The sequence below is a fragment of the Bradyrhizobium sp. PMVTL-01 genome (assembly GCF_051861855.1).
Taxonomy (GTDB): domain Bacteria; phylum Pseudomonadota; class Alphaproteobacteria; order Rhizobiales; family Xanthobacteraceae; genus Bradyrhizobium.
Map to the genome: position 1 here is coordinate 8,028,256 of NZ_CP193982.1, position 224,547 is coordinate 8,252,802.

The following is a 224,547-nucleotide window of genomic DNA, read 5'->3' on the forward strand; positions in this document are numbered from 1 at the left end:
CGCCGACGCCACCCAGAACCCGCGAATCGCCTCCGTCATCACACTACCCTCTGATTGCTGAGCCGGCTAAGCCTCTGAACGCTAACGATCTTTCTCAGCCAGACGGAGCCATGTTTTTGCTTTACTTTTTACCTTGTACCTTACATACAAGGCGGACGCAAACCCTTTCCACCATCGCGGCGCGCATGAGTCGCAGCCGAATCCTTAAGAGGTCTCGCATGAACATGGTGACCCCTGTTGGACGACCCGATCAGTTGCTCGGCGCGTTGCGCGACAGGCTCGGCGCAGCCGCCGTGCTTGTTGGTGCGGACGTGCCGGCGCGCAATTGCAATGACTGGAGCGCGAGCCTGCCGCAGACGCCGCGCGCGGTGATCCGACCGCTCGATGCGCAGGGCGTTGCCGATGCGGTTCTGGCCTGCCGGCAGGCGCGCCTGCCGTTCGTGCCGCAGGGCGGATTGACCGGGCTGTGCCGCGGCGCCTCGCCCGAAGCCGGCTGGGTCGCGATCTCGCTGGAGCGCATGACCGGCATCGAGGAGATCGATCGCGCGACGATGACGATGACGGTGAAGGCGGGCACGCCGCTGGAGACGATCCAGAAGGCCGCCGACGAGGCCGGCTTGTTCTTTCCGCTCGATCTCGGCTCGCGCGGCTCCTGCGCCATCGGCGGCAATCTCTCCACCAATGCGGGCGGCAACCGCGTGATCCGCTACGGCATGACGCGCGAGCTGGTGCTCGGCCTCGAAGTGGTGCTGCCTGACGGCACCATCATCACCAATCTCAACAAGCTGATGAAGAACAATGCCGGTTACGATCTGAAGCATCTCTTCATCGGCTCGGAAGGCACGCTCGGCATCATCACCCGCGTCGTGCTGAAGCTGTTCCCGAAGCCGCGCTCGACCATGGCAGCGCTCTGCGCGCTGAAGGACTATGCCGCGGTGATCGCGCTGCTCGATGCCGCGCGTTCGGGTCTCGGTCCGCTGCTGTCGGCGTTCGAGGTGATGTGGCCGGATTATTGGGACGTGATCACGACTCGCGCCGGCGTAAAACCGCCGGTCGCGGCAGGCCATGGTCTCTACGTGCTGGTCGAGGCGCAAGGCACCGACGAGAGCATCGATGCGCCGCGCTTCCAGAGCTGGCTCGAGGAGCTGATGCAGCGCGGGCTGCTGCCCGATGCCGCCGTGGCGCAGTCGCTGGCACAGACGCAAGCCTTCTGGCGCGTGCGCGACATCTGCGCCGAGTTCGGCCAGGTGCTGGGCCCGCACATCTCCTACGACATCGGCCTTGCGGTGGCATGGATGGACGAATTCGTCACGCGCTGCAAGGCCGCGTTGGCTGGCGGTATCGAGGGCTGCGAGAGCGTCTATTACGGCCATATCGGCGACGGCAATCTGCATCTGGTCTCCTGGGTCAGCGGCCTCACGGTCGAGCAGCAGCCGAAAGAGGACATGGACGCGATCATCTATGGTCTCGTCCGCGAGATGGGCGGCAGCGTTTCCGCCGAGCACGGCATCGGCACCTTGAAGAAGAAGTGGCTGGGCCATGCCAGGAGCGAGGCCGAGATCGCGCTGATGCGGACGCTGAAGGCCGCGCTCGATCCCGATCATCTGCTCAATCCCGGCAAGGTGATCTGAGCGGGAAGGCGCATGCGATCGCTCAAGCTCGATACACCGAAATCGCTGTCGCAGCGCGTGATGCAGCGGCTGCGCCAGGCCATCGTCGACGGCGAGTTCGCGCTGGGTGCAGCGATCTCGGAAGAGAGGGTGGCAAATTCCTTCGGCGTTAGCCGCACGCCGGTGCGCGAGGCGATGGGCCAGTTGCAGGCGCAGGGGCTCGTGGTGATCCGCCCGCAGGTCGGCAGCTTCGTTTTCACGCCGAGCGCCGACGACATCACCGCGCTCTGCACCTTCCGCATCGCGCTGGAGCCCAAGGCGGCCGCGCTCGCCTTTCACCATGATCGGGAGGGAGCGATCGCCGCGATGAGCGACGCGATCGCGGCGATGGAGCCTGCCGTCGCGGCCAGGGACAATATCGCCTATGGCCGCGCCGATGCCGCGTTCCACGAGGCGCTGTTCGCTTATTGCGGCAACAATTACCTCGTCGAATCCTACCAGCTCGTCTCCGGCCGGGTCGCCGCGCTCCGCACCAACCTGACCTCGCCGATCGATGTCAGGACCCGCACCTCATTCGACGAGCATCGCAAGCTGCTGGAGCTGTTCGCGCGTGGCGAGTTCGCCGCTTTCGAACAGCTGATGACGACGCACATCACCAATTCGGGCGTGGTCTATGCGAAGGCCTTGAAAGTGGACGCGCTGAAGGCGGATTGAGCGCGACTACCGCGCGTCCCTCGATCCCGGCCGGTCCAGAAAGTCCAGCGCGGTGTTGATCTGCTCGAGCTGGTGCTCGATCCTGTCGCGGTCCTCGACGACCCGCGCCTTCTCGAGTTCCTCCACGAGCTTCTGCTTTCGCGCCAGCAAGTTCTCTATGACCGTGCTCACAAGCCCCCCATCGCCCCGAAGCGAGCGTCGGGGCAGAAATCCGGCCAGCGGCGCTGGCGGAATTGTCGGGGCGCGCGCGAGCGGGGGCTCGCGCGGGCGCCAAGGTCAGAATGTTCGCGCGGGCGGTTGGTTCCTGCAAGTGAACCACAATGCCGGCGGATGTGATCGTTGCGCCACTCAATGCGTCAAGACGATACCTGCAGGTTGCATCGACGCGACAAATGCAGGAGATGGCGACCGGGAAGACCGCCAGCAGCGCACATTGTGCGCCATTGGGGGAACCCTAATCAGCGAAGGCGGCATGGCGGCCGGTTGAATTCGCAGGCGTGGAGTCCTATGCGTAGGCGCCATGGACACCCAGATCATCACCGCCGAAAAGCCCCTGATGGCCAAGGCCCGCCCGCGCAAGGCCGCGCCGTTCCTCCCGACGAGCCGCGCCGAGATGGATGCGCTCGGCTGGGATGCCTGCGACATCGTGCTGGTGACCGGGGACGCCTATGTCGACCATCCCAGCTTCGGCATGGCCATCATCGGCCGCCTGCTCGAGGCGCAAGGATTCAGGGTCGGCATCATCGCGCAGCCGGACTGGCATTCGGCCGAGCCGTTTAGGGCGTTAGGCAAGCCAAAGGTGTTCTTCGGCGTCACCGGCGGCAACATGGATTCCATGGTGAACCGCTACACCGCGGACCGGCGCATCCGCAGCGACGATGCCTATACAGCGGGGGGTGAAGGCGGCAAGCGGCCGGACCGCTGCACCATCGTCTACGCCCAGCGCTGCCGCGAGGCGTTCAAGGATGTCCCGATCGTGCTCGGCGGCATCGAGGCCTCGCTGCGCCGGATCGCGCATTACGACTACTGGTCCGACAAGGTGCGCCGCTCGGTGCTGGCCGACGCCAAGGCGGACTTGCTACTCTACGGCAATGCCGAGCGCGCCGTGGTCGAGGTGGCGCAGCGGCTCGCCGCCGGCGAAGCGCCGCGCGAGCTCGACGACATCAGGGGCGTCGCGCTGTTCCGGCGCGTGCCCGAACACTACGTTGAACTCCACGCGGACGATCTCGATTCCGCCGACGAGGGCGCAACGCGCCAGAAGGGCGCGACCGTGATCCGGCTGCCAGCACTGGAGCAGGTCGAGCAGGACCGCGAGGCCTATGCCCGCGCCTCACGCGTGCTGCATCGTGAGAGCAATCCCGGCAATGCGCGGCCGCTGGTGCAGCGTCATGGCGACCGCGACCTCTGGCTCAACCCGCCGCCGATCCCGCTCACCACCGAGGAGATGGACGCGGTCTACGACCTGCCCTACGCCCGCGCGCCGCATCCCTCCTATGGCGAGGCGCGAATCCCCGCCTGGGAGATGATCAAGTTTTCGGTGACGATCATGCGCGGCTGCTTTGGCGGCTGCACCTTCTGCTCGATCACCGAGCACGAGGGCCGCATCATCCAGAACCGCTCCGAGGGCTCGATCCTGCGCGAGATCGAACGCATCCGCGACAAGACCCCGGGCTTCACCGGCGTGATCTCAGATATCGGCGGCCCCACCGCCAACATGTACCGGATGGCCTGCAAGGACCCGAAGGTCGAGGCGGCGTGCCGCCGGCCGTCCTGCGTTTTCCCGGAGATCTGCCCGAACCTCAACACCTCGCATGACGACCTGATCCGGCTCTATCGCAAGGTGCGCGAGACCCGTGGCATCAAGAAGGTGATGGTCGCCTCGGGCGTGCGCTACGACCTCGCGGTCGAGAGCCCCGAATACATCAAGGAGCTCGTCACCCATCACGTCGGCGGCTACCTCAAGATTGCACCCGAGCACACCGAGCGCGGTCCGCTCGACAAGATGATGAAGCCGGGCATCGGCGCTTACGACAAGTTCAAGCGGATGTTCGATGAAGCAGCCGAGCGGGCCGGCAAGAAATATTACCTGATCCCCTATTTCATCGCGGCGCATCCGGGCACGACGGACGAGGACATGATGAACCTCGCGCTGTGGCTGAAGAAGAACCGCTACCGCGCCGATCAGGTGCAGACCTTCCTGCCCTCGCCGATGGCGACCGCGACCGCGATGTACCACACCGGCGTCAATCCGCTGCGCGGCGTGCGCCACGGCGGCAGCGACAAGGTCGATGCGATCAAGGGCCTGCGCCAGCGCCGCCTGCACAAGGCATTTTTGCGCTATCACGACCCCGACAACTGGCCGGTGCTGCGCGAGGCCTTGATCGAGATGGGCCGCCGCGACCTGATCGGCTCGCAGCCCCACCAGCTCGTCCCCGCGCAGCAGCCGCCCGGCACCGGCAAGGCCGCCGGCACCAAGCGCCCCGTTCGGCCCGGCGGCAAGACGCAGCGGTTCACGACCAAGGGCCTCCGGGTGATGAAGTAGCGGGCCAGAGCGCGATGCTCTCGTGCCTCCCAAACAAAGATGTTCGAAAACAACCCCATGCACAGTAGCCGGCCCTAGTGGGATCAATGGTTTAGATGTCCGGCGAAGACGTTTGACCCGTCGGGCAAACAATCGTTGCGCCGTCGGGCAAAACAGGCGCAGAATGGCATGATCGGGCACGTGGGATAGAGCGAGCCCGGTCTCCGCCCGCATCGATATCCTCGAGCTTCGCACCGCGTCCCGCGCGCAGACTGTTGCGCGCCCGTTCGACCTGTTGGGGGATGCTTCCCGGCAATCCGCACCTTGCGGCCTACCCAGCGACTCCGGATGCGCCAGGGCGTGCACTCATCAATCGATCAGCCCCTGAAGCAGGCCATGGCGTTCTAGCTTCGAGACCGGACATGGCCGGTTCGTTTCTGGAAGTCAGCGACATTGCCGAGTCGAGGCTATCAAATGAACCGCGAGCGTAGGGCGGCGCCGCAGGGCGCGCGGCGCGCTGATATCTGGTAAGCTTTTCCGGCCGGTTAAGCATCGGGAGAGGGTTGTGACGCGACGCGAGTTCATCGCACTCGTCAGCAGCGCGGCGGCAATCCGACCGCTCGGCGCGCGTGCAGAGCGCCCGCCAGAACGTGTCCTCTATTTCACCTACTCGGCCGGCTATCGGCACGACGTCATACCACTTTCCGAAGCAATCCTGACGCAGCTTGGAAGGAATTCCGGTGGCTTCGAAGTCATCGCAACGGAAGACTTGTCTGAATTTTCCACCGGAAACCTCGAGCGGTACGCCGCTGTGATGTTCTACACAAGTGGCGAAATTCCGATGAGCGGCGCCCAAAAGATAGCACTTCTCAACTTTGTGCGCTCGGGACGTGGCTTTCTCGGCGTTCACTCGGCCACGGACACATTCTACACTTGGCCAGACTATCTCGATCTGATCGGCGGCTACTTCAACGGTCATCCCTGGCATCAGGGTGTGACCATCGAGGTGGCTGCAGATCCACTGGTGGCGTTTCTGGGGAATTCGTTGCAGTTGAACGATGAAATCTACCAGATCAGCGACTTCGACTATCGCGGATCACGCGTGCTCCTGCGCCTCGACCAAAGTTCGGTGGACCTCAATAAGGCCGGTGTGCATCAACGCTTCTATGGTTGGCCGCTCGCCTGGAAACGATTTTACGGCGAGGGGCGAGTGTTCTATTCGGCGCTTGGCCACGAGGCGTCGGTCTGGCAGGACCCGCGCTGCCAGAAAATCCTCACTAACGCTATCCTCTGGTCTACGAGAAGGTCGGCGTAGTGCAACCGGATTGCTCCTTTCCTACGGGCAAATATTGTGGCGGCCATCGACAATGCCGCTCGCCTTGATCGAAACTGGCTGTCGCCCGGCCTGTCGGATTCTCGGAAGTACCGACGCTGCAAAGGACTGAGGGCAAGAACATAGGCCACTGCCCCCTCAATGCCGGTTGTCACTTCGGGTGTGGGTCAAAGGCTGCCTTGGCCAGCTTGCACGGCCCTGTTCGGGTCACTTCAGGAAGCAGACCTCGCGCCGCTCTGAGCCAGGGTCAGCCGCGGGCCAGCTTCGCACATTCCGGGAAGGCGAGAGACAACTACATCAACAAGAAATCAAGAAAATGCAAATGGTTCCGTACGAAGGCAGGACGAAGATGGGCCCCGTCGGAAAATTTCGGGTCGCGTGCTCCGAAAAAGGCTGAGCACGTTTCACCGTTCCCGCAGACGTCGGGAAAGACATCCAGGATCTTCGCTCCGGTGCGTTCCGCGACGGCACGCAATTCGGCGTCATGCTCAGCATTCACCGTTCGCAAATCGGCGACCGGGACGGAGTTCTCAACATTCGGATCGGCGCGAATGCCGGTGATACCCCGCGTGACCATACGTTGAGGGTTGAGTCCGGTAGAAGACTGCGGCGCACCCAATACGAGGTAAACTGTCGCATTCAGTTTCAGTTCGCGAACATAATCTTCGAGGTTGGCATAGAAAGCACGCCTTCCTTCCTCTCCGCCATCCAGAGGAATAGACTTACCCTCTCGTTCGACGAAGGCATTTTTCCTGGGCCAGTAATGAGGACTGAGAACGACCGTTTGGACCTTCTCTCTTTGTACCAATTCTGACAATCGGTTCGCGACTTTAGCGCAATTTGCGAATTCATCGCGAGCGATCACACCAGGCACCAGCGGGCAGGCTGGGCCTGTCACGAAATAAGCACGGACCGCCAAGCGCCCTTCGTCTGCGAGTTGCTGCAGACGAGGGCCATAGTGAAACACCATACTGTTGCCCGCCAGCGCGACCTTGCGAGCGCCTTGGCCGATTTGAGCCACCATGGAATGTCCGCGACTGTCGTACTCAAGAACGGTCATGCCGTTCGTAGGCGCGTAGATCGCCTCAAGAGTGGCGGCGTTTAGTTTTTCCAGATCGAGGCTGTTGCGAAAACGTTGCGGCACACCGCCAATGGCCCATACCGCCAAGCCACAAGCACCGACCATGGCGACGCAGGCTGCGACAATATGAGTGGGCCGCGAGCGGTTAGAACTAAGGCGAACAGGGCGTTCAATAAAACGGTACGTGGCCCAAGCCAACAGCAAGCTCGCGATCACAATTCCGAAGGCCATAAATAAGGTCGGGGGCTTCCCTCGGATAACATAAGAAAAGGCGATCAGTGGCCAGTGCCACAGGTATAGGGGATAGCTGATGAGCCCTATGGACACCGCGACGCGATTTGAAAGAATGGCTTTGTTGATAACGGCATTTGATCCGGCCAGAATGACCGCAACCGCACCCGCCACGGGCAGCAAAGCGAGCCAGCCGGGAAAGCGCATCTCCGATGCAAACAATCTCGCGGATATCAAGACGGCTGCCATGCCCGCCAATGAAATTACGTGCTTAAGGCCCCCTTTGAGGTTGATGTCCGGGCGCCAAGCCAGTGCTGCGCCGGCGAGTAGTTCCCAGAAGCGCGAGATCGGCAGGTAGAAGTCGCTCGACGTGTCAGTGAGCGAGACCGCGATATTGACCGCAAAGGAGGCCACCAGCAGCGCAACTATCAAACGCCCAATCGCGGCCTTTAGCTTGAAGGCGATCCAAAGCAGCGGTGGCCAGAGGATATAGAACTGCTCCTCGATACCCAAAGACCAAAGATGCAGTAGTGGCTTTGAAGTAGCGGCACTGTCAAAGTATCCGCTCTCCCTCCAGAGCGCGAAGTTAGACAGGAAGGCGGCCCCGAAAAAGACTTGCTTGCCGAGCTGAGCAAGTTGCGAGGGCATCAACACGACGAAACCATATGCCAACACCGCGGCGAGGCAAACAGCGAGCGCGGGAAAGATGCGCCTGATGCGGCGCCGATAAAAGCTCGCTAAGGAGAACCGGCGCTGCTCTATTTCACTGAACAGGATTCTCGAGATGAGATATCCGGAGATGACGAAAAACACGTCTACGCCAACAAAGCCGCCGGGCAGCCACGCTTCATCAGGGAACGCGTGGAAGATCACCACCGAAAGCACAGCCACCGCCCTCAATCCGTCGATATCGGGGCGATAATTGTGGGGGAGAGTAGTTGTATCGATCGGTGCAGTCATTTGGCGATTTTGCGTGGTTGATCGGGCTTAGCCAATGTTTCGGGTCAAAACCGGCTGTGCCGACCAGTCCTGTCGTGCGTCCGCTCTGCTCGGAAGAGCAAACCTAACGGCGAGTTGCTTCGAAGGGCACCTTCGGGCCAGCAGGCGACATCGCAAAATGAAAAAGGCGCGTCACCAGGGCATCGCTTACTGCTTGATCAACGCCAGCAAGGCTCGGTTTGAGCGCTGAGCGACGCAGTTGCTGCGGGAAAAATCAAATCGTGCGATGTGTGAGCTGACTCGGATCGGGTGAGCCACTCGCCGAGGCTCTTCGCGTGAAGATGTGCGGCCCGCCAGACATCTAGGACAGCACTATTGTCGTAATCGTGGCGCCCCAGTCACGGTTTTGAAAGAACAAAGTGGCAGCGGGGGTCTTGCCGAGTTTCCGATAGACGCTCGGTTGCTCGCGCTACACTGCGTCAGGTCAACGCAGCCGGAATGTTCGGCCAGGAAAAGAAGGCAGCAAGAAATAGGGGGCGGCGATGCAACGCCTTCGATTTGGCTCGGAATTCACGTTTCTCGACTGAAGTTTTACCTGTGTGGTGGGTCGGTCGCAGCTCTGCTCGTGCTTCCTGTTCAAATCGCTCGCGCCGATGAAGGCGGCGTCGGCTTCTGGATACCCGGGTTCTTCGGCAGCCTTGCCGCTGTCCCGGCGCAGGCGCCAGGGTGGTCGGTAAGCACGATTTATTATCACACCTCGGTTTCCGCCGGCGCCGATGTGGCGCGTGCACGCGAGATCACGATTGGTCGCATTCCCGGGAATCTGACGGCCACCGTGAGCGCGAACGTCAAGGCCAATGTGGATCTTGGCCTCGTTGCCGGGACCTACACCTTCGCGACCCCTGTGCTGGGCGCTCAGGCTTCTGCGAGCCTGCTGGGAGGCTACGGTTCCAACTCTACATCGCTGGCGGGTCGGCAGGCGCGTTGACGACACCGGCAGGCGCGATCCCCTTCTCTCGCTTCGACACCATCGATAGCTCACTCCCGGCGTTTGGCGATTTGCTGCCAATGTTCCAGCTGAAGTGGAATGCCGGGGTCGACAACTACATGACCTACATCACCGGGGACATCCCGGTCGGCGCCTATCAGTCGGACCGTCTCGCAATATAGGGCTCGGGCACTGGGCGATCGACGTCGGCGGCGGCTACACTTATTTCGACCAAAAGACCGGGCGCGAAGCTTCGGCCGTGCTCGGATTCACCTACAACTTCGTCAATCCTGCGACCCACCATCAGAACGGCGTCGACATGCACCTCGACTGGGGCGCTTCGCAATTCCTGACCAAGCAGTGGCAGGTCGGTGTCGTGGGTTACCTCTATCAGCAACTCGGCTGCGACAGCGGCTCCGGCGATCGCGTCGGCTGCCGTGGCCAGTGTCGGCCCGCAGCTCGGCTACATCTTCCCGATCAATGACAAACTGCAGGGCTATCTCAACCTGAAGGCTTACGGCGAATTCGCCAACGAAAATCGGCCCGCGGGTTGGAATGTCTGGCTGACGTTCAATCTTGCGCCTGCGGCGGCACCGCCCCCCGCGCCAACAAGACCAATGTTCACGAAATAAAGGCGCGACTGCCGGACCCGCGGACAGAAGCTTTCTCAATGTATTGCCCCTTGCAAAGCTTATGAAGACTGACGCGACTTAGCTCGATCACGCGGCATCCTCCTACGTCCCACCAGCGCGGTTTCCTCCCCTGGAGGCTTTCGGACGCCGGCCGCAGAATACGCGGCGCCGTCCCTCAAGCGGCCGGCATCCGAAGCCCTCCACATGCCGTGGCCCGCTCACATCGCCAGTTCAGGTCACCTACGGCAAGCAGAGCTCCAGGCGCTTTGAGCTAGGTCAGGCACGGCCAATAGCCGACATAAATCGATCCCCAGAGAGGTTCGTCACTTGGGTCCTCAGCCAATCTGTGGGTGCTGCAGCGACATATCGAGCATTCTACACGCCCGCAGATGCCGCGGATTGATGATCCGACGAAATACATGTTCCCGGGGCGCGGTCGGCCCAGGGCTACTTTTCCGAACAGCTGGAATTGTTGTCTGATCCCCTCTACACTCGACCGACACGTGGAGCGGTCATGGCGCAGGAGGGGGCATCCCGAGGACGCAGGTTGGCGGCGATCATGGTTGCCGACGTAGCCGGCTATTCGCGGCTCATGCACAATGACGAAGAGGCTACGCACGCGCGCCTGACCGCGCTTCTGACAGATGTCATCGAGCCGGCCATCGCGGAACACGGAGGCCGCATCGTCAAATACACCGGCGACGGCTTCCTCGCCGAGTTCCCGAGCGCGGTCGAAGCAGTTCGAGCAGCCGAGCATTTCCAGGCTGGCATTGGAAATCTCGCAGCCCAAGAGGCGGAAGAGGACCATATTGTCTTCCGCGTCGGCATCAATATCGGCGACGTCATCGTCGAGGCGAACGATATCTTCGGCGACGGCGTCAACATCGCGGCCCGGCTCGAGGGGATCGCCGAGCCGGGTGGTATTTGCATTTCCGCATCAGCCCATGATCAGGTCAGCGGCAAGATCGATGTCGAATTCAACGATCTGGGCGAGCACAGCCTCAAGAACATTGCGCGGCCCGTACGCGCCTATTCCGTGAAACGCAAAGGGCCCGACTTGATCGGGCACGGCTCAGCGTCGCATCAGCCCGCCGCGCCACGCCTGTCCATCGTCGTGCTTCCTTTCACCAATTTCGGCGGCAATCCCGAGCAGGACTATTTTGTCGACGGCATCACCGAAAGCCTGACGACCGATCTGTCGCGCATCCCGGGCGCCTTCGTCATCGCACGCAATACTGCGTTCACCTTCAAGAACAAGCCGGTGGACGCTCGCGTAGTCGGCCGCGAGCTCGGCGTGCGCTATGTCATGGAAGGCAGCGTGCAGGGCAGCGGCGATCGCGTCCGCGTGAACGCTCAGCTCATCGATGCGGCGACCGGCGCGCACCTCTGGGCCGAGCGATTCGACAAGCGGCGCGCCGATGTATTCGACATGCAGGACGAGATCACCACACGGCTTGCCCGGATCGTCGGTGTCGAGCTTGTCGCGGCTGAAAGCCGTCGGGCCGAGCGCGAGCGGCCGGGGAGCATGGACGCGGTCGACCTCGCAATGAGGGGTTGGGCGATTCTCAACCAGCCCCTGTCGTTGCGCGGCCACCGTGCGGCATGCAATCTTTTTGAAGAGGCGCTCCGGCGGGACGATCGCAATGTCGAGGCTTTGATCGGCCTTGCCACCTATCATTCTGATGAAGTTCGTACGTTTGCTTCGACAAACCGTGACGAACAGCTGCGTATCGCCGAGACGGCGATCACCAAGGCGTTGAATCTCGCTCCGCGCAACGCCTCGGCACGTCTTGTCTATGGCAATGTACTGCATGTCTCAGGAGCGACGGAGCGGTCCCTGCGCGAATTCGAATTTGCCATCACGCTCGATCGTAACCTGGCCTGGGCCCACGCCAATGCGGGCTTCGCGAAGGTGTTGCTCGGGCGTGCAGAGGAGGCGGAAGCGGACCTCATGAACGCAATCCGGCTGAGCCCGCGCGATCCCGGCTTGGATCGCTGGCACGCCCTGCTCGGAATTGCAGACTTGTTTCTTGGGCGACTGCAACCGGCGCTGAACCGATTGCGCAAGTCGGTCGAAATGAACCCGAACGTCGCCTTGGTGCATTTTTTCCTGGCCGCCACGGCGGGTCTGAGCGGGCTCACCGACGAGGCGAGCGCGGCGCGGGAAGCCGGCCTCCGGCTCGACCCGAACTTTACCGTGGCCCGATTTCGCAACGAGCGGCGCAGTCAGAACCCTACATTTTTGGCCCAGCGGGAGCGGATCTATGAAGGTCTGCGCTTAGCTGGCGTGCCGAACGGAGAATAAACGTCCTCCACGGCTGGTAGAATCTATGTCGGCTCCGGCCGTTTTCACACAGCCAGGGTCAAGGGCCGACCTGGGCAGCTCCACGATGCTATTCTGCTCAGCCTTCGAAAGCGGAGATTGCGAGGCGAGGAGCGCAAGTCAACTAAGCGCCAATAGCGAAGTGACCATCTAGGGAATACCGCCTCCCGTGCTGAACCTTTCCCCATTGCGAATCGACCTATCATTGTCAGATGGGATGACGTGCGGTGCGAGGTGAGCCCGTGGTCGGATCGAGATTGCCTCTGATCAGCATGTTCGTCGTGCTAGCCGCGGCCCTGTCGTTTGTCCTGAGAGCACCGGCTTGGCTTCTCCTGATCCTTGGGTCGGCGGCACTCGCGCTGCTCTATACAGTTGCAAGGCTATACTCGCGGTACGACCGGCTCGACCCTCGTTTTGGCAGTTGTATCGCACCAATTTCCCAACCCAGAGATCACCCGTGAAACGTCGCGAGGCGATTGTTGTCTTAGCGAGTATGCTTACTGCTGGGACGGCGTTTGGGCAGAAAGCTACGAGCAAGCGCGTCATTGGCGTTTTGATGGGAGCCACAAACGACGCGGAGGCAGCAGCCCGCGGATCGATTTTTGAAGATGCACTACGTAGACTAGGATGGCGCTCCGGCGAGAACGTCACGATTGAATATCGTTTTGCGGCGGGCGATCCCAAGCTTGTGCGCTCTCATGCGATGGAGCTTGTTGGCATGAAGCCGGACGTGATCCTCGGCGATGGGACGTCCGCAACTGCGGGCCTGCGAGAAGCGACTGGCACAATTCCCATCATCTTTGTTCAGGTTACCGACCCCGTAGGGACCGGGCTTGTTGCAAGTTTGGCCGAGCCGGGTGGCAACGTCACCGGATTTAGCAATTACGAATTCAGCATGGGTGGCAAGTGGCTCGACATCATTCGGCAGATAAATCCGGGAGTGAAAAGGGTAGGCGTGCTTTACAATCCTCAGGTTGGTCCATTTGGAAAGCTGTACGTGCAAGCAATCAATGAAGCGGGAATGGCGGCAAACGTCAGAATTGAGGCAGCCCAGGCAACAGATACAAATGGCATGGAGGCATTCGTCGATTCCCTTTCTCCGGAATACGAAGCCCTGATCGTTTTGCCCGACATTTTCACCGTGACGCATCAGAAAGCGATCATCACGAAGGTCGCGCAGCGCCGCTTGTTAACCATGTATCCCTTCCCGTACTTCGTGAACGCTGGCGGCCTCGTCGCTTATGGAGTCGACCAGCGCGATTTGTTTCGTCGGTCTGCATCATATGTCGACAGGGTTCTCAGGGGAGAAAGCCCTTCTGCACTTCCAGTTCAGCGGCCTGTAACATTCAGGCTTGCCGTAAATCGAACGGCCGCAAGCGCCCAGGGAATATCGCTTCCCGCGACCTTGCTCGCTGTCGCCGACGACATCGTCGAATGAATTTTGGCTGGTCGCCAACCGCGAAACGTGGGCACATCCATTAGTCAGCAGGCAGCCAAGATTTCCGGTAAGGATCTGCATCAAACCTTTCTTGGAGCGAATGAGCCGCGCGGAGCGATGTCTCAGTTGGGTCCATCGCGTCCGTTCGCTCCGGTCAAAGGCCTCCGGCTTACCCCTCACGGCCGACATCGAGGCGTCAGGCGGAGTTCGCCCACGATGCCGACGACAAACGCGGCCCACGAGCAGAATTTCCGATTGAACAAGCCGGAGGCCTTTAACATTGCGCGCATCGGCGTCGTTGGGCGATGACACCGATCTCATCTCTGTCTGATCTGCCGCTCCAGGCGCAGCGTATGCTCGCGCAGCGAATCGTAGATCGGTGCATTGCCCAGCAGCATGGGCAGCAGCATCGCCATGAAGCAGGCGCCCAGCATCGGCAGCAGCATGGTCACGCTACCGGTCATTTCGGCCACCAGAACGATGCCGGTCACCGGCGCGCGCACGACGCCGGTGAAGAGAGCGGCCATGCCCACCAATGCAAATGCTTCCGGCTGGATCGAGAGCGCCGGGAAGGCGACGCGGCAAGCCTCTCCAAATAGCAGCCCGGACTGGGCTCCCAGCACGAGCAAGGGTGCGAACAGGCCGCCGGGCGTGCCGGCCGCGTATGAGAGAGCGCCGAGCCCGAACCGGATCAGGAATGCGACCCCCAGGATCGCCGCATTCTCATGGCCGATCAAGGCGCGCTGCGTGATCTGATCTCCGCCACCGACCAATTCGGGCGAGAACCAGGCCAATAGGCCGACGCTTGCGCCGATCAACCCGGCGCGGAGCTCGATCGGCAGCCGTCCAAACCGGTCGCGAACTGCGATGGTCGCGAGCAGGGCGCGATTGTAGGCGACGGCCAGCAGACCCGCGATGCCACCCAGAACCAGGAACAGCGGGGCGGATTCAGCCCCGGGATAGCTCAACGGCGCGACCTCGAAGTCGGGTGCGACCCCGAGCAGCAGCCGTGCGACCGGGATCGCCGTTGCCAGCGCTGCAAGGGCAGCGACGGCAACACGGTGCTCGAACCTCTGCACCAGTTCCTCCAGCACAAACACGAGCCCGGCAATCGGCGCATTGAAGGCCGTCGCAAGGCCCGCGCCGGCGCCAGCGGCGAGCAGCACCCGGGCATCCGCCCAACGGAGTCGGCCGAGGCGCGCGGCGAAAACCGCGATACCGGCGCCCATCTGGACGGTCGGCCCCTCACGCCCAAGCGCGAGCCCGGAGCCGATCGCCAGTATTCCGCCGAGGAATTTCACCGGCACCAGACCAAACGGAGCCGGTGGGATCTCTTCGCGCAGGACAGCTTCGACATGCGGAATGCCGCTGCCCGAAGCGTGTGGCGAGAATTGCCGCACCATCCACGCGGCAACCAGGGTTGCTACGGCGCACCCGCCGACGACGGTGAAGAACCCCCAGATTGCGTGGCCATGGGCCCAGGCGATCATCGCATCGCGCAGACCATCCGCACGCACGAGCAAAAGCCGGAAGATCGCCCCGACACATCCAGTCGCAGCTCCTACGATGAGAGCCATCGCCGCGAGCCCCAACAGGCTGCGACGTTCATCCGCGACTTGCCGCTCGTCGTCAGGGTTATGGTCCACAGCTGGTCGATGATCCCGGGGCCTTTGGAAGCACAATCTTTGCCGAAATCACCGGCGAATGTCCCGAAAAATGTTCGTGCCCAACTTTCCTCCGCCGACCTATCGCAAACATTTGCGATCATGCTTACCTTCCCTTCATGAAAAAGATCGGATTCCTCTCCTTCGGGCACTGGACGCCCTCGCCGCAATCGCAGACCCGCTCTGCGGCGGATACGCTGCTGCAATCCATCGAGCTTGCGGTCGCGGCCGAGCAGCTCGGCGCGGACGGCGCCTATTTCCGCGTGCATCATTTCGCGCGGCAGCTGGCCTCGCCCTTCCCGCTGCTCGCGGCCGTCGGTGCCAAGACGAGCAGGATCGAGATCGGCACGGCCGTGATCGACATGCGCTACGAGAATCCGCTCTACATGGTGGAGGATGCCGGCAGCGCCGACCTCATCGCCGGCGGCAGGCTGCAGCTCGGCATAAGCCGCGGCTCGCCCGAGCAGGTTATCGACGGCTGGCGCTATTTCGGCTACCGGCCGGCCGAGGGCCAGAGCGACGCCGACATGGGCCGCCGCCACGCCGAGGTCTTTCTCGACCTCTTGCGCGGCGAAGGTTTTGCCGAGCCCAATCCGCAGCCGATGTTTCCCAACCCGCCGGGCCTCTTGCGCATCGAGCCGCATGCGCCAGGCCTGCGCGAACGGATCTGGTGGGGCGCCGGCTCGAATGCCACGGCGGTGTGGGCGGCGAAGCTCGGCATGAACCTGCAAAGCTCGACGCTGAAGAACGACGAGACCGGCGAAGCCTTTCACGTGCAGCAGGCCGCGCAGATCCGTAGCTTTCGCGCCGCCTGGAAGGAGGCCGGCCACAGCCGCGAGCCCCGCGTGTCCGTCAGCCGCAGCATCTTTGCGCTGATGGACGATCGCGACCGTGCCTATTTCGGCGGGGAGCGCGGAGGCGAGGACCAGATCGGCTTCATCGACCCGCGCACGCGCGCGATCTTCGGCCGCAGCTATGCGGCCGAGCCGGATGTGCTGATCGAGCAGCTGCGGCAGGACGAGGCCATTGCCGAGGCGGATACGCTGCTGCTGACGATCCCGAACCAGCTCGGCGTCGCCTATTGCGCGCATGCGATCGAGGCGATCCTGACGCATGTCGCGCCGGCGCTGGGATGGCGATGACGCGCGGGCAATCGCTGCACGACCTGAGGTGACGTCGACTTCGGCCGCCACCTTGACGATGATGGGTCGGATCAACAGCGCTTGTTACAAGGCACGATCCGCCTCGATACGTCAGGAATGGGTCAGCGTCGGCAGCGCCCTGTCCCTCACGCCGTGCCAGCCGACTTGCCCGGCAGCTTTCGTGTGCCGCCCGGTTCAGCCGCCGCTCAGGCTGTGGCTGATGCGCGTCACGATGCGGTCCCATTGCCGCTTCTCCGCCGCGGGATAGTTGATCAGCACGCAATGCACGTAGCGGCGCGAGAAGTTGCAGCGGTCATACCAGATCGCGCCGCGCTTGACGCTGGAGACCACGAAGAACCCGGGCGTGATCCGTTTATAGATGATGCCAGGCGGCGGGTTCTTCCTGGCCAGGAACTCGGCCGGCGAGAGGCCTTGATCGGGAACGGCCTGCACCGTCAGATCGGCGCGGCCGTCCGACGTGCGAAACCGCTCGCCGTAGCCATCAGGCTTCCCGGCCGGCTCGCTGAAGATCGACACTGGAATGTCGACCGCCGTTCCGGATTCCGCAATCCGGTAGGTGGTCCAGCTCTCCGCCCGGGCGACGGACGATGCCGCACAGAGTGCAACGATCACGGCAACTGCGATCTTCATGTCGGCCTCATCAATTGCGCGGCGCCAATTGCAACTCCATCAGGGCGATCCTCTGCAGGGTGGCGGGGTCACGTTCACCCGAACCCGCCGTGCGCAGGATGGACTCGGCGAGTGCATTGACATGCGCGGAATGCACGGGCTCCGGCAGGGTCGCAACCGCAGCTTCAAGCGCGGTGGTCATCGCCTCGATCACCTCGGGAGAGAATTCGGTGCCGGCAAAGTTCTTCATCGTGCGGACCCGCTCCAGGTACGAGCCGCCTGCTCAACGTCGGGAAAAAATGGAAGTTCCTTTCGGGCCGGCGTGCGATGACCCGCCTCGCATCGACGCCTTCGGGCTGCGACGAAACACTGCACCGGCCGTCCGAACCGATTCCGCAGTGTGCAGCTCGGCGACGTTCCGGTAGCTAGTGAGGCGCCACGGCCGATAAAGATGGGCGCTCCGGGTTCGTGCCATGCTGCTGTTGCCGAGCAAGCGTTCCGATCGCGGTCGCGCCTGGTGAGCAGCCATGCGACGACGTCTCCCGCGCAGAAAAGGCAGGTTCTGGGGTGCCCAGTTTTGGGCTGAAATGGCGCGCCATTCAGAATAAAAAGGCGAACTCATATACACTTGAAATTCCTCGTCATTTTGCAGAGCACCAAATGACGATGGTCGTCGGCACCGATCTTCCTCCCCGAACGCGCGCCTCACAACTCCCGCGCCATGACGGCTGCGGAATGCTAATATCGTCGAGGCCGCAAGACCGGAGATTCGCCGAGGCGATTGAAACGCGGTCAAGAAGATGCGCTCGAAGAGGCGCGCTCCAAGAACAATGCCCGACCGTCATTGCGGCTCGTCGGCCGGGAAATGGAGGACGCTATGGCATGGCGTGACGACAAGGCCCGGGCAACTCTGATCCGCGAGGCAGCAGGAAGCGTGCAGCCGGGCAAGGCTCCCCAAAGCTTTGCCGAGCTCCTGTTCGCCTTCACCAATGTCGAGGATCTCGCCAGTCACGATGCCTCCTCGCTTGCCTTCCTGGCGGAGCAGGCCTGGGAGCATGTGCAGCGGCGCACGGCGGGCCGTGCCGATATCCGCGTCGTCAATCCGCTGATGCCGGACGGGCGCGAGATCTCCGTACTCGAAATCCTCAACGACAACATGCCTTTCCTGTTCGATTCCACCATGGCGGAGCTCACCGAGCAGGGCATCGAAGTCAGCCTCGTCGCTCACCCCATCATCGCGGTGGAGCGCGATGACCAGGGCAGGCTCCTGCGCTTCTACGGCGAGGCACTGCCGGAAGGGGCAAAGGGCGCGCGCGAGAGCCTGATTCACCTCCACATCACCCGCCTCGACGCCGACGCGGACCGCGAGAGGCTGATTGACGGCCTCACGAGGACATTGAGCGACGTGCGTGCCTGCGTCGCGGACTGGCGCGCCATGCGCGACCGCGTCGAGGGCGCGGTCAAGACGTTCTCGTCCAGTCCGCCGCCACTGCCGATCGACGAGGTCGCCGAGGCCAACCAGTTCCTGCAATGGCTGTGCGCTGACAATTTCACCTTTCTCGGCGTGCGCGAATATCGCTTCTCGCCCGGCCGCGATGCGTCGGACGACATCACGACCGCCGAGGGCCTCGGCATCCTCCGCGATCCCGATGTGAAGGTCCTGCGCCGCGGCAGCGAAATGGTGGTGATGACGCCGGAGATTCGCGAGTTCATGCGCGAGCCGACCCTGCTCATCGTCATCAAGGCCAATGTGAGCAGCCGCGTCCATCGCCGCATCCGGATGGATTATGTCGGCATCAAGCTCTATACGCCCGACGGCCGGCTCGAGGGTGAATTGCGAGTGGTCGGCCTGTTCACCTCGGGTGCCTATACGCGCTCGGCACGACAGATCCCCTATGTTCGCCACAAGGTATCGCGGGTGCTCCAGCGCGCCGGCTTCGACCCGAACAGCCATTCCGGCAAGGCTCTCCAGCATATTCTCGAGGAATATCCGCGCGACGAACTATTCCAGATCGACGTCGATACCCTCTTCGACTTCGTCATGGAGATCCTGATCCTCTATGAGCGCCCCCGCGTCCGGGCGCTGGCGCGGGTCGACAGGTTCGATCGCTTCGTTTCCATCCTCGTTTTCATTCCGCGCGACAAATACGACACCGACGTGCGCATGCGCGTCGGCGCCTTCCTGGCGCAGAGCTACAAGGGGACGCTGTCGGCCTCCTACGTGTCCTTCCCGGAAGGAGCATTGGCGCGCGTCCACTACATCATCGGACGCTATGGAGGCAAGACTCCCGCCGTCGAGCGCGCCACTCTGGAAGCCGGGATCAGCGCCATTGCCGCGACCTGGGCCGACAAGTTGAAGGCCGCGCTGGCTGCGTCGACCGATGGCATGCGGGCGCGCATGCTCGCAAATCGCTACGCCCAGGCCTTCAGCGGCGGCTATACCGAGGCTTCCACGGCAGAACAGGCGGTCGCCGATATCGCCACCATCGAGAAGCTCACGCCAGCCCGCCCGGTGACGATTTCGGTTCACCGCTTCGCGGAGGATGATCCCAGACGCTTCGGCCTCAGGGTGTTTTCGGATGCCGCACCGCTGTCGCTGTCCTACCGCGTGCCGGTGATCGAAAATCACGGCCTGCGCGTGGTCAACGAACGCACCTATCAGATCGTGCCCGGCAACAGGCCCGAGCCGGTCTGGCTGCACGACATGACGATCGAGACCAGCGACGGCCAGCCGATCGAGATCAGCCGGGACTTCAGCCATCGCCTGGAGGCCTCGATGATGGCGGTGATCACCGATCGCGCCGAATCCGACGGGTACAATGCCTTGATCCTGCGCACGGCCCTGGGCTGGCGCGAAATCTCGACCATCCGGGCGCTGTCGCGCTATTTGCACCAGATCCGCGCACCATTCACCCAGGACTATATGTGGGAGACCTTGCGCAAGAACGCCGCGATCACGGCCAACCTCGTCGCGCTATTCCAGGCCCGCCGCGATCCGCGCCTCGTCCTGACCGATCGGGAACGTTCGGCGCGCGAGATGACTCTCCTTGCCGAGATCGAGGAGCAGCTCAAATCCGTCGCCTCGCTCGATGAAGACCGCATTCTGCGCCGTTTCACCAATCTGGTGCAGTCGACCATCCGCACCAATCTGTGGCAGGTCGGCCCGGACGGACATCCGCGCCCGGTCATCTCGTTCAAGTTCGACGCGCGCCGGATCGACGATTTGCCGGCGCCGCGACCGCTCTACGAAATTTTCGTCTATTCACCGCGTGTCGAAGGCATTCACCTGCGCTTCGGCAAGGTCGCGCGCGGTGGCTTGCGCTGGTCCGATCGGCCGCAGGATTTCCGCACCGAGATCCTCGGCCTCGTGAAAGCGCAGCAGGTCAAGAACGCCGTGATCGTGCCGGTCGGCGCCAAGGGCGGCTTCGTGCCCAAGCGACTGCCGCCGCCCTCCGATCGCGAGGCGTGGCTCGCGGAGGGCACCGAAGCCTATCGCATCTTCGTGCGCTCGCTGCTCGAACTCACCGACAATCTCGACGGCGACATCGTGGTGCCGCCCGACTTGACCGTGCGAAATGACGGCGACGACCCCTATCTGGTCGTCGCCGCCGACAAGGGCACCGCCACCTTCTCCGACGTCGCCAACGCGATCTCGGCCGAGAAGAACCATTGGCTCGGCGATGCCTTCGCATCCGGCGGCAGCCAGGGCTACGACCACAAGAAGATGGGGATCACGGCGCGCGGCGCCTGGGAGGCGGTCAAGCGCCACTTCCGCGAGCTCGGCACCGACATTCAGACCATGCCTTTCACCGTGGTCGGCGTCGGCGACATGTCCGGCGACGTCTTCGGCAACGGCATGCTGCTCTCGCCGGCCACGAAGCTCGTTGCGGCGTTCGATCACCGCGACATCTTCATCGATCCCTCCCCCGACCCAACAACCAGCTTCACCGAGCGCAAGCGCCTGTTCGACCTGCCGCGATCGAGCTGGCAGGACTACGACAAATCGCTGATCTCGCAGGGCGGCGGCGTGTTCTCGCGCGCGCTCAAGGCGATCCCGCTCTCGCCGGAGGTACGCGCCCTGCTCGATCTCGACAAGGACCAGGCCACGCCCTTCGAGGTGATGACCGCGATCCTGAAAGCGCGCACGGACCTGCTGTGGTTCGGCGGCATCGGCACCTATATCCGCTCCTCCTCGGAAAGCGACGATCAGGCCGGCGACCGCGCCAACGATCCGATCCGCATCACCGGGACCGACGTTCGCGCCAGGGTGATCGGCGAAGGCGCCAATCTCGGCGTCACCCAGCGCGGGCGCATCGAAGCGGCGCAGAAGGGCGTCAAGCTCAACACCGACGCGATCGACAATTCGGCCGGCGTGAACACGTCCGACCTCGAGGTCAACATCAAGATCGCATTGGCGCGCCCGGAGCGCGAGGGACGCCTCAGCCCGGCTGACCGCAACACCCTGCTTGCCGCGATGACCGGTGAAGTCGGTGCGCTGGTCCTGCGCAACAACTATCTGCAGACGCTGGCGCTCTCGCTCGCCGAACGCAAGGGCATGGCCGAGACCGGCTTCCTCATGCGCCTGATGCAGTCGCTCGAGCAGCGCGGCCTGCTCAGCCGCGCCGTCGAATTCCTGCCTGACGACGCCGCGATCGCCGAGCGCACGCGACGCGGCCAAGCCTTGACACGGCCCGAGCTTGCGGTGCTGCTCGCCTACGCCAAGCTGACGCTCTACAGTGACCTGCTCGAAACCGGCGTGCCTGATGATCCTTATCTCGCCCGCAGACTGTCCCTGTATTTTCCGCGCGAGATTGTCGACAAATTCCCGGCCGCGGTCGAGCTCCATCGCCTCCGACGCGAGATCATCGCGACCAGTCTCGTCAACGCCGTGATCAACCGCGGGGGCCCCGCCTGCATCGTACGCCTGACCGACGAAACCGACGCCGATATCTCGACCATCGTCATGGCCCAGGTGGCGGTGGACGCGATCTACGAGCTCAGGCGGCTCAATGACGGAATCGACGCGCTCGACACCCTCATCGACGGACAGTTGCAGCTCGGCCTCTACGCGGCGATCCAGGATCTCCTGCTCTCCCGCATGGTCTGGTATGTGCGCAATGTCGATTTCAAGGACGGTCTCAGTGCAGTGATCGCCCGGTTTGGCCCTGCCGTCCGTGAGGTCGCAGCCTCGCTCGACAGCGCCCTGCCACCGGACTTGCAGGCCGCGCGCAGCAAGCGCCGGCAGGACCTGATCGATGCCGGCGTCCCGACCGGACTGGCCGGCGACCTGGCCGACCTCGACGCCCTGGTCTCGGCCCCTGATATCGTGACGGTCGCCGAGCGCACCGGCCGCAGCATCGGTGATGCCGCCGCGACGTTCTTTGCCGCCGAGGCCAATTTCCGTCTCGACCGCATCATCGCCGCTGCGCGCAGCGTGCCGGCCAGCGATCATTTCGAGCGCCTCGCCATCGACCGCGCTGTCGACCTGATCGCGGCTGCCGAAAGACGCCTGGCCGCGGACATGCTGACCATTGGCCAATCCGGTCAGCAGGCTGCGGAGAGCTGGCTTGCAGCTCATCCCGAGGCGGCGCGCATCCGCCGTACGGTCGAGGAGATTGCCGCCGGCGGCCTGACGCTCGCCAAGCTGATGGTGGCGGCGAACCTGCTGGGGGACCTGGTCAAAGCCTGAGGGCGTGCGAAGCAGCGATGCCAGACGTGCAATACTCGCGCAGGACGGAGGAAGCCAATGATCCACGCCACTTGCCATACCGCTGACAATGTCCGCTGCATCGAGTTCGATGCCACGCCCTGGTTCAGCGAGGCCGATGCTCCGAGCATCATCGATTTGGCCCAACGAGGATGGACCAGCGCGGCGATTGCAGAGTCGCTCGAGCATCAACGAGGATACGAAGGCTTGCACGACCTCGTCGAATATGCGGTAAAGCGACTGCAATCGGAATCCCTGGAGGACCCGACCTGGGAAACCTTCGAATGCGTCGTCGATGGACCCGAGGCCATCGCCTGGCTCAGGCAGAACCGGCCCAACGTCGCGGCAAGGATCCCGTAAGCCAGAGAAAGAGCAGCAAGGGCCGCCATTGACTGGCGGCGTCGCAAGCGAAGCGGAAATGGCGCGCCGGTCAGACCAAAACTGCGAACGCGTATGTGATTGAAGTGGCGATCTAAAATCTGGCTGGTTGCGCGTACGCCTAAACCACTGTTGCGCAAAAGAGGCGTCCCGGTGTCCGCTTCGCGCCCGCCAGAGGTCAACCCGACGCAACCATGCACCGCAGAGCAATTTAACTCCCAGCGGCCCCTCTTGATTTGAGAATGCAAAGATGTGGAGGACAACATGCCGAACGGGTATTGGATCGGGCGCATCGATGTGATCAAACCCGAATATACCAAAGCCTACGGCCCCGCCCTCGCGGCGGTGCTCCGCAAATACCACGCGAAATTCTTGGTGCGGGGCGGCACCTTCGAGGCGGTGGAGGGCAAGGCGCGCGACCGCAACATCGTGATCGAGTTCAAGGACTACGAAACCGCGCTCGCCTGCTACCGCTCACCTGAATACACCAAGGCGAGGGCACTGCGCGCGGGCGCCGTGGACATCGATATCATCGTGATCGAAGGCTACGACGGCCCGCAGCCCACGGATTGAGCCCCTCTTTGGCGGCGCGCACCACGCACTGAATTTGCCTCGTAGGTCGTTCGCACCGCCGAATGTCTCCTTCTAACCCATCGCTTCAGTAAGGGCGCAGCAACTCAGTAAGGACGCAGCAACGAGATGTCCGGAGCTGGCGGTAAACCGGCAGCGCCCGATCGCTGGTCAAACGGCGCTTGTGACCCAAACCGGAAGTTTGCTGGCTCCAAGCACCGTTGCTTATTTGACCGCTTCAAGAGGTCGGTATTCCGCACCGGACCATGCGTCGAGTGATGTAAGGCGTTTACACGTTGATCTCGCCGGCGGCCCGCACAATCGCGGCAATGGCTGCGTTGGCTGCCGGCGACGAGGTTCTCCCTCGTAAGCGCACGATGCCGGTGCTCGACGGCGGCGACAGCCAGCCCTGCACGACAAGCCGAACGAGCGCGCCGGACTCCAGTTCCTCTCGCACCGCCGCGTCTGTCGCGCCCAGAACGGTATCGGTGGTGAGCGCGACAGTCTTGAGCATGCCGTAGTTGTCGCACTCGAGCGCAATGGTGGCATCCTGGCCCTCAGGCAGGCCCAGCAAAGCGGCCAGTTCGACCGTTGAGGGGCTCAGCAGCTTAGGTACCGCAAGACCGTACGCCCAGACTTCCCGCAGCGTGTGCTCGCGCCCAGCCAGCGGATGGCCTGCCCGCACATACAGGTTACCCGGTTGTCCCCCGATCTGCTGGATGTCCAGCGCGGCCTCCCTGGGCATGTCGCTCACATCGGCGGCGAAGAACTCGATGTTCTCGGTACGCAGGCTCTCCAGCAACTGCATTGAGTTGCCGACCTCCATGCGCAGTGCCAATTGCGGGTGCTGTCGGCGCAGCGCCACAAGCGCGCGCGGCATCAGGGTGGCCGTCAACAGCGGCCCTACACCGAAGGCCGCGTCGCCGAGCTGGCTACCACGGTAAAGATCCACGTCGCGCTGTAGACAACGTGCCTCGAACAGCAGCTTGCGCGCCCGCTCGATGACGAATTCGCCGGCCGGGGTGGGACGGACATCACCGACGTCGCGGTCGAAGAGGCGGATACGCAAGTCGCTCTCGATAGCCTGGATGCTGCGGCTGAAGGCGGGCTGACTCAGGTGGACGGCTTCGGCGGCGCGGGCGAAGTGCAGAGTGTCGGCAAGGGCGACGACGTGGTTCAGGCGGCGCAAATCCATTGTGTTGCATGCCATGCATCAAGACAATGAAAACTATGCATTGGACGCATTATGAGGGCAATCCTAAAGTCGCGCTCAAGAGAAAAACATCAGAGCGATAGGAGACGCCTAACGTGAGCTCGCAACTGCAATACGTCCTGATCGGCACCCTCATCCTGGGCTTTGCCGCCATGGAGTTTGTCAGCCGGCGGTATCAAACCACCGTGCAAGAAAACGCGACAGCCAACGACACGTGGCTCGAGGTGCTGATGTTCGTCAGCCTGCTCGCCATCACCCAGCCGATCGCACTGCTGGGCAGCAACGCGCTGTGCAACTGGCTGATGCCCGCGCAGCACAATGCCTGGGCCGACCTGCCGTGGTGGGCCATGGCCGGCCTGCTGCTGATCGGCGATGACCTCACGCAGTACCTCTGGCACCGCGCCTCGCACTCGCCGCTGCTATGGCCGCTGCACCGGGCGCATCACAGCGCGGCCTACATGAGCGTGCGCATTACCTTCCGCAACAACTTCTTCTACTACCTGATGATGCCGGGCCTGTGGATCAGCGGCGTTGCGGTCTACCTTGGTTTCGGCCCGGTCTACGCGGCGTATCTGGTGGTCAAGCTGGCGGTCATCCTGGGCGCGCACTGCGCCTGGGCGTGGGACGCGCCGCTGTACCGCATCCGCGTGCTACATCCGCTGATGTGGGTGCTGGAGCGCACCATCTCCACACCGGCCACGCACCAGGCGCACCACGCGCTCACCAACGCGGATGGCATCGGCCACTACAAGGGCAACTTCGGCAACCTGCTATTCTTCTGGGACGTGCTGTTCGGCACCGCGCATATCACACGCAAATATCCGGCCAAGGTCGGCCTGCAGGACGACATCCTGTTTGGCCCGGAGCGCTGGACGACGCAGATGTTCTACCCGCTGGTCCACTCCAAGCGCGAGCATTCGGCGCTGCGCTCCGGCGGCTATGGCTTCACCGAAGCCGACCTACGAACCGAAGCTAAACAGGAGACTGGGCGATGATCGTCTGTTCTTGCAATGTGTTCAGCGACCATCAGGTGCGGTCAGTGGTCGCAAAAGAGGAGCGACGGCCCCGTATGAGCGAGGTGTATGCCTGCCTCGGATGCTGCGCCCAGTGCGGCCGCTGTACTCACGCTATCAAGCGGATCATGGATGAAAGGCCCGGCCCCGTTCATGCGAACGCAAGCATGCACTAACTCGGCATTGATAAGGTCACGCGCTCGCCCTCGAAACGCGAAAAACCAAACGAAAGGGAACATCATGAACGTGCCTTTCAATTCCCGTTCGATCGACATTCCCACTGAATTTCAGTCCTGCTTTGACAAGCAGCGTGCGGCTTATCTGGCGGCGCCGGAGCCATCCCACGATCAGCGCATGGCCGACTTGAAAGCGCTCGCGCAGCTCCTGAAAGACAACAAGGATGAGCTGGTCGCAGCGATAAACGCTGACTACGGCAACCGGTCTGAATTCGAGACCCTGTTTGCCGAATACTTCGTTGTCCTCGAAACAATCGCCAACTCCGCCAAAAATTTGAAGAAGTGGATGAAGCCGCAGCGCAGACGCGTCGACTTCATGACCTATCCGCTCGCGCGAAATCGTGTCATCCCGCAGCCGCTCGGCGTTGTCGGGGTCATCGTTCCCTGGAATTTTCCGCTCAATCTCAGCTTTTGCCCGCTCGCAGCGATCCTGGCGGCCGGCAATCGAGCGATGGTCAAGATGTCGGAAAATTCAAAAGCGCTCGCCCAGGTTCTGATGCGCATTTCCCCAAAGTATTTTCCGAGAGAGAAGCTTGCCTTTTTCGACGATGGGGGCGGACGAGGTCCGGGATTCTCGTCATTGCCCTTCGACCATCTGCTTTTCACGGGATCCGGTGCCACCGGGCGCTCGGTCATGGCCAACGCGGCCCGCAACCTCACGCCTGTCACGCTGGAACTGGGCGGCAAGGCACCTGCGATTGTTGGGCCTGACTTCTCGGTCAAAACAGCGGCGGAGCGCATTCTCTGGGTGAAGATGTTCAATGCCGGTCAGATCTGTACGAATGTCGACTACATGTTTCTTCCCAAAGGAAGTGAGGACGAGTTCGTCCGCCATTGCCGCAAACTGTTTGCCGACCGCTTCCCGGACATCAATGGGCAGGACTACACGTCGATCATCGACGAACGGTCTTTCACGCGGCTGCAGGCGACGCTGGAGGATGCCCGTACAAAGGGCGCGGTCCTGGTCAATCTTGCGGAACAGCAGATTCCGGACGCGAAGCGTCGCAAATTTGCACCGCATCTCGTGCTAAATCCGACGGAAGACATGATTGTCATGCAGCGCGAGATCTTTGGCCCGATCTTGCCGATCAAGACGTATGCAGATCGGCGGGAGGTCGCCGACTATATCAATAGTCACGACCGCCCGTTGGCAATCTATCCATTCACTCACAATGCCGAGCTGCGCGACTTCTACATCTCGCGGGTCATGTCGGGTGGCGTATCGGTCAATGAAGCTCTCCTGCACGTCGGCCAGCACGACCTGCCATTCGGTGGGGTCGGGGCGAGCGGCATGGGCCATTACCACGCGCGCGAGGGGTTCAACACTTTTTCAAAATTGCGCCCGGTCTTCTACCAGGGCCCTCTCTCGCCGATTCAAATGCTATTTCAGCCGCCCTACGCCGGCCGCCCAATGAGCGTCCTGCAGACGATGATCAAGTGGAAGACGTGACGCGGTCGCTCGATCCTCCTAACCATAACGCTGCGGCCTGGATTCATTCTCATTCGCGCGGAGACCATCATGAAGGGTAAAGTCGTTGTCATCACCGGCGCGCTGGGCGCGCTTGGCAAGGTGGTCGCCGCGGAAGCACATTCGCGGGGCGCGCGCGTCGCGGGCATCGATCATGCGGCGCCGCAGTTCGCGGCAACCGAGCGGATCGAACTCGGCGGCGTTGACTTGACCGACGCCGCCCAGGCGAAAAAGGCGATCGATGCCGCGGCGGCGCATTTCGGCGCAATCGATGCGCTGATCAATATTGCCGGCGGTTTTACCTTCGAGACCATTGCCGACGGCGATGCCAAAGCCTGGCAGCGCATGTACGCTCTCAATGTCGAGACGGCGCTGAACGCTACCCGCGCCGCGATCCCGCATCTTCTCAATTCGCGCGCGGCCCGCATCGTCAATATCGGCGCGATGGGCGCACTGCAGGCCGGCTCCGGCATGGGTCCTTATGCGGCGTCGAAGGCGGGCGTGCACAAGCTGACGGAGTCACTTGCTGCCGAGTTGAAAGGCAAGATCACAGTGAACGCGGTGCTGCCCTCGATCATCGATACCGCGGCAAACCGCGCCAGCATGCCGAAGGCCGATCCCGCCAAATGGGTCGCGCCGAGGGAACTCGCCGATGTTATCCTTTTCCTGGCAAGCGATGCCGCCAGTGCCGTCACCGGCGCGCTGCTGCCGGTCAACGGACGGGTCTGACGCGCCCTTACGCCGCTACCAGACGCTCCGCTTGCCGGCCAGCGCGGTGGCTTCGCATTCCATAGGTGCCGGAAAAACCGATGCCGACCCCGAAGACCAGACATTCGCCATGGCTCAGGACCGCTGTGGCCCCTGAGACTTACAGTCTGGCGGAATGTCCGGTTTGCGCCAACAGCTGCCCTTCCCGCGAGGTCGCAGCTTGACCGGTGGCGGAAGTCGGGCTCCGCTGCATCTGATCGTCTCCCATTCCGGCCGCTCAGTCCTCGTCCACTCCGGGTCCCCTACGCGGGCGTGCGACCTATTCCTCCACCATCAGTGCCGGTTCGAGCTGCTGCTTCCGGCCGGCAAGCCCGCAATCGCGAGGCAGCGTGCCCAATGCCGGCCGGTTTCCAGCTGCGCGTTGGGTATGCGTGCAAGATATCTCTCCACTGTCAACGTCGGCTCGAGCTGTAGCACCATGGCGAGTGTTTCGCGTGCCTCGTCCAATCGCCCCTGCGAGACCAGGGCGATGGTCAGGGCTCGCCACGTCGAGAGGTGCATGCGATTGAGCGCAAGCGATGACCGTGCAAGCCTTTCGGCACTTTCATATTGATGCGCGGAAAGCGCTGCCGTTGCGCTAAGGGACTCGAAATAGTAGCGCTGCGGATCGAGTGGAGAGAGCTCCATCGCGCGCCGCGTCGCTTCTGCTGCGGCTTGCCCGTCGCCCTTGAACGCGTTGACGGTGCCAAGATAAAGCCAACCGAGGGCATGGCTCGGGTTGGTTTCCACGGCCTGGTTGCAACGCTTCAACGCGGTGTCCAGGTCTTTCAACAAATGACAATAGACAAAACCTTCAGTCGCCAGCGCGAGTGCGTCCGACGGATCGCGGTCGAGAGCGGCGTGGGTGGTGCTCAAGGCTTCGGAAGCCTCACGCGTGCGGTCCTCGGACCAACCGCGCGTTACTCGCAGGATGTACCAATTGCCGAGCCAAGCACGGGGGGCCGCGATTCGCGCGTGGCGATTGATCAGCTCGTCAAGGATCTTGCGTGTTTGTAGAAATTCGTCCTTGCTTGAGCGGTGCATCAACTTGATGCCACCAAGCAGGAGCGAATAGCTCTCGAGCGTCGGCAGGGGTTGGGTTAGGATATGTTCGACTTCAGCGTCGAACACGGCGAAGTGCACCGCCTGGGCGATGCGGTTAGCGAATTCGCTTTCGGGCATTAGCAGATCCCCGATGTCGCCGCTCAGCCGGTCGGTCCACAATACCTGGTTGTCGCGCGCCGAAGAGAGCTCAGCAGATACCATGAGCTTGCCTGCATCAGCGACATAGGCGCCACTAAGAACATAGGCAGCACCGAGATGAGCTGAGACCTGGCTGACATCGCTGGCGCGGCCGCGAAACACCGCGGTCGACAAACGCGAAATCACCTTCAGGTTAGCAGACTTTGACAGCCGCCAAATCACGCTATCGGCGATCAGGTTGCCGACATCAAAAAACCCAGGGGCGTCGGTCCTCGCGGAGAAGGGTACCACGGCGATACTGGGCTGCATGGCACTCCGATAGTCGCGGCGCGAGGTGATATTTGGATGCGGACCTGCCGGACCGACCCTAAATGCCCGAACCGGCTTGTCAAAGTGCTTGAGGATGCAATCGCCGAGGTCTTCGCAGGACGCATCAACCCCATGTGTCAGCTCGTCGCGCGCCGCGGCACTGCCGATAGTCTCGCCAGGTCTCGCGAGACTGGCCAGGGCAGTCGCAAGTTGTTCGTGCGCTGAGGCACTCGCAATCGTCTCTCCAGGGCCGGCCAATGTCGCCAGTCGGGCCGCAAGGTTCACACCCGTCCCGTAGATATCGATACCATCGCTCCACGCCATCGCGGCGTTAACGCCGGCGCGAAGGTGAAAATGCTGATTTTCCGCTAGGCCGGTGTTTTGCGCGGTAACTGCGCGGTGCATCTCGGCGGCGGCGTTGACTGCGTCCGGCACTGTCGCGAAACGCGCCAACAAACCGTCACCCAAGCTTTTCACAAGCGTGCCGTGATGCCGCGGCAATATTTCGGAGGTAGCCATTCGGACGAAGTCTGCCCAACGACGAACGGTGAAGGCCTCGCGCTCCCGCATCAGGCGCACCGATTCAACGAGGTCGACTAAGAGCACCACCGTTTGCTGCAGGACGAGGCCCGCGCCCGCGTCCCAGAGGTTGGATCGTTCGGGACGAGCGGCCCGCTCTTCTCCCTTATCTACCGCATCGTCGATCATGTTGATCCGGCATCGCGATAACGACTGAGGCATCCTAGTTGGTGTATGAGGGCAAGCCAAGGGTTTGGGGTGGAGGACAGGCGCCATCATCCTCTCCGAGTAGATGAAGGTAATTCAAACCGATTGTTCGAATTCTTGGATTTTATGCGAGGCGGCGAGGTCGCGGGGTCCGCCATTGCGCCGCGCTCACGGGCACAGCGGACCTCATAGCGCCTTGGCTACCGCGCGGTTGTTTCCCGGAGTGGCGCAAGGGCACGCTGCGGCGCCGACAATTCCTGCGCGATCGAAGCGTGAACGTCAGGCAGCCCTCATCCACCATGTAGCAAGCGAGACGCCGACCTTGGCTGGCGGGCATGCACTTCGTCCACAAAGTCATCCCGGAGCGTTGGTGGCTCGGGAGCTTACCAAGGACCATACGGATATCCGTAATATGCAGGCGCATAGCCGCCGTACCCGGGCACAGCATAGGCGCCGCAGTTGTAATACTCCCCGTAACCGGGCTCAGGGCAGCCACGATCATAATACCATGGCGCGTACCCGTCGTAGTATCCGTAGCCAGGTCCCCACGCATATGCAGACGAAGCGAGACCACCGATCACGGCTCCCGCGATCAGTCCGCCGGCCAGAGCGGGGCCAAATCCGCCACGCCAGCCGCCGCCGTGCCAACCACCTCGTGCGAATCCACCATGGAAACCGGTGCCATGAAAACCACCACCGCCGAACCCGCCGCGTGCAGAAGTCCCCGTCGACGCGAGGGCGATGGCTGCAATGGCCACGAACAAAATAAGAGCTTTTCTGATCATCGAAACCTCCCTGAGTTCAGGGGACACTTCAATGTAAGCGCCACGAACGAGCACTTCAATCTCAAGCCTGTGACGCGCGGATTCCCATCGCGTCGGGCTCGTGAGCGCTTTGGGCCCAGCTGACAATCTCAACGAAGGATGGGAAAAAGCGATTAAGTCAGCCGCACTGCACTTTCCGGCTCAGCGAAAGCACTGCCCGTTTCAGCAGGTGCGGACTTTTGTCGGACGCATCACACAGTTCAGACGCATCATCACTCCCGCGACGGAACTCGAAGTCTGGAGGGCGAGCAGCTGCTGCTCTTCGTTCGTGATCAGCTTCGAGCTTCGTGGCGCCGCGCTGATCTTCATCGGCGTGGCCTGCGGCACGCGCGGCACGGACGTTTGGCCGGACTTTTAATCCAACAGCTTCACCACTTCGGCCGACACGGCACGTTGAAGCTCGCGATCCTGCCTTTCACGGAACGGCCGTCTTGACCCGCTGTTCACCGATGTAGCGTCTGGACGCCCATGCTCGTAACCGTCGTGCTGCTGCGCGTGTTGCGGCTTCTTGGATCGCCGGAAGGCCTCACAATTGCTCCAAATGACCTGCTTCGGTTCTTATGGTGCGCTGACCGCACAGCCTCAGGCGGTGCTTGGACGCTGTGAAGGAAGTGCCTCCGTCCAATAGCCCTGAAGCGACAAACTCCAGGCTCCCGGCAGGCCGTTCAAGGGCGTGTAACCAGCAATGGCTGCACGTTTGCACCGCCTGCCATGACGGGATTCGACGGCTCGAAATGCTCCCGCAGTTCTCGCTTCCGGACAAGCGAGCGCGCTTCGAGAAACGCATCCTTCAGACTTACGGCTTGCCGAAGCGCGACGTTAAAAAACGCGTCGCCGAAATAGGTCCACTTGGCCTTATCCTGACAGCCGAACGACGGATGATTGGCATCGGCCGCGGTGATGACCAGCACATCGGGAGTGGCGACACGTGGGATAAAGACACCGGAATAGCAAGCCGAGATGACCACTACCTTGTGTCGCACGCCCGTCTTGGCGAGCATGTCAGCGAGACGAGACGGCGTAAGCGTTTGCGTGAGCCGCCCCGCCTTGATGGCAAGGCCGTCGGGAGAGCCATGCGAAGTGAGAATCAAAAAGAGAACATCTTTCTCAGCATCCAGAGGATTGGCTGCAGCCTGCAACGATCTGGCCAGGGCTTCGATAGTTGCACTGCCGCCGTTCTTCGAATTGTACTGCACGTCGATCGCGCTAGTCTCGAAACGGCCGGCTACGACCTGAGCTGCGCGAGCGGCCTCGGCCCTAAACACGCCTTGATCCCCGAAAAGTCCAAAGGAGACCACGCCAACCTTTCGAGCATGCTCACTAGCACGTACCGGCGCAACCAACAGTCCGACGGTCAAAACTAAGGCGGCGAGCAGCGCGCAGAGCCGCCTGATCCAAGACCCGGGGGGCATCCAAAAACCTCGTTTCGAGATCGCCGCAACGGAGTTTGCGGCTCATGACAAAATAGCGGAAGCGCAGTGAATTTCCATCGAACGGTCTCTATCCTGCCACGCCGCTAGTGCCCCCTCTGCCCAAGAAGTAATTTGACTAATCAATCTTCCGCTTGTCGCCCTTCGCTGACCTTGAGCTTGCCGCCCAAGTCCGCTTTACGCCATTGGACTAAACCGCTCGCACGGTATTCTACCGCGCGAGCGGTTTAGTCCTTTGGCCCCTCTCGAACCTCGTGCAATGTCAGCTGCTACGCCGGCAAGCAGACATGGCGTATTTTAGAGGTACAAGCCCTAGGGCGCCTGCTGAATTATACTCGCAACCATTGGCTAGTGAGTGCATTGTTCCGCCATCACCGGCTGAGGCTATGCCGTAGACCCCGGTGGCTGAGAGACCAAGCGCGCTCCCGCCTGCAAGGCAAAGGGAGCTGCCTGCCAGACCACTCCCACATTTTTCGCGTCCATAGTCACGCCGCCGAAATCGCGGAGCAAAACGCGTTTATGCGCGATCTCGTCAGAAGGGCGATGGAGATCCTTGGCTCTCCCGCCCCCGATACTTTCCCAGGCCGTAAGACGCAGGAAACCTTCCCCGCAGAAGACCCGCTGGAGCGCCCTGATATTCAGAACCTCATCCACAGCGAGCTACAGCCGCCTAAAGAGTAAGGCTCCAAAAGGCCGAAGTTGCCGGGCCAGCTAAGGCTGGTCCTGGGTGCTGTCCTAATTAGGACACCGGCAAGGGCAGATTAGGACACCAACGAAAAACCCGGCGCGGGGGCCGGGCTGATCGCAAATAAGAAGTATAAGTCGCAATGGTGGGACCTAACCAAAGGTTAACGACTTTCTGTCTGTTCACATTTTGACACTCGGACACTGTGCGGTTGATGGAATCCGCCCACTTAACCTCGGTCAAGGGCAGAAGGGTGGACGAGCAAATGAAGCCTGAGACGGAGATTGCTGCTGTCAGCCCAGTCCAACCCGCCTGAAAACCAAGTGTGAAGCTGCTCACCCGCGCCGAAGGGCGGCCACGTTCTGTGCCAGCACAACAGTGCCGAGCTGCGGTTCAGCTGGCGCGGCAAGCCCGACAGATGACCGTGGCCCATGATGCCGGACCGGCTGGCCAGGCAATTGGGCTTCTGTCTCGGTCAAACTCACCCTCCCCAGAGATGATTTTGATAAGCACCAAAGTAACATTTTTGTTCTTAAGGGGACGGCCTACTCAGCGGCGTCTTGAACAGTGCGAATCATCTCCGCTCGCCGAGCCAGATCATCGTAGCTCTTCGCTACTCTCCGAAGGACCTCCTTGGTCGGTCGATGCTCGGCACTGTCTGCCTTCGCTCGGAACTCTTCCGCCCGATGGTGGAAGTACTGTGGTGTGAAGATGCGCTCGATGCCCATGACGCCAATCGCCGTTTGTCGTTCATGTCGATTAATGGACCTATAGTCCAAGTGTTCCTCCGCACACCTAGTTAGAAGGCATTATCTTGCGGGCGTCGCTTCGGGGAACTCTCGCAGCTCCTGGAGATGATGGCTGCCAAGCCCACGGCGGCTGGCCCCCCGGCCCGCGCAAAGTGGGTCAGGCTTAGAGTCGGCCCCTCTGCCCACGAACCCGCGGCGAGACAAGCAGCTGTCTGCTATCTCGAGCGTCATCGGCGGGGTGTGGCTTCGCCGGATCGTCTATCTTGATGGTGCGACCCTGCGCTCTTCGATGGCGACTTCCACCTTGGTGGCGAGCCTCAATAGGGTCGAGGAGAGATCAGCAAACAACTCCTTCTTCGATTGGTCGGATGCGTGGCGTCTGCTGATAAGCGCGCACTCCTCCGCTTCGGTGAGGAGTTTTTCGAGGTGGGTTTGCATGTCGTGCATGGCTGTACCCCTGCGACACTAACGTGGTGGAACGCCGGCGTGTCGCGGAACTGACGTCCCTCATCTTCAATGGGCCGCCGGGTTGGTCGTTCCTAAAGCGAATAAGGGGCTCCGCCGCCTGGGAATACGGCCGAGCAAAGATCGGAGAAGATGACTTCTATGTCTCCTAAAGATGAGCGCGATCCGGACGTCGCCCCTCCGGCGGGGTGCCGATCATCGACAATGCCGTCGCCTGCGCGGCACGAGCACTTGACCTGCCAATAAAAGAAACTATACCGTATAGTGTCTTTTATCAGGAGCGGTGGAATGCGTTGCCTAACCGTGCGATGGCACTGGATATCCTTGTCGAGCAGCCCGATCGCCGAACCGCAATGGGCGCGCCCCGATTATCGGTCTCGTCTGTTGCCCGGAGCTGTGACATGCCCGTGAAAAGTTTGATCGCAGCCACGATATCGCTGATGTTGACCGCCTCCGCGATCGCTCAAGCTTTGCCGCCACCCCCGCCCCCGCCTGAGATGCCACCGGACGGACCGATTCTGGAGATGGTCGCGGGCATGGTTATTCAAAAATACAAATCTTCAAGCTGCGAGGACCTGAAGGCGAAGAAGGGCGAGCCGCCAGCAGAGATCGTTGGAGCAGCAGTCGCATTCTTACGGGATCACCCTTCGGTGAAAGTCAAGTTCATCAACAAGGTTGCGGCGCCGGTCGCAAATAGGATGTTCGATTGCGGCATGATTCCCTGAACGGCTCTCGTCGCAATGCTCAAAGTAGCCGAACCTTCAACCAACGCGCTGCTGCGTCATGCCGAGACAACCAGTATGTCTTTAGAGCGGCGCGAAATCGATCAATCGTCGACGAAGGAGAATGGTTTTCGCTGTCGCTCCGCAAGCCTATCACTTGTTGTCGTGTTCGAAGAAGCTCCACTGCTCAGCGGCCGCGAAGTTAAGATCGGTCATGGCGAACCTGCGGCGCGATCGTCATTAGGTGACGGCGTTGCGGGCAATCGCTACTTGCAGCGACCAAGGCGGTGATCCAATGCGGCAATACGGGTCAGATCCCCACCTGCCGGAGCCTCAGAACTATTTGTTGCCGCCCATGAGCGTTCCCAAGGAGATTGGCTGGAAACCAGGGGAGACACCAACTCTCGCCGGAGGACTGAAAATTCAGGCGATGGCAACAGGGCTGATGCATCCGCGCATCATCTATTCTCTGCCGAGCGGCGACATCCTCGTTGTCGAAGGCAACAGCCCCGGTACCACACCTTTCCGGCCCAAGGACTTTATCCAAGGTAAGGTCAAGGCGCGGGCCGGAGCCGCCGGCAAGGGCGGCAACCGCATCACCCTGCTCCGCGATGCGCACGGCGACGGAAAGCCTGAAGAGCAAACGGTTCTCGTCGAGCATCTCCACTCACCCTATGGCGTCGCTTATGTAGACGACACGCTCTATGTGGCCAACACAGACGCGATCATGGCATTCAAGTAAACGCTCGGACAGACCAAGATCACGGAGCCAGGTTCGAAGCTTTCCGACCTTCCAGCCGGACCGATCGACCACCACTGGACAAAAGCGATGGCGGCCAGTCCCGATGGATCCAAGCTCTATGTCGGCGTTGGGTCCAACAGCAACATCACCGAATACGGTCTCGACGCCGAAGAGCGTCGGGCCGCGATCTACCAGGTCGACCGACAGACCGGTGCCAAGCGCATTTTTGCGTCGGGCACGCGCAATCCGACCAATCTGGCGGTCGATCCCGAGACGGGCCGGCTGTTCGCCGTTGTGAACGAAAGGGACGAGATCGGCCCGGATCTTGTCCCGGACTATCTCACCATGGTGCAGGAAGGCGCCCTCTATGGTTGGCCTTGCAGCTACTGGGGCCAGCATGTTGACGTCCGAGTCCATCCGCAGAGTACGGGGCCGACCCGTGGGCGTAGCGCTTGACCGGACCGGGGCGCTGCTGGTTGCTGACGATACCGGCAACGCGGTGTGGCGCGTCAGCGCGGACCATTCGGCCCGTTAGTCCAGAGGTTTGTCTCCGCGGTGTACCTGTCCGACTATGCCGGCGCGTACTCCTTGCGCGCTGGAAATCGGTACACGCCGTCGTCCCACGACCGGCAAATGGGAGTGTGGCCGGAATGGACGATCGGGTCACGTGCCGACGCTCGCACGGGCAGGAGCCTCATGCGGCGGGCATCGAAGGTTCGATTGCCTTCGCCGCCGAGCTCAAAGGAAATACGACATGCGTAAAACAAGTCTCTGATAGTCCTCATGGCGGCGGTGCCGGCCAGCGCCTCGGTTAGCGCCGCCATCGCGCAAGGCGCGGGCGGCGCCGCAGCTGGCGGCGGCGTCTCGCATGTTGAGCGCGGCGGACAAGGCGCATCGAGCCATCCCAGCATGCGCACGACGGCATCACGGAGCGGCAACGTCCCGCGGCGCTAAAGACGTGAACGCGCGCCTCGGTCCGTTCCCTTCCAGACGTGCGCGCGCGAGCGGCCCCCGCGAGACCCCTCCTTGCGCCGGAGCCGCATGTGTTTCCACAGAATGATGTGCCGGAAATTATCGATGCCGTCGGGGGCCGTCCACCCCATCATAAACCCGGCGGCGTGATGCGACTAAAGCAATGTCTGCTTTGCCCCTATAGCGACCGACTTGGTTCGCAGCGCAATATGCCGCGATTGGCCATTGCACAAAGTCGCTGCGCTCCAGCCCGCTGCGCGGGAGCAAGAGCCGAGGGGCCGGTGGTTGGTCGAAAGGACAGCAGTAGCGGGGTGGCTAGGGTCAACACGATCGACTCGCGTCGCGACCGCCTGCTCAGTATGGTCAAGACCAGCAGATCATCTCCGGGCCAGCACCTGGCGAGCCACATCGAGCGCAATGCAGTCTGCTTGAATGTGCCGTGCATCTTTTGGGTCGCAAGAAATTGACTCGTCCTATGCCGCTAGACACCGATCGAGCGATCAATCGCGCAGTGGTTGTCAGATGTGCCATTTCCGCCACGCGCAACTATTTGAAATTGCACGGGCCAAGAAGATTAAATCCCCCATTTAGCAATACTCGTGCCAAGCCGCTTAAGTTGTGCGCACATCGAGACCCCTACTCTTCGAATTTTCCTAGGTCGAGCACCTCATAGCACTCGCTGCTCCGCCGGTGCCTAACTTCCCGCGACTTCGTGCCTTGGCGCTTTTTGGACGCCGGCCAGTGAGCTTGCGGAGCCACCTTGTTGCCGGCGTCCAAAAACCTGCACAAAAGCGGACTTGGGTATTTGGGACACGCGGCATGCCGGCTTGAGCCGCTCCGCGGTTCCTGACCTTAAGGTGATGGAGCCCGCGCCAAATCCAACGCAGCTTCCACGCCACCTTCCATGATCTGCCGCGCTTTGGCAGCGTCAGGCACTACTCGCGCAAACTGCAAGGTGCCCACCATGAGGCCGAAGATGGCCGTCGCCCGCCGGTGCTTTTTGACGGAATCTCCGCTGGGAGCCCAGCGCTTCGCGAACAAGCGCGTCCTTGGACTCGAAGTGCGGAGAGAAGGCTCCTTTGGTGAGGCCGGCTTCGCCCATAATCCCCGCAATTCCCGTGGCGGAAATGCCGTCCCGGCGCATGCACTTCGATGCCACGTCGACAATATGCCGTCGTGTCTCCGCCTTGTGACCCTTCTCGAAGCGCATTTTCTCGCAACTCCACCAATACCCGGCAGCCACTATGGATCATGGCGCTAGATCGCGATTGACCCGGTACCGAAAACGCCTTCGATCTTGCGTGCAAGGGCTAGAAGCGTCCGGTCGCTACCTAGCGAAGCATCAAGCTCCAGGCCAATTGGCAGTCCGGCGCGAGAAAGGGCGACGGGAAGACTGACACCCGGCAACCCCACGCTGCTCGCCGACACGGTGTGGTTTGCCAATGCAAGATAGCTGACCTCCTGCCCCGCGATATGGACGGTCGCTTGCTCCTCGATTAAGGGCGCGGTGCACGGCGTCGTCGGCTGCAGAATGACGTCCGCTCCATGAGCAACGAACGCCCTGTCGAGACGGCGCTGGATTTCAGGCCGGCTCACGTTGAGCGCGGTCTGATAGGCTTCTGCCGAGATCGCACCTGCACCGCCCGGTAAGGCGATGTGTCCCCACGCCTGCCGAAGTTGAGGTTTGAGCCCGTCATAGATCGCCTCGAACGTGGTCGGAATGTCATGGCGGCGAAGGAATTCCGAAATCGCGCCCATCGTCTCGTGAGCGAAGATGTCCCATGTCGCGGTTTGGATCAGGGCGTTGAAATCGTCGCCAAGGTCGACCTCGACCACTTCGGCGCCAGCGTCCTCTAGCCGCCGGACCACCTCGCGGAACCGGGTCTCGACATCCGGGTCCACCAGCTCGAGGAACTGTCGGGGCGCGAAAGCCAGTCGGGCTCCCTTGAGATCGTAGCCGCCACTGGAGGACTGGACGGCCGCTTGTTCCCCCGTCATGACCTGATCGAGCAAAATGCAGTCCTCGACGCTTCGCGCGAATGCGCCCGTCGTGTCGAGCGTATGGGAGATCGGAGCAACGCCATCGCGCGGCCAACGCCCGGTCGTTGGCTTGAATCCGACGACACCACAGAACGATGCGGGCACCCGGATCGACCCAACGGTGTCACCGCCCAGCGACGCCGGAACGAGGCCGGCCGCTACCGCTGCGGCGGAGCCGCTCGACGAGCCGCCCGAGACACGATCGCGTGCGTACGGATTCTTCACCTGTCCGAAACGTGCATTATGACCGGTCAAGCCGTAGGACATCTCGACAAGGTTATTCTTCCCGAATATCAGAGCGCCCGCGCGCTTGATGGCACGGACAGCGCCTGCATCCTCTTGCGGAACGAAATGGGCGAGGCTGTCGAGGCCCAGGCTCGTAGGAAGCCCCTTGGTCAAATAGCTGTCTTTCACCCCTAACGGCACGCCCAGCAGCGGAGCTGCCGATCCGGCCGCGCGTGCCTTGTCCGCATCCCTCGCGGCCGCCAGCACTGCGTCCTCGTCGATGGTGATAAAGGCATTGAGTTCTGCAAGCGCTCGCGAACGCTGCAGAAGTCCTGCGGTGTAGGCTTCTGAGGTGATTTCGCCATTGCGAATGGCTGATGCCCCCGACGCGACCCCGAGCGAGTCATCCGTAAGTTCTTGCGCTGCAAAGCGCCGCGAAGCGGCGGTAAGGTCGTTCATAGCGTCCTCGCGAAAAGCGTGTGCGGCAGTTCGCTGTTGCCGTAGATCAGAGGCTCAGCTTCAATGCCATTACGATCATAATATGAAATTACGATCGTAATTCAATGATGGCGGCGGCCTTCTCTCGACACATGAGCGTGAAGTAGGTGGAAGGATGGAGCGACCAGTCAGAAGAAGACGTCAGTTGTGGGTCATTTTTCGACGCATTTGGCAGAGATGGAGGGCTCGTTGATGTCCGCTCCTGTCCGTAAGCGCCGCACCAGGAGCGGGCCAGGAGCGTTGCGTTTGGCCGGGCTGCCGTGATTCAAACTCCCGAACTGGGGGCTCGAATCATGCGCTACGAACTCGCCGACCATGAATGGACCGCCATCAAGCCGCTACCCAACAAGCCGCGCGGCGTTCCTCGGGTGAACGACAGACGGGTCCTGAATGGCATCTTCTGGGTCCTCCGATCCGGAGCACCCTGGCGTGATGTGCCGACGGCGTTTGGCCCATACACCACTTGCTACAACCGCTTCGTTAAGTGGCGGCGCGCCGGTGTTTGGAGCCGCATCATAGAAGCGCTTGCCACTGCCCATGATGCCGCTGTCCAGATGATCGACATCTCCATTGTCGGCGTGCATCAGCATGGAGCCTGCATCACAAGGAACCAGCGCCAATTGATGGGAAGGTCCCGCGACGGCTTGACGAGCAAAATCCATGCGGTGGTCGATGGCAATGGTCTGCCGGTACGGCTGGCGCTGAGCCCCGGTGAGGCCCATGACGTTCGACTTGCCGGGAAACTGCTGTCTCGTCTGAAATCCGGGTCAATGCTGCTTGCCGACCGTGGCCATGACGCGGACTGGATCAGGGAGCTTGCCATGAAGAAGGGCGCGTGGGCAAACATCCCGCCGAAAAGCAATCGCAGCGATCCGATCTGCTTCAGCTCCTATCTCTATCGTGCTCGCAACCAGGTCGAGCGGTTCTTCAACAGGATCAAGCAATGTCGTCGGGTGGCGACGCGCTACGATAGGCTCGCCGCCAACTACCTCGCGTTCAACTCGCGTCAATCAGGCTATGGCTGCGCCTTAATGAGTCCGCGTCCTAGTTTGTCTTGGCAGCTAACCGCCTGTTTGAGGTCTCTCGCCTAAGCTGCGACGGTGTTCGTCGAGCACGTCGGCGACCATCTCCTGATCGTCAACTCGTCCTCGACGAGAAAGATGGAGCCGCCCCGCGAGCGCGCATCCTGGTCATGGGATCCGGTCTCAAAGCTCTGACAAGCCAGCAACAGTTTCGACGAATGGACTGTGGCAGTCGACCAGGCGAGGAGCGAAAACAGCCGTAAGCCAGCGTCAATCAATCGTATGCCGGGCGACGCTTGTGAGCTGGGCTCTAAGCCGTTCCAAAGTAATTGGCTTCTCGAGCACGCCTAGCGGCTTTATCGCCTTGGCGCGCGCCAATGTATGCGGGTCGGTGTTTGCCGTGGCGAACACTGATTCGATTCCGTATTGTGAACGAATGGCCAGGGCTGCCGTTATGCCGTCTGCGGCTCCGGCAAGCCGAATATCCATCAGAACGATGTCAGGTCGTGTTTCGCCCGCCATTCTGATCGCCTCGTCGGCTGTTGCCGCTGTCCCGACGACGGTGTGACCGAGAGATTTGGCCTGCTCCTCAAGATCAAGCGAAATGAAGAATTCGTCTTCGACGATCAGGATCTTGAGGTTGCCATTGTCCATAGCGCTCACTTAGCTCAGAACAACGATGGAGGTCCGCGGCTCATCGATCGTGAATATCGCCGGATAGTATATTTGGACTTGGTATGTCCTGTCGCCATCTTATACCTGAATCCGCGAACTCAAGTTGAGCCGAGCCGTTCAGAGCGCGCGGCACGAGCTCGGTGATCACCCTATAACCAAATCCCTTTTGCGATGGATCATGCGCAGCCGGCCCCCCCGTCTCGATCCACGAAAGAACTGCACCCTCACCGAGCCGGCTGCTACGGATCAAAATTTCGCCCGTTGTGACGGATAGCGCTCCGTGCTTCACAGCGTTTGTCGCGAGTTCATGCAAGGCAAAACCGAGGTTCTGCACGGCTGCTGCATTGAGAAGCAGGTTAGGGCCTTCCAGCCGAACACGATCGCTGATTCCAAAGATCTCCAGATGTGCGCGGACAAGATCGAAGAGCCATGCTCCCCGCCAGTTTTGTCGCAGCAACACGTCCTGCGATTGCGCGAGTCCCTGAATGCGTCGATCGAACTGAGCGATGAACTGGCTCACATCAGGGCTCCGACGAGCGGTCTGGACAGCCATTCCCTTCACGACGGCAAGTTGGTTCTTGGCACGATGAGCCAGTTCGCGCATCAGATAGGTGGAATGATCGGTTTGGGACCTCAGGTCAGCGGATGCTTTTACGAGTGTCGCAACAAGTATATTGGCCTCGACGAGCGATGTTGTGGCGGGCTTTATGATCTGGCTTCGAGAGATGGACTTAGCGATTCGGGTCGCCTCGTCGAGAGGTCGCGCCATGAGCAGCCCGAAATAGTAGGCGAGTGCCCAGCCAAGAACGACTGCCGTTCCTAAAGCCGCCGCGCCAATGGCGAAGCTGCGCCAACGTGGCGCTTCAACGAATGAGAGTGGCGCGCCGAGCGAGACATACCAGCCGGCGTGTTTGGATCGCGCCGTCGAACGCAAAATAGGCAGTCCTGCGACATTGAAAGCTCGATATACGTGGTCGCCCGCCTTTGCTGTTCGCTCAAAAAGTTCAGTCGGAAGCGGCGTGCCAACATACTCCTCCGGGCGATCGGAACGCGCAAGGATGATGCCGTTTTGATCCGTGACACCGGATATCCACCCCGGCGGATAATGTATCTGCTTAAGTATATCGGAGATGTATGAGGCCTGAAACGACATGATCAACACGTATTGAACTTGTCGCTCAGCATCGAACACCGGGATTTCCACATTGAAGACGTACAAGCCGTTAATGGACCCCTTGAACACGCCGGAAATCTGAGGGCGGCCGGTTTCGATGACGCGCTTTGCGGTGGCCGGGTCAGCCGTGGCTGGCAAAGGCGCGCCGTAATCGCTTAGCGTATCGACGAGTTGCCGATAGGATTTGTCGAGCAGGGCGATCGCTGCCTTCTTCGGCTTAAAGGCCGTGAGCGCCAGTTTATGAAATCCGCGCAGGTCGCCTGAGCTGAGTTCTGACGAGTTGGCGAGCGCCTCCAGAGTGACCATGGCGCGGTCGAGTTCTTTGTCAACATCAACTGCCAGATTCTTGGCGAACGCCACAAGGCGATTATCGGTTTGCGATTCCTCAGTGGAGGCCATGCGGTAAAGCCCGAACACCGAAACGCAAAGTAGCGGCAGGCTCAGCGCAAGCGCAAACAGTACCAGATACGTCCGGATCCGCTGCGGCCTCATCGCCATCCCCGGCGGCAGAGCAATGCGCCTCGTCTTGCCAAGGTCCAACCGTTGCGCGCCCGGACGCTCCATGGCGTCCGACTGGAGATCGGAAGATTCAGGTCCTCCTCGTAACGAGCCTGATTTTGGCAAATCTCGCCTCCCCGGAGCCGTACTCAACGCCCCGAAAGGTTCCCGGTTCCAAGTTACAGGAATGGCAAGCCGACTAACGCCTTAGGGCCTTTGTTCCGACCGACGTCCGCCCGTCGGGGTCTGGTTTGAGTCAACCGCGTCCGTCAAGCGACGGGGTGAGCACCCCCGCGCTGTTTGTCGGAGGATGGGCTCTGGCTCAGCGCTGGCTGTTCTGGGTAGCGCCGTTGATCGGAGGCGTGCTTGGCGGGGTGCTGTATTGCTGGCTCAGGGAGCATCCTTCGGCAGAGATCACCACCTGGCTAGAGTGAACGATAATTGTCTCGGCCCTACTTTCACGAGACCAACATGGTCTACGAGCTCGCGCGACTCCAACTATTGGGAATCAAGGTTCCGAGGCAGGCGGCCAACTCATCCTTTCGAAATGGCTTTGTCAGCCTCGGCAGGTCTGGGGCAATCCCCTCCACTTCTGAGTAACCGGATATTATCAACACTGGCACCCCAGGAGCCCGTTTGCGGATCGCACGTGCTAGATCGGCGCCGCTCATGCCGGCCATAAGGTGGTCGGTCACGATGAGGTCCAAGGAAGTTACGTCCTGGATCACCACGAGCGCTTCTTCGGCCGATTTGGCCTCAACGACGCGATAGCCGAGTTCTACAAGCATGTCCGACGTGCTTAAGCGCACAAACTCCTCATCATCCACTAACAGTGCTGTTCCCCGCCCCCGCATTGAGTCGCCATCGCGCGTGACGGGAGGCACCGCCGGTGTTGACTCCGTCTGAGGTAGCCACAGGTCGACGCGGGTGCCGAGATGCGGCTTGCTCTCGATTGTCAGGGCGCCGCCTAGCTGGGAGGCGAGGCCGTGCACCATGCTGAGGCCCAAGCCCGTGCCCTTTCCGACGCCCTTAGTTGAAAAGAATGGCTCGATGGCGCGAGAGCGCGTTGCGTCGTCCATGCCGATCCCGGTGTCAGCGACCGAGATTCGGACGTATCGTCCGGGCAGTATCTCCAGATTTTGCTCCGCCCGAACGTTTTCAGCAGCCGCGCTTATCCGAAGCGTGCCGCCATTTGGCATCGCATCGCGAGCATTCACGGCTAAATTCAGAAGCGCCATCTCAACCTGGTTCTGGTCGGCCTTGGCTGGCGGGAGATGGTCCTCGGCCTCAACAATCACGCTGATCTGCGGCCCCGCAGTGCTCGACATAAGGTCGGCGATGTTTCTCACCAAGTCGGAGATATCGACCGCGACCGGCTGGAGGGGCTGGCGCCGAGCAAAGGCGAGCAGCCGCTGGACAAGTACCTTGGCTCGTTCGGCCGATTGAACGGCGCCGGCGATCAGGCGCCGCTCCCGTTCACCCCCAAGCCCCCGGCGCTGGAGCATATCGAGCGCGCCAACGATTGGGGTAAGCAAATTGTTGAAATCATGGGCGACGCCCCCCGTGAGCTGACCCATTGCCTCCATTTTCTGGCTTTGCCGAAGCGCTTCTTGCGCGGCTGCGAGCTCCGCTTCGCGAGCTTTGGTAACGCTGAGATCTCGACCAACAGCGATGAAGTTTTGTCCGTCTAGTTCCGGCGCGACAGTCCACTCGATGTGCTTCCATCCACCTTGCACGGTTGCGATACGGTTTTCGAACCGGTTCGGCTGCCGAGTTTCAGCCATTTGAGCAATCGCCGCCAGAGTGCGCTCTCTGTCATCTGGGTGCATGAGAGTTGAATAGCCTCGTGCAATCAATTCTGGCTCGGTCCAACCTAATATGCGCGTCCAAGCAGGGCTAACAGCTGACATCCTGCCGGCGTAATCGGCCCGGGCGAGCATGTCCTGCGACAGATCCCAGAGGCGGTCTCGTTCTGCCGACCGGGCGGCGACCTGAGCTGCGAGCGTTTCGTTCAGGAGACGGAGACGCCCCTCACTCAACCTTAGTTCATGCTCCGCTCCGCGCCGCGCTATTGCTGCGTGGGTACGCTCCGCAAAATCATGGATGAGGGTGATCTCCTCGACAGTCCAAATACGTGGCACAGGCGAATGGACGAACATCTGCGCGACCGTTCGTCCATTTTCACTTATGGGCAAATCGACATGGGCTCTGATTCCAAGTAACCGAAATGCATCGGTATAGTCGGCGGTGCGCGGATCCTTCTCCACGTCCACGTTGATGACCACTCGGCCTTTGCGAAGGTCGTCGATATAGGAACCGTAGTCTGAGAAATGGTGCAGTCCGGCGAGATTATCGTATCCGGGGGCGAACCAGTTCCTCTCTACAAAAGTGGTCCCGGCTTCATGGTCGATCGCGCCGTAACCGACTCGCGAGGCGCCCAATGCCTTACCCAGAAGCTCAGAGGCCACGAAGGACAAGTTAGCAGTGTCCGCCACGTTTCGGAGGCGCTCGTCGAGTTGCAAAAGCGCATCGCGACCGCGCGTTGCCAAGACCTGGCTCGTCGTTTCGGCGACCGCGCAGAACATTCCGGCCACCAGACCGCTCTCGTCCCGGACTGGAGAATAAGAGAAAGTGAACCAGGTTTTCTCATCGTAGCCGTGCCGGTTCATCGTTAGAGGCAGGTTTTCACGGTAGGTGGCCTCGCCCGCCACGGCCGCATCGATTAATGGCGCAATGTCAGGCCAGATCTCGGACCAGACATCGAAGAAGCGTGCGCCCAGAGCACGTGGATGCTTGGTCCCAAGGATTTCCGCGTATGCGTCATTGTAGAGAAATCCAAGCTCTTCGCCCCAAGCCACGAACATGGGAAACTTGGAATTGAGCAAAAGGCCGACGACTGACCGCAGTGACTGCGGCCAGCTCTCGGGCCGGCCAAGCGGTGAGTTCGACCAGTTGTGAGCGCGCATGAGCGCACCGACGGTCCCGCCGCCATGGAGGAAGTTAGATTGGCCGACTAAGTTCTCTCTTCCGGGCATCCGACCAGCCATGTCTTAGCGAAAAAATATGCTGTGATTCAGAGAATGGAGATGATGCTTCTAAACCACCTAGCGGACGATTTATTGCACCAGATCGAGGCCTTCACTAGCTGCAGACGTTCATGCCAGTGCAAAGCACGAATAACTCGCTACCACCTTGTTCCATTCACATTCGATCATCTTCATAATTCGTGAAATTCCTCGCCCACGTTGATCGTCATTCGAAGCGCAGATCGAGAAAGGGCCGAAACGATTTCGCTTCGACCTTTTTTCCCTCGTACCGGACTGCGAAATGAATCGGGCCTTGCAGTGCTTTCAAGCCCGGGGCGAACCCTCGGATGCCCGAATGGCCTCCTCGTGGTACCAGCTCTCGCTACACACCGCTTCGCTCATTTTTGGAGCTGCCGCGGCCGATTGGATCTTCCCGTAACGTCGGCCGCCGAGAGCGGCGCGGCCGCCAGGGGGAAATTGGTAAATCTTGGCAGACCCCTCATCTGGATTTGCGCTCATGAGTTCCCTCTATGTTGATAAGCACAACTAAACTTGTTCAAGGGACATGTAAGTATTGGGCGGGGCAGCCGACTTGTTCTTTCGAGCCAATTTCTTGTCCTGTCCTGCCGAGCACGCTTATCTACGGTGTGAATGTCGCCATGCGCGCGAACTAGGAAGAAGCCGCTTCACCCCCACCTCGTCCCCACAAGCTGTGGAAGGATGATCTAGTTGTCGAACATCTAGAGGGGTTGTAAGTTAGCCTAGCGTGAAGGCTACAGCTGCTTTGTAACGGTCCAAGCCTCTGTGAGACCGGGATTCACGCAGCATAGCTCGATCAAACTGCGGAGCTGGCGCGCTTCTGATCTAGACGGTTTCACGCGATGACCTAGTCTGCGAGCTGGTCGCCTAACGTGATCGTCATCCGCAGGACCCCGCGCTCTCAACGACGACGGAGACACGGAGATGAGCCCTCTGGCCAGGCAGCCCTTCAAGGCACGGACCACCGAGGAACTGATCGCACTCCTGAGCGCCGCGTCGGCTGCGATCCTGGCGGTAATCATCATATCGACGCTGTATTTCGGGCGAGACATCTTCGTACCAGTGGCGCTGGCTGTCCTTCTCAGCTTCGTATTGGCTCCGGTTGTAGGTCTCCTGCAGCGTATCCGCGTTCCGCGCGGTCTGGCCGTCGTAGGCGTCGTCATCCTCGCCTTTATCCTGATTTTCGCGCTCGGCAGTCTCTTGGCGACGCAGCTAACCCAACTCGCCGGCGATCTTCCTCGCTATCAGTCTACGATCAGCGACAAGATACAGTCGTTCCGCAATACCAAAGCCGGAACGGGTACGCTGGAACGCGCGTCCGACATGCTGAAAGACCTCGGCAAGGAACTCGACAAGCCGAAGGACACCGCGTTAGTGCATGCGCCCGGTCCGGCGTCGGGCTCGACCACTTCTGCTCCGCCAGTGCCCGTGGAGGTTCGCCAGCCCGATCCCGGCGCTCTGGAAAGCCTTCGTGCCCTGATATCTCCCCTCATCCATCCGCTCGCGACCACGGGCATCATCATCATTTTCGTTGTCTTCATCCTCATTCAACGCGAGGATCTGCGTAACCGCCTCATCCGCTTGGCCGGCTCGTCCGATCTACAGCGAACGACTGCGGCACTAGACGATGCGGCGAGCCGCCTCAGCAAGCTTTTCCTCACCCAGCTCATTCTCAACGGAGCGTTCGGCGTGGTGATCGGCACGGGTCTTTGGTTCATCGGGATCCCCAGCGCAATCCTCTGGGGCATCTTGGCGGCTACGCTGCGCTTTGTGCCCTATATTGGTGCCGTGATCGCCGCCGCATTCCCGCTTGCTCTTGCGGTCGCCATCGATCCTGGCTGGTCCATGCTTCTGTGGACACTCGCTCTGTTTTTGGTCGTGGAGCCGATCGTGGGGCATGTCATCGAACCGATGGTTTACGGCCATAGCACAGGCCTGTCTCCTGTTGCCGTTCTTGCGTCGGCGACGTTCTGGACTGCATTGTGGGGACCCATCGGCCTTGTGCTCGCGACGCCGCTCACGGTCTGCCTTGTGGTGCTCGGGCGGCACGTGGAGCGGCTGGAATTCCTCGACATCATGTTCGGAGACCGGCCGGCGCTTGCTCCACCGGAAATATTTTATCAGCGCATGCTGGCGGGTGATCCGACCGAAGCAGCCGAGAAGGCCGAAGAATTTCTTAAGGAGCGATCGCTGGCCTCTTATTATGACGAAGTCGCGCTCCGGGGCTTGCAGCTAGCGCAGGCCGATGCCCAGCGAAATGCGCTTGATCAGGAACGTCTCACCAAGATCCGCGATGCGGTGAGCGAGCTCGTTAGCGACCTCGCCGATCAGGCTGAGCGGCCCCCTGCGAAAGGCGAGCCAACCATGGACGTGGAAGCATCCTCGGCGGTGGAAAGCGTTGCAGAAAACGCCGCGAACGAAGAGATGCCTTTCGTGCGCAAGGAAGATCTCCCGCCGGAGTGGCAGGGCGAGCACCCCGTGTTGTGCGTGGCCGGACGAAGCTTAGTCGATGAGGCGGCTGCAATCATGCTGGGCCAGCTCTCAACGGAGCACGGGTTGGCGGCGCGCGTAGAAGGCGCCTCCTCGCTGACATCCAGCAATGTGTTCCGCCTGGACACTACGGGGGTTATGATAGTATGCGTTGTCTATCTCGACATCAGCAGCCAGGCGCATATGCGTTACTCGGTCCGGCGGTTGAGGCGAAAATTGCCGAAGGCCACTATCATCCTGAGCTGTTTGGTCAAAGATATCGACGTTACGGCATTAGAAGCGATGCGCGAAGGTGCAAAAGCCGACCTTGCAGCCGCGAGCATTGGGGATACGGTCCGGCTTAGTATCGATGCCGGTGGTAGATCCAGCCAGACCGTGATGAAGCAGGCGACCGGCATAGCAGCGGCGTGACGTTCAGCGCCGGCCAGAGCAGTTGACTTGGCAATCTGTTGGCTCAACCCGCTGGCAAAGTGCCAAGCTAGACGTCCTGCCCTCTAAGCTCGATTTCTGAAGGCTACGAGGGCCATGTGCACCAAGTGAAGCTTTCCCTTGACCGCGGGTGAGATGTCAAACGGGTATGCTTCTGCCAGACCCAGTGAGCGATTGAGAACGTTGATAGACCGTGCGAGCGGACTCCAAAGGTCCAGCAACGCGTCGAAATCGCTCTCGAGGTACGGATCTCTCAACGTCTCCCGTGCTCGCGTCTCCAGAGACAATGGAAGCCCCGCCAGGGAATCGAGTGTCGCCACAATGTGCAGAAAGTGAGCAAATGTCTCGGCCCAATCTTCCCAGGGGTGAGACGTCGCATAAAGACTGATATGGCTTGCTGGGTCATGAGAGCGATCTTGGCGCGCATAGTAGGCGGCTAATGCGTCGTCATAGCTATTTGTTTCATCTCCAAAAACGAGTCGAAATGGCGCGTGAAGGCGTGCTTCATCGATCAATACATACCAGTAAAAGTGTCCGATCTCGTGTCGAAAATGACCGAGCAAGGTTCGGTAGGTTTCGCGCATGGAGACACGTCGGCTCTCTCGCTCAACGTCATCGGCTTCCGCAAGGTTGAGCGTAATGAGACCAGCCCGATGTCCTGTCAGCACCGGCCCGTGCTCGTCAGACAAGATTTCGAAGCTCACTTGCATTCCTTGCTTTGAGCAAAGCGGAAGACGGAGCCGTCGCAAATCGTAGAGAAGGCGACGCTTCGCTTGTTCGACCCGTTTCCAAAGCCACACGTTCCGCGAATTTGCGGTGCTCGGAATGACGCGGGTAAGAGAGCACGACTCGCAATAGTATCGGTTGCTAACTCTGCACCAGTTACAACCGATGATCTGCCGGTTGGAGCACGATTCCACTTCTTCTGATCTTACCATAGCAATCCGATTGGGATCGAAGACGGCCGGCATCCGGCATCCGACGCATTCAATTTGCTCGAATGCTAATTGCGTCCGACAATATGGGCAGTTGAATTCCCGCATGACGCTTTAGCTCCGACCGGGCGCAAAGGTGGGTTCCCCACCGGACAACGTCAGGACCCTAGTGCGTGCGGGAAGCCAATAGTCAGCGCGATCACCACCCGCACCCCCCATTTTAGAACGCCAATCGGGCTAATTGGGTTCGCGATGTCGAGACCAAGGCTGCTATCGTCTGCATAGGCAGCTCCTTCGAAACGTGGGAGCGTTACACGGCGCCCACTCCGTGGCACTCTCGTGCCGGTGGAGGAGCCGTCCACAGCATCATCATCGGACTCTTGCGCCGCAGCAGACCACATCTCTACTCGATCACCGCGTCCGCCCGACTTAGGAGCGTCGGGGGAATAGTTAGGCCGATCTCGTTCGCTATTTTCAGATTGATCACCAGTTCAAATCTAGTTGGCTGCATAACCGGCAAATCCGACGCCTTTTCGCCTTTGAATATACGGCCGACATAAATGGCCGCCTGACGCCAAGTGTCTGTCTTGTCGGGGCCATAGCTAATCAATCCTCCGGCGTCCACCTCCTCGCGTCCAGTGTAGATACCCGGAATTTTGTAGTGCAGGGCTTGGCTGGCAATTCGTTCATGGCCAACAAAGCCAAAGAACGGGTCGGTGCTCACAATGAAGGCTTCGATCTTCAACTGCGCCATAGTCTCAAATGCCACATCCACGTCGCTGATGGTGCTGGTATTGAGTACGTGAAGATGTTGCTCTAGGGCCGTTGCCGCTGCCTTGCCTTCCTTAATCTGGCGCTCCGCAAGTGTGCCCTGGGGATTAACCAGCAGCGCCACCTCAGTGGCCCGCGGTACAATCTCTCTTATTATCTCCATTCGCTTAGCGAGCAACGCGGCACCTATAAAGGTGGCGCCTGTGACGTTTCCACCGGGGTGATTAAGGCTATCGACAAGGCCATCTGCGACTGGGTCTCCGCCATAAGCGAAGACGATGGGTATGGTCATGGTCGCCGCTTTGGCGAGGCGTGCCGGGACCGGTGATCCCGTCGCAAAGATGGCATCCACCTGGCTCCTGACCAGACTGTCCGCGAGCGCAGGGAGCCGGTCGAACTGGCCGTTGGCTGAGCGTTCGACGATGGCGCGATTGCGGCCTTCCTCGTAACCGACCTCCTTGAGACCGGCATGGATTGCATTCATTACCCAAGCTGGTCGCGCCAGTGCCAGCAATCCCATCACTGGCATTGCCGTCTGTGCGGCGCGTGCAGCAATCGACCAGGCGGCGGTGCCTCCTGCTAGTGCAATGAATTTCCGCCGCCTCATGCGGTACCTCATTCGCGTAGGCCAGCCCTTGCTGGCGGTACGTTACATCAATCACTTGCGATTGAAATCCATTCCAAGCCACCTATGCGGCCGCCTCGGTCAGAAGCTGCCCTTGGGTAGCTCCAAGACGCTATACCGCTCAGCTCTCGAAAGCGGAAAGTGCGGCGCCAAGAGCGGAAGTCACCTAAGGGCCGATTTCGTCGAAAAAAGGCGGCAGTGTTCCGTTGTAGTCGTTGAGCCGAGATGAGACCGAGGTGGTCCTATGCGGGCCTTGGGATAGGCATCGCGATGAGTCGCCACGGCCGTCCCTTTTTCAACGGAATCGGCCAGACTCGGACGTCTCCAACTGGAAATCCCTACCTACCTGATAGCGGTACGCGAACGTGAAACTCTGCGCCACCGGCGGTCTTGTTCTCCGCCCATATCTGACCATCATGGGCTTCAACGATCGCACGCGCGATGGACAATCCCATTCCCATGCCGTGGGACTTGGTCGTGAAAAATGGTTGAAACACCAGTTGGACGTTGTCGACGCCGGGGCCGTCGTCCGATACGGCGATCTCAGCGCAATTCTCGACGCGCATTGTTGTCACGACGATTTTGCGGTTGACCCGCGGCATGCCCGACGTCGCATCCATGGCATTCAAAGCGAGATTGATGATGACTTGTTGAAGCTGAGTACGGTCGCACTCGACGGGCAATTCTTCGGACAGGGTCTCGCTGCCGAGGTCCACCTCCCGTGAGGTCGCCAACCTCGACAACAGCTCGACGGTATCTCGGACAATTCCATTAAGATCGTTTTTTTTGCGCTGAAATGGAGCCTTGGCCAACAACTCCCGCACCCGGTTTAGTACGTCGCTGGCGCGCTGGTTGTCTCGCTTGATTTCGGTCAGGATTGTCTTGAGTTCCTCCAGATTCGGCGCAGACGAATCAAGCAAGACCTTGCCGGACTCGCTGTTTGTAAGAATGGCCGCGAGCGGCTGGTTCAATTCGTGTGCAATTGTCGCGGCAAGCTGGCCCGCCACGTTGAAGCGATTCATCTGAGCCAACTCTGAGGTGCGCTTTATATTTTTCAGCTCCGCAGCTTCGGCCCGTTGTCTCAACTGATCGACCTCAAGGAGACGACGGCGCAGTTCGCGCTGAGTTTCCCTGTGCACGTGAATATCAATGCAGCTACCGATGTACCCCAGGAAAGAACCGTCCCGCGCATAACGAGGAATTCCCGTGTCATCGATCCAACGATACGCGCCATCATAACGACGCAAGCGGTATTCCATCCGGAATTCCTTTCGTGCGTCGAAATGGCTGATGTAAGTTTGCAGGCACGGATCTAAATCCTTTGGATGAACGCCCTCCGACCAGCCAGTGCCGAGCTCCTGCTGTATGTCCCGGCCCCTAAAATTCAACCAAGGCAGGTTAAACCAAACACATTGCTTATCTGTGTTGGACACCCAGATCATCACCGGGGCTACATCCATGACCTCACAGAACCTCGCATCCAGTCCACCCGGAAGCTCGAAAGGAAGATTAGTTGGGACTGAGTCACTCAAAGAGATGCGGCGCTTCATCGCTTGTTTTGCCCTCGATACTCGCGCCAGATGTTAAGCATTTTCAGGCACACGGCCAAGTGGCCGCTGGTCAATCGCGTCAGTTTAGCCCTGCCGCCATGGCTTCTGGTCAGAGGCGTTGAGCGGACATCTTCAGTGCTCATCGCAAGATCTCGGGCCAGAAGCTGACGTTCGTCCTATCGGCAAGGTGCCGCCGGCTGCCCTCACTCGCCGTCCTGCCTGGGGAACGGCTCTTGTGTCTTCCGACGACAAACGTATCGGGTATCGGCTCTCGGAGCAGTTCAAACGACTCTCGCAGGAGCTCGCGCGTCTGCTCGATCGTTTGGCGCAAATACCGTTCGTTCGAAATGGCGCAGCTAGAACGCGCACGCATCTCCCCTGATCTCACGCAGCAGCATGTTCGGCGATCCTTCGAGCAGATTGCCAAGTCCCGAGAAAGTCCGAAACGACAAAATGTCGGTCATCCGTAACCAAGCAAAAAGTAGGAGCCCTCATTGGCTCCGCCTACTGCTCTAGTCCTTGCGGATCGTCTCAGGGCCCAACCTAAGTTGAGGTAGTACATGGATAAAAAACAACTATTGATTGTGCCTGCATCGGTCTGGTGTTTTCACCGTGCCGCCGCAGCGGCGCTACTCTTTGCCTTTGATCTATCTCAAGTGGCGCGTGCGAGCCGCCCACATTCTCCCTTCACTAGGAGGCAACATGACAATGCGGCCTTGGATGTTGCATGCGCTGGCGTGGGGTGCAGCCGCCCTGGGCTTGGCAGCCATCATCTCCATGAGCATGTAGGGCCGCTCAGTGGCTCAGGCCCCCAGAGACCTCGGGCGGTGGATGGCGGCCGTTAATGATCCATGGGAAGCGGGCCGTCGAGTCGTAGCCATTGCGCGAGAACAGCCGGACGCGATCGCCGTCACGATCAATCCTGACGCGGTATCCGTCCATCTTGACTTCGTGGAGCCACTCGGGGGCCGTGTGGCACGGCTTTAGCCGCCGCAGGCAGGCAAAATTCGAAGGAGCTGCGCATAATCGGCAATCTATGCGCGAGAGCCGAAATGCGAGTCTTCAGAGCGGCAACGGGATCTGAACTCCCACGCGGCGGCCGAGTTGGGCCTCGATAAAGTCACTCAGGGCCTCCGAAACCTCGTGGCCTCCGGAACTGATATGTCGCTCCAACTCGCGGGCCACATCCTCCGATGCATCTCGGGACCAACCTTCGACCGGGTTGAAGGCGACCACGCGCAGCACCCGATCATATTGCCCGGCGAGCAGGTCGTCGATCAGTGTGGAAAGGTCGATGCCTTCGTCGGTCTCGCGGAAGGCCGCACCGTCGTGGAAGTCTTCGAGGACGATGTAGAAGTCCCTGTCGAGGCGATCGTTCGGAATGATGGACGGCGAGGCCATACGCGAGAACTCCACTCACCGGATTCCAAGATAGGCAACGGTCGGACCGAAGGCGAATCGGAACCTGCGAATTCCTCCTTTCGTTGCCGCGGTGCCAACATGGAGGAACTGGCATGGCAACGTCGAAAAAGCGGACCACGCGCGGACGCAAGGAGGACCGGGCGCACGGCGGGCGGACAGGATTACGAGGTGCGCTACGAAGCGAAGAAGACGCGCCGCTCTGCTTCCGCGGTGAAGAAGGCGGTCAAGAAGGTAGGCAGCAGCCGCAAGAAGGTTGAGCGGCGCCTGGGCCGATGAGGAGGGCCGTGGCACATTAGGAACCGTCGCCCCTTCGAGGAGTTCAATGATCACTCTTGCGTATCATCCTTTCGCAAGACGTGTCGCCAGACTAAGCTCCAGCTCGCTCCCCTCGGACTGGGACACCGTTTATTTCGGAAAATCTATTTTTACAAAAGCATTCGGAATCCCATGTCATGTAAAGCAATAGTCTCGGCTTACGTACGCTTGAGGAACCAGCAGGCACTCGAAGATATGAGAGATCTTCGGCACGAATTGCTCAAGTCCGCAGCCGGCTCTGCAATCAAGCACGTCAACGCTGATCTCCGATTGATCGAAGATGGGTTGGAACAGCTCCGCCGAAGTTAGCAAGCGGATAGTCATGACCTATCGCACCCGCAGAGCGACGGGGTGGACGCCCCTTCGCGCTCCAACCCCTTCACCCTTGTAGTCCTGCTTCCCTCTCACGCACCAGGCGTGCAACTCGCCGCGGGCCGTCCCACACCTCAACGGCAGCGTGGGCTTCTAAGAATTTCTCCGATCGAACTTGGGCGTCTTTGTCCGTTGGGCAATCGATTTCATAAACTGCACGGACAACGCCTCCTGCATCGACCGCGTACGCAACATATCGCATGGCAGTCCCCACATTGACGAGAACTGCTATCAAGATTCATTCGCCGCTTGATCGTTCCTGCGGCTGCGTCTCGTCATGGAGGAGGCGTGCAGATTGACGGCGCTGGAAAGAGACCCCAACTGAGGTCGGCCCTTCTTGCTGTCTCGACGGCCTGACTTCCGGGATGGGCTCGCTAAGAAGTTCTTTGGCCCTGGCGAGCAATTCGATAGATCGCTGAATTATTACCTTCTCGCGCTCGGTCTTACCGCGCATCCGCTCCAGCTTTAGTTCGATCTGTTCGGAAAGCCACCTCAAGTCGCCTGTTGCCATAAGCGCCTCCGGTCAATCCGGGAGATTAACTCATGTTAGGTTCCCTGGTTCCGCCCTCAGTTTCCCTAGCTCACGCTCGGGCGATAGCGTTCTGCAGAGTGAGGGTGCTTCCACTCGCATTTCCTGCGACATCGATTCACATGGCGGGAATCAGTGAGGGCGGGAAAGGTCGGCAACGCCGGGCTGGCGAAGGCATTTCATAGTTCTCTGCTCGCATCTGTTCCCAACACCAGATGCCCCAGCAAGGCCCCAGCCGTCTCCAACAACGGTTGGGGCCTTTCTTTGCGCGTCGCAAGCTTGAAAATCAGCGCGGGCGCGCACGGGATGGCGCGGGGCCGAAGGGCCACCGGCGGGTGGCTTCTCCAAGAACTACGAGTTGAGGTCCGAGGTTTGGAAAGGCTGTTGCGTCTTGCTGCCTAAGAAGGTCTCGTTCGCCTTCCCGTATTTGATGAGATATTCAAGCTGATCCGCGAGCACCTTGAAGTGCTCGGCCATCCTTCCGAACGTGTCCCGCTTCAGAGGATTGGTAGCAAGATCGCGGATCAATTCGCATTCGGCGATTTGGGCGCGCAATTTCTCTAAATGCGCTTGTACGTCTTTCACAGACGCCTCCCGCTGTAGTTAGGGCGGGAGCGCAATCGGTCTCTCAGTCACCGATAGTAGCCACGATCCGAGCGGTGATGCTTTCCAGATTGCATCCTCGAACTTGGCAGTCAACGGAATTAGAGTGCCGAAAGTTATATAGGCACCCCTCAAATTTAACATGGGTTAAATTGCGGGCAGCACCCGCCATACTGCGGAAGGCCGCGGGCTCTTTGAAATACAGCCCCCGCTGGAGGTGCTTTGGGGGCAGAGAGACGGCCCCGACTTCTCAGGGGTGTATCGGCCGGGGCCGCTCCGCCGGCCCGGGCGGTAAGCCAGCCGAGGACGATGAAATGTCGCTTCCCTGGTTCCTTATTTGAGCAGATCTTCGCCGGGCTTCAGCAGCTTCACATAGGTTCCGCTCTCATGCAGCTCGGGCCAGCCGCGCTCAACCGCGAACCTGATGCCGGCACCGAACTCTGCGCCGGCCGCCTTGCAGCCCTCCTTCGAAAGGAATGGCCCGTTGATCTTCGCGATGTGGATACGGCCGTCGTGGACCGGCTCGATGCCGGCGGCCAGCTCTAGCAACTTGCGCGCGGCGGCCTCTGGATCGGCAAAAGGCCGGCTCGGGGCGAAGTCACGCCGCGCCCTTACGATCGCGTGGGTTCGCTAAGTCGTTCCAGGCCAATGCGATCCGCAGCCACTTTTCGCGCTCCAGGGGGCACGTCGCTGCCAGAGCTTTTCTCATTGCAGCGAGAGCTTCTGCTTGATGGTCGGGGGGTCGAAGCATGAGGACTATCGTTCGTCGGAATTATTAAAACCAACGTAACGAGACAGCCCGGGAAACTACCGGTCAGGACGTGGGGCCATTGTCGACCGATCGGAGATCATTTGGCTGCCGGATCACATCTCGGCCTTCATGAAGGTTGCTACGCTCGAGATGCAGCAAGCCTTAATCCTCGGGCTGCACACCGGGCAACGCGAGGGTGACCTTCTGCGGATGCCATGGTCTGCTTATGACGGCGCCACCATCAGCCTCCGCCAGGGCAAGAGCCGCCGTGGCAGCAAGCTCGGCCCCTAATCCAAATCCCTGCACCACCGCTCTGCGCCGCATGCTCGACGGCACGGAGCGCATCTCGCCGCTGATCCTCACGACCAAGACGGGCTCACCGCGAAAGCCGACGAAAGGAAAAGGCGTTGCATAGCAATATGTTAAATGGCGCGCCCGGAACGATTCGAACGTCCGACCCTCAGATTCGTAGTCTGATGCTCTATCCAGCTGAGCTACGGGCGCGTTTTTCGCTGATAGTGCGGGCTTGAGCCCGCACGCAGCCTCCGGACAGCGCCGGAGGGGTGCGAAAGAGCGCTCTGACTAACCGCTCTTGCCCCGATTGGCAAGGTCCGGGATAGGGAGATTTTCGCGTATTTCCACCTTCCTGGGCGTCATTCCGGGATGGCGCGCAACATAGCTCGCGACTTCGTCGCGCCCCGGAATGACGGATAGATGGGTGCGCACGGCCGCGGAAATGCCGCTCAGTCGGCCGCTGGCCGACTTACGCCCTTTGCCGCTCGTTGCGGATGGAGAGAAGTTCCACGGGACGGTCGGGAATGACGATCCGGAAGGTGGCACCGATGGTGCCTTCGACGAGGTGGATGTCGCCGCCATGGGCGCGGACGAGCTCGGCCGCGATCGCAAGGCCGAGGCCGCTGCCGCCGGGGCGGCCGGAGGTCTGGAAGGCCTCGAACAGGTGCTCCCGGGTCTTCGGGGGCACGCCGGGGCCCGTGTCGGAGACCTCCAGGATGGCGACGGCGCCCTCGCGCTTTCCGGTGATCCGGATCTGCTGCGGTCCGCCATCGCCGGAGGCGTGGCTTTCCAGCGCCTGGGCGGCGTTGCGGACGAGGTTGAGGAGCACGCGGAACAGCTGGTCGGGATCGGCATCGACCGCGAGGCCGCGCTCGATGGCGGCGACCCAGGCGATCGAGGCATCGTTGGCAAGGCCCGCGGTCTCGCGCACCTCCAGCACCACCGGCTCGATCAGGATCATGCGGCGGTCGGGCGCGGCCTCCTGGGCGCGGCCATAGGACAGCGTCGACTGGCAGAAGGCGATGGCGCGCTCGAGCGAGCGCACGAGCTTTGGCGCAAAGCGCTGCACCCGCGGGTCGGGCACGCTGGCGAGCTGGTCCGACAAAAGCTGGGCCGACGCCAGCAGGTTACGCAGATCGTGGTTGATCTTGGATACCGCGAGGCCGAGGGCGGCGAGCCGGCTCTTCTGATTCAGCATCGACATCAGGTCGCGCTGCATGTCCGACAATTCGCGCTCGGCGACGCCGATCTCGTCGCTGCGCTGGCTCGGCACGATGATTCCCGCCGAGCTTTCCGGGTTCTCGTGGAAGCCGACCAGGCTCGCGGTCAGCCGCCGCATCGGCCGCACGAAGAGATAATGAAGCGCGAGATAGACGAGGCCCGCGGTAAGCACCCCGATGATCAGCGCGACCACGACGACGTTGCGGGAGAAGCGGTACATCGACTGCCGCAGCGGCAATTCGTCGGTCACGATCTCGACGAACTGGGCGTTGCCGACGCCTGGGCCAACGATGCGGATCGGCTGGTTGCCGGTCTCCAGCATCATCTGGAAGGAGCCGGTGATCGCCTCCCACACCGTCATGTCGCGCAGGTCGACGTCATGCCCGATCGTCGCAGGCAGATTGTCGCTGGCGAGCAGCCGGCGCTGCTGCCCCATCTTGATGGCGACGGCGCGGGCATTGATGCTCTTCAGGATCTCGCGCGAGAGCGAATCGGGGACCATGCCGAGCGGCGCGGCATCGAGCACCAGCGCTGCCGTGTTGGCGGCCGCGACGCGGTCGTTGAGCCGGTTGACCCAGAAGTTGGCGATGGCGGGCACGTAGAGCAGGATCGCGGCGATCATCACGAGGGGGACGGTCAGCAGCAGCAGCTTGCCCGACAGCCCAAGCCCGGCAGGCCCGCGCGGCCGCGCCGCGCGCGGGTCCTGCTGATCCGTATCCTGGATCGGCTGGAGGTCAGTCTCTGCCACGAAATTCGCCCTCGCTGACTTGCCCGGTGAACGATCTGGCGGATGAAGGATGCGGCCCGCCCCCGGCCCGGTCAAATTACGGATCGCTAATATGCCGAGGTGGGATGTAGGTGCTGATCTGGCCAGTCGCTACCTCACGGGTTAAAAACCCCGCACAAACAGCGATATTCACCGGAATCGTGCGCTTGTGCGGCGTTGACGAAAACAAGGCGCTCCCTTATAAGCCGCGCGAATTGTCCGCGATGACCCGGTGTGACGCCGGGAGCGGCTCTCTTGGGGCCGAAAAGGGCCCGTTTTGGGCCGCATCTTCCGGACTTTACCATCAATTCTACAGGCAAATTGCCCGGTCAGCGGAGAAAAACCCGTGAAGCGGACTTATCAACCCAGCAAACTGGTGCGCAAGCGCCGTCACGGCTTCCGTGCCCGCCTCGCCACTGCCGGCGGCCGCAAGGTTCTCGCCGCCCGCCGCGCCCGCGGCCGCAAGCGTCTGAGCGCCTGAGCCGGACCCCCTTTTGGGATTTCATCATGGATCGGCTGAGGCAGCGGGCGGATTTCCTCGCCGTTGCCAATGGCGCGCGGGTGAATAGTCCCGCGTTCGTCCTGCAAAGCCGTCGCCGCGACGATCCTGGCCCGATCCGGATCGGTTTCACCGTCACCAAAAAGAACGGCAACGCCCCCGAGCGCAATCGCATCCGGCGCCGGCTTCGCGAATTGGTGAAGCGGCTCGATCCGGTGTCGATGCAGCCCCATCATGACTATGTACTGGTCGGCCGGAGGGACGCGCTCTCGCGCGACTTCGCCACCATGCTCGACGATCTGCGCATAGCGTTCACGAAGCCCGCGCGGCATACGGCCAAGGAGTCTCACAAGGGACCTGCGAAGCGGCGCGGCGAAAAGCCGGGCGCTGCTTCTGCCAGCCGCAAACCGGATTGATGACGAGACATTAGAGATGACCGACAATCGCAATACCATCCTCGCCGTCATTCTGTCGGGCCTCGTCCTGATCGCCTGGCAATATTTCTACAACGTGCCGCAGATGGAGAAGCAGCGCGCTCAGCAGCAGGCGCAGGCCGAGTTGCAGAAGACGACGCCGCAGCCGACCGCGACCGCGACGCCGGGCAGCGCACCGCAAGCCGGCAGCGCCGCGCAGCCGTCGACGCCGGGCGCGAGCCAGCAGGCCCAGCCGGTCGTTTCCCGCGATGCCGCGATCGCGGCCAGCCCGCGCGTCAAGATCGACACGCCGCGGATCGCCGGCAGCATCTCGCTGAAGGGCGGCCGCATCGACGACATCGCGCTGGTGCAATTCCGCGAAACGGTCGATCCGAAGTCGCCGCCGATCATCCTCTATTCGCCTTCCGGCACGGCGGAGCCCTATTACGCCGAGTTCGGCTGGGTGGCCGCGACGGGCGTGACGGCGAAGATGCCGGATGCCCAGACCGTCTGGCAGCAGGAGGGCAGCGGCAGCCTGACGCCGACGAGCCCGGTGGTGCTGAAATGGGACAATGGCGACGGCCTCACCTTCCGCCGCACCATCTCGGTCGACGACCACTATCTCTTCACCATCAAGGACGAGGTGAGCAATGTCGGCAACGCGCCGGTCACGCTCTATCCGTTCGCGTTGATCTCGCGCCACGGCGCGCCGCAGGTCTCGGGCTACTACATCCTGCATGAAGGCCTGATCGGCTATCTCGGCGACCAGGGCCTGCAGGAATACGCCTACAAGAAGATCGACGAAGCCAAGAAGGTGGACTTCAAGGTCACCAATGGCTGGCTCGGCATCACTGACAAGTACTGGGCCTCGGCGCTGCTGCCCGACACCAATGCGCAGCTGCAGGCGCGCTTCTCGTCGAACCCGACCGGCAATCTCCACACCTACCAGACCGACTATCTGCTCGACCCCGTCACCGTCGCGATCGGCGGCACCGCGACCGCGAACGCGCGGCTGTTCGCGGGCGCCAAGGAAGCCGGCGTTGTCGGCGTGTTCCCGTTCGCCGGCCTCGGCGGCTACAACAAGGCGCTCGGCCTCAACCATTTCGATCTGTTGATCGACTGGGGCTGGTTCTACTTCATCACCAAGCCGATGTTCCTCGGCCTCGACTTCTTCTACCGCTTCTTCGGCAATTTCGGCATCTCGATCCTGCTCGTGACCGTGATCGTGAAGCTGCTGTTCTTCCCGCTGGCGAACAAGTCCTACGCCTCGATGGCGAAGATGAAGTCGATCCAGCCGCAGCTGCAGGCGCTAAAGGAGCGCTATCCCGACGACAAGGTGAAGCAGCAGCAGGAGATGATGGAGATCTACCGCAAGGAGAAGATCAACCCGGTCGCCGGCTGTCTTCCCGTGGTGATCCAGATCCCGGTGTTCTTCTCGCTCTACAAGGTGCTGTTCGTCACCATCGAGATGCGGCACGCGCCGTTCTACGGCTGGATCAAGGATCTCTCCGCGCCGGATCCGACCAACCTCTTCAACCTGTTCGGGCTGATCCCGTTCGATCCGACCACGATTCCGGTGTTCGGCCATTACCTCGCGCTCGGCATCTGGCCGATCATCATGGGCATCACGATGTGGTTCCAGATGAAGCTGAACCCGACGCCGCCGGATCCGACGCAGCAGATCATCTTCAACTGGATGCCGCTGATCTTCACGTTCATGCTGGCGGGCTTCCCGGCGGGCCTCGTGATCTACTGGGCCTGGAACAATCTGCTCTCGGTGATCCAGCAGAGCTTCATCATGCGCCGCAACGGCGTGAAGGTGGAGCTATTCGACAATCTCAAGGCGACGTTCGCGAAGAAGGCGACGTAATCGTCATTGCGAGGAGCGAAGCGACGAAGCAATCCAGACCGTTTCCGCGGAGAAAGTCTGGAGTGCTTCGCTTCCGCCTTCGCTCTTCGAGCTACGGCGGACAAGTCGCTCGCAATGACGCGGGGAAACAGCGAGCTTCGCATGACCGACGACAAAGATGCGAAGCTGATCGAGGCCGGGCGCAAGCTGTTCGCACGCGACTGGCAGTTCATCTGGGCCTCGCCGTCGATCCAGACACTGCCGCCGATGGAGGGGCTCGAGATCGCCTTTGCCGGCCGTTCCAATGTCGGCAAGTCCAGCTTGATCAACGCGCTCACGGGACGCAACGCGCTGGCGCGCACCTCGCATACGCCGGGCCGCACCCAGGAGCTGATCTTCTTCGAGGTCCCCGGCAAGAAGGACCTGCGCCTCGTTGACATGCCGGGCTATGGCTATGCCAAGGCACCGAAGAGCCAGGTCGCGTCCTGGACCGAGCTGATCCACACATTCCTGCTGGGCCGCGCCAGCCTCGCGCGCGTCTACGTGCTGATCGACGCGCGGCATGGGCTGAAGGACGTCGATCTCGAGATCCTGAAGACGCTCGACCGCTCCGCCGTCAGCTACCAGATCGTGCTCACCAAGGCCGACCAGGTGAAGGCCTCCGAGCTGCAATCGCGCATCGCCGAGACCGAGGCGGCATTGGCAAAACATCCGGCCGCGTTCCCGAACGTGCTCGCCACCTCCTCGCGTAGCTCGACCGGCATGGCCGAGCTGCGGGCCGCGATGGCGAAGCTGCTGGAAGAGCGGAGCAAGTAATGGTGGCGCACCGCCTCCTGATCGGGCTTACCGGCTTGATGGGCGCCGCCGGCGTCGCACTCGCCGCGGCCTCCGCCCATGGCGCGGACGCGAGTCGCCTCGCCTCCGCCAGCGCCATGCTGCTGTTTCATGCAACTGCCATGCTTGCGGTGATTGGTTTGCTCACGCGCGGCGTTCTGCACGGCGGAATTGGCCTCATCGCGGCGTCCGGCTTTGTGATCGGCGCCGCGCTGTTCGCCGGCGATCTCACCTTGCGGCAATATGCGGGGCACTCGCTGTTTCCCATGGCGGCGCCGACCGGCGGGACGGTGATGATTGCGAGCTGGCTGGCGGTGACGCTCGCGGCCGTGGTGGCGAGGAAGTAGGTGCCTTCTTCCTTCTCCCCTTGCGGCCCACAAGGGGAGAGGGGAAGAACATCGCTTTGCGCCCGCCCGCCAATCGGATAGAACGCGCCGACCGATCCGCCAGCGAGACCGCGACATGACCGACATCTCCCCGCTCGACCAGGCCCGCATCCTGTCCGAAGCGCTGCCGCACATGCAGCAGTATGACGAGGAAACCATCGTCATCAAATATGGCGGCCATGCCATGGGCGACGAGGAGACCGCGAAGAACTTTGCCCGCGACATCGTGCTGCTGGAGCAGACCGCGATCAACCCCGTGGTGGTGCATGGCGGCGGACCGCAGATCGCGACCATGCTCAAGCGTCTCGGCATCGTCTCGGAGTTCGCCGCTGGCCTGCGCATCACCGACGCCGCCACCATCGAGATCGTCGAGATGGTGCTCGCCGGCTCGGTCAACAAGCAGATCGTCGGCTACATCAACGAGGCCGGCGGCAAGGCCGTCGGCTTGTCCGGCAAGGACGGCAACATGGTGAAGGCGACGAAGACGACGCGCAGCATCGTCGATCCGGGTTCGCATATCGAGAAGGCGGTCGATCTCGGCTTCGTCGGCGACCCCGAGAAGGTCGATCTCACGCTGCTCAACCAGCTGATCGGCTACGAGCTGATCCCGGTGCTGGCACCGCTCGCTACCTCCAAGGACGGCCAGACGCTGAACATCAACGCCGACACCTTTGCCGGTGCGGTTGCGGGCGCGCTGAAAGCAAAACGCCTGTTGCTGCTCACCGACGTGCCCGGCGTGCTCGACAAGTCGAAGAAGCTGATCCCGCAGCTCTCGGTCAAGGACGCGCGCAAACTGATCGCCGACGGCACCATCTCCGGCGGCATGATCCCGAAGGTCGAGACTTGCATCTACGCGCTCGAACAGGGCGTCGAGGGCGTCGTCATCATCGACGGCAAGATGCAGCACGCGGTGCTGCTCGAGCTGTTCACCAACCAGGGCACGGGGACACTGATCCACAAGTGAGGGGCGAGAAGACGAGAGACGCCGTCATGGTCGGGCGGAGAGAGCCGAGGCATTGCCGTTCCGCCCTCAGCCGTTTCCTGATGACGCTGCCTGCGGCCGCCGTCTCGTTCTTCTTCTCCTCCGCGCCGGCGTTCGCCGACCTCAAGATCTGCAACCGCATGTCCTATGTCGTGGAGGCCGCGATCGGCATCGACGACAAGGCGGCGACCGCGACGCGCGGCTGGTTCAGGATCGATCCCGCCACCTGCCGCGTGGTGGTGCAGGGCACGCTGACCGCCGACCGCATTTTGCTCAATGCTCGCGCGCTCGGCATCTACGGCGCCTCCCCGATCCCGCAGAACGGCAACGACATGCTGTGCGTTGCGCAGGACAATTTCGTCATCGCCGCCGCGCGACAGTGCCGCAGCGGGCAGACGCAGGTTCCCTTCACCCAGGTGACGCCGACGCGAGGCGACGACGGCAATCTCGTCAGCTATCTCGCCGAGGATTCCGAATATGACGACGAGCAGGCGCGGCTCGCCGGCATCCAGCGGCTGCTGGTGATCATCGGTTACGACGTCGGCGCCATCGACGGCGTCGACGGGCCGAAGACGCAGGCAGCCCTCGCCGCATTCCTGAAGAGCCGCGGGCTGTCCTCCGACACGGTGTCGTCGCAAAATTTCTTCAAGATCATGGTCGATGCGACCCAGACGCCGTCGGCAAGCGGGCTGACCTGGTGCAACGACACGCCGCACAAGGTGATGGCGGCGATCGCCACCGACGACGGCAAGTCCGTGACCAGCCGCGGCTGGTACCGCATCGATCCCGGCAAGTGCCTGCATCCCGACGTGAGCGGCCAGCCGAAGCAGATCTTCAGCTTCGCCGAAGCGGTCGATGCCGACAACCGCACGATCAAGCAGAAGGACAGGCCGCTGAACTGGGGCGGCGACAAGCAGCTCTGCACGCGCGAGACCAAGTTCGAGACGGTTGAGCAGACCGATTGCGCCGCGCGCGGATTTGCGGCGGCGGGCTTCGGCGCGGTGGACATGTCGAGCGGCGGCAAGACGCTGCGGTTTGCGGTGCCGTGATTGATAGAGTTTTGATGACCTCCCCCCGCCCCTTCTCCCACGTCGACACCTGGGTGTTCGACCTCGACAACACGCTCTATCCGCATCACGTCAATCTGTGGCAGCAGGTCGATGCGCGGATCGGAGAATTCGTGTGCAACTGGCTGAACGTCACGCCGGCGGAAGCGCGCAACATCCAGAAGGACTATTACCGCCGCTTCGGCACCACCATGCGCGGCATGATGACCCTGCATGGCGTCCACGCCGACGACTACCTCGCTTACGTCCACAAGATCGATCACTCGCCGCTGGAGCCGAACCCGCAGCTCGGCGAGGCCATCGCAAGGCTGCCGGGCCGCAAGCTGATCCTGACCAACGGCTCGGTCGACCATGTCGATGCGGTGCTGGCGCGGCTCGGCTTCGCCGGCCATTTCGATGGCGTGTTCGACATCATCGCCGCCGAATTCGAGCCGAAGCCGGCGGAGCAGACCTACCGGAAATTCCTCGTGGACCATGCGGTCGATCCGACACGCGCCGCCATGTTCGAGGACCTCGCCCGCAACCTCACCGTTCCCCACGAGCTCGGCATGACCACCGTGCTGGTGGTGCCTGATGGCACGAAAGAGGTGGTGCGCGAGGATTGGGAGTTGGAGGGCCGGGATGCGGCCCATGTCGACCATGTCACGGACGATCTGGCGGGTTTCCTGGCGAAATTGTCGCCACGATAACAGCCGTCGGAAGGACGACGCCGTAGCCTTGACACCGCCCCTCCAAATCCCGAAAAAGCGCCCAATCCCATCAAAATTCCCGATCTGAAGAGGAAATCCCGATGTCCCTGTCCGCCCTGGAGTCCACCATCAACAGCGCCTTCGACGCCCGTGACGGCATCTCGACCACGACCAAGGGCGAGGTGCGCGAGGCCGTGGACCAGGCGCTGGAGACCCTGGACAAGGGCGAGGCGCGCGTTGCCGAGCGCGGTGCGGACGGCACGTGGAAGGTCAATCAGTGGCTGAAGAAGGCCGTGCTGCTGTCGTTCCGCCTCAACGACATGGACGTCATTCCTGGCGGTCCCGGCAAGGCGAGCTGGTGGGACAAGGTGCCCTCGAAGTTCGAGGGCTGGGGCCCGAACCGCTTTCGCGATGCCGGTTTTCGCGCGGTGCCGGGCGCGGTGGTGCGCCGCTCGGCCTTCATCGCCAAGAACGTCGTGCTGATGCCCTCCTTCGTCAATCTCGGCGCCTATGTCGATGAGAGCACCATGGTCGACACCTGGGCCACCGTCGGCTCCTGCGCGCAAATCGGCAAGCGCGTGCACATCTCCGGCGGCGCCGGCATCGGCGGCGTGCTCGAGCCGCTGCAGGCCGAGCCCGTCATCATCGAGGACGACTGCTTCATCGGCGCGCGCTCGGAAGTCGCCGAAGGCGTGATCGTGCGCAGGGGTGCGGTGCTGGCGATGGGCGTGTTCCTGGGCGCATCGACCAAGATCGTCGACCGCGAGACCGGCGAGGTCTTCATGGGCGAGGTGCCGGAATATTCGGTGGTGGTGCCCGGAGCGCTGCCCGGCAAGCCGATGAAGAACGGCCAGATCGGCCCCAGCACCGCCTGCGCCGTGATCGTCAAGCGCGTCGACGAGCGCACGCGCTCGAAGACCAGCATCAACGAGCTGCTGCGGGATTAAGACTCTCTCCTCACCCCTCTCCCCGTTCTTACGGGGCCGCGACGAGCTTTGCTCTGAGAGGGTTGGGGTGAGGGGCCCCCCTCCGCGGAGGCGATTGCCGCGAGACCTGTACCCCCTCACCCGGATTGCTTCGCATCCGACCTCTCCCCGCAAGCGGGGAGAGGTGAAAGAGGCTCTCGCGGCGCCTATCGAACCCTCCCTCGGTCGATCGCGACCAATTTCCGGCGGCTCCCGCCGCCCGGAGCCCCTGGCATGGACTGGATCTGGTATCTCTTCCGCTTCGACGGCCGTATCAACCGCGCACTGCTGTGGCAGGCGTTGCTGATCGTCGCGCTGCTGGCGGGCTTGCTGGAGATCGCCGGTCAGCTCATCGGAATCCTCGCTGGGCGATCCACCCTGAAGCTCGGCATCGAGCTCGATTTCGACTTCGGTCTCGACGACCTCTTCAAGCTGGTCGATCCCCGCGCCTCCCACTCGCTGTCGTCCACCGATCTTGCGACCGCGATCCTCAAGACATCCGGCATGGCGCTGTTCTTCTGGATCTATCTCGCGACGGCGATCAAGCGGCTGCACGATCGCGACAGGAGGGGCTGGTGGATCGTTCCGTTCTTCTTCCTGCCCGGCCTGTTCAGCCAGTTCGCGGACGTGCTGCCCAAGTTCAGCTGGATGCCTTCGATCAGCCTGCCCTTCTCCATCCTGTGGCTGTGGGGCTTCGTCGACATGTTCTGCCGGCCCGGCAGTTCGGGGCACAACCGGTTCGGCCCGGATCCGCTTCTCGAGATCGAGGACAGTTCGAGATCGACCGCCCCCGCTGCGACAAGCTGGGACCAGAGCCGCGAGATCGAAATTGTCCCGCCCAGTGCTAGCCCACCCGGCGGCATGCATGTTAAGCGGGGCGCATGACCGATGCTCTCTCGATAGCCCGCGATCTCATCCGCTGCCCCTCGGTAACCCCTGAAGACGCCGGCGCGCTGGGGGTGCTTGAAAAAGCCCTCGGCGCCGCCGGCTTCACCTGCCACCGCGTGACCTTCAGCGAGGAAGGCACCGCCGACGTCGACAATCTCTATGCGCGCATCGGCACCGAGGGACCGCACATCACCTTTGCCGGCCACACCGATGTGGTACCGCCGGGCGACGAGAGCGCCTGGAGCGTCGGCGCATTCTCCGGCGAGGTGAAGGACGGCGTGCTGCACGGGCGCGGCGCGGTCGACATGAAGGGCGGCATCGCCTGCTCCGTCGCGGCGGTGCTGGAGCATCTCGCGGCGAATGGCGGCAAGCCGCGGGCAGACGGCGCGGGCTCGATCTCGTTCCTGATCACCGGCGACGAGGAAGACGTCTCCATCAACGGCACCATCAAGCTCTTGAAGTGGGCCGCGGAGCGCGGCGAGAAATTCGATCATTGCGTGCTGGGCGAGCCCTCCAATGTCGAGACGCTCGGCGACACCATCAAGGTCGGCCGCCGCGGCTCGCAATCCGGCACGCTCGTCGTCGAAGGTGTGCAGGGCCACGTCGCCTATCCGCACCGCGCCTCCAATCCGGTGCCGGATATCTCGCGCCTGATCGTGGCGATCTCCGACGAGCCGCTCGACCATGGCAGCGCGCAGTTCCAGGCCTCCAATCTCGAATTCACGTCAGTGGACGTCGGCAACAAGGCCTCCAACGTCATCCCCGGCGAGGCCCGCGCAAAGTTCAACATCCGGTACAACGACAACCACACCCAGGCATCCCTGCGCGAGCTGATCGAGGCGCGCTTCGCCAAGGCCTGCGGCAACCGCATCAAGGCCCGCATCGTCTGGGAGCCGTCGAACTCGAATGTATTCGTGACCAAGCCCGGCCCTTTCACCGATCTCGCGGTGTCCGCCATCGAGGAGGTGACGGGACGCAAGCCCGAGCTGTCGACCTCGGGCGGCACGTCGGACGCGCGCTTCATCTCGAGCTATTGCCCGGTGATCGAATTCGGCCTGGTCGGCCAGACCATGCACCAGGTCGACGAGCGGGTGCCGGTCACGGATCTGGAAAAGCTGACGAAGGTGTATCGCGGGATCCTGGCGCGCTATTTCGCGTAGGCCGCACGCGCCTTACAGAGCCGAATTCGCCCCTACTTCTTCTTGCGGCCCTTCGGCTCGGGCGTGAGCGCCTGCGGGTCGAAGCCGACGTAGAAGATGTAGGTATCGGCGACCGCAGCTGACGGCACCGGATAGACCAGATCTTCGACGACCATGGTGAAGGGCACGCTGCCGCCCTCCGACATCTCGACCGTGGTCCGGTAGGCCTTGGAGGCGATCACCTTCTCGCCAACGCCGCCCTGCACTACTGCGACGCGCAGGGGAACCTCGACCGATGACGGAGCACCCGCAGGACCGGCGATGACGCGGCCCTGGATACCGATCCGGGCCGTGATGTCGCCGCCGCTGCGGATGCACTCGCGCGCCATCTTGGTGATCGTGGCCTGGAAGCGCACGTCATTGCCGGCGGCCGGCTTGCCGCCGGCGCCGACCGCATAGGTGGAGGCTCCGGCGCGCACCGTGACCTGCGGGCAATCGACGTCGTCGTCGGCCGCGGGCTGGCCGGGCGCGGGCGCCGGCTTGGGCTGGGCCGGCTCGTCGGACTTGCCCCCGAACAGGCTCTTGAAGCGGTCGCTCAACGACTGGGCCGCCACCGGCGAGACGGAGGCGAGCGCAACCGACAACGCCAGCGCGACCGCCGTCCCCTGCCGCAACGTAGTCCGCGAAGACCGAAGCTCCTTCACCATCGACGCCCATACTCCATAAACAATGTTCGGCCGACCGGCCGGCCTTGCGGGTTATATCGCCAAAATCGGCGAACCCAAGGCGGCAAAAGGGGATTTGCGCCGCACGAATCGGGCGGCTCAGCCGCGGAAATCCTCGTGCAGCAGGCCGAACAGCAGGTGGTCCTGCCAGACCCCGTTGATGCAGAGATAGCGGCGAGCGAGGCCCTCGCGGGAGAAGCCGCACTTCTCCAGCACCCGGATCGACGGCGCGTTGGTGGGGATGCAGGCGGCCTCGACCCGATGCAGATTGAGCTCACCGAACAACGTCGGCAGCAGCACGCGCAACGCGGCCGTCATGTAGCCGCGATGGGCATGGGGCTGGCCGATCCAATAGCCGATGGTGCCGGCCTGCACGATGCCGCGCCGGACATTGGCGAGCGTGATGCCGCCAACCATGGCGCCGTCGAGCTCACGGAAGATCAGGAACGGATAGGAGCGGTCCGCCGCGATGTCCTCGGAATAGCGGCGCAGGCGGCGGCGAAAGCCGGAGCGGGTCAGATCGTCCGACGGCCAGATCGGCTCCCAGGGCGTGAGATAGTCGCGGCTGGTCTCGCGCAAATGCGCCCACTGCAGGAAGTCGGACATCTGCGGCGCGCGCAGCAACAGACCGTTGCCGCGCGGAGCGAGCGCGGCGGGTCCACTGGACGGCAGGCGAAAGAGGGCCATGGTGATGCTTCCCGGGGCGGGGGCTTCCTCGCGCGGCTCCTAATGCAGCCGCGCCTTGGCGCGCGCCCGAGTCAATCCTTCCGCAAAAGATACCGCCGTGTCCAGACCCCTGCCGCTGCCCAATGCGACAACTGCAGGGCGGCTGCGCGAAAGCAGCGCGCGCGCCGCGTCCCGTGTCGATTCGACGCTGACGTCGTCGATCCGGGCCACGAGTTCCTGCACCGTCTGCGGCCGGCCATAGGCGAGCACGTGCCGGGCGAGCTGCTCGGCGCGGGACGAGCAGCTCTCCAGTGCCATCAGGAGCCCTGCCTTCATCTGAGCCTTGGCGCGCGCGATCTCGGCCTCCGTCAGGGTCTCCACCGAATCGTTCATGATGTCGACCACGACCTCCATCATCTCCGGCGCGTCGGCCGGATCGGTACCGGTGTAGAGGCCGAAGAAGCCGGTGTCGGTATAGGGCGCGTGGAACGAGTAGATCGAATAGCAGAGGCCACGCTTCTCGCGCACCTCCTGGAACAGCCGCGACGACATTCCGCCGCCGAGGACGTTGGTGAAAACTTGAAGCGAAAAAAGCGACAAGTCGTTCTGCGGCACGCCTTCCAGCGCCAGCGTCAGGTGCGCCTGCTCGAGCTCGCGATGCACCACCTTGGCGCCGCCCTTGCCGAACTGGGCGGGTTGCGGCTTCGGGCCCGGCGTCGCCTCGAAACTCGCAAAGCGCTCCTCGACCTCGGCGACCACCTTGGCGTGATCGACCGCGCCGGCGGCCGCCACCACCATGTCGGGACCGCGATAATGCGTCGAGAGATAGCCGCGCAGCATGTCGCGGTTGAAGCTGCGCAGCGTCTTCGCCGTGCCGAGCAGCGAACGCCCCATCGGCTGGTCGGGATAGCAAAGCTCGTTGAGATGCTCGAACACGACGTCGTCGGGCGTGTCCTGCGCCGCGCCGATCTCCTGCACGATGACGTTCTTCTCGCGCTCCAGCTCGTCCGGCTCGAAGGCGGGATTGGCCAGGATGTCGGCGAGCACGTCGAGCGCGAGCGGCACGTCGGCCTTCAGCACCCGCGCATAATAGGACGTGGTCTCGGTCGAGGTGCCGGCATTGAGGTCGCCGCCGACCGCCTCGATCTCCTCGACGATCTCGCGCGAGGAGCGCCTGGTCGTGCCCTTGAACGCCATGTGCTCCAAGAGATGCGAGATGCCGTGCTCGTTGGGCTTCTCGTCGCGTCCGCCGACGCCGGCCCAGACGCCGAGCGCGGCTGTCTCCAGATGAGGCATCTTGTCGGTGACGACGGTGAGGCCGGACGCAAGCTTGGAAATCTCGACGCTCATCCGGCAACTCCCTGCTTTGCGGCGCGGCTGACCGACAGCACGAACCGCTCGACCTCGGCCTGATCGTTCTTCATCACCTTCATGTGTTCGGATTTGGTCATGAGACCGTCGAGCCAGGCCGGCAGTTGCGGCCGCTGGCCGCAGGCCGCTCCGACCGCATCGGGGAATTTGGCCGGATGGGCGGTGGAGAGCACGATGCTCGGCACCCGGGTGTCGGTGGTGTCGCGGTCGGCAACGGCGAGCGCCACCGCGGTATGGGGGTCGACCAGCTCGCCCGCCTCGCGCCAGGCGGCGCGGATCGCAGCGGCAGTCTCGGTCTCGTCGGCCCGCCCGGCGTCGAACTCCTCGCGGATCGCGGCCAGCGTCGCGTCAGGCAGCACGAAGCGCCCGGACTGCTTCAGCGCATCCATCAGGCGGCGCACGCCGGCCGCATCGCGCCGGCCGGCCTCGAACAGCAGCCGCTCGAAATTCGAGGAGATCTGGATGTCCATCGACGGCGACGCCGTGGCGTGCACCTCGCGCACCTCGTAGATGCCGGTCTTCAGCGTGCGCGCCAGGATGTCGTTGACGTTCGCGGCGATGCGCAGGGTGCGCACCGGCAGGCCCATGCGCTTGGCGACATAGCCGGCGAAGATGTCGCCGAAATTGCCGGTCGGCACCACGAAGTCCACCGCACGCGCCGGCGCACCGACGGCGACGGCGGAGGTGAAGTAGTAGACCACCTGGGCGACGATGCGTGCCCAGTTGATGGAGTTGACCCCGGAGAGCGAGGTCGCATCGCGAAAGCGATGGTTGTTGAACATGCTCTTCACGAGCGCCTGGCAGTCGTCGAAGGTACCTTCGATGGCGAGCGCATGGACGTTGGCCGCGCCCGTCGTCGTCATCATCCGCTGCTGCACCTCGGAGATGCGGCCGTACGGAAACAGCACGATGAGGTCGACGTTCTCGAGGCCGGCGAAGGCTTCGACCGCGGCGCCGCCGGTATCGCCGGAGGTGGCAACCACGATGGTGGTGCGCTGGCCGCGCTTTTCGAGCACATGGTCCATCAGCCGCGAGATGAGCTGCATCGCCACGTCCTTGAAGGCCAGCGTCGGACCGTGGAACAGCTCCAGCACGAACTGGTGCGGCGACATCTGGCGCAGCGGCACCACGGCGGGATGGCGGAAGGTGGCATAGGCCTCGTTCGCCATGCGGCCGAGCTCGGCATCGGAGATCTCGCCGGCGGCGAAGGGACGGATCACGTCGACCGCGACCTCCCAATAGGGGCGGCCGAAGAAGCCGGCGATGGTCTCGGCCGGGAGCTGGGGCCACGTCGCCGGGACATAGAGGCCGCCGTCACGCGCAAGCCCGGTCAGCATCACGTCGCAGAAGCCGAGTTCAGGGGCCTCGCCCCGGGTCGAGATATAACGAGTCAAACTGCCCTCCAAAGGCCGGCCGAGCCTGAGCCAGATCCGTAAGCCTTTGATTTTAAGAAATTACTTGCCAACTGCCAGAGGCTTCGCGCCACCATAAAGTGTTTTGCGGCATCGGCAAACCGCTTCCCGCCCGGGCCATTCAAACGAAAAGGGCTGCGGCCGTGCCGCAGCCCTCTCTTGGAAGGTCTGTCGTTGATATGTGCAGACCGGTTTGGCTCGTCCGGGACGCCTGCCCGCTAAAACTGTTGGTGCAAGCTTTCGTCGCCTGTCACGAACTCGTCAAGCGCAAAACGGCGCATCCCGGCAAATGTTCCTATTTCTCCCGGTGCGCGCCAATACCGCTACTCCCGCCGCGACCAGATCAGAAGGTATTTTGCCGGTCTTTCCTGAAGCTCCGATCCAGGCAGGAACCAACATCGCTTCGGCCCATTGTGTCGGCGGACGGCGTCAGCCGCCGGCCATGCATTGCCCGGCCGGTGGAGGCGCCGATCCGTCGGCCGAACCGCTGCATCCTGGAGCAGCCGGTTCGGTCGCCGGCGGCAGGTCAGCCCATCCCGATCTCCACGGCGATCCGGATCAGGTCGGAATGGTTCTTGGCGCCAAGCTTCTGCTTGAGCAACGAGGTGGTGTTGGCGACGGTCTTGTAGGAGATGCCGAGCGCCTCGGCGACCTCGACGATCTTGTCCCCGCGACCGAGCAGGCGGAGGATCTCCAGCTCCCGCGGCGTCATTTGCGAGGCCGGATTGGCCTTGATCGCGGCGCCCGAGAAGGTCACGGCCTCCGCGAGCTGGGGCGAGATGAAATTGTCGCCCGCGACCACCTTGCGGACCGCTTTCAGCAGGATCCGGGGATCGTCGCCCTTGGAGACATAGCCTTGGGCCCCAAGCTCGACGGCCCGCACCACGAAGGCCGGATCGTCGTTCATGCTGAACATGATGATCTTGGCCTCGGGATCGTCTTTGCGTATGCGTCGCATCAGCTCGAAGCCGGAGACATCGGGCAGGCTGATGTCGATCACGGTGACGTCGGGCCGCTTGCTGACATAGGCACGGTGCCCGGATTTGGCGTCGGTGGCCTCTTCGATCCGGATCGAATGGTCGGAGGCAAACAGGGTACGGCAGCCCGACAGCACCACCGGGTGGTCGTCGACAATGAGAATTCGGGTCGCCGGTTTGGCAATATCTTGCATCGCGCGCTCTCTCGTTTTGCGACTCATAGACCGGCGGGAACAAATGGAAAGAGCAAATCACGCCGATGCGCGTTAGAATTGACCTAATGTGGCAACGACTTTCCTTCAGGACGCAACTGTTTCTTCCGCTCGGCGCAGGTTTTCTCGCGGCGCTGGTCCTGAGCGGCATATTGCTGCAGATATTTGCAACCGGTCAACTGGCCGACGAGAACGAGCCGGCTCGACGTTCGATCAAAACGATCGCCGCCGCGCTCAACAACACCCTGCGCGCCTCGGACGATCCGCAGAAGACGCTCCAGGCCTTTGTCCAGTCCCTGGACACCTCTTCCGATATCCAATTCCGCGCAGCGGAGGCGGGCCCCATCCCGTCGGTAAAGGACGGCCTGGCCAACCTTGAGGCGGTTCCGCGGTGGTTTCTCAACCTCTTGACCGTGCCGGACCTCGACGCTGCGTCGCCGGTGGTCATTGACGGCAGGCACGTCGGCGACATCGTGTTCGTGCCGGACCTGTCGGCCGATCTGTTCGAGAAGTGGGTCGGCTTCCTCGCGCTGACCAGCCTTGTCGTCGTGCTGATGGTGCTCACCGGCACCATCGCCTATGTCTTCGCGGGATCGGTGGTGCGTCCGCTGCAATATCTCGGCGAAGGACTGACGCGAATGCGGCGCGGCGACTACGCGACGCCGATCCCGGTCGGAGGCCCGCCGGAGATCCGGCGCAGCTGCGAGGCGGCCAACGCTCTCGGCGCAACGCTCGCACAACTGAGCCAGGACAATCGCGACCTGTTGCACCGCCTGGTGTCACTCCAGGACGACGAGCGGCGCGATCTCGCCCGCGAGCTGCACGACGAGCTCGGCCCGCTGCTGTTCAGCATCCGCGCCGGCACGATCTCGCTGATGGAGGCCTCCCCACCGGCAGGAAATCTCGGCAATTCGGCGGAGGAGGTGCTGCAATCGGTCGAGGCGCTGCAGCAGACCAACCGCCGCATCCTCGACCGGCTGAGCCCGCTCTACATCGAGGAACTGGGGCTGGAGACGAGCGTGCAGACGCTGCTTCGGAACTTTCGCAAGCAGGCACCGCATATCGGCCTCACGGCCAGGATCGATCCCGGCCTCAACGCCATCGACGGGCCGCTCGCCCAGACCGTCTATCGCGTGATCCAGGAGGCGCTGACCAACGTGCTGCGCCATGCCGGAGCGAGCAATGCCGATGCGCAGGCCTCTATCGTGGGCGACGGGCTCGTCATCGAGGTCTCCGACGACGGCGGCGGATTTCCCGAGGGCAATTTGTTCGGCCGCGGCCTGACAGGCATGCATGAGCGCGTGCGCGCGCTCAGCGGCTCGTTGTCATTGTTGCGCGCGGATGAGCGAACCTATGTGCGCTGCCACTTGCCGGTGGAGAAGGCGCGAGACGCGCCCCCGTGACGCCAAAGCGCGATGAGATCGGGATGATCGACATCGCGCTTGGTGCTCGTGCTTCAGCAAGCGCAGCCGTCGTGGGCGTTCTGTCGCGAGGGCGTGCACTGCGTGCTGTAGATCTTGCCTTCCGGGCTGAAGCGAAACGAGGCGTGAATACGCAGTGCGCCCGCGACGGAATATTCGAGATCGACGCCATGCGGCGCCGGCTCGATCTCCTCCAGTCCGAAACCCGCCGCCAGATAGGCGCTGAGCCGCGACCCCCAGTAGCTTTCGAGCTCGCGCCTGCCGCGATGATAGTGCTGCATGCCATTGCACGTGCACTCGACCAGCGCATCGTCCGCATAGAGGTCGAGCAACATCGCAAGATCGCCCTTCCTGCAGGCATCCACCCAATCGACGACAATTCCCATCTGATCGATATCGCTCACGCTGCATTCCTGTCTGCCGCGGACAAACTCGAGCGGCTTGGGATCACACTCGTGAAAATGGATTGAATAATAAAGTCCGGACGATTCCGGATCCTGTCCGGGAACCTACGGGCGCCATTAACCTTCGCGCCGGGCGCGCATCCAGACGCCGAAGGCAATCAGCACCGCGCCCGCAAGCGTGAACCAGGTGACGGCGTATTGCAGATGATCGTCCTTCAGATGCACGTCGAGCGGGCCTGGCCGCGGAATGCGGTTCTCGGGCACCGGCTGCTCGAGGTCGACATAGAACGGCGCCACCGCGCCCCAATGAAGCGCGCTTGCGATCGCGAGATGATCGCGCACGAACCACAGCCGCTTGTCGCGATTCGCCTCCGGCGTCATCCAGCCAGGTGCCTCGGGAAAGCGGAGATAGCCGGTGAGCGCGACCGGTTGCCCGGTCACGAGCTTCTTCACCGCACGGTCCTCGACGCTGCGGTCCTGCATCGTGTTCTCGACGAAGCCCGCATCGATCACGACCATCTCGCCGGTCGCAAGCCGCGCCGGCACGAAGGCCCAGGTGCCAGGACCTGAAGCGTCCTTGCGGACGGCCGACCCGGACGAATAGACCATCGCGTCGGGCAGCGGGGCATAGGTCGCGGTGAAGCTGACACGGCGGAATTCGTCGCGGGCGGGATTCAGCGCCGCCCATTGTGCAGCCGGCGGCAGCGCAACGGGCGCTGCGGCCAGCCGCTCGGTGAGCGCCGCGATCAGCTCGTGCTTGGCGGTCCGGCGCTGCAATTGCCAGACGCCGAGCGCGACGAAGGTCGCGGTCAGGACCAGCGTGAACAGTGCGAAGCCGGCCACGCGAGGCTTGCGCGCAGTCTCTCTCATTTCGCGCGGTCGATCAGCCGGCCGGGCGCCGCCTTGTGGTGGAACTGCAGTGCGATCAGCAGCGACTTCATCGAGCGCAGCGGCAGCAGCGTGGTGGCGAGGATCAGCGGCAGCCAGAGCACCGCATGCAGCCAGAACGGCGGCTGATACTTGACCTCGACGACGAGCGCGCAGCCGACGACGATGGCGCCGGCCAGCATGATGATGAAGATCGCCGGACCATCGCCGGAATCGATGAAGGCATAGTCGAGGCCACAGCGATCGCAGGCCGGGGCGAGGTTGAGGAAGCCCGCATAGAGCTTGCCCTGGCCGCAGCGCGGACATTTGCAGGCAAGCCCGCGCAACGCGCTTTGCAGGACGGTGGTTTTGGGCTCGGACGGACCGGCGGTGTCGTTCATGATGGCGTGCCTTATCACATTTTCCGCTGAATCTTGCGGCGGCCGGAAAGCGAAAGGGCGGCCCTGCGGCCGCCCTTTCCAATCAATCCATCACAGCTCAGTGCGCGCCGTGAGCCATGGTCTCGGCACCGTGTCCCCACACATAGATGCAGAGGAACAGGAACAGCCAGACCACGTCGACGAAGTGCCAGTACCAGGCGGCGAATTCGAAGCCGAGATGCTGCTTCGGCGTGAAGTGGCCGGCATAGGCGCGCGCTAGGCACACGATCAGGAAGATGGTGCCGACCAGCACGTGGAAGCCGTGGAAGCCGGTCGCCATGAAGAAGGTCGCGCCATAGACGTTGCCGGCGAAGGAGAACGCCGCGTGGCTGTACTCATAGGCCTGCACGCAGGTGAAGAGCGCGCCGAGCACGACGGTGAGGATCAGGCCGTATTTGAGGCCCTGGCGGTCGTTCTCGAGCAGCGCGTGGTGGGCCCAGGTCACGGTGGTGCCCGACGTCAGCAGGATCAGCGTGTTCAGGAGCGGCAGGTGCCAGGGATCGAAGGTCTCGATGCCGTGGGGCGGCCAGGTGCCGGGGACCGCGCAGGCGCCGGCCTGGGTGCCGAGACCGCAGCCGAACACCGCGTCGCGGGTGGCGTGGACGGCGTCGGCCGGGAACAGCGCCGCATTGAAATAGGCCCAGAACCAGGCGACGAAGAACATCACCTCGGAGGCGATGAACAGGATCATGCCGTAGCGGTGATGCAGCTGCACGACCCGGGTGTGGTCGCCCTTGTACTGGGCTTCCTTGATCACGTCGCCCCACCAGCTCGCCATGGTGTAGAGCACGCCGACGGTGCCGACGCCGAACACGATCGGGGCGGCCGCGAACATGTGGTGCATCCAGGCGATCGCGCCGACCGCCATGATGAAGGCCGAGAGCGAACCGACGGCGGGCCAGGGAGAGGGATCGACCAGGTGATAGTCGTGATGCTTGCCTTGCGCCGTAGCCATGTCCGTCTCTCTCCTCAATCCCGTGCCTATCAGGCACTTATCCCCTTGCGTCCAACCTTCCGGGCGTGAGCACGGCGGTCAGAGATTTCCCTTGCGTTTGTCGGCTTCGCCCGATGCCAGCGGCTTCACCACCGGATCCTTCACCGGATAGAATGTGTAGGACAGTGTGATCGTGCCGAGCCCGTCGTTCTCGCGGTCGTCGGCGATCGAGGGATCGACGTAGAACACGACCGGCATCTCGCGCTTCTCGCCCGGCGCCATGGTCTGCTCGGTAAAGCAGAAGCAATTGATCTTCTGAAAGTAGGAGCCGACCGTCAGCGGCGCGACGTTGTAGGCGGCTTGCCCTGCGGTGGTGCGCGCAGCCAGGTTGGTGACCGTGTAGAAGACAGTCACGACCTGGCCGATATTGACCTCGATCTCGTTCTGCTCGGGCTCGAACTTCCAGGGCAGGCCGGGCGCAACGTTGGAATCGAAGCGCACTGCAATTTTCCGTGCGATCGGACCGGTCGCGGGTGCGGAGGTCGCGACTTGCGTCGTGCCGTTGAAGCCGGTGGCGCGGCAGAACCAGTTGTAGAACGGCACCGCCGCGTAGGAGGCACCGACCATCAGCGCGACCACGCCGCCGCAGATGGACGCAACCACCACATCACGACCCAGCCCGCGGCCCTTGGCACGGCCCCTGGCCGGCTTGGCGCTGACGTCGCGCGATATGGTCGGCTCTTGATCCATATTTCCTACATCGGCCGGACTAGCACCGCCGGTCCCTTGACCAAGGTGACGGCGAAGAAAAGCACCACGAGGACGCCGAGCGCCAGAGCAATGGCAATGGAGCGCTGACGACGGCTTTTCTTCTGCGCCTCGGTGAGGACGATTCCATCTGGCTCGGGTTTGTCAGCCATTCCTGCCTCATGCGCCCCCGACCATCGGAGCAAGCGCCCGGAACACGACCTCGGCCAGCAGGGTCGCGAACAGCGCGAACAGATACAGGATCGAGAAAGCAAACAGTTTCCGCGTCGCACGCAGCGACTGGCTGCGCTCGCGGCGCAGATAGACGTTGATCGCGAGCACCAGCATGCCGGCGCCGAGGATCAGCGAGACCACGCCATAGACGGCGTCGAAATAGCCGAGCGCCCAGGGCGCGGCGGCAACCGCGATCAGCACGACGGTATAGAGCAGGATCTGCAGACGCGTCGCGTCGGGGCCGGCGACGTTGGGCAGCATCGGAATGCCGGCGCGCGCGTAATCGTCGGAGCGGAACAGCGCCAGGGCCCAGAAATGCGGCGGGGTCCAGAAGAAGATGATGGCGAACAGCAGCAGCGGCTCGACGTCGACCGTGCCCGTGACCGCGGCCCAGGCCACCACCGGCGGCAGGGCACCGGCGGCGCCGCCGATCACGATGTTCTGCGCGGTCCAGCGCTTCAGCCACATCGTGTAGATCACGACGTAGAAGAAGATGGTGAAGGCGAGCAGCGCGCCTGCGATCCAGTTGACGAGGATGCCGAGCGTCATCACCGAGAAGAAAGCGAGCGTGGCTCCGAACGCCATCGCCTCCGGACGGGTGATGCGGCCGCGCGGAATCGGCCGGTTGGCCGTGCGCGACATCTTGGCGTCGATGTCGCCTTCGAGCGCCATGTTGAGCGCACCGGAGGCGCCGGCGCCGACGGCGATGCAGAGCAGCGAGGTGATCGCGAGCACGGGATGGAAATGCCCGGGCGCCATCGCCATTCCGACCAGCGCGGTGAAGATCACCAGCGACATCACCCGCGGCTTGAGCAGCGCGATGTAGTCGGCAACCTCCGCTTCGGAGATGCGCGGATCGATGTCGACGGCGTTGTGGTCGAGAACGGACACTTAATTCAACTCGCTTCGTTATAGAGCCGCGGCGCCCGTCACGGGCGCCGCGACAGATCGATTACTGCACGCGGGGCAGCACTTCGAACTGGTGGAACGGCGGCGGCGAGGGCAGCGTCCACTCCAGCGTGGTCGCACCCGCACCCCAGGGATTGGCGCCCGCCGGCACCTTCTTCATGAAGGCGTCGATCACGCAGTAGAGGAAGATCAAGACGCCGAAGCCGGAGATGTAGGAGCCGAGCGACGAGACCAGGTTCCAGCCGGCGAACGCGTCGGGATAGTCGACGTAGCGGCGCGGCATGCCCGACAGGCCGAGGAAGTGCTGCGGGAAGAACACCAGGTTGACGCCGACGAAGGTGACCCAGAAGTGCGCCTTCGCCAGCGTCTCGTTGTACATGTAGCCCGACATCTTCGGGAACCAGTAGTACCAGCCGGCGAAGATCGCGAACACCGCGCCGAGCGACAGCACGTAGTGGAAGTGCGCGACGACGTAATAGGTCTCCTGCAGCACGCGGTCGACGCCGGCATTCGCAAGCACGACGCCGGTGACGCCGCCGACGGTGAACAGGAAGATGAAGCCCACCGCCCAGATCATGGGCGCGCGGAATTCGATCGAGCCGCCCCACATCGTCGCGATCCACGAGAAGATCTTGACGCCGGTCGGAACCGCGATGACCATCGTGGCGGCGACGAAATAGGCCTGGGTCGCCGAGGACATGCCGACCGTGTACATGTGGTGCGCCCACACCACGAAGCCGATGCCGCCGATCGCGACCATGGCGTAGGCCATGCCGAGATAGCCGAACACGGGCTTGCGCGAGAAGGTGGAGACGATCTGGCTGATCATGCCGAAGCCGGGCAGGATCAGGATGTACACTTCGGGGTGACCGAAGAACCAGAACAGGTGCTGGAACAGCACGGGGTCGCCGCCGCCGTCCGGCGCGAAGAAGGTCGTGCCGAAATTGCGGTCGGTGAGCAGCATGGTGATCGCACCGGCGAGTACGGGCAGCGACAGCAGCAGCAGGAACACCGTCACCAGGATCGACCACACGAACAACGGCATCTTGTGCAGGGTCATGCCCGGTGCGCGCATGTTGAAGATGGTGGTGATGAAGTTGATGGCCCCGAGGATCGACGAGGCGCCCGCCAGATGCAGCGACAGGATCGCGAAGTCGACGGCCGGGCCCGGATGGCCGGAGCTCGACAGCGGAACGTACATGGTCCAGCCGGCGCCGACGCCGTTGGCGCCCGGCTCGCCCTCGACGAAGGTCGACATCAAGAGCAGCGCGAAGGAGGCCGGCAGCAGCCAGAACGAAATGTTGTTCATGCGCGGAAACGCCATGTCGGGCGCGCCGATCATCAGCGGCACGAACCAGTTGCCGAAGCCGCCGATCATCGCGGGCATGACCATGAAGAAGATCATGATCAGGCCGTGGGAGGTCACGAAGACGTTGTAGGTGTGCGTCTCGTGGAAGATCTGCACGCCCGGATACATCAGCTCGGCCCGGATCGCGATCGACATCGCGGCACCGATGATGCCGGCGATGACCGCGAAGATCAGGTACATCGTGCCGATGTCCTTGTGGTTGGTCGAATAGACGTAGCGCCGCCATCCGGTCGGATGGGCGTGCTCGTGGTCATGTCCGTGGTCTTGCGCGTGATCGCCGTGTGCCGCTGCGCTCGTTGCCATTTTCAAATCCTGCCTTGCGTCCCAATCGGACCTTTGGAGGTCCCGCCCTTTTATCTCGCTTTCGGTCCCCTCGAGCCTCGACCCGGCGCTTACTGCGCCGGGCCGGCCGCCGAGGCGTAGGTGCTGGTGCCGCCGCTCGCGAACTTCTTCTTCGCCGTCTCGACCCAGGAGGCGAACTCCTGGTCGCTGACCACGCGGATCGCGATCGGCATGAAGGCGTGATCCTTGCCGCACAGCTCCGAGCATTGGCCGTAGAACATGCCGGTCTTGGCGGCCTTGAACCAGGTCTCGTTCAGCCGGCCCGGGATGGCGTCGATCTTGACGCCGAACGCGGGCAGCGCGAAGGCGTGGATGACGTCGGCTCCGGTCACCTGAACACGAACTACCTTGTTGACCGGCACCACCATCTCGTTGTCGACGCCGAGCAGGCGGGGCTGCTTGTCCTGGGCCATCAGCGAGTCGAACTCGAACTTGCCGTTATCAGGATAGGCATACGACCAGTACCACTGCTTGCCCGTCGCCTTCACCGTCAGGTCCGCCTTCGGAATGTCGAGCTCCAGGAAAAGGAGGCGGAACGACGGCACTGCGATGCCGACCAGGATCAGCACCGGAACCAGGGTCCACACCACCTCGATCAGCGTGTTGTGGGTGGTCCGCGACGGCACCGGATTGGCCCTCGCGTTGAACTTGACGACCACGACGATCAGCAGCGCCAGGACGAACAGCGTGATCAGGGTGATCAGCACGAACAGGAAGTTGTGGAACCAGACGATGTTGTCCATCACCGGCGAGCCGGACTGCTGGAGCGTCCACTCCCACGGCGCCGGCTGCCCAAGCTCGGCAAATGCCGCGCCGCCCGTCGCCAGCGTCAGGCCAGCAACGGCCAATCCCAGCAAATGCCGGCCTACCCGGCCCATCGACATCCTCATGCCGTTCGCGCTCCCCTTACGAAATCACCCCAAGTGCATTCCCCTGCTTCCGGGAAACGCTTATTCGATCCGTCCGTCTGACAAACCGCCGCTCAAGAATACCTCTAAGAGGAATTGGGGCCAGATCGCTAGAACGCCGAAATCAAGCCTCTCAAACCATAATTCTTGATCTATCGCAATGCAGTCTTGAGCCCCGGCTGCCAGCGATCACCCGCAAGATATTTCCTAGTAAGATCAGACAAAATACCGTTTCCCGGGATGCCGTGGCTTGACAGCGGCATTGCCCGCTGTAGGCACTTGCGGACGGCCGCACAGGAACCTGATTCGTGCCGGCGGCGGCGGCCTCGGCGGCGCAGAATTTGCTTGGGAATTGCCTTCAAGACGCCGTCATTTCAGTCCACCCGCGCAAGCGACCCAAGCAAGCAGAGGGACCGACCCCGATGGGGCTTTCGAGATGCATGGCAAGACAGGCTAACGGCGGCTTCAAGGCGCTGGCAGCCCTGCTGGCTGCGGTCGTCCTCCTGGCCCTTCCGGGCCTTGCCCATGCGCAGGGCGCGGTGCGCTCCGTCCATGGCGACTGGCAGATCCGCTGCGACACCCCGCCGGGCGCCCAGGCCGAGCAATGCGCCCTGATCCAGAGCGTGGTGGCCGAGGACCGCTCCAATGCCGGCCTGACCGTGATCGTGCTCAAGACCGCCGACCAGAAGAGCCGCCTGATGCGCGTGGTCGCCCCGCTCGGCGTGCTCCTGCCCTCCGGCCTCGGCCTCAAGCTCGACAACCAGGACGTCGGCCGCGCCGGCTTCGTGCGCTGCCTGCCCAATGGCTGCGTCGCCGAGGTGGTCATGGACGACAAGCTGCTCGGCCAGCTCCGCAACGCCAAGACCGCCACCTTCATCATCTTCGAGACCCCGGAAGAAGGCATCGGCTTCCCGCTCAGCCTGAACGGGCTCGGCGAGGGCTATGACAAGCTGCCGTAGGGCCTGAAGCCCGTTACCAGTCCCGTCATCCCGAGGCGCGCATGCGATGCGAAGTCGCCGGAGAGGCGAGCACTTCCAGCGAGAACGGCTCCGCCGTTGCGGGGGGTGACGGTGATGGACCGGGGCTTCGATCTGGGCTTCAGATATGGCAATGATTTCAATCATGTCGTTTCGGTAATGTGACGGTCCGCCCTCTCGCCGAACGGCCGGGAAGCCATTATCTTGCCCGACATCTCTCCGACAATGGGTGATCGATGACCAACCCCGCCACAACCTCCCTGCTCGACCGTGCCAATCTCGACCGCGACCAGGTTCGCAACGAGGTCGGGCGCGGGCTCGCCGGCGCCGATGACGGTGAACTGTTCCTGGAATACAGCCAGACCGAAGCGCTGATGTTCGACAATGGGCGGCTGAAGCAGGCGACCTACGATACCTCGCAGGGTTTTGGGCTTCGCGCCGTCAAGGACGACGCGGTCGGTTACGCGCATTCCTCCGACGTGTCGCTGCCGGCGCTGATTCGCGCCGCCGACGCGGTCGCGGCCGTGCGCGGCGGCTATTCCGGCAGCTTTGCCGCCCCGCCGGCGCATACCAACGTGCGGCTTTATAGTGACGACAATCCGCTCGATGCCCCGGGCTTCGAGACCAAGGTCAAGCTGCTCGCCGAGATCGACGCTTATCTACGCGACAAGGATCCGCGGGTGCGGCAGGTGAGCGTCAGCCTCGGCGCGACCTGGCAGGTCGTCGAGATCCTGCGGCCCGACGGCGAGAGCTATCGCGACATCCGTCCGCTGGTGCGCGTCAACATCTCCGTCGTGGCCGGCCAGGGCGACCGCCAGGAGAGCGGCAGCAAGGGCTATGGCGGGCGCGCCGGCTATGCCGAATTCATCGAGAGCAAGAACTGGCGCGATGCCGCCGACGGCGCGCTGCGCGAGGCGCTGGTCAATCTGGAATCGATTCCGGCGCCCGCCGGCGAGATGGATGTCGTGCTGGGCGCCGGCTGGCCCGGCGTGATGCTGCATGAAGCGGTCGGCCATGGCCTCGAAGGCGACTTCAACCGCAAGAAGACTTCGGCGTTTGCGGGCCTGATGGGCCAGCAGGTCGCGGCCAAGGGCGTCACCGTGGTCGACGACGGCACCATTGCCTCGCGCCGCGGCTCGCTCTCGATCGACGACGAGGGCACGCCGACCAACCGTACCGTGCTGATCGAGGACGGCATCCTGGTCGGCTACATGCAGGACCGCCAGAACGCGCGCCTCATGAACATGAAGCCGACCGGCAACGGCCGCCGCCAGGGCTACGCTCATGTGCCGATGCCGCGCATGACCAATACCTACATGCTCGCCGGCGACCGCGATCCGGCCGAGATCCTTAGCTCAGTGAAGAACGGCGTGTTCGCCGCGAATTTCGGCGGCGGCCAGGTCGACATCACCTCGGGCAAATACGTGTTCCAGTGCACCGAGGCCTACAAGATCGAGAACGGCAAGATCGGCGCGCCGCTGAAGGGCGCCATGCTGATCGGCAACGGGCCCACCGATCTGCATCGCATCCGCATGATCGGCAACGACCTCGCGCTCGATACCGGCATCGGCACCTGCGGCAAGAACGGCCAGGGCGTGCCTGTTGGCGTCGGTCAGCCGTCGCTTCTGATGGAACGCATCACCGTGGGTGGAACAGGCGCATGAGTGTCGACAAGGTAACCGTCCCCGCCAAGCGCAAGAGCAGCGGGTGGGGTGGGCAGATCGTTCAGCTCGCCGGCATCGTTGCCGCCGTGTTCATCGCCAAGGGTGCGCTCGCCGAGCCGTTCTACGTACCGTCGGGCTCGATGGAGCCGACGCTGCTGATCGGCGACGCGCTGCTCGCCTCGAAATTCCCGTACGGCTACGGCACCTCGTCGCTGCCGATCCAGATCAACCTGCCCGAGAGTGGCCGTGTCTTCGCGGAGACGCCGAAGCAGGGCGACGTCGTCGTCTTCCGCTGGCCTGGCGATCGCTCGCAGGCCTGGGTCAAGCGCGTCGTGGGTCTGCCCGGGGACCGCATCCAGATGCGGCAGGGCCAGCTCTTCATCAACGACCGTCCGGCCGAGCTGAAGCCTGACGGCGTCGGTTCTGCCGAGGACGACAATGGCGGCAGCGAGCCGGCCTACCGCTATGTCGAGACCCTGCCGAACGGCGTCTCGCACCTGATCTTCAAGATGCGCGACAACGGCCCGCTCGACAACACGCCCGAGGTGACGGTGCCATCAGGCCATCTCTTCGTGCTCGGCGACAACCGCGACAACTCCGCGGACAGCCGCGTGCCGCTGCGCTCCGGCGGCGTCGGACTCCTGCCGGTCGACAATCTGATCGGGCGCGCCGACGCCGTGGTCGGCTCCTGGGATCTCGGCGTGCGCAGCCAGCCGGTGTGGACCTGGCTGTCCGGCTTCAGGCTCGCGCGGTTCTTCACCGCCGTGCATTGAGCGGGGATCGTAGGATGTGAGCAAAGACGAATTCCTCGCTCTCGCCCTGCGAAATCCGATCAACGCGGCAATCGTCGACGAACTTCATCGTCTCGCACTGCCCGATGCATGGCTGGTCGCAGGTTGCCTGGTGCAGACGGTGTGGAACGTGCTCACGGGCCGCGCCATCGATCACGGTATTGCCGACTACGACGTGTTCTATTTCGATCCCGATACATCATGGGAAGCGGAGGACGCGGTGATCCGCAAGCTGCAGGCGCGCCTGGCGCCTCTCGGCGCCAAGATCGAGATTCGCAACCAGGCGCGCGTGCATCTGTGGTATCCCGACAAGCACGGCCTGCCCTATCCGCCGTTAACGCGCTCAACCGACGGCATCCACCGGTTCCTCACGGAGAACACACAGTTGGGTATCCGGCCCGCTGACGAGCGTCTCGACGTCTATGCGCCGCATGGATTCGAGGACGTCGCGAGGTTGATCGTGCGGCCCAATCGGGCACTGAATTTTTCCGCGCCCAATTACGCGGCGAAGGCCGCGCGATGGAAGGCGCTATGGCCGGAGCTCACGGTGATCGCGGCGGAGTGAGCCGCCTGATCCTCCTGGTCATTGCGCTCGCAATGACGGCGAGGAGAGCTGCGTTCTACCGCACCACACCCGACGTGACCCCTGCCTTGCGGCGCGGCGGCTTGATTTCCTTTTTCAGGAAGCAACGCGCCTCGCGGCCGGTATAGCCAGGGCGGGCGTAGGTAAAGGCACGGCATTTGTTGTCGGCGGTGCAGGCGGCCTTGCAGGCCTCGACGCTTTCGCCGTCCTTGAGCTCGAAATTGCGCAAGTCGCCGCCGGGGCGATCGATCGACGTCTCCACGCCCTCGACGCGCGGCTCGATCACGCCGGCGCCGCGGACGCCGGAGATGCAGCAATTGCCGGGCACGCGCGCCGGCACGGTGTTCTTGAGCCAGCACACGGCCGCGGCGCCGTCGATGTCGGGATAGCTGAAGCTCCAGGAACGGCACTTGCGGTCGCGCTCGCACAGCAGCGCGCAATCCTCGGGGTCGCCCGAGGTGACCGCCGTGCTGAAATAGTCGCCGCCGGGCCGGTCGAACGCCGTTTGGGCGCGCGCCGGCACGCCCGTGAATACGAGCGAAAGCAGCGTGACGCATGCCACGACGCTGGCCATGACGCCCCGGGACAGGCGGCCCTTCCCCATCGGAACAGCTTTCGAGTTATTGACGACGCTCAGGTTTTTCAGCCGATCATTTGATCGCCGCAAACCTGTATGGGCGATGAACGGCCTGAATCCTGGTCGTCGCGTATGAATTAGAAGGCGTATTCCGCGTAGGCCGGTTCCACCGAGCCCTTCCAGGGGCCATTGAACTTCTCGAGCATTTCCTCGGCCGGTGTCCGGCCGGAATCGATGATGCGGTCGAGCGGCTCGAGATGCCGGGTCTCGTCGCGGCCGAGCTGATCGATCCGGCCGCGCCGGCGCAGGCCCGCATGTGCCAGAACGAGGCATTCCTTGGCGATCTCGAACAGATAGCGGTCCTTGATCCGTGCCTTGAAGCCGAAGCGCGGCACGTCGTCGCGCAGAGCCTGGCGCTCATGCGCGCCCCAGTGCTTCACCATGTCCCATGCGGCATCCAGCGACACATCGTCATAGAGCAGCCCAACCCAGAAGGCCGGCAGCGCCGGCAGCCGCCCCCACGGCCCGCCGTCGGAGCCGCGCATCTCGAGGTAGCGCTTCAGCCGCACTTCCGGGAAGATCGTCGAGAGATGGTTGGCCCAGTCCGACAGCGTCGGGCGCTCGCCGGGAAGGTTGTTGTTGCGGCCGTCGAAAAAGGCGCGGAACGAAGAGCCCGAGACGTCGATGTACTCCTCGCCGCGCTTGACGAAATACATGGGCACGTCGAGCGCGTAGTCGACATAGCGCTCGAAGCCCATGCCGTCCTCGAACGCCCACGGCATCATGCCTGCGCGGGCATTGTCGGTGTCGCGCCAGATCTCGGAGCGGAACGAGAGGAAGCCGTTCGGCCTGCCTTCGGTGAACGGCGAGTTGGCGAACAGCGCGGTTGCGACCGGCTGGAGCGCGAGCGACACGCGCAGCTTCTTGACCATGTCGGCTTCGGAGCAGAAGTCGAGATTGGTCTGCACCGTGCAGGTCCGGTACATCATGTCGAGGCCGTATTGGCCGACCTTCGGCATGTAATTGGTCATGATCTTGTAGCGGCCCTTGGGCATCACCGGAATGTCGGAGCGCGACCAGGACGGCGTCATGCCGAGACCGAGAAAGCCGATTCCGAGCGGGGTTGCGATCTCGCGCACCTGGGCGAGGTGCGCCATCAGCTCGCTCTGGGTCTGGTGCACGTTCTCCACCGGCGCGCCGGAGAGCTCGAACTGTCCGCCCGGCTCAAGCGAGATCGCGCCGCCGCCGGTGACGTCGTAGAGGCCGATGATGTTGCCCTTCTCCATGATCGGCTCCCAGCCGAGCAGGAGCTTCATGCCTTCGAGCAGCGCGCCGATACCGCGCGCGCCCTCATAGGGCACCGGACGGTGGTCTTCGAGCGTGAACGGCGTCTTCTCGTGCTCCGTGCCCATCCGGAATTCGGACGGGTCCTTGCAGCCGGCCTCGAACCACGCGACGAGCTCGTCACGCGACTGCAGCGGCGTCATATCGATCTGGTCTCGCGCCATATCAAACTCTAATCAAAGGCGCTTCGACCGAATGCGCGCGGGGTGAAGGGGATCGTCCGCGAACCCACCGGGTGCGCGGACGTGCTGGTTGCCGCGCGATCATCGCGTGGGCGTGCTTTCGTTGACGGTCGCGACGGGCGGCAGCTTCATCTCGCCGCACGAGCAGCCCAGCCGGTCGAGCAGACCGCTGAGCTTGACGGCGTCGGCATCGGACAGTTTCGAGCCGACATATTTCTCGATCGCGGCGGAATAGGCGCCCCACATGCGCTTCTGCAGTTCGCGACCGGCTTCGGTGATCTCCACGAACTGGCCGCGCTTGTCCATCTTGCATTCGCGCCGGGAGGCGAGCCCCTCGTCGACCAGGCGGTCGATCAGACGCGAGGTGGAGTATTGCGGGATCAGCATCTGACGCTCGAGTTCCACCGGCCGCAGCTCTCCGGAAGGCGCGCGCGACAGTTCGAGCAGCGCGTCATACCAGGCCAGCGGCGGGAATCCCGCCTTCTTCAGGTCCTGCTCGACGCAGTCGAGCACGCGGCTCTGCACCCGCATCAGGCGGATCCAGGCGGAGGTTGCCTCGGTCGATGGTTTGCGTTTCATGGTCCCGCTCAAGCTCGTCGCCCGTCTCTTACCCCACTCGATGCACCTGCATCAATCTTGACTATTGCATGCAGGTGCATGTAGGCGTTCCTTCGCCATAGCCAAGCGTCAAGAGGAGGAAATTCCATGAAGCTCTATTATTCGCCCGGGGCCTGCTCCCTGTCCCCCCACATCGCGCTCCTGGAAGCCGGCCTGCCCTACGAGTTGGTCAAGGTCGATATCCGGGCCAAGAAGCTCGAAAATGGTGAGGATTATCTGAAGCTGAACCCCAAGGGCCAGGTCCCTGCGCTGGGCCTCGACAGCGGCGAGATCGTGACCGAAGGCCCGGTGATTGTCCAGATGATCGCCGATCAGGCTTCCGCCAAGGCGCTGGCGCCGGCCCATGGCAGCGCCGAGCGCTACAAGTTGCTCGAATGGCTGAACTTCCTCACCTCCGAGGTGCACAAGAGTTTTGGCCCGATGTTCGCCCCCGCCCTGAACGACGAGGCCAAGGCGTTCTTCAAGGACCGTGTCATGGGCAAGCTGAAATACATCGACAGCCAGCTCGCCGATCGCGACTACCTGATGGGCAAGCAGTTCACGGTCGCCGATGGCTATCTCTTCACGATGCTGACCTGGGCCGACCGGATGAAGTTCGACTTGTCGGCAATGCCGCACCTTGCCGCCTACAAGGCCCGCGTCGCCGCCCGGCCGCAGGTGCAGGAGGCGCTGAAAAAGGAAGGGCTCGCGCAGGCGAAATAGACGCGCGCAAGAGGCGACATGCGAAAAGGCCGGATCGAGGATCCGGCCTTTTTTCATGCGAACCATTCGATCGGCAGCGGCGTCGAAGGATCATCTGCGCGAGACAGTTGCCCCCAGGAACTTGATCGTCCTCACGACCCGCCGCCGGCGCGCCGCTCGCGATGCTCGGCGTGCCATGGCGCCGGATCATCGTACCATATACTTATGAACTACTACTGTTCGCCAAATGTAAGCGGTGCTGTCTTGTCAGCACCCGGAAAGAGGACGAGCTTGGCGCATTGATTGAAGAATATTGCACTCTCACCGGAGTTGAAGTTGACGATTGCCGTCGTCCTGATCGTTGCGAGTGCGTTGGTGGGAATAGCGACCGGCCGCGTTTTCAGGATCTGGGCGCTGGTCGTGATCTCCCCGTTGATCGCGATTGTCTCGGCAATTGTTCTTCGCGTGTACGATTTCGGGATGGTGGGAGGCGTGACCGTCGTCGCCATCTGTCTTGTCGCCTCCCAGCTCGCCTACTTCGCGGCATCGTATCTGCTGCACGCTCGCGCGGTCTCACCTCATGACGAAGTCGACGGCGAGCCAGGCGAGATAGGCCAGGAAAAAATCCGCCGCCAACAAAAGTAACACCAGCCCGGCCCAGAGCGCCGGGCCCCTGCGGCGCAGACGCGCCGGCTTCTGCTGCGATGAGATTCGGTCAGTTGCGGACGCAACAGCATATTTCACGGCATGACCGCGACCGAGCGCGGTCTTCCGCAGCACCACGGAGTTCATCAAGGGTAACTTTCTATTCGTTTTCGCTTGCCGAAGGATCGGCAAGTATCCCAACGCCATTCGTGACCCTGACCCGCAGCAAGACTAGTGCCAAGGCCGAGCAAAAGAACGGCGCCGCTTTGACGCGCCCATGGCAATTGGGCGCGCCGCGGCAGCGGGGACTCTGGCACGGTTCCTACACAGATTCTGTGAGCGGTTCCACAACCTGGAACAAATCTGATGCAACCGAGAGGACGCGCAAAAGAAAAGGCCGGATCGCTGACCCGGCCTTTCCGATTCGAATGCGCAGCCCGTCTGCCATCAGGCAGCTGCCGCCTTCTTCGGCGCGAACCGCCCGTAGAAGGTTTCACCCTTCGCGGCCATCTCCTCGAGCAGCTTCGGCGGGGTGAAGCGCGAGCCGTACTTCGCCTCCAGCTTGTGGCAGAGCTCGACGAACTTCCTCGTGCCCATGAAATCGATATAGGACAGCGTGCCGCCGGTGAACGGCGCGAAGCCGAAGCCGAGGATCGAGCCGACATCCGCCTCGCGCGGATCGGTGATGACGTTGTCCTCCACCGTGCGCGCGGCTTCCACCGCCTGCACCACCAGGAAGCGCTGCTTCAGTTCCTCGATATCGAGCGTATCGGGGTCGAGCTGCTTCGGCTGCAGCGCGGAGAGGCCCGGCCACAGGCTCTTCGAGCCCTTGCCCTTCTCGGGGTAGTCGTAGAAGCCCTTGCTGTTCTTGCGGCCGAGACGGCCCTGCTTCTCGACCATCTCCACCATCAGCCTCTTCTGATCGGGATTGATGGCGTTGGGGCCGAGATCGGCTTCCGTCGCCTTCATGATCTTGAGGCCGAGGTCGAGCGCGACTTCGTCCGAGAGCGAGAGCGGGCCGACCGGCATGCCGGCCATCTTGGCGCAGTTCTCGATCATCGCCGGCGGCACGCCTTCGAGGAACATCTCGTTGCCTTCGGCGACGTAACGGCCGACGCAGCGATTGGCAAAGAAGCCTCTGGAGTCGTTGACCACGATCGGCGTCTTGCCGATCTGGCGGACGTAGTCGAGCGCGGTCGCCAGCGCGACATCGCCGGTGTTCTTGCCGAGGATGATCTCGACCAGCATCATCTTCTCGACCGGCGAGAAGAAGTGGATGCCGACGAACTTGCCCTGGTCCTTGAAGGATTCAGCAAGAGAGGTGATCGGCAGCGTCGAGGTGTTCGAGGCGAAGATCACGTCCGGCTTCAGATATTCCTGCGCCTTGGCGAAGGTCTCGGCCTTGACCTTGCGGTCCTCGAACACGGCCTCGATGACGAGGTCGACGTCCTTCAGCGCCGCATAGTCCGCGGTCGGCGTGATACGCGCGAGCAGCTTCTCGGCATCATCAGCCTTGGCACGGCCCTTCTTGATCTGCTCTTCAATCACCTTCTGCGCATGCGCCTTGCCCTTGTCGGCGCTTTCCTGGTCGCGGTCGATCAGGACGACGTCGAGGCCGGCGCGGGCCGAGACGTAGCCGACGCTGGCGCCCATGAAGCCGGCGCCGATCACGGCGATCTTCTTCACCTTGGTTGCGGGGACGTCCTTCGGACGGCGTGCGCCCTTGTTGAGCTCCTGCATCGACAGGAACAGGCTGCGGATCATCGCGGCCGCTTCCTTCGAACGAAGCACCGAGGTGAAGTAGCGCGACTCGACGCGGAGCGCCGCGTCGATCGGCAGCTGCAGGCCCTCATAGACGCAGCTCATGATCGCGCGCGCGGCCGGATAGTTGTCGTAGGTCTCCCGGCGATAGATCGCGTTGCCCGCCGGGAACATCATCATGCCGGCCTTTGAGAACACCGGGCCGCCGGGCAGCTTGAAGCCCTTCTCGTCCCAGGGCGCGACTGCCTTGCCGCCGCCTTTGATCCACTCCTTCGCGGCCTTGATGAGGTCGGCGGCGGGAACGATGGCGTGAATCAAATTCAGCGCCTTGGCCTTCTCGACCGTGACAGGATCGCCCTTGAGCAGGATCGTCATCGCATCCTGCGGAGGCACCAGACGCGGCACGCGCTGCGTACCGCCGGCGCCGGGGAACAGGCCGACCTTGACCTCGGGCAGGCCAAGGCGGGTCTTGGGATTTTCGGCCGCGACCCGATAGTGGCAGCACAGCGTGATCTCGAAGCCGCCGCCGAGCGCGAGGCCGTTGATCGCGGCCGCCCACGGCTTGCCTGATGTTTCGATCGAGCGCAGCACCTGCGAGAAGCGGCGGCTCTGGTCGAACAGCATCTGGTTCGCCGCGGTCTCGTCCTGCTCCTTGAACACTTTTGCGTAGGCCTGGTTCATGCCTTCGAGCATGGAGAGGTCAGCGCCGGCGCAGAACGCCTCTTTCGCCGAGGTGATGACGACGCCCTTCACCGCGGCATCGGCCGTGGTCGCCTTGACGATCGCGTCGAGCTCGCTGGTCGAGGTCTCGTCGAGCACGTTCATCGAACGGGCGGGGATGTCCCAGGTAACGAGCGCGATGCCGTCGGAATCGGTCTCAACCTTGAAGTTCTTGTACGACATGGTGGTTGCTCCCTACGCTTACACCCGCTCGATGATCGTCGCGGTGCCCATGCCGCCGCCGATGCACAGCGTGACCAGGGCGGTGGACTTATTGGTGCGCTCGAGCTCGTCGAGCACGGTGCCGAGGATCATCGCGCCGGTTGCCCCGAGCGGATGGCCAAGCGCGATGGCGCCCCCATTGACGTTGATCTTGGCGTTGTCGATGTCGAAGGCCTGGATGTAGCGCAGCACCACCGAGGCGAAGGCCTCGTTGAGCTCGAACAGGTCGATATCCGACTTCTTCATGCCGGAACGCGCGAACAGCTTTTCGGTGACGTCGACCGGACCGGTCAGCATCATCGCCGGCTCCGAGCCGATATTGGCGAAGGCGCGGATTTTTGCACGCGGCTTCATGCCGTACTTGGCACCCGCCTCCTTGCTGCCGAGCAGCACGGCACCGGCGCCGTCGACGATGCCCGAGGAGTTGCCGGCGTGATGCACGTAGTTGACGCGCTCGATCTCCGGGTGCGACTGCACCGCGACACTGTCGAAGCCGCCCATCTGCGCCATCATCGTGAACGACGGCTGCAGCTGCGCCAGCGACTGCATCGTCGTCGAGGGACGCATGTGCTCGTCCTTGGCGAGAATGGTGAGCCCGTTGATGTCCTTCACCGGCACCACGGACTTGTTGAAGCGGCCCTCGTCCCAGGCCTTAGCCGCGCGCTGCTGGCTCTGGACGGCGTAGGCGTCGACGTCGTCGCGCGAGAAACCGTATTTGGTCGCGATCAGATCGGCCGACACGCCCTGCGGCATGAAATAGGCCGGCACCGCCATCGAGGGGTCCATCGGCCAGGCGCCGCCGGAGGCGCCGATGCCGACGCGGCTCATGGATTCGGCACCGCCGCCGATGACGAGCTCATGCTGGCCGCTCATCACCTGCGCGGCGGCAAAATTCACGGCATCGAGGCCGGAGGCACAGAAGCGGCTGATCTGCACGCCGGGCACGGCTTCGCCGAGACCTGCCTTCAGCGCCGCGAAGCGGGCAATGTCGGAGCCGGCCTCGCCGACGGGATCGACCACGCCAAGCACGACGTCGTCGACCGAGTCCTCCGGCAGGTTGTTGCGGTCCTTCAGCGCCTTCAGCGGCACGGTGGCGAGCGCAAGCGCGGTGACTTCGTGCAGCGCGCCGTCTGGCTTGCCGCGGCCGCGCGGGGTGCGGACGTGGTCGTAGATATAGGCATCTGCCATGGGAGCCTCCTGATTGCAGTTATTGGTGACGACCGCGACGCGATCGGGATTGTCGTTGACGCGAAGGAATTCTCAGAACGCCTCAGCCGGCAGTTCCATGATGGTCGCGCAGCCGGACTGGATGCGCGCGAGATTGGCCGCGGTCTCCGGAAGCATCCGCTCCATGAAGAAGCGGCCGGTGACGAGCTTGGTCGAGAGATAGGGCGTGGCTCCACTCTCGGCAATCTTGGCCTGGGTGACCTTCGCCATCTTCGCCCACATGTAGCCGAGCGCGACGAAGCCGAAGAGATGCATGTAGTCGGTCGCCGCCGCGCCGGCATTGTCCGGCTTCATCATCGCGTTCTGCATCAGCCATGTCGTGGCCTGCTGGAGATGGCCGAGCGAAGTCGAGAGCGGGGTGATGAAAGGCTTCATCGCCTCGTCGCCGCCGTTCTCCCTGGCGAAGGCCATGACCTCGCCGAAGAACGCCATGATGGCGCGGCCGCCGTCGCGCGGCAGCTTGCGGCCGACGAGGTCGAGCGCCTGGATGCCGTTGGCGCCTTCATAGATCATGGCGATGCGTGCATCGCGCACGAACTGCTCCATGCCCTGCTCGGCGATGTAGCCATGGCCGCCATACATCTGCTGCGCCTGCACCGCGTTGGCAAAACCGTAATCGGTGAGGAAGCCTTTCAGCACCGGGGTCATCAGGCCCATGTGGTCGTCGGCGGCCTGGCGGTCCTTCGGATCTTCGGAGTGGTGGGCGACGTCGCTCTTCAGCGCGGTCCACATCACGAAGGCGCGCGCGGCCTCGTTGAAGGCGCGGATCGAGAGCAGCGTGCGGCGCACGTCGGGATGCACGATGATCGGGTCGGCCGCCTTGTCCGGCGCCTTGGCGCCGGTGAGCGCGCGGCCCTGGATGCGCTCGCGGGCATAGGCGACCGCGTTCTGATAGGCGACCTCGGACTGCGCGAGGCCCTGCACGGCGACGCCGAGGCGGGCCTCGTTCATCATCACGAACATGCCCTGCATGCCCTTGTTTTCTTCGCCGATCAGCCAGCCGGTGGCGTCGTCGTAGTTCATCACGCAGGTGGAGTTGCCGTGGATGCCCATCTTGTGCTCGATCGAGCCGCAGACGACGCCGTTGCGCTGCCCGACCGAACCGTCGGCATTCACGAGGAACTTCGGTACCACGAACAGCGACACGCCCTTGATGCCGGCGGGCGCGCCCTCGATGCGGGCGAGCACGAGGTGGATGATGTTGGAGGCCAGGTCGTGCTCGCCGGCCGAGATGAAGATCTTGGTGCCGGTGATCTTGAAGCTGCCGTCGGCCTGGCGCACCGCCTTGGTGCGGAGCATGCCGAGATCGGTGCCGCAATGCGGCTCGGTCAGGTTCATGGTGCCGGTCCACTCACCCGCGATCATCTTCGGCACATAGGTCTTCTTCTGCTCCGGCGAGCCGTGAACGAGCAGCGCGGCGGTCGCGCCCATGGTGAGGCCGCCATACATCGAGAACGCCATGTTGGCGGAGATCTGGAATTCGTTGACGGCCTGGGAGAGCGTCACCGGCAGGCCCTGGCCGCCGAACTCGGTCGGCGCCGACAGGCCGAGCCAGCCGCCTTCGGCGACCTGCTTGAACGCGTCCTTGAATCCCTTCGGCGTGGTGACGCTGCCGTCGTCCGCGCGCTTGCAGCCTTCGAGATCGCCGACGCGATTCAGCGGCTGCAGCACCTCTTCGGCGAGCTTGGCGGCTTCGCCGAGGATCGCCTCGCGCACGTCGCTCGACGCATCGGAGAAGCCGGCGAGGTTGTCGTAGCGGTCGATCTGGAAGACGTCGTTGAGCAGGAAGTTCACGTCTTCGACGGGGGCTTTGTAGATCGGCATGGCGTTCTCCCGGCAGGCCTTTTAGGGATGATGTTGGGCTTATGATTGGGTGGCGGCAAGCTGCTCCGCCATCAGGCGGTGCAGCATGTTGATCGCCTTGAGCGGGCGCACCATCACCTTGAAGTGCGTGATGCGTCCCTCGGTATCGAAGGTGATGATGTCGACACCATTGATCTCGATGCCGTCGATCGTGTTCTTGAATTCGAGCACGGCGCCATGGGCGCTCTTCCATTCGCCGACATAGGTGAAGCCGGGACCGCCGAGCACCTTCTCGGCGCTGGAAAGGTATTTGAAGGTGATGTCGCGGCCGCGCTGCGGCGAATGCACGACGGGGCTTTCGAACACGGCGTCAGGATGCAGCAGGTCCCAGAGCGCGGTGCGGTCATGAGACTTCATGTAGGCGTACCAGGAATCGAGGCCGGTCATTCTCGGGTCCTCCCTAAAGGGCTTTCCAGGAGCCTTGGCAAAAAAGCGAAAACAACCCCATGCACAGTAGCGAGCAGGTTGATTCCGCCGGGTTTTCGGGTGGGTCTTTTGCCCTCCCTCAAGCCGCCTCATATGCACATTGACGCATATGCGCCGATGCGCATAAAGTCAAGTGAGTTGGTCAAGGTCGAAGAAGGAGGCCAGTCATGGCACTGGGCGACGCAATCCTCGCATGCCTGACGGAACGGCCAATGACGGGCTACGAGCTCGCCAAGACGTTCGATTCCTCGATCGGCTTCTTCTGGAAGGCCGACCACCAGCAAATCTACCGCGAGCTCTCCAAGCTGCGCGACCGCGGCTACATCCAGGGCCGCGAGGTCGTGCAGTCAGGCAAACCCAACAAACTCATCTATACGCTCACTCCGGAAGGGCGAACAGCGCTGCGGCACTGGGCCGCGCGGCCGAGCACGCCCCCCTCCATCAAGGACGACCTGCTGGTGCGGCTGCACGCGCTCGACAGCATCGACATCGAGCCGATGCGCACCGACCTGATGGCCCGCCTGGAGCACCATCGCGACCGCCACGCCAATTACGAACGCATCCTGAAGAAGCGCTTTCCGGACGGCACCGCGGAAGGCCGGCTCGATCTCGGCAATTTGCTGCTGCTCCAGCTCGGCGCGCGGCACGAGCAGATGGTGGCCGACTTCTGCGAGGAGGCGCTCGAGGCGCTGTCGGCGATGAGCGGCAAGGGCACGGTGGTGCCGATCGAGGGTGGCAAGCGCGAAGGGAAGGGGTAGAGGGGGGCATGACAGCGGTTGTTCGGCGACCGGACGGACGCAACGTCCACCCCTCAGTTCCCCCCGCCCAACTTTAAGACACCCGCGTCCCATTCCTTAACCCGTTATTTACCGTAACAGGAAAAAGTCGGTTTTCGAGGCAGACGACCCGCGCCAAATCCGATTGTCTTTGCAACCGGCACGCGTGGGGAGGCTGGAGGCGCCGGGTGGGGCGCCGGAGTCGGAACCGGACAGAGTCATGAATTCGCGCGTATCGTGGAGTGTTGACGGCATCGATCCATCCGTAAGGGAGCGGGCCGAGGCTGCTGCGCGTCGCGCGGGCATGTCGCTCAACGATTGGCTCAACTCCACGCTCGGCGAAACTGCTCCACCGAACTTTCGCGGACCTTACGATCAGCGTCACGATCAACGTCCGCAACACATGCCGAGCCAGGAGAGCCGCGAAGTCGCTGACATCCACCAGCGGCTTGACGCGATCACCCAGCAGATCGAACGGATTTCAAAGCCCGCTCCGCGCCAGGACTCTTCTCGTGAAAGAGACGTCTCGCGCGAGCAAGGCGTCGCGCGCCAGCTCAACGACGCGATCTCGCGGCTCGACGCGCGCCTGTCGCAAATCTCCCGCCCGCAGCAGCCGCAGGCCCCGCGGCCAGCCCCTGCCCCATCGCCCGTTGAAGCGCGCCAGCGTCAGGCCGATGCGGTGGAGCGCGCGGCCGCGCAGGTCTATCGCAGCTCGCCACCCCTGAGCCCCGCCTCGTTCGACGTCGCGGTCGCCGAGATCACCGCGCGCCAGAGCGAGCTCGACGGCTTTGCGCCGAGGCAAATGCCGCCGCGCTCGGCGCCCTCGATTGCACCCGCAGCACCTTACGCGCCGCCGATGGCGCCGCACGCGCCTGCCTACGCTCCGCCGTCACCGCAGCCGGGGCCGGATTTCTCGTCGCTCGAGCGGCATCTGCTCAAGATCACGAGCCAGATCGAAGCGCTGCAGCGGCCGGACAATACCGAGCAGGCGATCAACGCGTTCCGCAGCGAGCTTGCGGAAATTCGCACCGCCATCACCGAGGCGATGCCGCGGCGCGCGATCGAATCGATCGAGAACGAAATCCGCTCGCTGCATCGGCGCATCGACGAGACCCGCTCCAACGGCACCGACGCCCAGGTTCTGTCAGGCATCGAGCGCGCGCTGTCCGACATCAAGCAGGTGCTGCGGACGCTGACCCCGGCCGAGCAGCTCACCGGCTATGACGAGGCAATCCGCAATCTCGGCGCCAAGCTCGACCTGATCCTGCGCGCCAATGACGATCCCTCGACGGTGCGCCAGCTCGAAGGCGCCATCGCGGCGCTGCGCGGCATCGTCTCCAACGTCGCCTCCAACGAGGCGCTGGCCCGGCTGTCCGAGGACGTGCAGCTGCTGTCGTCCAAGGTCGACCAGATCACCCGCGCCTCCGGCCACGGCGACAGCTTTGCGGTGCTGGAGCAGCGCATCGCCGCCCTCACCGCCGCGCTGGAAACGCGCGAGCGGCCGCAGCCGGCCGAGAGCACCGAGCATCTGGAAGCCGCAATCCGCGCGCTGTCGGACCGCTTCGACCGCATGCAGGTCGGCAACGATTCCGCCTCGACCTTCGCGCATCTCGAACAGCGGATCTCGTATCTTCTGGAGCGGATCGAGGCCGCCGCCGATCCGCGCAACGGCAATTTGAGTCGCGTCGAGGACGGCCTGCACGACATCCTCAGGCATCTGGAGCGCCAGCAGGCGACCTATGCGGCCCTCGCCAAGAGCCGCAACTCGGCGCCATCGGTCGATTCCGGCGTGGTCGATCTCGTCAAGCGCGAGCTGTCCGACATCCGCTTCAGCCAGGCCGAGACCAACCGCAGCACCCAGGACTCGCTCGACGCCGTGCACAGCGCGCTCGGGCATGTCGTCGATCGCCTCTCCATGATCGAGGGCGATCTGCGCGCGGTGCGAACCGCGCCGCCGGCCCCGGCGCCGCAGCCGATGCCGATGGCTGCTCCCATCGAGCCCGCGCCGATGGCGCGCGACCCGCGGCCGCAAGCACAGCCGCCGAAATACGATCCGAAGCCGGAGCTGCCGAACCCGGCCGCCATGCAGCAGGCGCCGCCCTCCGCCTTCGTCGCCGCGCCGCGTGAATTCCATGCCGCCGCACCGGCTGCGCCGCCGCAGATGCCGCCGCCCGTTCCGCCGCGCGCGATCAGCGAGATCCTGGAGCCGCACACGGCGCCCGCACGCGCCGCGATCGCGCCAGAACTGCCGCCGGATCATCCGCTCGAGCCGGGCACGCGGCCGGGCGGCCGCGTCGCTACCCCATCAGAGCGCATCGCCGCCTCCGAGAGCGCGATCAGCGAAATTCCCGCCGCACCGAAAGAGCCGGTGTCGTCGTCGAGCTTCATCGCGGCCGCGCGCCGCGCGGCGCAAGCTGCCGCCGCACAGCCGCCCGAGAAGCCGGCCCGTGGCGCCAAGGCCGCGATCGCCCGCGCCAAGGAGAAGGGCCAGGAAGGCGGCTCGACCATCACCTCAAAAATCCGCTCGCTGCTGGTCGGCGCGAGCGTGGTCGTGATCGTGCTCGGCACCTTCAAGATGGCGATGAACCTGCTCGAGGGCGGCAGCGCGCCGCCCGCACCGCAGGCGATGCAGAATATTCCGAGCGAGCCGGCACCGCCGCCTGCGCCACCTCCGGTCGAGACCAAGCCGGCCTCGCTCGAGCAGATCACGCCGTCGATGACCTCGCCGACGCCGATCGGGCGGCAATCGCAGAACAATGCCGCCCCGACTCCCAGTTCCGGCAACTCGGCCTCGGTCGAAATCCCGCAGGCGCCTGCCGCGGCAGTGCCGCCGCCTGCTGTGAGCAGCGACATCACCGGCGCGCTGTCGGGCACCAGCCGCGCGCGGCTCGGCCTCGTCCAGGTGCCGCCGAGCGAGAAGCTGCCTGATGCCATCGGCGGCCCGGCCTTGCGCACCGCTGCGATGAAGGGCGATGCGACCGCGGCCTACGAGATCGGCGTGCGCTTTGCGGAGGGCAAAGGCGTCGCCACCAATTACGACGAAGCGGCGAAGTGGTACGACCGCGCGGCGCAGGCCGGCGTGGTGCCCGCGAGCTTCCGGCTCGGCACGCTCTATGAAAAGGGCCTGGGGGTGAACAAGGACGCCGACATCGCGCGCCGCTACTACACCCAGGCCGCCGAGCGCGGCAACGCCAAGGCGATGCACAATCTCGCGGTGCTCGATGCCGACGGCGGCGGACGCGGCGCCAACTACAAGAGCGCGGCGCAGTGGTTCCGCCAGGCTGCCGATCGCGGCGTGGCCGACAGCCAGTTCAACCTCGGCATCCTCTATGCCCGCGGCATCGGCGTCGAGCAGAACCTCGCCGAGTCCTACAAATGGTTCAGCCTCGCGGCCGCGCAGGGCGATGCGGATGCCGCCGGCAAGCGCGACGACGTCGCCAAGCGCCTCGACCCGCAGTCGCTCGCTGCCGCCAAGCTCGCGATCCAGACCTTCAGCGCCGAGCCGCAGCCCGACGATGCCGTCAACGTCCCAACGCCGAACGGTGGCTGGGACAGCGCGCCGCAGGCGAACGCGAAGCCCGCGCCGAAGCCGGTCACGGCCAGGCGCTCGGCCTCCGCGGCGCATTGAAGCGCGATGCGATAGCGCTCCGCGAACAGGGTCCCTCGCACTACGGCGGCGTTTCCCAGGCAAGCCTGTCGATCTTGCCGAGCGGCGTTGTTTGATTCGACAGGAATATGACCGCGCGCAATCCATCGGTGTAATAGGGGTCGCCTGTCAGATTTGCACGCGGCGCGGATGGTGGTGCGGCTCCGACGCCATTGACGTAACCGAAGCGCTCGCTGAATCCGGACATGATGAGATCCTGAAGAAAATAGGCCCGATCGAAATCGACGTCGGGCGCAATCTTGTGCGTGGTCAAGTTCCATGTCTGATCGGTCAGTCGGACACCAATATCCCGGCTCACATGGCCGACCCACACCCTTCGATTATCGAAGGTGTACGGCGTCAGCCAAAATCGGGCGTGAATGCGCTCATTGATGGTGGACCGGGCTTTCTGAACGACGACGTCTTCCCTGCGGCCGAACACGTAAAGCGGGCTCACGGGCGACGTCTGATACGGATCTCGAAGCAAGAAAGCGCGCGCGGTCTCGATCGCGCTTGCAAAATCGAGCTGTCTGGCAAGGTGCCATCCGCGGGCAATGAGAGGGACGATGGGGTCTTGCTTGCTTTCGATGATGACGAGATTGAGCGGATCACCATCACGTTTCCCCTCAGGCCCCTTGGTACAGCAGGCGAAGTTTGCAAATCTCTCCCGCAATGACGAAAGATCGAGTTCCTCGATCTTCGTGCCAGGATAGACTTTCTCGGCTTGAATATTGGTGCCGACAAACGGCGGCCCTGGAACCAACAGCGCGAGCTCGAAGCTCTCCACGCGGCCCTTCCCGACGATCATGATGTGCGCATATTTGATGCCGGCATCCAGAACCCCGTAGACGAAGCCCGTCGTCTTGCTGTGCGGCGGAAGGTCGCTCGGCATCTGGCGCTTGAGAAAGAATTGGTCACGGGCGCGGTTGGCGTACCATGACAGAGCGCCGTGGAATCTGTAGGAGACCTCATAGGCAGAATAATAGTCGGGATCCATCGTGACCGGGAGAAGCGCCAATGCCTCGTCGGTCTCGTTCTCGATCGACAGCCAGACGGGTTGAATGTTGTAACCGGCCAGATTTTCACCAAAGCTCCTTTCGCTCTCATCCGCTCCGAGTGCGCTCGCACTCACCTTGATTCCCGGCACGGACTTCTGCTGGGCGCGGTTGATGAAACTTGCATCTCCGCTCGGATCTGGTGAAAACCGAAATGAGTTGACGACCGCTATCAACGTCAGCACGAGAGCCAAAAACGCGACACTCAGAAACTTGTGCGCCCTGATCGTCTTGATGGGGTTGAGAAGAGCGACGGCATTCTCGTTCATCTTGTCACCCGGCCTTTTCGTCAGGACGATGCGGATCAAGCTGCGTCACGTCCCTCTACCTCGGTTATCGTCCCGGGCTGACGATGCCCGGCCGTTGATCTGCATCAACGCTTCGGACCCCTTTTGCACTGAGGCAATCGCCAGTTCAGGTGCCACAAAGGAACACAAAGATGGGCATTCTCGACTGGTCGCGCAGGCAAGACGATCGTTTTCCAGACCAGAGGACCAAGATGAAGGCGGCCGCGCTGGCCGTCCTCTGGCTGGGAATTCCGGGAACGTCCACCGAGGCTCTCGCCGCCTCGTGCTCGTCTTACTACATTTCGGAAATCACTGTTGTATCGGCGCTCGACACCGAGGCCGGTCGTGTACAGACGTTTGTTGGATTTGGAACGTCGAAGGAAGAGGCCGAGAAGAACGCCTTGGGGTCGTGCTCGCACATCCAGCAAGACCTCCAAACATGCCTGGACTCGGATCGCATGCTGGGTCGTAATGCCGCGTCGGACACGGCCAACAGCTCGCTTCATTTGAAGTACACAAAGGCGGTCCAGCGCATCACTGGCTGCGATTAACGCGACCTTCGCCGCGCGCATCGCTGTTCAGGCGTGTATGGAGGCACGCCGTTCGCTCGAGCCGTAGCCGGGCTGGGTTATTCCCAGGCAAAGAAGCCGCAGATGCAGTGCCTTGAATTCGGCTCAGGGCACAGGTTTGTTGCGAAAAACGCTGCGCCGTGTTCAATTCGTTGTCCCGCAGCGCGGCGTTTTCGGCTATGTGAGGAACGCGGCAATCGTTCGTCCTGCGCGAGTATTCCGCGGTCTTCGATCGTCCGCCGGACCAGGCTCGATGCAGCTCTATCTCCCGATCGCCGATCTTCCGGTCAACGTCTTCCTCGTGCTGGCGATGGGCGCGGCGGTCGGCTTCGTCTCCGGCATGTTCGGCATTGGCGGCGGCTTCCTGATGACGCCGCTCCTGATCTTCATCGGCATCACGCCGGCGGTCGCGGTCGCCTCCGTGGCGAGCCACATCGCGGCCTCCTCGTTTTCCGGCGCCCTGACCTATTGGCGACGACGTGCGATCGATCCGGCACTGGCGAGCGTTCTTTTATGCGGCGGCGTGACCGGGACGGCGCTCGGGGTGTGGACCTTCACGCAGCTTCGCGCGCTCGGCCAGCTCGACCTGATGATCGCGCTGTCCTACGTCGTGCTGCTCACCACGGTCGGCAGCCTGATGTTCTCCGAGGGCCTGCGCGCCCTGATGCGGACCCGGCGCGGCGCGGTGCCGCCGCGACGCACGCACAACTGGATCCACGGCCTGCCGCTGAAGATGCGGTTCAAGCGATCGAAGATCTATCTCTCGGTCATCCCCGTGCTGATCGTCGGCACCATGATCGGCTTCATCGGCTCCATCATGGGTATCGGCGGCGGCTTCATCCTGGTGCCGATCATGATCTATCTGCTCAGGGTGCCGACCTCGACGGTGATCGGGACCTCGATGGTGCTCACCCTCGTCACCATGCTGGTCGCGACCATTCTGCACGCGGTGACCAATCACCTCGTCGATGCGGTACTGGCGCTGATCCTGATGGTCGGCGGCGTCACCGGAGCGCAGTTCGGAGCACGTGCCGGCCAGAAGATCCGCGGCGAGCAGCTGCGGCTGCTGCTGGGCCTCTTGATCCTCTCGGTCGGCGTCCGCTTCGCGATCGAGCTGGTGATCCGGCCCGAAGATCTCTTCACCATTCGTGAGCTGGGGGTGAGCACCTGATGCGCACGCTCCTCGCCCTTCTTGTCGTCCTGCTACTCGGTTCCGCCGCGCGCGCCGAGCGGCTGATCGTGTCGGTCTCCAACCATCGCGTCACGGTGACGCCGAACTATTCCGGCGAGGAGCTGGTGCTGTTCGGCTCGGTGGAGAAGGACGCCACGACGCCCGCGGACCGCACCGCCTACGATCTCGTCGTCACCGTGATGGGCCCGCGCGCCGACATGGTGACGCGGCGGAAGGAACGCACCTTCGGCATCTGGATCAACACCGACTACCGGCAGTTCCTGCAGGTGCCGAGCTATCTGGCGCTGTTCGCCAATCGTCCCTTCGACGCCATCACCTCGCCCGAGATCGCGCGGCGGCAGCAGATCGGACTCAACAACGTGCGGCTGACGCAACGGGTCAGCGGCGACTTTGCCGACGTGGTGCCGAACGACCCGTTCCGCTCGGCCTTCGTCCGCCTGCGCACCGAGCGCGGGCTCTATCGCGAAGACCCGAGCGCGGTGACGTTCCTGACGCCGACGCTGTTCCGCACCGGCATTCCGCTGCCGGCGGAGGTGCCGATCGGCACCTATGAGGTCGAGATCAAGCTGTTCGCGAACGGCGCGCTCGTGACCAAGACCGAGACCGCCTTCGAGATCGTCAAGGTCGGCTTCGAGCAGTTCGTCGCGACGACGGCAAGGCAGAACGGGTTCGTCTACGGGCTTGCCACGGTGGCGATGGCGCTGATGACGGGGTGGATGGCGTCGATCGTGTTCAGGAAGGATTAGCGTACTCCGTCATTGCGAGCGAAACGAAACAATCCAGAATCGCTCCGCGGTGATGGACTGGATGGCTTCGCTGCGCTCGCAATGACGATGTGGAGATGGCGGCCCATCCGGCTACGCCGCCGCCTTCGCCGGCCGCGTCACGAGATAAATGCCGAGCGCGACCGGGATGATGCCGAGCAGGTCGCGCGCCTCGACATGCTCGCCGAGCACGACGTACGCGAACAGCATGCCGAGCGGCGGCATCAGGAAGTGATAGGCGCTGGCGGCGGTGGCGCCGCACACCTTCAGAAGATGAAACCAGAGCCAGGAGGCGAGGATCGAGCCGCCGAGCACGAGAAAGGCGAAGGCGCCGATCAGGCCCGGCGTAAAGTCGATCGCGCGGACATCGGCGAAGGTGAACGCGATCGGCGCAAGCACGATGCCCGCAGCGAGGTTCTGCACACCATTGCCGATCCACAACGAGCCCCTCGGCGCGAGCAGCTTGAACAGAATGGTGCCGGTGACGATGGAGGCGAGCGAGGCCAGCGTGAAGACGATGCCGTGCAGGCTGTCGGTGCCGACCGAGAGACGGTGCCACACGATCGCCGTCACGCCGATGATGCCGAGCAGAAGTCCGCTCGCCTTGCGCCAGGTCATGCCTTCGCCGAGCAGCAGTGCGGCGAGCGCCCCCGTGAACACCGGATTGGCCGAGACGATCAGGCCGCCGAGACCGGCGGAGACCGATTGCAGGCCGGTGTAGCCGAGCCCGAGATAGAGCGCATTGTTGGCGATGCCGAGCACGGCGAAAACAGCGGCATCGCGCCAGGACAGCGACCAGGCCTCGCCGCGGATCAGCGTGGCGCCCAGAATCAGGATGCCGGCGAGCGAGAAGCGCGCGGCGAGCAGGATCAGCGGCGGGCAATGCGTGACGCCGATCTTGCCGGCGACGAAGGCATAGCTCCAGAGCAGGCAGAACAGGCCGATGGCGAGCGGCAAGGTATTGAAGCGGGTACGGGGAACCGAAATCGAAGGCGCAAGCGACATGGGGCATTCTCCTGAGCCTTCGATCTAGGGACGCCGCTTGTCATTTGGAAATTAAATGATTAACTTACGATCAGTGGATTTTCGAATGGATGCAGCGATGCTCGATCTGGAGCTCCTCCGCAGCTTCGTTTCGGTGGTCGAGGCCGGCGGCTTCACCCGCGCCGGCGAACGCGTCCACCGCACGCAATCGACCGTGAGCCAGCAGATCAAACGGCTGGAGGAGGATGTCGGCCAGGTGCTGCTGCACCGGGACGGCAAGGATGTGCGCCCGACCGAGGCCGGCGAGCGGCTGCTGTCCTATGCGCGGCGACTGCTCTCGCTTGCCGAGGAAGCGCGCGACGTGCTGCGCCAGCCCGGCGGCGAAGGCGCGATCCGGCTCGGCATCCCCGAGGATTTCGCGGCCTATCGGCTGACGAAGCTGCTGGGCACGTTCTCGCGCTCGCACCCCGGCCTGCGCCTCGACGTGCGCGCCGACCAGAGCAAGAACCTCGCCCGCGATCTCGAACGCGGCGAGCTCGATCTGGCGCTCTACAAGCGCGCGGCCGGCGAGAAGGGCGCGATCGCGGTGTGGCCGGAGCGGGTGCACTGGGTCACCAGCAAGAGCCATCCGGTCGACGTCGACGTGCCATCAGTGCCCCTGATCGGCTTTCCGCTCGGCTGCGTCTATCGCGCCGGCGCCATCCACGCGCTGGAAAGCGCGGGCCGCGCCTGGCACACCGCCTACACGTCATCGAGTCTTTCCGGCATTCAGGCCGCGGTGGCCGCGGGCATGGGCTTAAGCATCCTGTCGGAAATGTCGATCCAGTCCGATCACCGCGTGCTGACGGCGAAAGACGGCTTTGCGCCAATCAGCAAGACCGAAGTGGCGCTGATGGCCTCGCCAAATGCGAGCCCCGCGACGCTGCGGCTTGCGGACCGGCTCGCGGAGTTCTGCGAGAACGTGCAGGCGAAGGCGGCGTAGTCGCCACGAGGTCGGTCTGTTCCCTCCCCCCTTGTGGCAGGGCTATCGCATATGGCTCGTTGCGGCGGCCTGCGCGCACGCCTCGTCCTTCGAGGCGGCGCTCATGCGCCTCCTCAGGATGAGGCTAATCAGCGTCAGTGCCCGTTGAAACTGCTGCCGCGCACTCCGTCCTCATCCTGAGGAGCCCGCCTGAAGCGGGCGTCTCGAAGGATGGCCGCGGGAAAAGTTTTCAAATGCGATAGCCTGCTTACAAGGGGGGAGGGAGCGCGGTGGTGTGCACGGCAAACAGCGTGGGTCCAACACGGACTGCTCAATAACACCGCGACGCTGCAATCGCGTGGACGCGGCGGTCGCCCAGCAGGTGGGCGACGAAGCCGTTCTTCGGAAAGATCCTTGCGAACGCTTCATCGCGGATGCTGAGGCCGCCGGCATAGGCGCCGAAGGCGGGCATCACGGCGCGCATGCCGTCGCTGGCGAAGCAGCGGCGCTCCATCGACCTTCCGCGCGCGGAGATGCGGGCCTTCGGATGCAGATGGCCGGCGATCTCGCCATGCGCGCCGGTCGGCTCGTGGCGGAAGGTGATCGGGCCGATCGCGACTTCGTCGGCGATGGTGCCGCCGAGATCGCGCGGCAGCATCGGATCATGATTCCCCGAGATCCAGATCCAGTCGCGGCCGCTCTGGAGTGCGGCCACAGCGTCGCGATCCCGCGCCGACAGGCGCTCATGCGCGGTGCGATCGTGAAAGCTGTCGCCGAGCGCGATGACCACGTCGGGATCATGGCGGGAGATGACAGCAGCGAGCCGGCCAAGTGTCGCGATGGTATCGTAGGGTGGCAGCAACACGCCGCGCGTGGCGAAGCTCGACCCCTTTTCCAGATGCAGGTCGGAGACGACCAGCAGGCGCTGCGCCTCCCAGTACAGCGCGCCGGAGAGATCGGCCGCGAAGGTCACACCGCTGATGGTGACACTGGAAACGCGCATGTCCTCGACATCCCCTGAACCCAGCGCGCCTGCCGTCACGTCTTACCCGCTTCTATCCATCGCCTCTTTGACCAGCTCGTCGGCGGCTTCCGCCAACAGCTCGTCTGCAGCTTCGCCATAAACTGACTCGCGGCCGATTTCCAGCATCACGGGGACCGCGAGCGGGGAGACACGGTCGAGTTCCCGGTGGGTGATGCGGCCCCGGATGCGCATCAGCATGTCGCTGAGGCGGCGCAGATCGAGCAGGCCGGTGGCGGCATCGGCGCGCGCGGCGCGGAGCAGGACGTGGTCGGCCTGGTGCTTGCGCAACACGTCGTAGACGAGATCGGTCGAGAACAGCTCCTGGCGGCGGCTCTTCTCCTCACCGGTATGCCGGCGGGCGATCAGGCCGGAGATGATGGCGCAGTTGCGGAACGTGCGCTTCATCAAGGCGGATTCGGCGAGCCAGGCTTCGAGATCGTCACCGAGCATGTCAGGATCGAACAGCGCGTTGAGGTCGATCCGGCCCTCGCGGATCATGAACGACAAGTCGCCGAGCCCCCAGACCGCCACCGCATATTCGTTGGCGACGAAGCCGAGCGGCCGCGCGCGGGCGCGCTCGAGGCGGCGGGTCAGCAGCATGCCGAGGGTCTGGTGCGCGAGGCGGCCCTCGAAGGGATAGCAGACGATGTAGTGCTTGTTGGCGCGCGGAAAGCTCTCGACCAGAAGCTCGCGCACCGCCGGCACGCGGGACACGTCCTTCTGCAGCGAGAGCCAGTCGCGCACCTGCTCCGGCAGGCCGCCCCAGGCGCGCCCGTCGTCCAGCAGCCGGCGCACGCGCTCGGCGAGATAGGTCGAGAGTGGAAATTTGCCGCCCATGTAGGACGGCACCTTCGGGTCCTTGTCATGCGCGCGCGAGACATAGACCTGGTCCTCGACCAGGGTTTCGTAGCGCACCACCTCGCCGCTGAACACGAAGGTGTCGCCGGGGCTGAGGCCCTCGATGAAGGCCTCCTCGATCTCGCCGAGCAGCCGGCCGCCACGCGCGATCACGCCGGTCGATCCGCCTGCTTTTCCCGCACCGCCGCCGCGCGAGCGCACCAGGCGCACCTTGAGCATGTCGTCCTCGACGATGGTGCCGACATTCATCCGATAGCTCTGCCGCACTTTGGGATTGGCGACGCGCCAGCGGCCCTCCTTGTCCTGCTTGATCCGGGCGAAGCGCTCGTAGGTCTTCAGCGCATAGCCGCCGGAGGCGACGAAATCGACGACGTCGTCGAAATCCTGCCGCGACAGGTTGGCGTAGGGCGCGGCGGTGCGGACCTCGTCGTAGAGCTCATCGCTGAAGAACGGCTCGCCGCAGGCGCAGCCGAGCACGTGCTGGGCCAGCACATCGAGTGCACCGGTGCGAAGCGGAGGCGTGTCCTGTGCATTCTCGGCGACGGCATCGATGGCGACGCGGCACTCCAGCACCTCGAAACGGTTGGCCGGCACCAGCACCGCACGCGAGGCCTCGTCGAGGCGGTGATTGGCGCGGCCGATGCGCTGCATCAGGCGCGAGGAGCCCTTGGGCGCACCGATATTGACGACGAGATCGACGTCGCCCCAGTCGACGCCGAGGTCGAGGGAGGAGGTGCAGACCACGCCGCGCAGCCTGCCCGCCGACATCGCGTCCTCGACCTTGCGGCGCTGCGCGACGTCGAGCGAGCCGTGATGCAGGGCAATCGCGAGGCCGTCGTCGTTCATGCTCCAAAGATTCTGGAACAGCATCTCGGCCTGGCTGCGGGTGTTGACGAAGACCAGCGTGGTCTTGTTCGCCTTGATCAGCTCGTAGATCTCGGGGAGCGCGTGGCGCGCGCTGTGGCCGGCCCAGGGCAGCCGCTCGCGCGTGTCCAGCATCTCGACCTCCGGCGGCGCGGCGCCCCCGGCGACGACGATATCGGCGGCGGCTTCCTTGCCCTCAAGCTGCGGCACCAGGAAGCGCGCGAGTTGCTCCGGCTCGGCCACCGTCGCCGACAGGCCGATCGCACGCATCTGCGGCGCGAGGCGCCAGAGGCGCGCAAGGCCGAGCGAGAGCAGATCGCCGCGCTTGGACGTGACCAGCGCATGCAACTCGTCGAGCACGATGCGCTTGAGCGAGGAGAACAGGAACGGCGCATCGTCGGAGGAGAGCAGGAGCGCGAGCTGCTCCGGCGTCGTCAGCAAAACATCCGGCGGATAGCGCCGCTGCCGCTGGCGCCGCGACACCGGCGTGTCGCCGGTGCGGGTCTCGACCTTGATCGGCAGGCCCATCTCGGCAATGGGACGCTCGAGGTTGCGCGCGATGTCGACGGCGAGCGCTTTCAGCGGCGAGATGTAGAGCGTGTGCAGGCCGCCGGTGCGTCGCGCGGAACGGCCGGTGGACATGAGCTTGTTGACACCTCCCCCCTTTTGGGCGAGGTCGGCAGCCGCAGGCTGCCGGGAGGGGGGTAGCCCCACGAGCGGAGCTTGTGGCCACTCCCCTCCCCGCCCCTCCCCCACAAGGGGGGAGGGAGAAGATAACTCCACCAGCGTCGGCAGAAACCCGGCCAGCGTCTTGCCGGCGCCGGTCGGCGCGATCAGGAGCGCGCTGGCGTCGTCGCGCGCCTTCTCCAGCAGCGCGAGCTGATGCTCGCGCGGCGACCAGCCGCGGGCCGCGAACCAGGCGTTGAAGCGGTCGGGCAGCAGCGTGGCCGGCTCGGCCGGGATTTTGAGGATGCGGGGCGGCACGGCATAGGAGGTAAGTCGTGGGGGTGGGTTCGTCGAGGGGTGGGAGGTTCCCCTCTCCCCGCTTGCGGGGAGAGGGGAAGAGAGAGAGCGGCGCCCGCCCTACTCCGACATAGGCTTGTCGGAGATGTCCCAGTCCTTGCCGGTGAAGGTGGAGATGAACAACGTCTTCATCGGCGTGTAGTCCGCGGGCGTGTAGCTGTAGGTGACGCCGTCCAGGAAGTAGGGCGAGTGGAAGCCCGCCAGCGTGGAGGCCTGCTTCAAGACGTTGGCGCGGGTGAGGTCGTCGCCGCAGCGGCGCAGGATCTCGCCCATGGTCACCGCCTGGCCATAGCCCGCAAAGGCGATGGTGTTGTCGGGGTCGATCGCCGGCGTGTACTTCTTGCGGAGCTCCTCGAACGCCATCACGTCGGGGTCCTTCTCCCATTTCGGCAGGCCGACCTCCTTGTTGTAGCGGATGGCGACGATGCCGGCGGCGTTCTCGAGACCCGCGGCGTTGAGGATCGAGCGGCCCGTGGAGCCCGCGGACAGAAGTTGCAGCGGCTTCCAGCCGAGCTCGGCCACCTTGCGGATCGACTGCGACGAGGCCTTGCCGGTCGAGATGTTGTAGAAGACGTCGGCGCCGGATTTGGACAGATTGATGAGCTGGGAATCGACGGTGGGCTCGGTGAGATCGTAGGTCTGCTCCATGATCACCTGTGCGGTGCCACCGGCATCCGCCAGCACCTTCTTGAACGGCCCCAGGAAGTCGCGGCCGAAATCGTCGTTCTGGTAGAGGATACCGATCTTCGCATTCGGCTTCACGCTGACGACGTGTCGCGCCAGGATGCGCGCCTCGGTCGGATAGAGCGGCAGGCCCGCCATCGTCCACTTGAACTCTTTCGGGTTGTTCCACTTCGACGCGCCGGTGTTGAGCAGCAGCTGCGGCACGCCCTTGGAGTTCAGGTATTTGTGCACGGCGGTCTGCGGCGCGGTGCCGAGCGAGCCGTAGAGCGCGAGCACCTCTTCCTGCTCCACAAGGCGCCGCGTCGCCTCGACGCATTTCGGCGCGCTGTAGGCATCGTCCATGGTCAGGAACTTGATCTTGCGCCCGTTGATGCCGCCCTTCTCGTTCAGCATCTGGAAATAGGCTTCGCCAATGCGGCCGAGCACGCCGTAGAGCGAGCCGGGGCCGGAATGCGGCACGGTCTGCCCGATCTTGATCTCGGTGTCGCTGGCACCCGCATCGTATTTCTTCTCTGCGGCCCAGACGTAAGGCGCGGGCAAAGTGGATGCGGCGATGGTGGCGAGCGCGCCGGCGCTGAAATCGCGCCGCGATGGATTCTTTGTCATTATTCGTTTCTCCCTGGTGCGCGCATTGTGCTGACATCGCAGCTCGGCTCGCAAGTAGGAAGTCGTCGCTTTGCGACGCAATGACGCTCAAATCAGCGTAAATTAGCGCCTAGACTCAAGTTTTCTCGGCGACGACGACGAGGCCGCGCACCGGCTCGTTGTTCTCGTTGCGCGGCGAGGCCGGCTCGAGTGCCAGCAGCTTGAGGCCGGCTTTCGCGATCGCGCCGCGCACATATTCCGCCGAATGGGCATAGCGCAGGCCCTCGCCGAGCACGATGCCATCGCCGTCATGCGTCTCCAGCGTGAAGGCGAGCACGCCGCCCGACACGAGCACGCGCATTGCTTCGTTGAGCACCGGCGCCAGATCGGAGACGTAGACGAACGCATCGGCCGCGACGACGAGGTTCGCGCTGGCGTCGCTCTTCGTGCGCAGGCCCTCGATCATGTCGGCGACTTCGAGCTCGGCATAAAGGCCGCTGGCGCGCGCCTCCTTGATCATGCCGGGCGACAGATCGATGCCGATGAAATGATCGACCTGCTTGGCGAAGGCCGCGGCCGCGAGGCCAGTGCCGCAGCCGAGATCGATGGTGCGCTTGAAGAAGGCCGGCTTCTTGGCGGCGACGCGGGCGGCCAGCACCGCCTTGAAGATCAGCGCCGGCGCGCGATAGCCGAGATCGTTGATCAGCGCGTGCTCGAAGCGCGGCGCGTACTGATCGAACAGCGCCTGCACGTAGGCCTTGGGCATCTCGGCAACTTGCGCATCGCCGAGCCGCATCAGATGCAGGCCGGCCCCGTGCCGATCCTCAGGGTCGGAGTCGCGCGCCTTGCGGAAGGCCGCGATCGCCTTGTCGCGCTCGCCGAGCTGCTGACGGATCTCGCCGAGCGTGAACCAGGCCGAGGTGAAGTTCGGTGCAAGTTCGATCGCCTGCTCCAGCAGGTCCGCGGCGGCGGGCAGGTCGCCCTTGAGCTGCAGGTCGCGTGCGAACTCGAAACGGCGGTCGGCCATGAGATCGCCGGAGGTCAGGAACAGGCGGAGCGGCATTGAGGAACCGAAGCAAGCAAGACTCGAAGAAAACGCGGCGCAGCCTATATGACAGAAATGCGTCCGCAAGACATCCTGTTGCCAACTGCTGCCGGCCTGTGCTGCAGGCCGGGCGGCTTCCATATCGACCCCGTCCGTCCCGTGGAGCGGGCCGTGATCACCCACGGCCATTCCGACCATGCCCGTGCCGGCCACGGCGCGGTGCTGGCGACGCAGGAAACGCTCGACATGATGCGGCTGCGTTACGGCGAGAATTTTGCCGGCTCGACGCAGGCCGTCCGCTATGGCGAGGAGATCCGGCTCGGCGACGTCCGCGTGAAATTCCACCCGGCCGGGCATGTGCTCGGCTCGGCGCAGATCGCGGTGACAGCTAGGGACACCTGCATCGTCGCCTCCGGCGACTACAAGGACGCGCCGGACCCGACCTGCACGCCGTTCGAGCTGGTGCCGTGCGACGTCTTCATCACCGAAGCCACGTTCGGGCTGCCGGTGTTCCGCCATGGCGATGCGGCCGATGAGGTGAAGAAGCTGCTGGCCTCGATTGCGCTGTTTCCGGAGCGCGCGCATCTCGTCGGCGCCTACTCGCTCGGCAAGGCGCAGCGCGTGATCGCGCTGCTGCGGCGGACCGGCTATGACGCGCCGATCTATCTGCATGGCGCGATGGAGAAGATCACGTACTATTACCAGAGCCGCGGGATCGAACTCGGCGAGCTCAGGCCAGCGGCCGGCATGAAGAAGGCGGCGCTGGCCGGCACCATCACGCTCGCACCGCCGTCCGCGACGTCGGATATCTGGACTCGGCGCTTTCCCGACCCGGTCACCGCCTTCGCCTCGGGCTGGATGCGCGTGCGCGCCCGCGCGCGGCAAGGCGGCGTCGAATTGCCCCTGGTGATCTCCGACCACGCCGACTGGGATGGTCTCACGGCCACCATCAAGGCGACCGGCGCCGGCGAGATCTGGGTCACCCACGGCCAGGAAGACGCGCTGGTGCATTGGTGCCGGAGCAAGGGCCTGAAAGCGCAGCCGCTCGATCTCGTCGGCTATGGGGACGAAGAAGAGAGCGAGACGCCGATTGCCGGGGCCGAAGCATGAATCGCTTCGCTGAACTGCTCGACCGCCTCGCCTACGAGCCCGGCCGCAACAACAAGCTGCGGCTGATCACCGGCTATTTCCGCGAGGTCGGCGATCCCGATCGCGGCTATGCGCTGGCGGCACTCACCGGCGCGCTCAGCTTCAAGCACGCCAAGCCGGCGCTGATCCGGGATTTAATTGCGTCGCGCACCGATGAGGTGCTGTTCGGGTTATCGTATGATTACGTCGGCGATCTCTCGGAGACGGTGGCGCTGATGTGGCCGAAGCGGGCGCCTCGTCATGACGAATCTTTTCCGGGCTACCCCTCTCCCCCGCCCTCCCCCGCAAAGGGGGAGGGAGCGGAGTTGCGTTCGCGGCGGCAGACGGGCTCGATCGACAAAACTGATCTAGCCAGTGATGGGCGCACGGACCTCACCGTTCCCTCCCCCCTTGCGGGGGAGGGCCAGGGAGGGGGGTCCCATGGGCGAGATGCCAGCGATTCGCTCCACCCAAGCAACCACAACAACCCGCCGCCTCCGACCCTCACCGAGGTCGTCACCACGCTGCGCTCGCTCGGCAAGACGGAGCTACCGAAGCAGCTCGAACGCTGGCTCGACGAGCTCGACGAAACCGGTCGCTGGGCCCTGCTCAAGCTCGTCACCGGTGCGCTGCGCATCGGTATTTCCGCGCGCCTCGCCAAGACCGCCGCCGCCGCGCTCGGCGACAAGGACCCACACGAGATCGAGCTGATCTGGCCGGGACTCAGCCCACCTTATCTCGATCTGTTCGCCTGGCTGGAAGGCCGCGGCGAAAAGCCGGTCAATCGCGATCCCGCGCCGTTCCGGCCCGTGATGCTGGCGCATGCGATCGAGGATACGGATTTCGACGCGCTCGATCCCGCCGACTACATCGCCGAATGGAAATGGGACGGCATCCGCGTGCAGGCGGTGGCGGGGCGCGACGAGCGCGGCCACATCACGGCGCGACTCTATTCGCGCACCGGCGAGGACATTACGGGAAGCTTTCCGGACCTTGTGCCGTCGCTGCGTCTGCCCGGCGCAATCGACGGCGAGCTGCTGATCCTGCGCGAAGGTCGCGTGCAGAGCTTCAACGTCTTGCAGCAGCGCCTCAACCGTAAGGTCGTCTCGCCCAAGCTGATCAAGGAGTTTCCGATCCATTTGCGCGCCTACGATCTGCTCGGCGACGACGAAAACGATCTGCGCGAGCTGCCCTTCGCGGAGCGGCGCGAGCGGCTGGAGACATTCGTCAGGAAGCTCAGCGATCCCCGCATCGATCTGTCGCCCACCGTTCCCTTCGCAAGCTGGGAGGCGCTGACCGCCGCGCGCGCCGATCCCGCGAGCGCGGGCGCCGGCGAGGACGCCGACGCCGTCGAGGGCGTGATGCTGAAGCGGCGCGATGCGCCTTACCTGCCGGGGCGGCCGAAAGGGCAATGGTGGAAGTGGAAGCGCGATCCGCACATCATCGATGCCGTGCTGATGTATGCGCAGCGCGGCCACGGCAAGCGCTCGTCCTATTATTCCGACTACACCTTTGGCGTCTGGACCGCAGGCGAAGGCGGCGACGAGCTGGTGCCGGTCGGCAAAGCCTATTTCGGCTTCACCGACGAGGAGCTCTTGCAGATCGACCGCTTCGTTCGCCGCAACACCACGGAAAAATTCGGTCCCGTCCGCCATGTCGTGCACGAGGGAGACAAGGGCCTGGTGCTGGAGGTCGCCTTCGAGGGCCTGCAGCGCTCGCCGCGGCACAAATCAGGTATCGCCATGCGCTTTCCCCGCATCAGCCGCCTGCGCTGGGACAAGCCGCCGCGCGAGGCCGACCGGCTGGAGACGCTGGAGAGGATGCTGAAGGCGGAGCCGGCGGAGATCGAGGTGTGAGGCGCGCGCTGAGCCGAACTTTGGCGGCGCCTGAGCGCGCGCCTCGTCCTTCGAGACGACCGCTTCGCAGTCTCCTCAGGACGAGGCTAATCCGCGTCGGTGCCCGTTGAGACTGCTGCCGCGCACTCCGTCCTCATCCTCAAGGAGCCCGCTTAGAGCGGGCGTCTCGAAGGATGGCCGTTGGAAACGCTCTCAATCTGCCGGCGGAGAGATGACCGACAACCCGAATTAAACTCCGGTAACCCGATTGACGCTCCGCCACGGGTTCCCCATGTCCCCCGCCGTGGCTTATAATGGGGTCGAATCCGCCCGAGGAGTTTGCGATGGTCCAAGACGTCAGAGATTTGCCGGCCGGCCGGAGCGATGGTCTGCACCGCTTTCTCGGCGGCTCTCCGCTGGCGGTCGCGTTTCGCCTGGTCCTGCTCTCGATCCTGGTCGGCGTCGTGCTCGCCGCGATCGGCTTCGACCCCTGGAACATCATCTACAGCATCCGCCTGCTGTTCCAGCGTCTCTGGGATCTCGGCTTCGACACCATCAACTGGTTGTGGCGCTACTTCCTGCTCGGCGCGGTCATCGTGATCCCGATCTGGCTGCTCTCGCGCGTGTTCGGCGCACCGCGCGGCCGCTAAGGATTTGATTCGAGGAGTGCGCAGCCGATGCAACTGCGTTTCGTCGGCTGCGGTGACGCCTTCGGCTCCGGGGGCAGGCTCAACACCTGCTTTCATGTCTCCGGGCGCGAAGCGAACTTCCTGATCGATTGCGGCGCGTCGGCCCTGCCGGCGCTGAAGCGGCTCGAGATCGAGCGCAATGATATCGATCTCATTCTCATCACGCATTTCCACGGTGATCATTTTGCCGGCCTGCCGTTCTTCTTGCTCGACGCGCAATTCTCGCGGCGGACGCGGCCGCTGACCATCGCGGGCCCGCAAGGCATCGAGACCCGGCTCGCTCAGGTAATGGAAGTGCTGTTCGAGCATTCCTCGCAGGCAAAACAGCGTTTCGAGCTCAACGTCGTCGAGTTCGCGCCCGAGCAGCGCCAACCCTTTGGCGCCGTGACCGTGACGCCCTATCCGGTTGTGCACGGCGACTCCGGCGGTCCGTTCCTCGCCTACCGCGTCGAGGCCGAGGGCCGTACGCTCGCCTACAGCGCCGACACCGAATGGACGGAGGCCCTCATTCCGCTGGCGCATGGCGCGGACCTTTTCATTGCCGAGGCCTATATGTACGAGAAGGTGGTCAAGAACCATCTCAGCCTGAAGACCTTGGAACAGCATCTGCCCGACATCGGCGCCAAGCGGCTCGTCCTCACCCATATGAGCGACGACATGCTGTCGCGCCTGGAAGACGTGCCGTACCTTGCCGCCGAAGACGGCATGGTGCTCGTGTTCTAGCGATGCACGCGCCCGTTTCCCTCAAGATCGGCTCCCGCCAGGTGTTCGCCATCGCCGGTCCCGCGATGGTCGCGAACCTCACGACGCCCCTGATCGGCGTGGTCTCGACCACCGCGATCGGCCGGCTCGACGATGCGACGCTGCTCGGCGGTGTCGCGATGGCTTCCGTCATCTTCGACTGCCTGTTCTGGCTGTTCGGCTTCCTGCGCATGAGCACGCTGGCCTTCACCGCGCAGGCGCTCGGCGCCGGCGAGACGCGCGAGCAGACCGTGATCCTGGTGCGCGGCCTCATCGTCGCCGGCCTGATCGGCGCGGTGCTGATCGCGCTGCAATTGCCGCTCTCCGCCGTACTGTTCGACCTGATGGGCGGCAGTGAGGGCGTGACGCGGGCGGCAAAGACCTATTTCATGATCCGGATCTGGTCCTCGCCCTTCGCCTTTGCCAATTACGTCGTTCTCGGCTGGCTGGTGGGACAGGCCCGCGCCAATCCGGCGCTACTGCTGCAAATCATCATCAACCTCATCAACATGGCGGCGACGATCTTGCTGGTGCTGGTTTACGACACCGGCATTGCGGGCGCGGCGATCGCCGCGCTGCTGTCGGAGACGATCGGCTTCCTGCTCGGCGTGATCGTCTGCCGCCGCCATGCCGCCGGCGGCTTCAAAGTGCCGCGCGCGATGCTGTTCGATCGCGCAAAGCTGATGCGGCTGCTGGCGGTCAACACCGACATCCTGATCCGCACCGCGGCGCTGATCGCCGTGTTCCTGTTCTTCACCGCCAAGGGCGCGCGCGCCGGCGACGTCACGCTCGCGGCGAACTCCGTGCTCAACAATTTCCTGCTGGTCAGCGCGTTCTTCCTCGACGGCCTCGCCAATGCGGCCCAGCAGCTCTGCGGCCGCACCTTTGGCGCACGCGATGCCAAAGGTTTTTCGGATTCGACCCGGCTGGTGCTGCTGTGGGGGCTCGGCTTCGCGCTGGTCGTCGCGGTGCTGTTCGCGCTGTTCGGACCTGATATCATCAACTTCATGACCGCGAGCGAGGATGTCCGCCGCGTCGCGCGCGACTTCCTGCCGTTCATCGTGCTCGCGCCCATCCCCGGCGTGTTCGCCTTCGGCTTCGACGGCATCTATGTCGGCGCCACCTGGGCGCGCGAGATGCGCAACCTGATGCTGGCCTCGCTGGCGATCTTCTTGGGCGCCTGGCTGGGGTTGCAGTCGTTCGGCAATGCCGGGCTGTGGTGTGCGCTGATCGCGTTCTATATCGCGCGCGGCGGATTGCAGGGTGCGAGATATCCGGTGCTGTATCGGGGCACGTTTTCTTCTCCCTCGCCCCGCTTGCGGGGAGAGGGTCGGGGTGAGGGGGAGTCTCCGCAAGGGCGGTGATCGTTCCAACCACCGGACTTACCATGACCGCTTCAGCCGCTCAGCTTTTGCAGAACCTCCCGCACGCTGCCGGGACGCAATTCTCTCCTCGTCATTGCGAAGCAATCCAGAGTCTTTCCGCGGAAGGATTCTGGATTGCTTCGCTGCGCTCGCAATGACGGTGTGGACGGAGCGTCGCGGATATCCACGGGACGGACTTGCGGAGAGTCCCCTCACCCGGAATTTGCTCTCGCAAATTCCGGCCTCTCCCCGCAAGCGGGGAGAGGCGGAGGATCACATCCCCGGCCAGTCTTCCGCGGTCAGCGTCGCCGCATCGGCGCCGACGATTTCGGAGAGCGAATCCCGGCCCGTGCGCAGCAGTGTCGAGGTGAGGTCGCGCTTGATCTCCTCGACGAGGCCGAGGCCCTTGTAGACAAGCGACGAATAGAGCTGGATCAGGCTGGCGCCGGCACGGATCTTGGTCAGCGCCGCGCCACCGGAATCGACGCCGCCGACGCCGACCAGGGGAAACGCGCCCTCGACGCGCACATAGGTCTCCGCGACCATCCGCGTCGAGAGGCGGAACAGCGGCCGGCCGGACAGGCCGCCTTGCTCCTTGGCGCGCATTTCCTCGCGCAGCGTGCTCGGCCGCGCGATCGTCGTGTTCGACACGATCATGCCGTCGACCTTGCGCGAACGCGCGACCTGCACGACGTCGTCGAGCTGGGCGAGACTGAGATCCGGCGCGATCTTGAGCAGCACCGGCGTGTCGCCCGCCTTCTGCCGCACCCGCTCGCGCGCGTCGATCACGCGCGCGAGGAGATCATCGAGCAGCGCGCCTTCCTGCAAGTTACGCAGGCCCGGCGTGTTCGGCGAGGAGACGTTGACGGTGAAATAGCTCGCGACCGGCGCAAAGGTCTCGATCAGCTTGACGTAGTCGGCGACACGGTCCGGCGAATCCTTGTTGGCGCCGACATTGACGCCGACGATGCCGCCGTGCTGCGCGCGCGCGGCGAGCCGGCGCAGCGCGACTTCGGCGCCGTCATTATTGAAGCCCATGCGGTTGATCACGGCTTCGTCGCGCTCGAGCCGGAACAGGCGCGGGCGCGGATTGCCTCCCTGCGGCTTCGGCGTCACCGAGCCGATCTCGACGAAACCGAAACCGAGTCGCAGCAGCGCGTCCGGCACTTCCGCGCTCTTGTCGAAGCCGGCTGCCATGCCGACCGGATTGGGAAAATTGAGCCCGAAGGCGCGGACCGCGAGCTTGGGATCGTCAGCGCGCGGCTTGACCGGCGGCAGGAAGCGCAGGCCCTGGATCGCCAGGCGATGCGCATCCTCCGGATCGAGCCAGCGCAGCACCGGCAGCGAGAAGGCGTCGAAAGCGCGGATCACGGCGCGAGCTCCGGAACATCGTGGCTGCCGTCGGAGCGCATGTTGAGGTTCAGCACCGATATGACGGCGCCGAGATCCAGCTCGCCATAGAGGTGCGGAAACAGCTCGTCATTGCGCGAACGCTCCCAGCGCAGGTCGCTGCCCAGCGCATCGCCGTCGACCTCGACCAGGAACAGCGCCCGCTGCCCGAAGAAGTGCTTGCGCAGGGTTTCGGGAACCTGGGCGGCCGTCGAAAAATGGATGAAGCCGTCGCGCGAATCGTCCGCGCTACCCTGGTACACGCCGTGCCGTTCCGCCTCGCGCCAGGCCGAGGCCGGACAGATTTTGTAGATCTTGACCACCGCTTACGCAGCCCTGTTTGCCCTTTGAGACAGCTCTTTGAGTCTCTTGGGTTTTTTCGTCTCTTGGGGTCCCTGAAACCCCGGCGCGACCGTAAAGGCCGCTCCTTCCGAACTCAAGGCTTAGAGCCTGTTCCGTCCCGATGAAATCGGGATCGGCGGTCAGATTCCCGTTTCACGCGTTTTCCTCGCCACGCTTGTATTCCCTCCACCCGACAACCGCTTTCCCATCACCCCTTGCGCGACTAACGGAAAACCGGTTGATTTGAGGATAGTTTTCCTGAGTTGCGACGGGCTGGACCTTCCATGGTCAGACAGGCCAAAGCGCAGAGGATGCTGACTCACGACCAGATCTGGGTCGCGCTGGATCGGCTCGCGGCGCGCGCCGGCCTGTCGCCGTCCGGCCTTGCCAAGCGTGCCGGGCTCGACCCTACCACGTTCAACAGGTCCAAGCGCGTCACCCCTGATGGCCGCGAGCGCTGGCCCTCGACCGAATCGATCGCGAAGGCGCTGGCGGCGACCGGCGACTCCATCGACACCTTTGCAAGGCTGATCGACGCCGAGGCAGGCGACGGCCGTTCGGTGCCGCTGCTCGGCCTCGCGCTCGCCGGTGCGAGCGGCGCGTTCGACGAGTCCGGCCTTCCATCGGGCAAGGGCTGGACCGAAGTCGCGCTTCCCATCCCCGAGGACAGCCAGACGTTTGCGCTGGAGATCGCCGGCGATGCGCTTGCGCCCACCTATCGCAACGGCGACGTCATCCTGGTCTCACCCGGCACACCGATCCGCAAGGGCGATCGTGTCGTGGTGAAGACCACAGCGGGCGAGCTGACGATCGCAACGCTGAAGCGCCGCACGGCAAAGGCGCTGGAATTGCAGCCGCTCGATGCCTCGCAGGCCGAGCGCACGATGGCGGCGGGCGAGATCGCCTGGGTCGCAAGGATCGTGTGGGCGAGCCAATGAGGCAAACTCGCTGTCGCCCGGACGACGATGGTGAGATGAGGGTCGCTACAATTGCGACCCGACGCCTCACGCGCTCCTTGCCAGCGCGCCGTCGATCATGTTGACGGCGTTCTGCACGCCGTACACCGCGACGAAGGAGCCGAAGCGCGGGCCCTTCTCCTGGCCGAGCAGGACCTGGTAGAGCATGTTGAACCAGTCGAGCGTGACGCCGGGGCGGCCGTCCTTGCCCTTCTTGACCTGGTCGAGGAACGGCTCGCGGCGGCCGATCTCGTAGACGACGTTCTGGATGTCCTCGGCCGAGGCATCCTGCGGAAGCTGCGAGAGCGCATCGCGCAGATCCTGCAACGCAGCGCGCTCCGTGTCGGTCGGCACGCGGAACTGCTTCGTCGGCGCGACGAAGTCGCGGTAGTAGTTGATGGCGTAGCCGACCATCGCATCGAGCTTGGGATGCGTCTTGGGCGTCACGCCGGGGCGGTAGCGGCCAATGAAGCCCCAGAGCGTCTCGGCGTTCTCCGCGTTCGACGACGACACCAGCGTCAGCAGCAGCTGGAAGGTGACGGGCATGTCGCCCTGCGGCGGCTTGCCGTTGTGGATATGCCAGACCGGATTGCCGAGCTGCTGCTTGCGATCCTGCTTCGGAAAGCCGTCGATGAATTGCTGATAGTCATCGACGTTGCGCGGAATGACGTCGAAATACAGCCGCTTGGCCGCCTTCGGCTCGCGGTACATGAACAGCGACAGCGATTCCGGCGAGGCGTAGCGCAGCCATTCGTCGATGGTGAGGCCGTTGCCTTTCGACTTCGAGATCTTCTGGCCCTTCTCGTCGAGGAAGAGCTCGTAATTGAAGCCTTCAGGCGGCGCGGCGCCGAGCGCCTTCGCGATGGCGCCGGACAGCTTCACGGAATCGATCAGGTCCTTGCCGGCCATCTCGTAGTCGACGCCGAGCGCGACCCAGCGCATCGCCCAGTCGGCCTTCCACTGGCATTTTACATTTCCGCCGGTCACCGGCGTCTCAACTTCCTGATTGGTGTCGGGATCGACATAGGTCACCGTGCCGGCCGCGACGTCGCGGCGGATCATCGGCACCTGCAACACGACGCCGGTGGTCTTGCTGATGGGAAGGAACGGCGAATAGGTGGCGCGGCGGTCCGGCCCCAGCGTCGGCAGGATGATCGCCATGACCTTGTCGTAGGCAGCAAGCATCTTCAGCAGCGTCGCGTCGAAGCGGCCTGATGTGTAGTAGTCGGTCGAGCTCGCGAACTCGTAGTCGAAGCCGAAATGATCGAGGAAGGCGCGCAGCCGCGCATTGTTGTGGTGGCCGAACGACGGGTACTCGTTGGAGAACGGGTCCGGCACCCGCGTCAGCGGCTTGCCGAGATGCGCGGCCAGCATCTCCTTGTTGGGGACGTTGTCCGGCACCTTGCGAAACCCGTCCATGTCATCGGAGAACGCGAGCAGGCGCGTCTTGATCTTGTCCTCGGTGAGCACGCGGAAGGCATGGCGCACCATCGAGGTGCGCGCGACCTCGCCGAACGTGCCGATATGCGGCAGGCCCGACGGGCCGTAGCCCGTCTCGAACAGCACCTCGTCCTTCGGACTTTTCTTCAGCCGCGCGACAATGGCCTTCGCCTGCTCGAACGGCCAGGCGTTGGATTGTTCGGCAAGCGTGCGCAGGTCGCTCGGGCTCATGCTGGGATCGATAACGGACATCAAGGGGCCTCCGGGCCGCGGAAAATAGCGATTTCCGGGCAGAATGCAATTTTGTGGGCGGTATTGCCTCTGGCACCGTCATTGCGAGCGAAGCGAAGCCATCCAGACTGTCGCTGCGGAAACAGTCTGGATAAGGGCTCCTTGCAATGACGGCGGAGAGAGCAGCGAAGAAACTAAAACGGGCTCACCGAAAAATAGCGCAGCCACAGATCGGTGTAGCGGCCTTTTTCCCAGACGCGGAAGAGAGCCCAGTTCAGGGCCTGGCGCAGCACGTCGTTGCCCTTGCGGACGGCGATGCCGATGCCTTCACCGAAGAAGCGGCTCTCGACGAAGGGACCGCCGGAGAAGGCGCAGCAATCGCCGGAATCGGTGCCGTTGATCCAGAACGCGAGCGAGATGGCATCGCCGAAGATGAAGTCGACCTCACCCTTGCGCAGCGCGGCGCGCATCGCGTCGTCGCTCGGATAGGGATGCAGCTCGGCGTCGGTGAACATCACCTTCAGATACGCCTCATGCGCCGAGCCCGCGATGACGCCGACCTTTTTGCCCTCGAGATATTCCGGGCGGATCTCCCGCATCACCGCATCCTTGCGCGAGACGAAGCGCGCCGGCACGCGGTAATAGGGATCGGTGAAGTCGACGCGGGCGCGCAACTGCGGGCTCACCGCCATCGAGGCGATGATGGCATCGCCCCGGTTGGAGGTGAGCGCATCGACCAGCGTCTCGAAGCGGCGCATCTGCACCGTGCAGGTGACCTTGATCTCCTCGCACAGCGCGCGGGCGAGATCGACGTTGAAGCCGGCCGGGTTGCCGTCGGCCCCGGTGTAGTTGAACGGCGGATAGTCGGTCTCGGTCAGGAAGCGGATCACGGTCAGGCGCGACAGGTCCGGCCGCTCTGGGCGCCGGCGCGGGTCCCAGAACCCGGGCACGGCCTGGGGGGCCGCCTGGGGCGCCGGTTGCGGGGTGGCTTGAGGTGCCGACGGGGGCTGCTTGGTCGGGTCTTGGGCCCAGGCGCCAGGGTGGCCTGCGAGCAGGCAGAGGCCGGCTGCGAGCCCTGCCAGCAAGCCACGGACAGATTTGAACGATTTCGCCTGTTGCGAGGAAGCCATCGGCCGAAAGCAATGAATTTCGTTGGGATCAGAGGGCCTTATAGACCATCCACCCGGGAACGCGAGCGCGGAATGCGGCAAGTTCGCTCCCGCCCCGCCTGCGGGGCAGGCCGGTAAGAGGGTGCCTCCTCTGGGGGAGAGCCGTTAGTTAGGCGACAATCCTCAAGAGGACAAAACCCTCACCCGCGCCTTTCGGCGCGACCTCTCCGGCAGGCGAGGTGCCCCCTCAGAGATACCGCTTCAAATCGGCCGCCGCCTCTTCCGGCGTGCGCTTCAGGTTGAACGGCGAGACGAACCTGCCCTCGCGGTCCATCAGGTAGACCAGCGCGGTGTGGTCCATGGTGTAGTCGCCGTCCTTGGTCGGGACCTTCTTGGCATAGACCCGGTAGGACGCGATCACCTTGGCAGTTTCGGCGGGATCGCCGGACAGGCCCTCCAGATGCGGGTCGAAGCTGGACAGATAATCCTTCATCGTCGCCGGCGTGTCGCGCTCGGGATCGACCGAGATGAAGACGGCGTTGACCTTGTCGGCGTCCTTGCCCATGGCGCGAAGCACTTCCGACATTTCGAACAGCGAGGTGGGGCAGACGTCGGGGCAGTGGGTGTAGCCGAAGAAGATCAGGGTCGGCTTGCCCTTCAGGCTCTTCTCGGTGACGACCTTGCCGTTCTGGTCGGTGAGCTGGAACGGGCCGCCGATCGCCGCGGGCTGCGCCATCTTGCTGACCCCGCCCATGGCCCAGAACATGATGAGGAGCCCGAGGACGAGACTTGCGGCGAATGCGGTCGCGATCACCAGCGGACGGGCGGCGGAACTCATGGGCGGAAAACTTCCTGTCGGGTCAGAAGCAGGCGGCGAAACCGGTCCTGATCATTTCGAAGAACACCTGGCTGCCGTAGTGGAACCATAGCGCCAGCGCGCCGATCACGACCAGCCCGCCGAGGCCAGCGCCCGCCAAGACCAGCACGGACGGTGTCCCGCCGGCAGTGGACGAATTGTCCGGTAACTGATGTCCGGGGTGCAGTGGTTGAGCCATGACAACGTTGGGGGCGAAGGCCCCGGTTCCCAGGCTTTCAGATAGGCTTTAGCCCGCCGGCGGGCAAGGCGCCGCCACAAGGCGCCGCCAGCACTAAGGCGCCGCTGACGGGCTCGATGATCCCGGCACACCCGTGGTGTCAGTGAAGCAGCTGGCCCCGAGCCGTCTCGAGCTGTTCCACCTGCGGAAGGGGCCGACGTGCCGGCTTGATCGCCGAAGCCTGCGCGTCCATGTAGCAGGGCTTGTACATGGCCTGCAGCTGCCTGCCCCTCAGGAACAGCATGTGCGGGGTCAAGCCGCCGCGCTGGCTGATCCAGCGCCTCACCTGCGACGGATACATCGAATAGAGCATCTGGGTCGCTTCGGGATTGGTGACGGCGCGGCCATTGGCTCCGAAATCCCAGGCGGCATGGAAGCCGAGCGTTGCGCTCGAGGTCACACAGATACGGTCATGCGGAATGGCGCCGAGGACGATGGTGCAGGCCGAGGCGCAGAGGCCGTCGATGATCACGGTCTCGCCCGATTGCCTGAGGTCCTGGTATTTATCGACGTAGGTTCCAATCCGGCCGCCGCGGTCATCCGCGATCCGAACCACCGCGTGAGAAGCCTCCATGCCCGCGATCAAGAGAACCGCCGCAAGCAACCCCGTCAGAAACTTCATTGTCCCCCGCCCCAGTCGAATTCGAGTCTGCGTGTCAGGTGGTGATGCAGTGCTAGCGTCCGTCGTAACCAAGGTTTTGTCTAGGCAGGCCGGCTGGATCAAAACAAATTCAAGTCCAGTGTTGCGTCCGCGCTGCACCAGACCGGCCTCTATCCCGGACTGGAACAAGTTAACGAGGTCTTACGCGCCATGCCCTTGATCTCAGTTACGACCGCCGGCTTCAATCCGGGCAATTACAGGGGGGAACTCATGGAGGGGGAAGCGCATGGCTGAGGAAACGGACGTCATCGTCGTCGGCGCGGGACTTTCGGGCCTCGTCGCTGCCACCGAGATCGCAGATGCGGGCAGGCGCGTGATCGTGGTCGACCAGGAAGGCGAGCAGTCGATCGGCGGCCAGGCGTTCTGGTCCTTCGGCGGATTGTTCCTGGTCGATTCGCCGGAGCAGCGCCGGCTCGGCATCAAGGATTCGTTCGAACTCGCGATGCAGGACTGGCTCGGCACCGCCGGCTTCGACCGCGACGAGGATTTTTGGCCGCGCAAATGGGCCGAGGCCTATGTCGCGTTCGCCGCCGGCGAGAAACGCGACTGGCTGCGCGCGATGGGCCATCGCATCTTCCCCGTGGTGGGCTGGGCCGAACGTGGCGGCTACGACGCGATGGGCCACGGCAATTCGGTGCCGCGCTTCCACGTCACCTGGGGCACCGGCCCGGGCATCGTCGAGCCGTTCGAGCGCCGCGCGCGCGAGGCGATGAAGAGCGGCCGCCTCAGCTTCAAGTTCCGCCACCGCGTCGATGCGCTCTCCATCACCAACCGCACCGTGGATGGCGTCAGCGGCGCCGTGCTCGCGCCTGATGATGTCGAGCGCGGCAAGAGCTCCTCGCGCAACGTCGTCGGCGAGTTCGCGCTGAAGGCGCAGGCCGTGATCGTGGCTTCCGGGGGCATCGGCGGCAATCACGAGCTGGTGCGGGCGAACTGGCCGAAGCGGCTCGGTGAGCCGCCGAAGTTCATGATCTCCGGCGTGCCCGAGCATGTCGACGGCCGCATGATCGGCATCACGGAAAAGACCGGCGCGCGCCTGATCAACCGTGACCGCATGTGGCACTATGTCGAGGGCATCCAGAACTGGTCACCGATCTGGCCGCGCCACGGCATCCGCATCCTGCCCGGCCCTTCCTCGATGTGGTTCGACGCAACCGGCACGCGCTTGCCGGCGCCGCTGTTCCCCGGCTCCGACACGCTCGGCCAGCTCAAATACATCATGTCCACCGGTTATGATTATTCCTGGTTCATCCTGACCCAGAGCATCATCAAGAAGGAGTTTGCGCTGTCGGGCTCGGAGCAGAATCCCGACCTCACCGGCAAGAGCTGGCGCATGACCTTGCGCCGCGCCACCAACAAGGGCGCGCCCGCGCCGGTGGAGGCCTTCAAAAGCCATGGTGTCGACTTCATCGTGCGCGACAGGATCGAGGACCTTGTCGCAGAGATGAACAAGCTTGCCGGCAACGACCTGCTCAGGCTCGAGCACATCAAGATGCAGATCGAGGCGCGCGACCGCGAGCTCGACAATCCTTACGTCAAGGATGCGCAGGTGATGAACATCCACAATGCGCGCCGCTATATCGGCGACAGGCTGATCCGCACCGCTTCACCTCACCGTATCCTCGATCCCGCGCATGGGCCGCTGATCGCGGTCAAGCTCAACATCCTCACCCGCAAGACGCTCGGCGGCTTCGAGACCGATCTGGAGTCGCGCGTGTTCGGCGAGGAGGGACGGGTCATCCCCGGCCTCTATGCGGTCGGCGAAGCCGCGGGCTTCGGCGGCGGCGGCGTGCACGGCTATCGTTCGCTGGAGGGCACCTTCCTCGGCGGCTGCCTGTTCTCGGGCCGCAATGCCGGCCGCGCGGCCGCGAAAGCGGTGGGATAGATCATGATGCGATGGATGCAGGTCGGGATGTTTCTTGCGGCGTTGACCGCAGCCGCCGTCGCAGCCGCCGACACCATCGACGTCAACGGCGTGAAGCGCTCCTACACCTTGCAACTGCCGGCGAAGCGGCTTGTGCCGCTGGTGGTCGTGCTGCATGGCAAGACCCAGCGCGGCGCCGACATGATCGCGCGGACGGCCTGGCCGCAGGTCGCAAAACGCGAAGGTTTCGCCGTGGCATTTCCCGATGGCCTCAACCATGCCTGGGCCGATGCGAGAACGAAGGCGGGCCCCGCGCTCCGCGGCCCGCCCGAGGGCACCGATGACATCGCCTTCATTGCAAAGCTCGTCGAGAAGCTGGTGGCGAACGGCACCGCCGACCCGAAGCGCGTCTATGTCGCCGGCATCTCCAATGGCGGCGCCATGGCGATGACGCTTCTCTGTGCGCGCGCCGATCTGTTCGCAGCCGGCGCCAGCGTGGTCATGAACCTCACCGAAGAGGCCGCCGTCACCTGCCATCCGTCGCGGCCGCTACCGATACTGCTCATGAACGGCACGGCCGACCCGCTGGTGCCCTACACGGGCGGCCGCGGATCGAGCTATTTTGCCGCAGACGGGTTCTGGTCGACCGACGAGACGCTGGCCTTCTGGCGCAAGCTCAATGGCTGCGAGGCGGACGATGCGGCCACGGTCGATCTGCCTGAGAAGAGTCCTGCGGACCAGTCAACGGTCACCCGGATCACCTCGCGCTGCCCGACCGGGCACGACGTCGTGCTCTATCGCGTCAACCACGGCGGTCATCGCATGCCCGGCTTTGCGCCGGATGCCCGCTTTCCGAGGGTTGCGAGCAGCCTGCTCGGACCGCAGAACGGCGACATCGACGGCGCCGAGACGATCTGGTCATTCTTCAGTCAATTTCCGTGAATCGGCGCATGCGTTGGCGACGACGCATGCGCAACCGGGGTGGCTGACCGCGAGGCGCTGCGCTAGACAGGGCCGCCATTCCACCAGGAGATCCCAAATGAGCATTCAGCGTTTTGAAACCGGCCCGCGCATGAGCCAGGCCGTCGTACACGGCAACACCGTCTATCTCGCCGGTGTCGTCGCCAGCAACGCGGCCGGTGAAAGCGTGACCAAGCAGACCCAGGACATCCTGAAGACGATCGACGGCCATCTCGCCAAGGCCGGCACCGACAAGTCGAAGCTGCTCTCGGCCACGATCTACATCACCGACATGAAGACCTTCGGCGAGATGAATGCGGTGTGGGACGCCTGGGTCTCGCCCGGCAACACCCCGGCCCGCGCCACCGTCGAGGCCAAGCTCGCCGCCCCGCAATACACCGTCGAGATCATGGTGACGGCGGCGAAGTAACTTTCGCCAAGCAAGAGACACATGCGACTGAAGCGCGATGAGGCCATCATCGCGCTTCATTTTCTTACACGTGCCGATGACCTCCGAGGTAATCGATCGGCGCGCGCAATCCTTCGATAGTGACGATCAGCCGGATACGGCGTCATCGAAGGAGAGCACCATGACCGACCACACCGCCATCGCCCACTGCTATATCGATCTCTGGAACGAGCGCACGACAAGCCGCCGCCGCGAGCTGCTGAGCGAGACCTGGACGGCAGATGCGAGCTACGTCGATCCACTGATGAAGGGCGACGGCCCCGATGACATCGACGCGCTGATCGCGGGCGTGCAGCAGCGCTTTCCCGATTTCAGATTCAAGCTGATCGGCGAGCCGAACGGCTACGGCGACCATGTGCGCTTCTCGTGGGGGCTCGGCCCTGACGGCGTCGACAGCCCGATCAAGGGAACGGATTTCGCCGTGCTGAAGGACGGGCGGATCAGGAGCGTCACCGGATTTCTGGACCAGGTGCCTGCGGGAGCGTGAGGTCGCTGCGCATTACGGCGCCCTCTCCCCTTGGGGGAGAGGGCATCACCGCTCGCAGACACAGGCTCACTGAGGGGTATCTCTCGGCACGCGAGTCTCGAGAGGTTAGTTCGCGGAGAGGACCCCTCATCCGGCGCTTCGCGCCACCTTCTCTCACAAGGGGAGAAGGAAGAAAGAAGCGCGCATCGATAGCCGTCAAGCCAACCGATACGCCGCCCTCGCATTCGTCCCAAACGCTTTCTCCCGCACCTGCGGCCCGAGCTTCGCCAGGCACTCATCGAGCGCACTCTTGATCTCGCCGTAGCTGCCTGCGAGCAGGCACACCGGCCAGTCCGAGCCGAAGATCAGGCGGTCCTCGCCGAAGCATTTTGCGGCGTGCGCGACGAACGGATGCAGTTGCTCTACATTCCAGTCGTTCCAGACTGCCTCCGTCGCCAACCCGGAGATCTTGCACCAGACATTGCCGCAAGCAGCTAACGCTGCGATGCGATCGCTCCATTCGTCGCTGCCGCCGTCGGCGATCGGCGGCTTGGCGGCGTGGTCGAGCACGAAGCGCGCCTGCGGGAAGGCCTGCGCGGTTGCGATCGCGGCCGGAAGCTCGCGGGTGCGGACGAGGAAATCGTAGGCGAGGTCGCGGGCGAACACCGCGGTGAGACCGCGCTGGACGTCTTCGCGCAGCAGCCAATCCGCATCAAGCTCATCGTGGACCTGGTGGCGGATACCGACCAGCTTCGCGCCGCCGGGCAACGCGCGCAGCCGGTCGAGCGTTTCGCCGAGCTCGCCCCCGGTCAAATCGGCCCAGCCGACGACGCCGATCACCGCGGGCGTCACATGCGCGATGCGCAAAAATTCCTCGGTCTCCTCGAGGGCAGAGCGGCATTGAACCACGATACTGGCGTCGATGCCGTTCGCCTCTAGCAGCGGCGCGAGATCGGCGGGGCCGAAGGCACGGCGGATCGGTGTGAGCTCCGGCGCCTCCATCCAGGGATAGCCGGCACGTGCGGGGTCCCAGAAATGCTGATGGGCGTCGATGATCATGGCTTACGCTCCACCGGGCAGCGGCGCGCGGGCGTCGACGAGGTTTCGCGCGCGCAGCTCCTGCCAGAACGCCGCCGGCACAGTCTTCTCCGACATCGCGATGTTATCCGCGACCTCGCCCGCGTTGCGCGCGCCCATCACCGCGACCGTCACCGCCGGATGGGCCATGCAGAACTGCAGCGCGGCGGCCTTCAGCTCGGTACCGTGCTGGCGGCAGAGCTCGCCCAGCGTGAGCGCCCGCGCGATCAGCGCGGCGTCGGCATCCTGGTAGTTGAACTTCGCGCCGGTGTGCGGATTGGCCAGGATGCCGCTGTTGTAGATGCCGCCGAGCAGGATGCCGATATTCTTCGCCTGACAGACCGGAAACAGCGCATCCAGCGCGCCCTGGTCGAGCAGCGTGTAGCGGCCGGCGAGCAGGAAGCAGTCGACCGGCACGGCCTCGGCAAAACGAACCGGCATTTCCGACTGGTTCATGCCGGCGCCGATCGCCTCGACCGTGCCGTCGGTGCGCAGGCGTTGCAGCGCGCGGAAGGCGCCGGAGACGGCCTCGTCATAGTGATCGTCGGGATCGTGCACCAGCAGGACGTCGACACGGTCGAGCCCGAGGCGGGCAAGACTCTCCTCGACCGAACGCATCACGCCGTCATAGCTGAAATCGAACACGGGCCGTTCGCGCGGCGTGCCCTTGTAGTGCTCGTCCTCCGCAGCGCCGCCATCCGGGGCGCGCAGCAGGCGGCCGACCTTGGTCGAGATGGCATAGGACTCGCGCGTCTGCTGCTGCAGGAACGCGCCAAGCCGCCGCTCCGCGAGACCGAAGCCGTAGAGCGGCGCGGTGTCGAAGAAGCGGACGCCGAGCGCCCAGGCGCTTGCGAGTGTCGCCTCCGCATCGGCATCGCTGACAGGCGCAAACAACCCGCCGAGCGGGGCGGAGCCGAGGCCGATCGAGGTGACATCGAGAGGGCCAAGCCGCGAGCGTTTCATTTCCATTGCCTTACAGTCTTCATCCAGCAGCCCAAAGATCATCTGCCCCGCTTGCGCAAACCGCAAGCGGGGAAGCTCGCAGGAGCACGGGGCTGGCGCCGCTCCTACTTCAGCATTTGCGCGACGTTGTCCTTGGTGACGAGGTCGAGGCCGGTGTAGACGATCTCCGGCACCTTCTCGCCCTTCTTGATGGCGAGCAGCGTGTCCACCGCCTTCTCGCCCATCTCGAACGGACGCTGACCGACCAGCGCATTGGCATAGCCGTCACGCAGCAGCTCGAGCTGCATCTTCAGCGTATCGGCGACCACCAGCGTGAACTTGCCGGAATCGATGTCCTTCTTGTTCCTGGAGGCGAAGGCCTTGAAGCCTTCGGGGGCGAACATCGGCCAGCCGCCGATGGGCACGATGGCGGCAAGATCCGGCGTTGCGGTGCGCATGTCCGTCATCTGCTGGACCGCGAGCGCGGGATCGTCGTTGCAGAAGGTCGGGGAGCCCGCGACCTCGGTCCACTTCGATCCCTTCAGCGCCTCACGAACGCCATCGACGCGCTCGGCGAGATTCTTGGCGCCGGGACCGCCCGAGACCATCGCGTACTTTCCTCCGTCGGGCCGCATCTTCAGGAGTTGCTTGCCGAGCGCCAAGCCGAACTCCTTGTTGTTGGTGCCGATATAGGCGATGCGCTTGGAGCCCGGTGCATCCGCATCGAAGGTGATGACGGGAATGCCGGCGGCGGTCGCCGCCTCGATCGACTTGGTCATGGCCGCGACGTCGGCGACCGAGATGGCGAGGCCGTCGACCTTCTGAGTGACGAAGTCCTGGATGATCTGCGCCTGCGTTGCCGGCTCGTGCTCGACCGGCCCCTTGTAGATGCACTCGATGCTGCCGAGTTCCTTGGCGCGCTTGAGGCAACCGTCGCGCGCGAAGTCGAAGAACGGATTGTTCATCGCCTTGGGCACGATGACGAAGCGGTAGTTCGCGGCAAGCGCCGGCGTCGCCATCATCGCAACGGCGATACCGGCAAGAAGCAGTTTCCTCATTGTCTCCTCCACCCTTGTTTGGTGCCCATCCTCTCGAAAGTGCCCGGGAAGCGGACAGGCGGCATCTTCGTTGCCTTCCCGAGATGACGTCACGTCAGGTCATCCGCGAGCGGATGCGATCGACCAGCACGGCCAGAATGATGATCACGCCCACCAGCGTCTGCTGCCAGTAGGAGGAGACCTGCGCCAGCACGAGACCGTTGCGGATCACCTCGAGCAGCACGCAGCCGACGATGGCGCCGAGTGGGCCGCCGATGCCGCCGGCAAGGTTGGCACCGCCGATCACGGCCGCGGCGATCACGTTGAGCTCGTAGGAGGTCGCCATGTTCGCGGGGGCCGATCCGAGCCAGCCGGAGATGATGATGCCCTGGAGACCCGCGGCGAGCGCGCAGATCACGTAGACCTCGATCTTCACCCTCACCACCGGGATGCCGGTCAGCTCCGCCGCCTTCTCGTTGCCGCCGAGCGCGAAGACGTGGCGGCCGAACGAGGTGTGGTGCAGCACCACGGCCATCGTCAGCGCGAGGATCACGAGATAGATGAACGGCGCGGGCACGCCGAGCACGTCGCCCGAGGTGAGCGCATAGAAATAATCGGCATCCGGCCCGCCCGGGAAACTGCCGCGGCCGTTGGAGACGACATAGCCGAGCCCGCGCACGATCGAGAGCATTCCGAGCGTGGTGACGAAGGGCGACAGGCCGAGCACGGCGATGCAGAAGCCGTTGACGAGGCCGACGATCAGCGCAACGCCGAGGCCGGCAACGATCGACACCAGCAGGATCAGGCCGGGCACATTGGCAAGCACGGTCTTGCCGTCGGCCGCCATGTGCACGAACAGCGAGGCGCCGAGCCCGCCGGGCGTCGACAGCTCGGTCATCACCATCGATGTGATCATGGCGGAGAAGCACATCATCGAGCCAACCGAGAGATCGATGCCGCCGATGATGATCACGAAGGTGACGCCGAGCGTGGCGATGGCGATGAACGAGAAGTTCTTCGCCACGTTCTGGATGTTGCCTTGGGTGAGGAAGTACGGGCTGGCGAAATGCATGATCACCAGCAGCACCGCGAGCGCGAGCAGCACATAGCCGGTCTGGGAGGCGAAGATGCCGCGCTGCCACCATCGGATCTTGCCGACGTTGGAGAAGGTGATCGGGGATTCCATGGGCATGGCCATCACGCCGCCTCCTTCGCGCCGGTGATGAGGGCGGTGACTTCCTCCGGCGAGGTCTCGTGGATCGGCTTGTCGGCGCGCTTCTCGCCGCGGCGCATGACGACGACGCGGTCGCACACCGCGAACACGTCGGGCATGCGGTGCGAGATCAGCATCACGGCGACGCCCTGCTCCTTCAGCCGGTGGATCAGGCCGAGCACCTGCTCGACCTGGCGGACCGAGATCGCGGCGGTCGGCTCGTCCATCATGACCAGCCGCGCATTGGACAGGCGGGTCCGCGCGATCGCAACCGCCTGGCGCTGGCCGCCCGACATCTGCTTGACGAGATCGCCGGGCCGCGTCTCCGAGCGCAGCTCGCCGAACAATTCGAGCGCGCGCGCCGCCATCGCCTTGTGGTCGAGCAAGGTCAGGGGTCCGAATTTGCGCTTGAGCTCGCGGCCGAGAAAGACGTTGGCGGCTGCGGTCAGATTGTCCGACAGCGCGAGATCCTGATAGACCACCTCGATTCCGACGGCGCGCGCATCGACGGGACGATTGAAATGCACCGCGCTGCCGGCAAAGCGCATCTCGCCGTGCGTGGGGCGGAAATTGCCGGCGATGATCTTGACCAGCGTCGACTTGCCCGCGCCGTTGTCGCCCATCAGGCCGACCACCTCGCCCGGGAAGACCTGCATGTCGACGTCATGCAGCGCGCGGATCGCGCCGAACTCCTTGCCGATGCCGGTGAGCTCGAGAACCGGTGTTGCTTCAGCGCTTGCCATCAGCGGCGTTCCTCAGACATAGCGGTTGACCAGGGCTTCCAGATATTCCTGCCGGCCCGAGCGCGGCTGCGGATCGAAGCCGGGACTCATCGCACGGTCGGCGAGATCGGCGAGCGAGCGCTGGCCGCCGAGAATGGCCCGGCCCTCGGAGCCGGCCCATCCGTCGTAGCGCGTGGCGATCGGCGTGGTGAGCGCGCCGGCATCGAGCATGTCGGCGGCGGCGAGGAAGGCGCGCGCGCACGCATCCATCGAGCCGACATGGGCGTGAATGAGATCATCGGGGTCGATCGACTGGCGGCGGATCTTGGCGTCGAAATTGAGCCCGCCCGAGGTGAAGCCGCCGCGGTTCAGGATCTCGTGGAACACCAGCGCCAGCTCACCGATATTCATCGCGAACTGGTCAGTGTCCCAGCCGAGCAAATCGTCGCCGCGGTTGATGTCGAGCGAGCCGAAAACGCCGAGCGCCTCGGCCAGCGCGACCTCGTGATGAAAGGAGTGGCCGGCGAGGATGGCGTGGTTCTGCTCGATGTTGAGCCTGACGTCCTTGAGGAGATCGTAGCGTTCGAGGAAGCCGTAGCAGGTGGCGACGTCGAAGTCGTATTGATGCTTGGTCGGCTCCTTGGGCTTGGGCTCGATCAGGATCGGGCCCTTGAAGCCTATCTTGTGCTTGTGCTCGACCACGAGCGAGACGAAGCGGCCGAGCTGATCGAGTTCGCGCTTCAAATCGGTGTTGAGCAGCGTCTCGTATCCTTCTCGGCCGCCCCACAGCACGTAGTTCTGGCCGCCGAGCCGGCGCGTCACCTCCAGCGCGGCGCGGACCTGGCCAGCGGCATAGGTGAAGATGTCGGGGTCAGGGTTGGTCGCAGCGCCCGCCATGTAACGGCGATGCGTGAACAAATTGGCGGTGCCCCAGAGCAGGCGGACTTTGCTTGATGCCATCTTCTGTTCGAACAGATCGGCGATGGCGTTGAGATTGGCGACGGACTCGCTGAGTGAGCCACCTTCCGGCGCCGCGTCGACGTCGTGGAAGGTGAAGAAGGGCACGTCCAGCAGGCGGAACAGCTCGAAGGCGACATCGGCCTTGGCGCGCGCCATCGCCATCGCATCGGTGCCGTGATGCCAGGGCCGCAAAAAGGTCTCGCCGCCGAAGGGATCGCCGCCCGGCCAGCACAGCGAATGCCAGTAGCAGACCGCAAAGCGCAAGTGATCCTCGAGTCTGCGGCCGTGGACTAGGCGGTCCTTGTCGTACCAGCGGAAGGCATGCGCGTTCGCCGCATCCTTGCCGGCGTAGGCGACAGGTGTACTTGCATCGAAGAACTTGGCTGGCGCGTTCACTTAAAGAGTCTCCTTCAATGCGGGATAAAGCGCGCGCCAGCGACGATAGGCCTCGTCATAGGCGGCGGTCACGGATGCGCGGGGCGCGAAGCTCGCGAGCCGACGCGGACGGGTGCAGATTTTGGCCGGATCTTCGCCGGTGGCGGCGATGCGGCCGAGCCGCGCGGCGCCGAGGGCAGCCCCCACCTCGCCTTCCTCGACGCGGTGGACGGGAATGCCGAGCACGTCGGCGCAGATCTGGGCCCACAGCGGCGAGCGCGAGCCGCCACCGACGAGATCGACTTCGCTGATCGGCCCGCTCGCCGCGCTCAAGGCCGCCAGATTGTCACGCGCGGCGAAGGCGACGCCCTCGAGCACGGCCTGGACGATCTGGGAACGTCCTGTCGCGCCGCGCAGGCCAACGAAGGCGCCGCTCGCGGCCGCGTCATTGTGCGGCGTGCGCTCGCCATCGAGATAGGGCAGGAATTTTATCGGGCTCGGCCCGTCGACGCGTTCGCCGAGCGGCGCGAGCAGCGCGGCGGCCGGCGTCTCCATGACGTCGGAGAGCCAGGCGAGCGAAGCCGCGGCCGACAGCATCACGCCCATCTGGTGCCAGAGGCCGGGCAGCGCGTGGCAGAAGGCATGCACGGCCGAAGCCGGCGCCGGCGCAAACCGATCGGTGACACGGAACACCACGCCGGAGGTGCCGAGCGACAGGAACGCATCGCCCGGTGTGATGGCGCCGAGCCCGATCGCACTCGCCGCGTTGTCGCCGGCACCGCCGGCGACGACGACGTCTTTCGCCATGCCCCAGCGCCGGGCGTATTCCGGCGCGAGAGCCGCGCTGGCTGCGCTGCCCTCGACGAGGCGCGGCATGTGATGCAGATCGAGGCCGGTCGCATGCAGCAGCAGGGCCGACCAGCGCCGCTCGCCGACATCGAGCCACAACGTGCCTGATGCATCCGACATGTCCTCGACCATCTCGCCGGTCAGCCGGTAGCGGACATAGGCCTTCGGCAGCAGCACCTTGGCGACGCGCTTGAATATCTCCGGCTCGTGCCGCGCGACCCAAAGCAGCTTTGGCGCGGTGAAGCCGGGCATCGCCAGATTGCCGGCGATGGCGTGCAGCGACGGGCAGCGCCGCTCCAGCATGGCGCATTCGGGTTGCGAACGACCGTCGTTCCAGAGGATCGCCGGACGCAGCGGCCGTCCGTCCTCGCCGAGCAGCGTCGCGCCATGCATCTGGCCCGACAGGCCGATGCCGGCGACCCGCGCAACCTCACGCGGATGATGGCTCGCGAGATCGTCGACCGCGCCGATCGCGCCTGCAACCCATGCGTCGGGATCCTGCTCGGACCACAGCGGCGCCGGATGCGACAGCGCCAGCTCGCGCGCCGCCGTCGCGACCACCGCGCCGGCTTCGTTCACGAGAACCGCCTTCACACCGGACGTGCCGAGGTCCAGTCCGAGATACACACCACCCTCCCTTTTGTCTGTCGCGGTGTGCGAGCTTGACGTCGCCTTCCCCGCAACGGGCCGTTTCCAAATCCACCTGCCGCTAAGGCAGGTTGTCCCGCATCACGATGTCGATCCTGATCTTCTCCTGCTCATGCAGGATCGGCTCGCCACGGGCGAGCGCAAGCAGCACGCGCACGGCGGCCCGCGCCTCATGTCCCGGGTTCTGCGAGATCGCGGCATCCATCACCCCCTGCAGCAGCAGCCGGCGCGTCAGCGCGGTGACGTCGTGCCCGACAAAGACGACCTTGTCGCGGCCGGCATCGCTCAACGCTTTGGCGACACCCTGCGTGCCGGCGCCGACGTTGTAGAGGCCGACGATGTCAGCATGCCTGTCCAGCAGCCGCGCCAGCAGCTGCTCCGAGCGCGCGTCCTCGTCGCGCCCCTCCAGCACCGGCAGCACGCTGAGGTCAGGGAATTCGCTCGCCATCACCCGGTTGAAGCCGAAGATGCGCTCGGCGTGATCGCGCAGGCCCTGCGATCCCGCGACCACGGCAACCTTGCCCGAGCGGCCGCCGGCCAGCCGTCCCACCAGCGCGCCGGCGGTGCGGCCCGCGGCAATGTTGTCGATGCCGACATAATGGTGGCGGCGGGAGGACGGCACGTCGGAGACCAGCGTCACGATCTTGGTGCCGGCGTCGACGAGGTCGTTGATGGCGGCGCGGACGGTCGGATGATCCAGCGCCACCACGGCGACGCCGTCGTAATCGCCGGACAACGCCTCCAGCGAGGCGGCCAGCACGGAGGCGTCGAACACGTCGGTGGCAATCATCTCGACACCGAGGCGGCGGGCCGAGAGCCAGCCCGACATCTCGCCGAGATAGGCCTCGATCTGCTGCATGAACGGGTTCGGCCCCGACGGCATCACGAAGGCAAAGCGGCGGGCGCGACTGCGGGCGAGCTCCGCGGCCGCGACATGCGGCTGGAAGGAATTGCGCTCGATCGCTTCCCGGACGCGCCGGACCGTGTCCGCCCGCACGCCCGGCCGGTTGTGCAGGACGCGATCGACGGTCGCAAGGCTGACGCCGGCCTCGCGGGCGATGTCCTTCAGCGTCAGCGCGGCGGTCGTGAGCGTCTCGGCCATGGCTGAAGGCTAGCAGAGGCGTTTTGAGGTACGCAACTCATTTTGAGGGGCAATACAGCATTTTCGAGCCCGGGTTGTAGCGAGAAGCGGCTAGCCGCCGGTCAGATCCAGCGTCAGGAACAGGCTGTTGGGGTCTTCGGCATAACCCTCGAACGGGCCGCAGAGCACAAAACCATGCGCCTGGTAGAGCGCATGCGCCGGCTTGAAATAATCCCACGAGCCGGTCTCGAGGCTGAGCCGCTTAAGGCCGCGCGCACGGGCCTCGGTGATGATGTGGCGGAGCATCTGGCCGCCATAGCCGCGCCGCCGCGCGGTCTGCAGCGTATGCATCGACTTCACCTCGCCGTGGCCGGCCGAGAGCGCCTTCAGCGCGCCGGTGGCGACCAGCGCCTCGTCATCCCAGCCGGTCCAGAATGCGACGTCGCTTGAGCGAAGGCCTGCGAGATCGAGCGCATGCGCGCTGCCCGGCGCGGTCTGCGCCCGTGCCGCCGTGACGTGATGGTCGAGCAGCGCGACTACTGGATCGAAGGTGTCGCCGGTACGGATCTGCATGGTCACGGCCGCACTCCGCTTGCAAGCTGCTTCTGCATGAAGACGAGGTCGAGCCAGCGGCCGAACTTGCAGCCGACCTCCGGCATGCGGCCGACCTCGGCGAAGCCGAGCGAGGCGTGCGCCAGGATATCGGCGGCATCCTCGAGCGTGGCGTCTCGGACGATCACCGGCATCACATCTTCCCGTAAGAGGAGGTGCCGCGCCGGGTGATGATGACGTAGCGCGCGTCCTGCCTGGTTTCGTTCTCGAAGGTCACCGCCCGCATGACGTCGAAGTCGAGACAGTCGCCGTCGCGCAGGCGCACCGACTTGGCGTCGATATGCACACAGACCGCGCCCTCCAGCATCAGGAGCTGCTGGGTGAAGGCGTTGCGGCCCCAGGGGCTGTAGGAGACGCGCGCGCCGGCCGGCAGGTCGACGACGATGATCTCGATGCCGCTCGCCGCATCCGGCGGCGAGGCATGACGCCGCCGGTAGCCGCTGTCGGGGTCGCGCCAATGCGGCTGGTCGGCGAGCCGCATCAGGCGCTCCGGCGGCTTCTCCGCGAGCGCGACGACGTCGCTGAGGGTGCCGTCGAGCGCCGCACAGAGCCTGTTGAGCAGCGCCGCCGTCGCACTGCTCTGCGCCCGCTCCACCCGCCCGATCATGGCCCGGCTGACACCGGAGCGGCCTGCAAGTTCGTTCAACGTCATGCCCGCCTGCGTCCTCAACGTCTTCAAGCGACGACCGATCGCGCGGTCGAGTTTCTGCTGGTCCATGGTTGCCATCCGAACATTGCCCGACACGAGGACCGCACCCATCGGGGCGGGAGAAGCTTAAGGCTGGCGAGGCGCGCGTGCCGGGGTCAAGGAGCTAATATATTAGAATCTTTGCGAAGCGCGTCTGCGGCTCACGGCTGGATCAAATGGAAATGCTGTCGGGAAACCTGGAGCGGGCGAAGGGAATCGAACCCTCGTATGCAGCTTGGGAAGCTAACCGTTTGCGAGACATTTCCACTGGATAGCTACAAAACCGCGCCTTTTCATCCTCAAACATATCAATGCGATAGCTCGTTTCTGCAAAACGCGCAACCTTGGTGCGCCGACCGTCTCGCTGCGCGACATCACAAGCGGATGAGGGGAAGGCGCGCAAGGTTTGCCCAGGAACGCGCACACCATGTCCGCTGAGAAGCAACAATCAAAATCGGGACATTCCTTCTTATAGCACCATACACCGGGTAACGATGACCAAACACACTGATAAGAAGCCCCATACAACATCAAAGATCATCCTTGATCGATTGACCGTCTGCTTCAACGGACCGGGTGAAATTGACCCATCCTACATCTGTGGCCAGTTATTAAACGATAAGAAGCAACAGCAGATACCCGGTCTGAAGATCACCAGTAATGCACGATATAAAGTCCGTGCGTCCATTCCCCTTCCCTTCATCAACTCGACGGAGAACGCCCATCCCATTTTCTTGGAAGCGGGACCCCACCACAAATCCCTCCCAGCTTGTCGACTTGACTTCAACCCGGCCAAGCTCTCTCCAGAGGGGATCGATGATCTGATTGTCCTGCTCGACACTTCGATGGATGCCACTGCAACGGAATTCTTCAGCAACGGGCAGATCACCAGGGTTGATGTTGCGGTCGATCTTGCGGGGCACACCCTGGACGAAGTGATCGTTCTTGCGGGTTCAAAGAGGAAGCACGGGGTTTACTCAGATCGGCAGGGCTGTCCTGAGACGACTTACCTCGGGACCCCCCGGTCGAAGCGGATCGTCGCCTATACCAAACACGGCGCAGATGGACCTGCGCTGCGCCTCGAGGTCCGATGCAAGCCCCATTGTTCGGGCAGTGCACTGGTTTCGATGAAAAATCCCTTCAAGAACGTCCTCCTGCTCCCAGCGGATGTTCTGGATGAGCTGAAGCTGGGCTTCCCAGGGCGCATTCTGGCCGACAGCATCCGGGTCCGTGGTTTGAAGCACGCACTCGCCCCATTCCCCCCAGACCAGCGGAAATCGATCACCGCGCTGCTGAAAGTGAAGCAGTCGCTCCTCCCGGACGCCGACGAGCTATGGACCGGTTGGAAGACCGCACTGATCCAGTCCGGCTTGGGTAAGGAGCTGGGGCTCCTCAACCCTCCAACGCATGCGTATGGACCGATCCCGCCGCCCAACACCAGTGATTTGCAATTAATCGCATGACACGGAGTAAATTTATGTACAGACCAATAACTGCGGACTGGGAGACAGGGCTACAGCTGGTTAAAGATGCTCGTGCAATCGCCGGGGATCGCGAGGTACTCTATCACGGCACCAGAAACGCCCCCTTGTACCTGCAAAGAAACGCTCTACGGACACGGAAGCGCGTGTGGTTCACGCGATGCCCGCACGTTGCAGCGTTTAAGGCTGGCCCGGGCTCAATTGTTGGCAACCATGAAGCTATATTGATCTTCGACCGCTGGAAACTTCGATCCCGGTACCGGGTCGTACCTTTCCATGACGGGGATAATTGGAGGGATTACGATGGAAGGACAGAGCGCATTCTCACCAGAGAACTTTCTGACCTTCGCCGATATCTAATTGGGATCGCATGGGTCGGCATTCCCGCCCTCGCCGCGTATCGCGCAAGAAGAACAGCCCGGAAACCAACGGGCGGTGTGTTGCGGCCGCGCGCTGCACGACATGCTCGAGTTGCCGGAAATGATTAATCCGCGCCACAGGTATGGCGTTTGCAATTAATTGCACGGAAGCGGAGAACAGATGTCGCAACGCGGGTCTGGATACGAACGGCTGGAGCGAGGTCTATACGAAACACCCGAGTGGGCCACAGATTGCGTCATCGACTGCATCGACGTACAGCGGCCAATATTGCACTGATGGCGGACCTAAGCCGGGAGCACTTGCGCTCGCAGCACAATGTGAAGTCTTAGAGATATAAGGAGAGACGCGGGCGTAAGCCGGTGCGAACGGGAGCTACCCCCGGGTGATTGGGCCAAATCTGAACAGCAAGTCAATGGCTTGAACTGCAGTATGATCTCCGCCGAGAAGAGGCGTCCAATCTGTCCTTGAACTGCAGATACTCCAAGCGACGGCCTGTGTCTCCTGGAGTAGGCGACGGCGACAAAGTAGTAGCCCCAGATACACTTCATGTTTCCTGACTCCAGCTGTATTCTTGGCGACGATCCATAACGAAGGCTCAACAGGATGGGGGCGGGGATGCTCGCAACGGATCGCGCTGCTGGAAGTCGTATGCACATGCTGGACTGGCTGGACGGGGGAACGTTCGTCTCCTCCATCAACCAGATGCTTCAGCGGACCGAGTTTTTCGTCCCGCAGAGCGGCAAGCGGATGCCAAGCGGTTGGGACAGCCCGGACGAGGCCCGGTTTGGACAGAACAGTGGTGGTCTCGTAGCCCCCGCGCTCGATCAACAGCTATCGGACTGGTGGCTTGTCAACAAAAGGGGAGCTAACATCCCGAACTGGGACCTGGCCTGCCAAGCACTGCACCAGGGCAATCGCCCGGCGCTCGTGCTGGTGGAGGCCAAGGCGTATGTGCGGGAGTTCACCGATGAGGGCAAGGGGCACGGCTCCCAGAATGAGCAGAATGCCGCCCGGATCACGTCCGCCATACAGGAAGCTGCTACTGATCTATCCCGGCATGCTCCGGGGGTGAAGATTTCAGCAGACGCCTGGTACCAGTTCAGCAACCGCATCGCCTGGGCCTGGAAATTGGCATCGCTCGGAACTCCCACAGCTCTGGTCTACCTGGGGTTCACGGGCGACAAGGGGATCGCCCCCGATTACCTGAAGGACGATGCTCATTGGAAGGATGTGGTTATCTCCAGCACGCAGCACATTTTCCCCGCCTCGCTCTGGGATTGTCCACTTGATGCTAACGGCACGCCGCTCTGGGTGCTGCTCCGGTCCCGTGCATGCGCTCGACAATCACACCCTTCCCCAAGGTAGCACGCCCACCAGACCCATAATGTGGAACCGACTTAGGGAGACCAGCCTTGGGCAATCGACTGTTTGTGGGGGTGTTGGGAAACCGTCACTCAGGTAAGTCATCGACGTGGAATGATCTTTTCGGGGCAACGGTACGGCGCGGAAAGAACTCGCGACGGCTTGAGTTGGCTCCTGGAGAGTGCGTGGATGTCTATCTCGTAAGTGGGTCATTCGAAGAACGGAAAGAATACGCCGGTGATGTGTTGGCCGATCAGACCGCAAGGATTGTGCTGTGTTCGATGCAATATACCGAAGAGGTGAGTAGAACCATCGACTACGTCAAGCAGGGCGATTTTGATGTTTTCATCCAGTGGCTCAACCCGGGCTATAACGACGACGCACGGTATTTTGACCGCCTTGGTCTTACGAACATACTCCTTTCGAATTCGGCTACACTCTGTATTCGAGACGGGAAAGCAGCCAGGAAGGGCCGCGTTTCAGAGGTCCGCCAATCCATCTACGGATGGGCGCGGTTTCGAAACCTGATAATTCCGTGCGGGTGAAGTGCGACCCAGGTTTACTGTTTTCCTGAGCTCCGGTCCTAAGCGGTATGGGGCGGGGAGGCCCTGCTGAGCTGCTCGACCAATGCTCTGGCCTCGTCGATGGTCGAACCGTCAACGACCGTGATCCGAATTGGAAGCCTCTTGATCGGCGGGTCGGAGATGTTGTTTGCATGTATGCTTAGCTCGATGGCGCCGGCAACATCACTGAGCCCCTGAGGCAACACTTTTAAGGGGAAGACGAGTTCCTCCTGAGTGTGCCGCCAAGATGCGCATTCCAGTTCAACGAGCTTGCCCCACGCATGTCTCCCGCACCTCCAGTAGAAGGCGTCGGATCGCCTTGGTGCTGGGGGGCTGATTATTGGGAAATTCCTGTGACGCGGGCTCAGTGCAGCTTCGGCAAATCCATAATTGAAAGTGGTCCTTCTGCCTCGCGGAGGTACCGGCGGAAGGGGAAGCCTATATTTTTGCGGCTGTGCGCCCGGCTCTGCACCGTCATCCAAATCGTGGTCCTGACTTTCCCTGGGACTGTCATCAAAAATGGCAAGTGCACCCCGCGCCTCGATGCGGAGTAATACATCTGTTGCAGGCCGCGACCCGCCGTTGGACGCAATCGCCAGAGCTGTGGGCCACTCTGTCTGCGCGATGAGCCTATCGTCGAGAAGGCCAAGCTCAGTACGGACTTTGTCAAGCCAGTTCGGATAATCGATGTTCTTGTATTGCTCGATCTCCTCCTTAGTCACCGGTTGGTAGAACATGTGTCCCTGGAGAGCCGAAAACGCTTCCTGCAGCGCCGTGACCGATCCGAGAAGACGACCAGGATCACCTCCACCGGGCCGCTCGAATGTTGTCGCAGGCGGGCAGCGTTGCTGCACCTCGTTCATCAATGCATTGACTTCGTTCTGGCTGAGCGCGGGCCATCTTATGATCTCAGCTTTCAGGACTGAGAGCGCTTCGCCGGTCGCAGCGTCACGGAAGCCAAGTAAGACTTTTGGCTCGGCAGCGGCTAGTCGGGCGATCTCGGCCTTCAGCTTAGCATTCTCCTTCAATGTCTCATCCGGTTCCGGATCGCGAAGCCAATGCTCCGGTAAGAGCTTCGCTGGGAGCCCGAATTCCTGGGCAGTTGTGCAGCAGATGGTGTCATCGGTGAGTAGCAGTACGTCGCAACCATTCTGTTGTAGGTACAATGAGTAATTGATCAGGGCCTGATCGGCGTGATCGAGCTTGAGCCCTTCATGCATTACTGTGGTGAGCGTACTAAGCTCTAAACGCTTGGTCACTTCGGGCGCCGACTGGCGGATTATTGCTCGACAGTCCGGTACGTTCAGCAACTTCCGAACCTCGCTGCTCAGCTGCCGGGCTATCTTGTTCTGCCGACCACTCTCGTTTTTCAGCTTGTCCAGCTCACGGATGACCGGGGGTACTAGAACGACTTCGATCCTTGGGCGACCCAGCTCTGTCCACGGTAAGTCAGGAAGAGCTTTACCATGGATAAGCACGTTAGCGTCGGGAACAACCATCAGGAGGCGTTCGCCACTATGTGTTTTGTCCGATTTCGTCATGCTGCGCACAAGAGGGTCTGAAGGAAGGGGTGCCTGGAAGAGTAATAACCTCGTCTCAATCTCCAGCACAACCACACCAGAGGCGTTAATTTTTGCGCGACCTTCAGCCGGAAACGGTAGGCTCTTGCGGTTCTGAGGTCGCGTCCCGTTGAGCAGGCCGCCTTTAGATGATTTTCTAGAGGCGCTCCGCCGTCACTCCAGAACAGCGTATCGCGAATTACACTTTACATGACCCGCAACAGGATCATCATTAATGGTGGGCAAGAAGCCTTTTAGCTCCCCCTAACGAGGAGGAGAGCAAATGGACGAAGTCCGAGGCATTCAAGTCGCACATGATGACCTACAAACAGCCACTGGAAATTGGCAGTCCCCTCCACCGGAGCCGCTTGAGGTCTCTGACTGGATTGCCATGTCTGCCATGCAGAAGGCAGTCCGGCGCGGACGGACAGAACTTGCGCTGCGGGCTGCCGCCACCCTTTTAAACCGATCGCCCGAGCGGTTCTGGCGGCGCACTGCTTGCATTGCTTTCGAGGACGTCGGTCTAGGCGATCTCGATCTGGTTGCTATCACGACTGCCGCCATGGCGGGGAAGAGAGCGCGGGCATGCGTCGGCGGCGAGTGGGTAGTCGCTAGTTACCTGATCTGCAAAATGGCCCCAGCGATCAAATGCCGGGGAGCTGACGACCTCCTGCTTGTTGCCGAGAACCATCCCGCGTTTGAGACCCACCGGCTGCAACTGGGGTTCAGCAGGATTGAAGAGCTGCTCCGGATCGTCACCAGCAACGAGCCCATTCCGATGAAGGCATTGGCAGCTTGGTTTGCCCTGGGCACTAACCGCCGTCCCTCGCCACGCTTGGCACGACGACAGGGCGACCCCATCCAGCTATTCGCGGCCCTCCGCGAGCTTCTCGGGCCTGAGCTGGCCGAGATCGCTCAAGAGGGCCACCGGCGCAGTGGCGAGGTGCTGCCCATCTTCATGGCTTTGCTTGCCCCACATCTGCACGGCGAAACGGCGAGCATGCAAGACGATCAGATGCCAGCTGAAACAATGGTCGGGCCCGTCCCTGGTTTTTGCGTAGACCTGTACACCCGTCCAGGGCGTGCCGCGCTGGCCAGATTGATCGACGGTTCGACTGAGACCGCCCGTTGGGTGCAAGCCCATATCCCTCCGCTCCAGAGGATCACGTTTCTGGGGACCATCTATTTCCGACTGGAAGGTCAATGCACGAAGGGACGGCTGCGCTGGCCCGTAGCTGACCAGCTGCAACGAGCAACCGATTTTGACTGCAATGGCCCGCACTGCGGAGACGCAACCGAAATCCTGCAGCTTGCCAGATCGGACCTCGGCGAGCTGAACGACATCAGAGCCCAAGTTTACAGGAGCATCGACCATGTTTGAGCCCCTCCTTACCTCGGATAACCTTCACTTATCCGAGCCAACTGAGACGCTGAATGAGGGCTCTGATGGAGTGCAATTAATTGCACGTCTCGTGTCAACAGCTACAGAGCCTGCCTTTTTCATCCAAAGCAGCATCGCGGAGAACAGCCGCCGCGCGTATCTTAGCGATCTGAGTGAATTCGAGAAGGCTGGCTTTTCCATTCCCGCCACGCCAGAAACCGTCGCGCGGTATCTGGCTCAGCACGCCTGCTCGCTCAGGGTTGCGACACTGGTCAGGCGCGTAGCTTCCCTATCGAAAGTGCACGACGCTCGCGGGCTCCCCAACCCAACTCACTCCCCGCTAGTCCGAGCGACAATGAGAGGCATCAAACGCACCTGCGGCTGCGCCCAGCGCCAAGCTAAGCCTCTTTGCCGGGATGATCTGCTGCAGGTTCTGGAGGCCACCGGCGACAGGACAAAGGATGTCCGCGACCGGGCTTTGCTCCTGGTTGGCTTCTCCGGGGCGCTCCGCAGGTCGGAGCTGGTGGGACTAAACAAGGAGGACCTTGAGCAAGTCCGACAGGGTATGATTTTGCACCTGCGCCGCTCGAAAACAGACCAGGAAGCTGAGGGGCAGAAAATCGGAATTCCGCACGGCCGGGGAAAGTGGTGTCCTGTCGCCGCCCTAAACGATTGGGTGCAAGCCTCGGCGATCGGCCAAGGCGCGGTGTTCCGGCCTCTCGATCGCGCCGGTCGCGTGGCGGAGCCTCGGCTTTCGGGGGACGCAGTGGCGATCATTATCCGCGAGCGCGTCGAAGCGGCTGGGCTAGACCCCTCTGGATACTCGGGGCATTCGCTGCGGGCGGGGTTAGCTACCAGCGCATCGCAGGTTGGGGTGCCGACCTGGAAAATTCGCGCTCAGACCCGCCACGCCTCCGATGCGATGCTCACCAGATACGTGCGGGATGGGGCACTTTTTTCACAAAACGCCGCTGGCGCGCTACTATGAAGCGATTATTGACCGCAATTTTCAGGTGGCAATCTTAGCCGTAATTGAGAATTGTGCTTTCCGCGTCTCCACACCTAATATGCCCTCTAGTGAAAGGGTCAGGGGCGGAAGAAGATGAGCCGGTTTTGCGGAGAGCGGAATGTCGAGCCTATTTTGAACGCGGCGAGAGCATGGCGTGATAGATCACTGCTGGGCTCGAGCTCGATCTTCTCTGCTGAGCAACTTTGGACTTTGGCCAATCTGCAAGAGCTAAGCGCCCGGTTCATTGACGTCCCCGACGAGACCGACCGTACATTTACAGAAAAATTGCGCGATCAGCTAAAGGACGGCAGTTCCTCGGCAAAGCAACTTGCAGCAGAACTCATGTGGCTGATGTCACTCTGCCCGAGCAACATTAGCGCTGAAACGAAGAGGGAAAATGTCCAGGAAATCTGGAGCTGGTCGAGTGCGCCATTCCCGCCCAATACTCCCTTCATTGAAGATGAGGTACTAGCTGGTATTGGAAGCGCTGGTCCCGGTTTCAACAATCACAGGCCTAAGGAGTTTACATTCGTAATCAAGCTACTTCTGTCTTTTAAGAGCTTGGAGGTTGAGCGGCAGCAACTGCTCTTGTCGTCCCCATGGGATTTCGCTGAGTGGCTTCAGCAAATACCCGATGCTCAAAGCCGACAATTCAGGCATATGCTGTTGTACCTACTCTTTCCGGACGACTTTGAGCGTGTGTTCTCCTCAGGGGACAGAAAATCTATCCTTGAGCATTTTGCGGAGGTTCCGAAAGCAAAAGCCAACAAAATGACAGCAGTTCAGCTCGATAGGCTGCTGCGCGAGACACGAGGTCGGCTCGAAGCCGAATATCGAACCACCGATCTGGACTTCTATCGTCCGCCGCTCAAAGCCAAGTGGCAAGACGATGCGCCTCAGTCGCCGGAAAAGATCACGTCTGATCACGTGCGGAAGGCGCTGGTTGAGATCGACGAGAAGGGCATTCCGCCAGATGCGCAATCAACGACTTACGATCTGGTCGAGGCAGGCAAACGATATCCACCGAAGCTAGTATACTCTCTCGCATTCAAGTACTGCACCGGTAGCGAATTGCCTCGCTCGGAGTTTTCTGGAGGACAAGAGAGCACTGCGTTCAGGGTCTTGCGGAGGCTTGGCTTTTCTATCGTCCCCAAAGACCTGCTTCGAGAATTGGTCTTAGGCTTTTTGACCCAGGCAGATGCCGGCAACGATCTGCGAACGAGTTCATATCCAGAGGAATATCGGGGTCTGCAGATTAGAGTAAGTTTTGGCCAAGGCGTTGTGTCTCGAGTGCCTTGGATTGCTTTTCTCGCACCGGGCGAGAAGGTCAGCGAAGGCATTTATCCGGTGCTTTTGTACTACCGGGAAGCGAAAGCTCTTTTTTTGGCCTATGGTGTAAGCGAAACAAAACCTCCTGCTCGCGAGTGGAAGAATTTACAAGCAGAGACAATCGTCGAATTCCAACGGAAGCAGTTCGATCGAGAGCCCGAGCGCTACGGCAATTCCTACGTCGATACTTGTTTTCAGATGCCGGACGGCCTTGATCTCGAACGCCTTACATCCCGTCTAGACGCAATGATCACCAGCTATCTGAAGCAGCTGGGAGATGAAGATGCGAGGACCCAAGGGAGCGCACCCGAAGTTGAGCTCCCATTTAGCAAGGACCAGGCGCTAACTCAGCTGTTCACGACGGCAGAGGAGTTGGAAATTCTACTTTCCCGCCTTGAACTGAGTAAGAACATCATACTTCAGGGTCCACCGGGCGTCGGAAAGACCTTTTTTGCGCAATTGCTAGCTCAGTCGTTCTTGGGTCGTATCTCATCGGAACGAATAAGAAATGTGCAATTTCACGCTTCATATGCGTACGAGGACTTCGTTCAGGGGTACCGGCCTGATGGCAAGGGTGGCTTTGAAAGAAAGGATGGAATTTTTCTGAGGTTTTGTAAGCGCGCAGAGGCTGATTTGGAGAACAAATACGTATTTATAATCGATGAGATTAATCGCGCGAACCTTAGCAAGGTGTTTGGCGAGCTACTGATGCTGATCGAAAGTGACAAGCGCGATGAGAGCTTCGCAGTCGATCTCGCTTATTCAATAGGGGACGATAAGCGCTTCTATGTACCAGATAACGTCCACATCATTGGTCTAATGAACACGGCGGATCGGTCTCTGGCGCTCGTTGACTATGCTCTAAGGCGGCGTTTCGAGTTCTTTGATCTCAAACCGGCTTTCGACAAACCACAGTTCTCAGCTCATTTGCTTTCAGCAGGTGTTCCGGAGCCCTTAATTGCTCACATAAGACACTGCATGACTGAATTGAACTCCGCCATTGCTGCTGATCGCGATTTAGGTCCCGGCTTCCTGATAGGACACAGCTTCTTCTGTTCTCTCCCACCCGAGGAAGAGGCGGAGGACGCGTACAATCAGGTAATTCAGTATCAAATCATGCCTCTGCTTCGGGAGTATTGGTACGATGGAAGCAAAGCAGAGGACTGGCGCGTCAAGCTGCTCAACTCGTAATGTCAGCAATACCCATCCAAAATATCTACTATTTGCTCTGTTACGCCTGGGATGCGCTCGACCAGGGCGAATTAGTAGACGTTTCAGAGGTGCGGAGCACCGAGCTTGTCGATCTATTCGCTTTTGTCCTGCTTGAGGGCGTGAGACATCTTTCCCGGATGGGTCTCGAGCGCGGTTATTGTGAAACTAGCGAAGAGATGTACGGAATACGGGGTAGGTTGGACGTCGCCGCGAGTTTGCGGCGTCCCATCTTTATGCTCGGTCGGGCGCATTGCACTTACGATGAGTTGACCGCCAACACCCTCGCAAATCGCATCATAAAAGCTACGCTTACTAACTTAGAACGCGATCAAAGTCTCAATACTGATTTGAGAGACAGGATACATGGGGTCGTTCGACAGTTGCCGGAAATCAACAGCATCCACTTGTCGAATACCTTGTTTAGAAAGGTCTCTGTAACATCCAACCGGCGTTTCTATCGCTTTCTCTTAGATATCTGCGAGCTGGTTCACAACTCATCCCTACCCGAGCCAGCTGGGTCGCGGAAGTTTCGCGACTTCACGCGTGACGATAAGAAGATGTGGCGCCTGTTTCAGGCGTTTCTTCTAAATTTCATCCGGCGCGAATGCCAACCCTGGTCGGCAAGGTCAGAGGAAGTCGCTTGGCGCGCTAACAGCGAGACCGATCCTTCGTTAAATCTGCTACCGAGGATGGTTACTGACATTTCTGCGTGGCGCCCCGGTGAATATCGAATTATCGACGCGAAGTTTTACACCGAAACGCTCAGCAGAAATTTTGGAGCACGTAAACTTCACAGCGAAAATCTTTATCAGCTTATGGCATACGTCATGAATGCCAAACCTAAACACGGCGTGGCCCCAGATGGGGTGCTGGTCTATCCAAGGGTCACTGAGAAGCTGCGAGAAGAATATAATATCTTGGGGCGCAAGTTTTCGGTTTTCACTGTCGATCTCGCCGCCCCATGGCAGAGCATCGATAGAGATATACGTGAGCTGTTTCGCTAGCGGCAAATCGACCCGAGACTGACGGATCACGAAGTTCTCTAGCTCTTGTAGCCACCTGAAAATAAGGCACCCAGGGCGAAATCGCCTCGGCGTAGACGCTGTTGAAGGTCCAAATTCCAAGGCGGGACGGATTTTCTCTCGTGGCGCAGCCCAATCGAGACCGAAAACCCTTATAGTCTGGCGGCCGGAAGAGTTTGAGAACGATCTTTGATCCCGTACACTCTTGCTCGGAAGATGGCCTGCAATTGATTTTCCTAGCGGCTCTTCATCCCCGAAGCCGACTGTGGCATCAAGGGTTGCAGAGTTGCTGTTTAAGCCGCTGAAACCGGCAATGCTTGGGAGCTTCGGGTGGAAAGGGCCGAGAGAGAGGCTGCGTTAGATCGCAATTTCAGGAAGTTGGTTAGAATTGTTGGCGAAAACGCGGGCGGACAGTATTCCAGCATCTGGAGCTTCAAAGGAGGCAAGGACGGGTTCTATTTCTCGGCCCGTTCGACCTTCAAGCTTTTGAAGGTTAGTCTTCACGCAAACAACAATACGGGCTATTTCGCCTTCACAAGAGAATACTTTCTAAGCCAACAAGCCGAAGGCAAGCTGGCTTCGTCGAGCAAAACTGTTCACGAATGGCCCTTGCCACTGCCCGACGAGTTTGGTGCAGTGCAAGCTGCGTCAATCAAATTGCCATCCAGGTATATGGTTTCCGAACGACACGCCTACGTCACCCAAGGAAAGGTCTTGGTCTTTGGGATTGAGCCTGAAAGCGCGTTGGAAATTGGGATTTTTCTCGCCAACGAGGGTGCTGCCACTCTGGAGGAGAAATTTCGGCGAATTGGATCGGTGCCAGTGTTCGAGGTCTCGATCGATGGCTGGTTCAACGTCAACATCGTGGTGCGCAGCGTTGACTTTGATCCCGCCATTCTACCCACGTCGCAGCAGCTAAATTCTGCCGCAGTTACCAACCTCGTGGAGTTAGAGCGAGGCAAACCCATGCATGGTCTTAATGCGATGCTCTGGAATGCTCCGGCGGCTCGAGAGGTCTTGCAGATTATCGATGTTGGCGGTGTAAGCCTACAGCCCACCTGTGAGTAGGCGCCCAGAACGAAATTACCCGGATGTAGATGCTGTTTGAGGGGCAGCACAAACAATCGCCCGATGCGCAGCTCAATTGAGGACAGCGGTTGACGATGATGGATTGGGGCGTTTGACGCGCAGCACGCCGGGGAGCATTCCGGCCAGTGCCCTCCAAGGTGTCCGAGGGGTCCCACGTTTGCCGCTGTGGTCGCGAGTTCGATGGCCTTCGCAAGAACAACACCTTTACTCACGATGTCTTAGGCCTACCCTATCATTTTCATTTGGAGGAATTGCATGCACCGCATTGCCTTGGCGCTGGGGCTGCTCGTCACTCCGGCCGCCGCCGAGACCTACACACCGGACGAGTGCAAGTTGATCAAGGAGCTGATCGGCAATTGCACGGCAAGGCCCAAATGCGACGCCTTCGAGGGTCGTGGTAGTTCCGAGGGCTACAGGTACGTGCGTGGTATTCTCAAGAGCTACAGGTACATGGTGGACGCCCATCCGGGTTGGGACGGCGATAAGTTCGACTTAACGTGCGCCAAGCTCTGTAAGCACCAGGTGGCCCCGGCTGCTGTCCTGCACAAGTTCTGCTCCCGGACCAAGCAGTAGCCAAACCAGGAGGGTGGGATGAAATACGCAATTCTGGCGCTGGGGCTGCTTGTCACCCCGGTTGCTGCGAAAGACGTCAAATACACCGCTGATGAATGTGAAGTGCTGACGTCGTATTTCGATCAATGCACCACGGAGGACCCGGATGACCCGAATGCGGGGCCTATGCTGGAAGTGGACGGCATCAATTGCCTGCCGGAAATGAAGTGGAAAATGATGCGCCCCTGGATGTACAAGATCAGGGAGCGACATCACATGGCCGGCACCACGGTGGATAAGCAGGACGAGTTCAGTGAGATTTGCATGCAAGTCTGCGACAAGAAGCTGACCAAAGAAGAAGCGCTCCATAAATACTGCGGTCGCCGCGTGGAGCAAGGCCCGCGCACGGACAAGCGCGTCAATGACTGGTACGAGGGTCTTATAAAGAAGCAGGAGGAGCGCCGCCGGCCCAAGCCGTAGGCCGCAGCGGGGTAGGTCGGATGAAATACGCAATTCTGGCACTGGGACTGCTCGTCACCCCCGCAGTTGCTGAAACATACGACGAGCTGGACTGCGAAATGCTGTTGAGAATGCTGAACAACTGTACGATCAAGCCGAATTGCGATCCGTATCCGACCGGGCACGACGCCAAAGGCTTTCGGCGGATGGTGGAGCATCATCCGAATTGGTGGCGGGACCAGATGCCGACTGACAAACCTGTGGAGGAGCGGCCCTTTAACAAGCTGTGTGCTCGGGTATGCGATGGCAAAGTGGCGCCGCTCGATGTCGTGAAGAAGTTCTGCCCGACCTGGCGACCCAAGTCGTAGCCCGCACGGGCTTACGTAGGTCGCGCCTCCGTGTAATGTGTCTCTAAGTGACACGGAGGTAAAACGGCTGCCGCAAATTGCATATCTCTGCCAGTCTAAGCCACGGCCCGCCAGTTCGCTTTTTCTTGGGCCATCCAACTCCACAGCCCACCAAGAATAATGCGCCCACGGCCAGGTACCCCTGGTGTAGACGCTGTTTGATGGCTCGAACTCCAAGGCGAGGCGGATTGTCCCTCGTGGCGCAGCTCAATGAACTGATCCGCAAAACCTGATGAATTTGGAGGCTGACACGAATTGGCGCCGAAAACCCGTTGCTCTGGCGGTCGAATTGGTGGGTATTTTTCTGGCGGGACCAAATTGCGTGGCAAATCGAGCTTGTGCTGAAGGATCAGATAGCGGAACTTTGGAAAACTGCGTGCTACGCAGCTCAGGTCTACCCAGCGCGAAAAGCGAGACAGCCTTGCGAGAGTTGGACGATCTTTATCCGCATAAGCATAGCATTGCGGACAATCTGTACATCAAGACGGCGGACGAAAATTATGTTGTCGCGCGATGGTGCTGCGCCTATGGCCTCGACACAGACTTTTTTTGGCTCGCAGCGCATAGTCTCGAAAAGTACATGAAAGCTGCGCTGCTACTCAACGAGCGGTCTGCAAAAGGATATACCGAGGGCGGAAAAAATAAACTCTACAGCCATGACATCGAAAAGCTGTACGCGGATTTGCGTCCGCTCGCGCCTGAATTATTGCCAGACAGCTTGGTCTGCCCTAACGAGATAAACGACCCCGCCTGGCCCGTTGAAACCACTGAGACGTTCATCAAGCGCATCCACATCTACGGACATCCGGATAATCGATATCAGTTTATTGGGTATGTGAAGCACGGGACGGATGTGCTGAAACTCGACCAGGTCATCTTCGCGATAAGACGGCTGTGCCAGCCGTTAGAGGCTCACTTCCTGGGACGAGCAGGCAAAGATCAGCCGGGCGTACCCAACCAGACAAGAAGAGAACGGATGTTGCAGGATGATCCACATTCGCGCAATTTGCACTCAACGTTGGAGCAAATCGTTCAGGGGAAACGAGGCAAGCTGTTACGCCGCGTTCTGCTAAACTGGAACTTTCCGTTCGCTCCTGGGGATTTCAAACATGGACGACTGCAATACCACGGCTTCAGCATGGTCAATCCAGTGCTGGTGCGCCGTTTTCTCGACCCGCTCGATACCGGAAGGCCTGATCAAGACAAGCTCGCCGATGATCTTTGGTCTTGGGCGAAAGAGAACCTCCACATGACGGGCGCTTTCATCAATTTGTACGAGCAAGAGCGTACCGACCGTAAAAACAACCAAGTGACAAACGCGAAGGTCGCTGAGCCCGGGCGCGAGCGTTGAGGTTGCTATGGTTACGTGAAGCCCCATCGGTGAATTTGCAGTGATCGATCCAGCTTTCCCGCTGACATCCACTCGCTTCGATCAGGAGACAGCCAAGCACTCATGAGATTGAACCTGCTCGCCAACGGCGTCCATTGCCACAGCCGTGGATTGTCTTGCTCTTGCTCGTTCCACGCCCAACGAGCCACGTTGAGGAATTTGCCACCATTTCGGAGCTGTCCTTCTGAAAGCCAGATTTTTGCTGATCTTAGGTTGAAGGCGTGAACGATATCTTCTCGGGTCATTTCAAGGCCGTCGCCTTTTAGGACGCTTGGGAGAGTGATGCGGGACAATGCCAGTAGTATCAAATGTGAGTTCGCCTGTTCGCCGGTGTGAGGAGAAATCCAAAAGCGCGCCCTTAACCCATCTCTCCCATTGTGAACCAGGTCCCCCGTTTCCGGCGCAACCACTATCGAAAAAATAGCCCGTCTGGTGTTTTTCGGGGCCGACCGGTCGGTGGCCCGTTCCACGATGGGCTTTGCCCCCTCGACTTCGCGTTCAAACCTAGCGGTAATCTCGTCAAAAGTTGACCCGAGGAGTGCGGACGAGCGCGAGCCTGGCATCGATGTTGTAAACGTCCATTCTGTCGATGGTACCTGCATTTCCGTTCAGGGCGCGCCTTGAAGGGTTGAGGCTGGTTTCGCCGCTCGTATCTGTTTTAGCTGCGCCGTAAGTTCTGCCGCCCGCCTGCCCAAATGAATTTCCCGGTGATGCGCAGGACAAAGGCAAGCGACGTTTTCAATTGTGTCGTCGCCGCCGTCGGCGAGCGGGACGATGTGGTGAACTTCCGTATAGGGAAGGCCTTCCCCCGTCTCGAATACGGGATGGGGGCAATCGTGCACTTCGCACCGATGTGACGCACGTAACTTGGCTATGCTGATTACCAATGCATTTCGGATGTATTCTCGCATCGGGAGGACCGTGGTTGAGGGTCTCGCCGCCCCGCCGCTTTCCTGTGCGTTGTACTTGGCGAGAAGCAGATCAAGCGGGAGCGCTTGTAGTCGCTGCGCCTCTTCCTCGATAATTGCCGACACCATATCGGGCTCGGTAGGCACAGAAAGCTCCGATATCTGAACGGCCCAAACGCGCGTGAACTCATGTCTCAAAGCGCCCATGCGCAGAGCTGACGTTTGCGCATCAAAAAATTCCCGCCAAACGGCTCGATCCGTATCGCCCGCGCCCGACATGCCAGTCCCGGTCGCGCGCGGATCAAGTGAGCGGAAGTTCATCACCTTCGCATAGACGCCGCTGACTGCTCTCCCGATAGTAAGGGCTACACGCGCGACGGGGGAGCCAGGCAGCCGCGAAACGGGTCCTCCGTATGTCTCTGCGTATGCCATCAGCCCAGCGATGCACTCATTTCTCGTCCAATCGCGACCCGTGCGCCTCCAGAGCGCATTTAGGCGATCAGCCTGATCCGGCGGGATCGGGTAGTTTGTTCCTGCACCCATTTTGAGGTTTGGCAAGTCCCGAAGGACCGGGTCCTCAGCACACCAATCGCGTCGTATTACCTCGCGAGCGGTCGCTACTTTGACGAGGCGCATTACGGCTCGGACTTGTGGCGCTGTAGCCCGAGGCTCATCCGTACGCCAGAACCGCGCACCCTCGGCGTCTTCCCCGCGCAGATCAGGAGCGGCTGTGACAATGGCTTCAGCTATGATGCCCGGAATTGCGTTTTGTTTACCTTGATTGCGCCAAAGATAAACGCGGTCGCCAACGGCAACCTCAGAGGCGTACCGTGTAACTAGCCAGACGAGTTGCGCTGGTCGCGAACTGAGATATCCATCAATATCGAAGTCGTCTGGATTTCCCTGAAATATCCAAGTCCGCATCAGCACCCCCTCTCAAAATCGGGCCTATCCCACGCCCGGTACGTGGCCACGATTAACAAGTATATGGCGGTTGAACACAAGAACGCTCGCGTCAAGTCCAGTAACGTTTGTCTTTTTGGTTTGGGATGGCGACGTGGACATTTACACCGTAATCTTCGCAGCGCTAGCTATCTTCATTTGTCTTCGCCTGCGCAGTGTTCTCGGCCAGCCCAGCGAGAGACAATACAGCGCCTTTTTAAATCGCGTCTCCGTGATTGCGGTCCTTTTGGCCGTCCTTCTTATCGTCGTCGGTGAAGTGCCCGCATGGGTGAAGGCACACCACGGCGTCGTCATCACCCGCTTCCAAGACCGCAACACCAATGCTCCCAAAACGACCATCAGCGGTCCCGCACGGGTGGTCGACGGCGACACGGTCGCTGTTGCGGGCACAACAGTGCGCCTAAAAGGCGTCGATGCCGCCGAACTAGGGACAGCACGCGGCGAGAACGCCCGGCGGGCAATGGTCGCGCTGGTCACCGGGACACTGACCTGTCGTTTGACTGGGGAAAAGACATACGGCCGCGAGGTCGGCTATTGCACCACAGCCGAAGGCACCGACATAAATCGGGCAATCATTGCGCAGGGTGCCGCTCTGGCTTGTCCGCGCTACGACACCCGCTACCTGCCTTTTGAGCAGGAGGCCGCGTTGGCAGCGCAACCACGGTCGTTCTATTGCATTGAGCGCTAGGCAATTGCCTCGCTGCCAGCTCCTCCGTTCAATGCACTTGCGACAATGGCATACCTTTGTCAGCCAAAGCCACCGCCCGCCAGTTCGCCTCTGCATTTGCCATCCAACCCTACATGACACCTGAAAACAAGGCGCCCTGGACGAAATCCCCCTGGTGTAGCCGATGTTGCGGGCTCTACCTCCAGAACGGCATGGATTTTCTCCCGTGGCGCAGCCCAATCAGGGTCAACGCAGTAGGCTGATGAATTTGCACGCTGAGGCAATCCGCGCTCGGAAACGGCGTGTATCACGCCCGAAATTGACGTAAATTTTTGAAGACGAATTTGTGGGGTGTCAGGCCTTGCGGTCTACTCACATCGCGAGCCGCTAGGCCTCGGTGCCCGTTGCGGTCCCTTCTACCCACGGCGCCGGGCCACTAATTAAGATGGGGTATTCCGTGTATCGCATTGCTTTGATCCTGGGGCTGCTCACCGCCCCGGCTGCCGCCGAGACCTACTCGCCCTATGAATGCGAGACGATCGGCATCATGCTGCAGAACTGCATGACGCCAGACAATCCGGGGGAGAACACGTGCTCGCACGTGAAGAATGGCGGTTTCGCCCGCCGGGTGATAGCACTGGTCGAGAAGCATAAGTGGGACGATCCCAAGTTCGACGCCGTCTGCGCCAAGCTGTGCAACGGCAGCACTGATATTTTTGACGAATACTTTAAGTATTGCCCGGCACGCCGGCCCAAGCCGTAGCTCAGCGCGGCCTCCGGTGTAATGTGTCCCCGAGAGACCCACGAGGTGTTGCGTGGGGCGGGGACGCGCCTCGCTCGGACGCACTCTTCAAAGTCACGATCTCTGCCAAGCCGAGAGCTGGCCCGCCAGTTCGCGTTTTCCTTAGCCCATCCATTCCTACAGCCCATCTGAAAACAAGGCGCCCAGGACGAACTCGCCTCGGTGTACGTGCCTGTTGAGGGCTCAAATTCCGGGACGAGTTTTCTCCCGTGGTGCAGCTCAATCGACTGCCACGCCAAGGATAAGTTTAGAAATTGGTACGACTTGGCGCCGGATCAAGTTCTATATAGACAAGCCAACTCAGCTATTGGGTGACTAGGGGAGGCAGACTTGCTTGAGGTCTTCCGAAATTTTGAAATTACCGGCGACCAGGCGAAGTTCACTAATTTCCTTTCTCAGCTCAGCAAAAGCTTGCCGAGTGGCTGGAAACGAAATGCCAACCGAGAGAAGGAAATCCGTCACGCATCAGCCAAGGACGCGAGAACGTTTGTCTTTAGCATAGCCCCCCAGGGCGAGAGGCCAGCTGCTAACCTGTTCCTCATGCGGAGCGCTCATTCCGTCAGGATCACAAACGTCGTCCCGGTCGAGTATGGCAAATTGTCGAAAAGCCAATACAACTCGTTCATCGATGAATTTTCTAGAGCAGCCGCGCCCATTGCCGAAAGCATGGGGTTGGACGCAACGGTGACTTCGGGACAGCTGGATGTTCGTACCCTGCTCGGCGACAGCACGTTCCGCGCACTGAAGGCATTCTCACAAATGGCAAACAGGACGACTGGGGCAACCCATCCACTCGATCGAGGTCGATGGTTAGATTTTCTGATTTTGCAACACATAGAGGGTGCTCGCTTGGACGGCGACATCCTCACTAGATGGTTCATCGAAGAGGAGAGATGGCCAGACAGCGAAGCGTATGATCTTGGGAGCCAATTTGAATTTGCCCGCGAGCTTCTCCGTGCATATGACCAAGAGCGGACATGATCTCCACCGCCCGGGCCGTGCGCGAGATAGCAGCTGCTCCTGCTCCTGTCCTTCTCTGCGATACCTGCAGCCTTCTCGACTTAATCCGGGAGCCTCGCGATGGCTTCACGCGAGGTCACGTCGAAGCCGCACTGCGTTTAGTGGCGCGGGCTGAAGCTAAACCGAGGGAGCTATGGATTGTTCTCACGGCCCAAGTGCTCGCGGAGCTGAAAGATCATCGCGCCATCGTTCAGCAGGAAGCTGAGGCAGCAATCCTCAAACTAGAAGAACGTGTAAATGGTGTGTGCTCGATTATGTTGGCGCATGGAGTGAAGATAATTGCGCCAACGTTAGCTACTTGTGGGCTCCCGGCGATCGCCCAGTTTTTTCTTCAGCGCTATATCGATGCAGCTACGCACACTACCGCCCCACGGGCTGCGGAAAACAGGGCCTTCGCAAGAATTGCACGTAATTGTGCTCCGGCACAGAAAGGACAGCAGGCGAAAGACTGCTTCGTCTTGGAAAGCTATCTAGCCTTAGCACGAGAACTTCGCACTGGCGGCTTCGGTGATCCGATCGTTTTCTTCACGACCAATACCAGGGACTATTCGGAGCCATCAAGAAGGGGGAGCTTGCATGCTACCCTTGTTCCAGAGTTCAATGGGCTGCAGCTCCGTTACGCGGTCAACTTCGAAATGGCCGAGCACCAACTCAAATGATCCGCAGCCATTCAGGCAGAAGGAGCGGGTTGCAGAAAGGCATACCTCTGCCAGAGCGAGATAAGGTCCGCTAGTTCGCTTATTCCAGAGCAATCCACGTTCAACTGGCAAAGCAATGGATCGGGCAACGTGTTCTTTAAGAAGGTCTGCCGACGTTAAGGCTACCAACGAAACGCGGGCGGGCGCCTGGAAAGACTAAAACAATAATCCACCCAGCGCGAAAACAGCCCTGGCATGTGGCACCGCGCTCAGAAACGAGGCAAAGAACGGCTCATCTCTTGCAGCTCTTTCGCCGATTTTTCCAGGTCAGCACTTGCCTTCGTGATCTTGTTCGAGACGCCTGCGATGCCCACGAAAGCGACAAATGCGAGCGCCAAGGCCAATCCGCCAAGCACACGTTGGCGTCTCACCATAGCGATGAGCCCGCACACCGCCGTCGCTGGGGCAAAAAACACCGCCGCGAAGTAGGGCATCGATAGGGCTGCTAAACCAAAACCGATCGCCACAATTCCCAGAACTGGGGTTCTCTTGGTTTGGGGTAAGATAGGTAATGGAGGCGGAGCGCTGGATGATCGCATATGATCGTCAAAAAACGCCCCAATGACCGGATCGTATTTCGCCATCTTCCATTCCTTGCTGCCGACAGGGCAGAGGAAGTCGGTTGCTATTATCTGGCGTTGCTCGATCATGTCCTTCAGTTCGTGACCGGTATAGGGACCGTGGTTCTTGTTATCGACGTGAGCGAACCAGCGTTGGTCAAGTGGATGGGGCGGATAATCTCCCTCATGGTCATCAAGTCCACCGACTTCGTCTTTCATAGACCCTCCTGTTGAACCCAGTGAAAAGCCACACAGCCTTTCCTGGCCGTTCGGTTTCGGTGGGCTTCGATAACCGTGCGAGCCACCACATTCATCTGGTGCAAACCCACACGTTCAGTATCCGGTGCCATGGCTCGGCGCCTGCAATCTTCGACAAGAAAAATCTCGACGCTACCGCGAAATTTCGGAATGTGAGGCGGGTGACCGTCAGCGCCGGAAGTAGGTTATCGGAAAAGGAGCTCCTGTCTAGTTCCAGGCGGCCCTCTCTAAGTTGGCGAGCGCAGATCAGGTCGGTATTTTCAAAAAGCGTACCTCCGCCGAACCGAGATATGGACCGTCAGGCCAAACTTCTTTCTGCCATCCAACCTACAGGACATCTGAAAATAAGGCGCTCTGGACGAACTCGCCTCGGTGTAGGCGCTGTTGAGGGCTCAACCTCCAAGGCGGGGCGGATTTTCTCCCGTGGCGCAGCTCACAACTGACACTAACCCGCTGAGGACTGATGAATTTGGAAATCGGTGCGAATTGGCGCCCCGAACTCGCTGCTCTGGCGGCCGAATTATTTTTGAAGGCAGCTTCGCAAATTCGGTGGGCTACCAATCAGGCGGGTTTGCTTTTCTTGCGAGCTGGAAGCCGATCCTTCACCTCGCGAAGCTCGGATCGCACGGCTCGCAGAATGTCCGACATTTCCCAAATCATGTCTGCCTCCGCCGTATTCTCCCTGATCGTAAGTAGCGTTCCGCCGGAGAGCGACTGCTCAAGCCTACTCACAATCTCAGCGTTCATAGTGCGATTATTTGCCTGCGCGGCCTCGGCGAGTTTTTCGCGCATTCCATCTGGCAGCCGGACGACGAATTTATCCAATCCCCGGCTTTTGAAATCGGAGCTCATGCAACACCCATATGGCCATTGGCCACTTTACGATTGACGAAAGATGGCCAATGGCCATATCATGCGATCTAAACCGAGGATGGTCAATATGAATAGCCGACAAATGCCTAAGATCATCATTCGCGTTCCCCCCGATGTGAAGGCTTGGATCGCGGCGCAAACGTCGGAGAACGCCAGTTCTCAAAGCAGCGAAATCGTTCGGGCTTTGCGCGAGCGAATGGCTCGTTGTGGCTCGACCGTCGAGCCGCTGCGCGAGGAGAAGCAAAATGGCGCGTAAGCCGTACAACCATCGACCGGCCGAGGTAAAGGCTCAGATTATGGCGCTTGAAGCGCTCGGGAAGAAAGTAACCGCCGTTAAATATCATCCCGATGGCACTTTCCGCTTGATGACGGCCGACTACCAATCTCCATCGCTAGACGACCTCGATCGCGAGCTGAAGGAGTTCGAGGCGCGCCATGGTCAGAATTAACCTCAAGGGCGTCGCAACGGTCAGATCAAAAGGGCGTGTCTATTGCTACGCCTGGCGCGGCGGCCCACGACTACGAGGCGAGCCCGGCTCGCCAGAATTCATCGCCTCTTACAACGAAGCAGTTGAGCAGCGGCGCACGCTCGATAAGAATCGCTTCCGCTTCGTGGTGACGGACTATAAGGCGAGCAGAGACTATAAGAAGCTGGCGGACTCGACGCGCGATCAATGGAGCAAGTGGCTCGACCGGATCGCGGATCATTTTGGCGAGCTGCGCATCGCGCAGTTCGACCGTCCGGAGAAAATTCGGCCTGTGATACGCCGCTGGCGTAACCAGTGGGCCGACACTCCGCGAACCGCTGATTATGCGCTCCAAGTTTTGTCGCGCGTCCTCGCCCACGCCGTCGAGCTGGGCAGGATCGTCGGCAATCCCTGCGAGGGTATCAAGCACCTTTACAACAACGACCGCTCCGAGATCATCTGGACTGACTCAGACCTCGCACACATCAAGAGAAGCTGCTCGGCCGAGATCGCCAACGCCATAGACCTCGCTAGCCACACCGGCTTGCGGTTAGGCGATTTGATCCGCGTGGCCTGGTCGCACGTCGGCGACGAGGCGATTGTGCTCACCACCGGTAAGAGCAGGCACCGCTGCGAAGCAATCATCCCCCTCTACGGAGCGCTTCGCGACGTCCTCGCACGCATCCCGAAGCGCGCAACCACCATCCTGACCAGCAGCCGGAATCGACCGTGGACTGCCGATGGTTTCGGCAGCTCATTCAACAAGGCCAAGATCGACGCCGGAATGTCGGAACGTGACCTGCATTTCAACGACCTGCGAGGAACTGCGGCGACAAAGCTCTACATCGCCGACTTCAGCATGCGTGAGATCGCCGAAACGCTCGCGTGGGAGGAGGAGTCGGTCGAGAAGATCATCCGCCGCTACGTCGGCCGCTCGGCAGCGATTAAGGCCAGGATCAAGAAACTGCAGGCCAAAGAATGAACAAATCCTGCAAAACCGCCGACAAAACCGATTTGCCAACTTCGGCTAAGTGTTGGAGCGGGCGAAGGGAATCGAACCCTCGTATGCAGCTTGGGAAGCTGCCGTTCTACCATTGAACTACGCCCGCGTGTGCGCTGCTCCGCGCCCATCCTGATTAGCCGAGACGGCGCCTCCCGCCAAGCGGTTTGGCGCCTCTGCCAGACAGTTGTTAACGTCCTGGCGAGATTTCGGGGGCGCCGGATTGTGGCGGTGCTATGATCGCCCCGTCGGGGGAAAAGCGTGCACTGAACGGGGCGTGTGCATGGTGGGGCGTGGCTACACGATGTTCGCCTCTTTGGAGGGCGCCCATCCGCTCGCCAGCCAGACGCTGTTCGAGGCGCTGCTGCCCGTTGCTCCGCCGTGCGCGCCTACCTAGATAGGGCCGCATGGATGCGACCACGCTGCTGACGACAGGATCGATCACCGTCTCCGAGTTTCGCTGCGATGCGGGACCGGACGACACGCCGTTCGCGGAATGCCGCACCGGACATTCCATCGCCTATGTCCGCTCCGGCAGTTTTGGCTGCCATTGCCGTGCCGGCTTCTTCGAGCTGGTGGCGGGCTCAATGCTGGTCGGCGCCCCCGGCGAGGAATACACCTGCACGCACGAGCACGTCAGCGGCGACCTCTGCCTCGGCTTCTTCTTCAGCGAGGACCTGGTCGACGCCCTCGGCGGGCGGCGCGAGGTCTGGCAGGTCGGCGCGACACCGCCGCTGCCCGAGCTGATGGTGCTGGGCGAGCTGGCCCAGACGGCGGCAGATGGCAACAGCGACCTGGGTCTCGACGAGATCGGGCAAGTTCTTGCGGGCCGCTTCATCGACGTCGTCTCCGGCAAGGCGCGCAAGCCGGCCACGCCGACCGCGCGAGACCGCCGCCGCGCCGTCGAAGCCGCGCTGTGGATCGACGACAATTCGCATGCCGAGCTCGACCTCGAACGGGCCGCAAGGCAGGCCGGCCTCAGCCCATTCCACTTCCTGCGGCTGTTCGCGGCCGTGCTCGGCGTCACCCCGCATCAATATCTGGTCCGCTCGCGGCTGCGGCACGCCGCGCGCAGGCTTACTGAGGACGACATCGCCGTCACCGACATCGCCTATGACGTTGGGTTCGGCGACCTCTCCAATTTCGTCCGCACGTTTCATCGCGCTGCCGGCGTGTCGCCGACCAAGTTCCGGCAGGCCTCGCGCGGCCAGCGCAAGATTCTCCAAGAGCAGCTCGCCCTGAACTGACTAGGGTCGTCTCCGGCGCGCGCCAGTTGCGGCGCGCCTTGCAATGGAGACGATCATGTACGACCACATCGGATTGCGCGTTGCCGACCTCGACGCCGCCACGCGGTTCTACACCGCGGTGCTGGCTCCGCTCGGCTACGTCCTGTGCTCCAGCGGCGAGGGCTATGCCGGTTTCGGGCCGAAGGGCGAGCCGGGGCTGTGGCTGCATCTGGACAAGGGCCGGAAAGCCGACGGCGCGCATATCGCGTTTCGCGCCAAGGATCATGACGCGGTCAAGGCGTTCCACAGCGAGGGCCTGAAGAGCGGCGGCCGGGACAATGGCGGCGCCGGGCCGCGTAGCGATTACAGCCCGACCTATTATGCGGCGTTCTTGATCGACCCCGATGGCAACAATGTCGAGGCGGTTTGCCCGTGAGCTCCAGCCACTCGCTCCGTCATCGCGAGGAGCTCTAGCGACGAAGCAATCCAGACTGCTTCCGCGGGAAGATTGCTGGATTGCTTCGCTACGCTCGCAATGACGGTGTTTGTTGCAATCATCGAACATCATCAAGGACACCTTCATGGGCTCCATCCACAACGACATCCCCCTCCCCGTCCCCGCCCGCGACGTCTGGGACGCCGTGCGCGATTTCGGCGCGCTGCCGCAGCGGCTGGTGCCGGGCTTCGTCACGGCCTGCACGCTCGACGGCGACGCGCGCATCGTCACCTTCGCCAACGGCTCCGTGGCGCGCGAGGTGCTGGTCGATTGCGACGACGCGCGGCAGCGCCTCGTCGATGCAATCAACAACGAGCGGCTGAAGCATTACAGCGCCTCGGTGCAGCTTGCGACTTATGTCCAGGGCCAGACGAAGGAAGCCGTCGCCGCCATGCACCGGGCATCCCCGCCCGTTCCTCCGTGATGTTTTTCACAGAGCCGCGCCCTCGCGGGCCGTAACCATGCCCGCGTGCGTCCGGTTGGCTCCGCTCTCCCGGCGGCGCCGCGCACGCGAGGAGCATGCCATGAGGGGTGCGGACAAGGTGATCTGTCAGGCGGCCGTCGTGCTGCTGCTGTTTTCGATGTCGAGCGTGCCGGCGAAGGCGCAGTTCCTCGGCGGCGGAGGTGCCGGTGGCCAGGACATGATGACCCAGATGGCGCCGATGCTGGAGATGATGAAGGCGAAGATGGGCAAGCGCCGCTTCGCCATGCTGATGCAGACCATGGGTCCGATGATGAGCCGCATGATGGAGAACGGCGGCGGCGGCCTCGGCGGCATGATGGGGGGCGGCTACATGCCGAGCGGGCTCGGCGGCATCGGCGGCGGCGACATCATGGGCATGCTCGGCGGCTCCGGTGGCGGCGACATGATGGCGATGATCCCGCAATTGATGCGACTTGCCAATGCCGGCGGCGGTCATCGCCGTCACAGGCGTCGCTAATCCGTCGCGCCGGACAGCGCCGGCCTGATCGCGGGCTTGCCCTCGCGCGGGCCCCAACGCGTCAGCACCACGCTGGAGCATGACAGCAGGCCGAGCACGACCATCGAGCTCGCGGCCAGCCAGAAGAAGCTCTGTGCGGTGGCCTCATGCGTCAGCAGCCACCAGCCGGCGGCCGAGATGTAGATCAGCCGCGCGGTCTGCGCCAGCACCGGGCCGATCACCTTCGCCGCGCCTTGCGAGGAGAAGTACATCGTCGTTGCAAGGCCGAAGAACGCGTAGAACGGCCCGACCGTCGAGAGATATTGATGGCTCGCCGCGCGCACGGCCGCACTGTCGGTGAAGATGTTGACCCACAGATCGGGGAAGATCGCAACGAGGCATGCCGGTGCACCGACGGCCACGAAGGCGGCGGCACTGGCGATCCACGCAATGCGCCGGGCGCGCGCGATGCGGCCGGCGCCGATCGCCATCCCGACCATGGGCACGCAGGCAATGCCGAACGAGAACGCGATCGAGGTCAGCAGAAATTCCAGCCGCGCGCCGACGCCGTAGCCGGCGAGGATCGCGGTGCCGAACTTCGCCAGCATGTGGGTGAAGATCGAGATCGTCAGCACCGATTGCAGCGGGGAGAAGCAGGCGATGGCGCCGACCTTGAAAATGTCGAAGAACATCGACCACTGGATGCGCAGGCCGCGCAGCTTCAGTGCGATCCGCGCGCGGCCGGAGAACAGGTACCAGCCCATGATGCAGATGTTCATGGTGTAGGCGATCAGCGCGCCAGCCGCGACGCCGCGCATGCCGAGCTGCGGCACCGGGCCGAGCCCGAGGCCGAGCGTGCCGCCGAGCAGGATCTGCCAGGCCGCCGAGTTGAGGATGAGGAACGACGGCAGCTTCATGTTGCCGGTGCCCCGCAAGATGCCCGCCATGGTGTTGAGCAGCCAGGGCAGCACGGCGCCGCCGAAAAATACCTGCGTGTAGGCGATCGCATGCGTCAGCACATCGCCGCGGCCGCCGAGCATTTCGAGCACCCTGGGCCCGAAGATCAGCATGCCCAGCATGAAGACGAGGCCGAAGCTGATGCCGATCAGCATCGCGTGCATGGCGAGCGTGCCGGCCCGCTCGCGGTCGCCGGCACCGAGCGCGCGTGCGATGGCGGAAGCGACCGCGCCGCCCATGGCACCGCCGGACATGGTCATGGTGAGGATCACTGTCGGAAAGACCAGCGCCATCGCGGCCAGCGCTTCGACGCCGAGCCGGCCGATATAGGAGGTCTCGGCGATCACCGTGCAGGTGCCGGCCGACAGCGCGATCACGTTCGGCCAGGCGAGGGAGAGCAGCGTGCGCAGGATCGGCCCGTCCACCAGCGCGCTCCTCACGGGGCGCGGGGGCGGCGGCAACGGGCGCTCTTGCTCATCGACCGGGATCTCGGCGATGTCGGACATGTCCTCTCCCGGACGCAGGCGCCATTTGCGGCGCGGCAATCACTCGGTGTGCCAATGACTTTGTTCGCGCGAAAGGCGCAGCGAGAGGCTTGTTAGCACGGCAATCGCCGATTCCTCCTGCGCCTGATGCAGGCGTGCCCTGCGGCAGCGCATTTCAGCGCGTGGAATTGCGGCTCCCTCTTCTCCCTCCTCTCCCTCTCCCCGTTCTTACGGGAGAGGGTTGGGGTGAGGGGCCGCTTCCGCCACGACGGTGGCAACTGGACTCGCAGAGAGTCCCCCTCACCCGGAATTTGCTGTCGCAAATTCCGGCCTCTCCCCGCACGCGGGCAGAGGCAAAGCACGGCGACACTGTCGCTTACCCGATCGTCCAGACCAATGGCGGACGGCCACCCGCGGCCGGCCGCATCTGCACGCCGATGTGTCGTCCGCAACCTGCGGCCAGCCCTTCAAACAATCCCTCCAGCACCTTTGCGCAGGCGGGGTGATAATCGGGCACGTCGTCCATCAGTTTCCAGTTCTGTTGGCGGAGTTCGAACGCGCCTTCGGACTGCGTCATCTCGGCGGCATCATCCTGCGCGGCGAACAGAGCATTGAGAAACGATGCAAACTCGCCCGCACGACCGCGGGTCATCGACAGCGCCGCGGCGACCTCGTCGAAATATTGCATGCCGATCAGCCTGCCGGTGAGGTGGAGGAGATAGCCGGCATCTTCGGGGCCGAGCTGCTGCACCATCACCGGCGCGGCGGTGCGGACATATTCCATCGCGTAGTTGCGATAGGCCTTTTCCAGTCGTGGTTTCGGCCAGCTCGAGACCGGCAATGCCGGTGCGGTCCTGGCATCGAACAACGGCGCCTCCAGATGCCGCGCGAACACCAGGCGCTGATCGGGCTCGAGCGGATGGTCGTACTGGTGATAGTAGCCTTCGAGCCCGTCCTGGCCGTCGATGCTCTGCTTGGTGCAGACGAAGCCGAGGCGGAGATCGCCGAGCGCAACGCCATTGTTGGCGTGCCAGCCGCGCAGCATCGCGCGGCTGACCTCGCCCGGCACGCCGCAGATCGCGCTGCCCTTCCAGATCCACCGCGGCGGCGGATAGCGGATCCAGGCCTTGCGGTCGCTCTCGTACATGTATTCGACATGCACGCCGCCGATCCAGTTGGAGAGATAGTGGTATTGCGCGGCGGCGACCGCCGGCGGCAGATGGCTGAGCCCGAGCTTTTGCAAGCCCGGCAGGAAGCGCTCCTGCTGCTGGCGGCGGAAGACACGGAACACGAACTCCGCCGCATCCGCAGTGCCGCGGCGCGTGACGACGGTCAGGATGAGGCCGGTGAAGTAAGCGTGGTAGAGATCGGCGACCGCGCGCCAGCGCTTCCATTCGGCTTCCTGCGCGGCGTCAGTTGCGGCGGTCATGATCGCTCCCGGCTTGTTGTTTTGCGGGAGTGTGTCATTGCGCGAGGAGTGGCGCAACCGGAGGCGCTTTCTGTCGTAGCCCGGATTACACCCGGAAATGCTTGCTCAGCTTCAGACCCTGCGCCTGGTAGTTCGAGCCGATGCGCTGGCCGTACATCGCATCGGGGCGCGCCAGCATCTTCTCGTAGACGAGGCGGCCGACGATCTGGCCGTGCTCGAGGATGAACGGCACCTCGCGCGAGCGCACTTCGAGCACGGCGCGCGATCCTAGCCCGCCCGCACCGGCATAGCCGAAGCCGGGATCGAAGAAGCCGGCATAGTGCACGCGGAATTCGCCGACCAAGGGATCGAACGGCACCATCTCCGCGGCGTAATCGGGCGGCACCTGCACGGCTTCCTTGGAGGCGAGGATGTAGAACTCGCCGGGGTCGAGGATCAGGCTGCCGTCGGGACGGGCCGAGATCGGCTCCCAGAAATCTTCCACGGCGTAGCCGGCGCGGCGATCGACGTCGACGACGCCGGTGTGGCGCTTGGCGCGATAGCCGACGAAGCCATTGCCTTTCTCGCCGGAGAGATCGACGGAGACGGCGACGCCGCCGGAGAGATCGGCATCGGCGATGTCGACGAGGCGCTCGGCGGCGTGCAAGCCATCGAGCTCGTCGGCGTTGAGGATGGCGTCCCCAGTGCGGAAGCGCACCTGGCTGAGACGCGAGCCCTCGCGCACCAGCACCGGAAACGTCTTCGGGCTGATCTCGGCATAGAGCGGGCCGTGATAGCCGGCGCCGATCATGTCGAAGCGGCGGGTGCCGTCGGCGATCACGCGGGTGAAGACGTCGAGCCGGCCGGTCGAGCTCTTCGGATTTGCGGCTGCGACGATTTCCGGCGGCAGCGCGAGGCTCTCGAGCAGCGGCACGATGTAGACGCAGTTGGTCTCTAGCACCGCGCCGTCGGCGAGGCTGAACTCGTGCAGCTTCAATTCGTCGATGCGCTCGGCGACGGTGGCGCCGGGCCCGGGGAGAAAGCTGGCGCGGACGCGATAGGCGATGTCGCCGAGACGCAGATCGAGGCTCGCCGGCTGGATCTGGCTTTCGACGAAGTCGTAGGCCGGCAGGATGAGACCCGCCTCCGCCATCGCCGCGATCATGCGGTCGGGCAGGATTCCATTGGCATCGGCGGCGACCGTGAAACTCAACCGGGGGTCCTCATCTGGGGTCAGAGCATTCGGACATGCGGAAAATACGAGTCTTTCAGGGCTAGCCGATGGACGCCTTGACGGAAAGGGCATTGCGGAATATGAGCATCACTTATCCCGTGGTGATTTGAGCCGGCCGGCTTGCAGCCACGTTAAATAAATCGCTAAACAGGCCGGGGACCTCTGTGATCCCGGCCAGTGGAGATATCCAGGCCGGTTTTTTTGTGACCGTTTTCGCTCCAATGGTCACGTCGGAGGGTCCTATGTCGAAGTCGCCTGCTGCCTACCGCCCCGAAACCCGCCTGGTCCATTCCGGCACCCTGCGCTCGCAATATGGCGAGACGTCGGAGGCGCTGTTCCTGACGCAAGGCTATGTCTATGCCAGCGCCGAGGAGTGCGAGGCGCGGTTCAAGGGCGAGGACCCTGGCTTCATCTATTCGCGCTACTCCAACCCGACCATTGCGATGTTCGAGCGCCGCATGATCGAGCTCGAGGGCGCCGAAGCCGCCCGCTCCGCGGCAACCGGCATGGCCGCAGTGACGACCGCGATCCTGGCACCGCTGAAGGCCGGCGATCACGTGGTCGCCTCCCGCGCGCTGTTCGGCTCGTGCCTCTACGTCATCCAGGACCTCCTGCCGCGCTACGGCATCGAGACCACGCTGGTCGACGGCCTCGATCTCGACCAGTGGCAGCGCGCACTTCGCCCCAACACCAAGACGTTCTTCCTGGAGAGCCCGACCAACCCGACGCTCGATGTGCTCGACATTCCCGGCATCGCCGCGATCGCGCACAGCGGCGGCGCGCGCCTCGTCGTGGACAACGTGTTCGCAACGCCGATCTGGCAAAGCCCGCTCGCGCTCGGCGCCGACGTCGTCGTCTACTCCGCGACCAAGCACATCGACGGCCAGGGCCGGTGTCTCGGCGGCATCATCCTGTCCTCGGAAGCCTTCATCGCGGAGCACCTGCACAATTTCATGCGCCAGACCGGCCCGTCGATCTCGCCGTTCAACGCCTGGGTCCTGCTCAAGGGCCTGGAGACGCTGGGCGTGCGCGTGCGCGCGCAGACCGACACGGCAGCGCGCGTCGCCGAGGTACTGGCGAGCCATCCGAAGATCTCGCGCCTGGTCTATCCCGGCCGTGCCGATCATCCGCAGGCGGCGCTGGTGAAGAAGCAGATGCGCGGCGGCTCGACGCTCGTCGGCTTCGAGGTGAAGGGCGGCAAGGCGGCAGCGTTTCGCGTGCTCAACGAGCTCAAGCTTGCGAAGATCTCGAACAACCTCGGCGACGCCAAGAGCCTCGTGACGCATCCGGCCACCACGACGCATCAGCGCCTCAAGCCGGAAGACCGCGCCGCGCTCGGCATCAGCGAGGGTTTCATCCGCTTCTCCGCGGGGCTGGAGCATGCGGACGATCTGATCGAGGATATCACCGCAGCGCTGGAGAAGGCGTGATCTTCCTTGCCCTCCCCTGGCGGGAGCAGGTAAGAGCCGTCACATCGGCCGATACGTCCTCACATCCGCCGGCACGTTCACCCCGAGCTTGATCTGCCCGACGGAGCGGATGATGTCGTCGCCGAGCAGCTGGGCGAAGCAGGCGTAGCCCCAGTCATTCATGTGCAGGCCGTCGGCGATGACGAAGCTCTCGACCGGGATCGACTGGTTCTCGTGCCAGTCGCGCATCACTTCGAAGCGCGGGAAGATGCCGACGTGGCGGAGCTCGGCGACCTTGCCGAGCAGCTTCACCATCTTGCCGGCGCTCTCCTTGCGCTGATTGACGGCCGGCGAATATTGCGGATCGACCAGCACGATGTCGGCGCCGCCGGCGGCCTGGATGCGGGAGATGCCGTCCTCGACCAGTTTTGCGGTATCGCCGGGATCGAGATTGCGCAGCACGGCGTTGGTGCCGACCTGCCAGATCACCATGTCCGGATGCAGGTCGATCACCTGCGTCTGAAGGCGCTTCATCATCTCCGGCGCATCCTCGCCGCCCACGCCGGCGTTGACGACGGTGATGTCGGCGGTCGGATAGTGCCGGCGCAGCTGTGCGGCGAGACGGTTCGGATAGTTGAAATCGGGCGAGCTCGCGCCGTAGCCGGCGGTCGACGACGAGCCGAACGCGACGATCACGACGGGCTGGCCGGCCGCGAGCTTGGCCGCGACATGAGGGAGCGAGCCCATCGTCTTCGAGCCGCCCTTCGGCGGCAGGCATGGCACGCGGTTGAAGATATCGCCGGCAGACTTGGCGGCCTGCTTGACCTTGTCGATGGCGCGCGCGGTGATGCCACGCTGCTCGGGGGACGTCACGGCGCCCGTGGTCTGGGAACGCGAGGCGGGAGCGGGATCAGCGGTTTGCGCCGGCGCTTGCGTCGTCTGCGCGGCTTGCGCCTGCGCGCGCGACTGCGACACCGGCGTCAGCAACAGCAGCGCTGCCGCCGCTGATATAGCCAGCCATGCCGTCGGGCAAAAAGGGCGGAGAGAACTCATTAACGCTAGACCTCAATTTTGCTGCTGGGCCGGCCCCAGATGGGCTGCGTCAAACACGAACTGTGCCAACGCCCGGCCAAGGCAATCATGGACCTGTTTCGCCAGCTCCGGCCCGTGGGACGGGCTGAACAGGTCGAACTGACCCTGGTCATTCCACTGCCGCATGATCGCGAAACGATCGAACAGCGGGATGTCGTGCTCCTGCGCCACCACCCGCATATTGTCGAGATAGGGCGGCACCGAGATCATGGTCTCTGTGCGCGGGCTGTACTGCAAATTCATCAACACGACGTCAGCCCCTGCATTTTGCAGCGCGGCAACCCCCTCGGTCACAGCACCGCGAAACTCATCGGGATCGATGGCTCGGATAGCATCCACGGTCCCGGTCTGCCAGATGACCAAAGTAGGCCTTTTTGCTTCCATCAGCTTAACGAAGGTGGTGGCCGCCTCCTCTGCTGTTTTCTTGCTCTGTATTTCTACGGAGACGTGCACGACCTCCGAGGGTGGCAGCTTCTCCTTCAAGATGGCCTGCATGCGCGCCGGATAGGAGGCGTCCTCGGAGGCCGGAATCGTGGTCGAGCGGCTGCCGATGACCAGGATTTCCAGCGGTTTGCCCGATTTGACGGCCTCGGCAACCTTGGGAAGCTGGCTTTCGCTGGTGAGGAGATAAGACGGCAATTCGCAGGCTGCGGGCGCGGCGGCAGCGGCAGGCGCAGCATCGTCCGCGCGCGCCTGGGGCGCGGCGAGGCCACCGCATAGCAGGATCAGGCTCAGGAGAACCTTCGCCTTCATCAGCCTCCTCCCGCCAGATCGGCGTTGCCGACGGCGTTTTTGGTTTTCGCACCGCTCTTGTCAGCCACGCGCTTGTACCACGAAATCACCCAGGCAACGCCCCACATGACCAGGATTCCGGAGAGACTAATCAGCGCATGCATGGCTGCGCCGCCGGAGACCTCGGCCAGGATGAAATGGCCGGCGAAGGCGAGGAAGACGCCGAGGCAGAAGATCTCGAGCGAATGCTGGCCGCACAGGATCAGCGGTCGCAGCCACTGCGATTTCAGGCCCGGCCAGTCGCGCGGCAGGAAGCGCACCGTGAGCGCGGCCAGCGCCAGGAAATGCGTGAAGCGCAGAACGTCGAGATCGGTCTTGTCGATCGGATACATCCATTGCTCGAGCCGCTTCGGCATCAGATGGGACAGGTGCGGCAGATACCAGGTCAGCGTCACGTAGAACGCCGCCACGATATAGGCGATCGAGATCCACATCGTTACCGGCGACGCTAAAATACGCGACATGCGCCGCGCACCTCCGAGCGCACACCATGCACCGAAGACGAAAAGCAATTGCCAGGCCAGCGGATTGAAGGCCCAGAAGCCGTTCGGATAGGCGGAGAAGTAGAGATCGTATTCCCAGGTCACCGCGTAGAGCACGACGGAAAGGCCGAGCGTGACGTCGGGCTTCCAGCGCATCGACCACAGGATCACGGGCAGCGCCAGCATCAGGACGATATACAGCGGCAGCACGTCCATGTTGACGGGACGGAAACGCAGCAGCAGCGCCTGCACGATGGTGATGTCGGGCTGCTTGAGGAAGTCCATGATCCCCATCTCTTCGGTGTAGAGCGGGTTCTCGAAACGGGTCGCCACGTAGGAGATCTCGGCGAGGAAGATCGTGAACAGGAAGACGTGCGCGACGTAGATCTGCCAGACCCGCCGCAGGATGCGGGCGGTAGCGATGACGACGCCACCCTCCAGCATCGCGCGGCCGTAGACGAAGGCGGCGGTGTAGCCGGAGATGAAGATGAAGATCTCCGTGGCGTCGCTGAAGCCGTAATTGCGGATCGTGAACCACGTCAAAAGGCTCGTCGGCAGATGGTCGATGAAGATCAGCCACAGCGCCAGCCCACGGAACAGGTCAAGGCGGAGTTCGCGCTCGCCGATGGCGGGCAGCGTGATGGCGGCTGCACGCGGCTCCGCAGGTTTGGCGGTTCCTGCGATGCTCGATCCCGTCACTTGGTCGGCAATGGTCATCGGGGCCTAAAAACCCTCACCCAAATCGCGACGTTGAAGGAGTGTACCGGTCCGGCCGTCATCTCGCAAAGCGGCCGGATCACATGGGGGTGTCTCCCCCCTGGGGATGTCATCCCTTGGGGATTCTTTCCTTGGGGTGTACTTCCTCGCCAATTCTGGCGGCACGATGTCGCCAAAACCGCCTCGGGGTTTGGTTCCGACGCCGGATTTCGGTATGATGGCAGCCATGTACCGCGCCGTGACCCGCCAGATCGAAGTGACCGTCGAGCCGAACTTTGTTCCGGAGCAGTCGTCGGCCGACCGCTCCCGCTATTTCTGGTCGTACACCATCGTCATCACCAATTCCGGCGACGAGACGGTGCAGCTCAAGACGCGGCACTGGATCATCACCGACGCCACCGGTCGCCAGCAGGAGGTCAGGGGCGAGGGCGTGGTCGGCGAACAGCCGACGCTCGCCCCCGGCGAGCGGTTCGAATACACTTCCGGCGTGCCGCTCACGACCGCATCCGGCTTCATGACCGGCCGCTACCAGATGGTCAGCGAAACCGGCGAGCGCTTCGAGATCGACGTGCCGACGTTCTCGCTAGACAGCCCGGATAACAAGCGGGTGTTGAATTAGCACCGTGCCGTACCTCCACATCGTCGTTGCTTCGCTGCGCTTGCAATGACGGAGGATGGACTTACGCGTCCTCGACGCCCGCCTCGTGCGGCGTGAACTGGTAGACCGACGAACAGAACTCGCAGGTCACGACGACCTTGTCGTCCTTCACCATCGCCGCGCGGTCGTCGGGCGAGAAGCTCTTCAGCATGGACGCGACCGCGTCGCGCGAGCAGGAGCACTGCGCCTTCAGCGACAGCGGCTTGAACACGCGTACGCCACGCTCGTGAAACAGGCGATAGAGCAGCCGCTCGCCGGAGAGCTCCGGATCGATCAGCTCGACGTCCTCGACGGTCTCGATCAGCGAGCGCGCCTCGACCCAGGCGTCGTCCTCGGCGACACTGTGCGCCTCGACACCTTCGGGCGCATCGCCGGGATGCAGGTCCGCCTGCCGCGCGCGCTCGGGAGCCTTCGGCAGGAATTGCATCAGCATCCCGCCGGCGCGCCAGCGATGCTTGCCGCCGTCGCTCGAGCGCCACTCCTCGCCGACGGCGAGGCGCACCTTGGTCGGGATCTGCTCGGAGCGCAGGAAATATTCGTGGGCGGCATCTTCCAGGCTGCCGCCGTCGAGCGCGACGAGGCCCTGGTAGCGGCTCATGTCGGGGCCCTGATCGATGGTCATCGCAAGATGACCGCGGCCGAGCAGCGTGCCGGAATCCTTCGCCGTGCCGACGCGCGAGGCGTCGTAGCGGGCATAGGCCCGCAGATGATCCGGCGCCTTGTAGTCGACGACCAGGAACGACACCGGGCCGTCGGTCTGGGCCTGCAGGATGAAGCGGCCCTCGAATTTCAGCGCCGAACCGAGCAGCGTCGCCAGCACGATCGCCTCGCCGAGCAGCTTGCCGACAGGCGCTGGATAATCGTGCTTGGTCAGGATGTCGTCGAGCGCAGGGCCAAGCCGCACCAGGCGACCGCGCACGTCGAGCGCGTCGACCTCGTAAGGCAGCACGGCGTCGTCGACCGGAACCGCTGATGGCGCGCGGACCGGGCCTTCAGGCCCGGTTTTCATGTCAGGGGATTGGAAAACCATGGCGCTTTATCTGGGGTCGGAGAGCCGGGAATGGAAGGGGGTGTGTTCCGGCGATCGGATCTCGTGCACGCGAGTACAAATTCCGTGTCGTCCTGACGAAAGTCAGGATGACGATCCAATATTACGCGACCGCGCCGCTACTTCACCGCGTCGAAGCACCAAGCCAGAATGCCCTTCTGCGCGTGCAGGCGGTTTTCGGCCTCGTCGAACACGACCGATTGCGGGCCGTCGATCACCTCGTCGGTGACCTCCTCGCCGCGATGGGCCGGCAGGCAGTGCATGAACAGCGCGTCGGGCTTGGCCAGCGACATCAGCTTCGCATTGACCTGATAGGGCTTGAGCACGTTGTGACGGTGCTCGCCTTCCTTGTCGCCCATCGACACCCAGGTGTCGGTGACGACGCAGTCGGCGCCCTTCACGGCGGCCTCGGGATCAGAGCCGAGCACGATCGGCGCGCCCGTCGCCTTGATCCAGTCGCGCATCGCCTTCTTCGGCGCGAGCTCCGGGGGCGTTGCCACATTGAGCTGGAATTTGAAGCGCTCGGCGGCATGCGCCCAGGAGGCCAGCACGTTGTTGTCGTCGCCGGTCCAGGCCACCGTCCGGCCCTCGATCGGGCCGCGATGCTCCTGATAGGTCATGAGGTCCGCCATGACCTGGCAGGGATGCGAGCGCCGCGTCAGGCCGTTGATGACCGGCACGGTCGCATTCGCCGCAAGCTCCAGCAGCGCCTCATGGTTGAGGATGCGGATCATGATGGCATCGACATAGCGCGACAGCACGCGCGCGGTGTCGGCGATGGTCTCGCCGCGGCCGAGCTGCATCTCGGCGCCGGTGAGCATGATGGGCTCACCGCCGAGCTGGCGCATGGCGACGTCGAACGAGACGCGGGTGCGCGTCGAGGGACGCTCGAAGATCATCGCCAGCGTCTTGCCTTCGAGCGGCTTCACCGGCTGCTGCGCCTTCTGCTTCGCCTTCATGGCGGCGGAGGCGTCGAGCATGCTCTTGAGCTCCGACAACGGCAGCTCGTTGATGTCCAGGAAGTGCTTCGGCGACTTGCTCATCAGCTTGCAGCCCGCTTGGTCTGACTGGACGAGATCGCAGCGCAGGCGCGCTCCAGCCGCGCAACGCTGTCCTCGATCTCGGCCTCGGTGACGATCAACGGCGGCAGGAAGCGCACGACATTGTCGCCGGCGCCGACCGTGAGCAGCTTTTCATTGCGCAAGGCCGCAACGAGATCGCCCGAGGGCACCACGGCCTTGATGCCGATCAAGAGGCCCTCGCCACGCACCTCGCTGACGACGTCAGGGTGACGGTCGATCACGGAGGCGAGCTTCTGCTTGAGCAGCAGCGACATCTTCTGCACGTGGTCGAAGAAGCCGGGCTTGAGCATGATGTCGAGCACGGCATTGGCAGCCGCGATCGCCAGCGGATTCCCGCCGAACGTGGAGCCGTGCGAGCCGGGCCCCATGCCGGCTGCCGCCTCCGCGGTGGCCAGCACCGCGCCGATCGGGAAGCCGCCGCCGAGCGCCTTGGCGAGCGACATCACGTCAGGTGTGACGCCGGTGCGCCGATGCGCGAACAGATCTCCGGTGCGACCCATGCCGGTCTGCACCTCGTCGAAGGCGAGCAGCAGGCCCTTCTCGTCGCAGAGCTGACGCAGCGCCTTGAGGAAGGCGGGCGTCGACGATCGCACGCCGCCCTCACCCTGGATCGGCTCGAGCAGGATGCCGGCGGTCTGCGGACCGATCGCCTTCTTGACGGCTTCGATGTCACCATGCGGGACCTGGTCGAAGCCGTCCATCGGCGGGCCGAACCCTTCAAGATATTTTGCAGATCCCGTCGCAGCGAGCGTCGCCAGCGTGCGGCCGTGGAAGGCGCCCTCGAAGGTGATGATGCGGTAGCGCTCCGCATGGCCCTTGGAGAAGTGATGATGGCGGACCAGCTTGATCACGCCTTCCAGCGCTTCGGCGCCGGAATTGCAGAAGAACACGAAGTCCGCGAAGCTTTCCTGGCACAGACGCGCCGCGAGTTTCTCGCCGTCCGGGCTCTGGAACAGGTTCGACATGTGCCAGAGCTTGGTCGCCTGCTCCTGCAACGCCTTGACCAGCGCGGGATGGGCATGGCCGAGCGCGTTGACGGCGACGCCCGAGGTGAAATCGAGATAGCGCTCGCCATTGGTCGCGATCAGCCAGCAGCCTTCGCCGCGCTCGAAACCGAGGTTGGCCCTGGCGAAAACGGGGAGCAAATGCGGCGCGGCGCTGTCAGTCATGACGATCACTTGATGTTGCGGACGGCCTGAAGCGCTCACGCAGCGCACCATCAACCGGCCCGGAAAACGAAACGTGCCGCCTTTTAAGGGCGGCACGTGGCACTATCTTATGCCGGGTAGAACGGGTGTCAATGCCGCCTGAAAGCCCCGGGAAACGCTGAATCCGTAGTCTTGCGGTGCCGGATTTGCGGGGTTTTTGCCACGGAACATGTGGAAGCGAGTCGGCTGACTCTTGCGCGTGAGTCACGCCATATTGTAGCGTTTGGCTTGTCAGATACGACATCTCGTGCAGCAGTTCTGATCCTCTAAGTCCTCATGTACCGGCGTAAACGTTCGGGCGTTCTGGTTACGCCCGGCGAGCCTTAAGGGATTCTGGCGGCACGGGTTTTTCGAGGCTTAGGCATTCGCCGCGAGGCGCCAGGACGGCAGCCGCACGGCGAGGGAAAGGGTGCAATGACGGTTTTGACCTGGTCCGACGATCGCGTCGAGCAGCTGAAAAAGCTCTGGGAGGCCGGATTGTCGGCCAGCCAGATCGCAGCCGAGCTCGGCAACGTGACCCGTAATGCCGTGATCGGCAAGGTGCACAGGCTCGGCCTGTCGGGCCGCGCCAAGAGCCCCTCATCGGCAGCTCCCCGGCCGCGCAAGGCGCGCCCGGCTCAGCACATGATGCGGGTCAGCCGCCCGATTGCGCGCGGCAACACCGCGCTGGCGCAGGCCTTCGAGGTCGAGGTCGAGGCAGAGCCTGTGACCTACGACAACGTGGTGCCGATGAGCCAGCGGCTGTCGCTGCTCGAGTTGAACGAGGCGACCTGCCACTGGCCGGTCGGCGATCCCTCGAGCCCGGATTTCTTCTTCTGCGGCGGCAAGGCGCTCTCCGGCCTGCCCTACTGCGCCCAGCATTCGCGCGTCGCGTATCAGCCCGCGGCCGACCGCCGTCGCGCGCCGGCAAAGCCCGGCACGCGCTGAGCACGGCTTTAAACTACCTCGTCCCGACGTGAGGCCGGGACGACAACCGAGACATAAACAAGCGCGCCACGTGGCGCGCTTTTTGTTTGGCTTGCTCGAAGCCGCTCTCAGGTCTGCTCGGCCTTCGCAAAGCGATCGTCGAGCGCGTAGCCGGCGCCGCGGACGGTGCGGATCGGGTCCTGCTCGCGGCCGAGATTGAGCAGCTTGCGCAGGCGGCCGATATGGACGTCGACGGTGCGCTCGTCGATGTAGATGTCGCGGCCCCAGACACTGTCGAGCAGCTGCTCGCGCGAGAACACGCGACCGGGATGCTCGAGGAAGAACTCGAGCAGGCGATACTCGGTCGGACCGAGATCGATCGGCCGGCCCGAGCGCGCGACGCGGCGCTTCTCGCGGTCGAGCTCGATGTCGCCATAGGCGAGCACGGTGGCGAGCCGCTCGGGGCTGGCGCGCCGCAACAGGCCCTTCACCCGCGCCAGCAGCTCGGGCACCGAGAACGGCTTGACGATGTAGTCGTCGGCGCCGGTCGCAAGCCCCCGCACCCGCTCGCTCTCCTCGCCACGCGCGGTGAGCATGATGATCGGTAGCTGCTTGGTCTCGGGACGGGTGCGCAGCCTCCGGCACAGCTCGATGCCGGAGAGCCCCGGCAGCATCCAGTCGAGCACGATCAGGTCGGGGATGTGCTCCTTGAGGCGGGTGTCGGCATCGTCGCCGCGCATCACCGTCTCGACGTCATAGCCGTCGCCTTCGAGGTTGTAGCGGAGAAGCTCGGTGAGAGCTTCCTCGTCCTCAACCACCATGATGCGTGCGCCCATCGGCTCGTCGCTCCTTGAGTCTTCAGGTATTCGGGACCGTCGTGGCGAAGGTCGTCATGTCGCCCTTCGGCCGCTTGTCGGTGATGGCCTGACCCTCGATCATGTAGAACACGGTCTCGGCGATGTTGGTGGCGTGGTCGCCGATCCGCTCGATGTTCTTGGCACAGAACATCAGATGGATGCAGAACGAGATGTTGCGCGGATCCTCCATCATGTAGGTGAGGAGTTCGCGGAACAGCGAGGTGCAGATGGCGTCGACTTCCTCGTCGCCCTTCCACACCGCCATCGCCGCCGGCAGATCGTGCGCGGCATAGGCGTCCAGCACCGACTTGACCTGCTGCTGCACGAGGTCGGTCATGTGCTCCAGGCCGCGGAACAGTTTGAGCGGATGGAAGTCGGCATCGAGCGCGGCGACGCGCTTGCCCATGTTCTTGGCGAGGTCGCCGATGCGCTCGAGGTCGGTCGCAACGCGCATGGCGCCGACGATCTCGCGCAGGTCCACCGCCATCGGCTGGCGGCGGGCGATCGTGAGCACGGCGCGCTCCTCGATCTTCTTCTGCAGCGCGTCGAGCTCGGCATCGGTGGTGACGACGCGCTGGCCGAGCGCGACGTCGCGGCGGATCAGCGCGTCGACGGAATCGACGATCATGCGCTCGGCGATACCGCCCATCTCGGCGACGAGCCGAGTGAGCTCCTGGAGGTCGGTGTCGAAGGCCTTTGCGGTATGTTCAGAACCCATGTCCCGTCTCCTCAGCCGAACCGGCCGGTGATGTAATCCTGCGTGCGCCGATCGCTCGGCGACGTGAAGATCTTGCTGGTGTCGTCGAACTCGATCAGCTCGCCGAGATACATGAAGGCGGTCTTGTCGGAGACGCGCGCCGCCTGCTGCATGTTGTGGGTAACGATCGCGATCGTGTAGTTCTCGGACAATTCCTGGATCAGCTCCTCGACCTTGGCGGTCGAGATCGGGTCGAGCGCCGAGCAGGGCTCGTCGAACAAAATCACTTCAGGGCGGACCGCGACGGTGCGGGCGATGCAGAGGCGCTGCTGCTGGCCGCCGGAGAGCGACAGGCCCGAGGCGTTGAGCTTGTCCTTGACCTCGTTCCACAGCGCGCCGCCGCGCAGCGCCTTCTCGACCCGGTCGTCCATCTCGGACTTCGAGATCTTCTCATAGAGGCGGATGCCGAAGGCGATGTTCTCGTAGATCGTCATCGGGAACGGCGTCGGCTTCTGGAACACCATGCCCACCCGGGCGCGCAGCAGGTTCAGGTCCAGCTTGGGATCGAGGATGTTGGTCTGGTCGAGCATCAGCTGACCGGTGGCGCGCTGGCCTGGATAGAGGTCGTACATCCGGTTGAAGATGCGCAGCAGGGTCGACTTGCCGCAGCCCGACGGGCCGATGAACGCCGTGACGCGGTTGGTGCCGAGCGTCAAATTGATGTTCTTCAGCGCGTGGTGGTCGCCGTAATAGAAGTTGAGGTTGCGCACCGTCACCTTGGCGGGCGCTTCCGGCATCGGCTGCGAGGCCAGATGCGCGTTGGAACTCACGGATACGGAAAGATCGGTCATTTTGCAGTCCTCTCGGCGCCGAGGATGCGCGCGCCAATGTTCAGGGCAAGCACGGTGAGCGTGATCAGCAGCGCGCCGCTCCAGGCGAGCTGCTTCCAGTAGGCGTAGGGGCTCTGCACGAAGTTGTTGATGGTGACCGGCAGGTTCGCCATCGTCTTGTTCAGGCTGAGGCTGAAGAACTGGTTCGACAGCGCGGTGAAGAGCAGCGGCGCGGTCTCGCCGGCGACGCGGGCGGTGGCGAGCAGCACGCCGGTGATGAGACCCGAGCGGGCCGCACGATAGGCGATGCGCTTGATCACCAGCGAGCGCGGCAGGCCGAGCGCACTTGCCGCCTCGCGCAGCGCGTTCGGCACCAGGAGCAGCATGTCCTCGGTCGTGCGCACCACCACCGGGATGACGATCACGGCGAGCGCGAGCGCGCCCGCAATCGCCGAGAAGCCGCGCATCGGCACCACCACCGCACCGTAGATGAACAGGCCGATGATGATCGAGGGCGCCGAGAGCAGGATGTCGTTGATGAAGCGGATCACCGAGGTCAGCTTGTCGTTGCGGCCGTACTCGGCGAGATAGGTGCCGGCGAACAGGCCCAGCGGCGCGCCGATGCCGACGCCGAGCACGGTCATGATGATCGAGCCGACGATGGCGTTGCGCAGGCCGCCTTCGGTCGAGCCCGGAGGCGGTGTGTCCGCGACGAAGATCTGCAGGTTCAGACCGGCAATACCGTTGTAGAGCAGCGTGATCAGGATCAGCGCAAGCCAGGTGACGCCGAAGGCGGCGGCGGCAATGCAGAGCCCGCGGATCACGATGTCCTTGCGGCGGCGGCGGGCGTAGATCGGGTTCATTTCACTTCCCCGCCTTCTTTTCCAGACGCAGCAGCATCAGCCGAGCGGCCGCGAGCACGAAGAACGTCAGCACGAACAGGAGCAGGCCGAGCAGTATCAGGCCGGACTGGTGCAGGCCGTCGCTCTCGGCGAATTCGGACGCGATCGCCGCCGAGATCGTCGTGCCGGGCGCGAAGATCGACGAGGAGATCCGGAACGAGTTGCCGATGATGAAGGTCACCGCCATGGTCTCGCCGAGCGCGCGGCCCAGCGCCAGCATGACGCCGCCGATGATGCCGACGCGGGTGTAGGGGATCACCACGCTGCGGACGACTTCCCAGGTGGTGCAGCCGACGCCGTAGGCGGCCTCCTTTAGCACCGGCGGCACGGTCTTGAACACGTCGACCGAGATCGAGGTGATAAAGGGCAGCACCATGATGGCGAGGATCAGCGCGGCGTTGAACAGGCTGAGATAGGACGGCGGCCCCGCGAAGATCGCACCCAGCACAGGGACGCCGTCAAAGATCCTGATCATGAAGGGCTGGAACGTGTTGGCCAGGAACGGGCCGAGCACGAAGAAGCCCCACATGCCATAGATGATCGAGGGAATGCCGGCGAGCAGCTCGACAGCCATGCCGATCGGGCGGCGCAGCCATTGCGGGCACAGCTCGGTGAGGAAAATGGCAATGCCGAGACCAACCGGAATGGCGATCAGCATCGCGATGAAGGAGGTGACCAACGTGCCGTACATCGGCCCGAGCGCGCCCAGCACGGGCGGATCGGCCGACGGCGCCCAACGCTGCGTCCACAGGAAGGAGATGCCGTACTCCTTCATCGCCGGGAAGGCGCCGACGATGAGCGAGACGATGATGCCGCCGAGAATGAGTAGCACCGAGATCGCGGACAGCCGCGTGATCCAGTAGAAGGTGACGTCACCGAGCTTGAACGCGCTCAAGGCCTTGGCGCGATCATACGGTCCGGCAGCATCAATTACGTCGCTCTCGACAGCCATCTCAGCCACGCCGATCCCCTGTAGCCGTTATTCATATACGCTTGTTGTTTGTCGGTGGCGCGCTCCGGAGGCGGCGCAAGGCCGATCCGGAGCGGAGATCTTGGAGATCATCCCGGCACCATGCCGGGACAGGAGCGCCTTAGCTCTTGATCTCGGCAGCCCAGGTCTTCTCGATCAGCTGAACGACGCTGTCGGGCATCGGGATGTAGTCGAGTTCCTCAGCCATCTTGCCGCCGTTCTTGAAGGCCCAGCGGAAGAACTTGATGGCTTCCTGCGAGGCCGCCTTGTCGGTGGCTTCCTTGTGCATGAGGATGAAGGTCGCCGCGGTGATCGGCCAGGACTTGTCGCCGGGCTGGTCGGTCAGGATGACGTAGTAGCCGGGCGCCTTGGCCCAGTCGGCATTGGAGGCGGCCGCCTGGAACGCCTCGACGGTCGGCTGCACCGGCTTGCCGGCCTTGTTGACGAGACCGGTGTAGGTCAGCTTGTTCTGCTTGGCATAGGCGTACTCGACGTAGCCGATCGAGTTCTTGGTCTGGCTGATGTTGCCCGACACGCCTTCATTGCCCTTGGCGCCGACGCCGACCGGCCACTCGACCGCGGTGCCCTCGCCGACCTTGCTCTTCCAGTCCGCGCTGGCCTTGGAGAGATAGTTGGTGAAGTTGAAGGTGGTGCCTGAGCCGTCCGAGCGGCGAACCACGGTGATGGCGTCCGACGGCAGCTTCACGTTCGGATTGAGCTTCTTGATCGCGGCGTCGTCCCACTTGGTGATCTTGCCGAGATAGATTCCGGCCAGGGTCTCGCCGTCGAACACGATCTCGCCCGGCTTCACACCCTCGATGTTGACGACGGGGACGATGGCGCCCATCACCATCGGCCACTGGACGAGGCCGTCCTTCTCGAGCTGCTCGGCCTTGAGCGGCGCGTCGCTGGCGCCGAAGGTCACGGTCTTGGCCTGGATCTGCTTGATGCCGCCGCCCGAACCGATCGACTGGTAGTTCAGACCGTTGCCGGTCTGCTTCTTATAGGCATCAGCCCATTTGGAATAGATCGGGAACGGGAAGGTCGCACCGGCGCCCGTGATATCGGCGGCGGAGGCCACCGTCGTCGTTGCGGCGACCAAGCCGGCAGCGACGATCGTTTTGATGAAATTCATGCTGGTCTCCATACAGGGGAGCGAAGCGCCATCCGCGCCCGATCGCGCTCCCCGCGCCGCCCCGTTTAGGAGCGGTCGGCTGTGCTTTTACGAAGGTTTCGTGACAGTCGGATGACACCACCAAGCGATTGAAAACGCTCGGTTTCAGGCTTGCACTGGGGCCCGCGCCTGGGGAAAACAGGCGGTAAAGGTAGCCCCTTGCCGGGGCACGCTTTCGATCAAAAGCCGGCCGCGATGACGGTTAAGAATATGTTTCACCAGCGATAATCCGAGCCCGGTGCCGCCCTGCGAGCGGCTGTCGCCGACGTCGACCCGGTAGAACCGCTCGGTCAGCCGCGGCAGGTGCTCGGGCGCGATGCCGGGGCCGAAATCGCGGACCATGACCCGGATCTCCTGAGTTCCATCAGCGGCGGCGCTCGAGGTCAGCGACACGATGACGCGTCCGCCCGAGGCGCCGTATTTGAGCGCATTCTCGATCAGGTTCTCGAACAGGCGGAGCAGCTCCTCGCGGTCGCCCGCGATCATCACCGGCGGCTCCGGCAGATGGATCTCGACCTCGACCTGGCGCTCGCGCGCCAGCGGCTCCAGCCCGTCGGCGACCTGACGGATGATCGGCAGGAGGTCGACCAGGGTGTCGGGCCGGACATGGGCCGACAGCTCGACCCGCGACAACGAGAGCAGATCGTCGATCAGGCGCGCCATGCGGGTGGCCTGGTTGTGCATGATGCCGAGGAAGCGTTCCCGCGCCTTGGGATCGTCCTTGGCCTGGCCCTGCAGCGTATCGATGAAGCCCGACAGCGCGGCGAGCGGCGTCCGCAGCTCGTGGCTGGCATTGGCGACGAAGTCGGCGCGCATCTCCTCGACCCGGCGCAGCGGCGTCTGGTCGTGGAACGTCATCAGCATGCATTTGTCGGCGCCGCCGAAGGTGGTCGGCACCGGCACCGGCGTGATGATCAGCTCCATCCAGCGATCGACCGGGACGTGGTCGAGATAGGTCGCGCGCCGCGGCTCCGTGGTCGCGATCGACTCGCGCAGCGCCGTGATGATCTCCGGCGAGCGCAGCGCGAACTGGGCAAGCTCGTTACGGCGCAGCGCCGGCGCGAGCTGGGCGGCAGCTGCATTGAGATGGATGACGCGGCCGGCCCGGTCGAGCAGCACGGCCGGATCCGGCATGCCGGCGACGACCGCGGCCACCGCGGCGCTCTCGACCGGGTTGATGCGCCTGACATCGTCGCGCGAGGCGGCGGGATCGTGCAGCCGCCAGGGGATCAGCGCCGCCACGGCGATGCAGAGGAACACGGCAATGGCGTGCAGCGCCGACAATTCCCCGAGCGAGACCACGACCGACAGCGCCAGCGCCGCGGCGATCAGAATGATGGTCGAGTGCCGCAGCCGGTCGGACCAGGGCTGGGCTGCGGGAGAAGAAGGGGCGTCAATCGCCATCGGGCAGGCTTCTCCTGGAGGACGGGTCCTAACGGCCTTGTCTTGAGAGCTTGGCGCCGGTCAGACGCCGCCGTCGCTGCGCTTTCTCACATAGGCGGCTTCGGGCGCCGGGCCGGGGTCGAGCTTGAGCGCCGCCTGCTGCAAGCGCTTCGATCGGGCACCGATTATAACCTCGCGAAACGTCAGCAAGATTACAGATATGACGAAGGGGGATAGATAATAGAGTACGCGGAACAGGAGCATGCCGCCGAGGAGCTCCTCCCGGTCCATCTGCCAGAGACCGACCAGCATGGCGGCGTCGAACACGCCGAGGCCGCCGGGCGAGTGGCTGGCAAAGCCGAGCAGGGTGGCCGACACGAAGATCACGGCGACCACGACGAAGCCGAGATTGGGCTCGTCCGGGACCAGCACGTACATCGCCAGCGCGCAGAAGCCGAGATCGATGATGCCGATCGCGATCTGGAGCAGCGTCAGCGGTCCACCCGGCAGCACCACCGTCCAGGGCCCGCGGCCGACCACGCGCGGCTGGGTCCAGACCCAGACCACATAGGCGACCAGCGCCATGATGATCATCAGCGCCAGCGTCCGGTTCAGCCAGGGCGGAAGCTGGTCGATCGAGGCCGCCGCCTCCGGATGGTAGGAGATGCCGAGCCCGAGCACGGCGGCATTGCCGAGCCAGAAGGTCAGGCCGGCGAGGAAGCAGATCTTTGCGACATCGATCGCATTCAGCCCGTAGGCCGAATAGATGCGATACCGCACCGCACCGCCGGTGAAGACGCTGGCGCCGACATTGTGGCCGATCGAATAGCTGGTGAAGGCGGCGAGCGCGTTGATGCGGTAGGGCACGTGAGCGTGGCCGATCGCGCGCGTGGCGAACAGGTCGTAGAAGGTCAGGGTGAAATAGCCGGCAGCGACGAACAGCGCGGCCATCGCAATCTGGCTCGGCTCGGTGCTCTTGATCGCTTCGAGGACCTCGTTGACATCGATGCCGCGCAGCATGTGGTAGAGCACATAGCAAGCGATGCCGATGACCGCGACGCTGATCACAACTCCAAGCTTATGCAGGATTTGCTTCTGGCGCAGAAACGTCATCGCCCTGCGAATGGCTTCCAGCATCTAGACCTCGAACAACACTTCAGCGGCCAGGACGGCCGCCGAACAGGCAAACGACGCACAGGCGCTCGACGGCCCCCTCACCGCCGGCTCCTTCATCGCGCACCCCCCCGCCTCTCCACTAGCGCGTTTTGGCGCGGAGTGGAATTCGGCAATTCGAACAAAAACACGTGCCTTCAATGTTTTAGGCAGGTTGCGAGCTCCGGATGCACGGTTTGGCGCTTTCGGCGGCAAGGCTTGACGCGAATCTCCGTGGCAATCCTGAGCAGTCGCCATGAAGTTTTGATGATTTCGGCCACACAATGTTCCTTCACGCCTTAAGCCGAAATCAATCTATGGGCCGCGCCGCCCCCCTGAAAGAGGGGGCGATCCCGGGGCCTCACGGATTTCGGATTTGCCACGCGGGGCTTGCTGGGTGCACTGCAGCGCGGCACTCCGATCCGGGAAATTAGCACGCGCCACGACGGCGGTGCGCTCTCTCTCCCGCTGCTTGCGGGAGAGGTTCAGAAGGCGGCTCTCCGTCAGGCCGCGAGTTGCGGACGCATGGCCTCGATCCCGGCGATCCAACCGGCGACGGAGCGGCCGATCGCCTCGGGGTGGTCCTCCTGGAGGAAGTGCAGGCCGGGTCCGAGAGGAACATGCGCGCAATGCTTCAGCGAACCGGCGAACCGCTCGGCGAATTCCGGCGCGACGAGCGCACCGGGCGTGCCCGAGAACAGCAGTTTTGGATAGGACGATGCAGCGAGCGCGGCATGCGCGAATTGCAGCGTCGCATAGACGTCGGCAGGCTCGCCCGCGATCGGCAACTCGCGGGGAAAGGCGAGAACGGGGCGGCGACTCTCCGGCGTCGGGAACGGCGCGCGATACGGCGCCATTTCGTCGTCGCTGAGCTTGCGTACGATGCCGCCGGGCAGCACGCGTTCGACGAAGGCATTGGCCTCGAGGATCATGGCCTCGCCGTCGCCCGGCGCCCTGAATTTGCGGAATGCGGCCCTCGCCGCTTCGGCGTGGTCATGCTCCTCCGCGAACTCGGTGTGGTGAAAGTCCTGCCAGGTCGGCATCGGCCGGATGAACTCCATGAAGGCAAGGCCGCGCACGAGTCCGGCCGGCGTGCGGCGAGATGAAATGCGAGCGCTGTGCCCCAGTCCTGCGCGACGAGATAGGCCGAGGTGCTGCCGAGCCCGTCGATCAGCGCATCGAGATAACGGACGTGATCGAAGAAGCGGTAGGCGATGTCGGGCTTGCCGGATTGACCGAAGCCGATCAGGTCGGGCGCGATGCAACGCGCGACCGGCGACACCAGCGGCAGAATGTTGCGCCAGATGTGCGATGAGGTCGGATTGCCGTGCAAGAACAGCGCGACCGGCGCATTCTTTGCGCCCGTCTCGCGACAGGCCATGTTGCTCCCCAGGACTGGTGCATTGCGGATTGCGATCTCGGCCGGCTTGCTCATGTCATCTCCTTGAACACGGTTTTGAAGGCGATGGTCTTGAAGCGTTCGAGCGCGTTGGGATTGCGATCTACCTTCATGCGCAGGATCGCGCCCTGCCAGGACGCGAGCAGGAAGTCGGCAAGCTCCCCGGGCTCGAAATCGGATGCGATCTCGCCGCGTGTCTGTGCGTCTGCGATGCAGGCGGCGAAGGGCGCGCGCCACTCCGCAAAGATCCCGGCGAGGCGCGCGCGCAGCAACTCGCTGCTGCCTGATGCCTCCAGACTGAGATCGCCGATCAGGCAGCCGCGGCCATAGCCATCGGCTTCCAGACGGCCGGTGATGATGTCGAGGTAGCGCCGCAGCCGCGCGCGCGGCGTCAACGAGGTGTCCTCGAGCGCCTCGGCCACCAGCCCCTTTGTGACGTCAAAATAGCGGTCGAGCACCTCCGAGGCGAACGCCTCCTTGGAGCGGAAATGGTTGGTGAAGGACCCCTGCGGCGCGCCTGCGGCAGCGGTGACGTCGCGCACGCTGGTGCCGTGATAGCCGGTCCGGAACATGACCTTCAGGCCGGCGTCGAGGATGGCGTCTTTGAGTGAAGGCTTTGGCATGAGGTGCATAATACGTACGTACGTATTATTTTCAAGCGCGAAGTCGTGCTGCCCACATTGCTGTGCAATCAGGCTATGCGATGGCGATGGACGGGCGGGCCGACGTCTCAGGCCGGCGGTGCGGTGCGCGCGACCACCCGGTCGCGCAGCCAGGCACCGATGGTGCAGCCGACCAGGTAGCAGGCGAACATGATCAGCCCGAGATCGAGCCAGTAGCCGAAGCGGCCTGGGACCACATGCGCCAACGAGGCCGCGACCAGGCCCGCGGCGAGCAAAGCGAGCCAGCGCGCGGTCACCTTCGAGGTGCCGTTGCCGCGCTGGACCACCGAAATCCACCCCATGCAGAAGCCCAGCAGCACCGAGCCGATCAGCCAACCCATATGGAACGAGACGAGATAGGGCATCGTCACCTCACCAGAAATTCGATGCGGCGGTTCTGGGCCTTGCCGTCGTCGGTGTCGTTGCCGGCAACGGGCTGGGTTGCACCATAACCGACCGCGCTGAAGCGGCTGGCGGGCAGGCCGGCCTTGACCAGATGGTCGATCACCGCCTGCGCCCGCTTCTCTGAGAGCGCCTGGTTGAAAGAGTCCTCACCGTCGGCATCGGTGTGGCCCGCGACCTCGATATTGGCGTTGGGGCAGCGCAGGGCCGTCTCGATCAGATGGTCGAGGACGCCGGCGGAGTCCGGATCGATGTCGGCACGCTTGGCCGCGAAGCGGATCTTGCCCTTGCCCAGGAGCTCGGCGAACAATTGCTGGCAGACCGTGCCGTCGACCGGGCCCGCCGCCGGCTTCACCGTGATCTCCGGCTTGTATTGCCAGGTCTTTGGAAAATCCTTGCCGAGGCCGGCGCGGATGTCGTTGGCGGCCCCTTCGTAGAGCGCATCGCCCGACAGCTTCACCTCGCGGTCGGAGACCACGAGGGTGCCGGTCGACAGCCGCGACAGCGCGCCGAGCGCCGCGACCACGGCGGGGTTGAACGAGGCGGGAGCCCCGATGCTGGCCTTGAGATTGTCGACGACCTTCTCATTGAAGAATTTTCGCGACGCACTGGTGGCGATCGCGGCGTGAGCATTGTTGTCGGGGACGTAGCCGGTCAGCGTCACGGTCGCGGCGACCGGATCCTTGTAGGCCTGGAAGATGTAGGGCGGCGCCTTGATCTCGTTGGCGGCGATCGAGAACCCCTCGGGCAGATTCTTCAGCGCAGCAGCGATCGCCTCGCGGCCGCCGAGCTCACGCGCCATGCCCGACAGATTGACCTTGGTGTCCGATATCGTGATCTTGCCGTCCTTGAGCTTGCCGATCTGGTCGAGCAGCAGCATCGCGGCCGCCTCGAAGCGCGGCGGCGCGCCGCGCGCAAGCCCCATCTGATCGGCCACCTCGACGCCGCCGACCTCCTTGCGCGCCGCCTCGGTCAGCCGGGTCTTCATCGACGGCAGGGGGGCGGAACCCGACAGCGTCACCCGCACCACGTCGCGCTCGGCATTCCAGACGAAGGGTTTGGCCTCGGGAACGAGGCGGGTGCGGTCGTCGACCAGGCGCACGCCCGGGACGAGCTCGACAGCCATCACCGCGTCGCGACGTCCCTCCTCGGAAAAGGCGTCCGCGGCCAGGCTGACGTCGCGGCCTTCCACCGCGATCCGGGTCTTGTCCAGAACCGTATCCTTCAGCGCCGCCGAGCTGCGGGCGGACAAATCCGCCTCGACCGGCGCGGTATTATTCCAGGCCGCAAATCCCCACATGACGGCCAGGGGAATCAGCCCCGGCCACCATTTGCTGGCCCACCTGAAAAGCTTCTGCATTCGACGACCCGAACTCTGGAACCGGAGACAAAACAAACCCTTGGCGGGCTGTCAAACCGGAAATCGTGCCCTTCCGAGGGCCCCGCATGGACAATTGGAATAACTTTTTCTTCAAGGGTCCGCCCCTAAGTTGAGGTCGGAATGCCCGGGGGCCGCCAGCCTGAAATGAGACAACTCCGCAATAACGTCATCCGCGCCGGGCTGGGGGCGCTGTACTTCAGTGGTGCGCACCATCTGCTGCGTCCGCTGCTCTCGGGCGTCGGCGCCATTTTCATGTTGCATCACGTGCGGCCGGCCCGCGAGGATGCCTTCCAGCCAAACCGGCATCTCGAAGTCACCCCCGAGTTCCTCCGCGCGACGCTGAACCATCTGCGCACGCGCAACATCGACATCGTCAGCATGGACGAGCTGCACGAGCGGCTGGCGCAGGGCCGGTTCGACCGCCGCTTCGCCGCCTTCACGCTCGACGACGGCTATCGCGACAATCTGGACTACGCGCTGCCGGTGCTGCGCGAATTTGACGCGCCTCTGGCGGTCTACGTCGCCAGCGATTTTGCCGAGGGCACAGGTCGGCTGTGGTGGACGGCGCTGGAGGCCGTGATCGCCAGGGCCGAGCAGATCGAAGTGCAGATCGGCCATTCCGCGCTGCGCCTCGATGCGACCACGCCGGCCGCGAAGCAGGCGACGTTCGACCGCCTGCACGCCTGGCTGCGCGCGGTGCCCGGCGAGCACGATCTGGCGCGCGAGATCGCGGCGCTCTGCAGCCGACATGGCGTCGACATGGAAGCGCTGTGCCGCGGCCTCTGCATGTCCTGGTACGAGATGAAGAGGTTCGCCGCCGACCCGCTGGTCACGATCGGCGCGCACACCATCAGCCATTGCAATCTCGCCAAGCAGGGGGAAGAGATCGCCGCACAGGAGATGGCCGTGAGCCGCACGCGGATCGAACAGGCGCTGCAGCGTCCCGTGCTGCATTTCGCCTATCCCTATGGCGACCGCGATGCCGCGGGCGAGCGCGAATTCACGCTGGCCGCCTCGGCCGGTTTCAAGACCGCGGTGACGACGCGGCCCGGCATGCTGTTCGCCGAGAACGCCGGCCACATGACCGCGCTGCCGCGCGTCTCGCTCAACGGCAACTACCAGGACACGCGGATTTTGCCGGTGCTGACCTCGGGCGCGGCGACGGCGATGTGGAACGGCTTTCGACGGATCGCGGCGGCGTAGCCGCTCCAATCTCCGCTGTCGTCCTGGACAAGCGCGCCCTAAGCGCGCGCCGATCCAGGACCCATACCGCGGAATCTATCGATCGCGATCGGTATCAATCGCGAACCACCAGCCTTCGCCAAGCTCCTCCCCCTGGTTATGGGTGCCGGATCTGCGCTCCGCTGCGCTTTCCGGGACGACAGCGGAAGTTGACTCCTCTCTCCTCCCCGCCCACAACGGACGCCAACCAAGGGAGGTACCATGTTCAACGATCTGTTCTCGCTCAAAGGCCGCGTCGCGCTCGTGACCGGCGGCTCGCGCGGCATCGGCAAGATGATCGCGGCTGGATTCCTCGGCGCCGGAACTGCGAAGGTCTACATCACCGCGCGCAAGGCCGGGCCGTGCGAGGCGACCGCACAAGAGCTCACCGCACAATATGGCGGCGAATGCATCGCGCTGCCGATCGACATCTCGACGGTCGACGGCTGCAACAAGCTCGCCGGTGAGATCATCAAGCTCGAGCCTAAGCTCGACATCCTCGTGAACAATGCGGGCGCCGCCTGGGGCGCGGAGTTCGACGAATTCCCCGAAAGCGGCTGGGACAAGGTGATGGACCTCAACGTCAAGTCGCTGTTCTTCCTGACCAAGGCCCTGGCAAAGCCGCTCCGCGCGGCAGCCAGCGCGGAACGTCCGGCGAAGGTGATCAACATCGCCTCGGTCGACGGCATCTTCGTCAATCCGAGCGAGACTTATTCCTACGCCGCCAGCAAGGCCGCCGTGATCCATCTGACGCGGCGGATGGCGACGAAGCTGATCAAGGACAACATCAACGTCACCGCGATCGCGCCGGGCGCGTTCAAGTCGGACATGAACCGCGCCGCGCGCGACCACGCGGACGAGGTCGCAAAGCGCATTCCGGCACGGCGGATCGGAACCGACGAGGACATGGCGGGCGTCGCAATCTATCTCGCCTCTCGCGCCGGCGACTACGTGGTCGGCAACACCATCGCCGTCGATGGCGGTGTGGTGTATGCGAATGCCGGGCTGGAGATCGCGGGGTAGATCCCGCTTCAAACCCGGCTGTATGCCCCGGCTTGAGCGGGGCATCCGGTACGCCGCGGCCTCACGGCTCTATCACAACAGTCTCCGGAATACTGGATCGCCCGGTCAAGCCGGGCGATGACAGTGTGTGTGGCGCGCTCATCGCGCCTCACGAGCAGCTCTTATGACTCGATCTTCACGTACTCGAAGTCACCCGGCTTGTTGTCGATGCCAACTTTCGGCGGCGAGATCCAGGAGGCGAACTGGCCGATTTCGGTGACGGGCTGCATCAGGGAGGTGATGAAGTCGCCGTCGCTGGCCGAAGGCAGCCATTCGTCCTTGCGCTTGTTCCAGGTGGTATCGTCGATCAAAATGCCGTCGGGCGTCGCATGCACGTCCTTGAACTCGCCGATGTGGCGGTGGAAGGCGACGTTGGGCAGGGTTAGCTTGAAGTCGTAGCCCGCGGTCGAGATCACCTTGTTCCAGCGCAGCATGCCCTTGACGCAATCCTGGCTGTAATCGTCGCGCAGGCGCATGTTGAGCGCGGTCAGCGCCGGCTCATCGACCAGCTTTACCTCGCCGTTGATCAGCTTGAGCACCGGATAGGTGGAGTTCTTGAGCTGGTGATCGTCCTCGATCTGGGTCTCGTGATAGCGGCCCTTGATGCCGGCGTTGAAGGCGTTGGCCGCGTTGGTCGAGACCTCCGAGCCGAACAGGTCGAGGGACAGCGTGTAGTGCAGGTTCAGCTTCTTCTGGATGGTCGGCAGGTCGATGACGCCGAGCGCGCGCACTTTCGCGATGTCGGTGGGATCGGTGATGCCGGCGGCCTTCATCGCATCGCAGGTGCGCTGCACGACGCGGGTGATGCCCGTCTCGCCGACGAACATGTGGTGCGCCTCTTCCGTCAGCATGAAGCGGCAGGTGCGCGACAAGGGATCGAAGCCCGACTGCGCCAGCGAGTGCAGCTGCATCTTGCCGTCGCGGTCGGTGAAATAGGTGAACATGAAGAAGGACAGCCAGTCCGGCGTCGCCTCGTTGAAGGCGCCCAGCATGCGCGGCGCATCGGCATCGCCGGAGCGGCGGCGCAAGAGATCATCGGCCTCCTCGCGGCCGTCGCGGCCGAAATATTTCTGCAGCAGGTAGACCATCGCCCAGAGATGACGGCCCTCCTCGACATTGACCTGGAACAGGTTGCGCATGTCGTAGAGCGAGGGCGCGGTCTTGCCGAGATGGCGCTGCTGCTCGACCGAAGCGGGCTCGGTGTCGCCCTGGATCACGATCAGGCGGCGCAGCATGGCGCGGTGCTCGCCCGGGACTTCCTGCCAGGCCGGCTCGCCATAATGCTCGCCGAAGGGAACGACGCGATTTTCTTCCTGGGGAGCAAGGAGAATGCCCCATCGATATTCGGGCATGCGGACATAGTCGAACTTGGCCCAGCCGCGCGGATCGACGGAGTAGGCCGTGCGAAGGTAAACCAGCGACTCCTGGAAGCCTTCCGGCCCCATGTCGCTCCACCAGTCCATGTAGCCGGGATGCCAGCCTTCCAGCGCCCTGAGCACCTGGCGGTCTTCGGCGAGATTCACGTTGTTCGGAATCTTGGTCGAGTAGTCGACGTTCATGATGTTCATGTTCATGGCCGTGCTCTCCTTAAACCCGCGTCATATCGAATTTCGGCTTCTGGCCGCTGCCATAGCGGCGCAGCGCGCCTTCCTCGCCGACCGCGTTCGGGCGCTGGAAGATCCAGTTCTGCCAGGCGGTGAGGCGCGCGAAGATCTTTGATTCCATCGTTTCAGGACCGACGAAGCGCAGGCTTGCTTCCATGCCGGTGAGGCTGTCGGGCGAGAAACTGGCGCGCTCCTCGAGGAACACGCGGACCTCGTCGTCCCAGTCGATGTCGTCGAGCGCGAAGGTGACGAGACCGAGCTCTTCGGCCTGCTCGGCATCGAGCGCGGTGCCAAGCGTTGCTTCCGCGCGCTCCACATCGGACGGATCGGCCTGGAAGCGCGACTCCAGCCGCGTCAGGCCATGGCTCATCGGATACGGACCGAAATTCATGGCCGACAATTCAATGGAGGGCGGCGGGCGGTTGTCGCCCTGGCGCGTGCCGATCAGCATGTAGGAGCGGTCGGCGGCGAAGACGAGCTCGGCGAGCGTGCCGGCGAAGCAGGAGCCGGGCTCGACCAGCGTCACCAGCGTGCGCGAGGTAACGTCGATGCGCTTGAGCACACGTTTCCAATAGTGGCGGATTTCGTTGACCAGCCAATGCGCCTTGTTGGCTTCGAGGAAGGCATCGCTGGCGAGCACATGGGCGCGGTCGCCATGGCTCTTGAAGACGAGCATCGCAATCTCGAGCTCGTTGATGCGCAGGTGCAGGATTGCGTCGTCGAGCTCGCGCGCGACCTGGAGCGGCCAGAACGAAGCGCCCTGCGCCATCATGCCGTCGATGTCGGCGGGCGGCGCCGCCTCGGGGGCCTTGATCGAGATGGTAGCGATGCGCGCGGAGCGGTCGATGTCGACGCCGACGAAGCCGTAGCGGATGCTGGTATCGTCGATGATGCGCTTGAGCGGCGTCAGCGCGATACCCTTGCCGCTACCCTTGCGCTTCGAGGCCGCCGCAAACTCGCGGGCGCGCTCGGCGATCTTGCCTTCGAGTTTCGAGTTCGGCGCGATCTCGTCGACGAGACGCCATTGCACCGCGCGCTTGCCCTTCACGCCTTCCTCGATGGTGCAGAAGAAGTCGGCGTGGTCGCGGCGCACCTTGCGCTTGTCGACGACGCGGGTGAGGCCGCCGGTGCCGGGCAGCACCGCAAGCAACGGTACTTCGGGCAGCGCGACGGCAGACGCGCCGTCGTCGGCGAGGATGATGTGGTCGGTCGCAAGCGCCAGCTCATAGCCGCCCCCGGCAGCCGAGCCGTTCACCACGGTGATGAAGCGCTGGCCGGAATTCTCGGAGGAGTCTTCCATGCCGTTGCGGGTCTCGTTGGTGAATTTGCAGAAATTGACCTTGTGGGCATGGGTCGAGCCCGCGAGCATGCGGATGTTCGCGCCGGCGCAGAACACGCGGTTCTTGGCCGAGCGCATCACCACGACTTTCACCTCGGGATGCTCGAAGCGCAGGCGCTGGATCGCGTCGGCGAGCTCGATGTCGACGCCGAGATCATAGGAATTGAGCTTGAGCTGATAGCCCTCGAACAGTCCGCCATTCTCGTCGACGTCCATGGTCAGGGTCGCGACGTCGCCCTCGAACGCGAGCTTCCAGTGCTTGTAGCGGGACGGTTCGGTCTGGAAATCGATGAATGTCGCGCCGCCTGCGAGGCGCCGATCTTCCCCGGCCATGGGCCACCCTTGAGCTTGTCTTTGGTTTTACGGTTAGATGCACAATAGTGCATATTTTCTTGCGCGTCTAGCCCCGAATCTGGGCCTCACATGCACTTTGCTTCACCTGGGCGACCGCCCCGTTCGCGCGAGGATCAGGCTGCCTGAAGCCCGCGATCGTCCCGCAAGGCAGCCTTTGCAAATTGCTCCAGCGCCTCCAGCGTCGCCCCGGGGGCTTCCCGATGCGGCGAATGGCCTGCCTCCGGAAGGATTTTCAGGTCGACCGGGCAGTAACACTCCTCCCGTGCGATCTCGACTTGGCGCAGCGTCCCGTACCGGTCATTCGCACCTTGCACGATCATGACCGGAACGCGGATGTAGGCGAGATATTCCGAGATGTCCCAGTCGCGGAATTTTGGGTCGAGCCAGGCGCCGTTCCAGCCATAGAAGGCGTTGTCGACGTCCTTGTGCCAGCGTGCGAGTTTTGGCTTCAGGTCGGTCGTCTCGTAAGCCGTCTTGATCGCGGCGATGGATTTCACCGAGACGTCCTCGACGATGAAATGCGGCGCGATCAGCACGAGGCCATTCAGGCGATGATCCTGATGCGCGCCGGCATAGATCGTCGCGATCGAGGCGCCGTCGGAATGGCCGAGCAGCAGGCCGCGCTTGAACTGAATCGCGTCGAGCAGCTTCGGCAGCACATCGAGCGCCTCGCGCTGCATGTAATCGAGCGGCCGCGGCAGCGTGACCGGGCTCGACTGGCCGTAGCCGGCGCGTGAATAGGCGAAGATGCCGGCGCCGGTCGCCTGCTGGAGTTTTTCCGGGAAGTCGCCCCAGAGGCCGACCGAACCGAGGCCTTCATGCAGCATGACGATGGTGGGCGCGTCAGCGACTTGCGGCGCCAGCCATTTGTATTCGAGGCTGGCACTGCAGATGCCGAGGAAGCCGGTGGGGGTGAGATTGGTCATGGTCGAAGTCCCATTCCTGGCCAAAGCCGACATGCCCACCCTCCCCCTCCAGGCCCTCCAGGGGAGGGTAAGCAAGTGCAGTTCGCAAGCTCAATTCGCGCCTTCCCGCAACTTGAACCGCTGGATCTTGCCCGTGGCCGTCTTCGGCAAGGACTCCACCACGTCGATCCAGCGCGGATATTTCCATGGGCCGATCTTCTGCTTGACATGCTCCTTGAGCGTCTCCTGCAGCTCCGTCGTCTTGGCGCCGGGGCGCAGCACGACGAAGGCCTTCGGCTTCAACAGGCCTTCCGGATCGGCCTCGGGCACGACGGCGGCTTCGAGCACCGCCGGATGCGTGATCAGCGCGCTCTCGACCTCGAACGGCGAGACCCAGATGCCCGACACCTTGAACATGTCGTCGGCGCGGCCGCAGAAGGTGTAACGGCCATCCGCGTCGCGGATGTATTTGTCGCCGGTGCGGGTCCACGGCCCCTCGAAGGTGCGGCGGCTCTTGTGCCGCTGGTTCCAGTAACCCTCGCCGGCGGAGGGCGCATCGACGAGGAGCTCGCCGACCTCACCGTCGGCGACGTCCTGGCCGGCCTCGTTGACGAGTCGCACCGCATAGCCCGGCACCGGCTTGCCGGACGAGCCGTATTTGATGTCGCCGGGCGCGTTCGACAGGAAGATGTGCAACAGCTCGGTCGAGCCGACGCCGTCGAGGATGTCGACGCCGAAGCGCGCCCTCCAACTGTTGCCGACCGATTCCGGCAGCGCCTCGCCGGCCGAGGTGCAGATGCGCAGCGCCTTCCCGCCGCGCTCGGACTTCATTGTCTCGTCGTTGAGCATGGCCGCGAACAGCGTCGGCACGCCGTAGAAGATCGAGGGGTTGTAGCGGTTCATCAGGTCGAACATGCGCGCCGGCGTCGGCCGCTCGCTGTTCAGGATCACGCTGGCCCCGACCGACATCGGAAAGGTCAGCGCATTGCCGAGGCCATAGGCGAAGAACAATTTTGCCGCCGACAGGCAGACGTCGCTCTCGCGGATGCCGAGCACCTGTTTCGCATAGGTGTCCGCGGTGGCCTGCAGATTGGCATGCAGATGACGCACGCCCTTTGGCATGCCGGTCGAGCCTGATGAATAGAGCCAGAACGCGGGCTCGTCGGGGTGCGTCGCGGCAGTGGTGAACTGGTCGCTCTCGCCCGCGATCTCCTCCGCAAGCTGCTTGTGGCCATTCTGCTTGGCGCCGGAGACCACGACATGCTCGAGATCCGGCATGCGGCCGACCACGTCCTTGATGACGGGATAGAGCGCCTCCGACACGAACAGCACGCGCGCGCGGCAATCGGCGAGGATGTAGGCGTACTGATCCGCCGTCAGCAGCGTGTTGAGCGGCACCGGCACGATGCCGGCGCGGATCGCGCCCAGGAACACGATCGGGAAGTCGACCGTATCCAGCATGATCATCGCCACGCGCTCCTCGCGGCGGACACCGAGCCGGCGCAGCATGTTGGCGGCGCGCCGGGTCTGCTGCTGGAGCTCGCCATAGGTGAGCCGCGAGACGGTGTCGTCGAAGACGAGCTTGTTGCCACGTCCCTCCTCGACGTTGCGGTCGAGCAGCCAGGTCACCGCGTTATAGGATCCCTCGCTCACGGTCGTCTCCCCAGAATTTAGAATTATAATTCATAGAAAGACACTCCGGCGGCTTGCTGTCAATGCCAGCAGGCACTATGTTTCATTAAAACGCGCCGCAGGACCTTCTGCAAAGGAGGCATCCGCAAAGAAGGCTCATGACCGACAGTCCCGACGCCGAATCCCGCTTCCTCGAACAGCTCGGCCAGCGTGTGCGCACCATGCGCGCGCTGCGCGGCATGTCGCGAAAAGTGCTCGCCAAGGTATCAGGGATTTCGGAGCGCTACATCGCGCAGCTCGAGAGCGGCAAGGGCAACGTCTCCATCGTGCTGCTGCGCCGCGTCTCCGACGCGATGGGCGCGCATCTCGAAGACCTGCTTCCGTCAGCAGACCCGACGCCGGACTGGCAGATGTTTCGCGACCTCTTGCGCAAGGCGACGCCCGCGCAGATCGCGCAGGCAAAAGATCTGCTCACTGGAGGCAGCGCATCCGCGCCGCGGCGCGCGCCGTTCTGCGGCATCGCGCTGATCGGCCTGCGCGGCGCCGGCAAGTCGACGCTCGGCCGGATGCTGGCGAAGAAGATCGGCTGGAGCTTTGTCGAGCTCAACAAGGAGGTCGAGCAGCAGAACGGGCTCTCGGTCGCCGAGATCATTGCGCTCTACGGCCAGGAAGGCTTTCGCCGCATGGAGCAGGCGGCGCTGCAGCAGCTGCTCGCGCGCAACGAGCTGATGGTGCTGGCGACCGGCGGCGGCATTGTCTCCGAGCCTTTGACGTTCGACCGGATCCTGACCTCGTTCTACACGATCTGGCTGAAGGCCGAGCCGGAGGAGCACATGGCCCGCGTGCGCCGCCAGGGCGACCTGCGCCCGATGGCGGATGATCGCTCGGCAATGGCCGAGTTGCGCAACATCCTCTTGAGCCGTGAGCCGCTGTACTCGCGCGCAACGGCGGTGGTGGATACCGCGGGATTGTCGGTCGATGCCGCAGCAGCAAGGCTGATCGATGCGGTGCGCCCGGTGCTGCAGAACGAAGCGCGCAGCTTCGGACTGCGCAGCGTGGCCCTGTAGCTGCAGCTGTATCCACATTCCCCGTTGTCGTCCCGGCGAAGGCTGAATTTGTGGGGGCGCCACGATGTCACTATATGCGAGCCCAACAGCAACCCCTTGGGACCCACGATGACCGACAGCACCGTCACCATCTCCATGTTCGAGCGGATCGGCGGCAGTGCCACCATCGATCGCCTGGTCGACCGCTTCTACGACCGCATGGACACGCTGCCGGAAGCGAAGATCATCCGCGCCATGCATGCGGGCGATCTCGGACTGATCAGGGACGTGCTGAAGCGCTATCTCACCGAATGGACCGGCGGCCCGCCGCTCTATACCCCCGAGAAGGGACATCCGCGGCTGCGACAGCGGCATATCGGCTTCGCCATTGGGGACGCCGAGCGCGACGCGTGGATGCTCTGCATGCGCGGCGCGATGGAGGAGACGATCGCCGACCTCGCTGCGCGTCAGGACCTCGACAAGGCGATCTCGGGCCTCGCCGACTGGATGCGCAACCGGACGTGAGGCGGCTCACACGGGGCCGTAGCCCGTACTTCCGACGCGGCTAGACCGACCAGTAGTTCGGATGCTGATACGGCCGCGAGCGGTCGCCCCAATCGAACTCCTCGCCATCGAACTCGCATGGACCGCTGCTCAATTGCTCCGGCGTCATTTCGACCTGGAAGGCCTGACGGGTTGGATCATATTTCAGCGCGCTCCACTGCACCGGATAATGGTGGTGAGTACCGAGCAGGCCGCCCGTCTTGAGCACGGCGTAGGCGACGGTTCCGCTCACCTTTTCGAGCATCAACCGCTCGATCGTGCCGAGCTTCGTGCCGTCACAACCATAGACGGCGACGTGCTGCACGCGATCACTGGGAACCATGGTGTGTTGCATGGCGTGCTCCCTAGCTTTGTCGGAGCGTATTATAGCCCCGTAGCCCGGATGAGCGAAGCGACATCCGGGGTCTCGCGATGGCTTCCCGGATATCGCTGCGCTCACCTGGGCTAAGCGGTTACAGCAGCTGCGATCGCACCGCCTCCGCCCCCTGCCGCAGCAGCGGCAGAAAGCGGTCGATCAGTTCCTGCGCCGGCACGCGATCGACATGGGCGCCCATGTTGATGGCGGCGACGATCACGTCGTCGTAGCGGCGGACGGGGACCGAGATGGAGCGGAAATGCGGCTCGGCTTCGCGGTCGACCAGCGCATAGCCCTGCGCGCGGTCGGCGGCAATGCGCGCGAGCAGCGCCTTCGGGTCTGTCACCGTCTGCGGCGTCAGCGCCTCCCGCTTCATCGTCTTCAGGCGCGCGGCGAGATCGGCATCGTCGAGCCGGCCGAGCATGGCGCGGCCGACCGAGGTGCAGAAGGCCGGCAGGCGATAGCCGATGTCCAGTCCGCCCGAGAACATGCGCGCCGGGCTGCTGCGGGCGATGAACACGACTTCGTCGCCGTCGAGTATCGCGAGGGAGGAGATTTCGTTTGCCGCGGTGGCGACACGATCGAGCACCGGTTGCAGCACCGTGACGAGCTGGCTGGACCGCAAGTACGACGCGGCCAGCGTCAGCACATGCGGCGTCAGCGAGAACAGTTTTCCATCGCCACTGACGAAACCACCACGCTGGAGCGTGAACAACATCCGACGTGCCGTCGCGCGCGGAAGATCGGCCGCACGGGCAAGATCGCTCAGCGTCATCGGGCCGGCGGTCGTGCCGAAGCACTGAAGCAGGCGGAGGCCGCGGTCGAGGGCCTCGACGAAATCCGTCGCCCGCTCTTCAAACTCACTCCGTTTCAGCTTGGGCATGGTTCCGGGGATAATCCTGCAAAATAATGCTTGCTGTCGATCCAAGGCATGTCATAATTCGCCCATTCGTTCAATACGCGAACAGACACTACTCCACAAGGGATGCCCTCGCCATGATGAGCCAGGAGCAGAACGACCTGATCACCCGCACCGGGCCGAAGGACCCCTGCGGCAGACTGATGCGGAGCTACTGGCAGCCGGCGGCGCTGGTCGATGAACTGGAAGGTGCGCGGCCGATCCGCCCCGTCAAACTCCTCGGCGAGAACCTCGTGCTGTTCCGCGACGAGAGCGGACGCTACGGCCTGATCGACCGCCACTGCGCGCATCGCGGGGCCGATCTCGCCTTCGGACGGCTCGAGCATGGCGGCCTGCGCTGCGCCTTCCATGGCTGGCTGTTCGACGCCACCGGCCAGTGCATCGAGACGCCGGCCGAGCCGAAGGACTCAAATCTCTGCCGGAACATTCGCCAGCGCTCCTATCCCGTGGTGGAGAAGAGCGGCATCCTCTGGGCCTATCTCGGCGAAGGCGAGCCGCCCGCCTTTCCGGAGCTCGACTGCTTCGTTGCGCCAGGCACTCACACTTTCGCCTTTAAGGGCCACATGGCCTGCAACTGGCTGCAGGCGCTGGAAGTCGGCATCGATCCGGCGCACGCCTCCTATCTGCACCGCTTTTTCGAGGACGAGGACACCTCCACCGCCTACGGCAAGCAGTTCCGCGGCGCCTCGGCCGGCAGCGACCTGCCGATGACGAAGATCCTGCGCGAATACGACCGTCCGATCATCAATGTCGAGCACACCGAATACGGCCTTCGGCTGATCGCGCTGCGCGAGATCGACGAGGAGCGCACGCACGTGCGCGTCACCAACCAGCTGTTCCCGCACGGCTTCGTCATTCCCATGAGCACGGAGATGACGATCACGCAGTGGCACGTGCCCGTTGATGACGAAAACTGCTACTGGTACGCGATCTTCACCAGCTACACGAATCCGGTCGACAAGCAGAAGATGCGCGACCAGCGGCTCGAGCTCTACGAGCTGCCCGACTACAAGTCGCGCAAGAACCGCAGCAACGATTACGGCTTCGATCCGCACGAGCAGCAGACCGCGACCTATACCGGCATGGGCAACGACATCAACGTCCACGACCAGTGGGCGGTGGAATCGATGGGCGCGATCCAGGACCGCACCAAGGAGCATCTCGGACAAAGCGACAAGGCGATCATTCAGTATCGGCGCCTGTTGCGGCAGGAGATCGAGAAGGTCCAGGGCGGCGAGAGGCCGATGCTGTTCCTGGACGGGGCCAATGCGCGCAGCATCCAGGGTCCGGCGACCATGGACGGCATCGGGCCGACGCGGGGCTGGGAGACCTACTGGATGGAGGTCGACGTCAAGCGCCGCCGCGGCGCGCCGTGGACCGCACCGGTGCCGAAGGAGATCGCTGATAACGTGCATCGGCTGACGGCGGCGGAGTGAGGGTGAAACTCTCTCTACCGTCATTGCGAGCGAAGCGAAGCAATCCAGACTGCCTCCGCGGCGGGATTCTGGATTGCTTCGCTGCGCTCGCAATGACCGAGTGTATGGCAGGCATCTTGCGCCGGTCGGGCATTGTGACTGAGGAGCAACCAAAGTGACTTTCGTCGCACGCCATGCGCTGTGGTCGGATGAGCAGAAGGACGCAGCCCAGCGCATGCGCCGAATCGTCGAGGACAAGAACCTCGAGGTCATCCGCCTCGCCTTCCCAGATCAGCACGGCATCTTGCGCGGCAAGACGATCGTCGCCACCGAAGCGATCGCCTCGCTGGAGAGCGGCTGCTCCATCACCACGACCATGCTCGCCAAGGACACCTCGCACCGCACGGTGTTTCCGGTGTTCACGTCGGGCGGCGGCTTCGGCATGAAGGAGATGGAAGGCGCGGCCGATGTGCTGATGGTCGCCGATCCCACCACCTTTCGCGTGCTGCCCTGGGCGCCGACCACGGGCTGGGTGCTCTGCGACCTCTATTTCAACGACGGCCGTCCCGTGCCGTTCGCGACCCGCGGGCTCCACAGGCGCGTGCTCGATGAGCTCGGCGCGCGCGGCTACGATTTCGTCGCGGGGCTCGAGGTGGAATTCCACATCTTCAGGCTCGATGACCCGCATATGCGCGCGGAGGACGCTGGGCAGCCCGGCACGCCTCCATCGGTGAGCCTGCTCAGCCATGGCTATCAATACCTCACCGAGCAGCGCTTCGATCAGATGGAGCCGGTGCTGGAGATTCTTCGACGTGACATCGTCGCGCTGGGGCTGCCGTTGCGCTCGGTCGAGGTCGAGTTCGGACCGAGCCAGTGCGAATTCACCTTCGCGCCGCGGAAGGGCCTGGAGCCCGCCGACAACATGGTGCTGTTCCGCTCTGCCGTGAAGCAGATTGCCCGCCGCCACGGTTATCACGCCACCTTCATGTGCCGGCCGAAACTGCCGAACGTGTTCGCGAGCGGCTGGCATCTGCACCAGTCGATCGTCTCGCGCACGAGCGGCGAGAACCAGTTCATGGCGAAGGCAGGCAGCGAGCCGCTCAGCGCCTTCGGCAGGTCCTATCTCGCCGGCCTGCTCGACCACGCCCGCGCCTCAACCGTGTTCACCACGCCGACCATCAACGGCTACAAGCGCTACCGTTCCTATTCGCTGGCGCCGGACCGCGCGATCTGGGGCCGCGACAATCGCGGCGTGATGATCCGCGTGCTCGGCGGCGCCAACGATGCTTCAACGCGCCTTGAAAACCGCATCGGCGAGCCCGCCGCCAATCCCTATCTCTACATGGCCTCGCAGATTCTCTCGGGCCTCGACGGCGCCGAGCGCAAGCTCGATCCCGGCCCGTCGGCCGACACGCCCTACGAGACCAAGGCACCGCTGCTGCCGAAGAGCTTGCGCGATGCGGTCGCCGCCCTGAAGGATGACCCATTCTTCCGCGAAAAGTTCGGAGCCGAGTTCGTCGACTATTACACCCACATCAAGAACGCCGAGATCGACCGCTTCCTGGCCGAGGTCACCGACTGGGAGCATCGCGAATATTTCGAGATGTTCTGAGCACGTCCGGGCGCCGTCAGGAATGCCGCGACTCGGGCCTCACGGCGCTGTGAGGCGGACTTCGTCATCATGAGAGCTATCATGCGAAAGCTGATGCTGATCGCAGCGATGTCGCTGCTTGCAACCGGGGCTCACGCCGGCGGCGCGCGGAGCCTGAGCCTGGCGGCCAGCAGTGCGAGCCAGCAGCAGCCCGCCAACACCGCGGCGACGCCACCGACCACTCAGGTCCCGTCGGCACCGCAAAGGACGAACGTGCAGATGGCGACGACCGCGCCAACGTCGGCAGCAACGACCGCGCCAGCGACATCGACAGCAACTCCAGCCGCCACACCGACTGCCCAGCCCGCCGCGACAGCGGCGGCGACCACGACAGAAACCGCCAAGCCGAAGCGCCGGCAGCCCTCCAACGAGGCACGGTTGATCCGTGAGCTGCATCGGCATGGGATCTATTGGTGAGGGCTCACACCGATCTCTTCCGTCATTGCGAGCGCAGCGAAGCAATCCAGAATCTTTCCGCAGCGGCGGTCTGGATTGCTTCGCTGCGCTCGCAATGACCGCTAGATCCCCAAATACTTGTGCTGCAGATCCGGCTCGGCCATCAGCTCGTTTGACGTGCCGCTCCATACCGTCTTGCCGCGCTCGATGATGTAATGACGGTCGCAGATGCGGGCGAGGTGGTCGACGTTCTTGTCGACGACCAGGATGGACTGGCCGCGCCTCTTGAGCAGCGACAGGCAGTTCCAGATCTCTTCGCGGATCAGCGGCGCGAGGCCCTCGGTCGCTTCATCCAGGATCAGCAGCTTCGGATTGGTCATCAGCGCGCGCCCGATCGCGAGCATCTGCTGCTCGCCGCCGGAGAGCTGGTTGCCCATGTTGGCGGCGCGCTCGGCAAGCCGCGGGAACAGGGAATAGATCGCGGCCAGCGTCCACGGATTGGGGCTGCCGAAACGGTCAGCGGCGGCTGCGACCAGGTTCTCGCGCACGGTGAGATTCGGGAAGATCTGGCGACCCTCGGGGACCAGGCCGACGCCGAGTTTCGCAATCCTGTAGGACGGCAGCTGCCGCACTTCGGCCCCGGCGAAACGGATCGCACCAGATCGCGCCGGCGTCAGGCCCATGATGGAGCGGATCGTCGTGGTCTTGCCCATGCCGTTGCGGCCCATCAGCGACACCATCTCGCCCGAGCTGATCGACAGTGACAGGCCGAACAGCACCTGGGACAGGCCGTAGCAGGTCTCGATGCCGTCGACCTCGAGCAGCGTGTCAGCCATGGTGCGTCACCACATGCTGGTCGCCGAGATAGGCGCGCTTGACCTCTTCATTGGCGCGGATCGCGGCCGGATCGCCGGAGGCGATGACGCGGCCATAGACCAAGACCGAGATGCGGTCGGCCAGCGCGAACACCGCCGGCATGTCGTGCTCCACCAGCACGATCGAGATCTCTTTGCGCAACTCCTGCAGCAGTTTCACCATGCGCTGCGATTCGGTCACGCCAAGGCCCGCCATGGGCTCGTCGAGCAGCAGCAGCTTCGGCTTGCTGGCGAGCGCGACCGCAAGCTCGAGCTCGCGCCGCTCACCATGGCTGAGCTCGTTCACCACGACGTCGGCGCGATGTCCGAGACCGACGCGGTCGAGCGCGGCATGCGCAGCATCGCGCAGGCCCTTCTCCTTGCGGGCATTGGCGAAGAAACGGAACGAAGTGCCGGCATGCGCCTGCGCCGCCAGCGCGACATTGTCGGCGGCGGTGAAGTCGAGCAGCAGCGAGGTGATCTGGAACGAGCGCGCGAGCCCCAGTGCGCAGCGGCGATAGGCGGGCAAATAGGTGATGTCGCGCCCCGCAAGCCGGACGCTGCCGGAATGCGGCTCGAGATGCCCGGTGAGCTGGCTGATCAGCGTGGTCTTGCCGGCGCCGTTCGGGCCGATGATGGCGTGCAGCTCGCCGCTGGCGACGTCGAGCGAGACGTTGTCGGTGGCGACGATGCCGCCGAAGCGGCGCACCAGCTTTTCGACGCGGAGCAGGTGTTCAGCCACGGCCAGCCCTCCCGAGCATGCCCATGATACCGCCGCGGCCGAACAGCACGATCAACAGCAGCAGGGGGCCCATGATCAGCGCCCAATATTCGGTGATCTGCGATAAAAACTCTTCCAGCAGCAGAAACACCACCGCGCCCACGACCGGGCCGAACAGCGTCCCCATGCCGCCGAGGATGACCATCACCATGAGGTCGCCGGAACGCGTCCAGTACATCACGGCCGGGCTGACGAAATCGGTGTTGTTGGCGAGCAGCGCGCCGGCGAGGCCGCACATGGTGCCTGATATGACGAAGCAGACCAGCTGGTAGCGCTTGGCCGGAAATCCGATCGCCTGCATGCGCTGCTCGTTGGAGCGCAGGCCCTGCACGACGAGGCCGAAACGCGAATTGACGATGCGCCAGATCAGGAACAGCACGGCGAACAGGCAGGCAAGGCAGAGATAGTAGAACTGCGTCCGGTCCGACAGGTTGATCAGCCCGGAGAAGTCGCTGCGCTTGTAGACGGTGAGGCCGTCATCGCCGCCATAGCGCGCCAGACCCGAGGCAACGTAATAGGCCATCTGCGCGAAGGCCAGCGTGATCATGATGAAATAGACGCCGCGGGTGCGCAAAGAGAGCGCGCCGATCACGAGCGCGTAGATCGCGGAGGCCGCGAGCGCGACCGGGAACTGGATGAAGCCGGAACCGACGCCTTCCTGCGCGAGCATGCCGACGGCATAACCGCCGATGCCGAGATAGGCGGCGTGGCCAAAGCTCATCATGCCGCCAAAGCCCATGATGAGGTTGAGGCTCGCCGCCGCCAGCGCCAGGATGACGATGCGGGTGAACAGCGTCAGGATGAAGATGTTGCCGGACAGCTGCGAATAGAGCGGCAGCAGCACGAGGCCCGCCAGCATCAGGGCCGTGACGGCCTTCCTCACGCTCAAACTCTTCATCGACGGTGGGCCGGAAACAGCCCCTCCGGCCGCACCACCAGCACGATCGCCATCAGGAGATAGATCAGCATGGAGGACAGCGCGGGCGCGGCGGTGGAGGCAGCGGCGCCGCTCAGCACCTGTCGCAGCAGATTGGGCAGGAAGGCGCGGCCGAGCGTGTCGATCATGCCGACGAAGATCGCGGCCAGGAACGCGCCGCGGATCGAGCCGATGCCGCCGATCACGATGATGACGAAGGCGAGGATCAAGATGTTCTCGCCCATGCCGATCTGCACGGTGAGGATCGGCGCCTGCATCAGGCCGGCAAGGCCCGCGAGCGCGGCGCCCAGGCCGAACACCAGCGTGTAGAGCAGCTTGATGTTGATGCCGAGCGCGCCGATCATCTCGCGGTTGGAGGCGCCGGCGCGGATCAGCATGCCGATGCGGGTGCGCATCACGCCGAGATAAAGCAGCAGCGCGACCAGCAGGGCGACCACGATGATGGCGAGCCGATAGGCCGGATAATAGATGCCGGGCAGGATCGGCACCGGCACGGTAAGCCAGGGCGGCAGAGGGAGTGCCAGGCCCGCCGGACCCCAGATCAGCCGCACCGCTTCATTGAAGAACAGGATGAGCCCGAAGGTCGCGAGGACGTGGTCGAGATGGTCACGGCCGTAGAGATGCCGCAGCGCCGTCACCTCGAGCACGATGCCGAGCACGAGCGTAGCCCCGAGCGCCATCAGCGCGCCAAGCAGGAAGCTGCCGGTCCAGGCCGCGAAGGTCGCGGCGAAATAGGCGCCCATCATGTAGAGCGAGCCGTGCGCGAGGTTGACGAGATCCATGATCCCGAACACCAGCGTCAGGCCGGCGGCGAGCAGGAACAGGAGCAGGCCGAACTGCAATCCGTTCAGGAACTGTTCGACGACGAGCAGCATCAAAACTCTTTCAGGCGCACGCAGCGTCGCGCCGATGTTCGAACACAGTCGCCATCAGTGAAAGAGCTCCCCCCGCCTCTTCAAGGCCGAAAAATGGGTAATGGCAGTATCGTTCCGAGGCAAGAGCGATTCGTCACCAAACATGCACTTTGTTGCATCCCGACACATGCGGCCGAGATACGCCTTGCAATGCAAAAAGGCTGCCGCGCCGGACGAGGCAACCTGCCGCACCCAAACGAGATCACCCTCCCGAGATCCGGGGGAGGGTGCGAACGTCCTCGAATGAAGCAGGATGCGTCTAATGCGACGGCATCTGCTGGGGAAAATCGTCCGGCTCGGCGAGCACGCTGTTAACGGTCGAAGCCTCCAGCGCCGCCATCCGGAACAGATAAGCGAGCGTGGTCAGTCCGGAGTCGTCCGCCATCTGCGCCAGCTCCAGCGCCATGTCGGACATGTAGCCGAGGTTCTCGTCCCTGGTTTGCGCCATGATCTGGCTATCCCGCATCATGTTCGACATCTCAAGCACTCTTTCGTTGCGCGGCAGCAAGGCCGCAGAGGTTGGCGCGGGCGACGGCGTCCAGCCGCGGTCCGTCCTGATGGACGACGCTCTTCATCCCAATGCGCTCGCGCACGACATCGAGCGACCCCTGCCGGACCTCGATCGTTGCGGCCATGGTCCAGGAATCATCGATCAGCGCCGGCAATCCCAGCGGCGTGACGACGAAGCCGATGTCGTGGAAGCGCGGCAGCCACCAGGTCTCCATGACGAGGCAGAGCCGCTCGATGCCCTGATCGAGACAGAACTCCTGCGCCGCCGCCATCAGTTGCAGGTTGAACGCGCCGTCGCGGCGCTCGCGCGTCACGAAGAAGCGCGACCATTCCCAAACCTGCGGATCGACCGGACACCCCCGTACTGCGGCGAGACGGGGAAAGACCTCGCTCATCATCGTCGGCCTGGTAGTCGGATACAGACGGGAGCCGCCGAGCACGCGGCGGTTCTCGAGAGCCAGCAGATAGATCGCGTCCTCGTTGTCATAGGCGTCGATCTCGCGGCTATCGGGCTTGCGCAGCCCCTCCCATTTCCGCTCCTCGACGAAAATCTCGTGGCGCACTCTGAAATGCTGCTCGAGGACATCCTCGTAGAGGTGCCGGTTAACGGCTGAAATCACATGAATCATTTATTCCCCCCATGTCTTGAAATAACGGGGGAAGCCTCATGGAAAACCGCCAAACCGACTATTGGGAAATTTCCCAGTAGGCGCGGATTTCAGGGAGTGATGATTCTCTGGCGGATTGCGATAGCAACCGCATGCGTCCTGTTGACGGCGCCAAGCTTGCGCGCAGCGGTTGCGAGATGCTCTTCCGCCGTGCGCTGCGTGATATGCAGGATCTCGCCGATCTCCCAGGCCGACTTGCCCTGCGAGGCCCAGGCAAGCACCTCGCGCTCGCGCGGGGTCAGACGCGCTGACGGATGCGGCGCCGGGGCGAGCAGGCGGCGGATGTGATCGAAGCCATACATCGCGATCAGGTGCAGCGCCGGCTTGCTGCGGGCATTGAGATCGAGATGAACGCCGCCAAGCGAGACACCGGCTTCATAACCGGTCAGGCCGTGGATCGGCACGACGAAACCGCGCGACATGCGGAAATCGGCGGCACGCCGCATCACTTCGGCGGCGCCCGGTTCGAACTCCGCATCATAGGGAGCTTCCGACCATTCGAAGGGATTCAACGTCCGCCGGCACTTGCGGATCACGGGATCGACGCGGTCGTAGCTCTTTTCGGTGTAGAGGCTGAACCACTCGGCCGGCCAGCGCTTGGCAAGCACCATCTGCGCAAAACGCTGATCGGGATTGGGCAAACCCGTCACGATGATGTGCTCGAATCCGTAGCGGCTGAACGCGGTAGAGAGCGCATCCATAGCGTCCGGAACCTTGGTATAGGCTCCCAGCCCCTCAATGAAGTCGAGTGCCTCCCGGCCATAGTCTAGGGCAGACATCGGTGCATTCCCTGACCTACACCGTCCCGTATAACACGTATTGGAGCGCTGCCTGAATTCGCTGGTCCCTTAGTTTACCGGTGGCGACGTGCTCCGAGGCTTTAGTCTACTTGTGGACGAAGTGACGTCAAGTTACACCTGAAGGCGTCGAAAGCGGGAAAATCAGATGGACGACGAGAACATCGCCCTCAACAGCGTGCTCGGCCTGGAATTGAACCGCGTGTTTTTCGCCGTGCGCGAACCGACAAACAAGCAGAAGATCATCGAGTTCGCGCGCGAGGTGCTGCAGAGCGAGCGCGAGGACTTGGCGGACAATATTTTGCCCGAGGGCCCGGCGAGCTAGGACGCAATTGCAGCAAACGATGCCGATGGAACAGATCGCGCGAGGACGCCCTTCCGCCGAACGCGCAGATTTTAGTCGAAAGACGCCGGCCGCGAAGTTGCTGCGCCATCATCAGCAACGAGTCGGCTGCGCACTTACCCTCCCCTGGGCAGGGCTGGGGTGGGGGTGTCTCCGCGTTGGGATTGTTGAACTGTGGAAGGTGTCTCTGCGTGGCGAGAGCCCTCACCCGCCGCGCTCTTGTGCGCGCGTCGGCCTCTCCCGCAAGCGGAAGAGGCCGAGCAAGCCCGCGGAATCCATATGCGATACCCCTCCCCTCCAGGGGAGTGTAAAGCACTGCGTTGCGTCCATTATCAGCCACTTGCCGCTGGATGACAGCGCAGCTCTCGTGAGATGATCGCCGCCACGATCGTTTTCGGATGCCAGGGACATTTCAAGACCATGATGACGCTGCGCCAGGTTGAAGTGATCCGTGCCGTGATGGTGACGGGCACCATTGGCGGCGCGGCGAAGCTGCTCAACGTCTCGGCGCCGGGGATCAGCCGCCTCGTCAAATACACCGAGCGCTCGCTCGGCATCCGCTTCTTCCAGCGCCAGAACGGGCGCTACTTCCCGACGCCGGAAGCCGAGAACATTTTCGAGCAGATCAACGGCGTCTACAAGAAGGTCGACGACCTCTCCGAGATTATCTCCAAGATCGGGCGCGGCGGCCTGTCGGAATTGCGCATCGGCTCGGTGCCGAGCATCTCCCAGGTGATGGTGCCGCGCGCGATCGAGCGCGTTCGGCGCCGCTATCCCGATCTCGGCATCGACATCAACATCCTCAAGCTCGAGGAGGCCATCGACTATCTCCTGCTCGGCCGCGGCGAGTGCGTCGCAATGAGCTACAGGCTGGAGCATTCCGGGCTCGACTTCCTGCCGCTGGCCTCGGGCGAGCTCTATTGCATCGTGCCGCCGGGCCACGAGCTCGCCGGCCGCAAGCAGGTCTCGGCCGCCGAGATCACCCGCTATCCGCTGATCGGCATCGATCCAAACGATCCCTACGGCCGGATCATGGCCGGGATCTTTGCGCGCAACCGGCTCGACTACAACATCACCATCCGGGCCCGCTTCGGCACCACGGTGTGTGCGCTGGTGAAGGCGGGCCTCGGCATCGCCATCATCGACCAGTTCACGGTGGCCCATGGCGGCTATCCCGGCGTCGAGCTGTTGAAGATCAGCGAGCCGACGCGGTTCGACACCTATGTCGCGGTGAAGCGCGGCGCGCCGCTGTCGCTTCACGTCGAGTACTTCATCGAAGCCCTGCGTGCCGAGATGCGCGCGGTCGAGCCGTCGGGCGGCAACGGCAAGGCCGGGCCGGCACGCGGACGCAAGAAATAACATGACGTTAGGTTTGCAGGACAAAAGGGTAATTGTGTTAGGCGGGAGAAGGATTATCGTCCCCATCGGAAGCCCCTCGGAATTGCGCGGATTTCCCCGCCAATGGCCGGGACCGAACGCTCCCAGCGAGACGATAGCAAACCATGTCGAAGCGCGGATATGCCGCCAGCAAGAAGCTCCTCACCGGCCTGATCGGCGCGCCGATCGCGCATTCCGCCTCCCCCGCCATGCATGAGCGCGCCGCCGAGGCGCTGGGCCTGCGCGGCCATTATCAGCTGATCGAGGTGGCCGGCGCCGGCCCCGCCGGCCTTGCCATGCTGCTGGAAGGCGTGCGGCGGCTCGGCTTTGCCGGCGTCAACGTCACCTTCCCCTACAAGGAGGCCGTGGTGCCGCTGCTCGACGAGCTGGCGCCGGCCGCGGCGACCATGGCGGCGGTCAACACCGTCGTCGTCAGGGATAACAGGCTGATCGGCCACAACACCGACACGACCGGCTTTGCGCGCGCGGTTGCGCCGCTGCTGGCGGCTTCCGGAAATGCAGTGGCCGTGATCGGCACCGGCGGTGTCGGCAAGGCGATCGCCTTCGCGCTGGCGAGCCTGAAAGTGACGGACCTCCGAATCTTCGACAGCGAGCCGGCACGCGCCGAAAGGCTCGCCGCGCTGCTGGCCAGGCATGGCGCCGCGCGGGTGGCCGCGAGCGTAGAGGACGCGCTTGCCGGCGCAACCGGGCTCGTCAACGGCACGCCGGTCGGCATGCTGCCGAACCGCGACACCCCGGTCCCCGCCTCGCTGCTGCGCGAAAATCTGTGGGTCGCCGATGCCGTCTATTCGCCGTTGATCACACCGCTGCTGGCTGCCGCACGAGCCAAGGGCGCGAAGATCATGACCGGGCGGGAGCTCGCGATCAACCAGGCGGCCGATGCGTTCGAACTGTTTACGGGCCTTGCTCCATCGACCGAAGTCATGGGAGAGGCATTCGACGACGTGATGGCGGCACGAAGTTCGGCCTATCACGCAGCGTAACGGAAGCGGCCGGACACAAGGCCGCGGACCATATCAACGAAAATGGCCAGGGCAGCATGGCCTCGCACCTGGTCGGCCGCTCCGATGCGGGGCTGACCGGAGCCGCCAACCAGATGATCGACTTTTTCAAGCTCGACCATCTCGCCGACGAGCCGGCCGGCGGCCTGTCCTACGGCCAGCAGAAACTGCTCGATGCCGCCATGGCCTTCATGGGCGGCCCGCGCCTGGTGCTGCTCGATGAGCCCGCGGGCGTCGACCCGGCGATGCTGGCAGAGCGGCTGGTCGCGACCAACCGTGAGAAGAATGCGACCTTCGTCGTGATCGAGCACAGCATGGAGTTCGTGATGTCGCTGTGCTCGCGGGTGATGCTGATGGCGGAAGGCAAGGCGCTGGCGATGGGACGGCCGGATGAAGTCCGCAGGAATCCTGCCGTGATCGAAGCTTATCTGGAGCATTGAGGCGCGATGGAGATTGGAACGAACTGTCATCGCGCTTTAGTTTCATTGTTTGAGCATGATCTTGTCGGAAAACCGCTGCGCACTTTTCCGGATCATGCTGTAATGAGCCGATCATGAGCGATCCGATCCTCTCGGTACACTACCTCGTCGGCGGCTGCGGCGAGATGACGATCTTGAACGGCACCACATTTTCGGGGCCGCCGGCAACCATCACCAACATCATCGGCCCGAGCGGCGCCGGCAAGTCCACCGTGTTCAAGGCGATCTTCGGCCTCCTGAAGCTGCGCGACGGCAAGATCAATTTCGTCGGTCGCGACGTCACCAATCTGTGCCAGCGCGCGCTGCTCAATGCCGGCATCTGCTACGTGCCGCCGGGCCGCAACATTTTCCCGGAGCTCTCGGTCCGCAGCAACATGGAGCTTGGCGGAGTCTCGGCCGGGAACGGGGGCGCCATGGAGGAGAGTGCGGCATGAGCGCGCCAATGCGGATTGCAGTCGCCGGCGCCGGCCTGATCGGCCGCCGCCATATCGCGCTGATCGAGGCCTCAAAGGACTGCGTGCTGTCAGGCATTGCCGACCCCTCGCCTGCCGGGAAGGATTTTGCGGAGGCACGCAATGTGCCCTGGTATGCAGACCACCGCGCGCTGCTGGTGCAGGACAAGCCCGACGGCCTCGTCATCGCCTCGCCCAATACGCTGCATTTGCCGATGGCGCTCGATTGCGCGGCGGCGGGGGTGCCGGCACTGATCGAAAAGCCGGTGACGGAGACGATTGCCACCGCGCAGCGCCTCTGCGCTGCGGTCAGGCGCACCGGCGTGCCGATGCTGGTCGGCCATCATCGCCGGCACAATCCGATCATCAAAGCCGCGCGCGAGGCGGTGACGACCGGCAAGCTTGGCCAGCTCACCGCCGTGGTCGGGCTGTGGCTGCTCAAAAAGCCCGACGACTATTTCGAGGTGGCCTGGCGCCGCGAGCAGGGTGGCGGGCCGCTGCTCATCAACCTCATCCACGACATCGACAACCTCCGCTTCATCTGCGGCGAGATCACCGAGGTGCAGGCGCTGACCTCGAACAAGGTTCGCGGCTTCGCCGTCGAGGATACCGCGGCGCTGTTGCTGCGCTTTGCGAGTGGCGCGCTGGGAACGGTGACCGTGTCGGATGCGACGCCGGCGCCGTGGAGCTGGGAGCTCTCCTCGGGGGAGAACCCCGCTTATCCCAAGCAGGACCAGCCCTGCTACATCTTCTCCGGCAGCGAGGGATCGCTCTCCGTGCCGAATATGGAGCTGTGGTCGTATGCGCGAGAGCCCGGCTGGTACGCGCCGTTGTCGCGCGAGACCGCTCTGCCACCCGCATTCGATCCGCTGGTGGAGCAGCTCCGGCATTTCTGCGCGGTCATCAGAGGCCACGAACAGCCGTTGATCACGGCCGAGGATGCGACGGGAACGCTCGCCGTCGTCGAATCCGTCAGCGAGGCCGCGCGCACGGGCCAGACAATCTCTCCTAGGCGGATCATGGAGCAGGCAGCATGAACAAGCGCTCGATCGCGACCGTGTCTCTCTCAGGGGCGCTGGACGAAAAGCTCCGCGCCATCGCCGCCGCCGGTTTTAACGCCGTCGAGATCTTCGAGAACGACCTGCTGTCGTTCGGCGCAGGCCCGCGCGACATAGCAAAGCTATGCAAGGACCTCAATCTCGAGATCTGCGCGTTCCAGCCGTTCCGCGATTTCGAGGGCATGCCGGAGCCGCAGCGCACGCGCAATTTCGCGCGGGCCGAGCGGAAGTTCGATCTGATGCAGGAGCTCGGTACCGATCTCTTGCTGATCTGCTCCAATGTGTCACCCGCCTCGCTCGGCGGCATCGACCGCGCCGCAGACGATTTTCGCGAGCTCGGCGAGCGTGCCGCGAAACGTGGCCTGCGCGTCGGCTACGAGGCGCTGGCCTGGGGGCGCCACGTCAACGACTACCGCGACGCTTGGGAGATCGTGCGCCGCGCCGATCATCCCGCGATCGGGGTCATCCTCGACAGCTTTCATGCGCTGGCGCCGGGCTTTCCGACCCGCGCCATGGCCTCGATTCCCGGCGACAAGATCTTTCTGGTCCAGCTTGCCGATGCGCCGAAGCTCGAGCTCGATATTCTCTCGTGGAGCCGGCACTTCCGTTCCTTCCCCGGCCAGGGCGATCTGCCCGCCGGCGAGTTCATGGCGGCGGTCGCGGCGACCGGCTATGCCGGGCCGCTGTCGCTCGAAATCTTCAACGACCAGTTCCGCGCCGGTTCGGCCGCGCAGACCGCGGTTGACGGCCTGCGTTCGCTGATCCTGCTGGAGGACCAGCTCGCACCGGATTGGCCGAAATTTGCCGGCGAGCCGCTGGCCCCGAAGGCGAAGAGCCGCGGCACCGGCTTCATCGAGTTCGCGGTTAACGAGACCAAGGCCGGTGAGCTCGCCCGCCTGTTTTCACAGCTCGGTTTCCGCAAGAGCGGCAAGCACCGCAGCAAGGCCGTCGAGCGCTGGTCGCAGGGCAAGGTCGAGCTCGTCATCAATTGCGAGACCGACGGCTTTGCACATTCGCATTACGTGACGCATGGCCCCGGCGTTTGTGCGATCGCGCTCGACGTCGACAATGCCGGCCGCGCGATGCAGCGGGCCGAGGCGCTGAAGGCGCGCACCTTCTACCAGCCGGTCGGGCCGGGCGAGCTGGAAATTCCCGCGATCCACGGCGTCGGCGGCAGCCTGCTCTATTTCCTCGATCAGGCCGGCAAGAACTGGGACACCGATTTCGAACCTGTGCCGAGGGACGCAAGCGCGGATGCCCTGCTCGCCGTCGATCACATCGCGCAGTCGATGCCCTACGACGAGATGCTGTCATGGCTCTTGTTCTACACCGGCATCCTCGACCTCAAGCGGCTGCCGCAGATGGAGATCGCCGACCCCAGAGGCCTCGTGCAGAGCCAGGCCATCATCAATGCCGAACAGAGCCTGCGCTTCGTGCTCAACGGCTCGTCCGCCAACCGCACGCTGCCGGCGCGCTTCATCTCGGAGTTTTTTGGGTCGGGCGTGCAGCACGTGGCATTTTCGTGCAAGGACATCTTTGCGACGGTCGCCGCCATGCGCAAGCGCGGCGCCGATTTCCTGGATATCCCCGACAACTATTACGACGACATTGAAGCCAAATACGACCTCGCACCCGAGCTGATGGCGCAGCTCCGCGCCAACCACATCCTCTACGACCGCGAGGGCGACAGCGAGTTCTTCCAGGTCTACACCCACATCTTCGACGAGCGCTTCTTCTTCGAAATCGTCGAGCGCCGGAATTATCAGGGCTTTGGCGCGGCCAATGCCGGCATCAGGCTGGCGGCGCAAGCGCGCGAAGTGCGGCCGGCGAGCATGCCGAGGGTGTAGGTCTTCGCCTTTCCTCGCCCGCGGGGAGAGGCCGGCGCGCGCCGCGCGGCGGCTCAGGAGTACTCTACGCGAGTCATATGATCGCCAGGGCAACGCTCTCGCCACGTTGTCATTGCGAGCGCAGGGAAGCAATCCAGAATCCCTCCGCGGAAAGACTCTGGATTGCTTCGGTGTGCTCGCAATGACGACGTGGTGAGTCATTGCGAACTTAACGTCTACCGTCCCCGCGGAGACTCCCCTCTCCCCGACCCTCTCCCGCATCCGCCTACGCAAAAGCTTCGGCGGACAAGCGCGGGGAGAGGGGAAGAGCGAGAGCTCACTTCATCGGGCACTTGTCGTGGAAACGATCCTGGTCGTTCTCGACGATCGTCGCGACGGTCTTCAGCGCGAGCTGGCCTTCGGCGTCCTTGACCACGTCCTGGAGATAGAAGCTCTGCACCGGGATGTGGTTGTTGCCGTATTTGAACGCGCCGCGCAGCGACTTGAAGTTGGCCTTCTCCATCTCGGCCTTCATCGCGTCCTTCTTGCTGGTGTCGCCCTTCACCGCGACCACGGCGCTGTTGATGAGCTGGGCGGCGTCATAGGTCTGGGCGCCGTAGTAGGTCGGTCGCAGGCCGGGATGCTTCTTGCGATAGTCGGCGACGAAGCGCTTGTTCTGCTCGTTGGGCAGGTCGTTCACCCATTCCTGCGCGCCGGGCACGCCGAGGGCGTTCTCCTTCTGCAGCGGCAGCGACAGCTCGTCGATGGTGAAGGCGGTGTAGAGCGGCATCGTGCTCTTCAGGCCGGCCTGCGCATATTGGTTGAGGAACTGCACGCCGGCGGCACCGGGATAGAACACGAAGATCGACTCGGCGCCGGAAGCGCGGGCCTTGGAGAGCTCGGCGGAGAAGTCGAGCTGGCTCGGCCAGACCGTGTATTCCTCGCCCTTGATCTCACCCTTGAAGGTGTTCTTGAGGCCCGCGAGCATGTCCTTGCCGGCCGCATAGTTCGGCCCGATCAGGAAGACGCTCTTGACGCCCTTCTGGTTCATGTAGAGGCCCATGGCCTGCGGGGTCTGGTCGTTCTGCCACGAGGTCGAGAACACGTAAGGCGAGCACAGCTCGCCCGCGAGCTGCGACGGCCCGGCATTGGCCGAGATCAGGAAGGTCTTCGAATCCACCGCGGTCTTGAGCGAGGCCAGCAGCACGTTCGACCAGATGTAGCCGACGATGAAATCGACCTTGTCGGACTGCACCAGCTTCTCGGTCTTCTGCTTGCCGACATCCGGCTTCTGGCCATCGTCCTCGTAGATCACCTCGACCGGCTTGCCGTCCATCTTGCGGCCGAGATGGTCGAGCGCGAGCTCGAATGAGTTGCGCATGTCGTTGCCGATCACGGCGGTCGGACCGCTGAAGGTCGAGACGAAGCCGATCTTGATGGTGTCGCCGGCGACTGCCGGGCTCGCCAGCACCAGCGCCGCCGCACCCGCCAGCCAGAATGACGTCCTCATAACCACTCCCCTCCCTATTATTGGTCCCGGAAGCGGGGTGATCGCCGCCCCGGGCCTGTCTCTATTGAACGCAAAATCTGTCGAGCCGCCAATGGCTCAGCGCCTGCCCCTGCACCATATTTCGCCCCAATCGGAGATGGCAAGAATTATAATGCTACTTAACTCGGCCAAGGCCGCGCCAAGCCTGCGGCGCTTTTTCGCGCCAGTTCGATAAACCGCGCCTATGCCGCGATTGATGACGACTATTGGACCGCAGCGCCGGATCCGCACTTAAATGAGGGTGAGCAGCTAGCGAGATTCGAGGTGCATCATGGCCGCAAATCCCCATCGCGTCGTCATCGTCGGCGCCGGCTTCGGCGGGTTGGAAGCCACCTACCGACTTGCGGGTGCCCCGGTCGAGATCACGCTGATCGACCGCCGCAACCACCATCTCTTTCAGCCGCTGCTCTACCAGGTCGCGACCGCCTCGCTCGCGACCAGCGAGATCGCCTGGCCGATCCGCCATCTCATGCGCGACCGACGCGAGGTGACGACGCTATTTGCGACGGTGGGTGGGGTCGATGCGGACAGGCGCTGCGTGCTGATCGACGACGGCAGCGAAGTGCCCTACGACACCTTGGTGCTCGCGACCGGCGCGCGGCACGCCTATTTCGGCCATGACGAGTGGGAGGCATGGGCGCCGGGCCTGAAGACGCTGGAGGATGCGACCACGCTGCGCCGGCACATCCTGGTGGCGTTCGAGCGCGCCGAGCGCGAGACCGATCCGAAGCGGCGCGCCGCGCGGCTGACCTTCGTCATCGTCGGCGCCGGCCCGACCGGCGTCGAACTCGCCGGCACCATCGCCGAGATGGCGCATCACACTTTGCCCGCCGATTTCCGCAACATCGACACCCACAAGGCGCGCGTGGTGCTGATCGAGGCCGGCCCGCGCGTACTCGCCGGCTTTCCCGACGAGCTGTCGGCCTATGCGCAGGCCTCGCTGGAAAAGATCGGCGTCGAGGTCGTGCTCGGGCGGGCCGTCACCGAGATCAACCGCGAGGGCGTCGTGTTCGGCGGCAAGCTGCTGGAGGCGAAGACGAGGATCTGGGCCGCCGGCGTGCGCGCCTCGCCCGCGGCCGAATGGCTCGGTGCACCTAGCGATCGCGCCGGGCGTGTGCAGGTCGAGGCTGACCTGACGATTCCCGGCCATCCCGAGATCTTCGCGATCGGCGATACCGTCAGCATCAACGCCTGGGACGGCAGGCCGGTGCCCGGCATCGCACCGGCGGCCAAGCAGCAGGGACGACATGTCGCGGAAACCATCAAGGCACGGCTGCGCGGCGCTGCGACGGGTCCGTTCCGCTACAAGCATTCCGGCAACCTCGCGCAGATCGGCAAGCGCCTCGCGATCATCGATTTCGGCAAGGTGCGGCTGCGCGGCACCATCGCGTGGTGGATCTGGGGCATCGCCCACATCTACTTCCTGATCGGCCTCCGCCACCGTCTCAGCGTTGCGCTGAGCTGGCTCTGGATCTACGCGCGAGACCAGCGCGCGGCGCGGCTGATCACGCAGGGATCGAGCAAGGTGGCGTAGGACGCCTGCCCCCTCTCCCCGTTCTTACGGGGAGCGGGTTAGGGTGAGGGGCTCTCTCCGCAGAGACAGTGAGAGTTGAGTTCATCGGTATTTCCCCATCGTCATTGCGAGCGCAGCGAACCAATCCAGAGCCTCTCCGCGGTGGGATTCTAGATTGCTTCGCGGCGCTCGCAATGACGTGTCGAAAGATCGACGTTCCCGCAAACATCTGGAAGCTCCCCCTAACCCGCCACGCACCGGACGATGCTCCGCATCGCTCGGAGCGCGTCGGCCTCTCCCGGCAGGCGGGGAGAGGCGAGAGGGTGCAGCGGCGCTCGCGGCAACAGCTACTTCACCAGTTCGCACCCGCCCTCCGCCAGCGGGCGGAACGCCTGGTCCGCGGGAATGGTCGAGACCAGCTTGTAATAGTCGTAGGGGTATTTCGACTCCTCCGGCTTCTTCACCTCGAACAGGTACATGGGATGCACGACGCGGCCGTCCTGGCGGATCGTGGTGTCGCCGAACAGCTTGTCCTTGCCCTTGAACTTCTTCATCTCGGGGACGGCATCCCTGGCATGGTCGCTGCCCGTGGCCGCAACCGCATTGAGATAGGCGAGCGTGGAAGCATAGACGCCGGCCTGGTTGCCGCTCGGCATCTTGCCGTTCATGCCGGGACGTGCGGCAAAGCGTTTTGCAAACGCTCGGGTATCGTCGTTCATGTCCCAGTAGAAGGCTTCCATGAGCTGGAGGCCTTGGGCAACCTTGATCCCCATGCCGTGGATGTCGTTGATGAACAGCAGGAAGGCGACGAGCTTCTGCCCGCTCTGCTGGATGCCGAACTCGGCGGCCTGCTTCACCGCATTGATGGTGTCGCCACCGGCATTGGCAAGCCCGATCACCTGCGCCTTCGAGCTTTGCGCCTGCAGCAGGAACGACGCGAAATCGGACGTGCCGAGCGGATGCTTCGACGAGCCGAGCACCTTGCCGCCATGCGCCTCGATGTATTTTTGCGCCTCCGCCTCGATGCCCTTGCCGAGGGCGTAGTCGACCGTCAGAAAATACCAGTCCTTGCCGCCGCGCGACATCATTGCGGCTGCGGTCGTGTTGCCGGTCGCCCAGGCGTCATTGACCCACTGGATCGTGTTCGGCGAGCACGCCTTGCCGGTGAGATCGGAGCTTGCCGTCGACGAGGCCAGGAACGTCATCCGGCTGTCGCGCAGCAGCGTGTTGATGGAGAGGCCGACCGCCGAATTCGGCACGTCGACGATCGCATCGACGCCTTCGACATCGAGCCATTTGCGCGCGATGGCGTTGCCGACATCGGCCTTGTTCTGGTGATCGGCATAGACGATCTCGACCTTGATGCCCTTAGCCCCGCCGTTGAAGTCCTCCGCGGCCATGCGCGCGGCCTCGACCGAGCCCATTCCGTTGGTGTCCTGGAAGATGCCCGAGATGTCGTTGAGCACGCCGATGCGCACGACGTTGTCCGATATCTCGGCACTCGCCGCACCGGTCACCAGGCTCGCGGCCAGCGCGAGCGACCACTTCAGATGCTTCATCATTCCCTCCCCTGCTTGCTGATTGCCGGTCGTTGCCGGCACGATCGAAGTTTCAGACCTGCCGCTCCGGCAGACGCAGCACGAGCCCATCGAGTTCAGGCGTGATGTTGATCTGACAGGACAGCCGGCTGTTCGGCCGCCGTTCGGCGGCGGTGCCGTCGAGCAGCGCGTCCTCGTCGTCGGCCATCGCAGGCAGGCGCGCGAGCCAGCTCTCGTCGACATAGACGTGGCAGGTCGCGCACATGGCGTTGCCGCCGCACTCGGCGAGGATGCGGTCGAGGCCGCGACGGGTCGCGGCCTGCATGGCGGTCTCGCCGCCTGCGGTCTCGATACGGTCGGACTTGCCGTCGGGATGAATGAAGGTGATAGCGGGCATCAAAGCTCCTCGTCAGGCCGGGGTGATGGTGACAGGCAGGCTGTCGAGCCCGCGCAGCGTGTTGTTGAAGCGGCGCTTCGGCTGGCCCGTGATCTCGATCTTCGAGATGCGGCGGGCCAGCGCCGTCAGCATCACCTCGCCTTCGAGGCGGGCGACGAGTTGGCCGACACACATGTGGATGCCGGAGCCGAAGCCGACATGGCCGGAGGTGCGGCGCGTGACGTCGTAGCTGTCAGGGTTGTCCCAGCGCCTGGGATCGCGATTGGCAGCAGCAAGAAACATCAGCACCTTCTCGCCCTCGCCGATCCGCGCGCCTGACAGCTCGACCTCGCGCGTCGTGGTGCGGAAGAAGGTCTGCACGGGGCTCTCGAACCGCACCGCCTCCTCGAAGGCGCCCCGCGCCAGCGAGGGATCGCTGCGCAGGCGCTGCCACTGATCGGGGAAGCGTGCGAGACAATAGACCGCCGCGCCGATGCCATTGACGGTGGTATCGAGACCGGCCGACAGCAGCGAGCGCACCAATAGCGGCGCCTCGGTGGCCGTGATGGCGCCCTCGTCGACCTGCGCATGAATGCAGGCGCCAAAGCCGCCCGGCGCGAGGTTCTCGCGCTGGCATTGCTCGGCGACATAGGCCTGGTGCGGCATCGAACGTTCGATCGCCTCCTGGCGGAGCTGGTTGGGCGGCCCGAAGGCGTTGAATACGACGCTGGCATAGGGAATCAGATGCTCGCGGCCTTCGGCCTTCAGCCCGAGCGCATCGGGAAATATCGACAGCGGATAGGCCTCGGCCAGGTCGGTGATCGCATCAAAGCTGCGCTTCTGCAGCAGCGCATCGACCCGCTCCTCAGCCGCCGCGGCAAAACG

General features: G+C 63.2%; 204 protein-coding genes, 2 tRNA genes, 10 pseudogenes and 1 riboswitch (2 of these 217 cut by a window edge). Of the genes and pseudogenes, 100 read left to right on the forward strand and 116 right to left on the reverse strand.

What is annotated here, in order from left to right:
* Positions 1-39, reverse strand: the beginning of a protein-coding gene (locus ACRQ5Q_RS38715; RefSeq protein ID WP_439395045.1) for a dihydrodipicolinate synthase family protein. It extends 846 nt beyond the left edge of the window; only the first 39 of its 885 coding nucleotides appear in the window; its start codon is at positions 37-39; the stop codon falls past the left edge of the window.
* Between the two features lie 179 nt (positions 40-218).
* On the opposite strand from ACRQ5Q_RS38715, the gene ACRQ5Q_RS38720 reads away from it, so the two are divergent.
* Both ACRQ5Q_RS38720 and ACRQ5Q_RS38725 read left to right on the forward strand, forming a co-directional pair.
* Positions 219-1,631, forward strand: coding sequence for an FAD-binding oxidoreductase (locus ACRQ5Q_RS38720; protein ID WP_439395046.1), 1,413 nt, complete (start codon positions 219-221; stop codon positions 1,629-1,631).
* A 12-nt stretch (positions 1,632-1,643) separates the two neighbouring features.
* Entirely contained in the window at positions 1,644-2,324 is a 681-nt protein-coding gene (locus ACRQ5Q_RS38725; RefSeq protein WP_439371515.1) for a GntR family transcriptional regulator, read from the forward strand.
* Between the two features lie 6 nt (positions 2,325-2,330).
* Here the strand turns inward: ACRQ5Q_RS38725 and ACRQ5Q_RS38730 are convergent, their stop codons facing one another.
* On the reverse strand, positions 2,331-2,495 hold the full coding sequence (locus ACRQ5Q_RS38730; RefSeq protein WP_439371516.1) for a hypothetical protein: 165 nt from the start codon (positions 2,493-2,495) through the stop codon (positions 2,331-2,333).
* Positions 2,496-2,844: 349 nt separating this feature from the next.
* Between ACRQ5Q_RS38730 and ACRQ5Q_RS38735 the strand changes: the two genes are divergently transcribed.
* Together ACRQ5Q_RS38735 and ACRQ5Q_RS38740 are read left to right on the forward strand one after the other, a co-directional pair.
* Positions 2,845-4,866 carry a YgiQ family radical SAM protein gene (locus ACRQ5Q_RS38735; protein WP_439395048.1) on the forward strand — a complete coding sequence of 674 codons (2,022 nt, stop codon included), beginning with the start codon at positions 2,845-2,847 and terminating at the stop codon, positions 4,864-4,866.
* Positions 4,867-5,410: 544 nt separating this feature from the next.
* Positions 5,411-6,160: a ThuA domain-containing protein gene (locus ACRQ5Q_RS38740; protein WP_439371518.1), complete on the forward strand. Its 750-nt coding sequence runs from the start codon at positions 5,411-5,413 to the stop codon at positions 6,158-6,160.
* Between the two features lie 310 nt (positions 6,161-6,470).
* Here the strand turns inward: ACRQ5Q_RS38740 and ACRQ5Q_RS38745 are convergent, their stop codons facing one another.
* Entirely contained in the window at positions 6,471-8,450 is a 1,980-nt protein-coding gene (locus ACRQ5Q_RS38745; protein ID WP_439395050.1) for an acyltransferase family protein, read from the reverse strand.
* Positions 8,451-9,054: 604 nt separating this feature from the next.
* Between ACRQ5Q_RS38745 and ACRQ5Q_RS38750 the strand changes: the two genes are divergently transcribed.
* The 4 genes and pseudogenes from ACRQ5Q_RS38750 to ACRQ5Q_RS38765 all read left to right on the forward strand — a co-directional run bounded on the left by ACRQ5Q_RS38750 (position 9,055) and on the right by ACRQ5Q_RS38765 (position 13,810).
* Entirely contained in the window at positions 9,055-9,417 is a 363-nt protein-coding gene (locus ACRQ5Q_RS38750; protein ID WP_439395052.1) for a hypothetical protein, read from the forward strand.
* 199 nt (positions 9,418-9,616) lie between these two features.
* A pseudogene (locus ACRQ5Q_RS38755) lies at positions 9,617-10,049 on the forward strand (SphA family protein).
* 547 nt (positions 10,050-10,596) lie between these two features.
* Positions 10,597-12,354 (forward strand): adenylate/guanylate cyclase domain-containing protein, encoded by a 1,758-nt coding sequence (locus tag ACRQ5Q_RS38760; RefSeq protein ID WP_439395054.1) that lies wholly within the window; start codon positions 10,597-10,599, stop codon positions 12,352-12,354.
* Between the two features lie 475 nt (positions 12,355-12,829).
* Entirely contained in the window at positions 12,830-13,810 is a 981-nt protein-coding gene (locus ACRQ5Q_RS38765; RefSeq protein ID WP_439371522.1) for an ABC transporter substrate-binding protein, read from the forward strand.
* A gap of 317 nt (positions 13,811-14,127) precedes the next feature.
* On the opposite strand, the gene clcA is transcribed toward ACRQ5Q_RS38765, so the two are convergent.
* Positions 14,128-15,387, reverse strand: a complete 1,260-nt coding sequence (clcA, locus tag ACRQ5Q_RS38770) for a H(+)/Cl(-) exchange transporter ClcA (RefSeq protein WP_439375738.1) — start codon at positions 15,385-15,387, stop codon at positions 14,128-14,130.
* A 206-nt stretch (positions 15,388-15,593) separates the two neighbouring features.
* On the opposite strand from clcA, the gene ACRQ5Q_RS38775 reads away from it, so the two are divergent.
* Positions 15,594-16,616 (forward strand): LLM class flavin-dependent oxidoreductase, encoded by a 1,023-nt coding sequence (locus tag ACRQ5Q_RS38775; protein WP_439371523.1) that lies wholly within the window; start codon positions 15,594-15,596, stop codon positions 16,614-16,616.
* Between the two features lie 195 nt (positions 16,617-16,811).
* On the opposite strand, the gene ACRQ5Q_RS38780 is transcribed toward ACRQ5Q_RS38775, so the two are convergent.
* Both ACRQ5Q_RS38780 and ACRQ5Q_RS38785 read right to left on the reverse strand, forming a co-directional pair.
* Entirely contained in the window at positions 16,812-17,267 is a 456-nt protein-coding gene (locus ACRQ5Q_RS38780) for a hypothetical protein (protein ID WP_439395056.1), read from the reverse strand.
* A gap of 10 nt (positions 17,268-17,277) precedes the next feature.
* Positions 17,278-17,496, reverse strand: a complete 219-nt coding sequence (locus ACRQ5Q_RS38785; RefSeq protein WP_439371525.1) for a hypothetical protein — start codon at positions 17,494-17,496, stop codon at positions 17,278-17,280.
* Between the two features lie 615 nt (positions 17,497-18,111).
* Between ACRQ5Q_RS38785 and ACRQ5Q_RS38790 the strand changes: the two genes are divergently transcribed.
* From ACRQ5Q_RS38790 to ACRQ5Q_RS38800, 3 genes are all read left to right on the forward strand, one after another.
* The gene (locus tag ACRQ5Q_RS38790; RefSeq protein WP_439399944.1) at positions 18,112-22,935 is read left to right on the forward strand and encodes an NAD-glutamate dehydrogenase; all 4,824 of its coding nucleotides are present in this window, start codon (positions 18,112-18,114) and stop codon (positions 22,933-22,935) included.
* Between the two features lie 57 nt (positions 22,936-22,992).
* Positions 22,993-23,313, forward strand: a complete 321-nt coding sequence (locus ACRQ5Q_RS38795; protein WP_439395058.1) for a hypothetical protein — start codon at positions 22,993-22,995, stop codon at positions 23,311-23,313.
* Between the two features lie 282 nt (positions 23,314-23,595).
* Entirely contained in the window at positions 23,596-23,904 is a 309-nt protein-coding gene (locus ACRQ5Q_RS38800; protein ID WP_439371527.1) for a DUF1330 domain-containing protein, read from the forward strand.
* A 286-nt stretch (positions 23,905-24,190) separates the two neighbouring features.
* On the opposite strand, the gene ACRQ5Q_RS38805 is transcribed toward ACRQ5Q_RS38800, so the two are convergent.
* On the reverse strand, positions 24,191-25,096 hold the full coding sequence (locus tag ACRQ5Q_RS38805; protein ID WP_439395060.1) for a LysR family transcriptional regulator: 906 nt from the start codon (positions 25,094-25,096) through the stop codon (positions 24,191-24,193).
* Between the two features lie 113 nt (positions 25,097-25,209).
* Here ACRQ5Q_RS38805 and ACRQ5Q_RS38810 point away from each other — a divergent pair, with 113 nt between their 5' ends.
* The 4 genes from ACRQ5Q_RS38810 (at position 25,210) to fabG (ending at position 28,560) form a co-directional block, all read left to right on the forward strand.
* On the forward strand, positions 25,210-26,109 hold the full coding sequence (locus tag ACRQ5Q_RS38810) for a sterol desaturase family protein (protein WP_439371529.1): 900 nt from the start codon (positions 25,210-25,212) through the stop codon (positions 26,107-26,109).
* Entirely contained in the window at positions 26,106-26,303 is a 198-nt protein-coding gene (locus ACRQ5Q_RS38815; protein ID WP_439371530.1) for a (2Fe-2S)-binding protein, read from the forward strand. Before ACRQ5Q_RS38810 ends, ACRQ5Q_RS38815 begins: the two co-directional genes overlap by 4 nt.
* Positions 26,304-26,367: 64 nt before the next feature.
* Complete coding sequence (locus tag ACRQ5Q_RS38820; protein WP_439395062.1) at positions 26,368-27,813, forward strand: coniferyl aldehyde dehydrogenase; 1,446 nt, start codon at positions 26,368-26,370, stop codon at positions 27,811-27,813.
* A 69-nt stretch (positions 27,814-27,882) separates the two neighbouring features.
* Positions 27,883-28,560, forward strand: a complete 678-nt coding sequence (fabG, locus tag ACRQ5Q_RS38825; RefSeq protein WP_439395064.1) for a 3-oxoacyl-ACP reductase FabG — start codon at positions 27,883-27,885, stop codon at positions 28,558-28,560.
* Between the two features lie 312 nt (positions 28,561-28,872).
* Here the strand turns inward: fabG and ACRQ5Q_RS38830 are convergent, their stop codons facing one another.
* On the reverse strand, positions 28,873-30,798 hold the full coding sequence (locus tag ACRQ5Q_RS38830) for an adenylate/guanylate cyclase domain-containing protein (RefSeq protein ID WP_439395066.1): 1,926 nt from the start codon (positions 30,796-30,798) through the stop codon (positions 28,873-28,875).
* 401 nt (positions 30,799-31,199) lie between these two features.
* Positions 31,200-31,601, reverse strand: coding sequence for a hypothetical protein (locus ACRQ5Q_RS38835; RefSeq protein ID WP_439371534.1), 402 nt, complete (start codon positions 31,599-31,601; stop codon positions 31,200-31,202).
* A gap of 100 nt (positions 31,602-31,701) precedes the next feature.
* Here ACRQ5Q_RS38835 and ACRQ5Q_RS38840 point away from each other — a divergent pair, with 100 nt between their 5' ends.
* Positions 31,702-31,998 carry a hypothetical protein gene (locus ACRQ5Q_RS38840; protein ID WP_439395068.1) on the forward strand — a complete coding sequence of 99 codons (297 nt, stop codon included), beginning with the start codon at positions 31,702-31,704 and terminating at the stop codon, positions 31,996-31,998.
* Positions 31,999-32,305: 307 nt separating this feature from the next.
* On the opposite strand, the gene ACRQ5Q_RS38845 is transcribed toward ACRQ5Q_RS38840, so the two are convergent.
* Positions 32,306-32,905 carry a C13 family peptidase gene (locus tag ACRQ5Q_RS38845; RefSeq protein WP_439395069.1) on the reverse strand — a complete coding sequence of 200 codons (600 nt, stop codon included), beginning with the start codon at positions 32,903-32,905 and terminating at the stop codon, positions 32,306-32,308.
* 684 nt (positions 32,906-33,589) lie between these two features.
* Here ACRQ5Q_RS38845 and ACRQ5Q_RS38850 point away from each other — a divergent pair.
* Positions 33,590-33,751 carry a hypothetical protein gene (locus tag ACRQ5Q_RS38850; RefSeq protein ID WP_439395071.1) on the forward strand — a complete coding sequence of 54 codons (162 nt, stop codon included), beginning with the start codon at positions 33,590-33,592 and terminating at the stop codon, positions 33,749-33,751.
* A gap of 1,011 nt (positions 33,752-34,762) precedes the next feature.
* Here the strand turns inward: ACRQ5Q_RS38850 and ACRQ5Q_RS38855 are convergent.
* A complete protein-coding gene (locus tag ACRQ5Q_RS38855) occupies positions 34,763-34,951 on the reverse strand; it encodes a hypothetical protein (RefSeq protein WP_439395073.1) in 189 nt (62 codons plus the stop codon).
* 419 nt (positions 34,952-35,370) lie between these two features.
* On the opposite strand from ACRQ5Q_RS38855, the gene ACRQ5Q_RS38860 reads away from it, so the two are divergent.
* The 3 genes and pseudogenes from ACRQ5Q_RS38860 to ACRQ5Q_RS38870 all read left to right on the forward strand — a co-directional run bounded on the left by ACRQ5Q_RS38860 (position 35,371) and on the right by ACRQ5Q_RS38870 (position 36,968).
* Entirely contained in the window at positions 35,371-35,694 is a 324-nt protein-coding gene (locus ACRQ5Q_RS38860) for a hypothetical protein (RefSeq protein ID WP_439395075.1), read from the forward strand.
* Positions 35,695-35,709: 15 nt separating this feature from the next.
* Positions 35,710-35,982 carry a hypothetical protein gene (locus ACRQ5Q_RS38865; RefSeq protein WP_439399980.1) on the forward strand — a complete coding sequence of 91 codons (273 nt, stop codon included), beginning with the start codon at positions 35,710-35,712 and terminating at the stop codon, positions 35,980-35,982.
* A pseudogene (locus ACRQ5Q_RS38870) lies at positions 35,936-36,968 on the forward strand (PQQ-dependent sugar dehydrogenase). Before ACRQ5Q_RS38865 ends, ACRQ5Q_RS38870 begins: the two are co-directional and overlap by 47 nt.
* Before the next feature lie 1,365 nt (positions 36,969-38,333).
* On the opposite strand, the gene ACRQ5Q_RS38875 reads toward ACRQ5Q_RS38870, so the two are convergent.
* Both ACRQ5Q_RS38875 and ACRQ5Q_RS38880 read right to left on the reverse strand, forming a co-directional pair.
* Positions 38,334-38,615: a TetR family transcriptional regulator gene (locus ACRQ5Q_RS38875; protein WP_439395077.1), complete on the reverse strand. Its 282-nt coding sequence runs from the start codon at positions 38,613-38,615 to the stop codon at positions 38,334-38,336.
* Positions 38,616-38,662: 47 nt separating this feature from the next.
* Complete coding sequence (locus ACRQ5Q_RS38880) at positions 38,663-40,129, reverse strand: amidase family protein (RefSeq protein ID WP_439371543.1); 1,467 nt, start codon at positions 40,127-40,129, stop codon at positions 38,663-38,665.
* Positions 40,130-40,461: 332 nt separating this feature from the next.
* Here ACRQ5Q_RS38880 and ACRQ5Q_RS38885 point away from each other — a divergent pair.
* Positions 40,462-41,216, forward strand: a pseudogene (locus ACRQ5Q_RS38885) (IS5 family transposase).
* A gap of 244 nt (positions 41,217-41,460) precedes the next feature.
* Here the strand turns inward: ACRQ5Q_RS38885 and ACRQ5Q_RS38890 are convergent.
* Both ACRQ5Q_RS38890 and ACRQ5Q_RS38895 read right to left on the reverse strand, forming a co-directional pair.
* On the reverse strand, positions 41,461-41,844 hold the full coding sequence (locus ACRQ5Q_RS38890) for a response regulator (RefSeq protein ID WP_439395079.1): 384 nt from the start codon (positions 41,842-41,844) through the stop codon (positions 41,461-41,463).
* A 40-nt stretch (positions 41,845-41,884) separates the two neighbouring features.
* Positions 41,885-43,603, reverse strand: a complete 1,719-nt coding sequence (locus ACRQ5Q_RS38895) for an HWE histidine kinase domain-containing protein (protein WP_439395081.1) — start codon at positions 43,601-43,603, stop codon at positions 41,885-41,887.
* Positions 43,604-43,827: 224 nt separating this feature from the next.
* Between ACRQ5Q_RS38895 and ACRQ5Q_RS38900 the strand changes: the two are divergent.
* A pseudogene (locus ACRQ5Q_RS38900) lies at positions 43,828-43,971 on the forward strand (aquaporin Z); the annotation flags it as partial.
* Positions 43,972-44,013: 42 nt separating this feature from the next.
* Here the strand turns inward: ACRQ5Q_RS38900 and ACRQ5Q_RS38905 are convergent.
* Both ACRQ5Q_RS38905 and ACRQ5Q_RS38910 read right to left on the reverse strand, forming a co-directional pair.
* Positions 44,014-46,422, reverse strand: coding sequence for an ATP-binding protein (locus ACRQ5Q_RS38905; RefSeq protein WP_439395083.1), 2,409 nt, complete (start codon positions 46,420-46,422; stop codon positions 44,014-44,016).
* Between the two features lie 465 nt (positions 46,423-46,887).
* Positions 46,888-47,082 carry a DUF2735 domain-containing protein gene (locus ACRQ5Q_RS38910; protein ID WP_439371547.1) on the reverse strand — a complete coding sequence of 65 codons (195 nt, stop codon included), beginning with the start codon at positions 47,080-47,082 and terminating at the stop codon, positions 46,888-46,890.
* A 444-nt stretch (positions 47,083-47,526) separates the two neighbouring features.
* Between ACRQ5Q_RS38910 and ACRQ5Q_RS38915 the strand changes: the two genes are divergently transcribed.
* Entirely contained in the window at positions 47,527-49,503 is a 1,977-nt protein-coding gene (locus ACRQ5Q_RS38915) for an AI-2E family transporter (RefSeq protein ID WP_439395085.1), read from the forward strand.
* Between the two features lie 83 nt (positions 49,504-49,586).
* Here ACRQ5Q_RS38915 and ACRQ5Q_RS38920 read toward each other — a convergent pair whose 3' ends face one another.
* The 5 genes from ACRQ5Q_RS38920 to ACRQ5Q_RS38940 form a co-directional block, all read right to left on the reverse strand.
* A complete protein-coding gene (locus ACRQ5Q_RS38920; protein WP_439395087.1) occupies positions 49,587-50,564 on the reverse strand; it encodes a putative zinc-binding metallopeptidase in 978 nt (325 codons plus the stop codon).
* Positions 50,565-50,859: 295 nt separating this feature from the next.
* On the reverse strand, positions 50,860-51,834 hold the full coding sequence (locus ACRQ5Q_RS38925) for an ABC transporter substrate-binding protein (RefSeq protein WP_439395089.1): 975 nt from the start codon (positions 51,832-51,834) through the stop codon (positions 50,860-50,862).
* Positions 51,835-52,190: 356 nt separating this feature from the next.
* Positions 52,191-53,402, reverse strand: a complete 1,212-nt coding sequence (locus ACRQ5Q_RS38930; RefSeq protein ID WP_439395091.1) for an ATP-binding protein — start codon at positions 53,400-53,402, stop codon at positions 52,191-52,193.
* Between the two features lie 795 nt (positions 53,403-54,197).
* On the reverse strand, positions 54,198-54,344 hold the full coding sequence (locus ACRQ5Q_RS38935) for an ATP-dependent DNA ligase (protein WP_439371552.1): 147 nt from the start codon (positions 54,342-54,344) through the stop codon (positions 54,198-54,200).
* 120 nt (positions 54,345-54,464) lie between these two features.
* A complete protein-coding gene (locus ACRQ5Q_RS38940) occupies positions 54,465-54,803 on the reverse strand; it encodes a hypothetical protein (RefSeq protein WP_439395093.1) in 339 nt (112 codons plus the stop codon).
* A gap of 113 nt (positions 54,804-54,916) precedes the next feature.
* Between ACRQ5Q_RS38940 and ACRQ5Q_RS38945 the strand changes: the two are divergent.
* A pseudogene (locus ACRQ5Q_RS38945) lies at positions 54,917-55,100 on the forward strand (DUF3606 domain-containing protein).
* 649 nt (positions 55,101-55,749) lie between these two features.
* Here the strand turns inward: ACRQ5Q_RS38945 and ACRQ5Q_RS38950 are convergent.
* The 5 genes from ACRQ5Q_RS38950 to ACRQ5Q_RS38970 all read right to left on the reverse strand — a co-directional run bounded on the left by ACRQ5Q_RS38950 (position 55,750) and on the right by ACRQ5Q_RS38970 (position 59,657).
* Positions 55,750-56,022 (reverse strand): hypothetical protein, encoded by a 273-nt coding sequence (locus tag ACRQ5Q_RS38950; RefSeq protein ID WP_439395095.1) that lies wholly within the window; start codon positions 56,020-56,022, stop codon positions 55,750-55,752.
* 369 nt (positions 56,023-56,391) lie between these two features.
* Positions 56,392-56,625: a hypothetical protein gene (locus ACRQ5Q_RS38955; RefSeq protein ID WP_439395097.1), complete on the reverse strand. Its 234-nt coding sequence runs from the start codon at positions 56,623-56,625 to the stop codon at positions 56,392-56,394.
* Positions 56,626-56,976: 351 nt separating this feature from the next.
* Entirely contained in the window at positions 56,977-57,192 is a 216-nt protein-coding gene (locus ACRQ5Q_RS38960; protein WP_439371556.1) for a hypothetical protein, read from the reverse strand.
* Positions 57,193-57,821: 629 nt separating this feature from the next.
* A tRNA-Arg gene (locus ACRQ5Q_RS38965) sits at positions 57,822-57,898 on the reverse strand.
* 259 nt (positions 57,899-58,157) lie between these two features.
* Positions 58,158-59,657 (reverse strand): sensor histidine kinase, encoded by a 1,500-nt coding sequence (locus ACRQ5Q_RS38970; RefSeq protein WP_439371558.1) that lies wholly within the window; start codon positions 59,655-59,657, stop codon positions 58,158-58,160.
* A gap of 364 nt (positions 59,658-60,021) precedes the next feature.
* On the opposite strand from ACRQ5Q_RS38970, the gene rpmH reads away from it, so the two are divergent.
* From rpmH to dapE, 11 genes are all read left to right on the forward strand, one after another.
* Positions 60,022-60,156, forward strand: a complete 135-nt coding sequence (rpmH, locus tag ACRQ5Q_RS38975; RefSeq protein WP_008542748.1) for a 50S ribosomal protein L34 — start codon at positions 60,022-60,024, stop codon at positions 60,154-60,156.
* A 26-nt stretch (positions 60,157-60,182) separates the two neighbouring features.
* On the forward strand, positions 60,183-60,590 hold the full coding sequence (gene rnpA, locus ACRQ5Q_RS38980; protein WP_439395099.1) for a ribonuclease P protein component: 408 nt from the start codon (positions 60,183-60,185) through the stop codon (positions 60,588-60,590).
* A 16-nt stretch (positions 60,591-60,606) separates the two neighbouring features.
* Positions 60,607-62,457, forward strand: coding sequence for a membrane protein insertase YidC (gene yidC / locus ACRQ5Q_RS38985; RefSeq protein WP_439371560.1), 1,851 nt, complete (start codon positions 60,607-60,609; stop codon positions 62,455-62,457).
* A 141-nt stretch (positions 62,458-62,598) separates the two neighbouring features.
* Complete coding sequence (gene yihA / locus ACRQ5Q_RS38990) at positions 62,599-63,252, forward strand: ribosome biogenesis GTP-binding protein YihA/YsxC (protein ID WP_211413002.1); 654 nt, start codon at positions 62,599-62,601, stop codon at positions 63,250-63,252.
* Positions 63,252-63,617, forward strand: a complete 366-nt coding sequence (locus ACRQ5Q_RS38995; RefSeq protein WP_439371561.1) for a DUF423 domain-containing protein — start codon at positions 63,252-63,254, stop codon at positions 63,615-63,617. The genes yihA and ACRQ5Q_RS38995 overlap by 1 nt, the downstream gene beginning before the upstream one ends.
* Before the next feature lie 115 nt (positions 63,618-63,732).
* Positions 63,733-64,620, forward strand: coding sequence for an acetylglutamate kinase (gene argB, locus ACRQ5Q_RS39000; RefSeq protein ID WP_439371562.1), 888 nt, complete (start codon positions 63,733-63,735; stop codon positions 64,618-64,620).
* Positions 64,621-64,700: 80 nt separating this feature from the next.
* Positions 64,701-65,687, forward strand: coding sequence for a DUF1036 domain-containing protein (locus ACRQ5Q_RS39005; protein ID WP_439375740.1), 987 nt, complete (start codon positions 64,701-64,703; stop codon positions 65,685-65,687).
* A 14-nt stretch (positions 65,688-65,701) separates the two neighbouring features.
* A complete protein-coding gene (locus ACRQ5Q_RS39010; protein ID WP_439371563.1) occupies positions 65,702-66,394 on the forward strand; it encodes a pyrimidine 5'-nucleotidase in 693 nt (230 codons plus the stop codon).
* Positions 66,395-66,495: 101 nt separating this feature from the next.
* Positions 66,496-67,341, forward strand: a complete 846-nt coding sequence (gene dapD, locus ACRQ5Q_RS39015; RefSeq protein ID WP_439395101.1) for a 2,3,4,5-tetrahydropyridine-2,6-dicarboxylate N-succinyltransferase — start codon at positions 66,496-66,498, stop codon at positions 67,339-67,341.
* A 252-nt stretch (positions 67,342-67,593) separates the two neighbouring features.
* A complete protein-coding gene (locus tag ACRQ5Q_RS39020) occupies positions 67,594-68,244 on the forward strand; it encodes a DUF805 domain-containing protein (RefSeq protein ID WP_439395103.1) in 651 nt (216 codons plus the stop codon).
* Positions 68,241-69,407: a succinyl-diaminopimelate desuccinylase gene (gene dapE / locus ACRQ5Q_RS39025; protein WP_439395105.1), complete on the forward strand. Its 1,167-nt coding sequence runs from the start codon at positions 68,241-68,243 to the stop codon at positions 69,405-69,407. Before ACRQ5Q_RS39020 ends, dapE begins: the two co-directional genes overlap by 4 nt.
* Positions 69,408-69,439: 32 nt before the next feature.
* Here dapE and ACRQ5Q_RS39030 read toward each other — a convergent pair whose 3' ends face one another.
* The 5 genes from ACRQ5Q_RS39030 to ACRQ5Q_RS39050 form a co-directional block, all read right to left on the reverse strand.
* Complete coding sequence (locus tag ACRQ5Q_RS39030; protein ID WP_439371567.1) at positions 69,440-70,093, reverse strand: hypothetical protein; 654 nt, start codon at positions 70,091-70,093, stop codon at positions 69,440-69,442.
* A 117-nt stretch (positions 70,094-70,210) separates the two neighbouring features.
* Positions 70,211-70,798, reverse strand: a complete 588-nt coding sequence (locus tag ACRQ5Q_RS39035) for a GNAT family N-acetyltransferase (protein WP_100177964.1) — start codon at positions 70,796-70,798, stop codon at positions 70,211-70,213.
* Positions 70,799-70,837: 39 nt separating this feature from the next.
* A complete protein-coding gene (locus ACRQ5Q_RS39040; RefSeq protein ID WP_439395107.1) occupies positions 70,838-72,127 on the reverse strand; it encodes a M16 family metallopeptidase in 1,290 nt (429 codons plus the stop codon).
* Positions 72,124-73,542: a threonine synthase gene (gene thrC / locus ACRQ5Q_RS39045; protein ID WP_439395109.1), complete on the reverse strand. Its 1,419-nt coding sequence runs from the start codon at positions 73,540-73,542 to the stop codon at positions 72,124-72,126. The genes ACRQ5Q_RS39040 and thrC overlap by 4 nt, the downstream gene beginning before the upstream one ends.
* 544 nt (positions 73,543-74,086) lie before the next feature.
* Complete coding sequence (locus ACRQ5Q_RS39050; protein WP_439371570.1) at positions 74,087-74,731, reverse strand: response regulator transcription factor; 645 nt, start codon at positions 74,729-74,731, stop codon at positions 74,087-74,089.
* Between the two features lie 86 nt (positions 74,732-74,817).
* Here ACRQ5Q_RS39050 and ACRQ5Q_RS39055 point away from each other — a divergent pair, with 86 nt between their 5' ends.
* A complete protein-coding gene (locus ACRQ5Q_RS39055; protein ID WP_439395111.1) occupies positions 74,818-76,152 on the forward strand; it encodes a histidine kinase in 1,335 nt (444 codons plus the stop codon).
* 53 nt (positions 76,153-76,205) lie between these two features.
* Here the strand turns inward: ACRQ5Q_RS39055 and ACRQ5Q_RS39060 are convergent, their stop codons facing one another.
* The 9 genes from ACRQ5Q_RS39060 to coxB all read right to left on the reverse strand — a co-directional run bounded on the left by ACRQ5Q_RS39060 (position 76,206) and on the right by coxB (position 83,306).
* Positions 76,206-76,574, reverse strand: coding sequence for a nuclear transport factor 2 family protein (locus tag ACRQ5Q_RS39060; protein ID WP_439371572.1), 369 nt, complete (start codon positions 76,572-76,574; stop codon positions 76,206-76,208).
* Positions 76,575-76,691: 117 nt separating this feature from the next.
* Positions 76,692-77,444, reverse strand: coding sequence for an SURF1 family protein (locus tag ACRQ5Q_RS39065; protein WP_439395113.1), 753 nt, complete (start codon positions 77,442-77,444; stop codon positions 76,692-76,694).
* The gene (locus ACRQ5Q_RS39070; RefSeq protein WP_439371574.1) at positions 77,441-77,842 is read right to left on the reverse strand and encodes a DUF983 domain-containing protein; all 402 of its coding nucleotides are present in this window, start codon (positions 77,840-77,842) and stop codon (positions 77,441-77,443) included. Before ACRQ5Q_RS39070 ends, ACRQ5Q_RS39065 begins: the two co-directional genes overlap by 4 nt.
* A 97-nt stretch (positions 77,843-77,939) precedes the next feature.
* The gene (locus ACRQ5Q_RS39075) at positions 77,940-78,836 is read right to left on the reverse strand and encodes a cytochrome c oxidase subunit 3 (RefSeq protein ID WP_080133478.1); all 897 of its coding nucleotides are present in this window, start codon (positions 78,834-78,836) and stop codon (positions 77,940-77,942) included.
* A 78-nt stretch (positions 78,837-78,914) separates the two neighbouring features.
* Positions 78,915-79,565, reverse strand: coding sequence for a cytochrome c oxidase assembly protein (locus ACRQ5Q_RS39080; RefSeq protein WP_439395115.1), 651 nt, complete (start codon positions 79,563-79,565; stop codon positions 78,915-78,917).
* A gap of 5 nt (positions 79,566-79,570) precedes the next feature.
* Complete coding sequence (locus tag ACRQ5Q_RS39085) at positions 79,571-79,735, reverse strand: CoxF protein (RefSeq protein ID WP_439371576.1); 165 nt, start codon at positions 79,733-79,735, stop codon at positions 79,571-79,573.
* 7 nt (positions 79,736-79,742) lie between these two features.
* Positions 79,743-80,687 carry a heme o synthase gene (locus ACRQ5Q_RS39090; protein WP_439395117.1) on the reverse strand — a complete coding sequence of 315 codons (945 nt, stop codon included), beginning with the start codon at positions 80,685-80,687 and terminating at the stop codon, positions 79,743-79,745.
* Positions 80,688-80,748: 61 nt separating this feature from the next.
* The gene (gene ctaD, locus ACRQ5Q_RS39095) at positions 80,749-82,377 is read right to left on the reverse strand and encodes a cytochrome c oxidase subunit I (RefSeq protein ID WP_439371578.1); all 1,629 of its coding nucleotides are present in this window, start codon (positions 82,375-82,377) and stop codon (positions 80,749-80,751) included.
* Positions 82,378-82,466: 89 nt separating this feature from the next.
* Positions 82,467-83,306, reverse strand: a complete 840-nt coding sequence (coxB, locus tag ACRQ5Q_RS39100; protein WP_439371579.1) for a cytochrome c oxidase subunit II — start codon at positions 83,304-83,306, stop codon at positions 82,467-82,469.
* Between the two features lie 440 nt (positions 83,307-83,746).
* Between coxB and ACRQ5Q_RS39105 the strand changes: the two genes are divergently transcribed.
* From ACRQ5Q_RS39105 to ACRQ5Q_RS39120, 4 genes are all read left to right on the forward strand, one after another.
* Positions 83,747-84,283, forward strand: coding sequence for an invasion associated locus B family protein (locus ACRQ5Q_RS39105; protein WP_439371580.1), 537 nt, complete (start codon positions 83,747-83,749; stop codon positions 84,281-84,283).
* 254 nt (positions 84,284-84,537) lie between these two features.
* A complete protein-coding gene (gene tldD, locus ACRQ5Q_RS39110) occupies positions 84,538-85,965 on the forward strand; it encodes a metalloprotease TldD (RefSeq protein ID WP_439395119.1) in 1,428 nt (475 codons plus the stop codon).
* Positions 85,962-86,738, forward strand: a complete 777-nt coding sequence (gene lepB, locus ACRQ5Q_RS39115; RefSeq protein WP_439371582.1) for a signal peptidase I — start codon at positions 85,962-85,964, stop codon at positions 86,736-86,738. Before tldD ends, lepB begins: the two co-directional genes overlap by 4 nt.
* A 16-nt stretch (positions 86,739-86,754) precedes the next feature.
* A complete protein-coding gene (locus tag ACRQ5Q_RS39120) occupies positions 86,755-87,321 on the forward strand; it encodes a nucleotidyltransferase family protein (protein ID WP_439371583.1) in 567 nt (188 codons plus the stop codon).
* A gap of 55 nt (positions 87,322-87,376) precedes the next feature.
* Here the strand turns inward: ACRQ5Q_RS39120 and ACRQ5Q_RS39125 are convergent, their stop codons facing one another.
* The 3 genes from ACRQ5Q_RS39125 to ACRQ5Q_RS39135 all read right to left on the reverse strand — a co-directional run bounded on the left by ACRQ5Q_RS39125 (position 87,377) and on the right by ACRQ5Q_RS39135 (position 90,021).
* Positions 87,377-87,943 carry a PAN domain-containing protein gene (locus ACRQ5Q_RS39125; protein WP_439395121.1) on the reverse strand — a complete coding sequence of 189 codons (567 nt, stop codon included), beginning with the start codon at positions 87,941-87,943 and terminating at the stop codon, positions 87,377-87,379.
* Positions 87,944-88,053: 110 nt separating this feature from the next.
* Positions 88,054-89,424, reverse strand: coding sequence for a glutamate--cysteine ligase (locus ACRQ5Q_RS39130; RefSeq protein ID WP_439371585.1), 1,371 nt, complete (start codon positions 89,422-89,424; stop codon positions 88,054-88,056).
* 99 nt (positions 89,425-89,523) lie between these two features.
* Positions 89,524-90,021, reverse strand: a complete 498-nt coding sequence (locus ACRQ5Q_RS39135; RefSeq protein ID WP_439371586.1) for a MarR family winged helix-turn-helix transcriptional regulator — start codon at positions 90,019-90,021, stop codon at positions 89,524-89,526.
* Between the two features lie 126 nt (positions 90,022-90,147).
* Here ACRQ5Q_RS39135 and gstA point away from each other — a divergent pair, with 126 nt between their 5' ends.
* A complete protein-coding gene (gene gstA / locus ACRQ5Q_RS39140) occupies positions 90,148-90,762 on the forward strand; it encodes a glutathione transferase GstA (RefSeq protein WP_439371587.1) in 615 nt (204 codons plus the stop codon).
* A gap of 315 nt (positions 90,763-91,077) precedes the next feature.
* On the forward strand, positions 91,078-91,386 hold the full coding sequence (locus ACRQ5Q_RS39145; protein ID WP_439395123.1) for a hypothetical protein: 309 nt from the start codon (positions 91,078-91,080) through the stop codon (positions 91,384-91,386).
* 447 nt (positions 91,387-91,833) lie between these two features.
* Here ACRQ5Q_RS39145 and ACRQ5Q_RS39150 read toward each other — a convergent pair whose 3' ends face one another.
* The 4 genes from ACRQ5Q_RS39150 to ACRQ5Q_RS39165 form a co-directional block, all read right to left on the reverse strand.
* A complete protein-coding gene (locus tag ACRQ5Q_RS39150; RefSeq protein WP_439395124.1) occupies positions 91,834-94,050 on the reverse strand; it encodes an FAD-dependent oxidoreductase in 2,217 nt (738 codons plus the stop codon).
* A gap of 18 nt (positions 94,051-94,068) precedes the next feature.
* Positions 94,069-95,277, reverse strand: coding sequence for an acetyl-CoA C-acetyltransferase (locus tag ACRQ5Q_RS39155; protein ID WP_439395126.1), 1,209 nt, complete (start codon positions 95,275-95,277; stop codon positions 94,069-94,071).
* A gap of 72 nt (positions 95,278-95,349) precedes the next feature.
* The gene (locus ACRQ5Q_RS39160; protein WP_439395128.1) at positions 95,350-97,140 is read right to left on the reverse strand and encodes an acyl-CoA dehydrogenase C-terminal domain-containing protein; all 1,791 of its coding nucleotides are present in this window, start codon (positions 97,138-97,140) and stop codon (positions 95,350-95,352) included.
* Positions 97,141-97,179: 39 nt separating this feature from the next.
* Positions 97,180-97,566: a nuclear transport factor 2 family protein gene (locus ACRQ5Q_RS39165; RefSeq protein ID WP_439371592.1), complete on the reverse strand. Its 387-nt coding sequence runs from the start codon at positions 97,564-97,566 to the stop codon at positions 97,180-97,182.
* A gap of 206 nt (positions 97,567-97,772) precedes the next feature.
* On the opposite strand from ACRQ5Q_RS39165, the gene ACRQ5Q_RS39170 reads away from it, so the two are divergent.
* Positions 97,773-98,363, forward strand: a complete 591-nt coding sequence (locus ACRQ5Q_RS39170; protein WP_439371593.1) for a PadR family transcriptional regulator — start codon at positions 97,773-97,775, stop codon at positions 98,361-98,363.
* Between the two features lie 238 nt (positions 98,364-98,601).
* Positions 98,602-102,009 carry a hypothetical protein gene (locus ACRQ5Q_RS39175; RefSeq protein ID WP_439395129.1) on the forward strand — a complete coding sequence of 1,136 codons (3,408 nt, stop codon included), beginning with the start codon at positions 98,602-98,604 and terminating at the stop codon, positions 102,007-102,009.
* A gap of 40 nt (positions 102,010-102,049) precedes the next feature.
* Here the strand turns inward: ACRQ5Q_RS39175 and ACRQ5Q_RS39180 are convergent, their stop codons facing one another.
* Positions 102,050-103,390, reverse strand: a complete 1,341-nt coding sequence (locus tag ACRQ5Q_RS39180; protein ID WP_439395131.1) for an LssY C-terminal domain-containing protein — start codon at positions 103,388-103,390, stop codon at positions 102,050-102,052.
* A gap of 131 nt (positions 103,391-103,521) precedes the next feature.
* On the opposite strand from ACRQ5Q_RS39180, the gene ACRQ5Q_RS39185 reads away from it, so the two are divergent.
* From ACRQ5Q_RS39185 to ACRQ5Q_RS39195, 3 genes are all read left to right on the forward strand, one after another.
* The gene (locus tag ACRQ5Q_RS39185) at positions 103,522-103,920 is read left to right on the forward strand and encodes a hypothetical protein (protein WP_439371596.1); all 399 of its coding nucleotides are present in this window, start codon (positions 103,522-103,524) and stop codon (positions 103,918-103,920) included.
* A gap of 271 nt (positions 103,921-104,191) precedes the next feature.
* A complete protein-coding gene (locus ACRQ5Q_RS39190; protein WP_439371597.1) occupies positions 104,192-105,109 on the forward strand; it encodes a sulfite exporter TauE/SafE family protein in 918 nt (305 codons plus the stop codon).
* Positions 105,109-105,876: a TIGR02186 family protein gene (locus ACRQ5Q_RS39195; RefSeq protein ID WP_439395133.1), complete on the forward strand. Its 768-nt coding sequence runs from the start codon at positions 105,109-105,111 to the stop codon at positions 105,874-105,876. The genes ACRQ5Q_RS39190 and ACRQ5Q_RS39195 overlap by 1 nt, the downstream gene beginning before the upstream one ends.
* Positions 105,877-105,987: 111 nt before the next feature.
* Here the strand turns inward: ACRQ5Q_RS39195 and ACRQ5Q_RS39200 are convergent, their stop codons facing one another.
* Positions 105,988-106,899 (reverse strand): DMT family transporter, encoded by a 912-nt coding sequence (locus tag ACRQ5Q_RS39200; RefSeq protein WP_439371600.1) that lies wholly within the window; start codon positions 106,897-106,899, stop codon positions 105,988-105,990.
* Positions 106,900-106,996: 97 nt separating this feature from the next.
* Here ACRQ5Q_RS39200 and ACRQ5Q_RS39205 point away from each other — a divergent pair, with 97 nt between their 5' ends.
* Positions 106,997-107,860, forward strand: coding sequence for a LysR family transcriptional regulator (locus ACRQ5Q_RS39205; RefSeq protein ID WP_439399945.1), 864 nt, complete (start codon positions 106,997-106,999; stop codon positions 107,858-107,860).
* Positions 107,861-108,170: 310 nt separating this feature from the next.
* Here ACRQ5Q_RS39205 and pdeM read toward each other — a convergent pair whose 3' ends face one another.
* From pdeM to ACRQ5Q_RS39225, 4 genes are all read right to left on the reverse strand, one after another.
* Positions 108,171-108,842 (reverse strand): ligase-associated DNA damage response endonuclease PdeM, encoded by a 672-nt coding sequence (gene pdeM, locus ACRQ5Q_RS39210; RefSeq protein WP_439395135.1) that lies wholly within the window; start codon positions 108,840-108,842, stop codon positions 108,171-108,173.
* A gap of 42 nt (positions 108,843-108,884) precedes the next feature.
* Positions 108,885-111,569: a ligase-associated DNA damage response DEXH box helicase gene (locus ACRQ5Q_RS39215; RefSeq protein ID WP_439395137.1), complete on the reverse strand. Its 2,685-nt coding sequence runs from the start codon at positions 111,567-111,569 to the stop codon at positions 108,885-108,887.
* Between the two features lie 99 nt (positions 111,570-111,668).
* Positions 111,669-112,898, reverse strand: a complete 1,230-nt coding sequence (locus tag ACRQ5Q_RS39220) for an ABC transporter substrate-binding protein (protein ID WP_439395139.1) — start codon at positions 112,896-112,898, stop codon at positions 111,669-111,671.
* Between the two features lie 115 nt (positions 112,899-113,013).
* On the reverse strand, positions 113,014-113,940 hold the full coding sequence (locus ACRQ5Q_RS39225) for a methyltransferase domain-containing protein (protein ID WP_439371605.1): 927 nt from the start codon (positions 113,938-113,940) through the stop codon (positions 113,014-113,016).
* A gap of 57 nt (positions 113,941-113,997) precedes the next feature.
* Between ACRQ5Q_RS39225 and ACRQ5Q_RS39230 the strand changes: the two genes are divergently transcribed.
* The 5 genes from ACRQ5Q_RS39230 (at position 113,998) to ACRQ5Q_RS39250 (ending at position 119,679) form a co-directional block, all read left to right on the forward strand.
* A complete protein-coding gene (locus tag ACRQ5Q_RS39230; RefSeq protein WP_439399946.1) occupies positions 113,998-115,032 on the forward strand; it encodes a ligase-associated DNA damage response exonuclease in 1,035 nt (344 codons plus the stop codon).
* Entirely contained in the window at positions 115,029-116,906 is a 1,878-nt protein-coding gene (locus ACRQ5Q_RS39235; RefSeq protein WP_439395140.1) for an ATP-dependent DNA ligase, read from the forward strand. Before ACRQ5Q_RS39230 ends, ACRQ5Q_RS39235 begins: the two co-directional genes overlap by 4 nt.
* A gap of 323 nt (positions 116,907-117,229) precedes the next feature.
* Complete coding sequence (locus ACRQ5Q_RS39240) at positions 117,230-117,535, forward strand: DUF6460 domain-containing protein (protein ID WP_439371607.1); 306 nt, start codon at positions 117,230-117,232, stop codon at positions 117,533-117,535.
* 27 nt (positions 117,536-117,562) lie between these two features.
* A complete protein-coding gene (locus ACRQ5Q_RS39245) occupies positions 117,563-118,297 on the forward strand; it encodes an MBL fold metallo-hydrolase (RefSeq protein ID WP_439395142.1) in 735 nt (244 codons plus the stop codon).
* A gap of 2 nt (positions 118,298-118,299) precedes the next feature.
* A complete protein-coding gene (locus ACRQ5Q_RS39250) occupies positions 118,300-119,679 on the forward strand; it encodes an MATE family efflux transporter (RefSeq protein WP_439395144.1) in 1,380 nt (459 codons plus the stop codon).
* Between the two features lie 273 nt (positions 119,680-119,952).
* Here the strand turns inward: ACRQ5Q_RS39250 and ACRQ5Q_RS39255 are convergent, their stop codons facing one another.
* The gene (locus tag ACRQ5Q_RS39255; protein WP_439371609.1) at positions 119,953-121,050 is read right to left on the reverse strand and encodes a quinone-dependent dihydroorotate dehydrogenase; all 1,098 of its coding nucleotides are present in this window, start codon (positions 121,048-121,050) and stop codon (positions 119,953-119,955) included.
* Positions 121,047-121,391 (reverse strand): DUF952 domain-containing protein, encoded by a 345-nt coding sequence (locus tag ACRQ5Q_RS39260; protein ID WP_439371610.1) that lies wholly within the window; start codon positions 121,389-121,391, stop codon positions 121,047-121,049. The genes ACRQ5Q_RS39255 and ACRQ5Q_RS39260 overlap by 4 nt, the downstream gene beginning before the upstream one ends.
* Positions 121,392-121,694: 303 nt before the next feature.
* Here ACRQ5Q_RS39260 and ACRQ5Q_RS39265 point away from each other — a divergent pair, with 303 nt between their 5' ends.
* On the forward strand, positions 121,695-122,348 hold the full coding sequence (locus ACRQ5Q_RS39265) for a S24 family peptidase (RefSeq protein WP_439395146.1): 654 nt from the start codon (positions 121,695-121,697) through the stop codon (positions 122,346-122,348).
* A 66-nt stretch (positions 122,349-122,414) separates the two neighbouring features.
* Here the strand turns inward: ACRQ5Q_RS39265 and ACRQ5Q_RS39270 are convergent, their stop codons facing one another.
* The 5 genes from ACRQ5Q_RS39270 to ACRQ5Q_RS39290 form a co-directional block, all read right to left on the reverse strand.
* Entirely contained in the window at positions 122,415-124,058 is a 1,644-nt protein-coding gene (locus ACRQ5Q_RS39270; protein ID WP_439371612.1) for a lysine--tRNA ligase, read from the reverse strand.
* Between the two features lie 173 nt (positions 124,059-124,231).
* Positions 124,232-125,167: a transporter substrate-binding domain-containing protein gene (locus ACRQ5Q_RS39275; protein ID WP_439395148.1), complete on the reverse strand. Its 936-nt coding sequence runs from the start codon at positions 125,165-125,167 to the stop codon at positions 124,232-124,234.
* Positions 125,168-125,393: 226 nt separating this feature from the next.
* Positions 125,394-125,984, reverse strand: coding sequence for an SCO family protein (locus tag ACRQ5Q_RS39280; protein WP_439371614.1), 591 nt, complete (start codon positions 125,982-125,984; stop codon positions 125,394-125,396).
* A 22-nt stretch (positions 125,985-126,006) separates the two neighbouring features.
* On the reverse strand, positions 126,007-126,132 hold the full coding sequence (locus tag ACRQ5Q_RS39285; RefSeq protein ID WP_439371615.1) for a hypothetical protein: 126 nt from the start codon (positions 126,130-126,132) through the stop codon (positions 126,007-126,009).
* 208 nt (positions 126,133-126,340) lie between these two features.
* The gene (locus ACRQ5Q_RS39290) at positions 126,341-126,862 is read right to left on the reverse strand and encodes a hypothetical protein (RefSeq protein WP_439371616.1); all 522 of its coding nucleotides are present in this window, start codon (positions 126,860-126,862) and stop codon (positions 126,341-126,343) included.
* 265 nt (positions 126,863-127,127) lie between these two features.
* Here ACRQ5Q_RS39290 and ACRQ5Q_RS39295 point away from each other — a divergent pair, with 265 nt between their 5' ends.
* The 4 genes from ACRQ5Q_RS39295 to ACRQ5Q_RS39310 all read left to right on the forward strand — a co-directional run bounded on the left by ACRQ5Q_RS39295 (position 127,128) and on the right by ACRQ5Q_RS39310 (position 130,681).
* On the forward strand, positions 127,128-128,786 hold the full coding sequence (locus ACRQ5Q_RS39295; protein WP_439395150.1) for an FAD-binding dehydrogenase: 1,659 nt from the start codon (positions 127,128-127,130) through the stop codon (positions 128,784-128,786).
* A gap of 3 nt (positions 128,787-128,789) precedes the next feature.
* Entirely contained in the window at positions 128,790-129,707 is a 918-nt protein-coding gene (locus ACRQ5Q_RS39300; RefSeq protein WP_439395152.1) for an alpha/beta hydrolase family esterase, read from the forward strand.
* A gap of 97 nt (positions 129,708-129,804) precedes the next feature.
* Positions 129,805-130,155 carry a RidA family protein gene (locus tag ACRQ5Q_RS39305; protein WP_211402612.1) on the forward strand — a complete coding sequence of 117 codons (351 nt, stop codon included), beginning with the start codon at positions 129,805-129,807 and terminating at the stop codon, positions 130,153-130,155.
* Positions 130,156-130,315: 160 nt separating this feature from the next.
* Positions 130,316-130,681 (forward strand): nuclear transport factor 2 family protein, encoded by a 366-nt coding sequence (locus tag ACRQ5Q_RS39310; protein WP_439371619.1) that lies wholly within the window; start codon positions 130,316-130,318, stop codon positions 130,679-130,681.
* 195 nt (positions 130,682-130,876) lie between these two features.
* Here ACRQ5Q_RS39310 and ACRQ5Q_RS39315 read toward each other — a convergent pair whose 3' ends face one another.
* The 11 genes and pseudogenes from ACRQ5Q_RS39315 to ACRQ5Q_RS39365 all read right to left on the reverse strand — a co-directional run bounded on the left by ACRQ5Q_RS39315 (position 130,877) and on the right by ACRQ5Q_RS39365 (position 140,894).
* Positions 130,877-131,719, reverse strand: a complete 843-nt coding sequence (locus tag ACRQ5Q_RS39315; protein ID WP_439371620.1) for an amidohydrolase family protein — start codon at positions 131,717-131,719, stop codon at positions 130,877-130,879.
* A 3-nt stretch (positions 131,720-131,722) separates the two neighbouring features.
* Positions 131,723-132,700, reverse strand: coding sequence for an aldo/keto reductase (locus ACRQ5Q_RS39320; protein WP_439399947.1), 978 nt, complete (start codon positions 132,698-132,700; stop codon positions 131,723-131,725).
* A gap of 104 nt (positions 132,701-132,804) precedes the next feature.
* The gene (locus ACRQ5Q_RS39325) at positions 132,805-133,737 is read right to left on the reverse strand and encodes a sugar-binding protein (protein ID WP_439371621.1); all 933 of its coding nucleotides are present in this window, start codon (positions 133,735-133,737) and stop codon (positions 132,805-132,807) included.
* A gap of 94 nt (positions 133,738-133,831) precedes the next feature.
* On the reverse strand, positions 133,832-134,914 hold the full coding sequence (locus tag ACRQ5Q_RS39330) for an ABC transporter permease (protein ID WP_439395154.1): 1,083 nt from the start codon (positions 134,912-134,914) through the stop codon (positions 133,832-133,834).
* Positions 134,914-135,672 carry an ATP-binding cassette domain-containing protein gene (locus ACRQ5Q_RS39335; protein ID WP_439395155.1) on the reverse strand — a complete coding sequence of 253 codons (759 nt, stop codon included), beginning with the start codon at positions 135,670-135,672 and terminating at the stop codon, positions 134,914-134,916. The genes ACRQ5Q_RS39330 and ACRQ5Q_RS39335 overlap by 1 nt, the downstream gene beginning before the upstream one ends.
* Positions 135,673-135,684: 12 nt before the next feature.
* On the reverse strand, positions 135,685-137,007 hold the full coding sequence (gene xylA / locus ACRQ5Q_RS39340; RefSeq protein ID WP_439371624.1) for a xylose isomerase: 1,323 nt from the start codon (positions 137,005-137,007) through the stop codon (positions 135,685-135,687).
* Positions 137,008-138,462 (reverse strand): xylulokinase, encoded by a 1,455-nt coding sequence (gene xylB, locus ACRQ5Q_RS39345; protein WP_439395157.1) that lies wholly within the window; start codon positions 138,460-138,462, stop codon positions 137,008-137,010. It lies immediately after the preceding gene.
* An 82-nt stretch (positions 138,463-138,544) separates the two neighbouring features.
* Positions 138,545-139,585 carry a LacI family DNA-binding transcriptional regulator gene (locus ACRQ5Q_RS39350; RefSeq protein ID WP_439371626.1) on the reverse strand — a complete coding sequence of 347 codons (1,041 nt, stop codon included), beginning with the start codon at positions 139,583-139,585 and terminating at the stop codon, positions 138,545-138,547.
* Between the two features lie 90 nt (positions 139,586-139,675).
* A complete protein-coding gene (locus ACRQ5Q_RS39355; protein WP_439399948.1) occupies positions 139,676-140,137 on the reverse strand; it encodes a GNAT family N-acetyltransferase in 462 nt (153 codons plus the stop codon).
* 2 nt (positions 140,138-140,139) lie between these two features.
* A pseudogene (locus ACRQ5Q_RS39360) lies at positions 140,140-140,262 on the reverse strand (GNAT family N-acetyltransferase); the annotation flags it as partial.
* A 47-nt stretch (positions 140,263-140,309) separates the two neighbouring features.
* Positions 140,310-140,894 carry a helix-turn-helix domain-containing protein gene (locus tag ACRQ5Q_RS39365; RefSeq protein ID WP_439395159.1) on the reverse strand — a complete coding sequence of 195 codons (585 nt, stop codon included), beginning with the start codon at positions 140,892-140,894 and terminating at the stop codon, positions 140,310-140,312.
* 464 nt (positions 140,895-141,358) lie between these two features.
* Between ACRQ5Q_RS39365 and ACRQ5Q_RS39370 the strand changes: the two genes are divergently transcribed.
* From ACRQ5Q_RS39370 to ACRQ5Q_RS39380, 3 genes are all read left to right on the forward strand, one after another.
* Positions 141,359-142,327 (forward strand): hypothetical protein, encoded by a 969-nt coding sequence (locus ACRQ5Q_RS39370; protein WP_439395161.1) that lies wholly within the window; start codon positions 141,359-141,361, stop codon positions 142,325-142,327.
* 1,053 nt (positions 142,328-143,380) lie between these two features.
* On the forward strand, positions 143,381-144,091 hold the full coding sequence (locus tag ACRQ5Q_RS39375) for a hypothetical protein (RefSeq protein WP_439395162.1): 711 nt from the start codon (positions 143,381-143,383) through the stop codon (positions 144,089-144,091).
* 182 nt (positions 144,092-144,273) lie between these two features.
* Positions 144,274-144,633 (forward strand): GTPase, encoded by a 360-nt coding sequence (locus ACRQ5Q_RS39380; protein WP_439395164.1) that lies wholly within the window; start codon positions 144,274-144,276, stop codon positions 144,631-144,633.
* Between the two features lie 38 nt (positions 144,634-144,671).
* On the opposite strand, the gene ACRQ5Q_RS39385 is transcribed toward ACRQ5Q_RS39380, so the two are convergent.
* Positions 144,672-146,150: a PIN domain-containing protein gene (locus ACRQ5Q_RS39385; RefSeq protein ID WP_439395166.1), complete on the reverse strand. Its 1,479-nt coding sequence runs from the start codon at positions 146,148-146,150 to the stop codon at positions 144,672-144,674.
* 343 nt (positions 146,151-146,493) lie between these two features.
* Between ACRQ5Q_RS39385 and ACRQ5Q_RS39390 the strand changes: the two genes are divergently transcribed.
* The 9 genes from ACRQ5Q_RS39390 to ACRQ5Q_RS39430 all read left to right on the forward strand — a co-directional run bounded on the left by ACRQ5Q_RS39390 (position 146,494) and on the right by ACRQ5Q_RS39430 (position 156,021).
* Positions 146,494-147,591 (forward strand): hypothetical protein, encoded by a 1,098-nt coding sequence (locus ACRQ5Q_RS39390; protein ID WP_439395168.1) that lies wholly within the window; start codon positions 146,494-146,496, stop codon positions 147,589-147,591.
* A complete protein-coding gene (locus tag ACRQ5Q_RS39395; protein ID WP_439395170.1) occupies positions 147,584-148,579 on the forward strand; it encodes a site-specific integrase in 996 nt (331 codons plus the stop codon). Before ACRQ5Q_RS39390 ends, ACRQ5Q_RS39395 begins: the two co-directional genes overlap by 8 nt.
* Positions 148,580-148,693: 114 nt before the next feature.
* The gene (locus ACRQ5Q_RS39400) at positions 148,694-151,120 is read left to right on the forward strand and encodes an MrcB family domain-containing protein (RefSeq protein WP_439395171.1); all 2,427 of its coding nucleotides are present in this window, start codon (positions 148,694-148,696) and stop codon (positions 151,118-151,120) included.
* A complete protein-coding gene (locus ACRQ5Q_RS39405; RefSeq protein ID WP_439395173.1) occupies positions 151,120-152,145 on the forward strand; it encodes a 5-methylcytosine restriction system specificity protein McrC in 1,026 nt (341 codons plus the stop codon). The genes ACRQ5Q_RS39400 and ACRQ5Q_RS39405 overlap by 1 nt, the downstream gene beginning before the upstream one ends.
* Positions 152,146-152,493: 348 nt before the next feature.
* A complete protein-coding gene (locus tag ACRQ5Q_RS39410; RefSeq protein ID WP_439395174.1) occupies positions 152,494-153,231 on the forward strand; it encodes a hypothetical protein in 738 nt (245 codons plus the stop codon).
* 276 nt (positions 153,232-153,507) lie between these two features.
* The gene (locus tag ACRQ5Q_RS39415) at positions 153,508-153,825 is read left to right on the forward strand and encodes a hypothetical protein (RefSeq protein WP_439395176.1); all 318 of its coding nucleotides are present in this window, start codon (positions 153,508-153,510) and stop codon (positions 153,823-153,825) included.
* Positions 153,826-153,843: 18 nt separating this feature from the next.
* The gene (locus tag ACRQ5Q_RS39420) at positions 153,844-154,284 is read left to right on the forward strand and encodes a hypothetical protein (RefSeq protein ID WP_439395178.1); all 441 of its coding nucleotides are present in this window, start codon (positions 153,844-153,846) and stop codon (positions 154,282-154,284) included.
* A 20-nt stretch (positions 154,285-154,304) separates the two neighbouring features.
* Positions 154,305-154,631, forward strand: coding sequence for a hypothetical protein (locus ACRQ5Q_RS39425; protein ID WP_439395180.1), 327 nt, complete (start codon positions 154,305-154,307; stop codon positions 154,629-154,631).
* Between the two features lie 271 nt (positions 154,632-154,902).
* On the forward strand, positions 154,903-156,021 hold the full coding sequence (locus ACRQ5Q_RS39430; RefSeq protein ID WP_439395182.1) for a hypothetical protein: 1,119 nt from the start codon (positions 154,903-154,905) through the stop codon (positions 156,019-156,021).
* 647 nt (positions 156,022-156,668) lie between these two features.
* Here ACRQ5Q_RS39430 and ACRQ5Q_RS39435 read toward each other — a convergent pair.
* On the reverse strand, positions 156,669-157,289 hold the full coding sequence (locus tag ACRQ5Q_RS39435; RefSeq protein WP_439399949.1) for an HNH endonuclease: 621 nt from the start codon (positions 157,287-157,289) through the stop codon (positions 156,669-156,671).
* A 231-nt stretch (positions 157,290-157,520) separates the two neighbouring features.
* Positions 157,521-157,892, reverse strand: a pseudogene (locus ACRQ5Q_RS39440) (EVE domain-containing protein); the annotation flags it as partial.
* Positions 157,893-158,025: 133 nt separating this feature from the next.
* Between ACRQ5Q_RS39440 and ACRQ5Q_RS39445 the strand changes: the two are divergent.
* The 4 genes from ACRQ5Q_RS39445 to ACRQ5Q_RS39460 all read left to right on the forward strand — a co-directional run bounded on the left by ACRQ5Q_RS39445 (position 158,026) and on the right by ACRQ5Q_RS39460 (position 161,079).
* Positions 158,026-158,619, forward strand: coding sequence for a thermonuclease family protein (locus tag ACRQ5Q_RS39445; protein ID WP_439395184.1), 594 nt, complete (start codon positions 158,026-158,028; stop codon positions 158,617-158,619).
* A gap of 436 nt (positions 158,620-159,055) precedes the next feature.
* Entirely contained in the window at positions 159,056-159,361 is a 306-nt protein-coding gene (locus tag ACRQ5Q_RS39450) for a hypothetical protein (RefSeq protein ID WP_439395186.1), read from the forward strand.
* A 369-nt stretch (positions 159,362-159,730) separates the two neighbouring features.
* The gene (locus tag ACRQ5Q_RS39455; RefSeq protein WP_439395187.1) at positions 159,731-160,381 is read left to right on the forward strand and encodes a hypothetical protein; all 651 of its coding nucleotides are present in this window, start codon (positions 159,731-159,733) and stop codon (positions 160,379-160,381) included.
* Positions 160,378-161,079, forward strand: a complete 702-nt coding sequence (locus tag ACRQ5Q_RS39460) for a hypothetical protein (RefSeq protein WP_439395189.1) — start codon at positions 160,378-160,380, stop codon at positions 161,077-161,079. The genes ACRQ5Q_RS39455 and ACRQ5Q_RS39460 overlap by 4 nt, the downstream gene beginning before the upstream one ends.
* Before the next feature lie 248 nt (positions 161,080-161,327).
* Here ACRQ5Q_RS39460 and ACRQ5Q_RS39465 read toward each other — a convergent pair whose 3' ends face one another.
* Positions 161,328-161,897 (reverse strand): GYF domain-containing protein, encoded by a 570-nt coding sequence (locus tag ACRQ5Q_RS39465; protein ID WP_439395191.1) that lies wholly within the window; start codon positions 161,895-161,897, stop codon positions 161,328-161,330.
* A gap of 600 nt (positions 161,898-162,497) precedes the next feature.
* Positions 162,498-162,788 (reverse strand): Arc family DNA-binding protein, encoded by a 291-nt coding sequence (locus ACRQ5Q_RS39470; protein WP_439395193.1) that lies wholly within the window; start codon positions 162,786-162,788, stop codon positions 162,498-162,500.
* 103 nt (positions 162,789-162,891) lie between these two features.
* Here ACRQ5Q_RS39470 and ACRQ5Q_RS39475 point away from each other — a divergent pair, with 103 nt between their 5' ends.
* Genes ACRQ5Q_RS39475 through ACRQ5Q_RS39485 form a run of 3 tightly spaced genes read left to right on the forward strand, consistent with a single transcriptional unit; the run spans position 162,892 to position 164,258 of the window.
* Positions 162,892-163,065 carry a hypothetical protein gene (locus ACRQ5Q_RS39475; RefSeq protein WP_439395195.1) on the forward strand — a complete coding sequence of 58 codons (174 nt, stop codon included), beginning with the start codon at positions 162,892-162,894 and terminating at the stop codon, positions 163,063-163,065.
* The gene (locus ACRQ5Q_RS39480; protein ID WP_439395197.1) at positions 163,055-163,258 is read left to right on the forward strand and encodes a hypothetical protein; all 204 of its coding nucleotides are present in this window, start codon (positions 163,055-163,057) and stop codon (positions 163,256-163,258) included. Before ACRQ5Q_RS39475 ends, ACRQ5Q_RS39480 begins: the two co-directional genes overlap by 11 nt.
* The gene (locus ACRQ5Q_RS39485; RefSeq protein WP_439395199.1) at positions 163,245-164,258 is read left to right on the forward strand and encodes a tyrosine-type recombinase/integrase; all 1,014 of its coding nucleotides are present in this window, start codon (positions 163,245-163,247) and stop codon (positions 164,256-164,258) included. Before ACRQ5Q_RS39480 ends, ACRQ5Q_RS39485 begins: the two co-directional genes overlap by 14 nt.
* 53 nt (positions 164,259-164,311) lie before the next feature.
* Here the strand turns inward: ACRQ5Q_RS39485 and ACRQ5Q_RS39490 are convergent.
* Positions 164,312-164,385: transfer RNA gene (locus tag ACRQ5Q_RS39490), tRNA-Gly, on the reverse strand.
* A gap of 298 nt (positions 164,386-164,683) precedes the next feature.
* Here ACRQ5Q_RS39490 and ACRQ5Q_RS39495 point away from each other — a divergent pair.
* The 4 genes from ACRQ5Q_RS39495 (at position 164,684) to ACRQ5Q_RS39510 (ending at position 166,939) form a co-directional block, all read left to right on the forward strand.
* Positions 164,684-165,523 carry a helix-turn-helix transcriptional regulator gene (locus ACRQ5Q_RS39495; protein WP_439395200.1) on the forward strand — a complete coding sequence of 280 codons (840 nt, stop codon included), beginning with the start codon at positions 164,684-164,686 and terminating at the stop codon, positions 165,521-165,523.
* Positions 165,524-165,578: 55 nt separating this feature from the next.
* Entirely contained in the window at positions 165,579-165,938 is a 360-nt protein-coding gene (locus ACRQ5Q_RS39500; protein WP_439395202.1) for a VOC family protein, read from the forward strand.
* A 145-nt stretch (positions 165,939-166,083) separates the two neighbouring features.
* Positions 166,084-166,422 carry an SRPBCC family protein gene (locus ACRQ5Q_RS39505; RefSeq protein ID WP_439399950.1) on the forward strand — a complete coding sequence of 113 codons (339 nt, stop codon included), beginning with the start codon at positions 166,084-166,086 and terminating at the stop codon, positions 166,420-166,422.
* Positions 166,423-166,522: 100 nt separating this feature from the next.
* A complete protein-coding gene (locus ACRQ5Q_RS39510; protein ID WP_439371630.1) occupies positions 166,523-166,939 on the forward strand; it encodes a hypothetical protein in 417 nt (138 codons plus the stop codon).
* On the opposite strand, the gene ACRQ5Q_RS39515 is transcribed toward ACRQ5Q_RS39510, so the two are convergent.
* The 3 genes from ACRQ5Q_RS39515 to ACRQ5Q_RS39525 all read right to left on the reverse strand — a co-directional run bounded on the left by ACRQ5Q_RS39515 (position 166,936) and on the right by ACRQ5Q_RS39525 (position 170,933).
* Entirely contained in the window at positions 166,936-168,381 is a 1,446-nt protein-coding gene (locus ACRQ5Q_RS39515; RefSeq protein WP_439395204.1) for an MATE family efflux transporter, read from the reverse strand. The genes ACRQ5Q_RS39510 and ACRQ5Q_RS39515 overlap by 4 nt on opposite strands.
* Positions 168,382-168,736: 355 nt before the next feature.
* Positions 168,737-169,789, reverse strand: a complete 1,053-nt coding sequence (locus tag ACRQ5Q_RS39520; RefSeq protein ID WP_439395206.1) for a hypothetical protein — start codon at positions 169,787-169,789, stop codon at positions 168,737-168,739.
* 85 nt (positions 169,790-169,874) lie between these two features.
* A complete protein-coding gene (locus ACRQ5Q_RS39525; protein ID WP_439375745.1) occupies positions 169,875-170,933 on the reverse strand; it encodes a 2'-deoxycytidine 5'-triphosphate deaminase in 1,059 nt (352 codons plus the stop codon).
* Positions 170,934-171,090: 157 nt separating this feature from the next.
* Positions 171,091-171,170, forward strand: a riboswitch (SAM riboswitch).
* A gap of 74 nt (positions 171,171-171,244) precedes the next feature.
* Here ACRQ5Q_RS39525 and ACRQ5Q_RS39530 point away from each other — a divergent pair.
* Positions 171,245-172,432 carry an O-succinylhomoserine sulfhydrylase gene (locus tag ACRQ5Q_RS39530; protein ID WP_439371633.1) on the forward strand — a complete coding sequence of 396 codons (1,188 nt, stop codon included), beginning with the start codon at positions 171,245-171,247 and terminating at the stop codon, positions 172,430-172,432.
* A gap of 39 nt (positions 172,433-172,471) precedes the next feature.
* On the opposite strand, the gene ACRQ5Q_RS39535 is transcribed toward ACRQ5Q_RS39530, so the two are convergent.
* From ACRQ5Q_RS39535 to ACRQ5Q_RS39545, 3 genes are read right to left on the reverse strand one after another with little or no spacing between them, the layout of a single operon-like run.
* Positions 172,472-173,464 carry an SGNH/GDSL hydrolase family protein gene (locus tag ACRQ5Q_RS39535; protein ID WP_439395208.1) on the reverse strand — a complete coding sequence of 331 codons (993 nt, stop codon included), beginning with the start codon at positions 173,462-173,464 and terminating at the stop codon, positions 172,472-172,474.
* A gap of 12 nt (positions 173,465-173,476) precedes the next feature.
* On the reverse strand, positions 173,477-174,256 hold the full coding sequence (locus ACRQ5Q_RS39540; RefSeq protein ID WP_439371635.1) for an SGNH/GDSL hydrolase family protein: 780 nt from the start codon (positions 174,254-174,256) through the stop codon (positions 173,477-173,479).
* Complete coding sequence (locus ACRQ5Q_RS39545) at positions 174,256-175,494, reverse strand: OpgC domain-containing protein (protein WP_439371636.1); 1,239 nt, start codon at positions 175,492-175,494, stop codon at positions 174,256-174,258. Before ACRQ5Q_RS39545 ends, ACRQ5Q_RS39540 begins: the two co-directional genes overlap by 1 nt.
* Positions 175,495-175,720: 226 nt before the next feature.
* Here ACRQ5Q_RS39545 and apaG point away from each other — a divergent pair, with 226 nt between their 5' ends.
* Positions 175,721-176,113: a Co2+/Mg2+ efflux protein ApaG gene (gene apaG, locus ACRQ5Q_RS39550; protein WP_212341528.1), complete on the forward strand. Its 393-nt coding sequence runs from the start codon at positions 175,721-175,723 to the stop codon at positions 176,111-176,113.
* A 61-nt stretch (positions 176,114-176,174) separates the two neighbouring features.
* On the opposite strand, the gene ACRQ5Q_RS39555 is transcribed toward apaG, so the two are convergent.
* The 3 genes from ACRQ5Q_RS39555 to ACRQ5Q_RS39565 form a co-directional block, all read right to left on the reverse strand.
* Positions 176,175-177,182 carry an Hsp33 family molecular chaperone gene (locus ACRQ5Q_RS39555; protein WP_439395210.1) on the reverse strand — a complete coding sequence of 336 codons (1,008 nt, stop codon included), beginning with the start codon at positions 177,180-177,182 and terminating at the stop codon, positions 176,175-176,177.
* A 137-nt stretch (positions 177,183-177,319) separates the two neighbouring features.
* Positions 177,320-178,243 (reverse strand): ornithine carbamoyltransferase, encoded by a 924-nt coding sequence (argF, locus tag ACRQ5Q_RS39560; protein ID WP_439371638.1) that lies wholly within the window; start codon positions 178,241-178,243, stop codon positions 177,320-177,322.
* Positions 178,243-179,451, reverse strand: coding sequence for an aspartate aminotransferase family protein (locus tag ACRQ5Q_RS39565; RefSeq protein WP_439395212.1), 1,209 nt, complete (start codon positions 179,449-179,451; stop codon positions 178,243-178,245). Before ACRQ5Q_RS39565 ends, argF begins: the two co-directional genes overlap by 1 nt.
* A gap of 453 nt (positions 179,452-179,904) precedes the next feature.
* Between ACRQ5Q_RS39565 and ACRQ5Q_RS39570 the strand changes: the two genes are divergently transcribed.
* A complete protein-coding gene (locus ACRQ5Q_RS39570) occupies positions 179,905-180,417 on the forward strand; it encodes a GcrA family cell cycle regulator (RefSeq protein WP_018644522.1) in 513 nt (170 codons plus the stop codon).
* Between the two features lie 107 nt (positions 180,418-180,524).
* Here ACRQ5Q_RS39570 and phoB read toward each other — a convergent pair whose 3' ends face one another.
* The 12 genes and pseudogenes from phoB to ACRQ5Q_RS39630 form a co-directional block, all read right to left on the reverse strand.
* The gene (gene phoB / locus ACRQ5Q_RS39575; RefSeq protein WP_074122952.1) at positions 180,525-181,232 is read right to left on the reverse strand and encodes a phosphate regulon transcriptional regulator PhoB; all 708 of its coding nucleotides are present in this window, start codon (positions 181,230-181,232) and stop codon (positions 180,525-180,527) included.
* 22 nt (positions 181,233-181,254) lie between these two features.
* A complete protein-coding gene (gene phoU, locus ACRQ5Q_RS39580) occupies positions 181,255-181,971 on the reverse strand; it encodes a phosphate signaling complex protein PhoU (RefSeq protein WP_439371640.1) in 717 nt (238 codons plus the stop codon).
* An 11-nt stretch (positions 181,972-181,982) separates the two neighbouring features.
* Positions 181,983-182,801 carry a phosphate ABC transporter ATP-binding protein PstB gene (gene pstB / locus ACRQ5Q_RS39585; RefSeq protein ID WP_439371641.1) on the reverse strand — a complete coding sequence of 273 codons (819 nt, stop codon included), beginning with the start codon at positions 182,799-182,801 and terminating at the stop codon, positions 181,983-181,985.
* Positions 182,798-183,643, reverse strand: coding sequence for a phosphate ABC transporter permease PstA (pstA, locus tag ACRQ5Q_RS39590; RefSeq protein WP_439371642.1), 846 nt, complete (start codon positions 183,641-183,643; stop codon positions 182,798-182,800). Before pstA ends, pstB begins: the two co-directional genes overlap by 4 nt.
* Position 183,644: 1 nt before the next feature.
* The gene (gene pstC, locus ACRQ5Q_RS39595; RefSeq protein ID WP_439375746.1) at positions 183,645-184,634 is read right to left on the reverse strand and encodes a phosphate ABC transporter permease subunit PstC; all 990 of its coding nucleotides are present in this window, start codon (positions 184,632-184,634) and stop codon (positions 183,645-183,647) included.
* Positions 184,635-184,773: 139 nt separating this feature from the next.
* Positions 184,774-185,787, reverse strand: coding sequence for a phosphate ABC transporter substrate-binding protein PstS (pstS, locus tag ACRQ5Q_RS39600; protein ID WP_439395213.1), 1,014 nt, complete (start codon positions 185,785-185,787; stop codon positions 184,774-184,776).
* 144 nt (positions 185,788-185,931) lie between these two features.
* Positions 185,932-187,230, reverse strand: a complete 1,299-nt coding sequence (locus tag ACRQ5Q_RS39605) for an ATP-binding protein (RefSeq protein ID WP_439371644.1) — start codon at positions 187,228-187,230, stop codon at positions 185,932-185,934.
* A gap of 60 nt (positions 187,231-187,290) precedes the next feature.
* A complete protein-coding gene (locus tag ACRQ5Q_RS39610) occupies positions 187,291-188,346 on the reverse strand; it encodes a lysylphosphatidylglycerol synthase domain-containing protein (RefSeq protein ID WP_439395215.1) in 1,056 nt (351 codons plus the stop codon).
* 518 nt (positions 188,347-188,864) lie between these two features.
* A pseudogene (locus tag ACRQ5Q_RS39615) lies at positions 188,865-189,796 on the reverse strand (haloalkane dehalogenase).
* Positions 189,793-190,383 carry a TetR family transcriptional regulator C-terminal domain-containing protein gene (locus ACRQ5Q_RS39620; RefSeq protein ID WP_439395217.1) on the reverse strand — a complete coding sequence of 197 codons (591 nt, stop codon included), beginning with the start codon at positions 190,381-190,383 and terminating at the stop codon, positions 189,793-189,795. Before ACRQ5Q_RS39620 ends, ACRQ5Q_RS39615 begins: the two are co-directional and overlap by 4 nt.
* Before the next feature lie 107 nt (positions 190,384-190,490).
* The gene (locus ACRQ5Q_RS39625; RefSeq protein ID WP_439371648.1) at positions 190,491-190,787 is read right to left on the reverse strand and encodes a hypothetical protein; all 297 of its coding nucleotides are present in this window, start codon (positions 190,785-190,787) and stop codon (positions 190,491-190,493) included.
* Between the two features lie 2 nt (positions 190,788-190,789).
* Positions 190,790-192,184 carry an OmpA family protein gene (locus ACRQ5Q_RS39630; protein WP_439395218.1) on the reverse strand — a complete coding sequence of 465 codons (1,395 nt, stop codon included), beginning with the start codon at positions 192,182-192,184 and terminating at the stop codon, positions 190,790-190,792.
* A 165-nt stretch (positions 192,185-192,349) separates the two neighbouring features.
* Between ACRQ5Q_RS39630 and ACRQ5Q_RS39635 the strand changes: the two genes are divergently transcribed.
* Together ACRQ5Q_RS39635 and ACRQ5Q_RS39640 are read left to right on the forward strand one after the other, a co-directional pair.
* Positions 192,350-193,408 carry a polysaccharide deacetylase family protein gene (locus tag ACRQ5Q_RS39635; protein WP_439395220.1) on the forward strand — a complete coding sequence of 353 codons (1,059 nt, stop codon included), beginning with the start codon at positions 192,350-192,352 and terminating at the stop codon, positions 193,406-193,408.
* A gap of 240 nt (positions 193,409-193,648) precedes the next feature.
* On the forward strand, positions 193,649-194,449 hold the full coding sequence (locus ACRQ5Q_RS39640) for an SDR family oxidoreductase (protein WP_439371651.1): 801 nt from the start codon (positions 193,649-193,651) through the stop codon (positions 194,447-194,449).
* 161 nt (positions 194,450-194,610) lie between these two features.
* On the opposite strand, the gene boxB is transcribed toward ACRQ5Q_RS39640, so the two are convergent.
* From boxB to ACRQ5Q_RS39660, 4 genes are all read right to left on the reverse strand, one after another.
* Positions 194,611-196,062 (reverse strand): benzoyl-CoA 2,3-epoxidase subunit BoxB, encoded by a 1,452-nt coding sequence (gene boxB, locus ACRQ5Q_RS39645; protein WP_439371652.1) that lies wholly within the window; start codon positions 196,060-196,062, stop codon positions 194,611-194,613.
* Positions 196,063-196,075: 13 nt separating this feature from the next.
* Complete coding sequence (boxC, locus tag ACRQ5Q_RS39650) at positions 196,076-197,764, reverse strand: 2,3-epoxybenzoyl-CoA dihydrolase (RefSeq protein WP_439395222.1); 1,689 nt, start codon at positions 197,762-197,764, stop codon at positions 196,076-196,078.
* Positions 197,765-197,898: 134 nt separating this feature from the next.
* Positions 197,899-198,711 carry an alpha/beta fold hydrolase gene (locus ACRQ5Q_RS39655; RefSeq protein WP_439371654.1) on the reverse strand — a complete coding sequence of 271 codons (813 nt, stop codon included), beginning with the start codon at positions 198,709-198,711 and terminating at the stop codon, positions 197,899-197,901.
* Between the two features lie 90 nt (positions 198,712-198,801).
* Positions 198,802-200,343: a benzoate-CoA ligase family protein gene (locus ACRQ5Q_RS39660; protein WP_439395224.1), complete on the reverse strand. Its 1,542-nt coding sequence runs from the start codon at positions 200,341-200,343 to the stop codon at positions 198,802-198,804.
* A 137-nt stretch (positions 200,344-200,480) separates the two neighbouring features.
* On the opposite strand from ACRQ5Q_RS39660, the gene ACRQ5Q_RS39665 reads away from it, so the two are divergent.
* The gene (locus tag ACRQ5Q_RS39665) at positions 200,481-201,389 is read left to right on the forward strand and encodes a helix-turn-helix transcriptional regulator (protein ID WP_439371656.1); all 909 of its coding nucleotides are present in this window, start codon (positions 200,481-200,483) and stop codon (positions 201,387-201,389) included.
* Positions 201,390-201,497: 108 nt separating this feature from the next.
* Complete coding sequence (locus tag ACRQ5Q_RS39670) at positions 201,498-201,893, forward strand: group II truncated hemoglobin (RefSeq protein ID WP_439371657.1); 396 nt, start codon at positions 201,498-201,500, stop codon at positions 201,891-201,893.
* Between the two features lie 40 nt (positions 201,894-201,933).
* Here ACRQ5Q_RS39670 and ACRQ5Q_RS39675 read toward each other — a convergent pair whose 3' ends face one another.
* A complete protein-coding gene (locus ACRQ5Q_RS39675) occupies positions 201,934-202,266 on the reverse strand; it encodes a PRC-barrel domain-containing protein (protein WP_439371658.1) in 333 nt (110 codons plus the stop codon).
* Between the two features lie 118 nt (positions 202,267-202,384).
* Positions 202,385-203,170 carry an IclR family transcriptional regulator domain-containing protein gene (locus ACRQ5Q_RS39680; RefSeq protein WP_439395226.1) on the reverse strand — a complete coding sequence of 262 codons (786 nt, stop codon included), beginning with the start codon at positions 203,168-203,170 and terminating at the stop codon, positions 202,385-202,387.
* Positions 203,171-203,283: 113 nt separating this feature from the next.
* On the opposite strand from ACRQ5Q_RS39680, the gene ACRQ5Q_RS39685 reads away from it, so the two are divergent.
* The 3 genes from ACRQ5Q_RS39685 to ACRQ5Q_RS39695 all read left to right on the forward strand — a co-directional run bounded on the left by ACRQ5Q_RS39685 (position 203,284) and on the right by ACRQ5Q_RS39695 (position 206,689).
* Positions 203,284-204,642: an aromatic ring-hydroxylating dioxygenase subunit alpha gene (locus ACRQ5Q_RS39685; protein ID WP_439395228.1), complete on the forward strand. Its 1,359-nt coding sequence runs from the start codon at positions 203,284-203,286 to the stop codon at positions 204,640-204,642.
* A 154-nt stretch (positions 204,643-204,796) separates the two neighbouring features.
* Complete coding sequence (locus ACRQ5Q_RS39690) at positions 204,797-206,233, forward strand: glutamine synthetase family protein (RefSeq protein ID WP_439395230.1); 1,437 nt, start codon at positions 204,797-204,799, stop codon at positions 206,231-206,233.
* Positions 206,234-206,314: 81 nt separating this feature from the next.
* The gene (locus ACRQ5Q_RS39695; RefSeq protein WP_439395232.1) at positions 206,315-206,689 is read left to right on the forward strand and encodes a hypothetical protein; all 375 of its coding nucleotides are present in this window, start codon (positions 206,315-206,317) and stop codon (positions 206,687-206,689) included.
* Between the two features lie 101 nt (positions 206,690-206,790).
* On the opposite strand, the gene ACRQ5Q_RS39700 is transcribed toward ACRQ5Q_RS39695, so the two are convergent.
* The 7 genes from ACRQ5Q_RS39700 to ACRQ5Q_RS39730 form a co-directional block, all read right to left on the reverse strand.
* Positions 206,791-207,504 carry an ABC transporter ATP-binding protein gene (locus ACRQ5Q_RS39700; RefSeq protein WP_439371663.1) on the reverse strand — a complete coding sequence of 238 codons (714 nt, stop codon included), beginning with the start codon at positions 207,502-207,504 and terminating at the stop codon, positions 206,791-206,793.
* Entirely contained in the window at positions 207,497-208,264 is a 768-nt protein-coding gene (locus tag ACRQ5Q_RS39705; protein WP_439371664.1) for an ABC transporter ATP-binding protein, read from the reverse strand. The genes ACRQ5Q_RS39700 and ACRQ5Q_RS39705 overlap by 8 nt, the downstream gene beginning before the upstream one ends.
* A complete protein-coding gene (locus tag ACRQ5Q_RS39710) occupies positions 208,257-209,201 on the reverse strand; it encodes a branched-chain amino acid ABC transporter permease (protein WP_439371665.1) in 945 nt (314 codons plus the stop codon). The genes ACRQ5Q_RS39705 and ACRQ5Q_RS39710 overlap by 8 nt, the downstream gene beginning before the upstream one ends.
* Positions 209,198-210,115 (reverse strand): branched-chain amino acid ABC transporter permease, encoded by a 918-nt coding sequence (locus tag ACRQ5Q_RS39715; RefSeq protein ID WP_439371666.1) that lies wholly within the window; start codon positions 210,113-210,115, stop codon positions 209,198-209,200. The genes ACRQ5Q_RS39710 and ACRQ5Q_RS39715 overlap by 4 nt, the downstream gene beginning before the upstream one ends.
* A 298-nt stretch (positions 210,116-210,413) precedes the next feature.
* The gene (locus ACRQ5Q_RS39720) at positions 210,414-210,632 is read right to left on the reverse strand and encodes a hypothetical protein (protein WP_439371667.1); all 219 of its coding nucleotides are present in this window, start codon (positions 210,630-210,632) and stop codon (positions 210,414-210,416) included.
* 1 nt (position 210,633) lies between these two features.
* Positions 210,634-211,293 carry an acyl-homoserine-lactone synthase gene (locus tag ACRQ5Q_RS39725; RefSeq protein WP_439371668.1) on the reverse strand — a complete coding sequence of 220 codons (660 nt, stop codon included), beginning with the start codon at positions 211,291-211,293 and terminating at the stop codon, positions 210,634-210,636.
* A gap of 89 nt (positions 211,294-211,382) precedes the next feature.
* Positions 211,383-212,111 (reverse strand): LuxR family transcriptional regulator, encoded by a 729-nt coding sequence (locus ACRQ5Q_RS39730; protein WP_439395234.1) that lies wholly within the window; start codon positions 212,109-212,111, stop codon positions 211,383-211,385.
* Between the two features lie 166 nt (positions 212,112-212,277).
* Here ACRQ5Q_RS39730 and ACRQ5Q_RS39735 point away from each other — a divergent pair, with 166 nt between their 5' ends.
* The 7 genes and pseudogenes from ACRQ5Q_RS39735 to ACRQ5Q_RS39765 all read left to right on the forward strand — a co-directional run bounded on the left by ACRQ5Q_RS39735 (position 212,278) and on the right by ACRQ5Q_RS39765 (position 218,707).
* Positions 212,278-212,454: a hypothetical protein gene (locus ACRQ5Q_RS39735; protein WP_439395235.1), complete on the forward strand. Its 177-nt coding sequence runs from the start codon at positions 212,278-212,280 to the stop codon at positions 212,452-212,454.
* 438 nt (positions 212,455-212,892) lie between these two features.
* On the forward strand, positions 212,893-213,831 hold the full coding sequence (locus ACRQ5Q_RS39740) for a LysR family transcriptional regulator (protein WP_439371671.1): 939 nt from the start codon (positions 212,893-212,895) through the stop codon (positions 213,829-213,831).
* A 143-nt stretch (positions 213,832-213,974) separates the two neighbouring features.
* Positions 213,975-214,853 (forward strand): shikimate dehydrogenase, encoded by an 879-nt coding sequence (locus ACRQ5Q_RS39745; RefSeq protein ID WP_439371672.1) that lies wholly within the window; start codon positions 213,975-213,977, stop codon positions 214,851-214,853.
* A 47-nt stretch (positions 214,854-214,900) separates the two neighbouring features.
* Positions 214,901-215,311, forward strand: a pseudogene (locus ACRQ5Q_RS39750) (ATP-binding cassette domain-containing protein); the annotation flags it as partial.
* Positions 215,312-215,424: 113 nt separating this feature from the next.
* Positions 215,425-215,757: pseudogene (locus ACRQ5Q_RS39755) on the forward strand (ATP-binding cassette domain-containing protein); the annotation flags it as partial.
* Positions 215,758-215,780: 23 nt separating this feature from the next.
* On the forward strand, positions 215,781-216,839 hold the full coding sequence (locus tag ACRQ5Q_RS39760) for a Gfo/Idh/MocA family protein (RefSeq protein WP_439371673.1): 1,059 nt from the start codon (positions 215,781-215,783) through the stop codon (positions 216,837-216,839).
* Positions 216,836-218,707: a bifunctional sugar phosphate isomerase/epimerase/4-hydroxyphenylpyruvate dioxygenase family protein gene (locus tag ACRQ5Q_RS39765; RefSeq protein WP_439395237.1), complete on the forward strand. Its 1,872-nt coding sequence runs from the start codon at positions 216,836-216,838 to the stop codon at positions 218,705-218,707. The genes ACRQ5Q_RS39760 and ACRQ5Q_RS39765 overlap by 4 nt, the downstream gene beginning before the upstream one ends.
* A 316-nt stretch (positions 218,708-219,023) precedes the next feature.
* Here the strand turns inward: ACRQ5Q_RS39765 and ACRQ5Q_RS39770 are convergent, their stop codons facing one another.
* Positions 219,024-220,196 (reverse strand): ABC transporter substrate-binding protein, encoded by a 1,173-nt coding sequence (locus ACRQ5Q_RS39770; RefSeq protein WP_439371675.1) that lies wholly within the window; start codon positions 220,194-220,196, stop codon positions 219,024-219,026.
* 310 nt (positions 220,197-220,506) lie between these two features.
* Here ACRQ5Q_RS39770 and ACRQ5Q_RS39775 point away from each other — a divergent pair, with 310 nt between their 5' ends.
* Complete coding sequence (locus tag ACRQ5Q_RS39775; RefSeq protein ID WP_439371793.1) at positions 220,507-221,769, forward strand: NAD(P)/FAD-dependent oxidoreductase; 1,263 nt, start codon at positions 220,507-220,509, stop codon at positions 221,767-221,769.
* A gap of 326 nt (positions 221,770-222,095) precedes the next feature.
* Here ACRQ5Q_RS39775 and ACRQ5Q_RS39780 read toward each other — a convergent pair whose 3' ends face one another.
* The 3 genes in view from ACRQ5Q_RS39780 to ACRQ5Q_RS39790 are tightly spaced (at most 52 nt apart) and all read right to left on the reverse strand, a layout consistent with a single transcriptional unit that may run on beyond the window.
* On the reverse strand, positions 222,096-223,307 hold the full coding sequence (locus ACRQ5Q_RS39780; RefSeq protein ID WP_439375758.1) for an ABC transporter substrate-binding protein: 1,212 nt from the start codon (positions 223,305-223,307) through the stop codon (positions 222,096-222,098).
* Positions 223,308-223,359: 52 nt separating this feature from the next.
* The gene (locus ACRQ5Q_RS39785; protein ID WP_439371794.1) at positions 223,360-223,683 is read right to left on the reverse strand and encodes a 2Fe-2S iron-sulfur cluster-binding protein; all 324 of its coding nucleotides are present in this window, start codon (positions 223,681-223,683) and stop codon (positions 223,360-223,362) included.
* A 12-nt stretch (positions 223,684-223,695) separates the two neighbouring features.
* Positions 223,696-224,547: the 3' portion of a cytochrome P450 gene (locus tag ACRQ5Q_RS39790; protein WP_439395239.1), read on the reverse strand. 357 nt of this gene lie beyond the right edge of the window; 852 of the gene's 1,209 nt are visible here — the last part of the coding sequence; the start codon falls outside the window, past its right edge; its stop codon occupies positions 223,696-223,698.

Bases quoted from the DNA above. Each gene is read 5' to 3' on its own strand.
- ACRQ5Q_RS38720 (WP_439395046.1), top strand. From the start codon at position 219: ATGAACATGGTGACCCCTGTTGGACGACCCGATCAGTTGCTCGGCGCG.
- ACRQ5Q_RS38725 (WP_439371515.1), top strand. From the start codon at position 1,644: ATGCGATCGCTCAAGCTCGATACACCGAAATCGCTGTCGCAGCGCGTG.
- ACRQ5Q_RS38735 (WP_439395048.1), top strand. From the start codon at position 2,845: ATGGACACCCAGATCATCACCGCCGAAAAGCCCCTGATGGCCAAGGCC.
- ACRQ5Q_RS38745 (WP_439395050.1), bottom strand. From the start codon at position 8,450: ATGACTGCACCGATCGATACAACTACTCTCCCCCACAATTATCGCCCC.
- clcA (WP_439375738.1), bottom strand. From the start codon at position 15,387: ATGGCTCTCATCGTAGGAGCTGCGACTGGATGTGTCGGGGCGATCTTC.
- ACRQ5Q_RS38775 (WP_439371523.1), top strand. From the start codon at position 15,594: ATGAAAAAGATCGGATTCCTCTCCTTCGGGCACTGGACGCCCTCGCCG.
- ACRQ5Q_RS38780 (WP_439395056.1), bottom strand. From the start codon at position 17,267: ATGAAGATCGCAGTTGCCGTGATCGTTGCACTCTGTGCGGCATCGTCC.
- ACRQ5Q_RS38785 (WP_439371525.1), bottom strand. From the start codon at position 17,496: ATGAAGAACTTTGCCGGCACCGAATTCTCTCCCGAGGTGATCGAGGCG.
- ACRQ5Q_RS38790 (WP_439399944.1), top strand. From the start codon at position 18,112: ATGGAGGACGCTATGGCATGGCGTGACGACAAGGCCCGGGCAACTCTG.
- ACRQ5Q_RS38795 (WP_439395058.1), top strand. From the start codon at position 22,993: ATGATCCACGCCACTTGCCATACCGCTGACAATGTCCGCTGCATCGAG.
- ACRQ5Q_RS38800 (WP_439371527.1), top strand. From the start codon at position 23,596: ATGCCGAACGGGTATTGGATCGGGCGCATCGATGTGATCAAACCCGAA.
- ACRQ5Q_RS38805 (WP_439395060.1), bottom strand. From the start codon at position 25,096: ATGGATTTGCGCCGCCTGAACCACGTCGTCGCCCTTGCCGACACTCTG.
- ACRQ5Q_RS38815 (WP_439371530.1), top strand. From the start codon at position 26,106: ATGATCGTCTGTTCTTGCAATGTGTTCAGCGACCATCAGGTGCGGTCA.
- ACRQ5Q_RS38820 (WP_439395062.1), top strand. From the start codon at position 26,368: ATGAACGTGCCTTTCAATTCCCGTTCGATCGACATTCCCACTGAATTT.
- fabG (WP_439395064.1), top strand. From the start codon at position 27,883: ATGAAGGGTAAAGTCGTTGTCATCACCGGCGCGCTGGGCGCGCTTGGC.
- ACRQ5Q_RS38830 (WP_439395066.1), bottom strand. From the start codon at position 30,798: ATGATCGACGATGCGGTAGATAAGGGAGAAGAGCGGGCCGCTCGTCCC.
- ACRQ5Q_RS38835 (WP_439371534.1), bottom strand. From the start codon at position 31,601: ATGATCAGAAAAGCTCTTATTTTGTTCGTGGCCATTGCAGCCATCGCC.
- ACRQ5Q_RS38850 (WP_439395071.1), top strand. From the start codon at position 33,590: ATGCGCGATCTCGTCAGAAGGGCGATGGAGATCCTTGGCTCTCCCGCC.
- ACRQ5Q_RS38855 (WP_439395073.1), bottom strand. From the start codon at position 34,951: ATGCACGACATGCAAACCCACCTCGAAAAACTCCTCACCGAAGCGGAG.
- ACRQ5Q_RS38860 (WP_439395075.1), top strand. From the start codon at position 35,371: ATGCCCGTGAAAAGTTTGATCGCAGCCACGATATCGCTGATGTTGACC.
- ACRQ5Q_RS38865 (WP_439399980.1), top strand. From the start codon at position 35,710: ATGCTCAAAGTAGCCGAACCTTCAACCAACGCGCTGCTGCGTCATGCC.
- ACRQ5Q_RS38875 (WP_439395077.1), bottom strand. From the start codon at position 38,615: ATGCGCTTCGAGAAGGGTCACAAGGCGGAGACACGACGGCATATTGTC.
- ACRQ5Q_RS38880 (WP_439371543.1), bottom strand. From the start codon at position 40,129: ATGAACGACCTTACCGCCGCTTCGCGGCGCTTTGCAGCGCAAGAACTT.
- ACRQ5Q_RS38890 (WP_439395079.1), bottom strand. From the start codon at position 41,844: ATGGACAATGGCAACCTCAAGATCCTGATCGTCGAAGACGAATTCTTC.
- ACRQ5Q_RS38895 (WP_439395081.1), bottom strand. From the start codon at position 43,603: ATGGAGCGTCCGGGCGCGCAACGGTTGGACCTTGGCAAGACGAGGCGC.
- ACRQ5Q_RS38910 (WP_439371547.1), bottom strand. From the start codon at position 47,082: ATGAGCGCAAATCCAGATGAGGGGTCTGCCAAGATTTACCAATTTCCC.
- ACRQ5Q_RS38915 (WP_439395085.1), top strand. From the start codon at position 47,527: ATGAGCCCTCTGGCCAGGCAGCCCTTCAAGGCACGGACCACCGAGGAA.
- ACRQ5Q_RS38920 (WP_439395087.1), bottom strand. From the start codon at position 50,564: ATGCGGGAATTCAACTGCCCATATTGTCGGACGCAATTAGCATTCGAG.
- ACRQ5Q_RS38925 (WP_439395089.1), bottom strand. From the start codon at position 51,834: ATGAGGCGGCGGAAATTCATTGCACTAGCAGGAGGCACCGCCGCCTGG.
- ACRQ5Q_RS38930 (WP_439395091.1), bottom strand. From the start codon at position 53,402: ATGAAGCGCCGCATCTCTTTGAGTGACTCAGTCCCAACTAATCTTCCT.
- ACRQ5Q_RS38935 (WP_439371552.1), bottom strand. From the start codon at position 54,344: ATGGACGGATACCGCGTCAGGATTGATCGTGACGGCGATCGCGTCCGG.
- ACRQ5Q_RS38940 (WP_439395093.1), bottom strand. From the start codon at position 54,803: ATGGCCTCGCCGTCCATCATTCCGAACGATCGCCTCGACAGGGACTTC.
- ACRQ5Q_RS38950 (WP_439395095.1), bottom strand. From the start codon at position 56,022: ATGGCAACAGGCGACTTGAGGTGGCTTTCCGAACAGATCGAACTAAAG.
- rnpA (WP_439395099.1), top strand. From the start codon at position 60,183: ATGGATCGGCTGAGGCAGCGGGCGGATTTCCTCGCCGTTGCCAATGGC.
- yidC (WP_439371560.1), top strand. From the start codon at position 60,607: ATGACCGACAATCGCAATACCATCCTCGCCGTCATTCTGTCGGGCCTC.
- yihA (WP_211413002.1), top strand. From the start codon at position 62,599: ATGACCGACGACAAAGATGCGAAGCTGATCGAGGCCGGGCGCAAGCTG.
- ACRQ5Q_RS38995 (WP_439371561.1), top strand. From the start codon at position 63,252: ATGGTGGCGCACCGCCTCCTGATCGGGCTTACCGGCTTGATGGGCGCC.
- argB (WP_439371562.1), top strand. From the start codon at position 63,733: ATGACCGACATCTCCCCGCTCGACCAGGCCCGCATCCTGTCCGAAGCG.
- ACRQ5Q_RS39005 (WP_439375740.1), top strand. From the start codon at position 64,701: ATGACGCTGCCTGCGGCCGCCGTCTCGTTCTTCTTCTCCTCCGCGCCG.
- ACRQ5Q_RS39010 (WP_439371563.1), top strand. From the start codon at position 65,702: ATGACCTCCCCCCGCCCCTTCTCCCACGTCGACACCTGGGTGTTCGAC.
- dapD (WP_439395101.1), top strand. From the start codon at position 66,496: ATGTCCCTGTCCGCCCTGGAGTCCACCATCAACAGCGCCTTCGACGCC.
- ACRQ5Q_RS39020 (WP_439395103.1), top strand. From the start codon at position 67,594: ATGGACTGGATCTGGTATCTCTTCCGCTTCGACGGCCGTATCAACCGC.
- dapE (WP_439395105.1), top strand. From the start codon at position 68,241: ATGACCGATGCTCTCTCGATAGCCCGCGATCTCATCCGCTGCCCCTCG.
- ACRQ5Q_RS39030 (WP_439371567.1), bottom strand. From the start codon at position 70,093: ATGGTGAAGGAGCTTCGGTCTTCGCGGACTACGTTGCGGCAGGGGACG.
- ACRQ5Q_RS39035 (WP_100177964.1), bottom strand. From the start codon at position 70,798: ATGGCCCTCTTTCGCCTGCCGTCCAGTGGACCCGCCGCGCTCGCTCCG.
- ACRQ5Q_RS39040 (WP_439395107.1), bottom strand. From the start codon at position 72,127: ATGAGCGTCGAGATTTCCAAGCTTGCGTCCGGCCTCACCGTCGTCACC.
- ACRQ5Q_RS39050 (WP_439371570.1), bottom strand. From the start codon at position 74,731: ATGCAAGATATTGCCAAACCGGCGACCCGAATTCTCATTGTCGACGAC.
- ACRQ5Q_RS39055 (WP_439395111.1), top strand. From the start codon at position 74,818: ATGTGGCAACGACTTTCCTTCAGGACGCAACTGTTTCTTCCGCTCGGC.
- ACRQ5Q_RS39065 (WP_439395113.1), bottom strand. From the start codon at position 77,444: ATGAGAGAGACTGCGCGCAAGCCTCGCGTGGCCGGCTTCGCACTGTTC.
- ACRQ5Q_RS39070 (WP_439371574.1), bottom strand. From the start codon at position 77,842: ATGAACGACACCGCCGGTCCGTCCGAGCCCAAAACCACCGTCCTGCAA.
- ACRQ5Q_RS39075 (WP_080133478.1), bottom strand. From the start codon at position 78,836: ATGGCTACGGCGCAAGGCAAGCATCACGACTATCACCTGGTCGATCCC.
- ACRQ5Q_RS39080 (WP_439395115.1), bottom strand. From the start codon at position 79,565: ATGGATCAAGAGCCGACCATATCGCGCGACGTCAGCGCCAAGCCGGCC.
- ACRQ5Q_RS39085 (WP_439371576.1), bottom strand. From the start codon at position 79,735: ATGGCTGACAAACCCGAGCCAGATGGAATCGTCCTCACCGAGGCGCAG.
- ctaD (WP_439371578.1), bottom strand. From the start codon at position 82,377: ATGGCAACGAGCGCAGCGGCACACGGCGATCACGCGCAAGACCACGGA.
- coxB (WP_439371579.1), bottom strand. From the start codon at position 83,306: ATGAGGATGTCGATGGGCCGGGTAGGCCGGCATTTGCTGGGATTGGCC.
- ACRQ5Q_RS39105 (WP_439371580.1), top strand. From the start codon at position 83,747: ATGGGGCTTTCGAGATGCATGGCAAGACAGGCTAACGGCGGCTTCAAG.
- tldD (WP_439395119.1), top strand. From the start codon at position 84,538: ATGACCAACCCCGCCACAACCTCCCTGCTCGACCGTGCCAATCTCGAC.
- lepB (WP_439371582.1), top strand. From the start codon at position 85,962: ATGAGTGTCGACAAGGTAACCGTCCCCGCCAAGCGCAAGAGCAGCGGG.
- ACRQ5Q_RS39125 (WP_439395121.1), bottom strand. From the start codon at position 87,943: ATGGGGAAGGGCCGCCTGTCCCGGGGCGTCATGGCCAGCGTCGTGGCA.
- ACRQ5Q_RS39130 (WP_439371585.1), bottom strand. From the start codon at position 89,424: ATGGCGCGAGACCAGATCGATATGACGCCGCTGCAGTCGCGTGACGAG.
- ACRQ5Q_RS39135 (WP_439371586.1), bottom strand. From the start codon at position 90,021: ATGAAACGCAAACCATCGACCGAGGCAACCTCCGCCTGGATCCGCCTG.
- gstA (WP_439371587.1), top strand. From the start codon at position 90,148: ATGAAGCTCTATTATTCGCCCGGGGCCTGCTCCCTGTCCCCCCACATC.
- ACRQ5Q_RS39150 (WP_439395124.1), bottom strand. From the start codon at position 94,050: ATGTCGTACAAGAACTTCAAGGTTGAGACCGATTCCGACGGCATCGCG.
- ACRQ5Q_RS39155 (WP_439395126.1), bottom strand. From the start codon at position 95,277: ATGGCAGATGCCTATATCTACGACCACGTCCGCACCCCGCGCGGCCGC.
- ACRQ5Q_RS39160 (WP_439395128.1), bottom strand. From the start codon at position 97,140: ATGCCGATCTACAAAGCCCCCGTCGAAGACGTGAACTTCCTGCTCAAC.
- ACRQ5Q_RS39165 (WP_439371592.1), bottom strand. From the start codon at position 97,566: ATGACCGGCCTCGATTCCTGGTACGCCTACATGAAGTCTCATGACCGC.
- ACRQ5Q_RS39170 (WP_439371593.1), top strand. From the start codon at position 97,773: ATGGCACTGGGCGACGCAATCCTCGCATGCCTGACGGAACGGCCAATG.
- ACRQ5Q_RS39175 (WP_439395129.1), top strand. From the start codon at position 98,602: ATGAATTCGCGCGTATCGTGGAGTGTTGACGGCATCGATCCATCCGTA.
- ACRQ5Q_RS39185 (WP_439371596.1), top strand. From the start codon at position 103,522: ATGGGCATTCTCGACTGGTCGCGCAGGCAAGACGATCGTTTTCCAGAC.
- ACRQ5Q_RS39190 (WP_439371597.1), top strand. From the start codon at position 104,192: ATGCAGCTCTATCTCCCGATCGCCGATCTTCCGGTCAACGTCTTCCTC.
- ACRQ5Q_RS39195 (WP_439395133.1), top strand. From the start codon at position 105,109: ATGCGCACGCTCCTCGCCCTTCTTGTCGTCCTGCTACTCGGTTCCGCC.
- ACRQ5Q_RS39200 (WP_439371600.1), bottom strand. From the start codon at position 106,899: ATGTCGCTTGCGCCTTCGATTTCGGTTCCCCGTACCCGCTTCAATACC.
- ACRQ5Q_RS39205 (WP_439399945.1), top strand. From the start codon at position 106,997: ATGCTCGATCTGGAGCTCCTCCGCAGCTTCGTTTCGGTGGTCGAGGCC.
- pdeM (WP_439395135.1), bottom strand. From the start codon at position 108,842: ATGCGCGTTTCCAGTGTCACCATCAGCGGTGTGACCTTCGCGGCCGAT.
- ACRQ5Q_RS39220 (WP_439395139.1), bottom strand. From the start codon at position 112,898: ATGACAAAGAATCCATCGCGGCGCGATTTCAGCGCCGGCGCGCTCGCC.
- ACRQ5Q_RS39225 (WP_439371605.1), bottom strand. From the start codon at position 113,940: ATGCCGCTCCGCCTGTTCCTGACCTCCGGCGATCTCATGGCCGACCGC.
- ACRQ5Q_RS39230 (WP_439399946.1), top strand. From the start codon at position 113,998: ATGCGTCCGCAAGACATCCTGTTGCCAACTGCTGCCGGCCTGTGCTGC.
- ACRQ5Q_RS39235 (WP_439395140.1), top strand. From the start codon at position 115,029: ATGAATCGCTTCGCTGAACTGCTCGACCGCCTCGCCTACGAGCCCGGC.
- ACRQ5Q_RS39240 (WP_439371607.1), top strand. From the start codon at position 117,230: ATGGTCCAAGACGTCAGAGATTTGCCGGCCGGCCGGAGCGATGGTCTG.
- ACRQ5Q_RS39245 (WP_439395142.1), top strand. From the start codon at position 117,563: ATGCAACTGCGTTTCGTCGGCTGCGGTGACGCCTTCGGCTCCGGGGGC.
- ACRQ5Q_RS39250 (WP_439395144.1), top strand. From the start codon at position 118,300: ATGCACGCGCCCGTTTCCCTCAAGATCGGCTCCCGCCAGGTGTTCGCC.
- ACRQ5Q_RS39265 (WP_439395146.1), top strand. From the start codon at position 121,695: ATGGTCAGACAGGCCAAAGCGCAGAGGATGCTGACTCACGACCAGATC.
- ACRQ5Q_RS39270 (WP_439371612.1), bottom strand. From the start codon at position 124,058: ATGTCCGTTATCGATCCCAGCATGAGCCCGAGCGACCTGCGCACGCTT.
- ACRQ5Q_RS39275 (WP_439395148.1), bottom strand. From the start codon at position 125,167: ATGGCTTCCTCGCAACAGGCGAAATCGTTCAAATCTGTCCGTGGCTTG.
- ACRQ5Q_RS39280 (WP_439371614.1), bottom strand. From the start codon at position 125,984: ATGAGTTCCGCCGCCCGTCCGCTGGTGATCGCGACCGCATTCGCCGCA.
- ACRQ5Q_RS39290 (WP_439371616.1), bottom strand. From the start codon at position 126,862: ATGAAGTTTCTGACGGGGTTGCTTGCGGCGGTTCTCTTGATCGCGGGC.
- ACRQ5Q_RS39295 (WP_439395150.1), top strand. From the start codon at position 127,128: ATGGCTGAGGAAACGGACGTCATCGTCGTCGGCGCGGGACTTTCGGGC.
- ACRQ5Q_RS39300 (WP_439395152.1), top strand. From the start codon at position 128,790: ATGATGCGATGGATGCAGGTCGGGATGTTTCTTGCGGCGTTGACCGCA.
- ACRQ5Q_RS39305 (WP_211402612.1), top strand. From the start codon at position 129,805: ATGAGCATTCAGCGTTTTGAAACCGGCCCGCGCATGAGCCAGGCCGTC.
- ACRQ5Q_RS39310 (WP_439371619.1), top strand. From the start codon at position 130,316: ATGACCGACCACACCGCCATCGCCCACTGCTATATCGATCTCTGGAAC.
- ACRQ5Q_RS39315 (WP_439371620.1), bottom strand. From the start codon at position 131,719: ATGATCATCGACGCCCATCAGCATTTCTGGGACCCCGCACGTGCCGGC.
- ACRQ5Q_RS39320 (WP_439399947.1), bottom strand. From the start codon at position 132,700: ATGAAACGCTCGCGGCTTGGCCCTCTCGATGTCACCTCGATCGGCCTC.
- ACRQ5Q_RS39325 (WP_439371621.1), bottom strand. From the start codon at position 133,737: ATGAGGAAACTGCTTCTTGCCGGTATCGCCGTTGCGATGATGGCGACG.
- ACRQ5Q_RS39330 (WP_439395154.1), bottom strand. From the start codon at position 134,914: ATGGCCATGCCCATGGAATCCCCGATCACCTTCTCCAACGTCGGCAAG.
- ACRQ5Q_RS39335 (WP_439395155.1), bottom strand. From the start codon at position 135,672: ATGGCAAGCGCTGAAGCAACACCGGTTCTCGAGCTCACCGGCATCGGC.
- ACRQ5Q_RS39350 (WP_439371626.1), bottom strand. From the start codon at position 139,585: ATGGCCGAGACGCTCACGACCGCCGCGCTGACGCTGAAGGACATCGCC.
- ACRQ5Q_RS39355 (WP_439399948.1), bottom strand. From the start codon at position 140,137: ATGCAGATCCGTACCGGCGACACCTTCGATCCAGTAGTCGCGCTGCTC.
- ACRQ5Q_RS39365 (WP_439395159.1), bottom strand. From the start codon at position 140,894: ATGGACCAGCAGAAACTCGACCGCGCGATCGGTCGTCGCTTGAAGACG.
- ACRQ5Q_RS39370 (WP_439395161.1), top strand. From the start codon at position 141,359: ATGACCAAACACACTGATAAGAAGCCCCATACAACATCAAAGATCATC.
- ACRQ5Q_RS39375 (WP_439395162.1), top strand. From the start codon at position 143,381: ATGCTGGACTGGCTGGACGGGGGAACGTTCGTCTCCTCCATCAACCAG.
- ACRQ5Q_RS39385 (WP_439395166.1), bottom strand. From the start codon at position 146,150: ATGGTTGTTCCCGACGCTAACGTGCTTATCCATGGTAAAGCTCTTCCT.
- ACRQ5Q_RS39390 (WP_439395168.1), top strand. From the start codon at position 146,494: ATGGACGAAGTCCGAGGCATTCAAGTCGCACATGATGACCTACAAACA.
- ACRQ5Q_RS39395 (WP_439395170.1), top strand. From the start codon at position 147,584: ATGTTTGAGCCCCTCCTTACCTCGGATAACCTTCACTTATCCGAGCCA.
- ACRQ5Q_RS39400 (WP_439395171.1), top strand. From the start codon at position 148,694: ATGAGCCGGTTTTGCGGAGAGCGGAATGTCGAGCCTATTTTGAACGCG.
- ACRQ5Q_RS39405 (WP_439395173.1), top strand. From the start codon at position 151,120: ATGTCAGCAATACCCATCCAAAATATCTACTATTTGCTCTGTTACGCC.
- ACRQ5Q_RS39415 (WP_439395176.1), top strand. From the start codon at position 153,508: ATGCACCGCATTGCCTTGGCGCTGGGGCTGCTCGTCACTCCGGCCGCC.
- ACRQ5Q_RS39420 (WP_439395178.1), top strand. From the start codon at position 153,844: ATGAAATACGCAATTCTGGCGCTGGGGCTGCTTGTCACCCCGGTTGCT.
- ACRQ5Q_RS39425 (WP_439395180.1), top strand. From the start codon at position 154,305: ATGAAATACGCAATTCTGGCACTGGGACTGCTCGTCACCCCCGCAGTT.
- ACRQ5Q_RS39430 (WP_439395182.1), top strand. From the start codon at position 154,903: ATGAATTTGGAGGCTGACACGAATTGGCGCCGAAAACCCGTTGCTCTG.
- ACRQ5Q_RS39435 (WP_439399949.1), bottom strand. From the start codon at position 157,289: ATGAACTTCCGCTCACTTGATCCGCGCGCGACCGGGACTGGCATGTCG.
- ACRQ5Q_RS39460 (WP_439395189.1), top strand. From the start codon at position 160,378: ATGATCTCCACCGCCCGGGCCGTGCGCGAGATAGCAGCTGCTCCTGCT.
- ACRQ5Q_RS39465 (WP_439395191.1), bottom strand. From the start codon at position 161,897: ATGAAAGACGAAGTCGGTGGACTTGATGACCATGAGGGAGATTATCCG.
- ACRQ5Q_RS39470 (WP_439395193.1), bottom strand. From the start codon at position 162,788: ATGAGCTCCGATTTCAAAAGCCGGGGATTGGATAAATTCGTCGTCCGG.
- ACRQ5Q_RS39475 (WP_439395195.1), top strand. From the start codon at position 162,892: ATGCCTAAGATCATCATTCGCGTTCCCCCCGATGTGAAGGCTTGGATC.
- ACRQ5Q_RS39480 (WP_439395197.1), top strand. From the start codon at position 163,055: ATGGCGCGTAAGCCGTACAACCATCGACCGGCCGAGGTAAAGGCTCAG.
- ACRQ5Q_RS39485 (WP_439395199.1), top strand. From the start codon at position 163,245: ATGGTCAGAATTAACCTCAAGGGCGTCGCAACGGTCAGATCAAAAGGG.
- ACRQ5Q_RS39495 (WP_439395200.1), top strand. From the start codon at position 164,684: ATGGATGCGACCACGCTGCTGACGACAGGATCGATCACCGTCTCCGAG.
- ACRQ5Q_RS39500 (WP_439395202.1), top strand. From the start codon at position 165,579: ATGTACGACCACATCGGATTGCGCGTTGCCGACCTCGACGCCGCCACG.
- ACRQ5Q_RS39505 (WP_439399950.1), top strand. From the start codon at position 166,084: ATGGGCTCCATCCACAACGACATCCCCCTCCCCGTCCCCGCCCGCGAC.
- ACRQ5Q_RS39510 (WP_439371630.1), top strand. From the start codon at position 166,523: ATGAGGGGTGCGGACAAGGTGATCTGTCAGGCGGCCGTCGTGCTGCTG.
- ACRQ5Q_RS39515 (WP_439395204.1), bottom strand. From the start codon at position 168,381: ATGTCCGACATCGCCGAGATCCCGGTCGATGAGCAAGAGCGCCCGTTG.
- ACRQ5Q_RS39520 (WP_439395206.1), bottom strand. From the start codon at position 169,789: ATGACCGCCGCAACTGACGCCGCGCAGGAAGCCGAATGGAAGCGCTGG.
- ACRQ5Q_RS39525 (WP_439375745.1), bottom strand. From the start codon at position 170,933: ATGATCGCGGCGATGGCGGAGGCGGGTCTCATCCTGCCGGCCTACGAC.
- ACRQ5Q_RS39530 (WP_439371633.1), top strand. From the start codon at position 171,245: ATGTCGAAGTCGCCTGCTGCCTACCGCCCCGAAACCCGCCTGGTCCAT.
- ACRQ5Q_RS39535 (WP_439395208.1), bottom strand. From the start codon at position 173,464: ATGAGTTCTCTCCGCCCTTTTTGCCCGACGGCATGGCTGGCTATATCA.
- ACRQ5Q_RS39540 (WP_439371635.1), bottom strand. From the start codon at position 174,256: ATGAAGGCGAAGGTTCTCCTGAGCCTGATCCTGCTATGCGGTGGCCTC.
- ACRQ5Q_RS39545 (WP_439371636.1), bottom strand. From the start codon at position 175,494: ATGACCATTGCCGACCAAGTGACGGGATCGAGCATCGCAGGAACCGCC.
- apaG (WP_212341528.1), top strand. From the start codon at position 175,721: ATGTACCGCGCCGTGACCCGCCAGATCGAAGTGACCGTCGAGCCGAAC.
- ACRQ5Q_RS39555 (WP_439395210.1), bottom strand. From the start codon at position 177,182: ATGGTTTTCCAATCCCCTGACATGAAAACCGGGCCTGAAGGCCCGGTC.
- argF (WP_439371638.1), bottom strand. From the start codon at position 178,243: ATGAGCAAGTCGCCGAAGCACTTCCTGGACATCAACGAGCTGCCGTTG.
- ACRQ5Q_RS39565 (WP_439395212.1), bottom strand. From the start codon at position 179,451: ATGACTGACAGCGCCGCGCCGCATTTGCTCCCCGTTTTCGCCAGGGCC.
- ACRQ5Q_RS39570 (WP_018644522.1), top strand. From the start codon at position 179,905: ATGACGGTTTTGACCTGGTCCGACGATCGCGTCGAGCAGCTGAAAAAG.
- phoB (WP_074122952.1), bottom strand. From the start codon at position 181,232: ATGGGCGCACGCATCATGGTGGTTGAGGACGAGGAAGCTCTCACCGAG.
- phoU (WP_439371640.1), bottom strand. From the start codon at position 181,971: ATGGGTTCTGAACATACCGCAAAGGCCTTCGACACCGACCTCCAGGAG.
- pstB (WP_439371641.1), bottom strand. From the start codon at position 182,801: ATGACCGATCTTTCCGTATCCGTGAGTTCCAACGCGCATCTGGCCTCG.
- pstA (WP_439371642.1), bottom strand. From the start codon at position 183,643: ATGAACCCGATCTACGCCCGCCGCCGCCGCAAGGACATCGTGATCCGC.
- pstC (WP_439375746.1), bottom strand. From the start codon at position 184,634: ATGGCTGTCGAGAGCGACGTAATTGATGCTGCCGGACCGTATGATCGC.
- pstS (WP_439395213.1), bottom strand. From the start codon at position 185,787: ATGAATTTCATCAAAACGATCGTCGCTGCCGGCTTGGTCGCCGCAACG.
- ACRQ5Q_RS39605 (WP_439371644.1), bottom strand. From the start codon at position 187,230: ATGGCGATTGACGCCCCTTCTTCTCCCGCAGCCCAGCCCTGGTCCGAC.
- ACRQ5Q_RS39610 (WP_439395215.1), bottom strand. From the start codon at position 188,346: ATGCTGGAAGCCATTCGCAGGGCGATGACGTTTCTGCGCCAGAAGCAA.
- ACRQ5Q_RS39620 (WP_439395217.1), bottom strand. From the start codon at position 190,383: ATGCCAAAGCCTTCACTCAAAGACGCCATCCTCGACGCCGGCCTGAAG.
- ACRQ5Q_RS39625 (WP_439371648.1), bottom strand. From the start codon at position 190,787: ATGCCCTATCTCGTCTCGTTCCATATGGGTTGGCTGATCGGCTCGGTG.
- ACRQ5Q_RS39630 (WP_439395218.1), bottom strand. From the start codon at position 192,184: ATGCAGAAGCTTTTCAGGTGGGCCAGCAAATGGTGGCCGGGGCTGATT.
- ACRQ5Q_RS39635 (WP_439395220.1), top strand. From the start codon at position 192,350: ATGAGACAACTCCGCAATAACGTCATCCGCGCCGGGCTGGGGGCGCTG.
- ACRQ5Q_RS39640 (WP_439371651.1), top strand. From the start codon at position 193,649: ATGTTCAACGATCTGTTCTCGCTCAAAGGCCGCGTCGCGCTCGTGACC.
- boxB (WP_439371652.1), bottom strand. From the start codon at position 196,062: ATGAACATGAACATCATGAACGTCGACTACTCGACCAAGATTCCGAAC.
- boxC (WP_439395222.1), bottom strand. From the start codon at position 197,764: ATGGCCGGGGAAGATCGGCGCCTCGCAGGCGGCGCGACATTCATCGAT.
- ACRQ5Q_RS39655 (WP_439371654.1), bottom strand. From the start codon at position 198,711: ATGACCAATCTCACCCCCACCGGCTTCCTCGGCATCTGCAGTGCCAGC.
- ACRQ5Q_RS39665 (WP_439371656.1), top strand. From the start codon at position 200,481: ATGACCGACAGTCCCGACGCCGAATCCCGCTTCCTCGAACAGCTCGGC.
- ACRQ5Q_RS39670 (WP_439371657.1), top strand. From the start codon at position 201,498: ATGACCGACAGCACCGTCACCATCTCCATGTTCGAGCGGATCGGCGGC.
- ACRQ5Q_RS39675 (WP_439371658.1), bottom strand. From the start codon at position 202,266: ATGCAACACACCATGGTTCCCAGTGATCGCGTGCAGCACGTCGCCGTC.
- ACRQ5Q_RS39680 (WP_439395226.1), bottom strand. From the start codon at position 203,170: ATGCCCAAGCTGAAACGGAGTGAGTTTGAAGAGCGGGCGACGGATTTC.
- ACRQ5Q_RS39685 (WP_439395228.1), top strand. From the start codon at position 203,284: ATGATGAGCCAGGAGCAGAACGACCTGATCACCCGCACCGGGCCGAAG.
- ACRQ5Q_RS39695 (WP_439395232.1), top strand. From the start codon at position 206,315: ATGCGAAAGCTGATGCTGATCGCAGCGATGTCGCTGCTTGCAACCGGG.
- ACRQ5Q_RS39700 (WP_439371663.1), bottom strand. From the start codon at position 207,504: ATGGCTGACACGCTGCTCGAGGTCGACGGCATCGAGACCTGCTACGGC.
- ACRQ5Q_RS39710 (WP_439371665.1), bottom strand. From the start codon at position 209,201: ATGAAGAGTTTGAGCGTGAGGAAGGCCGTCACGGCCCTGATGCTGGCG.
- ACRQ5Q_RS39715 (WP_439371666.1), bottom strand. From the start codon at position 210,115: ATGCTGCTCGTCGTCGAACAGTTCCTGAACGGATTGCAGTTCGGCCTG.
- ACRQ5Q_RS39720 (WP_439371667.1), bottom strand. From the start codon at position 210,632: ATGTCGAACATGATGCGGGATAGCCAGATCATGGCGCAAACCAGGGAC.
- ACRQ5Q_RS39725 (WP_439371668.1), bottom strand. From the start codon at position 211,293: ATGATTCATGTGATTTCAGCCGTTAACCGGCACCTCTACGAGGATGTC.
- ACRQ5Q_RS39730 (WP_439395234.1), bottom strand. From the start codon at position 212,111: ATGTCTGCCCTAGACTATGGCCGGGAGGCACTCGACTTCATTGAGGGG.
- ACRQ5Q_RS39735 (WP_439395235.1), top strand. From the start codon at position 212,278: ATGGACGACGAGAACATCGCCCTCAACAGCGTGCTCGGCCTGGAATTG.
- ACRQ5Q_RS39740 (WP_439371671.1), top strand. From the start codon at position 212,893: ATGATGACGCTGCGCCAGGTTGAAGTGATCCGTGCCGTGATGGTGACG.
- ACRQ5Q_RS39745 (WP_439371672.1), top strand. From the start codon at position 213,975: ATGTCGAAGCGCGGATATGCCGCCAGCAAGAAGCTCCTCACCGGCCTG.
- ACRQ5Q_RS39760 (WP_439371673.1), top strand. From the start codon at position 215,781: ATGAGCGCGCCAATGCGGATTGCAGTCGCCGGCGCCGGCCTGATCGGC.
- ACRQ5Q_RS39765 (WP_439395237.1), top strand. From the start codon at position 216,836: ATGAACAAGCGCTCGATCGCGACCGTGTCTCTCTCAGGGGCGCTGGAC.
- ACRQ5Q_RS39770 (WP_439371675.1), bottom strand. From the start codon at position 220,196: ATGAGGACGTCATTCTGGCTGGCGGGTGCGGCGGCGCTGGTGCTGGCG.
- ACRQ5Q_RS39775 (WP_439371793.1), top strand. From the start codon at position 220,507: ATGGCCGCAAATCCCCATCGCGTCGTCATCGTCGGCGCCGGCTTCGGC.
- ACRQ5Q_RS39780 (WP_439375758.1), bottom strand. From the start codon at position 223,307: ATGAAGCATCTGAAGTGGTCGCTCGCGCTGGCCGCGAGCCTGGTGACC.
- ACRQ5Q_RS39785 (WP_439371794.1), bottom strand. From the start codon at position 223,683: ATGCCCGCTATCACCTTCATTCATCCCGACGGCAAGTCCGACCGTATC.